A 168,844-nucleotide genomic window follows, 5' to 3' on the forward strand; every position below is an offset into this window, starting at 1 on the left:
CCGGCATCGACGCCGGCGCTGCCATTGAAGCGCCAGCAAGGATCAGTCCGTGGGCTTTTCGACGATCTTCATCCGCCGCCCGATCGCCACCTCGCTGCTGATGGCGGGCCTGTTGCTGCTGGGCATTCTCGGTTATCGCAAGCTGCCGGTGTCGGCACTGCCGGAAATCGATGCGCCCAGCCTGGTGGTCACCACCCAGTACCCGGGTGCCAATGCCACCACGATGGCCTCGCTGGTCACCACCCCGCTGGAGCGGCAGTTCGGCCAGATCTCCGGCCTGGACCTGATGACGTCCGATTCGTCGGCCGGGCTGTCGACGATCATCCTGCAGTTCTCGATGGACCGCGACATCGATATCGCCGCGCAGGACGTGCAGGCGGCGATCCGCCAGGCCACCCTGCCCTCGTCGCTGCCCTACCAGCCGGTCTACAACCGGGTGAACCCCGCCGATGCGGCCATCGTCACCCTGAAGCTCACCTCGGACACGCGCCCGCTGCGGGAGGTCAACAACTACGCCGATTCGATCCTGGCCCAGCGCCTGTCGCAGGTGCAGGGCGTGGGCCTGGTGTCGATCGCCGGCAATGTCCGCCCGGCGGTGCGCATCCAGGTCAATCCGGCGCAGCTGTCGAACATGGGCCTGACCCTGGAAGAACTGCGCAGCGCGCTCACCCAGGCCAACGTCAATGCGCCGAAGGGCTCGCTGAACGGCAAGACGCAGTCCTACAGCATCGGCACCAATGACCAGCTGTCCAGTGCCGCCGAATACCGCGACACCATCATCAGCTACAAGAACGGCCGCCCGGTGCGGCTGTCGGACGTGGCCGCGGTGGTGGACGGCGTGGAGAACGACCAGCTGGCCGCATGGGCCGACGGCAAGCCGGCTGTCCTTCTCGAAGTGCGCCGCCAGCCGGGCGCCAACATCGTGCAGACCGTCGAGCGCATCCGCGCGATCCTGCCGCAGTTGCAGGGCGTGCTGCCGGCCGACGTGCATCTGGAGATCTTCAACGACCGTACCGAGACCATCCGCGCCTCCGTGCACGAAGTGCAGTTCACCCTGGTACTGACCATCGGCCTGGTCGTGGCGGTGATCTTCGTGTTCCTGCGCCGCCTGTGGGCCACGATCATTCCTTCGGTGGCGGTACCGTTGTCGCTGGCCGGCACGTTCGCGGTGATGGCGTTCACCGGCATGTCGCTGGACAACCTTTCGCTGATGGCACTGGTGGTCGCCACCGGCTTCGTTGTCGACGATGCCATCGTCATGATCGAGAACATCGTCCGTTACATCGAGCAGGGCAAGAGCGGCAAGGAAGCGGCCGAGATCGGTGCGCGCCAGATCGGCTTCACCGTGCTGTCGCTGACGGTATCGCTGGTGGCAGTGTTCCTGCCGCTGCTGCTGATGCCCGGCGTCACCGGCCGCCTGTTCCATGAGTTCGCCTGGGTGCTGAGCATCGCGGTCGTGCTGTCGATGCTGATCTCGCTGACGCTCACCCCGATGATGTGCGCCTACCTGCTCAAGCCCGACGCGCTGCCGGAAGGCGAGGACGCGCATGAACGGGCGCACGCGGCCGGCAAGCAGACCGTGTGGAGCCGCACCGTCGGCCTGTATGAGCGCAGCCTGGACTGGGTGCTGGACCACCAGCGCCTGACCCTGGCCGTGGCCGGCGGCGCCCTTGTGCTGACCGTTCTGCTGTACGTGCTGATTCCCAAGGGCCTGCTGCCCGAGCAGGACACCGGCCTGATCACCGGCGTGGTGCAGGCCGACCAGAACATCGCGTTCCCGCAGATGGAGCAGCGCACCCGGCAGGTGGCCGAAGCGCTGCGCAAGGATCCGGATGTGACTGGCGTGTCGGCTTTCATCGGCGCTGGCAGCATGAACCCCACGCTCAACCAGGGCCAGTTGTCGATTGTGCTGAAGGAGCGCAGCCAGCGTGATGGGCTGGACCGGATCCTGCCGCGCCTGCAGGAGGCCGTCGCCGGGATTCCCGGCGTAGCGTTGTATCTGAAGCCGGTGCAGGACGTCACCCTCGACACCCGCGTGGCCGCGACCGAGTACCAGTACTCCCTGTCGGACGTGGACGCGGCCACCGTCGCCACCCAGGCCACGCGCCTGACCGAGGCCCTGCGCCAGCGGCCGGAGCTGGCCGACGTGGACAACAACCTGTCCAACCAGGGCCGTGCCCTGCAGCTGACGATCGATCGTGACAAGGCCAGCGTGCTGGGCGTGCCGATGCAGACCATCGACGACACGCTCTACGATGCGTTCGGCCAGCGCCAGATCTCGACCATCTTCACCGAGCTCAACCAGTACCGCGTGGTGCTGGAAGTGGCACCGGAGTTCCGCACCAGCACCGCGCTGATGGAGCAGCTGGCGGTGGCCTCCAACGGTGCTGGCGCGCTGACCGGCACCAACGCCACCAGCTTCGGCCAGGTCACCTCCTCCAACTCCTCCACGGCCACCGGCATCGGCGCGCAGAACACCGGCATCACGGTCGGTGCCGGCAACATCATTCCGTTGTCGGCGCTGGCCGAAGGCCAGGTGACCAGCGCGCCGCTGGTGGTCAGCCACCAGCAGCAGCTGCCGGCCGTGACCGTCTCGTTCAACGTCGCGCCGGGCTATTCGCTGTCCGAAGCGGTACGCGCGATCCAGGAGACCAAGGACAGTCTGGACATGCCCGCGCACCTGCATGCCGAGTTCATCGGCAAGGCCGCCGAGTTCACCGGCAGCCAGACCGATGTGGTGTGGCTGCTGCTGGCCTCGCTGGTGGTCATCTACATCGTGCTGGGCGTGCTGTACGAGAGCTACATCCATCCGATCACGATCATCTCGACCCTGCCGCCGGCAGGCGTCGGCGCGCTGCTGGCGCTGATGCTGTGTGGCCTGAGCCTGTCGGTGGACGGCATCGTCGGCATCGTGCTGCTGATCGGCATCGTCAAGAAGAACGGCATCATGATGGTGGACTTCGCGATCGAAGCACGCCGCGCCGGTGCCAACGCGCATGAAGCGATCCGCCGCGCCTGCCTGCTGCGCTTCCGCCCGATCATGATGACCACGGCTGCGGCCATGCTCGGCGCGCTGCCACTCGCGCTGGGTACCGGCATCGGCTCGGAACTGCGCCGTCCGCTGGGCATCGCCATCGTCGGCGGCCTGCTGCTCTCGCAGCTGGTGACGCTGTACACCACGCCGGTGATCTACCTGTACATGGAGCGCTTCTCCGAGTGGCTGGCGCGCCGCCGCGAGCAACGCGCACTGCGCGAGGGCACGCTGCAGGAGCCGCAGGCATGACCCCTGCCCCGCTGCTGCGGGGGGCCGCGCGATGAACCTGTCCGGCCCCTTCATCCGCCGCCCGATCGGTACCGCCCTGCTGGCCATCGGCCTGTTCATGGTAGGTCTGATCTGCTACCTGAGGTTGGGTGTATCGGCACTGCCGAACATCCAGATTCCGGTGATCTTCGTGCACGCCAGCCAGGCCGGTGCCGACGCGGCGACGATGGCCTCCACGGTCACCGCACCACTGGAGCGTCATCTGGGCCAGCTGCCGGGCATCGACCGCATGCGCTCGTCGAGCTCGGAAGGCAGCTCGCTGGTGTTCATGATCTTCCAGAGCGACCGTGACATCGATTCGGCAGCGCTGGACGTGCAGACCGCGATCAATTCCGCGCAGGCCGACCTGCCCTCGGGCATGGGCTCGCCGATGTACCAGAAGGCGAATCCGAACGACGACCCGGTGATCGCCATCGCACTGACCTCGCAGACGCAGTCGGCCGATGAGCTGTACAACGTGGCCGACTCGCTGCTGGCCCAGCGCATCCGCCAGATCAGCGGTGTGGCCTCGGTGGACATCGCCGGCGCGTCGACGCCGGCAGTGCGCGTGGACGTCAACCTGCGGCTGATGAACGCGCTGGGCCTGACCGCCGACGACCTGCGCAACGCGGTGCGCGCGGCCAATGTGACCTCGCCGACCGGCTTCCTCAGCGATGGCAACTCCACCACCGCGATCATCACCAACGATTCGGTGGCCCGCGCTGCGGACTTCGCCAACCTGGTGGTGAAGACCGAAGGCGACGGCCGGGTGATCCGCCTGAAGGACGTCGCCAACGTCTACGACGGCCAGCAGGACGCCTACCAGGCGGCATGGTTCGACCACAAGCCCGCGGTGGTCATGTATGTGTTCACCCGCGCCGGCGCCAACATCGTGGAGACCGTCGACCGGGTGAAGGCGCAGATCCCGACGCTGCGTGACTACCTGCAGCCGGGCACCACGATGACGCCATACTTCGACCGCACGCCGACGATCCGCTCGTCGCTGCACGAAGTGCAGATCACCCTGCTGATCAGCCTGGCGATGGTGGTGCTGACCATGGCGCTGTTCCTGCGCCGGCTCGCCCCGACCCTGATCGCGGCCGTGACGGTGCCGCTGTCGCTGGCCGGCGCCGCACTGGTGATGTATGCGCTGGGCTTCACCCTGAACAACCTGAGCCTGCTGGCGCTGGTGATCGCGATCGGCTTCGTGGTGGACGATGCGATCGTGGTGATCGAGAACATCATGCGCCACCTCGACGAAGGCATGCCGCGCCTGCAGGCAGCGTTCACCGGCGCACGCGAGATCGGCTTCACCATCGTCTCGATTACCGCCTCGCTGGTTGCGGTGTTCATCCCGCTGCTGTTCGCCAGCGGCATGATGGGCGCGTTCTTCCGTGAGTTCACCGTCACCCTGGTGGCGGCGATCGTGGTCTCGATGATCGTCTCACTGACGCTGACCCCGGCGCTGTGCAGCCGGTTCCTCAGTGCGCACGACCATCGCGCGGCACCCTCGCGCCTGGGCCGCTGGCTGGACGCCGGCCACGAGCGCATGCTGCGCATCTACACGGTGTTCCTCGATTTCTCCCTGCGCCATGCGTTGCTGCTCTCGCTCACGCCGCTGATCCTGATCGGCGTGACCGTCTTCCTGTTCGGCGCGGTGAAGAAGGGTGCCTTCCCGCCACAGGACACCGGGCTCATCTGGGGCCGCGCCAACTCCAGCGCGACCGTGTCCTTCGAGGACATGGTCAACCGCCAGCGCCGCATCACCGACATGCTGATGGCCGACCCGGCGGTGAAGACCGTCGGCGTGCGCCTGGGCAGTGGCCGCCAGGGTTCCAGCGCGCAGTTCAATGTCGAACTGAAGTCACGCAAGGAAGGCCGCCGCGAGACCACCGCGCATGCACTGGCGCGACTGAGCGCCAAGGCCGACCGCTATCCCGACCTGCAGCTGCGGCTGCGCGCCATCCAGGATCTGCCCAGCAACGACGGCGGCGGCTCCAGCCAGGGCGCGCAGTACCGCATCTCGCTGCAGGGCAACGATCTGGCGGCGCTGCAGGAGTGGTTGCCGAAGCTGCAGGCGGAACTGAAGAAGAACCCCAAGCTGCGCGATGTCGGCACCGACGTGGACAACGCCGGCCTGCGCCAGAACATCGTGATCGACCGCGCCAAGGCCGCGCGGCTGGGCGTCTCGGTCGGTGCCATCGACGGTGCGCTGTACGGTGCATTCGGCCAGCGCCAGATCTCGACGATCTACTCGGACATCAACCAGTACAGCGTCGTGGTCAATGCCCTGCCTTCGCAGACCGCGACCCCCACCGCACTGGACGAGGTCCATGTGCGGGCAGGCAATGGCGAGATGGTGCCGATCACTGCGGTGGCCACCCAGGTACCGGGGCTGGCGCCTTCGCAGATCACGCATGAGAACCAGTACACGACGATGGACCTGAGCTACAACCTCGCCCCCGGCGTCAGCATGGGCGAGGCAAAGGCGATCATCGATGCGACCGTGGCCGGCATGCGCATGCCGGGCGACATCCGCCTGGCCGACGATGCGGGCTTTGGCTTCAATTCCGATCCCAGCGACATGCTGATCCTGGTATTGGCGGCGATCCTGACCGTGTACCTGGTGCTGGGCATGCTGTACGAAAGCCTGATCCATCCGGTGACGATCCTGTCCACGCTGCCGGCGGCAGGCGTAGGCGCGCTGCTGGCCCTGTTCGGTACCAACACCGAGCTGTCGGTCATCTCGATGATCGCGCTGGTGCTGCTGATCGGCATCGTCAAGAAGAACGCGATCATGATGATCGACTTCGCGCTGGTGGCGCAGCGCGAGCACGGGCTGACCCCGCGCGAGGCCGCACGCGAGGCCAGCATCGTCCGCTTCCGGCCGATCATGATGACCACGATGGTCGCCATCCTGGCTGCGGTTCCGCTGGCAATCGGCCTGGGCGAAGGGTCGGAGCTGCGCCGGCCGCTGGGCATCGCGATGATCGGTGGCCTGCTGTTCTCGCAGAGTCTGACCCTGCTCAGCACGCCGGCCCTGTACGTGATCTTCTCCTGCCTGGCCGAGCGTTGGCGGGCGCGGCGCGCGCGCAGGCGCGAGGCGAAATTGCTCAAGCGCGCGCAGCGCGCCTAGCCTCGGTAGCGCCGGGCCACGCCCGGCGTGCCGCTACCACCCCCGTGCGACGCTCACGGTTTGACGCGCTGTAACGAAAAGAGAACAATTCGCAACCAGCCATGGTCCTGCGCCCCTGCGGCGCCCCGCTCCCAGTTCACGGACAGCCTGCGTGATCCCAGCCACTGCCTCTTCCCCCAACCATGGGTGGATGGCCTGTGGCCGTCCGCCGAGGAATCCGATCGATGCCTTCGTTCCGCACCCCGCGCCTGGCCCTGCTGGCCGCCGCCCTGTCCGCCGCCTGCGCGGCCCATGCGCAAGCCCCGGCTGGTGCCCGCAGCGCCACCGACCTGGACGCCATCAAGGTGGTCGGCGAACGCACCCACACCGAAGCCGGCGCGCTGGGTGACCGTGCCCTGCGCGATACCCCGTTCGCCATTACTGCGGTCGGCCGCGAACAGCTCGAGCAGCGCCAGGTCGTATCGCTGGGCGAAGCCTTCCTGTTCGATCCATCGGTCACCACCCAGGTAAGCGCCTACGCCAGCGGCTGGAGCTCGCCCATCCGCAACCGCGGCATCGATCTGAACTACGACAGCTATCGCGTGAACGGTCTGCAGGTGTCCTCGTGGGGCACCGAATGGCCGCTGGAAGTGATGGAACAGGTGGACCTGCTGAAGGGCCCCGGCGGCTTCCTGTACGGCTTCGGCGCGCCCGGCGGCATCGTCAACTACATCACCAAGAAGCCGACCGATACCGCTACCTTCTCGGCGCAGCTGGGCTGGCGCGAACAGGCCATCATCAGTGGCGGTGTCGATGCCGGCGGCCGCTTCGGCAACGAAGATATGTTCGGCTATCGCTTCAACGCGTATCAGGAGAAGGGCGAAACCTTCAACGGCGGCCATGTCGACCGCAAGGTCGGCGCGCTGTCGCTGGACGCGCGCCTGAGCGATGCGCTCACCTGGACCTTCGACGGCGTGTTCCAGTCGCGCGACCTGAGCGAAGAGTCGCCGCAGTACTACTTCATCGGCATGACCTCGCTGCCGCGGCCGATTGCCGGCGACGTCGACAACAGCGTGCCGGGCACCTACTACGATACCCGTTCCAGCCTGCTGTCCACGGCGTTCACCTGGCAGATCAACAGCGGCTGGAAGGCCAGCCTGAGCTACGGCGTCACCACCTCCTGGAACGACGTCAACAAGATCTTCGCCTACATCGACGATCCGAACGGCGACTACAACGTGAATGTGTATGAGCTGGGCGGCAAGAGCCAATGGAAACTGGCGCAGGCGCTGGTACAGGGCGGCTTCCGCACCGGCCCGCTGCAGCACCAGCTGGTGGCCGGCGTCAGCCACCAGTCCGGGCTGGGCTGGGACCGCCCCTACGAGTGGAGCACCATTGGTCGCGCCAACCTGTACCAGCGTTCGGCCATCCGCCACGACGCGGTGGGTTCGCGGGTGATGACCCGCGGCGATGAAACCGTGCAGCAGGCCGTATTCGCCAGCGATACCGTGGACTTCGGCGGGGGCTGGTCGGTGCTGGCCGGCTGGCGCTACAACGACTTCGAGACCAAGGGCCGTTACCACACCTACCCGGTCACCCCGACCTATGCGGTGATGTTCAAGCCCAGCGAGGCCGTGACCCTGTACGCCAGCTACATTGAATCGCTGGAAGCCGGCAGCCGCGTGGGCAACCCCTACATCAACGCCGGTGATGTGCTGGGTCCGACCATCAGCAAGCAGTACGAAGTCGGCGCCAAGGTAGAAGCCTCGCGCTGGAATGCGAACGTGGCCGCATTCCGCCTGGAACGCGGCGCCAACATCGACCAGCCCACCGACGCCGGCCTGCGCCTGGTGCAGGATGGCATCACCCTGTACGAAGGCGTGGAAGCCAGAGCCGACCTGCACCTGACCGATGCGCTGACCGTGGGTGGCGGCGTGACCTGGCTGGACCCGACCTACGACAGGCTGTCGCCCGACAATGCCGCGCAGGAAGGCAACCGCACCGTCGGCGCCGCGCGCTGGAGCGGTGTGCTGCATGCCAGCTACCAGCTGCCGTGGGTCGATGGACTGGAAACCTATGCTGCCGTGCGCTACTACGGCGATGTCTGGTACGACGCCGACAATACCCTGAAGCTGCCCGACTACACCCTGGTCAATGCCGGTGTGGGCTACCGCCTGATGGCGTCGGGGCACCCGGTCACCCTGCGCGCCAGCGTGGAGAACCTGGCCAATCGCAGGTACTGGTCGAACGCGGGCGTCGGCCTGCCGCGCACCTTCGCGGTGAGCGTGCGCTGGGAGATGTAACCCGGCTTGTGCGGCTGCGGACCGTGGGTCCGCACATTGAACACCGCACCCACGCGCACACCGCCATAATGGAGGCAATCCGCCGCCCGAGCCTGCATGTCCGCGTCCCATTCCCGCCTCAGCCGCCTGTGGGCACACGAGAAAGCCAGCTATGGCCTGCGCGTGTTCATCGCCCTGTCGGCTGCGATGGCCGTGTGCTGGCAGCTGGACGCGCTCCCCGCGCTGCCCGGGGCGTTCCTTGGCATCATCGCCAGCGCGATCGCCGAAACCGACGACAACTGGTGGGGCCGCACCAAAGCGGTGCTGCTGTCGCTGCTGTGCTTCTGCATCGCCGCCGCCTCGGTGATCGCGCTGTTCCCGTGGCCGTGGCTGTTCATCGGCGCACTGGCGCTGTCCACCTTCGGCCTGACCCTGCTGGGCGCTCTGGGCGAACGCTACGCCTCCATCGCCCAGGCCACGGTAACCCTGGCCATCTACACCATGATCGGGCTGGAACAGCATGGCGGCGCCGGAGATCTGCCACGTGCGTTGCATGCGGTCAGCCACCTGCTGGCCGGTGCAGTCTGGTATGGCCTGCTGTCCATCGTCTGGACCGCGCTGTTCGCCAACCGCCCGGTGCGCGAACGCGTGGCCCGTCTCTACCAGGAACTGGGCCGCTACCTGCAGCTGAAAGCCGCCTTGTTCGAGCCGGTGCGTGAGGCCGACCTGCAGCGCCGCCAGCTGGACCTGGCCGAACAGAACCGGCGTGTGGTGGGAGCCCTGAACGAAGCAAAGACGGCGATCCTTGCGCGCTTCGGCCGTTCCGGCCGGCCCGGGGTCAACTCCGGCCTGTACCTGCGCCTGTACTACATGGCGCAGGATTTCCACGAGCGCGCCAGCTCCTCGCACTATCCCTATGGCGCACTGGTGGATGCGTTCTTCCACAGCGACGTGCTGTACCGCTGCCAGCGCCTGCTCGATCTGCAGGGGCAGGCCTGCGCGCGTCTGGGCGAAGCCATCCGCCTGCGCCGCCCGTTCGTGTATGGCGAGAGCAACCAGCAGGCCGGACGCGACCTCGCCGACGCGCTGGCCTACCTGCGCGACCAGCAGCGTCCGCAATGGCAGCGCCTGCTCGGTTCGCTGGATCTGCTGGTGCACAACCTGCGCAGCATCGAGCGCCGGCTGCTCGACGCCGAACGCTCCGAGGCCAGCCTGGACAATGTCGACACGCGCCTGCGTGACAGCAACCCGCACACCCTGCGCGAGATGGGGGTACGGCTGCGCCAGCAACTCACGCCCGGCTCGGTGCTGTTCCGCCATGGCCTGCGCATGGCGCTGGCGCTGATCGCCGGCTTCCTGGCGATCCGCCTGTTCAATGCCCAGAACGGTTCCTGGGTGCTGTTGACCATCGTCTTCGTGTGCCGGCCGAACTTCGGCGCCACGCGCCAGCGCCTGGCACAGCGCATCGTCGGCACCCTGGCCGGTCTGGTATTGACCTGGGCCCTGCTGCAGCTGTTCCCACAGCTGCACGTGCAGCTGCTGATCGCCTTGCTGTCGGCGCTGCTGTTCTTCTTCACCCGCACCGATCGCTACCTGGTGGCCTCGGCCGCGATCACGGTGATGGCGCTGACCTGCTTCAACCTGATCGGCGATGGCTTCGTGCTGATCGTGCCGCGCATGGTGGATACGATCCTGGGCTGTGCGATCGCTGCGGCGGCCGCCTTCCTGATCCTGCCGGACTGGCAGGGACGCCAGCTGCATCGGGTGCTGTCACGGGTACTGGATACCGCCGCGCGTTACCTGGATGCGGTGCTGGGCCAGTACCGCAGTGGCATGCACGACGACCTGGCCTACCGTATCGCCCGCCGCGACATGCACAACGCCGATGCGGCGCTGTCCACTGCACTGTCGAACATGCTGCGCGAGCCCGGCCATGTACGCCGCAACCTGGATGCCGGCTTCCACTTCCTGGCGTTGTCCAACACCCTGCTCGGCCATCTGTCGGCACTGGGTGCCCACCGCGACCAGGTCGACAGCTACGCCGGCGACCCGCTGGCACTGGCCGCCGGCGACCGGGTGCGCAAGGCGCTGCAGCAGCTGGCCGGCGCGCTGGCCGCACGGCAGGCGGTTGCGGAGGATGACAATGATGCCGACCGCGCAGTCGCTGCGGAGCTGGAGCAGATCGAGGACGTGATGCCACCGAAGCTGCAGTTGATCCGCACCCAGATGGCGCTGGTGCTGCGCCTGCTGCCGAAGCTGCGTGCCGCCGCCAACGAGGCCGTACGCAGCCTGACCTGACCGCCGCCCCGCAGCACTGGATCCGGGCCCGGCCGGCGGGCAGGAATGCTAGGCTGCGCCGGTCAAGGAGATTCCATGTCCGGTCACAACCAGTTCGCCCTGCTGCGCCAGCGCCGCTTCCTGCCGTTCTTCATCGTGCAGGCGCTGGGCGCTTTCAACGACAACGTATACCGGCAGGCCATCATCGGCCTGCTGTTCTACCTGGGCGTGTCCGAAGAGCAGCGTTCGCTGTACACCACGCTGGCGCCGGCGATCTTCATTCTTCCCTATTTCCTGTTCTCGGCATTGGCCGGGCAGATCGCCGACAAACTGGAGAAGTCGCGGCTGATCGTGATCACCACCACGATGGAGATCGTGATCATGTCGCTGGCAGCGATCGGCTTCCTCACCGAGAACCTGCCGTTCCTGCTGGTGGCGCTGTTCTGCACCGGCATGCAGTCGACCCTGTTCGGCCCGGTGAAGTACTCGGTGCTGCCCTCGGTACTCAAACCCGAGGAGCTGACCGGTGGCAACGGGCTGGTGGAGATGGGCACATCCATCTCGATCCTTTCAGGGATGATCATCGGCGGTGCGGTGTTCCTGCTGGCGGGCAGCCACGGGCCCGTGTTCGCGGCATCGCTGGTCATCGCCCTGGCGGTCTGCGGCAACATCGCGGCGCGGTTGATTCCCAGGGTCGATGCCGGCGACCCGGGCCTGAAGATCAACTGGAACCCGTTGCCGGAGTCGCTGGTGGTGCTGCGCATGGCGCGCCAGCAGAAGGCGGTGCGCAATGCGATCCTGGGCGTGTCCTGGTTCTGGTTCGTCGGCACCGTACTGACCTCGCAGCTGCCGAATTATGCGCTGGCCAACCTTGGCGGCGAGCCCAAGCTGTACCTGCTGGCCCTGGCGCTGTTTTCCATCGGCACCGGCGTTGGCTCGCTGCTGTGCGAAAGGCTGTCGGCGCGCACGGTGGAGATCGGCCTGGTGCCGCTGGGCGCGTTCGGCATGACCGCGTTCCTGCTCGATCTGTACTTCGCCCGCAGCGGTGAGGCCACCGTGCAGGGCCTGAGCATCACCCAGTTCCTGCAGCAGCCCGGCAGCGTGCGCATCGTCATCGACCTTGTCGGGATCGGCCTGTTCACCGGCATCTTCGTCGTGCCGCTGTTCGCCCTGATCCAGAGCCGGACGCCGAAGGCGCAGATGTCACGCGTGTTCGCCGCGTTGAACATCCAGAACTCCGGTTTCATCGTGTCTGCCGCACTGCTGTCGCTGGCCGCGCGCGAACTGCTGCACTGGAGCATCCCGCAGCTGTTCCTGGCGCTGGCGATCGCCAATGCCGTGGTGGCGATCTACATCTTCACCATCGTCCCCGAATTCCTGATGCGCTTCCTGAGCTGGGTGATGGTGCGCACCCTGTACCGGCTGCGCCCGCATGGCATCGAAGCCAATGTGCCGGATGAAGGCGCAGCACTGATCGTCTGCAATCATGTCAGCTACATGGATGCACTGATCCTGTCGGCGACGATTCCGCGCCCGGTACGCTTCGTCATGTACTACAGGATCTTCAACATCCCGGTGATGCGCTGGATCTTCCGCACCGCCAAGGCCATCCCGATTGCCGGGGCTCGCGAGGACGAGGCCTTGATGCAGCGCGCGTTCGAGGAGATCGATGCGGCGCTGGCCGAGGGTGAGCTGGTCTGCATCTTCCCGGAGGGAGCACTCACCCGCGATGGGCAGATGGCGCCGTTCAAGTCCGGCGTCGAGAAGATCCTCGAACGCCGGCCGGTGCCGGTGGTGCCGATGGCCCTGCGCGGGATGTGGTCGAGCATGTGGAGCCGGCGCGACAGCCGGCTTGGCCGCATGCGGGTTCCGCGCCGCTTCCGCGCCACCGTCGAGGTGGTGGCGGCGCCTGCCATCGATGGTCGCAGCACCGACGCGCCGGCACTGGAAGCCCTGGTCCGCGCCCTTCGCGGCGATCACGCCTGACGGAATCCCTCCGTTCGCGCATAGCCGGGCCATTCCCCACATACGCCAGCGTCAAGCGCCGTGCCCGTCATTGCCGGGCTGAAAACGCATACATGCGACGCAGGTTGCGGTAGATTACGCACCCACAGGGGGGAGGTCCGGCCCGTTCACTACGGTCGGCCACCAAGGAATGGAGTCTCACGTTGAATCAACCGCCACCACTCGGCCGTCCGGTCTACATCCCCAACCATCTGGTGTGGGCGATCCTGACGACGCTGTTCTGCTGCCTGCCGTTGGGCGTGGTGTCGATCGTGTATGCCGCCCAGGTCGATGGCCGTCGCGCGGCCGGCGATCTGGCGGGAGCCTATAGCGCGTCACGCAAGGCGGGCTGGTGGGCGGCGGCTTCGGCCGCGGCCCTGCCGGTCCTGTTGCTGTTGTGGTTCGGGCTCTTCGGCGGCCTGGCCGCACTGGGCGCTCTTTCCGACCATTGATCCACCACCACCCATCAAGGAGCTTGAATCATGAATACCGCTACTCCGCAGGTCCCGAACAACCTGGTCTGGGCGATCCTGAGCACCCTGCTCTGCTGCCTGCCGGTCGGCATCGTGTCGATCGTCTATGCGGCACAGGTCAACGGCAAGCTGGCCGCTGGCGATATCGCCGGTGCACAGGACTCGTCCGCCAAGGCCAAGAAGTGGGCCATCTGGTCGGCCATCGCCTGGGTCATCATGGTCGTGCTGTATGTGCTGTTCTTCGTCGTGCTCGGTGGCATCGGCGCGATGAGCAACGGCAGCTACTGAGGCCTGCGGACGGATCCGGCGGCGTCCGCGCCGGATCCGTCTTCGCCTGATCGTGTCCGCTCTTCCTTCCCGGCTCGCCCGCTGGGCACCCTTGCTGGCCTCCACCGGCCTGGCCGCAGGCGCGGCCGTGGTGCTGCGCAACGTCAATCCCTACGTGGCCGGCAATCCCCTGCCGGGCTGCCCGCTGTACGCACTCACCGGCCTGTATTGCCCCGGCTGCGGCAGCACGCGCTGCCTTTACTCGCTGGTCCATTTCGATCTGGCCGGCGCGATGGCGATGAACCCGCTGCTGGTCATCAGCCTGCCCCTGCTGCTGCTGATGCTGCTGAACATCGCCGGCATCCGCCCGCGTGTGCTTGATCCGCTGATGCGGATTCTGGCCAATCCCATGTTCTGGCTGTGGCTGCTGCCCGGTTACGCACTGCTGCGCAACCTGCCGTGGGCACCGTTCACCGCACTGGCGCCGGTCTAGATTCCCACTTCGCGTCCAGGCGCGTCGCGAAGCGTGCTGCGGTCAGGCCGCACGCGCCTGGCCAGCGGCTACGTCACCCACCCGGCGATCACCAGCACGGCCAGCACCGCCAGCCACAGCAGCAGCATCCGCCACACCAGACTCATGGCATCGCGCAGGTCGGGCAGACGTTGCCAGACCGGCAGCAGGCCCGCCTCGGTGTAGTCATGCGCGTCCTCGCGCAGCTCGGCATTGACGCTGGCCCGCGCCACCGCACCCAGGAATCCGATGCCTCCGGCGAGGCGCTCGCCATGCGCTTGCCGCCATGCCTTCCACGCCGTGTCGAAGTTGCCGACCAGTGCCATCGAGAACGCCATCAACTGTGCCACCGGCCATTCGATCCAGCCCAGCAGGCGCTGGGCCACTGCCAGCGGCTCCACCGGTACGCGTGCACGCATCGGGCTTTCGGACATCAGCGCCAGCAGGCGATAGCCCAGCGCGCCCACCGGGCCCAGCAGCAGGAACCAGAACAGCACCGCAAACCAGCGGCGCAGCGCATTGAGTACGGTCGCCTCCACCAGCGAGGGTACATCCTCGCGCAGGCTGCCACCGGCCGCCTGCAGATGGCGCACGGCCGCCTGCCGGGTCGGTGCGTCATCGGCATCGATGATCGCTTCGATGTCACGGTCCAGGTCGCGCGGCCCCCAGCACCAGGCCAGAACCGCCACGCCCAGCAGCAACGAGGGCAGCCCGAACAGCACGCCCCGCAGCAGCCAGGCCAGCAGCGCCATCAACACCAGCGGCGGCAGAAGCGCCAGCACCACGCCCATGGGGCCCTGCCAGGCCTTGCCGCCGTGCGCATCCAGCCAGCCCAGCCAGCGCCGGAAGCTGTCAAAGCGGCGCAGCGAGGCGGCAGCGGCCGGGGCGACATGGCCCAGGGCCAGTGCAACCAGCACGGCAGCCAGAGTGGTGAACATGGCAGGTCTCCCTACGAAACAAGGCGCTCGGCGTCGCTACCTTACCCGTCGCGACGCCGGCATCAGCGGTCTGCCGCACTGTAACCCGGGCCGTGTTCAGGTGGCGGCAATGGTCGCCGCCGTTCTGACAGGCCGGTGCGGTCTTCAACCCCGCTGTTGGCGATACCAGTGCTCGATCAGCCCCCGCGAAATCGAGATCGGCGGCGACAGGCGGATGCCCTGGCCATCATCTTCGACATCACGTGCCAGCGCCGCGCCCACCTCGTCGGCACTGAACCAGCGCGCATCCTCCAGTTCGCCATCCACGGTCGGCACATCGTCCTGCGCCTGCGCGCGGAACCCCACCATCAGCGCGCCCGGGAACGGCCAGGGCTGTGAACCGAGATACTGGCAGGCAGTGATGCGCACCCGGCTCTCCTCGTGCACTTCCCGCACCACGGTCTGTTCGAAGGTCTCGCCCGGCTCGACGAAACCCGCCAGTACCGAATAGCGGCGCGGCGCCCAGTTGGACTGCCGCCCCAGCAGCAACCGGCCCTGGTTTTCCACCGCGACGATCACCGCCGGGTCCACCCGGGGATAGTGTTCGGTCGCGCACTGCCCGCAGCGGCCAACGAAGCCACCGCGGGCAAAGGCCACCGCCCCCCCGCAGACGCCGCAGAAGCGCGTGCGCGAATGCCAGTAGGACATGCCGCGCGCGTAGCTGAAAGCGGTCGCATCGGCCACCGGCCACAGCAGTGCCGCCTGGCGCAGGTCGAGCCGGCCAGGCGCAGTGACGGCAACCGCGGACGCTTCCACCGAAAACCAGGCCTGCTCACCCCGCAGACCCAGGAAGATCGCGGCACCGGGGCCGCCCCCGATGTCGGCGCCGGTCAGCGCCAGTGGCTGGTCATCAGCACCGGTGAAGGCACTGCCGTCCTGGTCAAGCACGAGAACCCGCGCATCCGGCCACAGGCGTGCCAGCACATCGGCATCTTCGCGCAGGGCATCGGCGCGCTCCAGCGGTTCGCCAATGAAGGCGAAACCGGACAGCGGCGAAAGAATATTGGACATCCAGCAAGCCTGCCGCCATTCGATGCGGGTGGCAAGGTCGGCGCTGTGCGCATTCTGCTGTGAGGTGTGGAGACCGCTCGACACACCTGGCGCGAAGCGCAGGCCCCGCGCCCTGCAATCACATGCTGAAGCTGCTGCCGCAACCGCAGGTGGTCTTCGCGTTCGGATTGCGGATCACGAACTGCGCGCCGGTCAGGCTCTCGGTGTAATCCACTTCAGCCCCCATCAGGTACTGCAGGCTGAGCGGGTCGACCAGCAGGGTCACCCCGCTGGTCTGTACCGCCAGATCGTCCTCGGCACGGTTCTCGTCGAACTCGAAACCGTACTGGAAGCCCGAACAGCCGCCACCCTCGATATACACACGCAGCGCCAGATCGGGGTTGCCCTCTTCCTGGATCAACGACTTGACCTTGGAGGCCGCTGCTTCGGTGAAGTTCAGCGGCCGCTCCAGCGACTGGTAATCGGGCGCGGCCGCCGTGGGGGCGCCCGGCAGGGAGACTAGCGTGCTCATGGCATCAGCATGGGGGCACCGGCGGTGGCTTTCAAGCCATCGCTTCGGCCAGCTTGCGTCGGGCCGCGGTGTCGCCCTTGCCACTGGCGGGATCGCCGCTTTCGGGTGCAGGCAGGGCCGCCAGCGGTGCGCTGGCATGGATCAGGCGTCCATTCAGCTGGGCCCCGGCGTTCATCTCCACCACCTCGTAGTGGACATTGCCGTTGACCCGCGCGCTCGGGGTCAGTTCGACCTTTTCGGTGGCGTGGACATCCCCCTCCAGGCGGCCGCTGATGACCACCACCTGGGCACGGATCTCCCCTTCGATCACGCCATGCTCGGCGAGCGTCAGGGTCGCGGTGCTGGCGCCTTCGGCGGCGATCACCTTGCCATGGATGCGACCTTCCACGTACAGGCCACCACTGAACTCCACATCACCGCGGATCACCACCTGGTTGCCGATCAGGGCATCCACCACCAGCTGGCCGTCACGGTTGGATTTGCTGTTTCCGAACATCTGCCTACTCCCCTTTGCTGGCCGGCGCGCCGGCCTGTTTCCAGTCGAATACCTGGGTGGCGCCCCCCGCACCACTCCCCAATGTCACCCGCACGCGTTGCGGAGTGAAGTCAGCCGGCAGCATCACGCTGCCGGTGAGCTGCTGGAAGTACCGGAACGAGTAGTCCTGTCCCGGCACCTTGCTGCGCTGGTGCAGATCATCCCAGCTGATCGTGGCCAGCTTGCCGTTCTTCACGCCTTCCACGGTGAAACGCATCTGCCCCTGGCTGATGGCCCCGCGGTTGAGGTTCTGGGTCAGCACGGCGGTGTACTGCCAGGTGCCGGCCGATTCCGGGCTGAACTCGATCGAGTGGGTGTTCAGGCCCTTGCGCTGGCTGGTCGAACCGACCAGGCGCTCATAGAAGGCGACGTCCGCGCGCAACCCGGCGATCTCTTCGTCGCGCTCGGCGAGCGAGGACTGCACTTCGTTGTTGGCGGCGCGGCTGATGCGGTCGGAGGCTTCCAGCGTGGCCTGCTTCTGGCGCAGTTCGGTCAGCTGCGCCTGCAGGCTCTCGGCACGCTTCTCGGCCGCCTGCAACCGTTGTCCCTGCTCGCCACGCGGCGCCCCCATCCAGCAGCCTCCGATCGTGGCCAGCACCAGGCTGAGCAGCCAGATGCCTCCAATCACCCACAGGCGACGGCGGTCCGCGGGCGGATGTGACGCGCCGGGCAGGCGGACCTGCACGCGCATGGGAGGACGGTTGGTCATGGGTAGATCCCGTGGCATCGCGGGCGCGACACCGGCACGGCCCGTGTGGCAAACGACGGGCTAGTGTATGACAGGATCGGCAGGATTCCTGCGCTGGAGGCGACCGAGGTCTGTGGCGTTCAGGCACGCCATCGTCGATAGTGTGGCCCCTCGCACAGTTCCGCCGTCGGAGCATCGCCATGACCGAAGCCCACCTGTTCGTGATCGGCATCCTGCTGGCCTGGCTGGCCGGCATCCGTGTCTACCTCACCGTCTTCGGTGTCGGCCTGGCCGGCCTGCTCGGCTGGGTCGACCTGCCGCCCGCCCTGCAGGCGACCGAGTCGTGGTGGGTGCTGGGTACCTCAGCGGCGCTGGCCGTGACCGAGTTCTTTGCCGACAAGATTCCCGGCGTGGATTCGGTCTGGGACCTGGTGCAGACCCTTGCCCGGGTCCCCGCCGGAGCCTTCCTCGCCGCCGCCACCCTGTCGCCGGATGGGCAGCTGGGTACCGGTGCGCTCGCTGCCGGCGCCGGCGTTGCCCTGGCCAGCCATGGCCTGAAGGCGGGCACCCGTGCCCTGCTCAACACCTCGCCGGAGCCGGCCAGCAACTGGGTCGCCTCGATCGCCGAAGACACCGTGGTGGTTGGCGGCCTGGCATTGGCCCTGGCACACCCCTGGATCGCGCTGGTCGTGGTGCTGGCATGCAGCCTGGCCGGCGCATTGCTGGTCTGGCTGGCATGGCGCGCTCTGTGGCGCGGCGTGCGTTGGCTTGCCCGTGCCGGCAACGGGACTGACCGGCAACAGCCACGCACCGGTTGAATGCCGGGCGTGTCGCATAATGGCTGCGATCATCAGGAGTCCCCATGGCCGCAATTGAATCCCCCGCAGGCGTCCGCCCGGGGCGCGCTGAAACGCCACCGGCCGATCATTGGCAACGCTGGGCCACTGCGGTGGTGGACGCGGGTGCCTCCCCGTCGGTTTCGTCCAGCGTCGCCGACAGTGGGCCTGCCTCCGGCGGTGCTCCGCCGCCGCTGCCGGGCGTCACCTCACAGCCCGAGGCGGGCAACCACGACCCGGCACCGGCGCCGGCGGATTCACCGTACCGCGTGCTGATCGTCGAGGACGACCGTGCGCAGGCTCTGTTCGCGCAGAGCGTGCTGCACGGCGCCGGCATGCAGGCCATCGTGCTCAGCGATGCCGAAGGCGTCCAGCAATCGATCAAGGACCATCGCCCTGACCTGATCCTGATGGACCTGCACCTGCCCGGCCTGGACGGCATGCGGCTGACGGCGATGATTCGCCAGCAGCCCGGCCTGCAGTTGCTGCCCATCGTGTTCCTCAGCGGCGATCCCGATCCGGAGCGGCAGTTCGAAGTGCTCGACAGCGGTGCCGACGACTACCTGAACAAGCCGATCCGACCGCGGCACCTGATCGCGGCGGTCGCCAACCGCATCCGCCGTGCCCGTGCGCAGGCGGCAACCCTGCCCGGCGCCTCCGGCACGCCGGCCACCAGCAATCCTGAAACCGGCCTGCCGACGCGCCATCATGTGCTGCAGCAGCTCAATGCCGCCCTGGCCCACCATGATCGTGGCGGCCTGTTCTTCATCGAGGTGGCCAGCGCGCTGGGCCTGCGCGAGCGCTATGGCTACGCTGCGTTCGAACGGCTGATGGTGCAGGCCGGACAACGCTTGGCCGAGGCCGGCCATCCGCACCTGCTGGCGCGCCTGAACGACAACAGTTTCCTGCTGCTGGCGCGTGATGCCGATGAGGACAGGCTGGAGAGCGTGGCCGCCACCCTGCGCGAGCAGCTCTCCGCGAGGGCCTTCGTGATCCGCGATGACGAATCGGTGCACCTGCGTGGCGTGGTCGGCTATGCACCGCTGTCGCCCGGCTTCGAGGATGCCGCCAGTGCGCTGGAAGCCGTCGAGCGCACGACCCTGCAGGCACGCCTGCTCAGTGCCGGCGTGGCCGGCCACGTGCATCGGCAGGCCATCAGCGAACAGGAGCATCTGGCCCTGCTGGAAGGCCAGCTGGAACTGGCTTACCAACCCATCGTCGCCGTCGCCGGTGGAGGCAGCGCGCAGTACCAGGTCCTGCTGCGGCTGCGCCAGGCCGACGGCACCGTGCTGACCGCCGGACAGGTGATTCCGGCCGCCGAAGCCGCCGGCCGCATCGCCGACCTCGACCAGCAGGTGCTGGACCATGCGCTGGGCCTGCTGGATCTGTACCGGCATGCCACCCAGCCTCTCAATCTGTTCGTCTCGCAGTCGCTGCGTACCCTGCAACGCGACGCCTTCGCCGACTGGCTGCTGGAGTCGCTGCAGCAGCGCGACCTGCCAGGCAGCGCGCTGGTCATCGACGTGCGCCTGCCTGATGCGCTGATCCACACCGTGCCGCTGCAGCAGTTCTGTCAGCGCATGGCGCAGGCCGGCGTGCGCTTCTGCCTGAGCCAGTTCGAGCCCGGCAACGATGCCGACGCGCTGCTGGGCCAGCTGCCGCTTTCGTTCGTACGCATGGCTGCACGCTTCTCCAGCAGCCACGCCAATCCAGGCACGCGCGAAGAACTGCGCAGGGCGATCGAGCGGGCGCACGGCGCCGGTCTGCAGATCATCGGGCAGCAGATCGAAGATCCGCAGGCAGCGGCCGCGATGTGGGTGGGAGGGGTCGACTACATCCAGGGCAACATGGTGCAGTCCGCCGGCAGCGACCTGAACTTCGACTTCCACAACGCGGTACTCTGACATGCCGCTGTGGGCGGTGCTGCTGGTGGCCCTGGCCGTGGCGGCCATCGCGCTGCTGCTGGCGGGGCTGCGCCTGCGCACGCGCAGCCAGGCGCTGGCCGCACTGCAACGGGATCGTGCCGCGCTGGCCAGCGAGCGCGACCAGCTGCGCCGCACCACCGAGCGCCAGGGCCAGCTCGAACAGCAGTTGCTGCAGGCCAAGCAGGCGGCCGAGGCGGCGGTGCTGGCCAAGGGCGAGTTCCTGGCCACGATGAGCCACGAGATCCGTACGCCGCTCAACGGCATCCTGCCGATGCTGGAGCTGATCGCGCGTGGCCCGCTGGGCGAGGATCAGCGGCAGATGCTGGCCACCGCATCGGCCAGCTCGCAGCAACTGCTGCGTATCGTCGACGACATCCTCGATTACTCGCGGTTGGAAGCACAGGCACTGGAGCTGGAGATCACCAGCTTCAATCTGCGCGAGCTGCTCGACGCCGTGGTGCAGCTGATGCAGCGCGCTGCCGACGCCAAGGGACTGGCACTGGCGCTGCAACTGGATCCGACGGTCCGCCTTCCCGTGCGCGGCGATCCGGTGCGCCTGCGCCAGGTGCTGAGCAACCTTCTGGCCAATGCCATCAAGTTCACGGCACGCGGCCAGGTGCAGCTGCGCGTGCAACGGCTGGGCGAAGGTCCGGCCCAGCACCAGTTGCGCTTCGAAGTGATCGACACCGGCATCGGCATCGACGAGGCCCAGCAGGCACGCCTGTTCCAGTCCTTCAGCCAGGCCGATGCGTCGACCACCCGCATCTATGGTGGCACCGGCCTGGGCCTGGCCATCTGCAAACGCATCATCGACCTGATGCACGGCCACATCGGCGTCCAGTCGACCCCCGGCCAGGGCGCCCGCTTCTGGTTCGAGATTCCGTTGTTGAAGGTTCCCGGCGACCTGCCGGCGATGGCACGCGCACCGGCCACCCTGCTGCTGTTCAGTGCCGACAGCCACCTGCAGGCGCGCATCGAACGCATTGCCGCCCATCACGAGCTGCAGGTGCAGGTCATCGACGGGATGGACGCGCTGGCCGAGCGGCTGCGAGCCGTGCCCCGCCCCGGGCACGCTGCGCCGGCCTGGCTGCTGATCGATGCGCCTGCGCGCCGCAGCGGCGGAACCCGCCTGCGGCAGGCGCTGGCTGCGCGCGGTGAGGACGACACGCTGCAGGTGCTGTGGCTGCAGGACGAGCCGCTGCCCGCGCAGGAGCGCCATCGCCAGCTGCCGGTCGCCTTCGAGGATGCCGCCCTGCACGCCCTGCTTGCCACGCCCACCGCCAGCGCGCGCCCGTCCGCCTGGCTGGCTGCCGCCGAAGAGGGCCAGGCACCGGCTGCCCTGCCAGCGCTCGGTCTACGCGTGCTGCTGGTGGAGGACAACACGGTCAACCGCATGGTGGCCGAACACCTGCTGCGGGTATTCCAGTGCGAGGTCCGCAACGCCGCCGATGGCGAGCAGGCACTGGTCGCGCTGCGCGAAGGCGGTGTGGACGTGGTGCTGATGGACTGCCAGATGCCGGTGCTGGACGGTTACGCCGCGACGCGCCAGTGGCGCGAGGAAGAGATCGCAGCCGGAGGCCGGCGCCTGCCGATCATCGCCATGACCGCCAATGCCATGGCCGGTGATCGCGAACGCTGCCTGCGAGCAGGCATGGACGATTACCTGTCCAAACCGATCGCGCGCGACACGCTGCACGCGCTGCTGCTGCGCTGGGGCCCCAAAGCCCTCCCCACGCCGGCAGTTCCGGCGGCGGCAGCGAAGGCCGGTCCAGAACCTGTCGCCCACCCGGTTCTGGACCGGAACGTGCTGGACGAGCTGCAGGCGGTCATCGGTGATGCCGCCACGCAGATCGTATCGGTGTACCTGGAAGACGCACCGGCGATGGTGCAGGCGCTGCAGCAGGCGGCGCAGGACCACGATGGCCAGCGCCTGCAGGCAGTCGCGCACAGCCTGAAGTCCTCCAGCGCGAATGTCGGCGCGATGTCGCTGTCGGCGGTCGCACAGCGGATCGAGCACGAGGCCCGCGCCGGCAGTCTGCAGCGCCCCGCCGTTGCGGTTGCGCTGCTGGTGGCCGAATTCGCCCGGGCACGGGTGGCGCTGGGCGGGTACCTGGCACAGCATCGCGCCGGCCAGGCGGGCTGACTCACTCTTCGAGCTTGCTCAGCAGGTACTTCGGTTCGCCGATGCGCTCGATCAGGTCCAGCTGCGTTTCCAGCCAGTCGATATGCTCTTCCTCCGAATCGAGGATCTTCACGAACAGCTGGCGGCTCACATAGTCGCCGACCGAATCGGCATAGGCCACCGCCTCGCGCAGGGTGACCACGCCATCACGCTCGAGCGAAAGGTCACACTGCAGGATCTCGGTCGGGTTCTCGCCGATGCGCAGCTTGCCCAGCGCCTGGAAGTTCGGCAGTCCTTCAAGGAACAGGATGCGGTCGGCGAGCATGTCGGCATGCTTCATCTCGTCGATCGATTCCTTGTACTCATGCTCGGCAAGTTCCTTGATGCCCCAGTTCTTCAGCATCTTGGCGTGCAGGAAATACTGGTTGATCGCGGTCAGCTCGTTGTAGAGGACCTTGTTGAGGAATTCGATGACCTTGGTGTCGCCCTTCATGGGGATACTCCTGCACGCTGAAAACGCAGGCACTTTACCGCCTTGCGTGCGGTCGTGAAGGAACGCGAATCGTGCGCATTGGCCTGTGCGGCCGCACGTGAGGGATGCGCAGGCGCGGTATCAACGCACCGCGGAAAAGACAGTCAGGCGACCTGGGCCAGACCGAGCACCGGCAGCGGCAGATCGTGGGTGGCGCGTGCCTTGGCCAGCAGCTCGCCGGCCATGTCCAGACAGGACCCGCAGGTCGCGCCGCATCCGGTGCGCATGGTCAGCTCGGCCACCGACGTCACGCCATGGCTGGCGGCTTCGCGGATCTGGTGGTCGGTGACTCCGTTGCAGATGCAGACGTACACAGGCGGGAACCGGGCTGACAGGCCAGAAGCGGCCTGGTCGCTATTCCAATGGAAACGAGAATGGTTGTCAATCAGAGACCTGAACCATTCTCGATACCGTTCAGGCGGTCAGCTCGTCGGTCCTTCCTGCGCCTTTTTGGGCCAGTAGCCCCTGCTGCGCGGCCGCTTGCGCGGACGGTCGTGCCCCGCGGTGTTGCCGGGCATCCACGCTTCCGCTGCGCTCTTCGGCATGGCAGTGACGCCCTGCCCCGCCACCCCGCGCGCCAACGGCGCCAGGTGTCGCAGCGCGCGCGCGTAGACGCCGCGCTTGAACATCACCACATGCTCCACCGGATACCAGAAATCCACCCAGCGCCAGTGATCGAACTCCGGCGAATCGGTATGGTCCAGGCACACATGGGATTCGTCACCGGTCAGGCGCAGCAGGAACCAGACCTGCTTCTGGCCGATGCAGACCTGCCGTTCATTGCGGCGGACTGCCCGCGCCGGCAGCTTGTAGCGCAGCCAGCCGGGCGTTGCCCCCAGCACTTCCACGTGCTCAGGCAGCAGGCCGGTCTCTTCCTGCAGTTCGCGATACATGGCCTCGACGGGCGTCTCGTCGGTGTTCATCCCACCCTGCGGGAACTGCCAGCCATCCCGGCGCACGCGTCGTGCCCAGAACACCTGCCCGTCCTGCCGCATCAGCACGATGCCGACGTTCGGTCGATAGCCGTCCGGATCGATCACGATGCGGACTCCTAAAAAAATCTACTGGTCAGGACTATCCCACGCCGCCTGTCAGGCGACAAGCGCGGCACAAATGTGTTGACAGTCCCACGGCGTATCAGCAGAATAGCGGGCTCACCAAGGCTATGTAGCTCAGCCGGTTAGAGCACAGCACTCATAATGCTGGGGTCGGTGGTTCGAGTCCACCCATAGCCACCATGCTGAAGTTGTTTTTCAGCGTGAAAAGTGAGAAAATAGTTACACGATACATTGCCCCGTCGCCAAGCGGTAAGGCACCTGACTCTGACTCAGGCATTCGGTGGTTCGAATCCATCCGGGGCAGCCAAATTAAACGCAGAAGGCCAGATCGAAAGATCTGGCCTTCTGCGTTTCTGGGCTCCGCGGGGGCTCCCCTCCAGAGAGAACCCCGGTTGTTCGCAGGAATGGGCCCTGACCCCACTCTCTCCAATGCACAACCCCGAAACGGCAAAAGCCCGGCCAAAGCCGGGCTTTTGCTTTTTCCAACCAGCGGGCTCCCGGAGGAGCCCAGCCAGGCGCAGTGGATCAGCGCTTGGAGAACTGGGTGGCGCGACGGGCCTTGTGCAGACCGACCTTCTTACGCTCGACTTCACGGGCGTCACGGGTCATGAAGCCAGCCTTGCGCAGCTCGGACTTCAGGGTTTCGTCATACTCGACCAGCGCACGGGCGATGCCCAGACGGATCGCACCGGCCTGGCCGGTGGTGCCGCCGCCGGTGGCGGTGACCAGGATGTCGAAGCTTTCGGTGTTCTTGGTCAGCTCGAGCGGCTGGCGCACGATCATGCGCGCGGTCTCACGACCGAAGAACTCGTCCAGCGGACGGCCATTGACGGTGATGTTGCCCGAACCCTTGCGCAGGAACACGCGAGCGGTGGAGGACTTGCGGCGGCCAGTGCCGTAGTTTTGAGTGATAGCCATGATTAGATATCCAGAACCTGCGGCTGCTGTGCGGCGTGCGGATGCTCAGTGCCGGCGTAGACCTTGAGCTTGCGGTACATCTGGCGACCCAGCGGGCCCTTCGGCAGCATGCCCTTCACGGCGATCTCGATCACGCGCTCCGGGTGGCGCTCCAGCGCCTGGGCCAGGGACTCGGTCTTCAGGTTGCCGATGTAACCGGTGAAACGGTGATACATCTTGTCCTGCAGCTTCTTGCCGGTGACGGCAATCTTTTCTGCATTGATGACGACCAGGTAGTCGCCGGTATCAACGTGCGGGGTGTAGACCGGCTTGTGCTTGCCACGCAGACGGCGGGCCAGCTCGGTGGCGAGACGGCCCAGGGTCTTGCCCTCGGCGTCGACGAGGTACCAGTCGCGCTGGACGGTCTCGTTCTTGGCAGTGAAAGTGCTCATGAAGAACTCTAGGTTAGGTCGGGCTCATTGCGGCGAAGGACTCGCCGGAACTCTGCCACGCGTTGTGAAAGGTGAAGCGCAAGAGGCGGGATTGTACGCAGGTCCAGGCCCCGGCGCAAGCCGCCCCCTGTCCCGGGTTGGCAGGGGCGCGGGCGCGGGCGAGAATCGGCGGGTCTCCCGCCCCACCGTATCGCCATGACCGTGCTCCGCCAGACCACCCCGCTGGACCACCTGCTGACCGAAGCCCAGCGCGCCCTGGACACGGTGTTCGGCAACCCGCCGGCCAGCCGCCCCTATCCGGCGGTGGACACCGACGAGCCGGGCATGGACGCCCGCCAGCGCCGCCATGCGGCCGGGCTGATGCGGATCAACCACGTCGGCGAGGTCTGCGCGCAGGGCCTGTATTTCGGCCAGGCCGCCGTGGCCCGCGACCCGGCCACCCGCGAGCATCTGCTGGAGGCAGCGCAGGAGGAAACCGACCACCTGGCGTGGTGTGCCACCCGCCTGGCCGAACTGGACAGCCGGCCGAGCCTGTTCAACCCGCTCTGGTACGCAGGCAGTTACACCATCGGCACCCTGGCCGGGCTGCGCGGTGATGGCTGGAACCTGGGTTTTGTGGTCGAGACCGAACGCCAGGTCGAGGCCCACCTGGATGAGCATCTGGTCGATCTCCCGGCCGCCGACCTGCGCAGCCGCGCGGTCATCGAAGTGATGAAGCAGGACGAGGCCCGGCATGCGGACCATGCCGAGCAGGCCGGCGCCCGCCGCCTGCCCTTCCCGATTCCGGGGGCGATGGCGCTGGCCTCGAAGGTGATGAAGAGCATCGCGTACCGCCTCTGAACGGCCGCCGCGCATGGCCCGGCGCTGCCGGCTACGCGGCATCGGACGCCTCGGCGCCGGCTCAGTTCGGCGACACCAGCTTCAGGCCGATCACACCGGCGACGATCAGGCCCACGCAGGCCAGGCGGGCCGGTGAAGCACTGTCGTTGAACAGGTAGATGCCCAGCACTGCCACGCCCATGGCCCCGATGCCGGTCCAGATGGCATAGGCCGTGCCGACCGGAATGCTCTTCATGGCCTGGCTCATCAGGTACAGGCTGATCAGCGCGGAAACGACCGTGGCGGCCGTGGGCAGTGGCTTGCTGAAGCCTTCGGAGTACTTCATTCCAAGCGCGAAGCCGATCTCGAACAGGCCGGCCAGCAGCAGGTAGATCCAGGGCATGGGTGGGGGTCCTTACCTAGTGGTTGAAAAACGAAACGGCCCGGTGTCTTCACACCGGGCCGTAGGTCGGTACATCGCCGTGGAACTATGAATTGCGCAGCACGCAGGTTCCACGGGGCGGGTCGTCCCGCCTGGGTGACGATGCCTGCCGGCATCGCACAGGGGTGTTACTCGGACAGATTGCGACCGTGGAACAGCTCTTCGATCTCACGCTTGAGCAGCGCCTCGATCTTCATGCGTTCCTTGAACGACAGGTTCCTGGCCTTTTCCTCGAACAGGTACTGATCCAGGTCGAAGTCCTTCAGGTGCATCTTCGTGTGGAAGATGTTCTCCTGGTAGACGTTGACGTCGAACATCTCGTAACGCGACTTGATGTTCTTGGCCAGGAAGTTCTGGATCGAATTGATCTTGTGATCGATGAAGTGCTTCTTGCCCTTCACATCGCGGGTGAAGCCACGGACGCGGTAGTCCATGATCACGATGTCCGATTCCAGGCTCTCGATCAGGTAGTTCAGGGCCTTCAGCGGCGAAATGACGCCACAGGTGGCCACGTCGATGTCCGCGCGGAACGTCGCGATGCCTTCCTGCGGATGGGTTTCCGGGTAGGTATGGACGGTGATGTGGCTCTTGTCCATGTGCGCGACCACGGCGTCGGAGATCAGCTCCTTGCCCGCCAGCTTCTTGTCGATCACCGGCTCTTCGGAGATCAGGATGGTCACCGAGGCACCCTGCGGATCGTAGTCCTGGCGGGCCACGTTCAGGATGTTGGCGCCGATGATCTCGGCGACATCGGTCAAGATTTGAGTCAGCCTGTCGGCGTTGTACTCTTCATCGATGTATTCAATGTAACGCTGACGCTCCTCTTCGGTGCGCGCGTAACACACGTCATAGATGTTGAAGCTCAGCGCCTTGGTGAGGTTGTTGAAACCCTGCAACCTCAGGCGAGGCAACGGCTTGACCACGGCGGTCGATTCCTGTGTAAGAAGAGAAAGGGTGAATTATGGGGCAAACCGCCCCCGGGGGGAACGTGAAGACGCAAGAGTTCTGGCACACTGTTTGCCCTTAACAATTGCGCTGGTTAAGCTCCGCTATCGACCCCGTGAATCCGTTCATGCGCAGAGGGAGCGCCCCTATCGTGTCAACCGTGCGCCTAGCTAGCAGTCCACTGGCCCTGGATATCGCAACAATCGATCGTTTCCTGGCGCACAGCCACAGGCGGCGATATCCCACCCGGACCGACGTCTTCCGACCAGGAGACCCGGCGGGAACCCTGTATTACGTCATCAGCGGCTCGGTTTCGATCATGGCCGAGGAAGATGACGATCGTGAGCTGGTGCTGGGCTACTTCGGTGCCGGCGAGTTCGTCGGCGAGATGGGCCTGTTCGTGGAATCGGACCGCCGCGAAGTGATCCTGCGGACCCGCACCGCCTGCGAGCTGGCCGAGATCAGCTACGAGCGCCTGCATCAGCTGTTCCTTGGCCCGCTGTCGGCCGACGCCCCGCGCCTGCTGTACGCGCTGGGCCAGCAGATCTCCAAGCGTCTGCTCGACACCAGCCGCAAGGCCAGCCGCCTGGCGTTCCTGGACGTTACCGACCGCATCGTTCGCACCCTGCACGATCTGGCCCAGGAGCCGGAGGCGATGAGCCACCCGCAGGGCAGCCAGCTGCGCGTTTCGCGGCAGGAGCTGGCGCGCCTGGTCGGCTGCTCGCGTGAGATGGCCGGCCGCGTGCTGAAGAAGCTGCAGACCGACGGGCTGCTGCATGCCCGCGGCAAGACCGTGGTGCTTTACGGCACCCGTTGAACGTTGAGCACCCGGTGGGTGCGGACCTTGGTCCGCACTCCTTCGCGCGCTAGGCTCGGTGCATGGAACTGAGCAGCGAATTCTGGTGGTTCATCCTCATCGGCCTCGGTGCGCAGCTGGTCGATGGAGCGCTGGGCATGGCCTTCGGCCTGGTCTCCTCATCGGTGATGCTGAGCATGGGATTGCCGCCGGCGCAGGTCAGCGCCAGCATCCACACCGCCGAAGTGTTCACCACCGGCGCCTCCGGTGTGTCGCATCTTGCGGCTGGCAATGTCGATAAACGCCTGTTCGTGCGCTTGGCGCTGCCCGGCGCGATCGGGGGTGCGATCGGTGCCTATGTACTCGCCCAACTGCCCGGCGATTTCATCCGCCCGTTGATCTACCTCTACCTGCTGGTGCTTGCCATCGTCATCCTGGCCCGTGCTGCCGGGCGCTGGATGCCCAGCGGCGAGATCCGCCGCGTGCCGGTTCTGGGCTTCTTCGCCGGCCTTCTGGACGCCAGCGGCGGCGGTGGCTGGGGCCCGATCGCCACGTCCACCCTGCTGGCGCGTGGCGGCCAGGCCCGTACCACCATCGGCACGGTCAACGCGGCCGAGTTCGTGGTCACCCTGACCATCTCGGCCACCTTCCTGCTGTCGATGGGGGTGCAGCACCTGCAGATCGTCGCCGGGCTGCTGATCGGCGGCATGATGGCCGCGCCGGTGGCCGCGATCCTGGTCAAGCGGGTCAAGGAACGCTGGGTACTGGTCGCGGTTGGCGTGCTGGTACTGGGCATCAGCCTGTTCCAGATCGGCCACGCGGTGACCGGGTACCTGGCGCGCTGACCGCGCTCCGCGCCCGCCGGCAGTACGCTGCGGAAGAACGCCACCTTGCCCGGCTTCGGGTTGACCACCACCGGCGCCTTCGCCGCCAGCAGCAGCGGCAGATCCGCAGTGCTGTCGGAGTAGGCAATGTCGATGTCGCCATAGCCACGTTCACGCAGCATGCGCATCTTCTCTTCGTTGTGGCAGTGACGGGTCGGCCCCACCCCTCCCAGGCGCGGCCCGACCTCCGTGCCGATGACCGGCACGTCCTGGTGCGCAACGAAGGCCAGGATCGCGCGGGCCAGTTCGGGCGGGGCGCCCGTGGCCACCACCACGCGATCCCCCTTTGCACGGTGCGCGGCGAACACCTCCAGCGCCTGCGGCAGCAGCTTGGCGCGCATCTGCGCCTCGTTCCTGATCACGTAGGCGTCGATCACCCGGTTGAACTCGCGCGCACGATGCAGGCCGAAGCTGCCGATCCACACGTAGATCGAAATGCCGGCACGGCGGGTCGGCAGCATCGCCACCATCGGCCCGGCGATCGGGGTGACCAGCAGCGCCGCGAGCATGCGCAACGGGTTGCGCTTGATCAGCGAGGCGAACAGGTGCGTGCCCGAATCACCGTCGTACAGGGTGTGATCGAAGTCGAAGACCACCAGCGGCGCATCCGCGCGTGGCGTCGGGTAATGCGTTTTCATGCCGCGAAGAATAGCTGACGCAGGCCCTCGCCCGGCTCTTCCACGCGCATGAAGGCCTCGCCGACCAGGAACGCGTGGATGCCGGCATCACGCATCAGCGCCACGTCCTGGGGCCCGAGGATGCCGCTCTCGGTCACCAGCAGGCGGTCGCGCGGCACGGCCAGGCGCATGTCCAGGGTGGTCTGCAGCGAGACCTCGAAGGTGCGCAGGTTGCGGTTGTTGATGCCGATCATCGGCGCCGGCACCTGCAGCGCACGCTCCAGCTCGTCGATGTCGTGCACTTCCACCAGCACGTCCATGCCCAGCGACAGTGCCAGTTCCGACAGCGTGGCCAGCTGGGTATCGTCCAGCGCCGCCACGATCAGCAGGATGCAGTCAGCGCCCAGCACGCGCGCCTCGTACACCTGGTAGGCATCGATCACGAAGTCCTTGCGCAGCACCGGCAGCGTGCAGGCCTCGCGGGCCTGCTGCAGGTAGGCGTCGGCGCCCTGGAAGAAATCCACGTCGGTCAGCACCGACAGGCAGCTGGCACCACCGAACTCGTAGCTGACCGCGATGTCGGCCGGGCGGAAATCCGGGCGGATCACGCCCTTGGAGGGGCTGGCCTTCTTCACTTCGGCGATCACCGCGGGGTCGCCGTTGGCCACCGCCGCCTGCAACGCGCGCACGAAGCCACGTACCGGCGGGGCGCTGGCCACGGCGGCCTGAAGCTCCCCGAGCGGGCGCTGGGCGCGGCGCTGGGCTACTTCTTCGGCCTTGCGGGCCAGGATCGTCTGCAGGATGTCGCTCATCGTCTTCGGTTCGGTGCGGGGGCGGTGAGGACGGCCATTATCGGCCATCGACGGGGTCAGGCTGAACCACGCGCTCAGGCAACCAGTGCGCGGGTGGTCTCGATGTACTGGTGCAGGCGCTGGCGGGCGCTGCCATTGGCGATGGCGGCGCGGGCACGGGCCAGGCCATCGCCGATGTCGTCGGCCACGCCGGCCACGTACAGCGCGGCGCCGGCATTGAGCGCGACGATGTCCAGCGCGGGGCCGGGCTCGTTGTCCAGCACCGCGCGCAGCAGGGCAATGGACTGCTCCGGGCCATCCACGCGCAGGTTGCGGCTGGCCGACATGGCGATGCCGAAGTCCTCCGGGTGGATCTCGTACTCGCGCACCCTGCCGTCGCGCAATTCGCCGACCAGGGTGCCGGCGCCCAGCGAGATCTCGTCCATGTTGTCGCGGCCCCAGACCACCATGGCGCGCTCGGTACCCAGTTCGCGCAGCACGCGCGCCTGGATACCCACCAGATCGGGGTGGAACACGCCCATCAGCACCGACGGTGCGCTGGCCGGATTGGTGAGCGGGCCGAGGATGTTGAAGATGGTGCGCACGCCCATCTCGCGGCGCACCGGCGCCACCACCTTCATCGACGGGTGGTGGATCGGCGCGAACATGAAACCGATCCCGGTCCGCTCGATGGCCGCGGCCACCTGCTCCGGCTGCAGCTCGATCACCGCGCCCAGTGCCTCCAGCGCGTCGGCGCTGCCGGACTTGGACGACACGCTGCGGTTGCCATGCTTGGCCACGCGCGCGCCGGCAGCCGCCGCGACGAACATCGCGCAGGTGGAGATGTTGAAGGTATGCGAACCATCGCCCCCCGTGCCGACGATATCGACCAGGTTGGAGGTATCGGCCACCGGCACCGGCCGGGCGAATTCACGCATCACGGTGGCCGCCGCGGCGATTTCGTCCACGGTCTCCTTCTTCACGCGCAGGCCGGTGAGGATGGCTGCCGTCATCATCGGCGAAACATCGCCACGCATGATCTGCCGCATCAGGTCGACCATCTCGTCGAAGAAGATCTCGCGGTGCTCGATGGTGCGGTGCAGGGCTTCCTGGGGGGAGAAGCTCATCGGGATTGCTCCTTGGACTCAGGCGGCCGGTCGCTGCAGGAAATTGCGCAGCAGGGCGTGGCCGTGTTCGGTGAGGATGGATTCGGGGTGGAACTGCACGCCTTCCACCGGGAAGTGGCGATGGCGCAGGCCCATGATCTCTTCGATCGAGCCGTCGTCGTTCTCGGTCCAGGCGGTCACTTCCAGCACATCGGGCAGGCTGTTCTTGTCCACCACCAGCGAGTGGTAACGGGTGGCCTGGTAGCGATCCGGCAGGCCGGCGAAGACGCCCTTGCCTTCATGGCGGATCGGCGAAGTCTTGCCGTGCATGATGTTGCCCGCGCGGATCACCGTGCCGCCATAGACCTGGCCGATGCCCTGGTGGCCCAGGCAGACACCGAGAATCGGCGTGGTCGGGCCCAGGCGTTCGATCAGCTGCAGCGACACACCCGCTTCGTTGGGCGTGCACGGGCCGGGCGAGATGACGATGCGCTCGGGCTTCTGCGCGGCGATCTCATCCACGCTCATTGCATCGTTGCGCACCACCTTCACCTCGGCACCCAGCGTCTGCAGGTACTGCACGAGGTTGTAGGTGAAGCTGTCGTAGTTGTCGATCATCCACAACATGGTCGGGTTCCGTCGCTTATCGGGAGTGGGCGTACACGTGGGTGCCGCACAGGGAGAGGGCCAGGTACAGCGGAAGGTGCCGCAGCGCAGGCCACGGCGCAGGGTGCCTTACAGGCCCTTGGCGGCCTGGGCGACGGCGCGGAACAGCGCGCGGCCCTTGTTCATCGTCTCGTCCCATTCCTTGTCCGGGTCCGAGTCGTAGACGATGCCGGCGCCGGCCTGCACGTACAGGCGGCCGTCCTTGATCACCGCGGTACGGATCGCGATCGCGGTATCGGCATCGCCGTGCCAACCGATGTAGCCGATGCTGCCGGCGTACACGTTGCGCTTGATCGGCTCCAGTTCGCGGATCACTTCCAGCGCGCGGATCTTCGGTGCGCCGCTGACGGTGCCGGCCGGGAAGGTGGCGCGCAGCACGTCGGCATAGCTAAGGCCCGGCTGCAGCTGCCCGGTCACCTCGCTGACGATGTGCATGACGTGGCTGTAGCGTTCAATCACGAACTGCTCGCCCACTTCCACCGTGCCGGCCTTTGATACGCGACCGGCATCGTTGCGGCCGAGATCGATCAGCATCAGGTGCTCGGCACGTTCTTTCGGATCGGCCAGCAGCTCGGCTTCCAGTGCCAGGTCCTGCTCGACGGTGGCGCCGCGCGGACGCGTGCCGGCGATCGGGCGTACGGTGACTTCGCCGTCCTGCAGCCGCACCAGGATTTCCGGCGAGGAGCCAACCACCTGCAGGTCGCCGACATCCAGGAAATACATGTACGGCGACGGGTTCAATGCGCGCAGCGCGCGGTACACGTCCACCGGGCGTGCGTTGAACGGCACGCTCAGGCGCTGGCTGAGCACCACCTGGAAGATGTCGCCGGCGCGGATGTATTCCTTGCTGCGCTGGACCGCATCGACGAAGCCATCGCGGGTGAAACCGGAGACGAAATCGGATTCATCCAGCACATCGCTGTTGAGCGGTGCGGGATAACCGGCACCCGGTGCACGCAGCTTTGCGGTGAGCGCATCCAGGCGCGCCTGCGCCTGCTCGAACGCGCCGTCGACGCGCGGGTCCGCGTGCACGATCAGGTACAGGCGGCCCTTGAGATTGTCGAATACCGCCAGCTCGTTGGAGTGCAGCAGCAGGATGTCCGGCGTGCCCAGTTCATCGCGGCCGGCCGGCGGTGCCAGGCGCGGCTCGATATAGCCGATGCACTCGAAACCGAACCAGCCGACCAGGCCACCGGTGAAGCCCGGCAGGCCCTCCAGCTTCGGCACCGAGTGGGCGCTGCGCAGCGCCTCGACTTCGGCAAACGGGTCGGCCACCTCGCGGGTTTCCACCACCTGGCCGTCTTCGCGCACGGTCAGCGTATGGCCATGGAAGGCATACACGCGGCGCGCCGGCAGGCCGATGATCGAGTAACGACCAAAGCGTTCGCCGCCTTCGACGGATTCAAACAGGTAGGTATTGGGGCCGTCGGCGAGCTTCAGATAGACCGAAAGCGGCGTGTCCAGGTCGGACAGCACTTCGCGGACAACGGGAATGTGGGTGTGGCCTTCAGCGGCCTGCAGCTGAAACTGAGCGTGCGAGTTCAAGACGACTTTCCTTCCGGGACACAGCGTTATGGGGGCGGACGACGGCAACGGGCCACCATCGCCACCAACGGCGTGCGGAAGAAAGGGTATGCGGGGTCGTCAGGCTGGACACCCCTTGACTGTATCGCAGCTTGGACGGGAGTGGAACCCCGCAGCGCCAGGCGTGGCAACCACGTTACGTGGCCAGCAGCGGGCAATCCGCCGGCAGATGCATGCGCACCCGGCCAGCCACGCAGTCGATGCGGAACCGCCGCGCCTGCACGGGCTCACCGTCCAGGTTCAGGGTCAGTGGCTGCGCCGACTCGAGCTGCAGCCAGGGCAGCCGGACGCGGGTGGCCACCCGTTCCAGCGCCGCTTCCTTGCCACCGGTCAGCATCTGCCCCAGCGTCGACGCCACCTCCCCCTCCAGTTCGGGCACGACGGTGACATCCAGCAGGCCGTCATCGATCAGTGCCTGTGGGCACAGCTGCTGGCCACCACCGGCCTGCCGGCCGTTGCCGATCCCCAGCGCGATGAAGCCGCCTTCCCAGGCGAAGTCCGGACCGTGCAGACGCGCGGTAATCGGCTCGATCCGCCCCAGCTTGGCGATGCCGGTGATCACGTAGGCCAGGCCACCGAGCATCTTCTTCAGGCCGGCATCGGTTTCCACGGTGACCTGCGTGCCGAAACCGCCACTGGCCAGGTTGGCGCACCACCAGGGCGTGCCATCGGCATCCACGCGCAGCAGATCGATGGCATGTGCCGTGGTCTGCCCGATCAGTGCGAGCGCGGCCTCCGGCTCGGCCGGAATGTTGGCCGAGGTGGCGAAGTCATTGGCGGTGCCCATCGGGACCAACGCCAGCGAAGGCAGGGCATCGGCGGACTCATCGCGGTGGGCCAGCGTTTCGGCCACCGCACTGAGCGTGCCGTCGCCCCCTGCCGCCACGATCACATCTACCCCATGGTCGATGGCCTCGGCCACGTAACGCTCGGCGTCACCCTCTTCCCAGGTGACCCGCACCTCCAGCTGCACGCCCCGCTCCCGCCACTGGCGCACCGCGTCGCGCAGCTCGTCATTGCCTGCGGACTTGCCGTTGAGGATCAGGCGCCAGCGCGGTGCGGTCATGCGGGGATTCCGGTGTGGGGTGGCACAGGCTAGCAACGCACCGTTTGCCGGCAGTGAATGTCACATGCGTGTCATTCAGCTCCCGGAGAATGGAAGGCCATAGCAGGGACGACGGATGGAGGCAGGATCAGCCTCCGACAGCTTCCAGGGCCGCACTCGCAGGGGTGCGGCCTTCTTGCTTCAGGCCCGGTCAACCGCTGGGGCATCGGCCATCCACGATCAGACGTGCCAGTGTGAGAGGCGACACCGACACCTCGGGCTACCTCTTGTCACCCATTCTCCGATGAATCGCGCGACACAGGAACGTGACCAAGCCTGCAACGGCAGCCAGATACCAGACGAGCGATCCCTCGGAGACGATCGGCGACAACACCGCCGATGCCAGCACCACCGACGCGGCGACAAGAAGACAGCAGATGATGTTCATACGCGCTCTTCAGCCGGAACACTTCGTGGCTACTGGACGGACGGGAAATCAGCGGGCCATCGTCAGGATTGCCAGTGCCTGTGCTGGTCCGATCCTGATGCCGCCACCGCCGCCCCAGTTGTTTGCGATATAGGCGCCCGCAATACAGCCTGCGGCGCTCCCCAACGCGCCGCCTCGTGAGCCGATGGCGCCCCCAACAGCGCAACCGATGGTTTCTGCAGAAACACCTGCGCCACCGGACACGCTGCCCATTTCTTCCAAAGTGATTTCCCTCACGCCACGTCTCCTGATAGTCCAGCAAACCAGCATTCGACAACCCCCCGTTTGATGAGTTGCATGCTGGTGTGCCGCTACCGTGGCATCGACGGCCTTTCCAAGGAATCAGGAGAATCCGGCTTGAAAACTAGGAGTTCTCTGTTCTGCGCATCCTGCGTCGTCGGACGTACGCACGTAAGGAACAACGACGCGGGAGGATTGCCTTCCGCCGGCCGGTCTACGGTCGGCGCTACCGGCTTCCCGCAAACGCCTTCAGCGCGTCGCCGTCGAGCCGGTATACGGTCCACTCATCCTGCGGTTTCGCGCCCGCTGCGGTGTAGAACTCGATGGCCGGCGTGTTCCAGTCCAGCACCGACCATTCGAAGCGACCGCAGCCTTCGGCGACCGCCTGCCGCGCGATGTATTTCAGCAGCGCCTTGCCAGCGCCCGCGCCCCGCTGCTGCGGGCTGACATACAGGTCTTCCAGGTAGATGCCCTTGCGGCCCAGCCAGGTGGAGTAGTTGTAGAAATACACCGCATAGCCGATGGCCTCGCCATCGGCTTCACAGATCAGCGCGCGGGCAGTTGCGTCGGGACCGAACAGGCTTTCGGCGATGCCGATCTCGTCGGTCTGCACCGAATGCTCGGCCCGCTCATAGATGGCCAGCTCACGGATGAAGCGCAGGATCAGGCCCGCGTCGGCGGCAGTGGCCGGGCGGATGTTCAACACGGCCACCGTGCTCATGCCTCAGCCCCGCGCCGCAGCGACGTTGGCGCGCATCTGCGCGATCACGTCCTGGTAAGGGGTCTTGGCATTGAAGATGGCCGAGCCGGCGACGAAGGTGTCGGCGCCCGCAGCCGCGATCTCGCCGATGTTGTCGGCCTTCACGCCACCGTCGATTTCCAGGCGGATGTCCTTGCCGCTGGCATCGATCTTCTGGCGGACCACGCGCAGCTTGTCCAGCGCCGAAGGAATGAAGGCCTGGCCGCCGAATCCCGGGTTGACCGACATCAGCAGCACCAGGTCCAGGTCATCCAGCACCCAGTCGAGGATGTCCACCGGCGTGGCCGGGTTCAGCACGATGCCCGGCTTGCAGCCCAGCGAACGGATCAGCTGGATCGTGCGGTGCACGTGGCGGCTGGCCTCCGGATGGAAGCTGATGTAGGTGGCACCGGCTTCGGCGAAGTCCGGGATGATGCGGTCGACCGGCTCGACCATCAGGTGCACGTCGATCGGCGCGGTCACGCCGTGCTTGCGCAGTGCCTGGCAGACCATCGGGCCGATGGTCAGGTTGGGTACGTAATGGTTGTCCATCACGTCGAAGTGGACCCAGTCCGCACCGGCGGCCAGGACGTTGTCGACTTCCTCGCCGAGGCGGGCGAAATCGGCGGACAGGATGGAGGGGGCGATGAGGCAGTGGGACATGGCCGGGCCTTGCAACGAGGGGAAAGGGGTCAGCGCTTGCGCAGGGTCTTGATGCGGTCGTAGGCGGCGTTGATGCGCCGCGACTTCTGCTCGGCCTGCTGCTGCAGCTCGGGGGCGGCGCCGCCAAGCTTGTCCGGGTGGTACTGCGAGATCAGCTTGCGGTAGGCGCGCTCGACCTCGGCATCGGTGGCCTCGGAGGTCAGCCCCAGCTCCCGGTACGGGTTCTCCTTGTTCAGGCGGAACCAATCCGAATCAAAGGCATGGCCGATCAGCAGGCCGACCACCGCGCCGAACAGCGGATTGGGCCGGAACAGCAGGGCGCCGGCGATGAATCCGAGCAGTTTTCCGTACCAGCGCATGGCGCTCCGGGGTCGACCGACGAAATGGACGCTCATTTTACGTCACAGCGGGCCCGGACGGCTTTACACTAGGCCGCCCGCTGGTCAGCGGGCCCGCCGGGTCCGTTGGGCAGCCGTATCGACAACGCCCCAGGAGTGCCCGTGCCAACCACGCTGTTGCAATCCGATCTCCCCGGCCTGCCCTTGCGCCACCGCGGCAAGGTGCGTGATGTGTTCGATATCCCGCGCGAGCGGCTGCCTGCAGGGACCCCGCCGGGCGACTACCTGCTGATGGTCGCCACCGATCGCCTGTCGGCGTTCGACGTGGTGCTGCCCGACCCGATCCCCGGCAAGGGCGAAATGCTCTGCCAGGTCTCCAATTTCTGGTTCGCCAAGACCGCGCACCTGATGCCCAATCACCTGACCGGCATCGACGTGGCCAGCGTGCTGCCTGAAGGCGTGGACCCGGCGCTGTACGCCCGGCGCGCCGTGGTCACCCGCAAGCTGAAGCCGGTGCCGGTGGAAGCGATCGCCCGCGGCTACCTGATCGGCAGCGGCTGGAAGGACTACCAGCGCACCGGCAAGGTCAGCGGCATCGACCTGCCCGATGGGCTGCGCCAGGCCGAGCAGCTGCCCGAACCGATCTTTACCCCCTCGACCAAGGCCGCGGTGGGCGACCATGACGAGAACATCGATTTCGATGCGATGGTGCGGCAGGTCGGCGCCGAACTGGCCGAGCGCGTGCGCGATGCCACCCTGCGCATCTACAAGTTCGCCGCCGATTACGCCCGCGAGCGCGGCATCATCCTGGCCGACACCAAGTTCGAGTTCGGCACCGATGCCGACGGCCGCCTGTACATCATGGACGAGATGCTGACGCCGGATTCATCGCGTTACTGGCCGGCCGACGAGTACGAAGTGGGCACCAGCCCGCCCAGCTACGACAAGCAGTTCGTGCGCGATTACCTGGAGACGCTGGACTGGGGCAAGACCGCCCCGGGCCCGAACATCCCGGCGGAGATCATCGAGCGCACCCGCGCCAAGTACGCCGAGGCGCTGCAGCGTTTGGCCGGGATCAGCGTCGACTGATCCCCTGCGCCCCCCGGTCGCAGCGACCGGGGGCGTCGTGCCCGGCAGCGCCCAGGGTGGCGCTGTGCGAAGGCGCCCGGGAGTATGCTGTCGGCCTCACCGGAGGAAGCGAAGAAGCATGCAGACCACCACCGAGCTCGCGCGGCCGATCGACCGCTACTTCGCCAGCTACTCCGACGATCACCGCAATACGATCAACCAGCGCATCCACGTGGTCGCGGTACCGGCCATCCTGTGGTCGGCCGTGGCCCTGCTGTGGTGCCTGCCCCCCCTGATCACCTGGTTCCAGTACGGCATCTGGTCGGCGTTCGCGATGTTCAGTGCCTGGTGCTTCTACAACAAGCTGTCGCGTCCGCTGGGCATCGGCATGCTCATCCAGTTCTTCGTGTTCGGCTGCCTGTGCCGCCTGCTGGAGGCCGAGATCGGCCTGCACAACCTGTTCTGGCTGGCGGTGAAGGTGTTCGTGGTGGCCTGGATCGCGCAGTTCATCGGGCACAAGTTCGAGGGCCGCAAGCCCAGCTTCCTGACCGACCTGACCTACCTGCTGATCGGCCCGGCCTGGGTGATGGCCAAGCTCTATCGCAGGCTCGACTGGCGTTACTGACACGCCTCCGGGCGGGCGTCACCCTCGCTTCCTGAACGGGCGGATTTCCTCACCTGCGGTCCACCGCCGGCCTGCCAGCCTGCACGCTCTGCCCCTCTGGCGGGGCGCCTGCCGCAGCGGCAGCCCCTGTGCGACAGGGCCTGCGGTCGCCGTGCGCGGGCGTAGGGTGCAGCCGGCCGCAGCCCCTGGCCGGCACCGCGGAGGAGATGCTGCGCTGCAAAAAAAAATGAATCAGCGAACGTTACAGGCAGTTGATCGCCGTTCGATGGCTTTCGGCGACATTTCGCAGCCTGTTATCCTCACTGACCTGCTCGTGAATCATGGATTCCCTGCATGCTCCCCAGCCTGCCTCTGCTGCTGGCCCTGCCGTTCCTGATGGCAGCGGCTGTTGCGGCCTTCCCCCGTAGTTCGCGCTCGACTGCTGCCTGGCTGGCGGCGCTGGCGCCGTTGGGCGGCCTGGCCATTCTCGGCTGGCTCACCCCGGCGGTGCTCGACGGCCAGATCGTCCGCACCCTGCTGCCCTGGCTGCCGCAAATCGGCTTGGACTTCCATCTGCGGCTGGACGGCCTGGCCTGGATGTTTGCCGGCCTGGTGCTGGGCATCGGCGCGCTGGTGGTGCTGTACGCGCGGTACTACCTCAGTGCGCAGGACAACGCCCACCGCTTCTACTGCTACCTGCTGCTGTTCATGGGCGCCATGCTCGGCATGGTGCTGTCGGGCAACCTGCTGTTGCTGATGATCTTCTGGGAAATGACCAGCATCAGCTCGTTCCTGCTGATCGGCTTCTGGTCGCATCGCCAGGATGCGCGCGAGGGCGCACGCATGGCGCTGGTGATCACCGGCGGCGGCGGGCTGGCCCTGCTCGGTGGCGTGCTGCTGATCGGGCGCATCGTCGGCAGCTTCGACCTGGATGTGGTGCTGGCGGCCGGTGAACAGATCCGCGCCAGCGCGCTGTATCCCTATGCCCTGTTCCTGGTGCTGGCCGGCATCTTCACCAAGAGCGCGCAGTTCCCGTTCCATTTCTGGTTGCCGCATGCGATGGCGGCACCGACACCGGTCTCGGCCTACCTGCACTCGGCCACCATGGTCAAAGCAGGCGTGTTCCTGCTGGCGCGCCTGCATCCGGTACTGGCCGGCAGCGACCTGTTCTTCTATACGGTGAGCGGCATCGGCGCGCTGACCCTGCTGATCGGCGCCTGGAACGCGATCTTCCAGCACGACCTGAAAGGGCTGCTGGCGTATTCGACGATCTCCCACCTGGGCCTGATCACCCTGCTGTTCGGCCTGTCCACGCCGATGGCGGTGGTCGCCGGCGTGTTCCACATCCTCAACCACGCCACCTTCAAGGCCTCGCTGTTCATGGCCGCCGGCATCATCGACCATGAGACCGGCACGCGCGACATGCGCAAGCTGGGCGGACTGCGGAAACTGATGCCCTTCACCAGCGCACTGGCGATCATCGCCTCGCTGGCCATGGCCGGCATTCCGCTGCTCAACGGCTTCCTGTCCAAGGAAATGCTGTTCGCCGAGGCGATCAGCGCCGGCGGCACCGAGACCATGCGCATGGCGGTGTCGATCGCGGCGTTGCTGGCCGGCGTGTTCGGCGTGGCCTACAGCCTGCGCTTCGTGCACGACACCTTCTTCGGCCCCGGCCCGCACGGGCTGGACCGCGTTCCCCATGAACCGCCGCGCTGGATGAAGGTACCGGTGGAACTGCTGGTGGTGGTCTGCGTGGCAGTCGGCATCGCGCCCGCGCTGACGGTGGCGCCGGTCCTGCATGCCGCTGCCGCCTCCATCCTCGGCAGCGCCATGCCCGAGTACAGCCTGTCGGTATGGCATGGCTTCAACCTGCCGCTGGCGATGAGCGCGATCGGCGTGGTGGGTGGTATCGCCCTGTACTTCGGCCTGCGCAAGCTGATCAACCTGCACGCCGTCACCAATACCACCACCGGCCGCAACGTGTTCCATGCGCAGCTGGATGCGGTTTCCGCACTGGCCATGCGCCTGACCAACGGCATTGCCAACGGCAGCCTGCAGCGGATGCTGCTGGGCCTGGTGCTGGTCGCGATCGTGGTGGCCGCCGCGCCGTTCGTGGCGAACCCGGCGTCCCCGAACTGGACCGCGCCGCAGCCGATTCCACTGCTGGGCTGGGCGTTGTGGCTGGTGATGATGGGCTGCGCGATCGCCACGCTGCGCGTGTACAAGCAGCGCCTGCTGGCGGTGCTGCTGGTGGGCGGCGTCGGCCTGATGGTGGCGCTGACCTTCGTGTTCCTGTCGGCACCGGATCTGGCACTGACCCAGCTGCTGGTGGAGATGGTGACCCTGGTCCTGATGCTGCTGGGGATGAACTATCTGCCCGCGCAGTCCGGACCGGAGCGGCCGCGCTGGCGCAAGCGCCGCGACGCGCTGATCGCGGTCATCGCCGGTTCCGGTCTCGGCGCGCTGGCCTATACCGCGATGACCCTGCCGCCGAACACCATGGCCGGTGAGCTCGTGGCGCGTGCCCTGCCCGAAGCGTATGGCCAGAACGTGGTCAACGTGATCCTGGTCGACTTCCGCGGCTTTGATACCTTCGGCGAGATCACGGTGTTCGGCATCGCCGCGCTGGTGGTGCACGCGCTGCTGCGCCGCACGCGGATGGCCCCGGAGCAGATCATGCCCGGGCCGCCGATCAAGCTGCCGGTACCGGCCGACCTGGCGCAGATCATGTTCCCGCTGACGCTGACGGTCTCCATCTTCCTGTTCCTGCGCGGTCACAACGCCCCGGGCGGCGGGTTCATCGCCGGCCTGGTACTGGCGGTGCCGCTGCTGATCCAGTACGTCATCCAGGGTACGGCATCGGTGGAGTCGCGCTTCGGCTTCGACTACATCCGGTGCATCGGCACCGGCCTGCTGATCGCCCTGCTCAGTGGCAGTGCTTCGATGCTGTTCGGCGTGCCGTTCCTGACCAGCGGGCACCTCGACCTGCACCTGCCGCTGATCGGCGACGTGCCGCTGGCCAGCGCGATCGGCTTCGACATCGGCGTGTACCTGGTGGTGTTCGGTGGCGCCATGCTGATGCTGTCGATGATGGGCACGGTCAAGCCCTCTCGAACCCGCACCGCCCGCAAGGGCGAGATCGATCTGCAACGCCGTTCGGCCCGCACCGGGGAGATGCACTGATGGAACTGGCCCTGGCCACCGCGATCGGCGTGCTGACCGCCATCGGCGTGTACCTGCTGCTGCGGGCGCGCAGCTTCGACGTGATCCTTGGCATGACCTTCCTGTCCTACGCCACCAACCTGCTGATCTTTGCCGGTGGGCGCCTGGTGCAGGGCAAGGCACCGGTGCTGCAGGAAGGCGTGGAGAGCCACCTGGGCAACTACACCGACCCGTTGCCGCAGGCGCTGGTACTGACGGCCATCGTGATCGCCTTCGCGATGACTGCAGTGAGCATCGTGCTGGCCATGCGCAGCCGCAGCGACAACCACAGCGACCACGTGGACGCGCACGAGCCCGATGACGATGCGCCGCCGCGCCAGGGCGAGGACCGCGCATGAACCATCTGGTGATCCTGCCGATCCTGGTTCCCCTGCTCGGCGCCGCACTGTCACTGTTCGTCGAGCATCGCCGCTATGGTCCGAAGGTACAGCGGACTGTGGCCTGGACGGCACTGGCGGCCCTGGCCGTGGTGGTCGGGCTGCTGTTCGCCGATACGGCAGGCGGTGACATCCGCGTCTACCTGCTGGGTGACTGGCCCTCGCGCCTGGGCATCGCGCTGGTGGCCGACCGGCTGTCGGCGTGGATGCTGCTGACCACCCTGCTGCTGGCCATCCCCTGCCTGCTGCATGCCTGCTCGGGCTGGGACCGGCGCGCGCCGCACTTCCATGCGCTGTTCCAGTTCCAGCTGGTCGGCCTCAACGGTGCGTTCCTCACCGGCGACATCTTCAACCTGTTCGTGTTCTTCGAGGTGATGCTGATCGCTTCCTACGGCCTGCTGCTGAGCGGCGGCCGTGGCCTGCGCATGCGCATCGGCCTGCACTACGTGGTGTTCAATGTCACCGCATCGACGCTGTTCCTGATCGCACTCGGCCTGCTGTACGCCTCGCTCGGCTCGTTGAACATGGCGGAGCTGTCGCAGCGCATCGCCGAGGTTCCGCCGGCACAGCTGACCCTGGTGAAGGCCACGATGGGCCTGCTGCTGCTGGTGTTCTGCGCCAAGGCCGCCCTGATGCCGCTGTACCTTTGGCTGCCCGAATCGTACGCGCGCGCACCTGCTGCGGTCGCTGCGCTGTTTGCGATCATGACCAAGGTCGGCCTGTACGCCGTGCTGCGCGTGCAGATGCTGTGGTTCGGCGAGGACGCCGGCGCGATGGCCGGATACGGACGCGACTGGCTGCTGTGGGCCGGCGTGGCCACGCTGGTACTGGGCGGCCTGGGCGCGCTGGCCGCCGCGCGCCTGCGCGTGCTGATCTCCTACCTGGTGATCGTCTCGGCCGCGACCCTGTTCATTGCCTTCGCGGTGGGCACGCCGAAGGTGCTCTCCGCCGGTCTGTACTATCTGCCACACAGCAGTTTCGTCGCTGCCGCGCTGTTCCTGGTGGCCGACCTGATCCGGCGCCGACGCGGCGGTGCCAGCGACCGCAAGGAAGTGATCGCACCGATGCCGGGCAAGGAAACGCCGGCGGTACTGTTCCTGATCGGCGCCGTGTCGGTCGCCGGACTTCCGCCGCTGTCGGGCTTCCTGGCCAAGGCCGCCCTGCTGGCCGGGATGCCGGCGCAGTACACCGGCGCGGTATGGACGGCCGTGCTGGTCAGCAGCCTGCTGGTCATCATGGGCCTGACCCGAGGGGGCATCCGCCTGTTCTGGCGCGTGCCGCTGCCCGAGCCGGACGCGCCGCCGCCCCGCAAGGCCAAGCTGCGCAGGGTCGAGCTGTTCGCTGCCTGCATCCTGCTGGCCTACGGCATCGGCATGACCCTGGCCGCCGCCCCGCTGATGCGCCATACCGACGCCACCGCCGCCCAGCTGCTGCAGCCGGGCGAGTACGTGCAGCAGTTGCGCGCGACCACACCGGAGATCCGCCAGCCATGACCGCGCAACGTTCCCTGTTCCGCCGCCTGGTACCGTCGCCCGCACTGAGCATGATGGTGGTGGCGTTCTGGCTGCTGATGTCCGACAGCTTCAACCTTGGCCAGATCCTGCTGGGCCTTGTGCTGGGCGTGGTCGTGCCGCTGTTCGCCGCGCGCCTGGATCGCGAGTTCGCCCGCATCGGTACGTTGCGCCCGGTACCGAAGCTGCTGTGCGTCACCCTGTGGGACATCCTGATGTCCAACATCCGGGTGGCCCTGCAGGTGCTCGGCCCGGAGAAGAACATCCATCCGGGCTTCATCTGGCTGCCGCTGGACATCGCCAACATCCACGGCATCGCCGCGCTGACCAGCATGATCACCCTGACCCCGGGTACGGTGTCGGCGGCACTCAGCGACGACCGCAGGTTCCTGCTGGTGCACGTGCTGCACCTGGAGGATCCACAGGCGCTGATCGACACGATCAAGCAACGATACGAAGCCCCGTTGATGGAGATCTTCCCATGACCGGTTTTGAAGTCATCCAGACCACCCTGGTGGTATGCATGCACGTGGTCGGACTGGCCATGCTGCTGGCGACCTGGCGCCTGCTGCGCGGCCCGAGCGTGCCTGACCGCATCCTCGCCCTCGACACACTTTCAGTGACTGCCATCGCCGAACTGATGCTGTTCGGCATGTACCTCAACTCGCCGATCTACTTCGAGGCCGCACTGGTGATCGCCATGCTCGGCTTCGGCAGCACCGTGGTGCTGAGCAAGTTCGTGCTGCGCCGGGACATCGTCGAATGATCACCGCGATCCAGATCGGCCTGTCGGTCCTGCTGCTGTTCGGCTGCTTCTTCATCCTGGTCGGTGCGCTGGGCCTGGTGAAGCTGTCGACCTTCTTCAAGCGGCTGCATGCGCCGACCAAGGCCAGCACGCTGGGCGTGGGCTGCGTGCTGGTGTGTTCGGTCTGCTACCACATCTTCCTCGGCCAGGATCCGCAGCCGCGCGAGCTGCTGATCACCGTCTTCCTGTTCATCACCGCGCCGATCAGCGCGCACATGATGGCCAAGGCCGCGTTGTCGCTGCTGATGGAAACCCGTCCTACCCTGCCCGGCAACGAACGGGCTGCCGAAGAGCAGCTGCCGCCGCCGGAGCCGGCGCGGAAAGAAGAGCAGAGCACGACACGCTGATCACACGACTCCCCGCATCCACTCAGGGCGGGGATCTGCTGCCGAGCCGGGCATGGGCTCGGCGCTACAGTGCCGGTGCGCCCACCAGCAGCAGTTCCAGCACGAACCAGCCGACGAACGCCACCAGCAGGATCACGCCTTCGCCACGGCTGATCTTCAGGTCGCCACGCAGCATCGGATACAGCACCAGGGCAAAGGCCAGCAGTGCGGGCAGTTCCAGGCGCACGAACGATGCCGGCAGGGCCAGCGGCTGCAGCGCCGCCATCGCGCCGATCACCAGCAGCAGATTGACCGCGCTGGAGCCGAGCACGTGGCCCAGCACCATGTCGCCATGGCCACGCCGCGCGGCGGCGATGGCGGTGGCCACCTCCGGCAAGGCCGTGCCGATCGCAAGCGGCAGCAGGCCGACCAGCAGCGGCGTCCATCCAAGTGCGACGCCGAAGTCGGCCGCCGCGCCAACCACCAGCCGCGCCCCCCAGTAGAGGGCCACCACGGCCACCAGCACACGCAGCACATTCAACGGCAGGCTGGTGCGGCTCAGCGCCGATCGTGCGATGGACGCCTGCACATCGGCGGTCTCACTGCGGCCACGGCGCATCAGCACGGCCTGCATGACGACGAAGCCGGCCAGCAGCACGACACCTTCCCAGCGCGCAAGGCGGCCATCCAGCCCGAACAGGATCAACAGAACGCCGGCCCCCAGCAGCGACCACCAGAGCACGGCCTGCAGGCGCGCGCGCAGCAGCAACGGGGCCGCGATCGCCGCGATCGCCAGGGTCAGGCCCAGGTTGGCGATGCTGCTGCCCACCGCGTTGCCCAGCGCCAGTTCCGGCTGGCCCACGGCCAGCGCGCGGGCGTTGACCACCAGCTCCGGCATCGAGGTCGCCACGCCGAGCAGCAGCAGACCCGCGGTGAACGGGCGGGCACCGAAGCGCTGGGCCAGGCCGGAAACGGCCTTGACGATGGAGTCTCCGCCGAGCCCCAGCAGCAGCAGGCCAAGCAGAAACCAGGCGATGGCAATGGCGATCATCGAGCACTCCCCCAGCGGTCGTCGCGCGATTCTACGCTTGGCCCGGCCGCGAGGCTGGGCGGTGCATCAAGGATCAGCCACAACCTTCGGTGTAATCGACCTGCGGGGTCTGGCCGACCCGCCACGCGCTGACCCGGCCGTCGGGCCCCAGGGTGAAATCGATCACCGCCGCACCTTCCTGCGCCGGACGCACGCGCAGGTGCTGGGCCTTGTCGTCGTACTTGTCGGGACCGACATCGGCACGCTCCGGGTACAGCACCTGCAACTCGCCCAGGGTCATGCCGACCCTGCCGCCGCCTGGCGCGGTGATGGCGGCGCTGCGCACGTCATAGCGGACCAGCTTGCGGCCTTCGATCATCAGGCGCGGGTCATCGGCCTGCTGCGGACGCAGGAAATAGCAGTCCTCGTTGCCGTCGTCGGCCGGCAATGGCCTGCCTGCCGCATCGCTGCCCAGCCCCTGCAGCGGCGCGCCGAAGCCGCTGCGCACCTCGGCGATGCCCGCACCCAGCGCCACCCCGCCGAAACCGTCCAGGCGCGCGGGGCTGTCGGCGCGGGCATCGTTGGCCGGCCGTGACGCCAGGTCCGGATCGGCCGATTGCGCCGGGCCGGTGGCACTGGCGGTCTCGGCCGGCGAGTCGCTGCCGCTGCCGGCCGCTCCCTGTTTGTCCGAACCACCGCCACAGGCGGTCAGGGACAGCAGCATCAGGCCAGCCAATGGCAGCAGCTTCATCGGTATCGCTCCAGGAGGGATGGGCGGACGCTACCGCAGGCCGCGTGCAGGCGCTGCATTGTCATCGCTGTTTCATCGCCTTCGTTCAGGCTCGGCGTGCACCGTCCTGGCTGTCCCATCCATGCAACCGCGCAAGACCGATCTCGCCCGAACCGCGCTGCAGGCGCACCGCGCGCCGCTGGACATGCGCCAGCGCCGGCTGCTCATCCTGTGCGATGGCCAGCGCAGCGTCACCGAGCTGAGCGGGCTGATGGGCCAGGAGACGCCGGCCATGCTGATCCAGCTGATCCATGCCGGCTATCTGGAAACCGACGCCCCGCCTCCCGCGGCGGCGGCATCCGGGCGCACACCTGCCCGGCCGCAGGCACCCGCGCCCGCGGCCACGCCGATCGAACGGCGCCGCTCGCTGGTCGCCTCACGGATCTATGTGCTGGGTATCCTGGAGCTGCAGCGGCATCCGCAGGCAGCGGCGCTGTTCCGCGACCTGCAGCAGGCACGCGCGCAGACCGATGTGCTGCAGGTGCTGCACTCGGCGTTGCAGGTACTGCCCACGCTGACCTCCGAAGGCTACTGCGAACGCGTACGGCAGCGGCTGCTGGAAGTCCTGCCGCTGGAGCACTGCGACGCCTTCACCGATGCCGCATGAGGCTCATCGGAAGTTGTTGCGCAGCCCTGCCCAGCACTGCTGGTAATCGGCCTGCCGGTGCCCGGCATCAAGCGCCTGGGCGGTCGGGCGGATCACCGCGCGGGTCTCGAACATGAAGGCCATGGTGTCCTTGACCACGTCCGGCTTGGACAGATCGGCACTGGAGGCCCTGTCGAAGGTCGGTGCATCCGGTCCGTGGCCGCTCATGCAGTTGTGCAGGGAGGCGCCGCCCGGCACGAAGCCTTCGGCCTTGGCATCGTAGGCACCGTGCACCAGGCCCATGAACTCGCTGGCGATGTTGCGGTGGAACCACGGTGGCCGGAAGGTGTTCTGCGCCACCAGCCAGCGCGGCGGGAAGATGGCGAAATCCATGTTGCTGGTCCCTGCTGTGTCGCTGGGCGAATGCAGTACCAGGAAGATCGACGGGTCCGGGTGGTCGTAGCTGATCGAACCGAGGGTGTTGAAGCGGCGCAGATCGTAGCGGTACGGCGCGTAATTGCCGTGCCAGGCGACCACGTCCAGCGGCGAATGGTCGATCGGTGCGCGCCACAGGCGTCCTTCGAACTTGGCGATCAGTTCGAACTCACCGTCGAGGTCCTCGAACGCCGCATGCGGGGTTTCAAAGTCACGCGGATTGGCCAGGCCGTTGGCGCCGATCGGCCCCAGATCGGGCAGCTTCAGCAGGGCGCCGTAGTTCTCGCAGATGTAGCCCCGGCTCGGGCCATCAGGCAGCTCGACGCGGAAGCGCACGCCACGCGGAATCACCGCGATCTGCTGCGGTTCGATCTCGATCACGCCCAGCTCGGTCAGCAGGCGCAGCCCACCCAGCTGGGGCACGATCAGCAGTTCGCCGTCGGCATCGTAGAAGTAGCGGCCAACCATGTCCCGGTTCGCGGCATACAGATGGATGCCGACGCCGGCGTGGGCATCCGGCGAACCATTGCCGCCCATGGTGTACAGCCCTTCGACGAAGTCGGTGGGCAGTTCCGGCAGCGGCAGCGGGCTCCAGCGCAGCTGGTTCGGCGAGGCCGGCTGCGAGCCGAAATCGCACTGCAGGCGCGATTGCGCGAACGGGGTGAACTCACCATGGGTCACCGCCGGGCGTATCCGGTACAGCCAGCTGCGCCGGTTGCTGCCGCGCGGCGCGGTGAAGGCGGTGCCGGACAGCTGCTCGGCATACAGGCCATGGGCCACCTTCTGCGGCGAGTTCTGCCCGACCGGCAGCGCGCCGGCCACGGCTTCGGTGGCGAATTCGTTGCCGAAACCGGACTGGTAGCCACGGGCGGTGATTGAGGTGGACATGGGGGCTCCTGGAACGGCAAGGCCGGAACGGAAAGCCGCCGGGCATGGCCCGGCGCTACCGCTGAGGGTGCAGGTCTGAAACGTTACAGCACGCCGCGGCGGATCTGGTCGCGCTCGATGCTCTCAAACAGCGCAGTGAAGTTGCCTTCGCCGAAACCTTCATTGCCCTTGCGCTGGATGATCTCGAAGAAGATCGGGCCGATGCAGTTCTGGGTGAAGATCTGCAGCAGCTTGCGCTGGTGGGTTTCCGGATCGGCGTCGATCAGGATCTTGTTCTTCGCCAGGCGCGGCACGTCCTCGCCATGGTTCGGCACGCGCTGGTCGATCACGTCGAAGTAGGTGTCCGGCGTGTCGAGGAAATCCACACCCTGCGCACGCATCGCCTCGACGGTCTCGTAGATGTTCTCGGTGAAGCAGGCGATGTGCTGGATGCCCTCGCCCTTGTAGGCGTCCAGGTATTCGTTGATCTGGCTCTTCGGATCGGACGATTCGTTGAGCGGAATGCGCACGATGCCGTCCGGCGCGGTCATGGCCTTGGACACCAGGCCGGTCTTCAGGCCCTTGATGTCGAAGTAGCGGATCTCGCGGAAGTTGAACAGCCGCTCGTAGTAGTCCGACCACTGCTGCATGTTACCGAAGTACAGGTTGTGGGTCAGGTGGTCGATGAAGGTCAGGCCGAAGCCCACCGGATGCTGATCGACGCCGGCGATCGGCTCGTAGTCGCCGTCGTAGATGCTGCCGGCGCTGCCATAGCGGTCGACCAGGTACAGCATGCAGTCACCGATGCCCTTGATGACCGGCGCGCCGACCGCCTTGCTGTCCGGCTTGAAGCCGATGGCCTCGGCACCGTTGCCCAGCGCGGTCTGGTAGACCTCCTGGCCCGGCTTCTTGAAACGGATGGCGAAGCCACAGGCGCACGGACCGTGCTTTTCGGCGAAGTCGGCAGCGAACGAATCCGGATCTTCATTGACCAGGAAGTTGACGTCGCCCTGGCGATAGACGGTAATCGGACGCTGCTTGTGCCTGAGCACCGCCGTGAAGCCCATACTGCGGAAGTAGTCGTGCAGCTCCTGGCCGCGGCCGGCCGGGGCAGCAAACTCGACGAACTCGAAACCATCGATGCCCATCGGGTTCTCGAAGGTGGTGACCTGCATGCCGGGATTGGGATGCGAGGAGGGCTGGACTGCGGTATTCATGGCGGGGCTCCGAATCGGTACCGCATCGGTACAAACCAGGTGCGGGCAGGTAACGACCCGGCGAGAATGCAGGGTCTGGACCCAACCCTTATAGTTACACTTGAAACCACCAGCAAGGTGCACCGCAACATGAGCCCCGCCGATCCCGCTTCGACACGCCTGCGTGCATCGCACGTCCTGCTCGACCTGGAACAGTTCCTGCCCTACCGGCTGAGCGTGCTGTCCAACCGGGTCAGCGGCAACATCGCCAAGCTGTACGGTGATCGCTACGGTCTGGCCATTCCGGAATGGCGGGTCATCACCATCCTGGCGCTGTATCCCGGGTCGTCGGCCAGCGAGGTCTCCGACCGCACGGCGATGGACAAGGTGGCGGTCAGCCGTGCGGTGGCGCGCCTGCTCGAGCGCGGTTTCATCAAGCGCGAGACCCATGGCGACGACCGTCGCCGCTCGGTCCTGGCCCTGTCGGCAGCGGGCTTCGAGGTGTACGAGACCATCGCGCCGCTGGTGATCGAGATCACCCGCAAGCTGATGTCGGTGCTGAGCGAGGAGGAGGAACAGCTGCTGGAAACGCTGATCCTGCGCCTGGCGGGCGATGGCCTGGAGCGGATGGGCGAAGGGGTCTGAGGCATGCCGCCGGGGCTCGGCCCCCGGCTCGGGGCAGCACGGTTCAGCTCAGGTGCTTGCGCCGCGCATGGATCCACGGCACCGCGAGTGCACCGATCGCGCCACCGGCAAAGCCGAGCGACGCGGCAACCGTGGCTGCTTCGACCGCCCCCGGCAGGGCCAGCGCGGCAGCCACCAGCAGCAGCGACGGCACGCCGACGAAGGTGCCGAGGAAGAAATGCCAGCGCGGCGACCACGTGTTGAGCTGCAGCAGGCTGACCGGCTGCCATGCTTCGCCGGCTGCGTCTTCGGCCATCTTCGCCACCACCTTGCCCAGATCCACCTCGGGCAGCGCGCGTCCCTGGCGCGCGGTCGCCAGCGCCTCGGCAACGGCGTCCACGGGCGGGAACGCGGACGGCCATGGCACCGGTGCGGGCACGCCGTAGGCCGTCAACAGCGGCACGCTCAGCCATGGCGCGACCAGTGGACGCATGCGACGGCGAGCGTGCACGCACCAGACCTGCGACTGGCCATGCGCGACCACGCTGTACAGCGCCAGCTCGGTGGCCGCCGGATAGCCCAGCATGGTCACCCGCGCGGCCAGGCTGTCCTGCCCCACGGCACGCAGGAAGCCCGCGCGGCTGCGCCCCTCCTGCATCCACGCCACGCCCAGCGCCCCGACCAGAAAGGCTTCGGCCACGTCCCTGCCGCCCGCAGTGGCGCGTTCGTCACTGGCCAGGTACCACGCCAGCGACTTCGGTTCGGCCACATCCGGCAGGCCCCAACGGCTGTCGTCGCCCAGCACATGACGCACCGGCAGGCGTGCGGCCGCGGTCTCGCCACGTTCTCCCGGCTGCAGGAACGGCAGCACGCCCTGGATGAAGGTGGACAGCTCGATGGCGCGTACGCCGTTGCCCTGCCATTCCGGCGGCAGCAGGCCGGCCAGCTGGCCCTGCGACGCCAGCGCATCGAGTCGCGATTTCTGTTCCACCAGCGTCTGCACCGCGCCCTTCAGCACGACGTTGTCAGGCAGTGCGATCTGCGGCAGGCGATGGTGCGGCGGGGCCGCTTCGGGGGCACTGTCGCCGATGCCGACGTCATCCAGCAGTGCGTCCTGTGCCGGCAGGGTCACGCCCTCGCCAGCACCACCCTCGCCCAGGCTGCTGGCAGGATCGGGCAATCGTTCGGCGTGGTCGCTGTGCATGGGCGTTCCGGTAGGGTGCGTCGACGTCGGGTCGACCGGGAGCCTTGCCGGTAACGGCGTGCGTGCGATGAAATTGAGGCGGCGATGCTCGGAATGTGACGGTGCGCGCATCCACCGGGCATGGCCCGGCGCTACCGATCAGGCGCCCACTGCTTGAGGAAGGCCATCACCTGCGCCGGCAGGTAGGTCTCGCCTCTGCGCATTGCCGCCGTTGCCTGCGGTGCCAGCAGGGTGCCGTCGGCATCGAGCACCAGCAGGTAGGGGTAGTCGCGGCCCATCTCCGGGAACTGGCCGAGGAAAGCGCTGTTGGGCTTCTCGTCGCTCTCATTGACCTTCACCCACACGTAGTGGGCATCGCGGAAACGGCGCAGGTCGCCATCCCCCTCCACGATCTGGTCCAGCGCATGACAGCGGTCGCAGCCGGCGTTGCCGACCTCGAGGATGATGCGTTTCTTGCCACGCTGGGCTTCCACCTTGGCGGTGGCCAGATCGTCGGCGGGGTCGCGGGCCGGGTCGAACTGTGCACTGAGCCCGGCGATGGCGGCGATATCCGCCGCCACCGGGGTGTTGCCCGAGGCCACCGGTTCGCTGGGGTCAGCGACCGGTGGCTCGGTGGGACGGGTATCCAGTGGCTGCGTCGGCCCGGTGGCGGCGGGTGGCGGGGGTTGCGAACACGCGCCGATCAGCGCCGCACAGACCATCCCCATCGCACCACCGAGCTTCGTACGCATGCCAGCTACCCTCTCATCACTTGACGCCGTGCATCAGCTTGTTGATCAGCGGGGCGATCAGGAACAGCACCACGCCGGAACCGATTAGGGCCCAGAAGCCGAAGGTATACCCCTTCAATGCCGAATCGATCGTCATGCCGCCTTCACCACTGACGGCGCCGGCGAAGATGCCCGACAGGTTGTTGCCGATGCCGGTGGACAGGAACCAGCCACCCATGCCGAAGCCGACCAGGCGGACCGGGGCCAGCTTGGTCACCATCGACAGGCCGATCGGCGACAGGCACAGCTCACCGACGGACTGGATGACGTAGACCATGAACAGGGTCCAGAACGGGATCTTGCCGTCCACGACCATCTGCGACAGGGCAAACATCAGCAGGGCGAAGGCCGCGCCGTTGAACAGCAGGCCCAGGCCGAACTTGCGCGGGATGGACGGATTGGCGCGACCCAGGGCCACCCAGATCCAGGCGATCAGCGGCGCCAGGGTGATGATGGCCACCGAGTTCACCGACTGGAACCACGCGGTCGGGAAGGTCCAGTTGCCGAAGTCACGGTTGACGATGTTCTCGGCCAGGAAGGTGAACGAGCTGCCGGCCTGTTCGAAGAACATCCAGAACATGACGTTGAACGCGAAGATGATCAGCATGGCGATCACGCGGTCGCGCTGCACCTTGCCCTCGCGGATGCCTTCGACCAGCAGCAGCACGGCCAGCGCAGCGAACATCACGCCCAGGATCCAGGCCAGCGCGGTGGCGCCGGTCGCCAGCAGGAAGTAGGCGACCGGGATGGCCACCAGCGCGCCTACCAGCACCATCACGATGCGACCGAAGCCTTCGGCACCGGCCGGCGGTGCGCCGATGCCCTTCAGGCCGGCCCGGCCGATGTAGAACCACACCAGCGAGATCAGCATGCCCACGCCGGAGGCGATGAACACGACCTTGTACGACGGCATTTCCGAAGTGCCGAACACCTTGCGGGCCAGGTACTCGGTCAGCACCGGGGCGATCATCGCGCCGATGTTGATGCCCATGTAGAAGATGGTGAAGCCCGAATCGCGGCGCTCGTCCTTCAGGCCATACAGCTTGCCGACCATGGTGGAGATGTTCGGCTTGAACAGGCCGTTGCCCACGATGATCGTGGCCAGGCCGAGCTTGAACAGATGCTCTTCCGGCAGCGAGATCATGAACAGGCCGGCCGCCATGATGATCGCGCCGGTCAGGATCGAGCGCTGGTAGCCCAGCACCCGGTCGGCCACGTAGCCGCCGAAGATCGCCGCCGCGTACACCAGCGCCAGGTAGGCACCGTAGATGCGGCTGGCATCGCCCTCGCCGGCGGCGTTGCCGTTGTAGAACTGGGCGACGATGTACAGCACCAAGGCCCAGCGGATGCCGTAGAACGCAAAGCGTTCCCAGAACTCGGTCATGAACAGCATCCACAGCGGGCGCGGGTGGCCCAGCGTGGTCTTGAAGTCCGGCAGCGCCGGCTCCGGGGTGTTCGCAGTGGCGTTTACGCTCATGCGGGATTCCTGGTTCGGTGGATGACGAGCACGTCCGATGTGCAATGGAGCAACGCGCGAGGATCACCGACTTGTGGCGTTCACGTCAAATACACGCCGTTTGAGGCAGGTGGCCGCCTGCTCGCTGAACTTGCATCTGAAACGATCCAGCCGCCGGCCGGGATCCGGATGAATGGGGATCAGCCCAGCTCCGGCGGGGGCGCGGCCTGCAGCGTGGTCCGCACCTGGAACAGCTCGGGGAAGAAGGTCAGCTCCAGCGCCTGGCGCAGGAAGCCGACCCCGGACGAGCCTCCGGTACCACGCTTGAAGCCGATCACCCGCATCACCGTACGCATGTGGCGGAACCGCCAGAGCTGGAAGGCCGTCTCCAGGTCCACCAGGTCCTCGCACAGCGAATACTCGCGCCAGTAGCGGTCGGTGTCCTGGTAGATGCGCTCGAAGACCGGCTGCAGGGCGTCGTCGGCCACATGCGGCTGGGTCCAGTCGTGGGTCTCGTACATCGCCGGCACGGCGTGGCCGAAGCGGGCCAGGTACTTCAGGAATTCCTCGTACAGGCTGGGTGCCTCCAGCACGCTGCGCAGCTGCGCCTGCCCGGCCGGATCATGCTCGAACACCTGCAGCATCTGCGCGTTCTTGTTGCCCAGCAGGAACTCGATGTAGCGGTACTGCAGCGACTGGAATCCCGAGGAAGGCCCCAGCACGTCGCGGAAGCCCATGTACTCGGATGGGGTCAGGGTTTCCAGCACCGACCACTGCTCGGTGAGCTGGCGCAGCACCTGCTTGCTGCGGGCCAGCACCTTGCGGCACTGCCAGACTTCATCACGCTGCAGGAAGCCGATGGCCGCGCCAAGCTCGTGCCCCAGCAGCTTCAACCACAGCTCCGACGTCTGGTGCTGGATGATGAAGAGCATCTCGTCGTGGTGCGGCGGGTTGGACAGCGGCTGCTGGGCACTGAGCAGCTGGTCCAGCCGCAGGTAGCCGCCGTAGGTCAGCCGGCCGTGCAGGTCGGTGTGGATGCCGGCTTCGAGATCGCGTTGGTTGTTGTCGACGGACATGAGCGGGACCAGATCGGGGGCGGCAAGGGTAGCGCGTTGCCGCCGCGCTGGCAGCCCGAGGATCCATACCGGGCCGTGCGGTGAGCCGTGGATCACCCGGCAATGGCGGGCCCGCGCGTGGAACCGTTTGCGACGTTGCGCGGGCAGTCAGCCGGAGGCGTATTCTGATGCTATGCAGCAACGACTGAATACGTTGTTGTTATTGGCCCTCCACCCGCCGGCAGGGGTACAACGGGGAATCGCCGTGTTGCGCCGCAGGAAGGCTATTTCGTACGCGTTCCTTAACATGGCGATTCATATCATTTGTAACTTCTCTGTCGAAGGTGCAGTACGCGATGACGGTTGCCGCTGAATTCAAGATCGAATACCTGCAGTACCTGGATGCGGACGGCACGCTCGTCCGCAATGACCTGCCCGAATCCCTGAAGGATCCGCGCGTCCTGGTGCCGCTGTTCAAGCAGATGCTGTACGTACGCACGTTCGACAGCAAATCCATCGCCCTGCAGCGCACCGGCAAGCTGGGTACCTATGCCGCCTGCCTGGGTCACGAGGCGGCGCACGTGGGCATCGGCGCCGGCATGCGCGAAGGCGACGTGCTCGGCCCGAGCTACCGCGAGTACGGCGCGATGTTCATGCGTGGCGTGCGCCCGTACGACGTGCTGATGTACTGGGGCGGCGACGAGCGCGGCAACGACTTCACCGGCAATGCGGTGAAGGACTTCCCGTTCTGCGTGCCGATTTCCACGCAGTGCCTGCACGCTGCGGGCGCCGCGCTGAAGTTCAAGCTCAACAACGAGCAGCAGGTCGCGGTGGCGGTGTGTGGCGATGGCGGCAGCTCGAAGACCGACTTCTATGCCGCACTGAACTCTGCCGGTGCCTACAAGCTGCCGCTGATCCTGTGCATCGTCAACAACGGCTGGGCCATCTCGGTGCCGCGCTCGGCGCAGACCGGCGCCGAAACGCTGGCACAGAAGGGCCTGGCTGGCGGCTTGCACTGCCTGCAGGTGGACGGCAACGATCTGGTCGCGGTGCTGGCAGCGATGGAACAGGCGCGCGAGCGCGGCCTCGCCGGCGAAGGCGGCACCGTGCTGGAACTGATGACCTACCGCCTGTCCGACCACACCACCGCCGACGACGCGCGCCGCTACCGCGACGACGCCGAAGTGAAGGATGCCTGGACCCGTGAGCCGATGCTGCGCCTGCGCAAGTACCTCACCGCCCAGGGCGTGTGGAGCGAGGACGAAGAAAAGGCCTGGGTGGAGCAGTGCGGCGCCAGGGTCGACGAGGAAGTGAACCAGTACCTCAATACCCCGGTGCAGCCGGTCGAGGCGATGTTCGACTACCTGTATGCCGATCCGCCGCCGGATCTTCTGGCCCAGCGCGCGGCCGCCATTGCCCTGGAGCAGCGCCATGGATGACATCAAGACGGGCGCTTCCGCTTCCCAGGCCAATGCCGCCGACAGCGCTGCTGTCGCCGGTGGAGACATCGCAATGACCGCTACCCCCATCACCCTGATCGAAGCCATCACCCAGGCGCTGGCCTGGGAGCTGGAACACGACCCGTCGGTGCTGGTGCTGGGCGAGGACGTGGGCGTCAACGGCGGCGTGTTCCGCGCCACCGCCGGCCTGCAGCAGCGCTTCGGTGCGCAGCGCATCCTCGACACCCCGCTGGATGAAACGACCATCGCCGGCCTCACCGTCGGCCTGGCCGCGCAGGGCATGAAGCCGGTGGCCGAAGCCCAGTTCGATGGCTTCGTCTACCCGATGGTCGACCACATCATCTGCCACGCCGCGCGCCTGCGCACCCGTACCCGTGGCCGCCTGCACTGCCCGATGGTGCTGCGCGTGCCGTGGGGCGGTGGCATCCGTGCGCCGGAACACCACAGCGAAGCCAACGAATCGATCTTCACCAACGTGCCGGGCCTGCGCGTGGTGCTGCCGTCCAGCCCGCAGCGCGCCTATGGCCTGCTGCTGGCCGCCATGCGCGATCCCGATCCGGTGATCTACATGGAGCCCAAGCGCATCTACCGCCAGTACAAGGAAGTGGTCGTCAACGACGGCGAAGCCCTGCCGCTGGACGTGTGCTTCGTGCTGCGCGACGGCACCGACGTGACCCTGGTCGCCTGGGGTGCGCAGGTGAAGGAAGCGCTGGAAGCGGCCGACAAGCTGGCTGGCGAGGGCATCAGTGCCGAAGTCATCGACGTGGCCACGCTGCGTCCGCTGGACTTCGCCACCATCGCCGAGTCGGTGTCCAAGACCGGCCGCTGCGTGATCGTGCAGGAGGCCCCGAAGACCGCGGGCTTCGGTGCGGAAATCGCCGCGCGCCTGGCCGAGGAATCGATGTACGACCTGCTGGCCCCGGTCGAGCGCGTTACCGGCTACGACACCCACATTCCGCTGTTCCGCCTGGAGATGAAGTACCTGCCGAGCGTGGACCGGATCGTGACCGCGGCCAAGCGCGCGGTGGCGGCAGGCTGACATGCGGGCCCGCCTCCTTGGGGCTTACCGCAGCCAGTATCCCAACCCGCTCCGGTTCCGCACCGGCCAGATCGTCGAAGTAGGCGTACGTGACGAGGAATGGCCGGCGTTTGCCTGGGTACGCACCAGCGATGGACGCGCCGGCTGGGCGCCCGTCGCCTGGCTGCAACTGCTGGACGACGGTCGCGCCGAAGCCCTGCGCGATTACGACGCCCGCGAGCTGGATGTGGAAAGCGGCGAGATGGTCAAGCTGCATCACGAACACGGCGGATGGTGGTGGTCCGAGCGCGCCAATGGTGCGACGGGCTGGCTGCCGGCCCGCGAACTGGAACTGCTGGAAGAGAACTGCAAATGAGCCAGACCAAGAATTTCAACCTGCCCGACCTGGGCGAAGGCCTGCCGGACGCGACCATCGTCGAGTGGTTCGTGAAGGAAGGCGATGTGATCAAGCTGGACGAGCCGCTGGTGTCGATGGAGACCGCCAAGGCCGTGGTGGAAGTGCCGTCGCCGGTCTCCGGCAAGGTGCTGAAGCTGTCCGGTGCGGCCGGTGACATCATTCCGACCGGCTCGGTGCTGGCCAGCTTCGAGATCGACCCGAACCTGCCGCAGCGTGCCGATGGCCAGGACACCGGCCACAGCCACGGCCATGCGCCGGCACCGGCTGCGGCCGCAGCGCCGACCCCGCCGCCGCTGCCGACTCCGGCACCGGCCGCCGCCGAGGACGCCAAGGCCGAGCGCGATGACGCCGGCACGGTGGTCGGCGCGATGCAGAGCTCCAATGCCGTGCATACCGAGCAGGCGCTGGCCGTCGGTGGCGTCAAGGCCGTACCGGCGGTGCGTGCGATGGCCCGCAAGCTGGGCGTGGACCTGAGCCGCGTGCGCGCCACCGGCAGCGATGGCGCGGTGACCATGGCCGACGTCAAGCAGGCCGCCGCCAACGGCACCGCCAAGCTCGGCGCCGCGCCGGCCCCGGCTGCCGCTGCGGCCTATGCCGCGCCGGCCCCAGCGCAGGTGTCTGCGCCGGTACAGAACGAAGCCCGCACCTCCTTGTCTGCGGCGGGCAAGCCGATGCGCACGCAGCCGCCGGGCGTGGTCGCCAAGGGCCAGCCGGAACCGCTGAAGGGCGTGCGCCGCAACATGGCGCGGGTGATGGCCGATGCGCACAGCAAGGTTGTACCGACCACGCTCAACGACGACGCCGACATCCATGCCTGGCTGCCCGGCAACGACGTCACCGCCCGCCTGGTGCGCGCCATCGTGGTTGCCGCGCAGAAGGTGCCGGCGATGAACGCCTGGTTCGATGGTGAAGCACTGACCCGCACCCTGCACGCGCAGGTGGACATCGGCATCGCCGTGGACACCGACGACGGCCTGTTCGTGCCGGCCCTGCGCAACGCCGACATGCTGGATGCCCGTGGCATCCGCGAGGGCGTGAACCGCCTGCGCGAGCAGGTGGAAGCGCGCTCGATCGCGGCCTCGGAACTGAGTGGCTACACCATCTCGCTGTCCAACTTCGGCATGTTCGCCGGCCGCTACGCGACCCCGGTCGTGGTGCCGCCGTGCGTGGCCATCGTCGGTGCCGGCCGTGCCCGCCACCAGATGACCCCGGTGATGGGCGGCGTGGAAGCGCACAAGGTCATCCCGCTGTCGGTCACCTTCGACCACCGCGCAGCCACCGGCGGCGAAGCTGCCCGCTTCCTGCGCGCGATGATGGACGACCTGGCCCTGGCCAGCTGATCGACCACCACCTCTGAAACACAGAAGACGCCGGGCAGTGCCCGGCGTTTTTTTGTGCGCGCTCTACGGCAGAGCCGAGCCCATGCTCGGCAGCTTCCTGCTGGTCAACCGAAGGTGGGCGGAACCACATCCGGGAACAGCGGAACCGGCAGGTACCGGCTCCCCTCATTTCAACCGCGCGCGGGCAGGCCCTCGGCGCGGCTGTACACACGCAGGCGGTGCCCATCCGGATCAACACCCACGAAGGTATGCCCGAATTCCAGGGTGACCGGGGCCTGCACGATCTGCACGCCGAGTGCGCGCCACGCGTCGTGCATCTGCTGTACAGCCTCCGGGTTGGCGACCACCATCGCCAGTTCCGCGGCGCCGGCCTGCGTGGACACCGGCGGCTCCACGTCATCGCGCTGCCACAGGCCGAGCGCGGCGCCGTCGCCGAGCAGGAACAGAGCAAAGCCGGGCGACTGCTCGACGGGGGGCGTGCCGAGGATGCCGCTGTAGAAGGCGGCGCTGGCAGCGACATCACTTGCGTACTGCAGCAGGGTGCTGGGCCTGAACATGGGGACGCTCCGTTGTTGGGAGCCTTCATGGTGGTACCGCCCTGCTGACAGATTCTGTCAGCAGCATCGCGATTGTTCGCCCGCTGTTCGCCAAGCTCGAAGGCCGTCGAGCAGGCCCGACGCTACGAACGATCCAACCAGTCCGGTGCGATGCCCAGGGCCTTCTGCCAGCGCCGCAGCAGGGTGGCGCGTGGCACGTGATAACGATCCTCCAGCGCGCGCACCCGGCGGATGCGGTCCAGCCGGAAGTGGCGGAAGTCTTCGCGGCTCTCGCACCACGCCGCCAGCATCGGAACTTCGTCGAAGTAGCCCAGCGCGAAGGGCCAGACGATGCGCTCGCTGCGCTGGCCGTGCGCATCTTCGTAGCCGAACTTCAGGCGCTGCTGTGCGCTTACGGCTTCGCGCACGGCCTGGAGCCGGGCCGCCGGCACCTTCGCCGCTGTTCGTGAAGGGCCCACGCGCAGACCGCTGTCACGCAGTGCCTCGCGGCGGGCGGCGGGCAACACATGCGCAATGCGCGCCAACGCATCACGGGCAGCCTCGGCCAGCGCCGGCTCGGTGCGGGCCGCAACCCAGCGCAGGCCCAGCACCAGCGCGTCGATCTCGGCCGGTGGCAGGGTCATCGGCGGCAGCGTGTCGCTCGGCGCGAGCTGGTAACCGACGCCCGCCTCGCCGCGCAGGTCGGCGCCCTGCCCGCGCAGCGTCTCGATGTCGCGGTACAGCGTACGCAGGCTGATACCCATCGCATCGGCCAGCACCTGCCCGGCCACCGGCCGTCGATGGCGGCGCAGCAGCTGCAGCAGCTGGGTCAGGCGCAGCGCACGCGACATCAGCCGACCAATGCGCTTGATGTCACCACGTGCTCACCCGGTTGCGGGGCCAGCGCGGCCCCGATCAATGCCTTGGCGATCTCGCTGGCTGGATTGATCCGCCACGCCCGTGGCAGTGCCGGACCCAGTGCACCGAGCATCGCCAGTGCGAAACGCTCACCACGACGGACCTCGGTGCGCTCGCCGCCGATCAGTCCAGGCCGCACCAGGGTCAGCGAGGCGAAGCCCAGCGCGCGCAGGTCACGCTCCAGCTCGCCCTTCACCCGGTTGTAGAAGATCGACGACTGCGGGTTGGCACCGGCTGCGGAATTCAATACATAGGTCTTCGCGCCCTGTGCCTGCGCCAGACGGGCGAACGCCAGCGGATAGTCATGGTCGATGCGGTGGAAGGCCTCGCGGCTTCCGGCCTGGGCGATGGTGCTGCCCAGCGCGCAGATGACCGCGTCCACGCGCGCCCACTCGGGCGAGGCGGGCAACGCGTCAAAGGCCAGCACCGGGTTCTGCAGCTTCCCATGGGTCAATGCCAGCGGACGCCGGGTGGGCGCGACCACGGCGCTGCAGCGCGGGTCGTCCAGCAGCCCGGGCAGGGTCAGCCCGCCGACCAGGCCGGTCGCCCCCAGCAACATCACGCGCATCACCACCTCCCGTGCGGCATCCTGTCGCCCATCCTAGCCGTTCAAGCCATCGGCAGCCGCGCCGATATGCTGGAACCAGACCCTGCCAGCCCCAGGATTCGCTCCATGACGGACCACCCCGACCCGCGCCCCGCCCCCGGCACCGCCCTCGGTCCGCCGGCACGCGTGCGCGCGGTTGCCGACGCGGGTGAGGGCGAGCGCGTGGTCCTGCAGGGCGGCAGCAGCGCAAGCCTGCAACGGCTCTTTGCCGGTGCCGATGCGCCGGAGCCGCTGCTGGCCGCGTTCGCCAATGGCATGGCGACGCTGCCGGGCGAACTGGGCGACATGGGTGATCGCCTGCAGTCCGCGCAGGCCAGCGCCGACTGGCCACGCTACGGGCGGGCGATGCGGCAACTGATCGACAAGTACATCCGCACCATCGACCAGCATTCACCGGATGGGCAGCCCGACAGCCTGCGCCTGTCCGAACAGCTGCGCCTGCTGCTGGGCGGCGCGGTAGTGGCGCTGCTGCAGCACGACCCGGACCTGCGCGAGCAGGCGCAGGCGCTGTCCCTTCGCCTGCGCCACTGGCAGCCGGGCAGCGCCCTGGAGCCGATCGAGCAGGGTGTGCGCGAGCTCGGCCATCAGATCGGCGTGCGTGCCGGCAGCTGGCAGGAACAGCAGGCGCTGCTGCTGGAGCTGTTCGCACTGCTGCTGGAGAATGTGAGCGAACTGCTGGACGATCGCAGCTGGCTGCAGGGCCAGATCGCGGCGGTGCGGCAACTGCTGTCCGGCCCGCTGCAGGCCGAGGCCGTTGAACGAACGCGTGCCGAGCTGCGCGAGGTGATCTACCGGCAGGGCCTGCTGCGCCAGGGCATCGACGACTCCAAGGCGGCGATGCGCGGACTGATGGGGGATTTCATCGAACGCATGGATGGCATGGCCACCAGCACCGGTGAATACCATGACCGTATCGGCAGCTACGCACTGCAGCTGCGCGAGGCGCGCAGCATCGCCGATCTGAACCAGCTGCTGCAGGAGGTGATGCGCGATACCGGCAAAGTGCAGCAGCAGGCCGCGCAGGCACGCGACCACCTGGCTGCCGCACGGCTGGACGTGGAGCGCGCTGAACAACGCATCGCCGAGCTGGAACAGGAACTGCGCATGGCCGGCGACCTCGCGCGCATCGATCCGCTGACCCAGGCACTGAACCGCCGGGGCCTGGACGAACTGCTGCAGCGCGAGCTGGCGCGCGCCGAACGCAACAACACGCCGCTGGGCGTGGCGGTGATCGATCTGGATGACTTCCACCAGACCAACAACGCGCATGGTCACGCCGGCGGTGACGCGCTGCTGCAGCACATGGTGGCGGTGTGCAGGCTGCTGCTGCGCGCCACCGATGGCATCGCGCGGCTGGGCGGCGACGAGTTCGTGCTGGTGCTGCCGGAGACCCCCGGTGCGGACAGCATGGCCACCGTGCAGCGCCTGCAGCGCTCACTGGCGCATCGGGTACTGACCGTGCAGGACCGGCGCGTGCCGGTGCATTTCAGTGCCGGACTGGCGCAATGGCAGCCCGGCGATGACAGCGAGGCGCTGCTGCGACGCGCCGACGAGGCGCTGTACGCGGCCAAGCGGCAGGGCAAGAACCGCGTGCAGGCGGGCTGAAGCGCTCCGCCGGGCATGGCCCGGCGCTACCGCCGCCCGTCCGGCGACGCGGCTACTTCCCGCGCAGCTTCTGGATGCCGGTCACCGCCGCCAGCACGATGGCGCCAGCGACGATACCCACCACCATGTTGGCAACCGCGCCGATCAGCCAGCCCCACTGGCCCTGGCCACCGAGCGCCTGCACCGCGTGGTGCAGCGCCGGCACGTTGTGCACCAGAATGCCGCCGCCGACCAGAAACATGGCCACGGTGCCGGCGATCGACAGGAACTTCATCAACCACGGCGCCGATGCGACCAGGCCGCGTCCGAACGCTGCGACCGCTCCGCCCTTACCCGAGAGGTACAGGCCCGCGTCGTCCAGCTTGACGATGCCGGCAACCAGTCCGTAGACGAACACCGTCATCGCCAATGCGACCACCACCAGGGTGAGCACCTGCTGGGAGAACGAGGCGGCGGCAACCACGCCCAGTGTCAGGACGATGATCTCGGCAGAGAGGATGAAGTCGGTACGGATCGCACCTTTCACCTTGTCCTTCTCCCACGCCACCATGTCCACCTCCGCATCGGCCAGCGCCCTGCGCCGCTCGGCCTGGTGCTCGGCGTCCTCGTCCGCCGAATGCAGGAAACGGTGCGCCAGCTTTTCCACGCCCTCGAAGCACAGGAATGCGCCACCGATCATCATCAAGGGCACGATCAGCGGCACGTTCCAGCCACGACCATGCAGCCAGGCTTCCAGGGCGCTGATCGCCAGCGCGGCCGGAACCAGGATCACCTTGTTGAGCAGCGAGCCTTTGGCCACCGCCCAGACCACAGGCAGTTCACGGTTGGCGGAAACACCGGTTACCTGCTGCGCGTTCAGCGCCAGGTCGTCGCCAAGCACACCGGCCGTCTTCTTCGCGGCCACCTTGGTCAGGATCGAGACGTCATCGAGCAGCGTCGCGATATCGTCGAGCAGGGCAAACAGGCTGGCACCGGCCATGGGGGTTCCAGGAGGGAGGATGGACGGATTCTGACCGATCCAACGGCCCGGGAGGAAGTGGATTCACCGCGTGCCTACCCTGCCCCGGCCAGACTGGCGAGGTGATCCCGTTCCGCCGGGCATGGCCCGGCACTACCGGTCGTTGTCCACAAGGAGTGCCGTTTGAACAATCCGCCCACCGCCACTGGCAATCCACCGCTGGTAAAAGGCATGAGCCGACGCAGCCAGATCCTGCGCCTGCTGATGCGCTACCGTCATTCGGGGGTGTTCTCCGGCATGAACCTGGACGCAGCCGGCAGCCAGGCCGAGGTGCCGGCCGACGGCAATCCCGAGCAGTTCGTCAGTGACCTGGAAGCGCTGGGGCCGACGTTCGTCAAGCTGGGCCAGATGCTGTCCACACGTCCAGACATGGTGCCGGTGGAGTTCGCCACGGCACTGGAGCGCATGCAGGAGAAGGTGGCCGAGATTCCGGTCGAACGCATCCATGCCATCGTCGAGCAGGAGCTGGGGGCACCGGTGAGCAAGCTGTTCGCGGCCTTCGACCCCGAGCCGCTGGGCTGCGCCTCGATCGCCCAGGTCCATCGTGCGGTGATGCATGACGGCCGGCAGGTCGCGGTGAAGGTGCAGAAGCCGGAGGTCGCCGCGCAGCTGCGTTCGGACCTGGAAGCGTTGCGCAGCTTCGCTCTGGCCGCCGATCACCTGACCCAGGTCGGCCGACGGGTGCGCCTGCGCGACTGGCTCAACGAGTTCGCCAAGACCCTGATGCAGGAGCTGGATTACCACGCCGAGGCCGAGAACCTGGCCCGCTTCGGCCGCCATCTGCGGCCCTTCCGGCGCCTGTGGGTACCGCAGCCGATCTGGGATTACAGCAGCCAGCGCGTGCTGACCATGGAGCTGGCCACCGGCGTTCGCGTGGACGCGATACCCGGCGTCCGCCGTACCGAGCAGTCGATGGACCCGTTGGCAGCCGCGCTGATCCGGGGCTACCTGGACCAGATCTTCGTGCATGGCGAGATCCACGCCGATCCCCATCCGGGCAACCTGCGGGTGATGCCCGATGGTCGCCTCGCCATCTTCGATCTGGGCATGGTCGCGCACATGCCACCGCGGCTGCGCGAGCGCCTGCTGAAGATCCTGTTCGCCGCCGTCGATGGCCGCGGCGAAGAAGTGGCGGACGATCTGATCAGCATCAGCACCCGGCTGGAAGCCTTCGACGAGGAGCGTTACCTGCGCGAGACCGGCCAGTTGATCGCGCGCTATGCCGCCAGCGGCAACTTCTCCGAGGGACGCGTGGTGCTGGACATGGTGCGCATCGCCACGGCCTGTGGATTGCGTACGCCGCCGGAACTGAGCCTGCTGGGCAAGGCGCTGCTGAACCTGGAGACGGTCTGCCGCCTGCTCGCGCCCGAACTGGACACGCGCCGCATCGTCGAACGCCAGCTGCAGCATGTGATGCGCGCGCGCCTGAAGAAGTCGCTGTCGGCCGCCAACCTCGCCAGCGAGGCGATGGAGCTGCAGCAGCTGCTGCGCGATGGGCCGCGCAAGCTGTCGGACATCATGGCCCTGCTGGCCGAGAACCGCCTGCAGATGAAGGTGACCGGGCTGGAGGAATCACGGCTGATGGAGAATCTGCAGAAGATCGCCAACCGCGTGGCGGCCGGCATCATCAGCGCAGCGCTGATTCTCGCCGCATCGCTGATGATGAAGCTCGATACCGGCTGGCATCTGTTCGGTTACCCGGCGATCGCGCTGGTGCTGATGCTGATCGGCGTGGCGTTGGGGCTGGGCATCGTCACCAGCGCGCTGTTGTTCGATCGGCGCGCGCGGGCACGCGAGGAACGCGGCCATCGATGAGCGGAGTGCGTGGTGCGCGATATGTGCACCTGCGCCATACGTCCATCTCCGAAGTGCCGCATTCATGCGGTTCTTAATGCAATCCAACGCGCATTTTCACGCTCGTTTTACTTGATCGCGCTGTTACCGCACGCGGTCGATCAACAAACATTTCAGTCAGGTTCGTGCATGCACTATCGGGTCATCGGCCTGTCATGCACACATGCTAGCGGCAGCGCCGGTCGGATGGACACGCGTCGGTACGACGTCCATCGCACCACCCCGTTCACTGCCGAAGCCGCCTATGCTCTGGATCCTTCTGCTGTCGTTGTTGCTGCTGGCCTGGCTGTTCCTCGCTTCCGACAAATGGATGTGGTGGAAGGCCGGATCGTTCTCACTGCTGTTGCTGGCGCTCAGCACGTGGTGGCTGATCGACAAGCTCTCCGGTGACGGACTCAACGCCGCCACGCTGTACCACCTGGGTGCGGACATGGAGGGTGCCGGCGTCGCCGACTTCAAGGGCTACATCGCCGGCTTCATCGTGCTGGCCCTGGTTTCGCTGCTACCGCTGTTCGCCACGCGGGTCCGCCGCTGGCATCGGCCCGGACGGGGTGCGGCCTGGTTCGCCGGCTTCGCCGTCGCATGGGTGGTCACGCTCATGGTCAGTCCGCTGGCGCGCGACGGCCAGCGTCTTTACCAGCAGCTGCGACCGGTTGATTTCGCGCGCATCGCGCCGGAATACCAGGTGCCTACCCAGCCGTTGCAGCGGCCGCGCAACATCGTCTGGATCTACGGCGAAAGTCTTGAACGCACTTATCTGGACGAGAACGTGTTTCCCGGGTTGATGCCCAATCTCAATCGTCTGGCCGCCAGGTCGTTGGATGTGCGCGGCCTGGCATCGGCCGAAGGCAGTGGCTGGACCATCGCCGGGCTGGTGGCATCGATGTGCGGCGTGCCGCTGACCACCTCGCAGGGCGATGAGAACAGCATGGACCGGATGGGCAGCTTCCTGCCCAAGGCCGTGTGCCTGGGCGATTACCTGAAGCAGCAGGGCTACACCAACCATTATCTGGGCGGCGCCAACGGCCAGTTCGCCGGCAAGGGCCAGTTCCTGGCCAGCCACGGCTTCGACGAAGTACATGATCTGGCGTGGTTCAAGCAGCAGAAGAAGATCGGGCGCATTCACTACTCTGCTTGGGGCGTACACGATGACGTGCTGCTGGACACCGCCTACCAGCGCTTCGAGCAGCTCTCGCGCGCCGGCGCACCGTTCATGCTGACCACGCTGACCATGGATACGCACCATCCCGCAGGCCACCTGCCGGTGTCGTGCAAGGGCGAACGCTACCAGAGCCAGTACGGCAACATCGGCCTGCTCAACGCGCTCAAATGCACCGACCGCCTGATCTCGCAACTGGTCCAGCGCATCCAGGCCAGTCCGTACGGCAAGGACACGCTGATCGTGATCGCCTCGGACCATCTGGCGATGCCCAACGATCTCAGTCACGTGCTGGCCAGGCAGAAGCGCGAGAACCTGCTGCTGTTCCTCGGTGATGGCGTGGCGCCGCGCCAGCTGGCGGCGGAGAACGGCTCGACGCTGGACTCCGGCGCCACCCTGCTGGGCCTGCTCGATCCGGGCCTGCGCACGATGGGCTTCGGCCGCTCGCTGCTGGACGAAACACGTGCCCCCAGTGCCAGCGTCGCGGCGCGTCGCGATGGCGGCCGCGATTACCCGCAGTACCTGGCATTCGCCCGGTCGCTGTGGCTGGGCGAGCCGACGCGCGAACTGAGGATCGACAACGACGACCAGGTGGTGGTGGGCATGCAGCACGTGCAGCCGCCGGTCCTGCTGGAGTACGACAAGGACTGGGGCCTGAAGTCGGTGTATCTGGAGAACACGTCCCGCCAGTTCGACGATGCCGATCCGGACAACACCCTGGCCTATGTGGATCGCTGCACCGCATTCGAGGATGGGTCGGCCGACGGCGACTGGTGCGCCTTGCTGGTGAACCGCGACAACGGCATCAAGCTGTACCGCGACGACGACCTGCGTGGTGGCATCGCGGTGGACGCGCCGCTGGATGCGTTCCAGGGACCGCGCCCGAGCGTGCGCCAGGCCCACATGATCACCCAGAAGGGCCGCCGCACCCGCGCCGGCCAGTACATGCTGCAGCTGGTGGCAAGCACGCGCCCGGATCGCGGTTTCTGGATCGAGGCCGTGTCATCGCAGCGCAAGGTGGTGCTGGCCCAGCAGTGGGTCCAGCCTGATGCCGACGGCAAGATCAATGTGTCCTTCGGACTGGATCATGAAGTGGACGATCTGGAGATCCGCGCCTGGTTGAATCACGCCGAGAAGCTGGCCGTGGATACCTTCGCGCTGGTGCCTTCGCGCAGCCGACCGCGGGGATAGGGTTTTCTGCAGGGCTGCGCCCTGCACCTGCTGCAAGCTGGAGCAAAGGCAACAGCAACAGCAACAGCGTGCATTCCGTGGGATGGCGGGGCGGTTTCCGGCAGCCGTAGGCAGGTGTCGACCTTGGTCGACACTTCTGCCAGATATCGAAATCAATCTGGGGTCAGATCCGTTTTCTGCGGAAGAAAACGGATCTGACCCCAAAAGCAATTCCAGCAGATCGCGGAAATCTGTCGAAGGCGGGGTGGGTCCGGTTGCGGGGGCGTGAGCCGCATGGATGCGGCGACCGAGCTTACATGGACGTACTTGCAGCGGCCCCCGCAACCGGACCCACCCCGCCATCCCATGGAATGCTTGGTATTGCTGTTGCTGTTGCTGTTGCTCCGGCCTCGGCAGGTGCAGGGCGCAGCCCTGCCGGGAATCCCCTACTCCTGGGGGTCGCGGGTGATGTGGATGTCCGTTGGCGTGGACAGCGGAATGTTCCGCTCCGCCAGGATCTGCAACAGACTGAAATACAGATCGCTGCGGGTGCCGTACACCTGCCGCGGGCTGGCCACGTAGGCGAAGCTGTTGATGGTGATCTGGCCGCCGGCAATGCCGTCGATGTATACCGTCGGCGCGGGCGTCTGCAGCACGCTGGTGTGCGCGCCATAGGCATCCAGCATGGCCTGCCGCAGGCCGGCGACGTCGGTGCTGGTCGGTACCGCGAACTGGATCTGGATGCGGCCCTGGTTGTTGCCCATCGTCATGTTGCGGATGGTCTTGGTGATCAGCTCCGAGTTGGGCACGATCAACGTGGACTTGTCGCCCACCTGGATCTCGGTCGAGCGCACATTGATGCGGCGGATGTCGCCCTCCTGGTCACCCAGCTTCACCCAGTCACCGATCTTCACCGGTCGCTCGGCCAACAGGATCAGGCCGGAAACAAAATTCTGGGTGATCGCCTGCAGGCCGAAACCAATACCCACCGACAACGCACTGACCAGCAGCGCCAGCTTCTGCAGGTTCAGGCCCATCACCGTCAGGGCCCACAGCACCGCGATGATGATGCCAAGATAGCGGGCGACGGTGCTGATTGAATTGCGCGCGCCCAGATCCAGTTCGGTCTTGGGCAGGTAGGTGTCGGCCAGCCAGCGCTGCACCACCTGCATCACCCCCAGCCCGGCCAGCAGCACGCCGATGGCCAGTACGATGCGGCCCGGCTCCAGCGTCAGGTCCTTGGCGATGGGAATGCCATTGGCCAGCGACGCGAAGCGCTCCACGATCGAGCCGACATTGCCGAAGGGCGCGGCCAGTGCCAGCAGCGCGATCAGGACCACGAAGGTGCGCAGCACCGCCGACAGCAGCACGCCGGCCTGCTCCAGCCTGGAGACGCTCAGGCCGGTGCTGAGCAGGATGGTCTGGCCAACCTTGCTGTCGGCGTTCAACAGCCAGGTGCAGAAATCATCGACGAACTTGAACAGCAGTGTGGCTGCCAGCACCACGATGCTGCCGCCGATCAACTGCTGGTTCACGAACTTGGCGAAGTTCACATAGCCCAGCAGCGTGGCGATGATCGCCGCCACCACCGCGATGTTGCCAGCCACGCGCGCCAGTACCAACCAACTGCTGCGGCGCACCGGCTGCTGTGCGCCGAGACCATCGGCCTGCGCTTCCAGCTTCGCTTCGGCTTCGGCCGTCTGCCGCCGGTGCAGGCGTGCCAGGGTCACCAGCATGGCCATGATCAGGCCGAGGTAGGTCAGCGCAATCACGCCATCCAGTGCCACCGTGGTCACGTCGCTGGTGCGGGTGGCACGGTCAATGGCCACCAGCACGTTGCTCAGCCAGGCCAGCGCAGCGGCACCCCAGGCGTACTTGCGCAGCTTCAGCGCGGCGGTGTCATCCAGGTTCAGCAGCCGCCAGGAGGGGCGCCTGGGCATCAGCAGGCACGCGCTGAGCGCGGCGATGAAGGCCGCAGCGAAGGTCGCCGCCACCAGGCCATCGGCCACGTTCTGCAGGCGCGGGGCGATGCCGCCAATGGCATTCAGCGAAGCCACCAGCACCACCACCGCATAGCCCGGCAGCAGGGTGCCCACCAGCAGCAGCCACATGGCCAGGCCGGAACGGCGCAGGCGGCCGTCCGGCGCGCGTTCCGAGGCGGCAAACCGGCGCCCCAGCGCGCGCAGCCACAGGCGCAGCGGGAACATCATCACCAGTGCTGCGGCCAGGCCGAGCAGCAGGGTGCCCCAGCCGTGGGTGTCGATGGCCTTGGCCAGGGTGTCACGCCCCTGTTGCGCCAACGGGCGCACGCGGGCGATGTCATCGGGAAGCTGATCGGCCACCTGCCGCCAGAGCGACGGCGACAGCGGTGAATCGACCTTGCGGCCCAGTTCCTCGCTGATCTGCGCGGAACGTTGCTTGTCGATGTCCGCACTCAACTGCTGGGCACGCACCGCGATGGCTTTGGCTTGGGCCACCGAGGCGGCCAGGGCATCGCTCTCGCGGCTGAGCGTACGTCGCTGCGCGGCCAGGTCGGGGGGCTCGGTGGTGCCCTGCGGCGCTTCACCCAGCTGAGCCAGCTGCTCTTTGAGCTGGTCCAGCTGTGGCTGCAGGGACTTTTCCAGCGCCTCTGCATCCCGCTTGGCCTTCGAGGCGTCCTCTGAAAGCGTGCCGAGTGTTTCGGTGGCTTCGGCGTCGTCGCGCTTGCGCGCGATCTCCTTCAGCGTGCTGTCAATCTGTGCCAGCTGCTGCTTCGGCGTAGGCGCCTCATCCTGGGCGAACACCGGCGCGGACAGCAGAAGGGCGGCGCCCAGCAGCAGGCCCAGCCAGGGCCCGCGCGTGCGGATCGATTGCAGGAAAGAAGACACGCCAGATGCACACCGGTTCGCGCGGACCACCGCGCCTGCGCGCGACTATACGGCACGACCGGTCAAGGTCGGATGCCCGGGGCGGCCCCGCCCGCAGCACCCGCCCCCGCGGTTCAGTACTTCAACCGCAGCTCCTCCACCGTCGGCTGCTGCAGCGCATACCAGTCCTGGAACTCTTCCTCGGTGATTTCGTCCGGGGCGTACACCGCCACCGGAGGCCAGTCGTGGTCGGTCGGCAGCGGCTGGCGCGGACCGGCGCGCAGGCTGTAGCTGACGCCCTCATAGTCCACCAGATCGTCGACCTGCGGCCATTGCTCGCGCGCGAACGCGGTTTCACTCTTCAACAGGATCACCTGGTACATCGGCACCTCCACTTCAGGTTGGATCGGAACACCCGGCGCTGGCGGCAGGATACCGCCGCGCCGATGAGAGCGGGAATGACGCCGCGGCGACGCAATGTTCTGGACACCGCCATCGCTCCGGCTTCACCCGCTCGTGGCGAGGCCGTCGGCATCGTGGAGGCCCGTTCCCGCTGCGCCTGCCGATGACCGAACAGCTGCCACTGAAGACCGTCGCCGACCTCAAGCTGCCCCGCTACCTGGGCACCTGGTATGAGATCGCGCGCCTGCCCATGCGCCACGAGCCGGAAGGCTGCACCGATGTCTCGGCGCACTACAGCCTGCTCGACAACGGCAACGTCAGCGTCCACAACCGCTGCCGCATGGACGGCCAGGTCGAGGAGGCCAGCGGCGAAGCCTGCCCCGTCGACAACGACAGCGCGCGCCTGGAAGTGAGCTTCCTGCCCAAGGGCCTGCGCTGGCTGCCCTTCGCCAAGGGCGACTACTGGGTCATCCAGATCGCTCCGGACTACAGCGTGTCGCTGGTTGGCAGCCCCGATCGCCGCTACCTGTGGCTGCTGGCACGCGAGCCGAAGCTGGACGCCACCGTGCGGGACCATTATCTGGCCACGGCGCGGCTGCTGGGCTTCGATCTGTCCGAACTGATCCACACGCCGCACACCGGCCATCCCACCGCCTGACCCATCACCATGGACCTGAAAAGTGGCTATCCCTGGTGGGCCGTACGCAATGGCCTGATCCAGGCATTTCCCCCGCTGGAGGGCGACCTGCGCTGCGATGTGCTGGTGGTCGGCGGCGGCATCACCGGCGCGCTGATCGCCGATGAGCTGTCAGGACACGGTCACGAGGTTGCCCTGATCGAGCAGCGCGACATCGGTTGGGGCAGCACCGCGGCCAGCACCGCGCTGCTGCAGTACGAGATCGACACCCATCTGCTGGAACTGGCCCAGCGCTATGGCCACGACGCGGCCACGCTGGCCTACCGGGCCTGTGCCGAGGCGATCCCGGCACTGGGCGAAGTGGCGCGTGGCCTGAAGGACGTGGACTTCCGGCGCATGGACAGCCTGTACCTGGCCAGTCGCCACCGCGACGTGCCCCGCCTCATGGCCGAGGGCCAGGCACGCCGCAGCGCCGGCCTGGACGCCCGCTGGCTGGGCCCGGAGGCGCTGGCGGAGCGCTTCGATGTGGACGCCGGCGGCGCATTGCTGACCCGGCAGGCAGCGCGGGTCGACCCTTACTGCCTCACCTATGGATTGCTGAAGCGGGTGCGCCAGCGCGGCGGCCACATTCACGATCGCACCGTGCTGCACACGCTGACGCCAGGCACACGGGGCGTAACCGCCCAGACCGAATCAGGCGCGACGATCCGCGCAGGCCACGTGGTGCTGGCGATGGGATACGCCAACCAGCGCTGGCTCTCGCAGCGCGTCGCACGCAACCGCAGCAGCTATGCCTTCATCACCGACCCTGTCGATGCCGCGGTGCTGGGCCCCCTGCAGCGCACGATGGTGTGGGAAAGCGCGCGCCCCTATCTGTATCTGCGGGCCACCGGCGACCGTCGCCTGCTGGTGGGCGGGCTGGACGATGCCATCGATATTCCGGCACGGCGCGACCGGCGGGTGGAAGGCAAGGCAGACAAGCTCATGAAGCAGCTGCTGCACTGGTTTCCCAAGCTCGACCCGGTACCGGCATTCTCATGGGCCGGTACCTTCGCCGAGACCGCCGACGGATTGCCGTTCTTCGGCCCGCATGAACAGTGGGGGCCGCGCGTGCACCTGGCAATGGCCTACGGCGGCAACGGCATCACCTATTCCATGATCGGCGCACAGCTGCTGCGGGCCCGCATCGAGCGGCGCAAGCATCCGCTGGCGGAGCTGTTCGGGTTCGGGCGGCTGTGACCTGCAGCCGGGCATGGCCCGGCTCTACCCCAATCCGGCGCCGACAGGCATCATTCAAGCACGCCCTGCTAGCGTCGGCCTGTAACGCCGCGTGTGGCGTGGTCCCTGTCCGCTGGAGCGCCAAGATGATCCGCCCCCTGACCCTGCTGTTGTGCCTGGCCCTGCCCGGGACCGTGCTCGCCCAGTCCGCTGCCGGCGCCACCGCACCGCAGGCATCCGGGCTGGATCTGACATTGCCGCAGGCGCCGATGCGTTACCTCAACGATCCGACGTTGCAGCAGGACCCGCCGGGCACCTACTACGGTGACAAGAGTGGCCCACGCGTGCACGACGATGCCCGCATCGCCGACGTGCAGGACGACAAGGTGAAGGTCTCCGGCAGTTTCACCACCGGCATCGGGTACTCCAAGCGGGGCGGCAACAGCCACTACAACGCCGCCACGCTGAATCTGAGCAAGAACTACACCACCGACGAGGGCAAGACCCGCGGGGTGAACCTCAACATCCACGTCAGCGAAGGCGAGGGCCCGGGCTTCTTCGGCCCGTATGGCGGCTACTACGGTCGCGGCCCCGGCTACTGGGACTACCCGCCGCCCTACGGCTGGTAAGCAGCGCCGGGCCATGCCCGGCGAGCGCAGCGCATGCATCAGGCCGCCGGGCATGGCCCGGCGCTGCCCGAGGTGCTCAATCCAGCCAGCCGTCGCGTTCGCTGTGCAGGATGCGGCCGTCATAGCCGCTCAGGCGCACCTCGACCTTCTGGTTGCGGGCATTGCGCGCTTCCAGCGACCAGGTGGCGCCATCGCGCTCCAGCGAGTGGATCTCGCGCAGGCCCTGCGACTGTGCCTTGGCCAGCACCTGCTCGGTCGGCAGCAGCGCGCGGCCGTTGTGCTCGTCGAAGATCTCGCCGGTCTTCGGGTCCACGTAGACCTCGCTGAAGCGGCCATCGGCGCGGCTGACGTCGGCTTCCCACAGGCCGTCATCGCGTTCGATCTCGTGGATCTGGGTGTAGCCGGCCTTGCGCAGGGCCTGCTCGGCCTGGGCCATGCCCAGCGGTGCAGCGTGCACGGCCGGCGCAATGGCCAGCACGGCGACGGTGGCGAGGGTGAGCGACTTCAGCATGGGAGTTCTCCTGTTCGTGGCCGGACCATTCCGGCAGCACCACGATGCCGCGGTCGGCTAACAGCCCCTTAGCGGCCATCGTTAGTCGGCTGTTAGTCAGCGGTGCCATGCTCGCGCCTGTCGCCATCGCCCGAGGATCCGTTACCGATGCTGGTCTCCCTGCCCCTGCTGCTGGCCCTGGCCACTCCGGGCTCCGCTGCCGGCCCTGCGCCGGACCCGGCGCAGCAGGTCGCGCGCCGCGCCGTGCAGCAGGGCCGTTACGTGCCCCTGGAACAGGTGGTGCGCGACGCGCTCAGGCGCCAGCCCGGCCAACTGCTGGAGGTGGAGCTGGACGACGCGGTGTACGAGGTGGAGATCCTGCGTGACGACGGCGCAGTGGTGGAGCTGGACTATGATGCGCGCAACGGGACGTTGTTGAAGATGGAACTGGACGACTGATGCGGATCCTGCTTGCCGAGGATGACACCGAGCTGGCCAAACGCCTGCAGCCCCTGCTGGAGCAGGCCGGCTACGTGGTCGATGTGGCCACCGATGGCCGTCGTGCGGAAGAGATCGGCCAGATCGAGGACCTGCATGCCGCGGTCGTCGATCTTGGCCTGCCCGGCCTGGATGGACTGAGCGTGATCGAGCGCTGGCGTGCCCATGGCCGCGATTTTCCGGTGCTGGTGCTGACCGCACGCAGCCGCTGGCACGACAAGCTGGCCGGCTTCGATGCAGGCGCCGATGACTACCTGACCAAACCGTTCCAGGCCGATGAACTGGTGCTGCGCCTGCGTGCCCTGATCCGCCGCAGCCGGGGCCACGCCAGCCCGCGCCTGCAGTGCGGCCCCCTGCAGCTTGACGTCAACGCCGGTCGCTTTGAACTGGACGGGCAACCGTTGCCGCTGAGTCCCCAGGAGTTCCGCGTACTGAGTTACTTCATCCATCACGCCGGCCGCGTGATCAGCCGCGACCGCCTCGGCGAACAGGTCTTCGAAGGCGGTTACGATCCGGACTCCAACGCGCTGGACGTGCTGCTTGGCCGGGTGCGGCGCAAGCTGGGCGTGGAACTGATCCATACCGTGCGTGGCCAGGGTTGGCGGCTGGCCGAGGCATGAGCGCGCGCCAGCCTTCATTGCGGCGGCGGCTGCTGCTGGTGGGGGGCATCGGCCTGGTGCTGGTGTCGGTGCTGGCCAGCGTGCTGCTGGGCGAGCTGTTCAAGCGCAGCGCGCGCGACCGTCTTGACGGCGAGTTGCAGCAGGACATGTTGACTCTGCTCGCGCAGGCGGAGATCGATCCCGACGGACAGCTGCGGCTGCGCCAGGAACCCAACGACGCGCGCTTCCAGCGTGTGTTCTCCGGCGCCTACTGGCAGATCACCGACCACAACGGCAAGGTGCTGCTGCAGTCGCGCTCGCTGTGGGACCAGACCCTGCCGGTCACGGCCACCGGCCCGGCCGAGCGCAATCTGAGCGGGCCGATGCAGCAATCGCTGCGTGCCCGTGTGCAGCAGGTGCGCCTGCCACGTGCATCGCAGCCCTACATTGCGCTGGTTGCCCATGATCGCAGCGCGCTGGACGCGGACACCGCCGCCTTCCGTCAGCGCAGCGCGCTGGCGCTGGGCCTGCTGGTCGCGGCTTGGCTGGCGGTGCTGGCCAGCCAGGTGCATTTCGGCCTGCGCCCACTGCGCGGCCTGGGCCAGCAGCTGGAACGCATCCGCCGTGGCGATGCCGAGCGCATCGACCGCAGCCGGCTGGATCTGGAGATCGCGCCGCTGGCCGATGAGCTCGATGCCCTGCTCGATCACCACCAGCGCATGGTCGCGCGCGCGCGCAGCAGCGCCGAGGACTTGGCGCATGCGCTGAAGACGCCGCTGAGCGTGCTGGCGGCCGAGGCGGAGGGTGAAGGACGCGGCTGGCGGCGCACGGTGCACGAACAGGGCGCGCGCATGCGTGCGAGCATCGACCGCTACCTGGCCGCCGGCCTGGCCGTGGACCACCACCAGCGCAGCGATGTGGCGCCCGCGGTGGAGGCATTGTGCCGATTGATGACCCGCGTGCATGCCGGCCGCCGCATCCGCTTCCAGATGGACGTGGCACACGGGCTGGCCTTCGCCGGCGCAGCCACCGACCTGGAGGAGATGCTGGGCAACCTGCTGGACAACGCCGGCAAATGGGCCGCCAGCGAAGTACGCCTGCGGGCCCTGGCCAAACAGGACCGGCTGCATATCGAAGTGCGCGATGACGGCCCGGGGCTGGACGAAGCCAAGCTGGAGAGTGTCCTGCAGCGTGGCGTACGCCTGGACGAACGGGTGGAAGGCAGCGGCCTGGGCCTTGCGATCGCCGCGGAGATCGCCGCCAGCCACGGCGGCTCACTGCGCCTTTCCAACGAGAACCCGGGACTGCGCGCACGGCTGGAACTGCCGCTGGCCCCGACGGACGCCCCGCCTCCCCGGTAGAGCCGCCCCGGCGCTGCACGACCCGCCTCAGCGGTGATGCATCCACCAGCAGTCGATGGCGTCGAGCACGATGTGGATCACCAGGCCGATGCCCACCAGGCGGGTCTTCTTCGGCACGCACAACCCGGCATACACCGCGATCGCCGGCGCGGTGTGCAACGGGTGGAAGCCGATGCTGCAGCGGTTCGGCGCGTAGATCGGATCGGCCACCAGATGGTCGAGGTCGATGATCCAGCCCAGCAGCATCAGCAACCACGCCGACGCAAAGCGCTTGCGCCAGAACAGCCATGCCAGCAGGGCTGGCACGGCGGCATGCAGGAACAGGTGGAAGATCGCGCGGGCGCTCATCAGGACTGATAGCGCCGGGCCATGTCCGGCGTTGCCGCAGGCATCAGACCAGCGGCTCGTCGGACAGGTAGGTGTAGCCGGTCAGGCCCGCCTCCAGCGCCTGCGACAGTTCCTGCGCACGCTCCGGCGACAGCCCGGCGGCAGCCACGCGCTGGGCATAGGCCGCGCGCAGGTCGTCCAGCCGGTAGCCCACGTAGTCCAGCATCACGTCGGTGGTGTCGCCACGACGCTGCTGGGTGATCGCGTAGCCGTCCGCATCGGCCACCACTTCCACCGCGTCGGTGTCACCGAACAGATTGTGGATGTCGCCCAGGATCTCCTGGTAGGCACCGACCATGAAGAAGCCGATGCGGTAGCTCTCGCCGTGCTTGATCGCGTGCAGCGGCAGCGAACTGTCCAGGCTCTCGTTCTCGACATAGGTCTTGACCATGCCGTCCGAGTCGCAGGTCATGTCGGCAATGATGCCGCGACGGTCCGGCACTTCGTCCAGCCGCTCGATCGGCACGATCGGGAACACCTGGTCGATGGCCCACGCGTCGGGAATCGATTCGAACACGCTGAAGTTGACGAAGTACTTGTCGACCAGGCGCTCGTTCAGTTCATCCAGCGCCGGACGGTGGCTCTTCTCGTCATAGCTCAGGCGCGCACGCACGCCGTGGGCGATGGCGTAGAACAGGTCGTCGATGCGCGCACGCTGCGGCAGGTCGATCTGGCCCAGCGCGTAGCTGGACAGGCCTTCGGCATGGAAGTGCTGCGCCTCCTGGAACAGTTCCACCGCCGGGCGCACGTCCAGTTCCTCGTGGATCTCGCGCAGATGACGGATCGACGCCGGCTCGTCATCGTGCTGGTCCGGCACGCGGCCTTCCTGCGCCTGCTCCACTTCGGACACATTCGCGATCAGCACTGCATGGTGCGCGGTCATCGCACGGCCGCACTCGGTAACGATGCGCGGGGGGGGCAGGCCGTGCTCTTCGCAGGCGTTGGCCAGCGGCTGCACGATGTTGCTGGCATACGAATTCAAGCCGTAGTTGATCGAGCAGAAGCTGCGCGAACGGGTGCCTTCGTAATCAACGCCCAGGCCGCCGCCCACGTCCACATGGGTGATCTTCGCGCCCAGCTGCGACAGTTCAACGAAGTAGCGGGTGGCTTCGCGCATGCCGTTGGCGATGTCGCGCACGTTGGAGATCTGCGAGCCCATATGGAAGTGCAGCAGGCTCAGGCAATCGGCGTACTCGGTATCGCGCAGCGACTTCCACAGGTCCAGCAGCTGGCGCGGGGACAGGCCGAACTTGGCCTTGTCGCCCCCGCTGTTCTGCCACTTGCCGGCGCCCAGCGACGCCAGCCGCATGCGCACGCCCAGGCCGGGCTTCACGTCCAGCGCCTTGGACTCTTCCAGCACCAGCTTCAGCTCGGACGGCTTCTCGATGACGATGAAGGTCTGCAGGCCCAGCTTGCGACCGATCAGGGCCAGGCGGATGTACTCACGGTCCTTGTAGCCGTTGCAGACGATCAGGCCGCCCGGGCGCGACAGTGCCAGCACCGCCATCAGCTCCGGCTTGCTGCCCGCTTCCAGGCCGAAGCCCTCGCCGTGGTGGCTGGCCAGGGTACCGGCCACGCCGCGGTGCTGGTTGACCTTGATCGGGTACACCGCGGTGTAACCACCCGCGTAATCCCAGTCCTGCTGGGCCTGGGCGAATGCCGCCTGCAGCTTGCCCAGGCGCTGGCCGAGGATGTCCGGGAAGCGCACCAGCAGTGGCAGCTTGGCGCCCGCCTCGCGGGCGGCGTCCACCACCTTGGGCAGCGACACCACCGGGCCGTCCGCCCCGGTCGGTCTCACCACCATGTGCCCGGCCTGATCCACGTCGAAGTAACCATCCGCCCAATGCGGGATCGAGTAGGTCTTGCGGGCTTGGTCGAGGGACCAATCGGTCATTTCAGTCGGCCTTGTTGGCAATAAAAGGGGGGGCATGATAACGCCTATATGCCCACAGGTTCGTTATCATGCGCGCCCGCGCCCGTGACCCGGCTCCTGCCGGACCTGAACAGGCCGATCCGTCCGGATGTGGCTTGCGCCACGCGGCCCCGTGCCGCCAACCCGGCTCTACCCCCTCCGAACAGGACCCCAGAAGGACACGTCCCATGACTGACAGCAACAACTGGTACATCGAGCATTTCGAGCGCACCGGCTCGGCCATCGGCTACCGCATCACCGGCAAGCTGGACGAGGTGCAGTCGCCCTTCCAGAAGATCGAGATCTTCCAGACCACCGACTGGGGCAACCTGATGACCATCGATGGCGCCATCATGCTGACCAGCAAGGACAACTTCTTCTATCACGAGATGATCAGCCACCCGGTGCTGTTCACCCACGCCGCCCCCAAGCGCGTGGTGATCATCGGTGGCGGCGACTGCGGCACCCTGCGCGAAGTGCTCAAGCACAAGGGCGTGGAGAGCGTGACCCAGTGCGACATCGACGAGCAGGTCACGGTGATGGCGCGCAAGCACTTCCCGGAGCTGTGCGACTCCAACGACGATCCGCGCGCCGAACTGCTGTTCGACGACGGTGTGGCCTACATGGCCAACTGCCCGGCCGGCAGCGTGGACGTGGTGATCGTGGACTCCACCGACCCGGTCGGCCCGGGCGAAGGCCTGTTCAACAAGGCCTTCTACGAGAGCTGCTTCAAGGCGCTGAGGGATGATGGCATCCTGGTGCAGCAGTCCGAATCGCCGCTGATGCAGCTGGAACTTATCAACGAGATGCGTGCCGAGATGGGCAAGGCCGGCTTCGGTTCGTTCAAGACCCTGCCGTTCCCGCAGCCGTGCTACCCGACCGGCTGGTGGAGCGTGACCATGGCGCGCAAGGGCGACAGCAGCTTCGACTTCCGCCAGGCTGATTCGGCCGCCAAGACCTTCACGACCCTGTACTACACCGCCGCGCTGCACACCGGCGTGCTGGTGACCCCGCCGTTCGTGCAGGCGGCATTGAAGTAAAGAAAAACCCGCGCTGGCGACAGCGCGGGTTGTTCGTGTTCCGGTAGCGCCGGGCCATGCCCGGCGGCCGTTCGATCAGATCGCCCAGATTCCGGCAATCACCGCCGCCACCAGGCCCCACTTGATGACCTGGTAGGCCACCACGCTGCGCTCGCGCAGCGCCTTGGCCTTCAGGCGCACCTTGTACAGGCTGCCGAATGCCTTGTTGACACCCCCGGTCGGATCACCTGGCAGGTTCGGCGAAGCGCCACCGGCCAGCAGCGTGGCGGCCACCGCACGGTTGAACAGGCCCGGCAGGCCGAAGCGCAGCGGGCGCGCGATGTCGCAGAACAGGATCACTCGGTCCTGCTCGGTCTCGTTATGCGCGTGGTGGATGTAGGTTTCGTCGAACATCATCCACTCGCCGTCGCGCCAGCTCTTCCGGATGCCGTCCACTTCGATGTAGCAGGCATCATCGTTGGGGGTGCTCAGGCCCAGGTGCAGGCGCAGCGAACCGGCGAACGGATCGCGGTGCGGACGCAGCTCGCTGCCCGGCGGCAGCTGCGCGAACATCGCTGCGCGAACATCCGGAATCGACTCGATCAGGGCCACGGTCTTCGGGCACAGCGTCTTCGCTGACGGGTGCGAGGGGCCGTACCAGCGCAGGTAGAAGCGCTTCCAGCCACGGCGGAAGAACGAGTTGAAGCCCGCATCGTTGAAACTGCTGGACGCAGCGATCTTCTGCGCATCGCGCAGCGCCAGCGCCTCGTCACGGATCATCTGCCAGTTCTGGCGCAGGGGTTCCAGCTGCGGGAACTCCTTGCCCGGGTCCAGAAACGGCGTGGTCGGCACCTTCGAGAACATGTACATGACCACGTTGATCGGGGCCATGAAACTGGAGTGGTCCAGCAGCTGGCGCGACCAGCGCGCGCGGACCCTGCCACGGAAGTGGATGTACAGCACGCAGGCCACGAACAGCACTGCCAGTACGATCTTGATCATCAAAAACTTTCCTCCGGCGGCAGCCGGAACGGGAATCAGGGGGCGATGCACGGCGCAGGCGGCCGGCATCGGTGGCAACGCGGCAGGGGACGGGGACGTGCCGGAACGGGGCGGCCGCCGATGTCGCGGATGAACAGCTTATGGTCGGCAGGCCGTGCGCCGGGGTCAAGCCACACGTGCGCCATGTTCAGCGGCGCTTGGCTGAACGGGTGAATTTCTTCTTCAACTTATTGATTTTCAATGCCTCAAACCGAAAAGTGAGACGAAATTGTCCGCCCGTGCGCGACGAACTGTTCCAGCCACGGCCCCGACATTTCTCCGACAGAACGTGGATTAGCGAACTTGCCGGTACTAAAATTGACTTAACGAAAGTTTAGCCAGTTTCCCCGCCTCACCGGTTCGCTTGACGCTTCAGCGCCGCCCACCGGGTCGTCCGAGACCCCGCCATGCCCCTTCCTGCCTCCCCCTGCCAGACCTGCGGCGATGACGCCACCACGCCCCTGCTGCTCAAGCGTGGCGAACGCCTGCTGGCTCCCGATGTCTATCGCACCTGCCTAGATGGCCGCGAGGCCGTCATCAAGGACTACTCCCGCTATCGCGGCACGCCGCTGTCGCTGGTCGCACGCCTGATGGTGCGCCGTGAAGCGCGCATGCTGCAGCGCCTGGGCGGCTGGAAGCACGCGCCAGCGCTGCTGGGAACACTGGGAGGCCTGGCACTGGGCATGGAGTTCATTCCCGGCCAGACCCTCAGCACCGCCCAGGCAGTCGGCAATGAAGTGTTCGAGCAGCTGCAGCACGCACTCAGCCGCCTGCATGCGGCCGGCATCACCCATAACGATCTGCACGGCACCAACGTGGTGGTCAGCGGCGGCGTACCAGTGCTGCTGGACTTCACCTCGGCCTGGCGCGCACCGCGCTGGCTGCGCCGCAATCCGCTGACCCGGCAGATGCGCCGCAGCGACATGAAGAACCTGCTGAAGATCCGCCAGCGCGTGACCGGGCAGGCGCCCAGCGCCACCCAGGCCGCCCTGGTGGCCGACCCCGGCTGGGTGGCCGCAGTGCGCCAGGGCTGGAAGCGGTTCTACAAGTGGGCGAAGCGCCGGTAAGCGTCGCTCCGCTCACCGCTTTACCGCTCCTTGTAGAGCCGAGCCCATGCTCGGCTGCTCTTTGTAGAGTCGAGCAAGCTCGACTCTACATGACGGCGGAACGGCAGCCGAGCATCGGCTCGGCTCTACAACATCCCGCCGGACGGCTTACAGCGCGTCTGCGTCCAGCTCGCCGGTGCGGATACGCACCACGCTGCCCAGGTCATACACGAATACCTTGCCGTCGCCGATCTTGCCGGTACCGGCCGCCTTGACGATGGCTTCCACCACCGCCTCCACCTGGTCATCGGTCACGGCCACTTCCAGCTTCACCTTCGGCAGGAAGTCGACCACGTACTCGGCGCCACGGTACAGCTCGGTATGCCCCTTCTGGCGGCCGAAGCCCTTGACCTCCGTCACCGTGATGCCGGTGACGCCACGCTCGGCCAGCGCTTCGCGCACGTCGTCGAGCTTGAACGGCTTGATCACCGCCATGACCATCTTCATCGTCGATCTCCTGTCTTCCGGCGTGGAGGATAGCGCCTGAACGCGCCCGGTGCGACGCCGCGGCTGCCTGTCCGGGCAGCGCGCGCCGGCAGTATCCTTGTGGCTGAACGGCCTGCCCGCGCCTGATGCGCGGGCGCCACCCACGGAGCACCCCATGATCGACCTGAACCAAATCGATGACCTCGCCCGCCGCCTCAGCGACCTGGTGCCGCCGGGCCTGCGCGAATCACGCGAGGAACTGCAGGCCACCTTCAAGAGCGCGCTGCAGGCTGGGCTGGCCAAGCTCGATCTGGTCACGCGCGAGGAATTTGAGGTGCAGCGCGCGGTGCTGCTGAAGACCCGCCAGAAGCTGGATGCGCTGGAAACAGCGGTGCGCGAGCTGGAAGGGCGCCGCGCCGCAGAATGAAAAAGGAGGCGCGCTGCGCCTCCCACTTACAGATTATTTCCCGGATGGGGCCTTGCAGCAAGGCCCACCTGGCCCCCTAGACTCGCCGGCCTGTCGATCCGGCAGGACAACCTTGGGGGTATCGCGATGACGCAGGACACCGAATGGACACCCGTTTCGCAGGACACCTGCGATCAGGTCGCCGGGCCGTTCTATCACGGCACCCGGGCCGACCTGGCCACGGGCGATCTGCTGGTTGCCGGCTACGGCTCCAACTATCGCGATGGCGTGGTGATGAACCACATCTACTTCACCACGATTGCCAAAGGTGCCGGGCTGGCCGCGGAGATGGCCCGGGGCGAGGGGCGGCCGCGTGTGTACGTGGTGGCACCGACCGGGCCGTTCGAGGACGACCCGAACGTCACCAACAAGAAGTTTCCCGGGAACCCGACGCGGTCGTATCGCAGTGCGCAGCCGCTGCGGATTGTCGGTGAGATCACCGAGTGGGAACCCTACGATGCGGACTTCATCCGGCAGTTGAGGGAATTCGTCGCATCGGGGAGTGGCGAGATCATCAACTGATGGTCTATTGGTGCTGAGCGTTGCGCACATCTTCATCGGCATCGTAGATGTCAAGGCCGAGCTCGATGCCGCGCTTTCCCAGGGCGAGCAGGACCTTGGGCGAAAGCGAGACACCATCATTGCTGCTGCCCATGAAAAGGCCGCAGAACAGGTCAGGCCGGAACCGTGCCAGCGACTTCCATATGGCGGGATCTCCGGTGAGCTGATCAAGGATCTCAAAAATCTGAGCCTCCAGATCTTCAGGCTCACGACGCATCGCGGCCATTCGCCAGCTTCCGGTCCTGGCGATACGCACGACGCCCGAGTGGCTGCCTCCAAGTTCCTGGCCCTTGTGATGCGAGGCGGTTGGAGCCGCCCCCAGCAGGGCACTGATCTCATCCGGCAGAAGGTCGTCGCCGAAAAATCGAAGCGTTACCAGGGAATGATCGAATGCTGCCATTGAAGTCGGGTCGTCTTTTCGGAATGTCTTTCAGTATGCGCGTCCCGTCAATGTCAGCCTTGATCGGACCTGCGCGATTGCCCCGTGCCTGCACGCCTGTCCATCAATGCGCGGGCTGCGTCTGTAGTGCACTTGGCCCCCTGCGCAGCAGGTACAGCGCGACCAGGAAGGGCCACAGGGAGTTGATGGAAGAGAACAGGCGCTGGGTGAGTCCCCTGAAACCCTGCGGATCCGCGCCCACCAGGTTCAACCATAGATAGACCACTGCCGCGATGCTCACCACGGCAGTCACGGCATAGGCCCTTCGGTTGGCCGACCAGGCCCGCAGTTCGATATGCGACATCGCCGGCGCAATGATGTTCGCGATACCGATGGCGTAGAAGCCGTGCATCGGATGACCCATGGGCCAGAGCCCATTGGTCAACATGGAGACGCCAAAGATCATCCAGCAGGCGGCACCCACGGCGATCCGGCGCCCGGATTCCCGCCATAGCGCGATGGCAAACAGTACGAACCCCAGCCCGCAGCCGATGGCGGCGATCCGTCCGCACAGGCTTGCGAGCGCGGGTGCCTGCAGCAGCTCGCTGGCGTGCTGTGCAATCGGGTTGTAACCGGGTGCGAGCATCGCAGCAACGGTGGTCCAGAACAGGAACCATGGCAGGGGTATCAGACCCGCGAAAAGAAGAGGTCGGCTGTGGCGCAACATCTGCAATGATCCTTGTCGGGGTCTGCGCGGGTCGGCGAATCCATTCAAACACCACCGCCCTCTCGTCCTAAGGGCAGTGCCGCGGCAGTCAGACTCGCCGTGGCGCGCTGGACGGTCAATAGGTGGAAAGTCACTCGCACCTTCGCAGACGCGCGCCGCACGCTGTCGCAATCAACGCACTCTTCTCCCTCCAACAGACGAATCTGACGGGGCCGTCGCAGAAGTACCGAAAGCCCCGCCGTTCAAGCCTCTCGCGCCACTCCTCCCTATACGACAATGCCAGAAACGTCTCGGGCCTGGCCGCATTGGCCCCGATCCCTTGGCACTCCCCACAACGGCAGGTAATTGTTGCCCGGCCACCGTGGATCGGTGGCCGGGCCTCGAAAACCCGCCGTTGTGATGAAGTCTCCGCCTGCCGGCCATGGCGGGCGGTGCGTGGGGGCCTCGTGCCCGCCGGCCCAACACAACCCGGTTTTCGAGCCACGCATCGTCCGCCCCCCTACTGGTGGCAGCTTATGCCCGCCCGTGCCGGCGCATTCCCTCAGTAGTCGTAGCTCACGCTGACGCGCAGCGAGCGCGGTGCCTGCCGTACCGTCGCTGCGCCGTACAGCGGGTCCGGCTGCCCCGGATCCAACTCGGAGTACGGCGATTTCCACAACGCCACCTGGCTGTTGAATACGTTGAACACATCCAGGTTGAAGCCCAGTCGCCCAGCCGCCACCGAAGGCCGGTAGGAGACACCCAGATCCAGCTGTTTCAGCCAGGGCAGCCGCCCCTGGCTGCCCGGAGGCGCGGGCTGGCCGTTGTAGAAGTGGTAGGCAATGCCGTAGCCGGAAGGGTCTTCGAAGTTCGGGCCATACGAACCCAACGCGCTGAAGGGCGCGCCGGAAATCGCCTTGAGGTTGGCCGAGACCAGCCATTCCGGCGTCAACTGGTAGTAACCATGCAGCTTGAACTGGTGGGTGTGGTCGTTGCTCTGCGGCCCGTTGGTGTGTTCCATCAGCTGCGCGTAATCCCAGGCCTGCGTGGTCGACACCGCCGTCTGGCCGATGCCCGACAGCAGCTGGCCTTCGGTGGTGCCATAGCTGCGCGACCACGTGTAGTCCGCCCGGCCATACCAGCGGCCATCAAACGGGTGCTCCAGCGACAGGTTCACCGCGTAGTAGTTGCGCTTGAACCTGGGGAAGCCCATCTCGGCATTGGTCAGCGGCACGCTTACGTAGTTGCCGCTGGTATCGACCAGATTGAAGGTGTTCGCACGGCCAGGATTGATCAACCAGCAACTGACCGGATTGCTGTCCTTGGTGACGTCATACCCCAGGCTGTCGGCCTTGGCCAGCACCGCGCCGATATCGCAGTAGTCATCCACGCCGCTGCGCAGCACCCGATAGGTCGCCTTCGCGCCGTACACCCAGTTCTGGCCGAGCGCCCTGCTGAAGCCCAGGATGAACTCGTCCTGGTAGGACGGCTCGATGCCGGAGGTCGCCACCGTCTTCGGATCGGGCAGCACGCCGTAGTAGTTGTTGGCCGACACCGCGCCGGAGAACGCGGTGAGGTCGGTTGGATAACCGTTGCTGTCGATGCCGCCATAGGTGTAGTACGTCGAGGTGGCCAGCGTCGCGCCCGCCGCGTTGAATGCAGGGTTGAGCGGCAGCGCGAGGTAGTAGCGACCCACGTTGCCGAACACCTTGAAGCGCCCGTCGCCGTCGACGTCCCAGCTGAAGCCCAGCCGCGGCGCCCACTGCCCGCTGGTCTGCTTGATGTAGGCGTCGCCATCGCGGTTGTAGTTGGTGAACTGATCCAGGCGCAGGCCCAGGTTCAACAGCAGGCGGTCGGTCACCTGCCAGCTGTCCTCGATGTACTGCGCCCGCTGCGAGGCGCGTACCGACGCCAGTGCGCTGTAGATGTACTGGCGCACGTAATAACCCTCCTCACCATTGCGGATGCCGCCGGTGGCCGGCACGCCCAGGCCGGTATTGAGGGGCACGTTCGGGTTGGACTGGCCATAGATCCAGTAGTAACCGTCGGCGGAGGCCACCGAGCCACGGTTGAGCGCACGGGCATTCTGGTTGTCGATGCCGACCGTGATGCTGTGGTTGCCCCATCTGTAGTTCGCATCCAGTCGCAGGTTGTTGGTGCGGTTGCCGCGATCCGGGTTGACCAACAGCGACGTGGTCTGCGCATTGGTGATCGGCGTACCACCGTTCAGCGCCGGATTCTGCAGCGTGGCGCTGCTGATGTAGGTCAGGCTGCCGTCGTAGGCCGGGTTGCCGATGTAGTCATCGGTACGCATTTCGCCATACTGCGCGCTGACGGTAAGCCGGTCGGTCAGGTAGCCAGTGTACTTGGCCGTCCACAGGTCGCCACCGGTCTTGGTGGTGTCTTCCTTGCCACGCTGCGCACCGCGGGTGAGCGTGTCGTAGTCGTAAGCGAAGCTATCGCCCCGGAAGACATTGCGGCTGGAGGCTCCGGTCAGTTCCAGCAGGTGGTTGTCGGTGATGTTCCAGTCCAGCTTGGCGTACCAGCGCGGGCGGTCGTACTCATAGCGGGAGTAAGCATTGGTCGCCTCCACATTCTTGACGTCGGTGCCCTCACGGCGCTCGAGCTCGTACGAGCCGAAGAAGAACAGCCGGTCTTCCAGGAGCGGGCCACCGGCGTAGATGCTCTGCGTGGTCACCCACTCGCGGTCCTGGCTTTCCGGTGAATACAGCGCGCCATTGCCCGGGTAACGCACATCGTCCTTGTCCGAGCGCGTGGACGCTGGTTCCCAGGTGACCTGGCCACCGAATCGCCACTCATTGGTGCCGCGCTTGCCCACCGCATTGATGACGCCGCCATCGGAACGGCCGTACTTGGCGCTGTAGCCACCGGTGTAGATTTCCTGCTGGTCGATGCTGCCGTAGGGCAGCGTGAGGCCACCCAGACCGCGCAGTGGATCGGTGCTGTTGAAGCCATTGATGTAGTAGGCGTTCTCGGCAGCGGACGAACCGCCGAAGCTCACCAGCTGTGCACCGGTCGGGCCGGCATAGGTGCCATTGCCACTGTTGCCGCTGACCCCGGGCGCAAGCTGCGCGATCGCCTCGGCCGAGCGACCCAGTGGCAGGCGCTGCAGCTGCTCGGCCGTGATCACCGTGCGCGAGTCCACGCTGCTGACATCGATCGCAGCCGCGGCCCGGTCGGCGCTGACCTGCACACCGTCCAGCCGGATGACGTCAGCGAAGGACACCTCGGTACTGGCGCCTACCGTCAGCGAAATGCCCTCGCGGGTCTGCAGCACGTTCCCTTCGGCATCGCGTGCTTCCACCACGTAGCGGCCCAGTGGCAGCTGGCCGACGGTAAAGCGGCCTCGTCCATCGACCGTCACCTCGCGGGTGAGGCCGGTATCGCTGCGAACGAAGATGCGCTGGGCGGTGGCCGGCGCCTGTCCGGCGATCGCGCCGGTGGTGGACTGCGCATGAAGTGTGGGAGACGCGGTGGCAAGCAACACCGCCAAAGCCAGCAATCGCGGGCGCAGTGAAGAACGAGCTGTCGTCATCGTGGGCTGTACGGGTAGTGGGGGAAGCAATGCCAGCCGCAATCGGTGGACCAGACATCGCACATTCATTAACCCCGCCCGCGCCCCAATGCAGAAATGCTCAGTGGTTATCTGCTTTTGGCCGACGGTCATACCGAGCCGCGCGCGCGTCGGTGCCTCCCCCCCTCCTCGTGCCACGCAGGAAAGCCCTAGGCGCCTGGCCAGCAATGCCTGATGGCGACGGACAGAGTGACGGCCGCACCATCGAGCCTCTCTCTCTGCAGGAAGCACACATGAGCCTGGCCCTGGTCTACAGCCGTGCCCGCGCCGGGGTCGAGGCCCCGCTGGTGCGGGTGGAAGTACATCTTTCCGGTGGCCTGCCCGCCACCCAGATCGTCGGTCTGGCCGAAACCAGTGTGCGCGAGTCGCGCGAACGCGTACGTGCGGCGCTGCTCTGCGCGCGCTTTGATTTCCCGCAACGGCGCATCACCCTGAACCTTGCGCCCGCCGACCTGCCCAAGGAAGGTGGGCGCTACGATCTGGCCATCGCCCTGGGCATTCTTGCCGCCAGTGGCCAGATCCCGCCGCAGTCGCTGCTGCCGTACGAGTTCCTGGGCGAGCTGGGCCTGACCGGCGAGCTGCGCCCGGTTGCAGGCGCGCTGCCCGCCGCCATCGCGGCGGCCGAAGCGGGCCGCATCCTGGTGGTCCCACCGGGGAATGCGGCCGAATCGGCGCTGGCCGAACACGCCGACGTGCGCGTGGCCCGCACGTTACTGGAATGCTGCGCCGGGTTGGGCAATCCGCGCCTGCTGCCGCAGGTTGAGCGGGTGGACACCATGCCCCTGCCGCTGCCGGATCTGGCCGATGTGCGCGGGCAGGTGCATGCACGGCGGGCGCTGGAGGTGGCTGCGGCCGGCGGGCACCACCTGCTGCTGATCGGCAGCCCCGGTTGTGGCAAGACCCTGCTTGCGTCACGCCTTCCCGGGCTGCTGCCGGCGTCCACCGAGATCGATGCGTTGCAGCTGGCGGCCATCACCTCGGTCAGCGGCGAAGGGCTGGACCCGAAGCGATGGCGGCAACGACCATTCCGCGCGCCGCACCACAGCGCCAGCGCTGCGGCACTGGTGGGCGGCGGCAATCCGCCCTGCCCCGGCGAGATATCACTGGCGCACCATGGGGTGCTGTTCCTGGATGAACTTCCCGAGTGGAACCGCAGCGCGCTGGAGACCCTGCGCGAACCGCTGGAATCGGGCCACATCCGCATCGCCCGTGCTGCACGCAGCGTGATGTTTCCGGCGCGGTTCCAGCTGGTCGCGGCGATGAACCCCTGCCCCTGCGGTTGGGCCGGCGACCGCAGCAACCGTTGCCTGTGCACCGATGAGCGGATCACCCGCTATCGCGCCCGAGTCTCGGGCCCGTTGCTGGACCGCATCGACCTGCACATCGCGGTGACGCGCATGGATGCGGTGGAGCTGCGCGAGAGCACGCCGCTGGGCGAGCCCAGTGATGCGGTGCGCAGGCGGGTGGAGGCTGCGCATGCGCGGCAGCAGATGCGCGGGGGACTCAATGCGCATCTGCCGCCCGCTGCGCTGCGCGCGTGCACGCGACTGAGCGAGGCCGACCAGGATCTTCTGGAACATGCCATCGAGCGCCTGCAGCTGTCAGCGCGCGCGATGCATCGCATTCTGCGCGTGGCACGCACGATTGCCGACCTGGCCGGGTGCGAGAACATCCAGACCGCACATCTGGCCGAGGCGATTGGCTATCGACAGCTGGATCGGGGCACACAGAACCGCTAACGCCATCCGGAGTCAAAGAGACAGGCCCTGCAGCGCCTGCCTATCCCGCCTCACCAGCGCCGCCACCCGGCGACTGACCAACGCATGCAGTTCCATCAATTCGGATGCCCGCTCGGCGGTCATGTTCTTGCCGAACAGAACCCGTGACAAGCCAGCGGCCTGGCTATCGTGCGGATGTTGCCATCGGTCCCGATAGACCTTCTGGCAGACCAGCCAGGCACGGTTCAAGCCGCCACCGGGCAGCGGCCGCACCACGCGCTCATACACGTGCCAGAACTGGTATTCGGCCTGCATGTCGATCGCCGAAGCCAGGAATGGCCCACGCAGGCGCCGTCCCTGGCTTCGGGTGCCCTGCAGCGGTGATCGCGGGATGTGCTGTGTCATCCCGGCAGGATGGGCCCACAACATTGTGGGAACCTTGCGCCGCCGCCGGGGCCGGAGAATGCCTGCCGGCCGTTTCCACTTCTGTGCAAGGAGATCCGGCTCCAGTCCGGTCGATCTGCAGCGCAACGGGCAACACTTTGCCCTCGTCACGCTTGCCCTGACTGTTACCGTCATCCTCTGGGATCAATGCACTACGGCTGGTGGCCACCGGCCCGTTCAGCAGTGGAGGGCTGGACCCGAAGCAGTGGCAGCGCTGCGCGACTGCACACGCCTGCGCGCCGATTCCTACTGTTTTGCAGTTACGGCAAGGCTTGATGCGGCCTTCTCGATGGCATCCGCCAACGAGGTTCGCGCATCGGTCACCTTATCAAGCAGTGCATCGATCTGATCGTCCGAACCTCCAAACCACAGTTCATTTTCCAGCTCTGCCGTAGCAGCATGCAGTCCGTAAGCAAAGGGTCGCAACTCCGGAAAATGCAGGAGGGAAATTCCGTAGGCGTCACTGGTTGGCTTGGATGCCTGCTCGAGCACAGGAGGGGGAAATGAGCTACTGGTTCGCGACTGAAGATTCGCGTCAGCGAGCCGGATCCTGGCCAGCTCTATTGCTGACCACAATTCGCCCAGCTTCAACGATTTTACTTCGCGCTCCGCCTGGATCCGATCCTGCTCCTTGTTCTGCAGCTCTCTCGCATGTTCGCGGGAGGCCTTGCGGGACTCCGTCAATGAGACGCCGATCTGGGCGATCACCGACGAAACGACCGTGACACAGCCCGTCGCGATGATAACCACAGCTTCGTTGGGTATCTCAATCATCCACGTTCCCCCTGGAATCACGCATGGCGGCTCATGACGCCAGCCCCTCCAACATTTGTGGTCTGCATGATAGTTGAATCGCGCCCTGAAGCCAGAACCCTTCAATCCGTAAAAGGATCTGACGCCGAACAGCGCTGATGGCGGCGGGAGCATGCGACCTATGCGCGGGTACAGCCAGGCGCCTTACCGCAGCACGAAGCGCTCAATGGCGCGTGCCACGCCGTCATCGGCATTGCTGGTGGTTTCAAACCGCGCCACCGCCTTCACCGCGTCAATGGCGTTGCCCATCGCCACGCTGGTGCCGGCGTACTGCAGCATGGTCAGGTCGTTCTCCTGGTCGCCGATGGCCATGACGTTGGCACGGTCGATCCCCAGGTGCTCCGCCAGTTTCTGCAGGCTGGGGCCCTTGCCTGCACGATGATCGAACACCTCCAGGAAGAACGGCGCGCTCTTCAGCACCGCGAAACGCTCGGTCAGCTCACTGGGCAACCGCGCGATGGCCGCGTCCAGCACCTCCGGCTCATCAATCATCATCAGCTTGATGAAGGACATGGTGGGATCCATGTCGGCCACTCGGCGGTACGACAGCGGCATGCGCGAAAGGTGCGAGTCGGCCACCGTGTAATAGCTGATGTCCTGATTGGGCGTGTACATGCGCTGGCTGTCCAGCGCCTGGAAGTGCACGCCCAGTTCGCGCGCCACCTGCTCGCAGAACAGGAAATCGTCAAAGCTGAGCGGGTACTCGACCACCGTTTCACGCGTGCCGATGCGCTGCACCAGGCCGCCGTTGCAGGCGATGCAGTAGTCGTCGTTGCCATCAATGCCCAGTTCGTGCAGGAACGGCGCCAGGCCGGGGACCGGGCGGCCGCTGGTCAGCACGATGTGCACGCCCAGCGCGCGCGCCTGCGCGATAGCCTGCTTGGCGCGTGCGGTGAGCGCGTGGGTGGGATCCAGCAGGGTGCCATCCATGTCGATGGCGACCAGTTCGACGGTCGATTGCCTGCGGCCCATGTCCATTGCGTTCAACTCATGCGGGGCACGCCAGTTTACCCCCTCATGCCCGGTTCACCTCTTTGCCCACGTTGGCCGGGATACTGCCAGAGCCTGTGCGTCCCACACCGCAGGACGGCCCGTTGACCGCCCTTCCCTGGAGAAGCTTGCGACGCATGACCTACCGTGCCCCCGAAACCAACGACAGCGCCCCCTTGGCCCAGCAGATCGAGCAGATGATCGACGAGCTGCCCGGTGACCAGGTCAGCGTCGGCACCTTGCTCGGCGCGCTGGGCGATGAAGGCCTGCTGCTGATCGTGATCCTGCTCTCGGCCATCTTCATCATTCCGGTGTCGATTCCCGGGCTGAGTACCGTATTCGGTGCCTCGATCCTGCTGATCGGCCTGAGCCGGGTGCGCAACCGCCCGCTGTGGGTGCCCCAGAAGCTGGCCCGTCGCGAGATCGCCACCGACAAGCTGAAGGCCAACCTTGGCCGCGCACTGAAGTGGGTGCACCGCATGGAGCGCCTGTCGCGACCGATGCGGCTGGCGGTGATGGTGCGCTCGAAGAAGATGATGCGCCTGAACAACCTGGCCCTGATCGTGGCCACGCTGCTGCTGATGGCGCCGGCCGGGCCGATTCCCTTCAGCAACACGCTGCCGGCACTTGCCCTGATGTCCTTCGCCATCGGCTTCATCCAGCGTGATGGCGCGGCGGTGGCAGCCGGCTATGCCTTCCTGGTCGCCACGGTTGCGTACTTCGGCGTGCTGCTGGGCGGCGTCGGGTTTGCGGCCGAATCGGTGTTCAGCGGGATCCGCAGCGGTACCACGGAACTGTAGAGCCGAGCCCACGTTCGGCTGCTCTTCGACCTGTACGCGGAAACCCAGCGCTGCGCGCGTAGGCCGAGCATGGGCTCGGCCCTACAGAAGCCAGATCCAGAGCAGTCGAGCATGGCTGGACTCTGCAGAGCTACCTGGCCGACACACGCCACACCACATCGCCGACGTCGTCGGCCACCAGCAGGGCGCCCTCGCTGTCGATGGCCATGCCCACCGGTGCGCCCCTCAATGTCTTCTCGTCCTCCGAGGCAAAGCCACTGACCACGGTCTGCGGACGCCCCGTCGGCCTGCCATCCTTGAACGGCACATACACCACTTCATAGCCGCTCAGCGGAGAGCGGTCCCAGCTGCCATGTTCGCCGATGAAGGCGCCGCCGTGGTACTTCGCCGGCAGTGCCTGGCCGGTATAGAACAGCAGCCCCAACGGTGCCACGTGCGAACCGATGGCGTAGTCCGGGCGGATCGCCTTGGCCACCAGATCCGGCCGCTGCGGCTGCACGCGCTCGTCCACATGCTGGCCGTAGTAGCTGTACGGCCAGCCGTAGAAACCATGCTCCTGTACCGAGGTGAGATAGTCCGGCACCAGGTCGGCACCGATCTCGTCACGCTCGTTCACCACTGCCCACAGCCTGCCGGTGCTGGGTTCCCAGTCCAGGCCGGTGGGGTTGCGCAGGCCGGAGGCATAGATGCGGCTGCCGCTGGTCGCCACGTCCACCTCCAGCACCACCGCGCGCCGGTACTCGATGGCCAGGCCGTTTTCGGTGATGTTGCTGTTGGAGCCCACGCCCACGTACAGCTTGCTGCCATCGCGGCTGGCCAGCAGATCCTTGGTCCAGTGGTGGTTGACGGTGCTGGGGAGGTCGGTGAATTCGCTGCCCTTGTCGGACATGCGCGTTTCGCCGGGCACGTAGTGGTACTTCATGATGTTGTCGGTGTTGGCGACGTACAGCGTGTCGCCGATCAGGGCGATGCCGAATGGCGAATGCAGGCCCTCGATGTAGACGTGCTGGGTCCATGTGGCAGTACCGGGCGCGCGCCGCAGCAGCGTGACCCGGTTGCCTCCCTTGCCGGCCTTGCCCGAGCGCGCCTTCACCTTGCCGGCAATCCATTGCTTGGGGGTGGTGACCGGCTCGGTGCCCGGACCGTTGCCTTCCACCACCAGCACATCGCCATTGGGCAGGGTCAGCAGGCGGCGCGGGTGCTGCAGGTTGGCAGCGATGCGCTCGATCTTCAGTCCGTCGGCCACCGACGGCGCCTGCCCATCGGCCCAGCCCACCCCGCGCGGTACCTGCATGGGCGGCATCAGGTAGTTCTCCGGCGCCGGCAGCGGCGGATGCGCACCGGATTGTTCGCTGGGGTGATATTCGGCTTTGCCGGCACACGCCGACAGGATTGCGGCCAGGACCAGCCCGCCTGCAGCAGGCACGATGCGATCAACCATGACGGCCTCCTTGCAGCACCGGCGGCTGCAGTGACAACAGGACATGGCCAAGACCGATCAGTGCAACGGTCAGCGCCGACAGGATCGTGCCGGGAACGGCCACCGCATACGCATCACGGCTGTGCACGAAGGCGTTCCAGATGGCCAGGGCGACCGCCACCAGATTGAGCAGGAAATCGAGGCGGTCGATGCGCGTGGCAGTGTTGCCCCGGCGCCAGACGGCGAACAGGTTGATCAGTCGCGGCACGATGGCGATGAGCAGGCCGAACGTGATCAGCCAGGCCGCAGATTTGCCCCACATCACCTCTGCAGAGTTGAGGTAGATGGCATCGAAGATGAGGGCGCCGACGAAGAAGCCGAACGGGATCGGGTTCAACAGGCTGAACAGCGTCGTGCCAAGGCCACGATGGGCCTGGGCCAGCGGATTGACCATCGTCCTGCTCCATTGCGGGGAAGTGCAGGGGCCTTGGTAGCACAGTCGGTGGTGAAGGCGCGCGATGAGCCTTCGGTTCTGCGACGAGGCCAGGCTCGGCCTTACAACAGGAATGCGCAGTCGTCATTACCGCGAGGCATGAGTGTTTGTGACGCAATCGGCACATCTGCAGATTGCTGCCGTGAAGAGGTAGGGGGTTCTCGGTTGTGTCGCGTTTGGCTCGTTGCGATGGGGCAATTCCGTCCCGCCGTCCTGCCATGCCGATTCACAACAGAAGGATTCGTGTATGAAGCGACACACGCACCACTCCGCGCCACCGCGCTCCGCGCGGCTGGCCCTGGCCACTGCCCTGGTACTGGGCAGCCTGGCCGTGACCGCCCAGGCCCAGCAGGCCGATCCGTTGGCCGGGATCCAGTGGCATCTGCTCAACACCGGGCAAGCGGTACAGGGCGACACGCGCCCGGTTGCCGGCAATGATCTGAACGTGGATGGGCTGTTCCGCAATGGCATCCGCGGCGAAGGGGTGATCATCGGCATCGTCGACGACGGCCTGCAGATCGCCCACCCGGACCTGGCCGCCAATGTGGCAGCCGTGGCGGGCAAGAACTTTGCCAACAACTCCAACAACCCCTCCCCCTCCGCTCCGGATGTGGACAATCACGGCACCATGGTCGGCGGCATTGCCGGCGCGGTGGGCGCCAACGGCGTGGGCGTGCGCGGCGTCGCCCCGGCGGCCACGCTGAAGGGCTTCAACGTACTGGCCTCCGATGCAAGCGGCAGCCAGACGGCCAACATCGAGTACTCGTGGTGGGACGGCGCCGAGGCCGCCGACGTGCAGGTGTTCAACAACAGCTGGGGCGCAGGCCCGGGCAATCCGAACCTGCCGTTCGCGTTCAGCGAGAACGATATCCGCGCGTACGAGCAGGCCCTGTCAGGCACGCGCGGCGGCAGCGGCGGCATCTACGTGAAGTCCGCCGGCAACAACTTCAACAACGCATCGATCAGCCAGACGCAGGATGTCTGCACCACCGACACCAAAAACCGCGGCACCGGCTGCGTGCCTGCCGGCCGCGACCCCCGCAACAATCTGTTCAATGTGATCACCGTGGGTGCGGTGCGCGCCGACGGCGTGCGTTCGTCCTATTCGTCCACCGGTGCCGCGCTGTGGGTGTCCGCATTCGGTGGCGAGTACGGCTGGCAGCGGCAGGTCGTCCCGGGCCAGCCTGCCGTCCGCTACGATCCGGCCATCGTCACCACCGATGTCACCGGCTGCGCGCAGGGCAGCAACAAGAACACGAGCCTGCGCAACACACTGGACGGCAATCAGTCCGCTGTCGACAGCACCTGCAATTACACCGCCAAGATGAACGGCACCTCGGCCTCGGCGCCGATGGTGTCGGGCGTGGCGGCGCTGGTGCTGGAAACCAATCCCAACCTGACGTACCGCGACGTGAAGTACATCCTTGCCACCACAGCCACCCGCAACCACCCGAACCAGCCTGCCGTGACACTCGCCGATGGACGCACGCTGGTGCCGGGCTGGACCGTCAACGCTGCAAACCGGGCCTACAGCAACTGGTACGGCTTCGGCGTAGTCAACGCGGCGCGCGCGGTGGAGGTCGCAGAGAACTTCCAGTCTCTGGGCCCGCTGGTGGACAGCGGATGGCGCAACACCACGCGCCGGGTCGCCATCGGCAACACCTCCGCTGCTGCAGCGCGGCTGACGGTGCAGCTGGCCAATGTCGCACGCAACGTCGAATCGGTGCAGCTGGGCTTCCGGGTGAGTCACAGCAACACCCGCCAGCTGCAGTTCGTGCTGGTTTCGCCCAGCGGCACGCGCAGCGTGGTGCAGCCGGCGTTCACGTCGATCGGCTCCGGCCTGTCGGGTTCCGTGGCGATCCAGCGCAACTTCACCAGTTGGGACCTGCTGTCCAGCAACGCCTTCCTGGATGAGACCGGCAACGGCACCTGGACCCTGGAAGTGACCGACATGGGGCAGTCCGCGAACGCAGCGTCGCGCGGCAGCCTCGAATTCTTCAAGATCCGCGTTCTGGGGCACTGATGATGAAGACGACCATTCTGCTGACCACCCTCGCCGTCGCGGCGATCTCCTCTACCGCCTGGGCACAGAGCTCGACCCAGGCCCCTGCAGCCAGGAGCCTGTCTGCCGTGGACGCACAGGAACTGAAGGCCGGGGCCACGGGCCGCGCGTTCAACGTGGGCGCGACCCGCTTCCAGCTGGCGCCGTCGGCCACCGTGCAGCAGGCCAAGGGCGGTGAGTTCCGCATCACGCCCTCGACCGACGCACCGGCGCCCGCCACCGGCACCCGCAGCAAGCGCTCCACCGACGCCAGCAGCACCGGCGCCGCCGCGCGTCTGGATGCTGGCGCCGGCAAGTTCGCCGCCGCGGTTTCCAGCGACGGTGCGCCGGTGGTGGCTACCTCCCGGGTAAAGGTCTTCTTCACCGATGCGGCCTCCGCACAGCGCGCGGCAACGGCCACCGGCGGCACCGTGGTGAAGGTGTCCAAGGCCTCCGGCCGTGCGATCGTCGAGTACCCATCGGTGAACGCCGCACTGGACGCGACCACACGACTGCTGTCGACCGCCGGCATCCGCGCCGCCGAGCCCGACGTCGTGCAGTGGGAAGAAACCAAGTAAGGCGGTAGAGCGTTGTGTGGTATCCCCGGCGGGCCGGCTCTCCCGGCCGGCCGGGGACTTTGCCGGAGTCGACCGGCGGCCCGGTTCTCTCCCCCATGTCAGCCATCCACTGCGCAAGAACTGCTAAGCGCAGCGGCAGCCGATCCGCTACTGTGCCGGACAGTGCAGCGGGGATGGCGGGATGAGCGCGGCAGGCAAGGCGTTGTGGTACATCGAAACCCATGCGGGCCGTCCGCTGGCGTTGGCCGATATCGCGGCAGCCGCTGGCCTGTCGCCCTTCCATCTGTCGCGTCTGTTCCACGCGCGCACCGGCACGTCGGTGATGCGCTACCTGCGCGGCCGCCGCTTGAGCATGGCGGCGCAGCGGCTGGCCGACGGTGCCGACGAAATCCTGCCGGTGGCGATGGACGCGGGTTATTCCACGCATGCCGCGTTCACCCGTGCCTTCTGCGAGCAGTTCGGGCAGACCCCCGAACGGGTGCGCGAGTCCGGCACTGCGGATCTGGTCCTGGTGCAGGCGGCGCGCGTGGACGACATTCCCACCGCCTGCAGCGTGGCACCGCGCCTGCTCGACACGCCTTCGTTCCAGGTGGCCGGAATCGGCATGCGCCACACCCGCCACAGCAGTGGCGCCATCCCCGGCCAATGGGCGCAGCTCAACCGGGAGTGGCCCAAACCCGCACCGGTCAGTTTTGGTGTATGCCACGACAGCGATGACGACGGCGGATTCACCTACCTGGCCGCCTTGCCCAGCGCCGCGCTGACCTCGATTCCAGCACATTGGCAGCGCCTGCAGATTCCCGCGCGCCGCTATCTGGTGGCCTGGCATGACGGCCACATCTCGTCCATCCGCGCCACCTGGTTCTGGTTGCTGGATCACTATCTGCCCACCTCCGGATTGAGTCTTGCCGCGGCGCCGGACCTGGAACGCTACGACGCCCGCTTCGACGAGCACAGCGGCAATGGCGGTGTGGAGATCTGGCTGCCCGTGGACCCCCACCCCTGATGAATGCAACACACTGAAAGGAGTCGTGCGATGCGCTTGATGCACCTGCTGCTGGGCCTGGTCCTGATTGCCCCCGCGTCGCTCGCCGGCGTCCCCGGCAGTGGCCTGGCCGGCGAACACCAGGCAGTGACCACCGTGTCCAGCGCTGCGGTACGCGACGCGCAGCAGCGCGATACGCTTCGCTACACCGTCTGGTATCCGGCTATGGCGGGCAGCAGCGAAGTGCCTCTGCGTATCGGTCCGCCCGATGCACCGTTGTTCGTGGTGGGCCAGGCGGCGCCGGAAGCCGCCATTGCCGGTGGCCGCCTGCCGACCTTGCTGCTCTCCCATGGCAACGGCGGCAGCGCCCGCATGATGGGCTGGCTGGGCACCGCGTTGGCGCGCGCCGGTTATCTGGTGATCGCCGTCGATCATCCCGGCAACAACGGCGTGGATGAATTGACCCTGCGTGGCAGCATGCTGAGCTGGCTGCGTGCGGATGATCTGCGCGCCGCACTGGCCGCCGTGCAGGCCGATCCCAGGCTGGGGCCGCACGTGGATGCGGAGCGGATCGGTGTAATGGGCTTCTCGGCCGGAGGCTACACGGCCCTGCTGGCGGCGGGGGCGCGGCCGGATCTGCGGCGGCTGCGTGAATTCTGCGAAGCCCATCCGGATGACGGTGTGTGCCAGCCCCAGAGCGAGGCGCCGTCGCACACCCTGGAGGCTCGCAAGGCCGCGGCGGCGGCAGCGGATCTGGCGCCGTGGATGGCCCACGCCGATGATGCCCGCCCGGTCCCGGGTGTGCGCGCCGTGTTTCTGATGGCACCGGCGATCATGCAGGCGTTCCCGCCTCAGCAGTTGCAGGCGCTGCGGCAACCGGTGTCGATCCTCCAGGGCGCGGCGGACACGGTCGCTCCTGCGGCCACCAACGCGGAGGTCGCCAAGGCGTCCATCACGGAGGCGAGACTGGATGTCCTGCCCGGTGTCGGCCACTACGACTTCCTGTCCGAATGCACGCCGCTGGGCCAGCAGCGACTGCCCGCCCTGTGCAGCAGCCAGACGCCAAGAGCGCAGACGCATGCACGCACCATGGCGGAGGCGCAGCGGTTCTTCGAGGCCGCCCTGAAGCCGCGTCCATAGCGCTTCGCGACGCCCTGTTGCACGGATGACGACGGCGCGCGAAGACCCGTGCCGCTACACTGTCAGCGCACGCTTCGAGGCGGAGAGACCATGCGTCTGTTGCATCTCACCCTGCCGGTATCCGACGTCACCGGGGTGGCGGCCTATTTCCACGATGTGTTGCAGCTGCCGGTCAGCGACAACCGCATTCACATCGGCTGGAGCACGATCGAGCTGCGGCTGGCCGAGGACGTCGCGGTCGGCGGCGTGCACCTGGCCTTCAACGTGCCGGACAACCGCTTCGCGGCCGCCATGACCTGGCTGCGCGAGCGTACGCCGCTGCAGCGCAACCCGGCAGGACTGGACTACTTCGCGCTGGAAAGCAGCTGGCAATCGCAGTCGGTGTACTTCACCGGCCCGGATGGACTGATCCTGGAGCTGATCGGCCGGCGCCGGCTTCCCTGCAGTCCGCAGGAAGGCGCCTTCCATGGCAGTGAGATGACCTGTCTGAGCGAAGTCGGCCTGCCCAGCCACGATGTCGATTCGGTGCGCCTGCAGGCCACCGGGCGCTTCGGCCTGCAACCGATCAGCATGCCGTCGGCCCGGTTCGCACCAATGGGCGATGACGAGGGCCTGCTGATCGTCGTTGCCGCCGACCGCCGCTGGTTCCCCGAACAGAAGGACCTGCCCAACGCACGGGGATTGCAGGTGCTGCTGGGAGATGTACCCGCGGGCAAGCTGCGGGATGCGGAACTGGGCTGGGAGGTACGCGCCGTACCGCATCGGCGGGGCTGAACGGGCCGTGTGCCGTGCAGGAACCTACAATGGCGTTCCCTCCCGTTGCCGGACCCTCCATGCGCCGCATCCTGCTGTTGTTCGCCCTGTTGTTGCCCGCTGCCGCGGCGACGGCCGTGGATCTCCAGGAGGGCGACCTGCTGTTCGTCACCGCAGGGCAAAGTGGCCTGAGCGCTGCCATCGATGACGCGACCGGTACTCAGGCTCATCCCGGTTTCGATCATGTGGGTCTGGTGGCCGCCACGACGCAGGGCTGGGAAGTGCTGCATGCGGACGAGAAGGGCTCGCGCCGGCAGACGTTGGCTACGTTCCAGCAGGAGGCGCGCGCCCGGCTGCGGCAGATCGTGGTCTACCGCCTGCGCGCACCGCACAACGCTGCCATCGGCGACGCCGTCGCCACCGCGCGTACCCTGCTTGGAAGGCCCTACAACGCCTCCTACGTGCCGAACGATGACAGCTACTACTGCTCGGACTTCATCGAACGTGCCTTCCGTGCCCACCATGTATTCGCGCTGCAGCCGATGAACTTCCGCAATCCGCAGACCGGGAAGATCGCCCGGCATTGGATCGACCTCTACCGCAGCATGGGCATGGACGTACCGCAGGGCGTACCGGGTACCAATCCCAACGACATGTCGGCGGCGCCCGTGCTGGAGCGGATCGGCACACTGGAATGAGAAGCCCCGCACAAGGCGGGGCTTCAGGCGATGCTGGACAGGGACGCGAGGGTCACTCTTCCTCGTCCTGCCCGCCCTGCTGCTGGTTGCGCTGGCCGCGCTGCTGCTGTTCCTGCTGCTGTTGCTGCTGCTGATCGCGACCGCGCCCCTGCTGATCCTGCTGATCCTGCTGCTTCTGGTTCTGCTGGTTCTGCTGGTTCTGATTGTGCTGGCCCATTGCGGTGTCTCCAGTGCCACTCGCGGAATGCGGTGGTTGCGGCCATCGTCTGCAGCGGTGGGTTAACCATGCGTTGTGACGCAGCTACAGAAATGTGCATGCGCGTGAATGAACCGGCGTGGCGCCTTGTGCCGCAAGCGGCTGAAGGATTCATGTGGGTTCGGCATGTGCTCATGCCCGCAGAGGCTGTGACCCATTCAGCGGCGCCCGCCCGGCCCGGCCGCGCAGCGGGCGCAGCACCTCATGGCATCACAGGCGGCACGTAATCCAGCGTCATGCCCAGCAACCACAGCAGGCCCAGCACCAGCGGGATGTGCACCAGCAGCTGGATGAAGGTGAAGCCGACGATGTCGCGGGCCTTCAGGCCCAGCACGCCCAGCAGCGGCAGCATCCAGAACGGATTGATCAGGTTCGGCAGTGCTTCGGCGGCGTTGTACACCTGCACAGCCCAGCCCAGGTGCGCCTTCAGTTCGTTGGCCGCCTGCATCACGTACGGTGCTTCGATGATCCACTTGCCGCCGCCGGAGGGAACGAAGAAGCCCAGGACCGCCGAGTACACGCCCATCACCAGAGCGAACGTATCGGTGCTGGCGATGTGCACGAACAGGCTGGACAGCCGGTGCGCCAGCGTCTGCCCATCGGCGCCGGCCGCGTGGGTGAGGATCATCGCGATGCCGCCATACAGCGGGAACTGGATCAGCACACCGGTCGTGCTGGGCACCGCCTTGGCCACAGCGTTGAGGAAGCTGCGCGGGCGCCAGTGCAGCAGCAGGCCGAGCGAGATGAACAGGAAGTTGTAGGTATTGAGGTTGGCGATCGCGGTCACCACCGGCTTGTTGGCGAACTCGTTGAACAGCCAGCCGAAGGCCAGCAACGAGAGCAGCACGGTCAGCAGCGGGCTGTATTCGAGCCATTCGCCGGGGCGCGTGCGGCGCTGCAGCGGCTCAGGCTCGGCCTGCGCCGCACCGGGAAACGATTCAGCGGTGCGCGCACTGCCAGCCGCCGGTGCGGTCAACCAGGCAATCAGCAGTGACACCAGGATCAACGCCGCGGTCAGCACGATCGACTGCCACAGGAAGATGGTTTCAGTGAAGGGCAGTACGCCAGTGATCTCCACCAGCCCCGGCGGCATGCTGGCCGGGTTCGCCTGCAGCTGCGCAGCCGAAGAACTCAGGCCCATCGCCCAGACCGCGCCCAGGCCGAGGTAGGCGGAGGCACCCGCTGCGCGGTAGTCCATGCGCAGATCGGTCCGGCGCGCCAATGCACGCACCAGCAGACCGCCGAACACCAGCGAGAAGCCCCAGCTGAGCAGCGAAGCCAGCATGCTGACCAGGCCTACATAGACCACCGCACCGCGCCCCGTGCGCGGCACCCGCGCCAGCAGTTCGATGAAGCGCGCCACCACAGGCGCGGTGGCCACGGCATAACCGCCGATCACCACGAAGGCCATCTGCATGGTGAACGGAATCAGGCTCCAGAAGCCATCGCCAAAGGCACTGGCCGTGGTCTGCGGCGTGGAACCGAAGCCGATGGCTGCCAGGGCGACGATGACCACGCCCAGCACCGCGAACACGTAGGCATCAGGGAACCACTTTTCCGCCCAGGAGGCCGAGCGCAGCGCTGCGCGCGCCATCCAGCCATCCTGCACTGCTGCCGTCGAGGCCATCACCTACCCTCCCAGGTTCGATGGCTCGATTCTCGGCCTCGCGGCGGGGGCTGTCAGTCGCCTATTGGTCGTAGGACGGTATCGCGCCCCTTCCCGGCGGCGCCTGTCAGCGCAGCGCCAGATCCAGCGCGATACCGGCAAACAGCGCCGCGCCGACCCAGTTGTTGTGCAGGAACGCCTTGAAGCATGGCCCCCGCTCGCGGTTGCGGCAGATCCAGAATTCGTACACCACCAGCGCCGCAGCCACCGCCAGGCCGGACAGGTACCAGCTCCCCAGGCCGGCGCGCACACCGACCAGCGCCATGGTCGCCAGGAACAGGGCGTAGAGCACCCCTTGGATCACCAGATCCAGGTCCCCGAACAGGATCGCCGTGGAGCGCGAGCCCATCTTCAGGTCGTCCTCGCGGTCGACCATGGCGTACCAGGTGTCATACGCGGTCGACCAGAGGATGTTGCCGGCGTACAGCAGCCAGCCAAGCAGCGGCACTTCGCCCTGCACCGCGGCGAATGCCATGGGAATACCCCAGCCGAACGACATGCCCAGATAGACCTGCGGCAGGTGCGTATAACGCTTCAGGTAGGGATAGCTGGCGGCCAGGAACACGCCGATGAAGCTCATGCCGATGGTAAGCCCGTTCAGGGTCAGCACCAGTCCGAATGCCACCAGCATCAGTACCGCGAACAGCACCAGCGCGGCACGGCCACTGATCGCCCCCGTCGCCAGCGGACGGGCCTTGGTGCGCTCCACATGCGGGTCGAGCCAGCGATCGGCGTAGTCATTGATGACACACCCCGCCGAGCGGGTCAGCCAGACACCCGCGGTGAACACGAACAGGGTCCACAGCGGCGGCATGCCGCCTGCCGCCAGCCACAGTGCCCACCAGGTGGGCCACAGCAGCAGCAACGTGCCGATCGGACGATCCGCGCGCATCAGACTCCAGTAATGCCGCCAGCGCGGGATGTCGGCAAAGGGGGCGCGGTCTTGCATCATTCGCCGATGATACGCCGATGCGCACGGCATGACAGCGCTGAACTCAGACCCTGCCCCACACTGCAGGCTCACGATGCCAGCGCCATGCACTCTCGATGATTGGCGCCAGTTCGGTCCATGTCGGTTGCCATCCCAGCACCCGGCGCGCCCGCTCGCCGGACGCCACCAATCGCGCAGGATCACCTGGACGTCGATCAGCGATGTCGTAGGGGACCTGCATGCCGGACACGGTCGCAGCTGTCTGGATCACGTCCAGCACAGAGAAACCCTGCCCGTTACCAAGGTTGAACGCATGTGCACCGGGCTCCGTGTCCATGTAGTCCAGTGCCAGCGCATGCGCTCGCGCAAGATCCTGCACGTGGACGTAATCCCGCACACAAGTGCCGTCGGGGGTGTCGTAATCACGTCCGAATACCTGGAGACGTCCTGCTTGGCCAAGCATCGAACGCAGCACATTGGGAATCAGATGAGTCTCACAGCGGTGTGCCTCCCCGATCCCATGTTCCGGCAGCGCCCCGGCAGCGTTGAAGTAACGCAGGCTCACGGAACGCAAGCCGTATGCGGCGGCAGCGTCTGCAAGTACGCGCTCGGCCATTTGCTTGCTGGCGCCGTAGGGGTTGATGGGCTGTTTGGGATGGTCTTCATCGATCAGCGCTGAGCACGGCTCACCAAAGATCGCTGCCGTAGACGAGAACACGATGCGCTCAGTGCCATGTTTGCGCATCGCCTGCAGCAGGTTGATCGTTCCGCCGACATTGTTGGCATAGTACGCGTAGGGATCACGTACGGATTCACCAACCAACGACTGTGCGGCGAAGTGCATCACTGCATCGAAGCGTCGGCCGACAAACAGCCGCTGCAACGATGCGGCATCCAGCAAATCGCCCTCAACCAACTCCCCCCAGGCGACGGCTTCGCGATGCCCGGTGGACAGGTTGTCGAACACCGTGACGCGGTGCCCTTGCTCGGCCAAGTGCTGGGCCATGTGGCTACCGATGTAGCCGGCACCGCCACAGATGAGAATGTCACGCATCGGGGCCTTCCTCGATGTGAATGGTGCCCGGAGCATCCTCGCCCACGAAACACACAGAGGGCCGACACCTTGCCGTCGGCTTCCTCATCCCTCCGATGGCAGGGAATTAGTCCTTGCCGTCGGTCTTGTATTCATAGTAGCCATAGCTGTAGTAGCCAGTGGCACGCTTCTCGACGGCGTTGAAGATTGCACCCTTGATCTGCACGCCGTTCTGCTCAAAGCGCTGCAGTGTCAGTTCGATCTCCTTGGCCTGATTCACGCCAAAGCGGGTTACCAGCAAACTCGAGCCGGCATGGGTCGCCACCAGCGCCGGATCGGTGACGGCCAGGATTGGCGGCGTATCAACGATCACCAGGTCGTACTTGTTCGACATGTCCTGCAGGAGCTGCGCGAAGCGTGGGTGCATCAGCAGCTCGGCCGGGTTCGGTGGAATGTTGCCACGCACCATGTAGTGCATGCTTTCCAAGCCGGATACCGGGTGGATCACGTCTTCAACGCTGAGCTTGCCGCCCAGCACGTCCGACAAACCGTTCTGATGCGACACGCCGAGAATGTTATGCAGCGTGCCTTTGCGCATGTCGGCATCGATCACCAGCACACGCTGCCCTGCCTGCGCGATTACTGCCGCCAAGTTGGCCGATACGAAGGTCTTGCCCACCCCAGGACGTGGACCCGAGATGGTCAGGATGTTGTTCTTCGCTTCCAGCATGGCGAAATGCAGGCTGGTACGAAGGCTGCGTAGCGCTTCCACCGTCGGATCAGCGGGAGCTGAAACGGCCAGCAGATGCTGGCGACCATCGGCGATTACACGCGTGCCGTGCTTGCCCTTGCGCAGCTTTGGCAGCGTGCTGGACGCACTGAGCGGGATGGCCGCGTAGACCGGCAAGCCCATGGCCTCGATGTCGGCTGGGTCTTCGATGCCGGGGTTGAGCATACGCTGGAGGAAGACAAAGGCGGTGGACAGGAAAGCGCCCAGCAGCGTAGCAATAGCAATGATCAGGGCCTTACGCGGCTTCACCGGATTGGTTGTATCAACTACGGCCGGATCCACGATGCGCACGTTGCCCACCGTACCTGCGCGGGCGACATCCAATTGCTGCGCCTGGTTCAACAGCGCGGTGTAGAGCTCATTGCTCACCTGCAAGTCGCGGGTCAAGCGCAGCAACTCCTGTTGCGTATCCGGCAGGCTACTTACCTGGCGCTGGAAGCCGGACTTCCGGCTCTCAAGCTCGCTGATCTGGCGCAGCAGTGCACGGTAGGCGGGGTGCTCTCGCGTGAAGCTTCGATCCATCTCGGCCTGCTTCAAGCGCAGCTGCTGGATGCTGCCCTCCACAGCCACTTCCTGATCCAGGAGACCTTTGGTCTGCATGGTGATGTCAACGGAATTGGCGCGTGACTGGTAGTTGGTCATTGCCTGCTGAGCTTCTTCCACCTGCTTGCGCACGATGGGGAGCTGCTCCTTCACAAACTGAAGCTGTGCCGCCGCTTCTGCAGACCCACGATCAACGTTCTGACGCACATAGGCCTGGGCAACACGCTGAACAACAGATTCGGCCAGTTCGGGATCTTCATTTTCAAATGTAACTTTGAGGATGCCCGAGTCTTTGCCCTGCTCGGCGGCAACCACAGCCTGTTGCAGGCCAGAAATCACATCCAGGCGACGGAGCTTGATGACCCTGAAGCGTGTACCAGGCGATGCACGCAGTTGCGCCACCTCAATGGTCACTCCACCCCCCTGGGCACTTTCTCCGGCCTTCCCCTTGAGCACGACGCGGCCGTCGTCATCTTCCAGGACGAACGCGCCGTCCGTGCCGGCACGCAGCACCAGCTCCCGATTGATCAGAACTTCAGGGACGTCAAGCCGCTGCACGTCAAGCAATTCTCCGCCCCATCCGTAACTCTCTGCACCAAACTTGGCAGGTGCTACATCACCCGACTGCTCTGGCCTGAAGCGGCGCGCAAAATAGTCGCCCAGCAAAGGAAACCGGTACGGAGCCACGCTGATATCCAGACGCAGGTCATCCACGGCCTTGCCGATCACGCTACGTGAGGTGAGCAGCGCAACTTCGGTGGTTGCTGCCGGGCTCGCACCTGTCACGCCGATCGAAGTGAGCTCGGAAAGCCCGGGGATGCCGGGCATCTTGGATTCCACCTGCACCATCGACTGGGCCTGGTAGACCGGAGTGGCGAGCAGTGCATACAACGTCCCCACCACGAAGAAGAGCCCCGTGACCGCCGCAATCAACCACTTCCGGTCGAGAATCGTGCCAAGGATCTCTCGGAGATCGATCTCATCGTCCTTGATTGCTCGGGCTTCCGTCTGTCTTGTCATCGCTTCCACTTCAAAATGAGGAGACGCAGTGGCGCGGCCACGATTCACTGCTCGATCAAAGGCTTGGGTGTTCAGGGTGACCGCAAAATCTAGCCAGCGCATCAGTGTACTAGATTGCCAGGCACAGCGAAGCCTCGGCCCGAAGGGAGCGGGCCGACAACCACACCCGGCGCGACAAAGTCAAGTGCACCTGACTAATCACTTGGGCGCCAGCGGCCTTCTCGGTCCAGCGATAGGCCAGCTTCGCTGTAGTACGATTCAATCTTCGCTTTGGGCTGCATGCGTTGTGCAATCCCAAAATGAACGCCCCTATACATAAATGAACAAGGACCTTGGAATGACCGACGCCGAGGGGCGCGACGGCCACACCGCGTCTACCCTGCCTCCCCCAGTTGGCACGACTGACGTAGTGCAACGCCAGAGAAGGATGCTGAAGTGAAGATTGCCGTTGCCGGAACAGGCTACGTTGGCCTGTCCAACGCTGTGCTCTTGGCGCAACACCATGAAGTTGTCGCGTTAGATATCGATGCAGGCCGTGTCGATCTCATCAACTCCCGCCAGTCCCCGATCGAAGACCGGGAGATCGAAGATTTTCTGGCGAACAAGCCGCTGAAACTGAGCGCGACTCTTGACCGAGAGGTCGCCTACAAAGACGCTCGCTTCGTCATTATCGCAACTCCGACTGATTACGATCCAGACAGCAATTGCTTCAACACGTCTTCGGTCGAGTCCGTCATCCAGGATGTCGTTGCCACGAATCCGAATGCGATAATGGTCATCAAGTCGACCGTGCCGGTAGGATGCACGGCCGCCCTGAAGGCCCGCTTCAGTACCGATAACATTATCTTTTCCCCCGAATTTCTGCGGGAAGGAAAAGCACTGTATGACAACCTTCATCCAAGCCGCATCATCGTGGGCGAACGCTCAGCGCGCGCAACCGAGTTCGCAGAACTGCTGAAAGAGGGCGCCATCCGCAAGGAGATCGCCACCTTGTTTACCGATGCCACCGAGGCGGAGGCCATTAAGCTTTTCGCCAACACTTACCTGGCCATGCGTGTTGCCTATTTCAATGAGCTGGACACTTATGCCAGCTCCCGCGGCCTTGATACCCGCCAGATCATCGAAGGGGTCAGCCTCGATCAGCGCATCGGCAATCATTACAACAACCCATCGTTCGGGTATGGCGGCTATTGCCTGCCGAAGGACACGAAGCAGTTGCTGGCCAATTACAGCGACGTGCCTCAGAACCTGATTCACGCCATTGTCGAATCAAATCGCACGCGCAAGGATTTCATTGCCGATGCCATCATTCGACAAGCCCCAAAGACTGTTGGTATCTACAGACTTGTCATGAAGGCCGGATCTGACAACTTCCGCGCCTCAGCCATTCAAGGCGTCATGAAGCGAATCAAGGCGAAAGGAATTGAAGTCATAGTCTACGAGCCATCACTACGCGACGGAGAATTCTACCGCTCCCGCGTTGTCAACGACCTGCCTGAGTTCAAACGCAAGGCTGATGTAATTGTAGCGAACCGGGTTTCTGGTGAACTTCAGGATGTCGCGAAGAAGGTCTACACGCGCGACCTTTTCGGTTCGGACTGAATTGTAATCGCCAATGCCATTCTCACCTCCAAGGCCGCGGATCCCTGGTGACGCGCGATGCTGCGTGAAAACCGCCCTCATTCCGCCATCGGCACGACAGCCATATGAAAAAGCTAACTGAATTTATAAAAGTGGCCTATGGCTACGCGAAAGTCTACTCGTATGACATCTACCGTTTCGTCAGATTCAGCGGCACCCTGAGAACGCGCACGCATCCGGCCACGCGTGGCGCCCTTATGACCAAGTACTACCATATGGTGGAGAAAGGTCTGGCGTTGCCTCAGCCGCGGCCAGGATTCGGCGCCGAGATGACCAAGGATCTTGGCGATCAAATGGAGCGGGCCATGCGGGATGGCGTCTGCGCACATGAAGTGCAACTGTCCGCAGACGCCCTTGATACTTACATGGCTTTCAACGCGCAGATGGGTACACCTTCACCTTCGCACGTAGCGCAGTCGGTCATCAGCGCTCGCAATGCGGGATTTGCGCCTTCTGGCTCGGCTCTCAAGCAGATGAAAGTGCGGCAGCAAGACTCTGAGATCCATCTAGCCTTCCTGCGCAGCCGCAGCTCAGTGCGCGGCTTCGGCGATGGAGCCGTGCCACAAGAAGTGTTGTTGAAGGCAGCTCAGGCGGCCCAGTTTGCGCCGTGCGTGTGCAATCGCCAGGCTGGTCGACTCTATTTCCTTACGACCGAAGAACAGAAGCGAAAGGCACTGAGCTATCAGAAGGGAAATCGCGGCTTCGGAGACACTGCCGCCGTCATTGCAATCGTGACAGTGGATATCGCCGAGATGCTTGAACCGACTGAGCGCTACCAGCACTGGATCGATGGCGGCCTGTTCGCGCAGAACTTCCTGCTCGGCATTCACGCGCAGGGATACGGAGCGTGCCCGCTTAACTGGTCTGCGCCCATCACACGGGACATCGGGATCCGCAAGTTGGGATATATCCCGGACTCGGAGAGCATCATCATGATGGTTGCCATCGGGCCACTCAAGGACGAGTACAGCGTGGCTCGATCAGAGCGTCGACCATTGGCGGACATTGCCCACTTCCCGGACTTGGAGCACAAGCAATGAACGTGCTGCTTCTGACCTATTCATTCAATTACAACTACGGGGGCCTGCTGCAGGCATACGCGACTGCGCAGTACCTGAGCAGTATCGGCCATGAAGTTGTCGTACCCACGGCTCACCCCGCCCATATGGTGGGGAACACCTCGTTCTGGCGAGGAATGGGGCTGAAGGGCGGGAATCCGCTCAAGGCCGTCCTGAGGCGCTTTCGGCAGACCAAGCGATACCGACGTTTTGACGCTTTTCGTTCAAGACTTCCGCTGGCTCCGCAGCTGTCCTCCAAAGAGGCCATCAATGCCGCCTTGGCGCGCTTCGACGTGATCCTTACCGGGAGCGACCAGACCTTCAATACGAAGTTCATGCCCAAGTACGATTCGTACTTCTTCCAAGGCTTTCACCACGGCGGTCCACGCAAGGTAAGTTACGCTTCCTGCTTCGGCACGCGCGAACAGAAGCCCGAGATAATCGCAAGGGCTGCGCCGGATCTGAAGAATTTCGACGCGCTTGCAGTTCGCAATGAAGTGAGCCGACAGATCATCGCCGACTTGATCGGCATTGAATCGACAGTTGTCGTCGACCCGACGCTCCTCCATGACTTCAACGAGCTGAAGTCCGATGGGGAAGGTGCTGCCGCATCCAGTCGATACATCATGGTCTATGCATTGGACACCGCAAACTTCCCCATTGCTGAACGCATCATTGGCCAGCTGAAGGAGTCCGACCCCGATCTGGAGGTTCATTTCGTCAACGGCGAGAAGAACTTTGACAAACCTGCGTGGGCGTCGCACCTGATAAATGACTATGGCCCTCTGGAGTTCCTGCGTTCGATCCAGAACTCGGCGTATGTGGTGACCGATTCCTTCCACGGGGTCATCTTCACCCAGAAGTTCGACCGCCCCTGCATCGCCTATTCCTCAGGCTGGCGCTCCGAGCGGATCGTCAGCATGATGCGAGATTTCAATGCCTCTGATCTGCTGGTGCTGGAGAATGATCCCAACGCTGTGAGGGCAGCGGTCACTCGGGTTGTCCGCGATGGCGCGCGCCTGAGCATCAGCGACGATCTGGAGAGTAAAATCCTGCGCTCGAAGCGATACCTCAACGAAGCATTGGGCAACCCGTGAATCTGAGCCAAGTCGGCAAAAAGGGGTTTGCCCACCTGCTCGTCATTGTGCTGACGAGCAGGGCGTCTGCGTTCATTGCCCAATGGGTGATGGGCATCTTCCTGTTTCCGGAAGACTTCGGACTGATTGCAATCATCTCCATCGTCTATCTCCTGGCGTCCGGATTCAAGGAAGTCGGGCTCTATCAGATACTGCAGGAGCATCGCGACGATTTTGAATCCCAGGCACCAAGCCTCACAGCCTCTGCGCAGATACTGAATCTGAGCGGCGTTGCGCTGTTGCTTGTGGCGGCGCCAATCATGGCTGAGCACTACCACGATCCGCGACTTCTTTGGATCACGGTAGTGCTGGCGCTCACCATGCCGTTCAACATCGCCGCACTTCCATACAAGGCCAGATCGGCGATCGCGTTCAACTTCAAGCGTATTTCCCGAGTTGAATCGGTATCGGCACTGGCCAGCAACCTCAGCATGGCCGGGCTCGCAGCAGCTGGCGCGGGAATCTACAGCTTTGTCGCTTCCCAAGTGATTTTGGCGCTCGTCACATTTCTCATGTACCGCTGGGGCCAACCGCGCATTGCAAGCCCTCTATGGCCGGGCGCAAGCAGGCTTCGAGCGTTCTTCAAGCGCTGCAAGTGGTTGATTGTTTCCTCCTACCTCAACAACGTTGCTACACGAGGCGAGTACCTCGTGCTGTCTCTGATCCTGAGCAAAGCGGCTCTCGGGTTGTTCTACTTCTCCTATCAGTTGATGGCAGCAGCGGTGCAGTTGATCGGAATGGCGCTGAATCATCTGCTCTTGCCGCTCTTCTCCGCGATCAGAAACGACGCGGCTAGAGTTCGCTCGGGCCTGCACAAGGCCGGCCACGCGCTTTCGCTGATGTCAGGGGCCCTGTGCCTATCCCTGTTGGTGTGGTTCCCATTCGTCATTCGTCATGTCTGGAGCGGAAAGTGGGATGCCGCGATTTCGCTTACTCTGATAGTGACGGCCGCTGTCCCACCCCGACTGCTGTCTTCGCCACTTGGCTCTTCCGCACTCGAAGCGATGGCGCGTTACCGTGAGCGAGGAATACTGTCGCTGGTCGATGCATTGACCTTGATTGTCTTTGTCTGGATCGGTGGCCAATTCTTCGGCGTGGAAGGCGCGTGTGTCGCAATGGCAGCCCAACGGCTGAGTGCGGGAATGCTGTTCTATTTCGCCGCCGCCAGCGCCTGCGGACTGCGCACCCGCATGGCCTTCTATCAGCTCATGAAGAACCAGGCACCCTACCTTGCCTGCGTGGCGGCGCTGTCCGGATACGTTTTCCTGATCATTGGCTACAACGGTTTCATTCACCTCGGCTTTGTTCACACCCTGGCCATCTACGCTGCACTGATGGTGGCGTATGTGGCCATGAACCATAAACGCATCGCTGAATATGTCCTTGAACGCTGACAAACAAACTCTCCACGAGCCGCAGCGCTACTGCTTCTGCGCGGATGGGCGCTATGTAGACTTCATCGTCCCTGCCGTAGAATCAATCGCGAAGAGCGGTGCGTCGGGCACCAAGTTCTCGGTTGATATCATCGTGGACAAGGAACCAAAGGTTGGCGTTCTGGGTGCACTCAAAGCACTATGCTCCGGCGATGTGACCGTCCATGTCATTGATCCCGCTCAGTTCGGCGATCTCCTGGAAGTGACGCACATTTCCAGAGGTATGTATTACCGGCTATTGATCCCAGAACTGCTCGACGCGGATAAGGTCCTGTACCTCGACTGCGACGTTCTTGTAAGACACAGTCTTAGCGACCTGTTCAACACCGACCTGGAAGGTGTTCTGGCGGGGGCAGTCATCAATCCTTTCTATGATGGAAGTCGATTGGGGCTGGCGGACGGTGATCGTTATTTCAATTCCGGCGTCTTGCTGTTGAACTGCGCAGAATGGCGTGCTGATGGCACCAAAGACAAAGTTCTGGCGTATCTACGCGACAACACGGACTTGCTGAGGATGCCGGACCAGGACGCATTGAATGCCGTGCTCAGGGGACGATGGCGCGAGCTTGATCCCACGTACAACTGCCAGGTATCAATGCTGCTCAGGCACAAGGAACTGGCTGCAGAGCTGGCACCTGGCTGGTCCATGTCATTCCTCGAGTCACCGGCGATCATGCACTTCTCTTCGGCGCACAAGCAGTGGCATGCCAGCAATCGGATTGTGTTCTCGAAGGAATACCGACAGCTGCGCACGCACATCATGGAGCCGCGCCGCGGCCCGTTCCTGGACTTCGTCATAGGCCGGATCAGGCAAGCGAAGTTCGCCATCGGGCAATCCAATCCCTACTTCTACTAATCAGTTCGACGAAAGGCGGCAATGGCAACCAGCATCCCGGCACCGACAGTTCCCCTGAAGCGGCCCACGTTCGATACCGTGCGGTTTGGCGACTTCAACATCATTTGCGCGTCACGGCAGGACCTGGTGGACATGGCGCTTTACGACTGCGCGCATCGATCGCGCCCTGCGCAGCTGGTGTTCGATGCTAATGGCCACGCATTGTCATTGGCACGCACCGATCGGAGATTTGGCTCGCTTGTGCAGGAGGCCGACATCGTTCATGCCGATGGAGGATTTCTGGTGTCCCTGTCCAAGCGATTGAAGCTCAATGCCATCCCTGAGCGCAGTGCCACAACTGACATGCTCCACGATTTTTCGAAGGCATTCGAGAATACCGGCTTTGGGTTCTATCTTCTGGGATCCGAGGAGCGCGTTAACTCATCATGCACCAGCATTCTGCAAGAGCAGTACAAGGGCATGAAGATTTCTGGCCGACGCAATGGGTTCTTCACCCCGGACGAAGAACAGGAAGTTGTCGACGCAATCAACGCTTCCGGCGCGGATATCCTCTGGGTCGGCCTGGGGAAGCCCAAGGAGCAGGAATTCTGCGTTCGTTGGCGCGACAAGCTCAAGCCGCGCTGGATCATCACCTGCGGAGGGTGCTTCAACTACGTGACCGGTGACTATCCTCGTGCTCCTGCCTGGATGCAACGCAACAACCTGGAGTGGGTTCATCGCTTGGCCACGCGACCGAAGGAGTTGTTCGTCCGATATGCCGTTACAACGCCTCACTCGCTGTGGATCGCCCTGACGGACCATTCCAAGCTGGCTTCAAAATAGTCGCACGGCAGTTCTGCTTTCTCCACTTCCCATGGCTCGGGTAGCAGCCGATGAGAGACACGCATGCCCCCCTTCTTTTCGATTGTGATTCCCACCTACAATCGCTCATCAACCATTCTCCCAACGCTGCTTTCGGTTCAGGGTCAGACATTCTCCGATTTCGAATGCATCATCGTTGATGATGGATCAAAGGATGTCGACGCGCTGACCAAGTTGGTAGACCAGCTTGCTGATCGGCGTTTCCGTGTAATACAGCGCCCTAACGGGGGTGGAGGGGCTGCGCGCAATACGGGAATCGAGGCGGCAGTCGGACTTTACATCGCATTTCTTGATTCTGACGACTTCTTTGTACCCGAGAAGTTGGAGCTCTTCCACGCGTATCTGCGTCGGTCCCCCTATCCGGCACTTTACTCTTACGCCAAAGTGGACCGTGGAATTCCCGATCGCATGTGGATACGTCCCGACCGCCCGATCCGGGAGGATGAGTCGATGGCCAGCTATCTATTCATCGCAAATCAGTTCGTGCAGACCTCAACGATCGTCATGGACAGCAGCCTCGCGAAGCGGGTCAAGTTCAATCCAGAGCTTCGCAAGGGTCAAGACCTTGATTTCTGCCTCAGAGTGGACGTGGATGGGACCAAATTCCGCATGCTGGAGCAACCCTTGATCGTCTGGACGGACATCAGCGAGGTAGGACGTACGTCGCGCCATGCGGGATCAGCGGCACCTGCCCAGTGGTTGAACCACCACGCCCATATGATGACCCCGGCGGAGATCATCGGATATCGAGCTACAGTGCTCTCCTATTATCAGCCCAAGCATCGTTTCCTGGTTGTCCTGAAGGATCTGGTACAAAGTGTGACTGTCGCGAAAGTGCCGCCCAAGGTGGCGCTCCGTCATTGGTTGCGATTCATGCTACCAAGATCGCTTTACCGCTCTATTGTCTCTGTCGCCATTCGCTCTCTGAAGCAGAAGGGCCCAAGCAGCAGCGAATTCCAAGAATGAGTATTTCCAGCGCATTCACGATCAAACGCCGGCCGTATCCAATTTCGCTGCTCTACCTTGGAACGATTCTCATCGTGACAACAGCGTGGCTACCTCGACTGTCCGGCGTGACGGTTGGCGAGCCCATGCTGGACTTGGTTTTCGCGGCATCGTCTGCTGCCCTGCTGTGGGTGTATGGCGCACGTAAGGATCGGATCTTTGCTCAGCAGCTCTTCTGGATTGGCTACCTTGTCGCCGGTGCGGCGCTTGCCGTTGGCTTGCGCAATACAAATCCGTTGGACTTTGCGCAGGCGTACAAATTCGTCTGGTACTTGATCCTGCTCGCACCGTTCGCGTGGGCACCTGGCCCCATGAAATCGGAAGATTTCAGGCGACTGCTGAACCTTTGCCTTTTCATGTTCTTCAGTGTCTATCTAGCAAAGCGGGCCATCGGAATTGATCGGCCTGTTCTGATGACAGAGAACAACTTCGAAATCATCTTCTTGTCGCTCGTCTACTTCAGCGCCCATGTTTCAGGCGTAAAGATCAGCGGAATGCAGACTGGCACACTGCTGGCCGTGGTCATCCTCTCCGGATCTCGCTCCGCTGCAATCGCTGCCGCCTTGGCCGTTCTGTTCGCGTTCGACTTCAGGTCCCGTAACTCTGCAAAAGTCGTCGGCGGAATGATCGCCGGCACCGCAGCAGTCGTATTTGCATTCCTAATTTTCGAAAATCGCTCGCAAGGTGGAATCGAGTCGATCGATAGATTTCGGTTTCTGATGATGTTCCTTGAGTCGATAAGAAACTGGGACACAACGGACTATGTGCTTGGTGCCGATAGGATTTCTCCACTTCCCGCACACGTGTGCTCGTCACTCTCCTACTATCAATCGCTCTTCAGTTTTAGCGGCAACGGGAGTTGCTATTCCGTCATCCTGCATAGCTTTAATATGCGGGTGATCTACGATCATGGCCTTGCAGTAACCGCCCTGACGTTCATCTACCTCATCGGTGTGATGAAGAACGCCAAACGCCATCAACGGCTCTGCGTCATTCTCATCGTTTTGGCAAGTGGCCTTTCCGTATCGGCCCTCAACAATGTGTATACAACACTGGGCATTGCGCTTGTATGCCTGGCAGCCGGCGCTGCGAAGAACGAAAAATGTGAATGATTCCGCCCCCGGCGGAGCGAAAGCCCGACGGCTCACGCAACAGCTCTCCTAGAACACCCAGTTGGCGACCAGGGAAATCAGATGCAAAAGTACCGCGCAGATATCGATGGCCTAAGATCGATCGCTATCCTGCCCGTGCTCCTTTACCACACAGGCATACCGCTCATCACCGGCGGGTACGTCGGTGTGGACATTTTTTTCGTGATCAGCGGCTTCCTGATTACAGGAATCCTCCTGAGAGATTTTGATAACAACACCTACAGTGTTCTATCGTTCTACGAACGGCGCATCAGAAGAATATTTCCTGCTCTTGCAGTCGTGGTGTTCTTCACGATCATCTGCGCACCTTTTATCTTGCTCCCCAGCGAGTTCGAGCCATTCGGACGCGACGTCGCGTCGTCCCTGCTATTTGTCGCAAACATCAATTTCTGGCTGCAGTCGGGATACTTCTCCCCTGTCTCCGAGGCCAAGCCGCTCCTGCACATGTGGTCGCTGGGTGTCGAGGAGCAATTTTATCTGATCGCGCCCCTCGCACTCTTTGTGACCGTCAAGTATGCGCGTCGATATCGACTGGCGATAACGCTGATGGCTATCGGTCTTTCACTGGGCGCCTGCATCTATCTCACACCGCGATCGCCCTCGGCAGCCTTCTATCTCCTGCCTACGCGCGCGTGGGAACTTCTGGTGGGTTCGGCACTGGCCATCTACATCTCGACCCGAGACAATCCTGCTCCAACGCGGGCTTCTGGATTGATCGGCGCCATAGGACTGGCGCTGACCATGGCTCCAGTGTTTGTCTATGACAAGTCGACTCCCTTCCCTGGCTATGCGGCCATCGCGCCAACCGCAGGCGCGGCCATGCTGATCTATGCTGGGCCCAGCAGCTTCACTGGACGATTGCTCAGCACAAGGCCGCTGGTCTTTATTGGCCACATTTCCTACTCCCTGTACCTCTGGCATTGGCCAGTAATCACCCTGTTTAGGAACGTGGGCTGGCTCGAAAGCGGCTTGGGCAAGGCAATCGTCATCCTTCTGTCGTCCCTGCTTGCATGGCTCACGTGGCGGTTTGTTGAATCGCCCACCCGCGATCGCACGAAGATCGGCAGCAGAACGCTTTTCGTAAGCGTAGCCTCCTCGACCGCGATCTTGCTATTCGTCTCGGCAATCTATTCCTCTCTCGGAGGATGGCCGGGCCGGCTACCGGCCTCGACGGTCGCGTTTGACGCCGCCAGGAACGATTACAGTCCAGACCGGGCTCGATGCCATTTCGACGGCGGCCTCCCTGACTATTCTTCAGCTTGCGTGCTTGGTCCCAAGAACGGCCTCAAGGTGGCAGTGTGGGGAGATAGCCATGGTGTAGAGATGGCGAAAGCTATCAGTGAGCAGGGCTTTTCCGTCAGGCAGCTCACCTATTCATCCTGCCCGCCCAGCTCCAACGGCGTAGGTACGAGTAATCGCCCTCAGTGCAGTGACTGGAACAAGCAAGTTGCCAAAAGCCTCGCCGATGACAAGTCAACCGGCGTCGTAGTTCTATCGGCATACTTTGAATCACCGGTGTCACGCTCGGCGTCCAGGCAGAACGAGCTTGCCAGGACGGCGTCGTTCCTCAGAAGTGCCGGAAAGCATGTCATTGTAATTGGACCATTCCCAATGATCAGCCAGCGCACTGACTTGCCAACTTATCTTGCACGCGGCGGGAGCGCCGAGCACATCATCCAACTCGATGGGATGAAAGAACTTGAGAGCACGCTGTCGAAGTCGGCAACATTGTATTCCCCTCAAGAGCTCTTTTGCCAACGCGACATATGCAACTTCGCGCCCGGCGGCAACGCCCTACTTTTTGACTCGCATCATCCCAGCATGTCGGCTGCGCGTCTTGCAGCGGCGCAGATAGCACCATTGATTGATGATGTCATTGGGGAATGATAGCGTTGCCGCCCTTTTATCCGTTATTGAGTTGCAGCGACATGGCTGACCAACTGGCGACGTCCCGCAGTTCCTTTGAAGGATGATTCATGAGATCAGCATATTGGGATAACTGGAAAGGGCTCGCCATTGCCGCAGTCGTTACGATTCATGCGTGCAGCGGATTCCCAGGCAGCACAGCAGGATCCGGCGCGGCCACCCAGGAAATGTGGATCAGGCAGCTGACCAACTTCGCAGTCCCATTTTTTTTTGCAGCCGCAGGTTTCTTTGCTCCGAAGGGGCAGATTACCTGCATCAGAGAATTCTATGCTTCCCGGTTGCTGCGAATACTGCCGCCGTATCTGGTCTGGACCACGATCTATGTGGGCGTTGGAGCGTTCCGTGAAGGGATAGATCCAATCACGACACTCAAAGGCTATGTATTCGGAACGGGAATAGGAATCGGCTACTTCGTAATAGTCCTGTGCCAGTTCACTCTTCTAACCCCTTTGCTGCTGAGTCTAAAGAGTCTCACAACGCACTGGATCGTGATTATTTCCATTTCTCTTGTGGGAATCGCATACACATATTATTTTCAGACCATCGAACCCAATACCAGGCTGTCGGGCTTTCCCGCTCATGCTCTGCCCTTCTTTGTCTGGTACCCCTTCTACCATCTCGGACTGGTAGCCGGGTGGCGACGCGATACTTCACGGATTCCGCTCCGCATGATCGTTGGCGCTGTTCTCCTTGCATTCTCCGCTGGACTGCTGGAGAGTAAATACTGGCTTGCGACAATTGGCGGATCTTTCCCATTCTCGCAGCTCAAGGTCTCGAATTTCCTGTACTCAGGAGCACTATTCGCATTGGCTATTCGCCTCGCCGATGCGCAGACGCTGCTGCACAAGGGCGGCGTGCTCACCTGGCTTGGACGCAACTCGTACGCCATTTACTTGATCCATATGTTGTTCCTGCCCTCGATTCTTTCTCTATTGAAGAATTCCTGGCCATGGTCAACAAGCGGCTTGGCGCTCGTACTATCCGGTGCAGTGTTGTGCCTGGCCGTTACGAGTCTCACTGTGTTCCTGCTGAGGAAGCGCCTTCCAGAATCCCCTGCCCGCTATATTCTCGGCTAGGTGCCAGCTGCGCCAACCGCCTGGAGTTGCAGATGGCGAGGCTGTCTGACATGACCAAGCTGGGGGCATCTCGACCGGGTAAGGGCTCCATACCGGGCCGGGATTCGACTGAGAGCCGCATTGCGAGCTCTCAGGAACCGGCCAGAGCACGTATGGCGATGACCCAGCCGCATGGATCCGGCAACATGGAGCGTGAGCCCCATCATCTCATCAGGCGATTCTTGGACTGATCCAGCGGGCTTCATTGTCGGCCTCCCCGCGGGCGGGCGAGCGGCCGGGCGCTACGGCCATCTGTTCCACTTTGCCCGTTCTTCTGTGCTCGAAATCCAGTAGCGCAATCAGGGGCAGATTTTTATCGTGGACTCCGCTAGAATTCCGCCCTACCACCGGACAACCGGTGAGTTCTACAACGCGCCCGTAGCTCAGCCGGATAGAGTAGTGGCTTCCGAAGCCATTGGTCGGGGGTTCGAATCCCTCCGGGCGCGCCATCCTTCCCTGCTCAGGCCATCGATTGTTGGCCCACCGGCACGGCCCCAGAATCAGCAGGCCGCTGATCTTCCACGCTAAGAACTGGAAGCCGGCAGCCGCCGAGCGCAGGTCCAGCGCCACAGGGGCGAGCACACCGGTCCACAGAGCAACGCCGGGCATGGCCCGGCGCTACCGTGGGTGTACGGATCAGTACGTGCCGTCGAAGGCAAAGATCGGCTTGCGCTGCTTCCACGCGCCAGCGGTGAAGTCAGGGAACTCCAGCGTCTGGAAGCCATTGGCAATGGACTGCTCGGACAGCGGGGTGATCGCGCTCCAGGTCACCGCATCGTAGATGTCGATCGGCATCGGCGCCTTGGCCTTCAGTGCCTCGACGAACGCATGGATGACGAACCAGTCCATGCCGCCGTGACCGGCGCTGGCCGCGGTGTCGGCATGCTGCTTCCACAGCGGGTGCTCGTACTGATCCTGGTAGGTCTTGAACTCTTCCCATTGGTGCGGCGGGCTGCGGCCTTCAATGTGGATCGAGTGGTTGACGTCCATCCACAGACCCTTGGTGCCCTGCACGCGGAAGCCCATCGAGTACGGTCGGGGCAGCGAGGTGTCGTGCTGCAGCAGGATGGTCTCACCGTTCTCGCAGGCAAGCGTGGTGGTCACGATGTCACCCAGCTTGAACTTCACTTGGGTGCTGGGGTGGGTGGTGCCACCGCTCTTGGCCACGGTGTACTCGTGCAGGCCGCGTGCCTTGGTCGCGAAAGCGTTGATATGGGTGAAGCGGTTGCCGCGGTTGATGCCGGTGTACATCGCGCACGGGCCGATGCTGTGGCTGGGGTAGAGCTCGCCGTTGCGCTCCACCGAATGCTCGGTGCGCCAACGTGCCTCGCTCCAGCCCTTGGGACCGAACTCCACGCCGCTGTCGTAAGGCTGGCTGGGATCACCGGAGTTGAACTTCACCCCGCGCAGGTCGTGCTGGTAGCCGGCCTGCAGATGCACCAGCTCGCCGAACAGGCCCTGTCGCACCATCTGCAGGGCGGCCATCACATCGCGGCGGTAGCAGACGTTCTCCAGCAGCATGTACGGCGTGCCGGTCGTGAGCTGGGTCTTCAGCACATCCCAGTGGTCCTGCAGGGTGATGCCGGCCACCACCTCGCAGCCTACGGCCACGCCCGCCTGCATGGCGGCGATCGCCATCGGCGCGTGGTATTCCCACGGCGTAGCGATGATCACGCCATCGATGCCCTTCTGTTCCAGAAGGCGCTTCCAGGCGTTGCTGTCGCGATCCTGGCCATAGGTTTTCGGCGCAGGCTTGCCGGCCTTGGTCACCATGTCCACGGCACGACCCAGCATGATCGGCTCGATGTCGCACAGTGCAATGACCTCGACATCGTCGCGGCGCACCAGCTCCTTCAACAGCACCTGGCCGCGCATGCCGGTACCGATCATGGCCAGGCGGAGCGTGCGACCGCGCGCCCAGGCCGGGGTCTGTGGCAACAGGCTGCTGGCGGCGACGGCGGCACTGGCCGCGATGAACTCCCTGCGTTTCATGGCAAACATCTCTCCTCTTGGAAGCGCGCCGGCCGCAACCGGCGCGCTGGATCACTCGAACCTGCTTACTTGAATCGATAACCGATGGTCACACTGTAACCACGGCCGAAGATCGTCGCGTAGTCGCTGGAGTCACCCAGGAAGCTGTTCGGATCGTAGAACGGCAGCCGGTCGAACAGGTTCTTGACGGTGAAGCTCAGGTTCCAGGCGTCGTCAGGGCGCCAGGTGACGCTCAGGTTGGCGGTCCACCAGGACGGCGCGCCGTCGCACTTGCTGGCCTGCAGCGCCAGGTAGCCGGCGGTGCAGGTCTCCTTGTTGTTATCCACTTCATCCACGCGGTCACGGGCCCACTTGGTACCGCCCACATAGTTGACGAACATGCTGGTGGTCACCTGCTTGTAGGTCCAGTCGGCGTTGAGCGTGGCGCGCAGGCGCGGGTTGTTGTAGTAGCCCACCACGTCGCCGTAGTACCAGCCGCTTTCCTCATCCATGTAGTAGCGGTTGCGATTGGCGATGGTGGCGGCCAGGCCCACGTTCAGCCCGCCCCACTCGCCCAGCGAGAAGCGGCTGCGTGCGTCCACGTCGAAGCCGTCGACCAGGGTCTTGCCGCGGTTCTTGTACTGGCCGACCACGCTGGCCACGTTGCCCACGCTGTAGCCGGGCAGAACCGAGGGGCAGCTCACACCGCTGGCCGGGTCGGCGCACATCGCCGCCAGCTGGGCCAGGTTTGCACGATCGGCATCAGTGATCGGCGAACGGGTGGAGGAGATGATGTCGGTGTCACGGCTGAAATCCGGGGCGACGATCTCGTTGTTGCGGTAGATGAACCAGTAGTCGGCCGACACCGACAGCCAGCTGGCCGGCTCGTAGACGAAGCCCAGGGTGGCGATCTTGGCCTTCTCCGGCTTCAGGTCCTGGTTGGGCTGGGTCATGCGGGCCACGGTGCGGCTGCAATCGACGTTGGCCAGGCTCTTGCCCAGGTCCACGTCACCGGCGCGCTGCGACTGCCGCAACAGGTCGGCGATCGCGTTGGTCTCGGCGCAGCGCACCTCATCGCGGTAGCCACCGAGCTGGGCGAACACGCCACCGCTGCCGGACTCGGCCAGGCTCGGCGCACGGAAGCCGGTCGAATAGGTGCCGCGCAGCATCAGTTGATCGAATGCCTGGTACTTGAAGCCGATCTTCGGTGCGACGTTGGCGCTGAAGTTCGGGTATTTGTCCACGCGGACCGCGGCATCCAGTTCCAGCTTGTCGGTGATCGGCGCCACCGTTTCGGCGAACAGTGCATAGGTGTTGCGCGCACCGTCGAACCACGACCCGCCCTGCTGGGTGATCAGGCCGGCGGCTGCGTCGGCATTGCCCGGCGTGTAGAAGGTTTCGCGGCTGGCATTGAAGCCGAACGCGGCGCGCATCTCACCGGCCGGCAGCTGGAACAGCGGGCCTTCGATCCTGCCGTCCAGGGTGTGCAGGCGCGTCCAGGACTGGATGTCGAAGGTCGGGAACGCCTCGCGGATCAGCGCTGCGTTGGCTTCGCTGATCTCACCGAACTTGTATGCCGGATGGTCGGAAATGATCACCCGCCCGGTACCCGGATCCACCGAGTAGGGGCCGAAGGCCTTCTCGAAGCCCTTCAGGTTGACGTTGATGGTCTGGTAGGTGGTGGAGTGCGTGCCGGCGGTGGCGAAAGCAGTTTCCCAGTTCCAGTCACCCATGTTGCCACGTGCACCGGTCAGCACGCGGTAGCTCTTGTCGGTGTTGCGCTGGCCGAAGTAGTTGGCGCCGGCATCCTGCAGCAGGTACTGCAGGCCGACTACGCCGCCCATCATCGCCTTCAGTTCAGGGCTGGCGTGGTTGTACTCGTTGTTCGGCCCCAGGTAGGGATACAGGAACTGGTTGACCGTAGTGCCGGTATCGCGGGAGAACCAGCTGGTCGGGTTACCGGTGGTGGTGCCATAGCTGCGGGGTGTACCGCCATTGGCACGCAGATCGATGTCGGTGTAGGTCGCCTCGGCGAAGATTTCGGTCGAGTCGCCCACCAGGAAGGTGCCATTGAGGTAGGCGGTGTTGCGCTCGGACTTGGCGCCGGCGTCGATCTCGTTGTTCATCCAGGTCTCCCAGACACAACGCGGACCGGCGGCCTCGCCCTGCAGCACGTTCTTGCACCCCGGTGCGGCCTCCTGCACGCGGCGGCCGGTGACCGGATCGAAGGCGAAGTAACTGCCCGGGTTGAACTCACCCGGCTTGCTGCCCACGCCCAGGCGCAGGTTCGTCAGGTAATTGGGATTGTTGACGTAGTACTGCTCGGGACGCTTGTCGTAGAAATCACGCAACGGGATCGCGTCACGGCGGTACATGTTGACCGCACCGTAGATGTTGAAGCGGTTCTCGGCCAGGTCGCCGAAGCCGGCGGTGATGCTGGCCTGGCGCTCACCGTAGGAGTCGATGCGCGATGACGTATCGTTGGTGAAGTTGATCTCCGCGCCCTGGAAGTTGCGTTTGGTGATCACGTTGATCACACCGGCCACGGCGTCGGTGCCGTACACCGCCGAAGCACCGTCGGTAAGCACTTCCATGCGTTCGATGGCGGCAGCCGGGATCGCATCGATGTTGACGAACTGGGTCTGGAAGCCGGCGGGTGCGCCGTAGTACGACAGGCGACGACCGTTCAGCAGCACCAGCGTGCCCTGTGCGCCCAACCCACGCAGATTGGCCTGCGAGGCACCGTCGGAGCCGGTGAACAGCGAGCGCGAATCCTGCTGCGCCGGGCGGGCAGCCGGCAGGTTGTCGAGCACCTGCAGCAGCGTACGCGCACCCATGTTCTGGATGTCCTGCTTGCTGATGACCTGGACCGGCGAAGCGGTTTCCACATCGGTACGGCGGATGTTGGAGCCGGTGACCTCGATGCGGGCCAGGTCGGTGGCGTTGTCCTTGCTGTCCTGCGCAGCGGCAGGCAGGGCGACCGAGAGCAGCGCGCCGGCAATGGCCAGCGTCAGCGGAGCGATCGTGCGACAGGGGGGGCGGCGGTAGCGTGCGGGCAACATCGGGGTTCTCTCCTGGCAGGGGTGCGGCGCGAATGTGGATCAGCGGGCAAAACGCTCCCGGGCCACGGCCAGCAGGCCGCAGTCGGTATGGGCGGGGGAGGAGCGGTGTTACGAAGGGGTCATGGGGCGACGATGCTGGCGGAGTCGCCCTCCTGGCCGATCAGCACGGCGTTGGCCCAGTTGGCACAGACCTGGGCGGGTTGACTGCCCTGCGCACCCAGCGTGCGCAGGCTCAGGGTGGTAAGGCCACGGATGTCCAGCTCCGGCTTGACCACACCGGGCGCCTTCACCAGGCCGCTGTCGTAGAGCAGGCGGTTGTCGCCCCAGACCTGGAACTGCAGGCCGCCTGCGCTTCGGCAGGCATCATCGATGCCCAGATCCGCACGCAGCAGACGCCAGCCGCCCTGCAGACGCAGGTCGATGCGGCTGTTCGCGCCCACTCCCAGGCCACGGCGGAACTGCAGGCCGTTCATGCGCATGCCGGCCTCGCCACGGAACGCCTGGTCGGCGCGCACCTGGCTGGCCAGCGCGGCCGGCACCGGCAGCTCGGAGAGATAGCGCTGCCGGGCCGGTCGCTCCGGTTCCTGGTGCTCGAGGATGTGGAAGGTGGACAGCGCGATCGGGCCGACATCGCGTGGCTGCAACGCGTCGAACGCGCGGGCGCTGCCCTGTGCCGCAGTGACCATCGGGTCGGTGCTGCTGGCGCCGTCACCTTCGGGGTTCTGCACGCTCAGCACCCGGAAACGCAGCAGGCGACCCGCGTGTGCGGGGAAGTCGATGCGCTGCATTCCTTCCTTCAACTGCAGCCGGCCCCGGGCGATCGGCTCGCCCCATTCGCCATTGCTGTCGCCCAGGTACACCTCGTAGTCGCGGACCTGGCCATGCTTCCAGTTCTTGTCGTTGCGTGGCGCCAGCTCGATGCCGTCGATCATCCGGCGCTCACCGAAGCCGACCACCCATTCGTGGGCGCCGGTGCGCACGGCCTGGTTGCGCACGCTGCGGAACCAGGTGGCCGGGTCATCGTCGAACGCGTTCTCCAGCGGATGGCCAGGCTCTTCCGCCGGGCGGTTGACCACCAGCAGGCTGTCGGCCGGCAGCTCGCGGCCGAGCACCGGCGCGGCCGGATATGCATCGTCCGCAGCGGCGGCGGTCACGGCGAAGTCCAGCTGCACCTGCAGTGGCTGGCGGATATCCTGCGTGGCGGTACGCACATGGACGGTGCCGCCACGCTCACGGGCATCGAAGTACCAGCCTTCGTCGGCACCGTTGAAGGCTGCCGCGTCGGCCAGCGCGGGCAGCACACGGGCGCCGGCCTGCACTGCGCGCGGGGCCTGCCGGCTCAACACGCGCAGGCCGTAGCGACGCTGCGCCAGCTGGCCCTGGTAGGTGCCCTGCACGGCCGCGATCTGCACCTGGACCGGGCCACTGCCCTGTGCCGGCGCCTGCACGCGGATCTGCTGCGTGCTCGATTCGCCCTGCTGGTAGCGGCGGGTGTTGCCGTCGTCTTCGTACAGCGTGTACTGCGATTCGCCCTGCGGATAGAGATCGAAGGTGACCTCGTCCAGCGGCTTCTCGCCATCGAACAGCATCGACGGATACATCGGCAGGATGGCCCCGGCGCGCACGAACACCGGCAGCGTGGCAAGGTCGACCTGGCGGTCGAGCTGACGGCCCTCGGCGCTGGCCTGCACGCGGCGGCCGTCCCAGTAGTCGATCCATCCACCGGCCGGCAGATGGATGTCGCGCCGCCAGCCACGGCTGGCCGCCTGGCTGCGGTAGACCGGTGCGATCAGCAGATCACGGCCAAGCAGGAACTGATACTTGTAGGTTTCGTCCTGCGCGTGCGGATCGCGCGGGTAATCCCACATCAACCCACGCACCGGCGGCGCGCCGGTCTGCGCAGCGTCGTGCACCAGCCCGTACATGTACGGCGTCAGCCGCATCTTCAGTTTCAGATAATCGCGGTTGATGCTGCGGTAGGGTTCGTCGTACCACCACGGGTGCTTGCGCGCGTTCGACGACCAGCCACTCATGCCCATCAGTACCGGAGTGAAGGCCTTCCACTGCAGGTCACGGGTGTAGGTCTCGGCGCTGCCGCCGAAGATCGCATCGACATCGCCACTGGCATAGGCCATGCCGGACAATCCCGAGCCGACCAGGGTCGGCACGTGCCAGCGGATGTAATCCCAACTGCTGCTCTGGTCACCGGTCCAGGCAACCGCGTAGCGCTGGATGCCGGCCCAGCCCATCACCGTCCACAGGAAGGGACGCGAATCGGAATTGTCGACGATGCCATTGAACGCCTGGCGGTTGGCGTCCATCGCGAACTGATAGCCCTTGCCGGTCCAGGCCACATCCAGCTTCTGTACACGGCTGCCGGCCTTGCCGACTTCCCAGGCGATCTTGTCGACACCGTTCTCCGTCCACAGGCCGGTGCGGAAGCCGTATCCGGCCAGACCCTTCACCGTCTCGGGCAACTGCTTGTAGCCGCAGCCATAGCCGTCGTTGGGCAGGATCCAGCCACCGGGCATGTCGTGTGCCCGGTACTGCTTGGCCACGCTGTCGACCACGTCAGGCGTGGTGCCGGTCGGGCCATCGCTCCAGCCCTCAGGCACGGTGCCCGGCTTCTTCGCGTTGTCGCCGTCGTTGTAGCAATCGGCATCGCCATAGGACAGCGCCCAGCGCGCGACCATGTTGGGGCGGCCGGTCAGCTGCGTGTAGCGCTCGATCAATGCCGGCAGATCGGCACCGACGAAGTAGTAGGCGTCGAAACGATCTTCGCGATGCAGCAGGGTGGACTGATCGGGCTGGCGCAGGTCGTAGCTGCCGTCGCTCCACGTATTGCGCAGCATGCCCCAGCCGCGGCTGCTCAGCAGCATCGGCGCCGGGCTCGGTCGATCACCCTCTTCCCAGCCGCCGGAGTAGGACACCTCAAGCTCGCGTCCCTTGAACTGGTAACGGCCGTTCTGCTGGCCGCCGCCGAAGAAACCTTCGTCGGGCTGCGACGAGAGTACCTGCACGCTCTGTGCAGCATCCAGGTCCAGCGGCTGCAGCTCCTGCCACAACGCAGTGGGCTGGCCATTGTCCAGACGCTCCAACCGCAGGCGCAGCGGCTGGCGCTGTACGTGCAGCACGAGTGCGCCGGTGCGCAGACGGATCTCCTGCGCATCTTCTTCCAGCTGTGCCTGCACGTCGGCACTGGGCTGGGGCAGCACGATCGGCGCGGCCTTGTCGCCGGCTCCGGTCAGTACCCCCTTGCGCCCCGCCTGCACACGGACAATGTCGGCAGCCGGCAGTTCGATGCGCACACGCGCGCCGGTGTCGGTCTGCAGGTCCCAGGCGGGCGTGCCCGCCTTGCTGGCGGTGACCGAGCGCAGGTTGCCGATGGGTTCGGCGTGGGCCGACATGGACGCCAGCAGCAGTACCGGCAACAGGGCCAGCATCAGCGGCGAGCGACGAATGCAGATTTCCACGCGGACTCCCAACCCGTTCACCGGGCGTTTCGAAAGCGGTTGGGCCGACTCTAGGGCAGGGATTCGAAAGATGTCAACAAATGGAAAGCAAAAAGTAAGATAAGTTCGACTGAAACGAAAGGTGATGCGGCGCAGTACTTTGTGTAATCGCTTGCACCCCCCTGTTAAGCTTGGTGCGATACGGCATTCTTCGATTCCTTTCGTTTTGGACGATTGCGGTCTACCAGAAACGCCAAGCGCTCTTTATCTTTCTTTTTGCTTTCGGTATTTGACATTTCGAAAGAAAACGCAGATCGTGCGATGGCCCAACTGGAACCTCCGAATGGACGTCACCCTGCTTTCCGATGTGTCCGCCTGGCAGCGCCGGGGCGGAGCCGATACCGCTACTGAAATCGCCCAGCAGCCAGCACTGTGGGACGCGCTTGCACAGGATCTGCTGCAGGCCCGCGAACGCCTGCAGGCCTTCCTGGGCGACCGCCTCGACAATCCCGATCAGCGCGTGTTGTTCACTGGCGCCGGTAGTTCCGGCTTCATCGCCGAGATGGTGGCCGATGCGATCAACGCGCAGTGGGCCGCTGACGTCCGTGTGGTGCATACCACCAGCCTGCTGACCCATCCGGCGCTGTATCTGCAACGCGACCGCCCCACCCTGCTGGTTTCGTTCGGCCGCAGTGGCTCCAGCCCGGAAAGCGTGGCAGCGGTGGACCGTGTGCGCAGCGACGTGGATGACGCACGCTTCCTCGACATCACCTGCAACGCTGATGGCGAACTGGCCCGGCGCGGTGCCGGCCGTGCCGATACCTGCACCCTGTTGATGCCGTCGGCCAGCTGCGACCGCGCCTTTGCGATGACCAGCAGCCTGACCTGCATGCTGCTGGCCGCGCTGACCGTGTTCGACCGCTCACCGTGGCAGACGCGGGTGGCACGCCTGACGCAGCTCGCTGCGCTGGCCCGCGAAGGCCAGGCGCAGTGGGATGCACCGGTGGCCGCGCTGGCACAGCGCCCCTTCAACCGCGTCATCTATCTGGGCAGCGGTCCGCTGGAAGCGCTGGCGCGCGAGTGCGCGCTGAAGGTGCTGGAGCTGACCGCCGGCCGCGTGCTGGCGCTGGCCAACACGCCGCTCGGTTTCCGCCACGGCCCGAAATCCACGCTGGATGGCAGCACCTTGGTGATCGTGCTGCGCAGCGTGCAGCCGCTTGCACGCCGCTACGAACAGGACCTGCTGGACGAGCTGCGCCGCGACGGCGTGGCCGGCCAGGTGCTGGCCATCGGCCCGCATTCGGACATCGGTGCCGACGATGACTACACCCTCGCCATACCCGTCCTGGAGCCGGTTCTGGATGATCCCTGGCTGGCGCCGGTGTGGCTGGCCTTCGGCCAGCTGTTCGCACTGCAGCGCTCGGCCGCGCTGGGGCTGACCCCGGACAATCCGTTCCCCGACGGCACGGTGAACCGCGTGGTCAAGGGTGTCACCATCCACCATGGCTGAGTTGATCGCCCATGCCTGCTACGGCATCGATATCGGCGGCACCAAGATCGAGCTGGTGGCGTGCGATGCGGCGATGCAGGTCACCTGGCGCCGCCGGGTGGCCACTCCGCAGGGTGACTACGATGGCTTTCTGCGGTCGGTGGTGGCGCTGGTCGCCGACGCCGACGCCGCACTGGGCCGCAACGATGCGGCCATCGGCATCGCGCTGCCCGGCGTGCGTGACCGCCGCACGGGCCGCCAGCTGAGTGCCAACGTGCCGGCGCTGACCGGCCACAGTGTGGCGGCCGACCTGCAGGCACGCCTGCAGCGTCCGCTCCATTTCGGCAACGACCTGCAGTGCTTCGCCTTGTCCGAAGCCCATGGCGGCGCAGCCGACGGCTACCCCAGCATGTTCGGCGCGATCCTCGGCACCGGCGCCGGTGGCGGCTTCTGCCTGCAGGGCCGCCTGCTGTCCGGCTTCAACGGCCTGGCCGGGGAATGGGGGCACTGGAGCGTGCCGGGCCACCTGCTGCAGCGTCACGGCCTGCCGTTGATCGACTGCGCGTGCGGCCTGCAGGGCTGCGTTGAGCGCTATGTATCCGGCAGCGGCCTGGCGATGATCGAACGCCACCTGGGCGGCGCGGCCGTCGATGCCAGTGCGGTGATCGCACTGGCCGAAGGCGGCGATGCGCGTGCACGCAGCGCGCTGGACATCCACCGCGACCTGCTCGGCCACAGCCTCGCTGCGCTGGTGCTGGCCCTGGACCCGCATGTGATCGTGCTCGGTGGCGGCCTCTCGCAGTACACCCCGCTGTACCAGCAGCTGCCGGCGGCAATCGCTGCCCATCTGTTCAACGGCGTGCAGGTGCCGCCGATCGTGCCCCCGCGCTTCGGCGATGCCGGTGGCGCCCGCGGTGCCGCGCTGCTTGCCTGCCAACCCTCGTTTTCCTGATTGTCCGGAGCATGACCATGTCCCCGTTGCAGACCCTGCTTGCCTCCCACCGCGCCGGCCACAATGTGGGCCTGTACAGCGTCTGCTGCAGCAACGAACAGGTGCTGCGCGCGGCCATGCACGTGGCACTGGCACACGACACGGTGCTGCTGGTCGAAGCCACCTCCAACCAGGTCGACCAGTTCGGCGGCTACACCGGCATGACGCCGCCGCAGTACCGCGACTATGTCGGCACGCTTGCGGATGAGGAAGGCTTTCCGCGCACGCGGCTGATCCTGGGCGGCGACCACCTCGGTCCGAACGCCTGGCAGAAGCGCCCCGCCGCCGAAGCGATGGCCCACGCGCGCGTGCTGATCGAAGCCTACGTGGCCGCCGGCTTCCACAAGATCCATCTGGACTGCAGCATGTCCTGCGCCGACGATCCGGTGCCGCTGCCTGATGCCACCGTGGCCGCGCGTTCGTCGGAACTGGCGACGATCGCCGAGCGCACGGCTGCCCGGCTCGACCTGCCGGCGCCGGTGTACGTGATCGGCACCGAAGTGCCCGTTCCCGGCGGCGAAGCCTCGCTGGCCGGTGGCCTGCAGGTGACCACGCCGGCAGCCGCCGCGCAGACCCTGGCCATCCACCAGCAGGCATTCGATACCCCCGAACTGCGCGATGCCTGGCAGCGCGTGATCGCGATGGTGGTGCAGCCGGGCGTTGACTTCGATCACAGCAGCGTGCACGAGTACGACCCGGTCGCCGCCAACGCGCTGGCCGACTTCCTCGAGCAGCAGCCGCGCATCGTGTTCGAGGCGCACTCCACCGACTACCAGCGCGAAAGCGGACTGCATGCGCTGGTCCGCGATCATTTCGCGATCCTCAAGGTCGGCCCCGCCGCCACCTTCGCCTATCGTGAGGCGCTGTTCGCGTTGGCAGCGATCGAACAGGCGCTGCTGCCGGCTGCGCAGTGCTCGCGCCTGCCACAGGTGCTGGAGGAGGTGATGGTGGCGCAGCCGAAGTACTGGCAGCCCTACTACCAGGGTGACGAGGCGACACTGCGCCTGTTGCGCAGTTATTCCTTCAGTGACCGCTGCCGCTACTACTGGGGCGAACCGGCACTGCTGCGCGCCGTGCAGACGCTGCTCTCCAACCTGGAGCAGCACACGCCACCGTTGGTGCTACTGAGCCAGTACCTGCCGGAGCAGTACCGCGCCGTGCGTGACGGCCGCCTGGCCAACACGCCGACGGCCCTGGTGCAGCACCGCATCGGCCAGTGTCTGGGCGAGTATGCCCGCGCCTGCAGCGCCAACCAGGCAGGCAAACGCGGTCAGGAAACACGATCCGCTGCCGGCATTGCTGCGAACGGCTAATCTCTACCCCTCACAGCAGACCCGAGACTCCGCCATGCGCAACACCCGCTCCCGCCGGCAACAGATCCTGCAGCTGCTGATCGAGCACGGCTCGGTGCAGGTGGCCGATCTGGTCGAGCGCTTCGGCGTGTCCGCGGTGACGATCCGCGCCGACCTGACCCACTTCGAGTCGCAGGGCCTGGCCAACCGCACCCACGGTGGCGCCAATCTGGTGCGCACGCCTCCGCAGGAGCAGGACATCCATGAAAAGGATGCGCTGAATCTGCCCCTGAAGGAGTCCATCGGCGCCTGCGCGGCGAACCTGGTGCAGGCCGGTGACAACATCATCATCGACTCCGGTTCGACCACCATGACGCTGGCCCGCCATCTGCGTGGCCGCCGCGATGTGACGGTGATGACCAATGGCCTGAACATCGCGTGGGAACTGGCCAATGCTGCCGGCATCAATGTGCTGCTGACGGGCGGGCTGCTGCGTCAGCAGTCGCTGTCGCTGCAGGGCAGCCAGGCCGAGGCCAGCCTCAATTCCTACAGCTTCGACACCCTGTTCCTGGGCGTGGACGGATTGGACCTGCAGTTCGGCCTGACCACCCACGATGAGGCGGAAGCGCGCCTCAACCACCGCATGGTCGAGCGCGCGCGGCGCATCGTCGTGCTGACCGACGCCTCCAAGTTCGGCCGTGTCAGCCTGCATCGCATCGCCCGCCTGGATCAGATCCATACCGTCATCACCGACGCCGGCATCGACGACGCAACCCGCGAGGGCCTGCAGCGGCTGGGCATCGAAGTGATCATCGCCGAGCCGCCCGCATGACCGACACCCGTTCCCTGCATGGCCGCATCCTCACCCCGCTGGGGTGGCGACGTGGCCATGTCCACTTCGACTCGCATGTGCACCAGCTGCAGGTGGACGACCACAGCGGCGGTGATGACCCGCAGCTGCAGGTGATCCTTCCCGGTTTCATCGATCTGCATGTGCACGGCGCTGCCGGTGTAGACCTGATGCAGGGCGGCGACGTCGCCCGCACCATCGCCCGCACCCACCTGCGCTTTGGTACCACCACCCTGCTGGCGACCACCATGACCGCCGGCCTGGACGAGATCGAGTACGCCCTGCAGGGCGTGGCCGCCACCATGGCAGCACCGGACGACGAGGCCGCATGCATCGCCGGCGTGCATCTGGAAGGGCCGTTCATCAGCCCTCAGCGCCTGGGCGCACAGCCCAACCGTACGATCGAGGCGACGCTGGCGCTGGTGCAGCAGCTGCATGCGCTGGCACCGATCCGGGTGATGACGCTGGCGCCGGAGATCGGCGAACACACGGCGCTGATTCCTGCGCTTTCGGCGATGGGCATCCGTGTCCAGCTCGGCCACAGCGCGGGTACTTACGAAGAAGGTGTAGCCGCTCTGCAGGCGGGTGCATCCGGCTTCACCCATCTGTTCAACGGCATGACCGGCGTCGATCACTATCGCCCGGGCATCGCGGCGGCGGCGCTCGCCCATGCACGTTACGCCGAGATCATTCCCGACCTGCAGCACATCCATCCCGGCGTGATCCGCCTGGCCGCGCGCGCGATTCCGCGCCTGTACGCGGTGACCGACGCTACGGCCGCCACCGGCATGCCGGATGGCGAGTACGCGCTGGGCGAACAGCGCGTGCACAAGTGTGGCGGTTGCGTGCGGCTGGCGACCGGTTCGCTGGCCGGCAGCGCGCTGACCATGGACCAGGCACTGCGCAACCTGATGCGTGTCGGCCTGGATCTGGCCGACGCCTCGCAGCGCGTTTCCACGTTCCCGGCCGACTACCTGGGCCTGGGCGATCGCGGTCGCATCGCGCCCGACGCCCGCGCCGATCTGGTGGTGCTGGACGCTGGACTGCGCCTGCAGCAGGTGGTGGTGGGTGGCCGGGTGGTCGAGCTGCACTGAGCAACGTCCCTGCCGTAGAGCCACGCATGGCGCGGCGCCACAGAACGCAATCTGCGAAGAACCGCCGCCGGGCAGGGCCCGGCGCTACCACAGGAACTGCCGATGACTGCAAGCACCGCTCCGCGCTGGCCCGTACGCTATCTGCTCTTCATCGGCGGCCTCGGCGGCCTGCTGTACGGCATCGATATCGGCATCATTGCCGGTGCCCTGCCCTATCTGGAAGCGACCGCCAGCCAGGCCTGGCAGCTCAGCAGCCAGCAGCTGGGATTCGTCGTTGCAGCCGTTCTGCTGGGCAGTGTGCTGTCCTCACTGTTTGCCGGCATGGTGGCCGACCTGATCGGACGCCGCGGCGCGATGCTGCTGGCTGGCGTTCTGTTCACCGCCTCCATTCCCATCATGGCGCTCGCTTCGGGCTACACGCCGCTGCTGCTGGGCCGACTGCTGCAGGGCATCAGCGGCGGCCTGATCGGAGTGGTGGTACCCCTGTACCTGGCCGAGGTGCTCAGTCCGGAGCGGCGTGGCCGGGGTGCAGCGATGTTCCAGCTGCTGCTGACCATCGGACTCGTGCTGGCGGCGCTGATCGGCCTGTACCACGCCCAGGCCGTGGATGCCGCTGCCGAAACCGTGCGCTCGCTGCCGCTGGCACAGCAGGCGCAGGAACTGTTCGCCGTGAAGGACCATGCGTGGCGGACCATCTTCTGGAGCTGCCTGACGCCGGGCCTGGTGTTCTGTGCCGGCATTTTCTGGCTGTCGGAGTCGCCGCGCTGGCTGGTCCGCCGTGGTCGGGTGGACGACGCCCGTCGCAGCCTGCTGCGGGTGCTGCCCGCCGCCGAGGTCGAGCCCACGCTCGCGCGCATCCAGGCACCGGAATCCAGTGGCACGAACGGCAGGCGTGATCCGCTGCTCAGCCGCCGCTACGTGGTGCCGTTCGTGCTGGCCTGCGTGGTCCTGGCCTGCACCCAGGCCACCGGCATCAACTCGGTGCTCGCCTATGCGGTGAACATCCTCAACCAGGCGGGCCTGTCCGGTTCGGTGGCCAATGGCGCCGACGTGGCGATCAAGCTGCTCAATGCGGTGATGACCGTGGTCGCGCTGCTGCTGGTCGATCGCAAGGGCCGCAAGTTCCTGCTGATGCTCGGCAGCGGCGGTATCTGCGTGGCGCTGCTGGCCGCCGCCACCCTGTTTTTCCAGGCCGAACGCGGCCGCGCCGATGTGCAGCCGCAGCTGCAGGCCGCAGCCAGCGGCGATGGCCTGCATCTGGTACTGGACGAGGCACAGTGGCAACGCCTCACTGACGGCATCGACAGCGAAGGCCGTCCGATGCAGCTGACCGTGTCCTACGCCTATGGCGATTTTACCAACGTGCGCGCACTTCGCAGTGACAACCTGATCGATCGCGAGCTGCGCATCGACCGTGCCGGCACCGTGCAGCCGGACAGCGTCATCGGCGCCTTCTTCCGCACCCTGCACCTGAATCCGTTCGCAGATCCGGCCGGCGCAGCGCACGCACCGCTGCGCATCGAGCAGGCGCGGATCGGACCGGTGCCAACGCCCGCCCACGGCTGGGCGGTGGCCGCCTGCATCCTCGTGTTCGTTGCCTTCTTCGCGGTGGGCCCTGGCGTCTGCGTATGGCTGGCACTGTCCGAGCTGATGCCCAACCGGATCCGCTCCAATGGCATGAGCATCGCGCTGCTGATCAATCAGTTCGTGTCCACCACCATCGCCGCGCTCTTCCTGCCGACCGTGGGCCACTATGGCTACGCCAGCATGTTCCTGTTCTGGGCGGCATGCACATTCGTGTTCTTCCTGGTGGCTGCGTTCTGGCTGCCAGAAACCAAGGGCAGGTCGCTGGAGGAAATCGAGGCCAGATTCGCGACCAGGCAGCGCTGAGCAGGGTTCAGGGCGCCGGCACCCGCTGGCCGGTGATGTGCCATGCCAGTTCCTGCGCCTCGGCCACGCTGGGCAGGCCACTCAACATCATCGATTCGCCGAACGGGCCACTCACCGTCGCCACCGTCAGCACGCGGCCATCCACGCTGATCGCCAGCCGCTTTCCCACCAGTGCGGCCGTGCCATCGTGGATGCGCTGCTGTGCCTCCTTGCGATAGCGGATCTGCAGGCCGGGCTGCTGGCTCTGGTCCAGCACGTAACGGACATCGGCGATGTCGGCACTGCCGGCAATCGGTGGCTCGCGCAGCGCGAGTGTTTCACCCTGCCACTGCACCGGTGTGCCATTGCCGGCAGCATCGACTGCGCTCAGACGCACATCCACGCCCGGACGCGGCGCATGATCCCTGCCAGCCTCCGCATCCGCTGTTGCGCCGGGCATGCAACCGGCCAGGCCCAGCACCGCGACCAGCAGAAACGAACCCGCCCGCCTCACTTCAGCTTCCTCAGCTTGAATGCCACCAGCACCTGCAGCAGCCCATACAGCAGGCTGCCGATGCCGATCCACAGCGTGGTCACGGCCACGCCCGCGTAGGGATTGGCCGCAAACAGCAGGCCCAGCACCACCGCCAGCACACCACTGAGTATCAGCAACCACTCGCCCTGGATCTGCCTGCGCACGCGGATTGCGTACACGATGCGATAGATGCCGGCCACCAGCAGCCACGCCGCCAGGAACAGCACCAGCACACTGGCGGTGGCGAGCGGATTGATCACCGCCAGAATGCCGAAACCGAGCGAGGCGATGGCATACAGCGCCAGCCAGCCACGCGAGGCACCGCTGCCACCGCTGATCAGCGCGAACAGGCTGATGACACCTTCGATGATGGCCATCACGCCCAGCGTCCAGGCCAGGGCCGTCGCCGCCGACAGCGGCCAGCCGATCGCGATGATGCCGAAGCCGAGTGCGACCAGGCCATACAGCAGCAGGATCCACCAGCTGCGACCGACCGCCGACAACAGGGGAGACAAGGGGGAATTCATGACCACTCCTTCGATCCGGAATCGGCTTCATCCTAGCCCCTGGCGATGAAGAGGGCGATCACGGAACCCGTGCGCAGACCCACACGCGCACCTCTGCGGCACCCACGCAGCGCAGTGTCTCAGCGATTTCCATCACGGTGCTGCCGGTGGTCATCACATCATCGACCACGGTCAGCCGCGGCGGCACCGGCGCATGTGCATCGAAGGCGTCGAACAGGTTGTCCCTGCGCTGTTCGGCCGTGCGTTCGGACTGTGGTGCCGTATGCCGGCGACGGTACAGGCCCTGCCAGACCGGCATCGGCAGCAACCGGCATAGTTCGGCGGCCTGGTTGTAACCACGCTGGCGCAGGCGCCGATCATGCAATGGCACCGGCACCAGCGGCGCGCACGACCAGGGCGGCGGCGCGCGTTGCATCAGCTGCGCGAGCAGGCGTCCGGCCGCCAGGTCCTGATGGAACTTGTAGCGCACCAGCAGCTGGTCCACCGGCGGCAGGTACAGCAGGCTTGCGTGCGTGGCCAGCTGCGGTGGTGCCTCCTCGCGGCAGCTGCCGCAGACGATCAGGGCCGCATCCGGCAGCGGCAGCGCGCAGCGCAGGCAGGCGCGACCCGACCACGGCAGTCCGGCGTAGCAGGCTGGACAGAGATCCAGCTCGTCGTGACCCGGGTCGTTGCAGACCAGGCAGCGCAGCGGAATCAGCAGGCGCAGCAGCCGCTGCAACGGGGCCCCGGCGACAATGCGGTGGACGATGCGCATGCCGCAGGCTCGCGCATGGCAGGCAGCGACGCCATCGGCGGACGGACCAGACATGGGTCGGTGAAATGCCCGTCATCGTGTGCCGACGGGCATGACCCACCATGCCCCTACTGCATGGCCTGCCAGGGTGGCTGCCGGTCGCCTCTCCCTGGCAGCATCTGCCGGGCACGTACGCGGATCACCTACTTTCGACCGGGATCGACGGACGTGGCATCGGCCGATGGGCCAGGCACCATCAGCAGCTCGGCCAGGCCACGATAGATCGGCACTCGGCACACCAGACCGGATACCCCACGGGCAATCAGTACCGTGGCCAGAATCGGCAGCAGCAGGTCACCGCTGTCCGTCAGTTCCAGCGAGATCACGGCGGAGGTCAGCGGCGCCTGGGTGACGCCGGTCAGATACGCACACATGCCGAGCAGCACGAACGCGCGTGGATCCACGCCGGGCATCAGCACCGCCAGGTTGTGGCCCAACCCGGCACCGACCGCCAGCGCGGGCGAGAACAGGCCCCCGGGGATACCGGCCACATAGGAGGCCAGATTGGCCAGCAGCTTCATCAGCCCGAACTCATGACCCACCAGCGCGTGACCCTGCACCAGGCTGCGCGCCTGTTCGTAGCCGGTGCCGAACGCACCTTCACCAAACAGCATCGCCAGCGCCACCACCACCAGGCCGCAGCCGGCGGCCAACAGCACGGGATGGCGCTGGCGCAGTTGCCCCAGCCAGCGCGGACGGCCTGCCGCGCTCGCCAGTACGGCGCGCGCGAACAGTCCTCCCAGCAATCCCGCCACCACACCGCACAGCAGGATCGCCAGCCAGCCCTGGCCCAGCGGAAGCCGCGCCGAAACATGGCCGAAGTAGGTGTAGTTGCCCAGCAGACCCAGCGATACGACGCCACCGACGATCACCGCCGTCAGCAGCGTGCCCGAGAACCGGTGCTCGAAGCGGCCGCTGAGTTCCTCGATGGCGAACACGATGCCTGCCAACGGGGTATTGAAGGCTGCCGCGATGCCGGCAGCGCCGCCCGCCAGCAGGAAGTGCGACAGCTCACGCGGGTCCTTGAAACCAAACCAACGACCGAACAGGTACATCAGGCTTGCACCCACGTGCACGGTCGGACCTTCGCGGCCGACCGAAGCACCGCCCAACAACGACAGTGACGTCAGCAGCAGCTTGCCGGCCGATACCGCCGGTGAAAGATTCGTCGCGCGGAACGAGGCATCCGACTTGTCCAGCGCAGCGATGACCTGGGGAATGCCGCTGCCGCGGGTAGGCTTCAGTACGCCGCTGGTCAGCCATGCCAGCAGCGCGAAGATGCCTGGCGTGAGCAGCAGCGCCCACCACGGCGAATGCGCAGTGATGCGCTGGAACAGATGGAACGCCGCGTCGCTGGCCTTGGCAAACAGGATGGCCACCAGCGCCACCGCCACGGCACCTCCCCAGAGTGCGGCGCGGCGGCGCCAAGCCTCACTGAGGACCAGCGCGCTGATGCGGCCGCGAAGGCGATGGAGATCGGTCATGGGACAGAGTCTGCGCGCCAGCGCTTCCGTAGGGCAGTGGCTACTGTGGCCGGCTGCCTTGCACGAAACGGTGAAACGCGGTCCATCCGCTCCAGTCTGATCAGCGGGTCGCAATGTAAACTAGAAATCAATGTAATTGGTTGACAGAAGCTTCAGCGCTACCCACACTGCCGCCCTCGCTCCACTCGTACCCGGGTCCCGCCATGGCCACTGCCATCCGCCACGACTGGCAACACGATGAACTGCAGGCGCTGTTCGAACTCCCCCTCACCGACCTGTTGTTCCGCGCCGCTGCGGTCCATCGCGAGCACTTCGACCCCGCCCGGGTGCAGGTCTCCACGCTGCTGTCGGTGAAGACCGGCGGCTGCCCGGAGGACTGCGCGTACTGCCCGCAGGCCCAGCGCTACAGCACCGGCGTCAACGCACAGAAGCTGATGGACACCGAAGCGGTGCTGGCCAAGGCGCGCCAGGCCAAGGCTGCCGGTGCGTCGCGCTTCTGCATGGGCGCGGCCTGGCGGTCGCCGAAGGATCGCGATATTCCGAAAGTGGCGGCGATGATCGCCGGGGTGAAGGCACTGGGCCTGGAAACCTGCGCCACGCTGGGCATGCTCAGTGGCGACCAGGCACGGGCACTGAAGGACGCAGGCCTGGACTACTACAACCATAACCTCGACACCGCGCCGGACTATTACGACTCGATCATCCATACCCGCCAGTACCAGGACCGCCTGGACACGCTGGAGCACGTGCGGGATGCAGGCCTGAAGACCTGCTGCGGCGGCATCGTCGGCATGGGCGAGACGCGGGCGCAGCGCGTGGGACTGCTGCTGGCCCTGGCCACGCTGCCGGCCCATCCGGATTCGGTGCCGATCAACAGACTGGTGCAGGTGGCCGGTACGCCGCTGCACGGCAGTGCCGAACTGGACCCGTTCGAGTTCGTGCGCATGATCGCGGTGGCACGCATTGCCATGCCGCGTTCGATGGTGCGCCTGTCGGCCGGCCGCGAGGCGATGAGCGACGAACTGCAGGCGCTGTGCTTCCTGGCCGGCGCCAACTCCATCTTCTATGGCGACAGGCTGCTGACCACCGGCAACCCGGAAAGCGAGCGCGATCTGGCATTGTTCGCGCGGCTGGGCCTGCAGCCGATGGCGGTGCAGGTGGACGCCGAGGGCCACGACCACGGCGGTACCGTACATGCCGTTATCGGCAGCGTTGCACCCGGCTGCGGCTGCGCTCACGCAGCCTGAGACGGGGCCCGAGCAGGCGTCGCGGCAACGCGCTACCCTAGCCGCCCCGTCGCCGCCTCCCGCCGCCATGGCCCGCCCCGACCTCACCGCCCGCATCCAGGACCAGCGCGCGCTGCGCGATGCCCAAGGTCGTCGCCGCCCACGGCGCACGGTCACCCGCCGCGATGGCGTCTGCCTGGAAGTGGAAGGCCGCTGGCTGACCGGCTTCTGCAGCAACGACTATCTGGGCCTGGCCCAGCAGTTCAGCGTGGTCAATGCATTGCAGGACGCGGCCGCCCGCGAAGGCGCCGGGGCCGGCGCATCGCACCTGGTCTGCGGCCACCACGCGATGCACGATGCTCTGGAACGCGAAATGGCCGAGTGGCTGGGCTACCCGCGCGCACTGCTGTTCGGCAGCGGTTTTGCCGCCAACCTGGCGGTGCAGCAGGCGCTGCTGAGCGAAGAGAACGACGTCTGCGTGCAGGACAAGCTCAATCACGCCAGTCTGCTCGATGCCACGCGGCTGGCGGGCGCACGCCTGCGCCGCTATCCGCACCTGGATGCGGAAGGGGCCATGCGCCAGCTCAGGCACGCAGCCGATGGCGCAGCGATGCTGGCCACCGATGGTGTCTTCAGCATGGACGGCGACGTCGCGCCGCTGCGCGCACTGTCACTGGTCGCGCGCCTGCAGCAGGCACTGTTCTATGTGGACGATGCACATGGCGTTGGCGTGGTCGGCGATGGCCGGGGCACGGTGGCGGCCGCCGGTCTGGGCGTGGACGACGTGTCGTTGCAACTGGTCACCCTGGGCAAGGCGCTGGGCAGCGCCGGCGCGGTGGTGCTGGGCCGCGAAGACCTGATCGAGCATCTGGCCGAAACCGCCCGCCCCTACATCTACACCACCGCGATGCCGCCGGCGCTGGCGGCGGCGGCACTGGAAGCAGTGCGCCTGGCACGCCGCGACAACTGGCGCCGCACCAAGCTGGTCGACCTGATCGCACTGTTCCGCGGCGAAGCGCGCCGCCACGGGCTGGACCTGATGGCATCGGAGACACCGATCCAGCCCCTGCTGTGCGGCGATGACCACACCGCACTGGCGCTGTCCAAGGCGCTGGAGCAGGCGGGATGGCTGGTCGGAGCGATTCGCCCGCCGACCGTTCCGGAAGGCAAGGCACGCCTGCGCGTCACCCTCTCTGCCCTGCACACGGCAGACCAGGTGCGGGGGCTGGTCGAGGCCATCGCCAGCGCGCGTGATCGCCTCTTGATCACGCCGCGCGAGGCCGCGCCACCGCCGTTGCCGGCCCTGGCTTGAGGTTCGGCTGGTTTCCGCATGCATATCGAAGTCGCCGGCCAGGGGCCGGACCTGGTACTGATCCACGGCTGGGCCCTGCAGGGCGGTGTGTTCGCGCCGCTGGTCCAGCGCCTGGCGCAGCAGTTCACCCTGCACCTGGTCGATCTTCCCGGACACGGCCACAGCCGCGGGGACACCACGCCGTTGCGCCTGCCCTTCGTGGTCAACGCGATCGCCGCCGCCACGCCACCGGCGGCGTGGTGCGGGTGGTCGCTGGGCGGGCTGTTCGCACTGCATGCCGCGGCGACCCTGCCGAAAGTGCGGGGACTGGCGATGATCGCTGCCACGCCCCGCTTCGTGCGCGGCGACGACTGGCCGCATGCGGTGGAGCCGGCCGTGTTCGAGCAGTTCGGCCGTGAGCTGGCCGGCGATTTCGGTGGCACGCTGGAACGATTCCTGGCCCTGGATGTAATGGGTTCGGCGCACGCCCGCGAGGAACTGCGCACCCTGCGCCAGCGCCTGGTGGAACGCGGTGCACCGACCGCACGCGCCCTGCGGGAGGGTCTGCAGCTGCTGGAAAGCACCGACCTGCGCGGCGCCCTGCCGGCACTGGGCAAGCCCAGCCTGTGGATCGCCGGTCAACGCGACAGGCTGGTGCCACCGGCCGCCATACAGGCTGCAGCGGCGCTCGCGCCCGGCGGACAGGCGCTGACCATCGCTCACGGCGGCCACGCCCCCTTCCTCGGCCACGCCGACGAAGTGGCCGCCGTCCTGCAACGCTTCGTTGCCGGCCTGACACCGGCGGATGACGGACAATGACGTTCCTTCGAACTGCGCAGGGCTGACGCATGGATCTGGGTATCAAGGGCCGCTGGGCCCTGGTCTGCGGTGCAAGCAAGGGGCTGGGCCTGGGATGCGCGCGCGCACTGGTGCGCGAAGGCGTGAACGTGGTGATCGTTGCGCGCGGCGAGGCAGCCCTGCAGGCCGCCGCCGAGCATCTTCGCGCACTGCCCGGCGCCGGTGAGGTGCGCACTGTCGCTGCCGACGTCAGCACCGAAGCCGGACGTGCCGCTGCGTTGGCCGCCTGCCCGCAGGTGGACATCCTGGTCAACAACGCGGGCGGGCCGCCGCCGGGCGATTTTCGCAGCTTCGAGCGTGACGACTGGATCGCTGCACTGGACGCCAACATGCTGGCGCCGATCGCGTTGATCCGCGCTACCGTGGACGCGATGATCGAACGCGGCTTCGGCCGTATCGTCAACATCACCTCGTCGGCGGTGAAGGCACCGATCGACATCCTGGCGTTGTCCAACGGCGCGCGCAGTGGCTTGACCGGCTTCGTCGCCGGTCTGTCGCGGCGCACGGTCGCCCACAACGTCACCCTCAACAATCTGCTGCCTGGCCAGTTCGACACTGATCGCCTGCGCGCCAACTTCGCCCACAGCGCGGGCAAGGATGGCGATGCCGGAGAGATCGCCGAGCGCCGCCGCCAGCAGATCCCCGCCGGCCGCTTCGGCACCGCCGACGAGTTCGGCGCGTCCTGCGCTTTCCTGTGCAGCGCACAGGCCGGCTACATCACCGGGCAGAACCTGCTGATCGATGGCGGCGCCTACCCCGGTACGTTCTGAGAGATCCTGCAATGCCGTCCCACTTCGATCCCCGCCATGTGCGCCGTGCGTTCTCCCGCGCCGCCAGCAGCTACGACGCCGCCGCTGCCCTGCAGCGCGAAGTGCAGTCACGGCTGGTGGAATCGCTGGACTACCTGGAGGCACGCAGGCCCGAGGTGGTGCTGGACATCGGTGCCGGTACCGGCCATGCCAGCGCACTGATGAAGAAGCGCTGGCCGAAGGCACAGGTGATCGCGCTGGATATCGCCCTGCCGATGCTCGATCAGGCCAGGCGCCAGGCCGGGTGGTGGAAGCCCTTCCAGCGCCTGTGCGCCGATGCGGCGGCGTTGCCGCTGGCCGACAACAGTGTGGATGTGATCTTCAGCAATCTCTGCCTGCAATGGGTGGACGACCTGCCTGCGGTGTTCGCCGGCTTCCGCCGCGTGCTCAAGCCCGGCGGCCTGCTGCTGTGCTCGACCTTCGGACCGGAAACCCTGATCGAGCTCAACGAAGCGTTCGCTGCTGCCGATGATCGCCCGCACGTCAGCCGTTTCGCGCAGATCGCACAGTTCGGCGACGCGCTGATGATGGCCGGCTTCCGCGACCCCGTGCTGGACCGCGACCTGTTCACCCTGACCTACGAGGATCTGCCCGCCTTGATGCGCGAACTGCGGGCGATGGGCGCGACCAATGCACGGGTGGACCGTCGGCATACGCTGACCGGCCGCGGGCGCTTCGCCGCTGCGGCGGCCGCCTACGAGCCGATGCGCCTTGCCGATGGCACGCTGCCCAGCAGTTGGGAAGTGATCTATGCCCATGCCTGGGCACCGGACCCGGGCGCGCCGATCCGCGAGGGCGGCCACGACGTGGCCTCGGTACCGGTGTCGGCCATTCCGATCCGTCGCAAGCAGACCTGATCGATCACGGGTGATGCGCCGACCAAGGTCGGCGACTACCGACTCATGCACGGAATCCGTTCTGGTAGGTGCCGACCTTGGTCGGCACAATGCCTGCGGCATCGCGATCTGGCAGGTTGTGCCGACCAAGGTCGGCACCCACCCAAAGCAGGCGGCAGCCGCTCAGGTATTGGCCGGCGAACTCAGCGGTGGCCGCACCAGATCGCGATGGAAGAAATAGATTTCCTGCAGCAGGAAACGCCAGCTGGTGTGGAAGCTGCGGAAGCGGGTGCTCGGCGTCGATGACGCCAGCGCATCGATGCCCAGCGCCCGGCTCAGGCGCAGCGCGCGTGCCATGTGCAGCGGATCGCTGACGATGATCACCCGGTGCAGGTTGCGCTGGTCCATCAGCCGCTTGGCCTCGATCAGATTCTGCACGGTGTTGCGCGAGGCGGTTTCAATCAGGATCGCATCGTCCGGAACGCCGTGCTTGAGCGCATAGCGCCGCGCCACCTGCGATTCGGAGAAGCGGGCGCCGCTGCCGCCATACCCCCCGGTGAAGATCAGCAGCGGCGCATACCGGGCCTCGTACAGGTCCAGGCCATGACGGATGCGCTCCTCGAAGACCGGCGACGGCTTGGCGTCATAGGCGGCGGCACCGAGCACGATGATCGCATCGGCCTGGGCGGCCTGATCACGCTCTCCCACCCAGACGATCCATGCGGTCACGCCCAGCAGCCAGATCACCAGCAGCACGAACAGCCGCCACGCCCAACCGAACAGGCCGGTACGCTCGCGGTGCCGGCCGCGGCTCAAGGCATGCCCCAGCGCAGGGCGGGAAGATCGACGTTGCCACCGGACAGCACCAGGCCCACCCGCTGCCCGGCAAACCGTTCCGGCCGGGACAGCACCGCCGCCAGCACCGTCGCCGAAGACGGTTCAACCACCTGCTTGAGCACCTCCCACAGCAGGCGCATCGCAGCCAGGGTGGCGGCGTCGTCGACCACGATGACCTCCGCACCGGCAGCACGCAGCAGCGCGAAGTTGGGCGCACCGATCAGGGTGCGCAGGCCATCGCAGACGGTATCGGGGGTGAACGCGCCCTGCCGCTCGCCGGCGGCCAGCGAGCGGGCGGTATCGTCGGCACCAGCCGGTTCGGCCAGCACCAGCCGGGTCTGCGGGCCGGCCAGCTGCAGCGCCAGCGCAGTACCGCTGGCCAGGCCACCACCGCCCACTGGCACCACCAGCACGTCGAACGGCCCGTCGCTGTGCAGCAGTTCCAGCGCAGCGGTGCCCTGCCCTGCCATCACCGCCGGATCGGCATACGGGTGCACCAGGGTTGCACCGGTGTCGGCCTGCACCCTGGCGCAGGTGGCCTCACGCTCGGCAATGGTCGGCGCGCAACGCCAGAGCGTGGCTCCATGGCGCGCGATGTTGGCCAGCTTGGCGGCGACAGCGCCCTCGGGCACCACCACATGGCAGGGAATGCCCCGCGTCCGTGCCGCCAGCGCCAGGGCCGCGCCATGATTTCCCGATGAATGGGTGACCACACCTCGTGCGGCGCGCTCGTCCGACAGCGACCAGACGGCGTTGCAGGCGCCCCGGAACTTGAACGCGCCGCCCCGCTGCAGGTGCTCGGCCTTGAAGGCCAGGCGTGCGCCGGCAAGCGTGTCGAGGGTGCGCGAGCGCAGCACCGGCGTCACACTTGCGTGCGGCGCGATCCTCGCGGCGGCAGCCAGGACATCTTCGGCACGGGGCAACAGTGAATCGCTCATGACGCAAGATTAACGTATGCCCTCGTGCTGGCGACCCCGGCACAGGTCATGCCAGCATGCAGGCCTTCGCCGCCATTCATCCTGGGTGGTGGAATTAAGGGCCGATTCAATGCCCACGCCCGAAGCTGACTGCACACCCGTTCTGGGGGGACCCACATGAAAACGCGCCTGATGCTTGCCGGTGGCCTGTTGCTGGCCCTGACCGGCTGCACCACCTACGACTATGTCGGCGGTGGCCGCAGCGGCAGCTACTACCACGGTGCGCCGTCGGTGGAGTACCGCTACCCCGCCGGCTATCCCTACAACTACGGCCCGTACTACGGAGGCTATGGCGGCTATTACGGCGGCTATGGCTACCCGTACTACTCGCGTCCGATCTATCGTCCACCGCACAATCACCGCCCGCCACCGCGCCCGCCGGGCAATGGCGAGAACCGTCCGCCGCGTCCGCCGCGCGAGAACAATGGCGGCTCACCGTGGCGGAACATGGACTCGATGCGACGCCCGCCGCAGCCGAGCGTGCAGCGCCCGGCACCGCCGGCCCGCCCGGCGCCGGCACCGAGTGCGCCCAGGATGAACGGTTCCCCCTGGCGCAACATGGATCGTGCGACGCAGCGCACACTTGAGCGCTGAACCGTCTTGCATTTCACACGGTCCAAGCGGCAATCTAAAGCGGTTGTGACGGCCCGCGTCACAAAGTGACAAGAAGCGGTATGGGCCGTCGCGGAAAGCTCTACGTCGATATCCGACAGGAACATCTGGATCCCCCCTGTTCCGGCCCTGTCGGATGTCGGCACCTCTGAAGGCAGACGGCCCCGCAATGCGGGGCCGTCTGTTTTTGCGGAAGCCTTCCGCGAAGAAAAACAGGGCCGGACAGTCCCCCGACTGCCGGCCCTCTGCTCCCCCATCGTGCGCCTGTACCGGCCCCTGTTCCAATTCCGGTCACGGGCGCCTTCGGCGCCAGCCACGATGGGTGCTATTGGGTTATCTGCAAAAATCCTGCCAACTTTAGGGTCAATTTCGTCCGGCCCTGGCTTCTCCGGGCGTCGCCCTGCCGAATGGCGCTAAAATCGCCACCCCGGCACCGCCTCCGGCCGCGCCCGCCCCCATCGACTCCGCCCCCATGACCCACTCCTTCCATCGTTACGACGTCATCGTCATCGGCGGTGGCCACGCCGGCACCGAGGCCGCGCTGGCCGCGGCCCGCACCGGCGTGCGCACCCTCCTGCTGACCCACAACATCGAAACGGTGGGCGCGATGAGCTGCAATCCGGCCATCGGCGGCATCGGCAAGGGCCATCTGGTCAAGGAGATCGACGCGCTTGGCGGGGCGATGGCGCATGCCGCCGACCGCGCCGGCATCCAGTGGCGCACGCTCAATGCCTCCAAGGGTCCGGCGGTGCGCGCCACCCGCTGCCAGGCCGACCGCAACCTGTACCGCATGGCGATCCGCGCCCTCGTCGAGGGCCAGGCCAACCTGACCGTGTTCCAGGCGGCCGTCGATGATCTGGTCATCGAGGGCGACGCCGTGCGCGGCGTCATCACCCAGACCGGCCTGCGCTTCGATGCGGAGGCGGTGGTGCTGACCGCCGGCACCTTCCTGGCCGGCAAGATCCACGTCGGTCCGACCCAGTACGCCGCCGGCCGCATGGGCGATCCGCCGGCCACCACGCTGGCCGCACGCCTGCGCGAGCGCCCGTTCCAGGTCGACCGCCTGAAGACCGGCACGCCACCGCGCATCGACGGCCGCTCGCTGGATTACGGCGTGATGGACGAGCAGCCCGGTGACACGCCGCGGCCGGTGATGTCCTTCCTCGGCTCGGTGGACGAACATCCGCAGCAGGTCAGCTGCTGGATCACCCATACCACCGAGCAGACCCACCAGATCATCCGTGACGCCCTGCACCGCTCGCCGCTGTACAGCGGCCAGATCGAAGGCATCGGCCCGCGTTACTGCCCCTCCATCGAGGACAAGGTGGTGCGCTTCGCCGAAAAGGCCAGCCACCAGATCTTCGTCGAGCCTGAGGGGCTGGGCATCGTCGAGATCTATCCCAACGGCATCTCCACCTCGCTGCCGTTCGACGTGCAGCTGGAGATGGTGCGCAGCATCCGGGGCTTCCAGAAAGCGCACATCACCCGCCCCGGCTACGCCATCGAGTACGACTTCTTCGATCCGCGCGGACTGAGGGCTTCGCTGGAAACCAAGCTGGTCAACGGCCTGTTCTTCGCTGGCCAGATCAACGGCACCACCGGTTATGAAGAGGCGGCCGCGCAGGGCCTGCTGGCCGGCCTCAATGCGGCCCGCCAGGTGCGCGGCCTGGATGGCTGGTGCCCGCGCCGCGACGAAGCGTATCTGGGCGTGCTGGTGGATGATCTGATCACCCACGGCACCAACGAGCCGTACCGCATGTTCACCAGCCGCGCCGAGTACCGGCTGCAGCTGCGCGAGGACAACGCCGACCAGCGCCTGACTCCGGTTGGCCGCGACATGGGGCTGGTCGATGATCGGCGCTGGATGGCGTTCGAGGCCAAGCAGGCTGCCGTAGCCGCCGAACGTGCGCGGCTGGGGGCGCTGTGGGCGACCCCGGCCAATGCCCTGGGCCGCGAAGTGCAGGACACGCTGGGGGTGACTGTCAGCCGCGAAACCAATGTGCTCGACCTGATCAAGCGCCCCGAGCTGGATTATGCGCAGCTGATGCAGGTGCCCTCGCTCGGCCCGGCAGTGGCCGATGGCAAGGTGGCCGAGCAGGTCGAGATCGGCGTGAAATACGCCGGCTACCTGGACCGCCAGCGCGACGAGATCGCGCGCCAGCAGCGGCACGAAGCCACACCGATCGCTGAAGGCTTCGACTACGCCAGCGTGCGTGGCCTGTCGGCCGAAGTGCTGCAGAAGCTGGAACGTGTGCGTCCGCAGACCATTGGCCAGGCGCAGCGCATCCCCGGCATGACGCCGGCCGCGATCTCGCTGCTGCTGGTGCACCTGGAGCGTGCACGGCGCGGACGCGTGGCGTAACGCAGCATCGACGGTGGCGCTGGGCCATGCCCGGCGAGCGCAGCGGCCCGCGTATCATCGTCGCGATCGCCCTGATTTCCGGAGACACCGATGACCCCGCTGCGCCCTTTCCGCGACAAGATGCCGGTGCTCGGCGCACGCGTATACGTCGACCCGGCGTGTACCCTCATTGGTGACGTGGAGCTTGCCGACGATGTTTCGATCTGGCCGGGTACCGTCATCCGTGGCGACGTCAATTTCGTCCGCATCGGCGCCCGCACCAACGTGCAGGACGGCACCATCATCCACGTCAGCCATCACAGCCCGTACAACAAGGCCGGCCATCCGACCCTGATCGGCGAAGGCGTGACAGTCGGCCACGGCTGCATCATCCATGCCTGCAGCATCGGCGATTACAGCCTGATCGGAATGGGCGCCTGCATCCTCGATGGCGCGCGCGTGGAGCGCCACGGCTTCGTCGGTGCTGGTGCAGTGGTGGGCCCGGGCAAGGTGGTCGGCGAAGGCGAACTCTGGCTGGGCAATCCCGCCCGGCCGGCGCGCATGCTGAGCGACAGGGAGGTCGAGTCGCTGCATTACTCGGCCGACCACTACGTCCGGCTGAAGGACGAATACCTGGGCTGAGGCCCTCGACTGACGGCGCGCTCTGCTAAAGTCTGGGCCCGACCAGGAACTGTCGAGACCCCCATGCCTGTGGTTGCCAGCCGGAGAGGACTCCAGCGCCCACAACGAAGGCCGTTGCTCTGATGGCCGCACCGATGCTCGACACCTACCGCGAGGTGGTGACGCCGGAAGGCGTGCCGCTGCAGCTGCCGGCCGCCGGTCCGGTGCCACGTGCGCTGGCCTGGCTGGTCGATCTGGCCATTCGTTTCGCGATTCTTGCCGCGCTGTCGATCCCGCTGGCACTGTTGAAGGAATTCGGCACCGGCCTCTACCTGGCCCTGATGTTCCTGGTGTACTGGGCGTATCCGATCGTCTGCGAGGCGCTGTGGGGCCGCACCCCGGGCAAGCGCGCGCTGGGCCTGCGCGTGCTGGCCCGTGATGGCGCGCCGGTGGGCTGGATGGCGGCGATCACCCGCAACCTGCTGCGGACCGTCGACATGCTGCCGTTCGCCTACGCGCTGGGCCTGCTCAGCAGCCTGTTCGACGCGCATGGCCGCCGCCTGGGCGATCTGGTCGCCGGCACCGTGGTGGTGCACGCGCCGGCGCTGTACCTGCCGCCGCCGGCCACCATCGACAGCGTGCTGGCGCCACCGCAGCCGCTGCGGCCGGAGGAACAGGCGGCGCTGCTGGCCTTCGCCGAGCGTGCCCCGCGGCTGGCACCGCTCCGCCAGCAGGAACTGGCCGCCATCGCCGAACCATTGACCGGCACCCATGGCCAGGTCGGCGTGCTGCGCCTGTATGCGATGGCAAACTGGTTGCTGGGACGGCGATGAAGCAGGAACAGTTCGTCGCCCGCCATCAGCAGGAATGGCTGGACCTGGAGCAGTGGCTGCTGCTGCGTGCCGGCGCCTCCCGCCGTCGCCGCCGCCAGCCCGCGGCCACCACGCTGGACGACACTGCGTTTCCACAGCGTTACCGGCGGCTGTGCCAGCAGCTGGCACTGGCCCGTGAGCGGGGCTACAGCCCGCAGTTGGTGCAGCGCCTGCAACAGCTGATGCAGCAGGGCCACAGCGTGCTGTACCGGACGCCTCCCACGCGCTGGCGGCGCGCGCTTGAATTCCTGGTGGCCGATTTCCCGCTGCTGGTGCGCAGCCAGGCACGCAGCATGTGGGCCGCCCTGGCGATGTTCGCGCTGCCGGCGGTGGGCTGCTTCGTGCTGGTGCAGCTGTACCCGGACCTGATCCACCAGGTGATGGACAACCGCCAGATCGCCGAAATGGAACGCATGTACGACCCGGCTGCCGAACGCCTGGGCCGCGACAGCGGTACCGACTGGATGATGTTCGGCCACTACATCATGAACAACATCAGCATCGCCCTGCGCACTTTCGCCAGCGGCCTGCTGGCCGGGCTGGGCACGCTGCTGGTGCTGTTGTTCAACGGCGTCATCATCGGCGCGGTGGCCGGCCACCTGCAGCACATCGGCCATGGTGATCCCTTCTGGCGCTTCGTGGTCGGCCACGGTGCATTCGAGCTCACCGCCATCGTCATCGCAGGCGGCGCCGGTCTTCAGCTGGGCATGAAGCTGCTGGCGCCCGGACGCCGCAGCCGCCTGGACGCACTGGTCGAAGGTGGCCGCATCGGTGCCCGGCTGTGCCTGGGCGTGGCCTTCATGTTGCTGGTCGCGGCGTTCGTGGAGGCGTTCTGGTCGTCCATTGCCGAAGTGCCGGCGTGGGGCAAGTTCAGTGTGGCCGGGGTGCTGTGGGCCGGCGTGCTGCTGTGGTTGTGGCGTGGCGGACGCGGAGGCGGCGATGCGCATTGATCGCCTGGACGTCGTGCTGCGCGCACGCAGCGGCTGGGAAGCGATGGAGCTGGGCAGCGCGCTGACCCGCCGGCATGCGCGTGCGGTGTGGGGCAGCTGGCTGCTGGCCAGCGCACCACTGTTCGTGATCGCCAACGCACTGGGCTGGTGGCTGGACGCATTTGGCCTGGCCTGGCTGCTGATGTGGTGGTGCAAGCCCGTGTTCGAACGCGCGCCGCTGTATGTGCTGTCACGCGGTGTGTTCGGCGAGCCGGTCACCGCCCTGGCCGCCCTGCGGGCACAGCGGCAGTGGGGCAACCGTGGTTTCTGGGGCTACCTGGGCTGGCGTCGCTTCAGCGTGCTGCGCAGCCTGTGCCTGCCGGTCAACCTGCTGGAGGGCAACACCGCCGAACAGCGTGGCCCGCGCCGGCGCGCGGTCACAGCCGGCGCGGCGGGTCCGGCGCTGGTGCTGACCGTAGCCTGCATGGTGTTCGAGGGCGTACTGGTCGCAGGCGCGATCGGCGCGGTGTTCATGTTCATCCCGTTCGAGCTGCTCTCCGATTCCTGGCGCGCGGCCTGGGACATGATCGGCAGGGACACGCCCGCCTGGGCGAAGCTGGGATTCAATCTGGCCTGCTGGCTGGCCTCCGTGCTGATCGGACCGTTCTACGTCGGTGCCGGGTTCGGCCTGTACTTGAATCGACGTACACAGATGGAAGCCTGGGACGTGGAGATCGCCCTGCGCCGGCTGCGCGAACGCCTGCTGCCGGTTGCCTCGTCGCTGGCGCTGCTGCTGTGCCTGGCACTGCCGCTCACCTCCATGCCGGTGCACGCGCAGGAGGGTGACGCATCGAGCAACCGCAAGAGCGACGCGCGCCGGGCACCGCAGATCAACCCCGGCGATACACCCGCCATGATCTTCGGCGACACCCCGGTGGATACCGCGGGCTTCCGCCAGGCCGTGAGCCGCGCCTACGAGGATCCATTGCAGCGCCCGACCCGCCAGGTCACGCAGTGGAAAGCGATCGAAGAGGCGGAAGAGAAAAAGGACGCACGCAAGGAACTGGAACGCGACGGCAGCAGCCAGAGCCAACGCACGTCGCGCAGCAGCAGCATCGCCTGGCTGGCGCGATTGGCCGAATGGGGCCTGTGGGGCCTGCTCGGTGCCCTCCTTCTGGTGCTGGTGCTGACTGCACGGTTGTGGCTGCCGTGGCTGCGCGGCTCGGGCCGCCGCCGGGCCGCAGCGGCGCCGCACGTGGTCGAGGAACAGGTCGAGCTGCCGGTGGTGCTGCCGCCGGACGTGGCGACCCAGGCTGGTCTGCTGTGGGACCAGGGCCGGCCGCGCCAGGCGCTGGCCCTGTTGTACCGGGCCAGCGTGCGCACGGTCAGCGAGCGTGCCGGCACCGCACTGCCTCCGGGCGCCACCGAATCGCAGTGCCTGCGTGCCTCGCGACGCATGCCCGACAGCGTCGACCGTGAACTGTTCGCGCGCATCGTGCGGATGTGGCAATACGCCGCCTACGGTGGTCACCTGCCCAGCCGCGGCGATTTCGATGCGCTGGCCACGACCCTGCGCCAGCAGTACGGGTGGCAGGCATGAACCCGCGCCTGTTCTGGTCACTGTTGCTGGGGACGCTGCTGCTGCTCGGCGTGCCACTGGCGATCCTGTTCATGCGTACCCATGAGCGGGTCACCGAAACGGTCACGCTGCCGCCGCAGGGCGAGGCCCGTTACAACCCGCTGTACGTGCTCGGGCAGGCGCTGCGCGCCGATGGCATCGAGGTGCATGCGCGGCCGCGGCTGGACCTGCAGCAGATGGCGCTGGGGCCGCAGGACACGGTGGTGCTGCTGCAGGACAGCAGCGAGCTGCCGGCGCCGGCCGCCAGGGCGCTGTTGGCGTGGGTCGACGGCGGTGGCCATCTGCTGCTGCGCACGCCGCCGCCGGCCGAGGACGATGCCGGCAGCACGCAGGGGCCGCTGCTGGATGCACTCGGCGTGGACAGCCTTTACCAGCGCAGCGACTGCCAGCCCTTCCATGTCCAGGACGATCCCGGCCACGTGGAATTCTGCCAGGGCCGGCGCTTCACGCTTGGCTTCGCCGCTGAGGCGCGGACCGAACGCCGGTGGGGCAGCGGGCACGACCTGGTGTTCGCGCGCCTGCGTCACGGCCAGGGCCGGGTGAGCGTGCTGGCGGACATGGATTTCATGCGCAGCGAAGTGGAGTCGCAGGCCGCGCGGATGGCCGCAGCCAAGGGCCAGGCCAGCGACGGCCTGCACGACCGTTCCCACCGCGATCTGACCCGCTACCTGCTCGATCCCAATTACGGCAAGGGCGCCATGTGGCTGGTCTATGCCAGTCGTCCGCCGTCACTGTGGGTGCGCCTGTTCTACCAGGGCTGGCCGCTGTGGGTACCGCTGCTGATGGCACTGCTGGCCTGGCTGTGGGCGCGCTCGCAGCGGTTCGGCAGCCTGTTGCCATCGCCCGTGATCGAGCGCCGCTCGCTGCTGGAACATGTGCGCGCCAGCGGCGAACTGCTGCTGCGCTTCGGCCAGGGCGTGCGCCTGTACCAGGCCGTGCATGCCCTGTTCCTGCATCGCCTGCGCCTGCGCGCGCCACTCGCTGCTGCGCTGGAAGGCGCGCCACGCGAACAGGCCATCGCCGAACTGCTGCAGTGGCCGCGCAGCCGCGTTGCCAGTGCCCTGACCCCCCCTCCGCCGCACGATTCCTCCGCCCTGCGCGAGCGCATCCGCTTGCTGCTCCAGATGAGATCCCTGCTATGACCGAAGTCCCCGAACATCCGGCGGCCGCCAATGCCCGCCTGATCGAACGCGTCGACGCCATCCGCCAGGCCGTCGGCCACGCCTTCATCGGCCAGGCTGACGTGCTTGACCAGATCCTGGTTGCCCTTCTGGCTGGCGGCCATGTCCTGATCGAAGGCGTGCCCGGACTGGGCAAGACACTGCTGGTGCGCGCACTGGCGCAGGCACTGGAACTGGACTATGGCCGCGTGCAGTTCACGCCGGACCTGATGCCCAGCGATGTCAGCGGCCACGCCGTCTACGATCCGAAGAGCGAAAGCTTCAAGATCCGTCGCGGGCCGGTGTTCACCAACCTGCTGCTGGCCGACGAGATCAACCGTGCACCGGCCAAGACCCAGTCCGCACTGCTGGAAGTGATGCAGGAGGGCCAGGTGACCATCGAAGGCAAGGCGTTCACCCTGGCGCCGCCGTTCATGGCCCTGGCCACGCAGAACCCACTGGAACAGGAAGGCACCTACCCGCTGCCGGAAGCGCAGCTGGATCGCTTCCTGTTGAAGGTGCTGATCGACTATCCGCAGCTGGAGGACGAGAAACGCATGGTCACGGCCATCACCCGTGGCCGCGCCGCCAGCGATTTCGACCTGAGCCGGGTGCCGCGCGTACTGGGCGCCGGAGAACTGCTGCAGCTGCAGCAGGCCACGGCCGCGATCACCGTCGATGACGAAGTGATCGACTACGCCGTGCGCATCGTCGCCGCCACCCGGCAATGGCCCGGCATCGCCGTGGGCGCTGGACCGCGTGGCAGCATCGCGCTGGTGCGTGCTGCGCGCGCGCAGGCCGTGCTGGCAGGTCGTGACTTCGTCACCCCCGATGACGTGCGCGACATCGCGCGTCCGGCGCTGCGCCACCGCATCGCGCTGGCACCGGAACTGCAGATCGAAGGCCAGGACGCAGACGATGTGCTGGGTGCGCTGCTGGCCAAGGTGGAAGCACCGCGCCGATGAGGCCTGCGCCGCTGCTGCTGGTCCTGCTGCTGGCCTGGGCTGCGCTGGGAGGCGTGGTGCTGGCCGGCGCATTGCCGCGCTGGAGCTGGGCACTGGTTGCCACGGTGATCGGTACGCTGGCGTTGCTGGACCTGTGGCGGCAGGCCCGGCGACCGTCGCCACAGGTGCAGCGCGAGCTGCCCGAAGCGCTGGCCCTGGGCGTGCGCCGCGAGGTGGGCCTGCGCCTGCAGACCACAGAGCCGATGCGGGTGCAGGTATTCGATCTGGTGCCGGGTGGCTGGCCACTGGAGTCGCTGCCCCAGCGCGTGCAGCTGCGTCCCGGGCATGCCTGCGCGCTGCACTACGCCCTGCAGCCGCAGCAGCGCGGACGCTTCCGCTTCGAGGGCGTGCAGCTGCGCATCCGCTCGCCATGGCGCCTGTGGTGGCAGCAGCGCACCCTGCCCCCTCTGCTGGACGTCCGCGTCTATCCGAACTTCGTGCCGCTGACCCGCTTCGCGCTGTTCAGCGCCGATCAGGCCTCACGCCTGGTGGGCGCCCACGTGAAGCGCCGGCGTGGTGAAGGCACTGACTTCCACCAGATGCGCGAGTACCGCGTCGGCGACAGCCTGCGCCAGCTCGACTGGAAGGCCACCGCCCGCGCACGCAAGCTGATCTCCCGCGAGTACCAGGACGAGAAGAACCAGCAGTTGCTGCTGATGCTCGACAGTGGCCGCCGCATGCTGGCCAGCGAAGGCGGACTCTCGCACTTCGACCACGCCTTGAACGCCTCGCTGGTGGTCGCCTATCTGGCGTTGCGGCAGGGCGATGCGGCTGGCCTGTTCGCCGTCGGCGGCGAGCGTCGGTGGGTGCAGCCACAGCGCGGCATGGGCACCGTCGAGCATCTGCTGCGGGCCAGCTACGACCTGCAGCCGCAGCCGGTAGCCACCGATTACCTGGCCGCCGCCACCGAAGTATCCCTGCGCCAGCGACGCCGTGCGCTGGTGATGCTGGTCAGCAACGTGCGCGACGAAGACATCGAGGACCTCCTGGCCGCGGTGCGCCTGCTGCAGCGCCGCCACCTGGTGTGCGTGGCCAGCCTACGCGAGCACGAGCTGGACGGCGCGCTCGAAGGCGAGGTGCATACGCTGGAGGACGCCGCGCAGGCCGGCGCCGCGGCGCTGTACCTGCAGCAGCGCGCGAAGGCGCACGAGGCACTGCGCAGCGAGAAGGTGATGGTTCTGGACGTGACCGCCGATGCCCTGCCGGCCGCGCTGGTGGAACGCTACTTGGCCGTGAAGCGCGAAGGCCTGCTCTGACCGGTAGCGCCGGGCCATGCCCGGCGGATCACCGCACACGCCGGGCATGGCCCGGCGCTACCGTCCACTACGTGTGCGGGTGCGCACCGTGCTCAGACGTAGATCCGCGTCGGCGCCTCGTCAACGATTGCGTGCGGTACGAAGCGCGCGCTGTCGCGGGTGATCGCGCTGTCGTCCTCGCGGATGCCGATGCCGCAGGCGTGGTCACCGACCACCCAGCTGCCGATCAGCGGATAACCGCCTTCGAAGCGGGTCAGCGGATGCGCGCGCTGGATGATCGCCGGTCCATCGTAGGGGCCGTCGCTACGCTGGGTGCTGCCATCGGCCAGGTGCATTTCGATGTTGGCGCCTTCGCGCGAGAACAGCGGCTTGCGCACCCATCCGGTGGCCAGCGCGCTGCCGTCGTCGAAGTGCGCCTCCAGCAGGTTCGGGTGGCCGACATTGCGCTGCCACAGCAATGGCAGGATGCCCTTGTTGCTCAGCACCGCCTTCCATGCCGGTTCCAGCAGCTGCACGCCCGAGCCGGGCAGCGCGCGGCCAAACTCCTCGGCCATCAGGTCTTCCAGCGGATACAGCTTGAACAGCGTGCCGATCACCGAATCGTCCAGCGCGGTGAAGCGGCCATCCGCGGACAGGCCGATGTCTTCGATGGCGATGCCCTGCCCGTGCAGGCCTGCCTGCGAAGCACAGTCGCGCAGGTATTCCACCGTGCCGCGGTCCTCTTCCGAACTGCCCACGGCGCTGAAGTACAGCGGTGGCGGCAGGCGGCCGGCGAGCTCGCCGAAACGTTCGACCAGTGCCTCATGGATGGCGTTGAACTGGTCGGCATGCTGCGGCAGGCGGCCGGCGTTGCGCTGGTCCTCCAGCCACTGCCACTGGAAGAAACTGGCCTCGAACAGCGAGGTCGGCGTGTCGTAGTTCAGCTCGTACAGCTTGGCCGGACCGGTACCGTCATAGGCCAGATCGAGCCGGCCGTACAGATGCGGCTGGCGCTGGCGCCAGCTGTCGGCGATCCAGTCGCGGTAATGCGCGGGAATCGCCAGCTGGTCCATCAGCCGCTCGCTGGCCACCACGTCGCCCACAAGGTCGAGCGCCATCTGGTGCAGCTCGGCGCTGGGATCTTCGATGTCCTGTTCGATCTGGCGCAGGGTGAAGGCGTAATACGCGCTTTCATCCCAGTACGGCTGGCCGTCGATGGTGTGGAAGCGGAAACCGGCTTCCTCCGCGCGCGCCCGCCAGTGGGCGCGCTCGGCGATACGGATACGCTGCATGGGTCGATCAGCCGCCGTAGCTGCCGCTGGTGCTGCGACGCGCGCTGGTGTTGCCGAAGCCACCCCGGCTGGCGGTAACGGCACGGTTCGGCTCGCTGGTGACCGGTGCCAGGCCAGCCTTGCCGGCGCCGATGCCGCTGGCGGTGTTCAGGCCCCCCGTACCGCCCGGGGCCGAACGCGCCCAACCCGCATTCTTGTCCTGGTAGGCCGGTGCCGACGCCGGCGCCTGCGGGGCCAGGCCACCGCGGTTGCTCAGCATCTGGGACATGAAGAAGCCCATCATCATCGGGCCGATGAACGAGGTACCTGCCGACGTGTGCTGCTGCACGCACTGCTCGGGCTTGTAGTCCTGCTCGCAGGCTTCCTTGGTGGCGTACTTCGGCGCAGCGTCGGCGGCCTGCTTCTGCGCCTCGGCGAACGCGTTGCGGCACGACGACGGATCACCGGTGGCCTCGGTGCAGGCCTCGACCGAAGTGAACAGGCCTTCCTGCACCTTCACCTCCGGCTCCTTCTGGCAGGCGGTGAACAGCAGCGGTGCGGCGCTCATCAGCAGCAGCGCGGTGGTGCGGGAACGTTTCATGGCCTCATGCCTCAAGCAGCGGATCAATACCCTAATGATGCCCGATCCGGGCCAACAACCGGAATCGGCAAAGTCCGAAAGATGAACGGCGTTTCATTTTCGTCAGGCCCGATCCGCCATCGCCGCATCGCCCGGCGGCGCCGCGCAGACGAGCGGTGGTTGCAGCAGCAACCGAAAAAATTGGCGATGATCGTCCGACACCCCATGTCGTACGGCCCGCCCGTTCCGCCAGCCATGCCCGAATACCGCTCCCGCACCTCCACCGCCGGCCGCAACATGGCCGGCGCCCGCGCCCTGTGGCGTGCCACCGGCATGAAGGACGGCGATTTCCACAAGCCGATCATCGCCATCGCCAACTCGTTCACCCAGTTCGTACCGGGCCACGTGCACCTGAAGGACCTCGGCCAGCTGGTCGCGCGCGAGATCGAGAAGGTCGGCGGCGTCGCCAAGGAGTTCAACACGATCGCCGTGGACGACGGTATCGCGATGGGCCACGACGGCATGCTGTATTCACTGCCCAGCCGCGAGATCATCGCCGACGCGGTCGAATACATGGTCAACGCGCACTGCGCCGATGCGCTGGTGTGCATTTCCAACTGCGACAAGATCACCCCTGGCATGCTGATGGCCGCACTGCGCCTGAACATCCCGGTGGTGTTCGTGTCCGGCGGGCCGATGGAAGCGGGCAAGACCCGGCTGTCCGAGCACAAGCTGGATCTGGTCGATGCGATGGTCATCGCCGCCGACGAGAGCGCCAGCGATGAAAAGGTGGCCGAGTTCGAGCGCAGCGCCTGCCCCACCTGCGGCTCCTGTTCGGGCATGTTCACCGCCAACTCGATGAACTGCCTGACCGAAGCGCTGGGCCTGTCGCTGCCGGGCAACGGCTCCACCCTGGCCACCCATGCCGACCGCGAACAGCTGTTCCTGCGCGCGGGCCGCCTGATCGTCGAACTGTGCCACCGCTGGTACGGCGGCGAGGAAGAAAGCGCGCTGCCGCGGGGCATCGCCACGCAGGCCGCGTTCGCCAATGCGATGACCCTGGACATCGCCATGGGCGGATCGACCAATACCATCCTGCACCTGCTGGCCGCCGCGCAGGAAGCCGAAGTGGACTTCGACCTGACCCACATCGATGCGCTGTCACGGCGCGTGCCGCAGCTGTGCAAGGTGGCGCCGAACACGCCCAGGTACCACATGGAAGACGTGCACCGCGCGGGTGGCGTGTACGGCATCCTGGGTGAACTGGCGCGCGGCGGCCTGTTGGATACCACCGTGCCGACCGTGCACAGCCGCACCCTGGCCGATGCTCTCGAGCGCTGGGATGTGGCGGTCAGCAGCGAATCAAGCGTGCACGACTTCTTCCGTGCCGGCCCGGCCGGCATCCCCACCCAGGTGGCTTTCAGCCAGGCCACGCGCTGGCCCACGCTGGACGTGGACCGCGCCGAAGGCTGCATCCGCAGCGTCGCGCATGCCTACTCGGCAGAAGGCGGACTGGCCGTGCTGCGCGGCAATCTGGCCGAAGACGGTTGCGTGGTGAAGACCGCAGGCGTGGATGAATCCATCCACGTGTTCGAAGGCAGCGCGCGCGTGTTCGAGAGCCAGGACGCGGCCGTGGCCGGCATCCTCGCCGACGAAGTGAAGGCGGGCGACGTGGTGGTCATCCGCTACGAAGGCCCGAAAGGCGGCCCCGGCATGCAGGAAATGCTCTACCCCACCAGCTACCTGAAATCGAAGGGACTGGGCAAGCAGTGCGCGCTGCTGACCGACGGGCGCTTCTCGGGCGGTACGTCCGGGTTGTCGATCGGGCATGCCTCGCCGGAAGCGGCGGCGGGCGGTGCGATCGGGCTGGTACGCGACGGCGACCGCATCCGCATTGATATTCCGGCGCGGCGGATTGATCTGCTGGTGGATGCGGCGACGTTGGATGCGCGCCGTGCCGAGCAGGATGCGTTGGGATGGAAGCCGCGTGAGGCGCGCCCGCGCAAGGTCACCAGCGCGTTGAAGGCCTACGCCCTGCTGGCCACCAGCGCCGACAAGGGCGCCGTACGCAACACCGCGCTGCTGGGCGATTAGGCGCCGCCGGACCGTACCCGGCGGCGTTCCGATCTTATCGGTCATGGCACCTGACACAGGCCGCGCTTTGCGCTCGCCGGGCATGGCCCGGCGCTACCTTCCGATCGTCAGCCGATCACGCGCTTGAACGGCGGCAGCGCGTCGATGATGCGCTTGCCGTAACGGCGGGTCAGCAGCCGCGAATCGAGGATGACCACGCGCCCGGTATCGGTGGAGGTGCGGATCAGGCGGCCGGCGAACTGGGTCAGCGTGCGCAGCGCGTGTGGAATGGCGATCAGGTTGAACGCGTTGAGTCCACGCGCCTCGAACCACTCGCTCAGGGTAGCGGTCTGCGGATCGGTCGGCACCGCGAACGGTACCTGGGTGATCACCACCGTGGTGCAGGCTTCACCGGGCAGGTCGAGGCCCTCGCCGAACGAGTTCAGCCCGAACAGCACCGAGCCCTCGCCCGCCGCCACGCGCCGCAGGTGTTCGTCGATCAGCCGGGTCTTGGACATCTCGCCCTGTACCAGCACCTGCTTGCGGCGCGCGGCAGGCATCAGTCCGGCCACCTTCTCCATCTTCCAGCGCGAGGTGAACAGCACCATCGAGCCCTTGGCCCAGTCCAGCTCCGTGTCGAGGTAGCGCGCCACCTCGCGGGGATGGCCTTCGCGGTCATCGGGCGTGACCGGGAACTTCGGCACGATCAGCTCGGCCTGGTTCGGCAGGTCGAACGGCGAGGACAGCGAAACCATCTCGGCTTCCTCGGGAATGCCATTGTCGATCGCAAGCGACTGGAAATCGCCACCGCCGGTCAGCGTCGCCGAGGTCATCACCACCGAATCCACCTCGTCCCACAGCAGCTTGCGCAGCACATGCGCTGCCGAGACCGGTGAGCCATGCAGGACCAGATCGCCGTCGCGGGTGGCGGTGACCCAGCGCGCCATCGGCGGCGCACCGTCCTTGTCCTCGCGGCGCCAGGCCTGCCAGAGGTTGTACTGCTGCTCGATCATCTCCAGCGCCATGCCGAGGTTGCGCTGCACGCGCTCACGCGCCGGGTCGTCCGGCTTGCCCTTGGCCACCTGCGCGGTGGCGGCATGCGCCCAGTTGTAGAGGCTGCGGGTATCGTCGGCCAGCGCTTCGATCGGCTCGCGCCACGCTTCCGGCAAGCGACCGTTGGCTGCGCGCCACATCGGTTCCTCGTCGGCCGGCGCTGGCATCCACACCGCTTCGACATGGTCGCGGAATGCGCGCAGCTGCTTGGCCACGTTGCTGGCGACGTCGATGGCTTCGTTCGGCAGCAGGTTGCCGAGGCGGTCCTTGTCGACCGCACGGTACGCGCCGGCAATCAGGATCTGCAGGCGGCCGGTGCGTTTGGCCATCTCGTCCAGCGCCAGGCTGGCCGCGCCCTGGTCGATGGCGACGTTGCCGATGTGATGGCCCTCGTCCAGCACCAGCAGCATCTCCGAGGGCGCGGCGATCAACGGCTGGCCATTGTCACTGTCGCCGATCGACAGCGCCGACAGCAGCAGCGCGTGATTGGTCACCACGATCTGCGCATCACGCACGGTGTTGCGCGAGCGCAGCACCGCGCACTGCGCCGAATACGCACAGCGCCGCCCGGCGCAGCCCGAGGCTGGCGTGGTGATGCGGCTGCGCAGGCCGGGGCTGATGGTCTCCGGTGCGTTGTCAATGTCGCCATCCCAACTGCCACTGGTGAAGGCGTCGGTCAGGCGCTTGGCGATATCCATTTCGATCGGCGCCAGCGGCCGGTCGAACAGGGGCGCGTCATCCTCGAACATGCCGCCCTGCGAGCCCTCGCCCTGGGCCTCGGCGGCATTGCGCGTGCACAGGTAGCGGGTGCGGCCCTTGGCCAGGGCCACGGTCGCTTCCAGTCCGGTGGCCTTGAGGAAGTTCGGGATGTCGCGCTCGACCAGCTGCGACTGCAGCGCCACGGTACCGGTACTGATCACCAGCTTCTTCTTGCTGGCCAGCGCGATCGGCACGCCGGCAGTCAGGTAGCCCAGGCTCTTGCCGACGCCGGTGGGCGCCTCGACCACGCCCACGCCACCGCTTTTCGACAACGCGCGCGACACCACGCCGATCATCTGGCTCTGCGAGCGGCGCGTGGAGAAGCCGGGAGTGTTGGCCTGCAGCGTCGTATAAGCCTTGCGGATCGCGTCCTTCAAGGGCTCATCGAGCGTGCGCGGAGCGGCGACGGTTTCGGTCACGCCGGGAACTACCGTGGCTGGATCAGGCCGGTCATTGTCGCATGGCCGGCGGCCGGGACCGAGGCGCGTGCGCTGAACAGGGTCAGCGGCGTCGGGCCTTGGCGGTCATGGGCTGGATGGCGGTACAGCGCCGGGCCATGCCCGGCACGACCTTACCGGCCTGCCACAGGCGGCCGCTGACGCAGCAGGCGCACCAGCGCCCAGACCAGCAGCACCATGCCGATCGCTTCCACCATCGCCAGAGCGAAATGCAGCACGCCCAGGATGGCGCTCATGCTCGAAACCGCGCTGAAGTCACCGCTGCTGACCATCCACATCGGCAGGATGCCCGCTGCCATGCTGCCGAGGCTGGCCAGCAGCAACAGCAGCAGCCCGGCCAGCGCGCCGCTGCGGGTGGCATCGCGCGGCGCGCCCACCACCCACACCAGGCCCACGCACAGCGCGATCAGCACCGGCAGGCGCACGCCCACCATGCTCAGCACCGTCACCAGCAGGGTCATGTTGTCCATCGCTCAGTCCTCGCCGGCCAGCGCCAGGGCGCCCTGCCGCAGCTGCTGGTAGACCTCGTCGGTCTGCGGGCGCACACCGTGCCACTGCAGGAAGCTCTCGGCGGCCTGCTCGACCAGCATGCCCAGGCCATCGACGGTATTGCGGCACTGCGCCGCGCGCGCCCAGGCCAGGAACGCGATGGCCGCCTCGCCGTAGTTCAGGTCGACTGCGGTGGTCATCGAATTGACCAGCGACAGCGGCAGCTTGAACTCCACGTCGCGGTCACGGCCGGCAGAGGTGGCGTTGACGATCAGCTCGAAGTCACCCAGCTCGCGCAGGTCTTCCCAGTAGCGGCTGATGGCGCGGCCCGGCTCACCCATCGCATCGATCAGTTCATCGGCGCGTTCCGGCGTACGGTTGACCACCACCAGCTCGGTGATGCCGGCATCGAGCAGCGCCGGGGCGACGCTGCGGGCCGAGCCGCCGGCGCCGATCATCAGCACCCGGCGGCCGCGCAGGTCCAGGCCATGGCGGTCGGTCAGGTCGCGCACCAGGCCGATGCCGTCGGTGGTGTCACCATGCCAGCGCTCGCCCTTGCGCAGCAGCGTGTTGACCGAACCGGCGCGGCGCGCACGGGCCGTCAGCGTGGTGCAGACCGCAAACGCGGCTTCCTTGTGCGGCAGGGTGACGTTGGCACCGACACCACCTTCGGCGGCGAATGCTTCCAGGCCGGCGAGGAAGGCGTCGGGGGCAAGGTCGATCGTGCGGTAGTCAATGGCGATGCCTTCCTGGCGACCGAACGTCGCGTGGATCTGCGGCGACTTCGAGTGGGCGACGGGGTGTCCGAAGACGGCGTAACGGTCGGTCATGGATTCCTCAAGCTGGCTAGACTGATGCTCTTTCGTGTACGGACCCGGATGATGCGCATCACCCCGACCCTGCTGGTGCTTGCCGCCAGTCTACTCTCTGCCCCCGTGGCGATGGCGTTGAACGAGTACGGCATCGAAGGCATGGGCGTGGTCTCGACCCGTGCCGACGAGGCTCGCGGCACGATCAGTGCCGACGGCCAGCGCATCGTTTTCGCCCGCCGCGGCGAGGGCGGCTGGGGCCTGTGGCAGGCCCGCCTGATCGATGGCCGCTGGCAGCAGGCACAGGCGCTGGCGGTCGATGTCAGCGGTGAGGCCCGGGATCCCTACTTCAGCCGCGATGGCCGCTGGCTGCTGTTCGCGGCGGGCACCGAAGGCCAGCTGGCGCTGTACCGTGCCGCCGTGACCCGCGATGGCCAGCTTGGCAACGCACAGGCCCTGCGCGGCGAGCGTGGGCGGTACGAAGAGCGCGGTCCAGCGCTGAGCATGGATGGCCGGCGGCTGCTGTTCGCGCGCCAGCAGGGCCGTGGCGCCGGTTGGGATCTGTTCGTGGCCACCCTGGATGCCGAGGGCGCGCGGGGCCCGGCCACCGCGTTGGCGGCATTGAACAGCGCCGATGACGAGACTGACGCTGACTGGCTGGGCAACGATGGCGCCGTGGTGTTCAGTCGTGGCAGCGGCACGAGCGCGCAGGTATGGAGCAGCGGGTGCGCCTGGAGCGGCGTGGCGCTGCAGCCGCTGGGGCTGTCCTTCAACCAGGCAGGCGGCTGGACCGGTGCGCCGGTGATCGACAACGCCAAGCCGGGGGAAATGCTGGTCGCCAGCAGTGCGGCGAAGGCGCCGCGTGCCGGGGGCGTGGATCTCTACCGGTTGGCGGTACCGAAAGTGCCTGCCGTGGCCGGGTGCATGCGGTAGATCCCGGCCCGGGCACCGCAATCAGCGCGACAGCACCTTGGCGCGCTGCTGTTCGTAGTCCGCCTCGCTCAGCTGGCCCCTGTCCTTGCGCTGGTTGAGCGCGGCCAGTTCGGCCTGCACGCTGTCCGGCAGGGACTGTTCGCGGGCGACCCGACGGGCGGCGGAGAGCTGCTCGGGAGGGCGTTTGCCGGCCCGCCAGGCTGCGATGAACACGCCGACGATGACGGCACCGAACACCAGCGTGCCGACGCCCCAGATCAGCCATTGCATCCATCCCAGTTCGGGTCCCATCAGCCGTTCCTCCCTCCATCGATGCCGCTATTGTCAGCGCTCGCGCAGCCAGCGCGCCACCTGTGGCGCGAAATAGGTCAGCACGCCATCGGCGCCGGCGCGCTTGAAACCAAGCAGCGACTCCATCACGCAGGCGCGCTCGTCCAGCCAGCCATTGGCGAACGCCGCTTTCATCATCGCGTACTCGCCACTGACCTGGTAGGCGAAGGTGGGCACGCCGAACTGTTCCTTCACGCGACGCACCAGATCCAGATACGGCATGCCCGGCTTGACCATCACCATGTCGGCGCCCTCTTCCAGATCCAGCGCGATCTCGCGCATCGCCTCGTCGCCGTTGGCCGGGTCCATCTGGTAGGTCTTCTTGTCCGCCTTGCCGAGGCTGGCCGCGCTGCCCACCGCGTCGCGGAACGGGCCGTAGAAGGCCGAGGCGTACTTGGCCGAGTAGGCCATGATGCGCACATTGAGGTGATGGTCGGCATCGAGCGCACGGCGGATCGCGCCGATGCGGCCATCCATCATGTCCGACGGCGAGACGATGTCCGCGCCGGCTTCGGCATGCGACAACGACTGCTTGACCAGCGCTTCGACCGTGATGTCGTTTAGCACGTAGCCCTTGTCATCGATGATGCCGTCCTGGCCGTGGGTGGTGTAGGGGTCCAGCGCCACATCGGTCATCACGCCCAGCTCCGGGAAGCGCGACTTCAGGGCGCGGATCGCGCGCTGCGCCAGCCCGTCTTCCGCCCATGCCGCCGAGGCATCCAGCGACTTCTGCGAGGCGTCGATCACCGGGAACAGATCGATCACCGGGATGCCCAGCTCCAGCGCCTCTTCGGCCACTTTCAGCAGTTCCTCGATGGACAACCGCTCCACACCGGGCATCGACGGCACAGCGGTGCGACCGGCCGGTTCGTGCACGAACACCGGATAGATCAGATCGTCGGTGGTCAGCGTGTTCTCGCGCATGAGGCGGCGTGAGAACTCGTCATGGCGCATGCGCCGCGGGCGGTAGTGGGGATGAGGCATGGCAGGCTCCGAGGAGTGGCTAGTGCAACAGGTAGCCCTGCGGCAGCAGGGGTTCGGGCAGGGGGCGTTCACCGAGCGCGTCGAGCTGGTCGATCTCGATCGTGCGCACCAGCGCGTCCAGCGGCAGATCGTTCGGCTCCAGGCCGAACGGATCTTCCATTTCTTCGCCAAGCTGGTCCAGGCCGAAGAAGGCGTAGGCCAGCACCGCCGACAGCACCGGCGTGCCCCAGCCCAGCGAACTGGCCAGGCCGAACGGCAGCAGCACACAGAACATCCACGCGCAGCGGTGCAGCAGCAGGGTGTAGGCGAACGGCAGCGGCGTGGTCAGGATCCGCTCGCAGCCTGCCTGGATCGAGGACATCGCATGCAGGCGGTCTTCCAGCTGGGCGTACAGAATCGGATCGAGATCGCCGCTGCGCAGCGCCTGCGCCAGTTCGGCGGCGATCATCGCCAGCAATGCATCGGGCACGTTCTCGCGCTCGGCCAGCTGCGCACGCTGACGCTTGTCCAGCCACGGCAAGGCCGCCAGCGCCACGATGCGGCCGCGCAAGCGGGCGGCCAGCGCATGGGCGAAGGCGGTGGCCAGATAGGCGATGCGACGGCGGCGGCCTGCGTCATCCACCAGCAGCAGGTTCACCTGCCGGGCCAGTGAGCGCGATTCGAACACCAGCTGCCCCCACAGCTTGCGGCCTTCCCACCAGCGCTCGTAGCAGGCGCTGTTGCGGAAGCTCAGGAAGATCGACAGGACCAGGCCCAGCAGGGTGAACGGCGTGACCGAGACGCGCTCGATGCCGATCGGCGGCGCCAGTTCCACCACCGCGGCGACGGCGATGGACAGGATCAGGATGGCCAGCACCTTCGGTGCGATCGCCGGAACGATCGATCCGCGCAGGATGTACAGCAGTTGCCAGCCGTGGGGACGAGGTCGGATGATCATGGGGCAGCCGCGCCGGGCGCGGATTCACAGGCACGCGCAGGCTCGCGCAGCCGTTCATTGTACGCCCCTGCCCGGCTGCGGGCCGCAGCCCTGCGACGCCCGGTCGCACCCGGCCGCAGGTTCAGATCACGCCACCGCCCAGGCCCAGGCGCAGGATGCCCACCACCACCACGATGCCGTTCAGGACCAGGCCGGCCCAGGCCCGGCCGCGCTTGCTCGGGTGGGTGAACAGGATGCCCAGCGCGGCGATCACCGCGCCGACCGCAGCGAACGGAATGAGAAACCAGTTGCCCCAGCCCAGCAGCGGTATCAGCGCCAGGATCATCCACAGCAGCGCCAGTACACCCCACAACAGACTGATCACACCCATCGCCGCTCTCCCGCAGTTGGTTCCCGGTCCCAACCATAGACGTTCCGGCCGCCGTCGCCTACTCCCGTTGGCGGGCCGCTCACCTCGGCCGTGCTAGCGTCTGGATGCCCGGCGCACAGGGCGTTGGCGCCGATTCAGAGTGGCCCACCGATGATCCCATCCAGTCCTGCAGGGGTATTGCCATGAACATCCGTTGGGCCGCACTGGCGGCCATGCTGCTGGCCGCCGCCGGTTGTGCCAGCACCTCCAAGGTCATGCTGGGCCGCGCGCGGGCGCCGATCGACCCGGCGCAGGTGCAGATCTATTCAACGCCGCCGGCCGGCTCGCAGGAGATCGCCCAGCTGGAATCCGCCTCTGCGGTGGGCTTCGGCACCCAGGGCCAGACCGACGCCGCCGTGGCGCGGCTGAAGCGCGAAGCCGCAGCACTGGGCGCCAACGGCGTGGTGCTGATGGGCGTGGGCAGCAGCGGCTCGCCGGTGGGCATGTCCGTGGGCGCCGGCAGCTATGGTTCGCATGTGGGCGGCGGTCTCGGCATTGGCATTCCGACCACGCAGAAGCGCGCCGCAGGCGTGGCGATCTGGGTGCCGAACCCGGCGCCGCCGGCA

154 protein-coding genes, 3 tRNA genes and 1 pseudogene are annotated in these 168,844 nt (G+C 66.3%); 85 read left to right on the top strand and 73 right to left on the bottom strand.

Annotated features, from left to right (window positions below; all coding sequences use genetic code 11):
* The first annotated feature begins 49 nt into the window (after window positions 1-49).
* From N7367_RS04945 to N7367_RS04980, 8 genes are all read left to right on the top strand, one after another.
* Window positions 50-3,283, top strand: a complete 3,234-nt coding sequence (locus N7367_RS04945) for an efflux RND transporter permease subunit (RefSeq protein ID WP_053515615.1) — start codon at window positions 50-52, stop codon at window positions 3,281-3,283.
* 31 nt (window positions 3,284-3,314) lie between these two features.
* On the top strand, window positions 3,315-6,437 hold the full coding sequence (locus tag N7367_RS04950; protein ID WP_065174390.1) for an efflux RND transporter permease subunit: 3,123 nt from the start codon (window positions 3,315-3,317) through the stop codon (window positions 6,435-6,437).
* Window positions 6,438-6,661: 224 nt separating this feature from the next.
* Window positions 6,662-8,719, top strand: a complete 2,058-nt coding sequence (locus tag N7367_RS04955) for a TonB-dependent receptor (RefSeq protein ID WP_279941852.1) — start codon at window positions 6,662-6,664, stop codon at window positions 8,717-8,719.
* A gap of 96 nt (window positions 8,720-8,815) precedes the next feature.
* On the top strand, window positions 8,816-10,996 hold the full coding sequence (yccS, locus tag N7367_RS04960; protein ID WP_065174388.1) for a YccS family putative transporter: 2,181 nt from the start codon (window positions 8,816-8,818) through the stop codon (window positions 10,994-10,996).
* Window positions 10,997-11,071: 75 nt separating this feature from the next.
* Window positions 11,072-12,961, top strand: a complete 1,890-nt coding sequence (locus tag N7367_RS04965) for an MFS transporter (RefSeq protein ID WP_279941853.1) — start codon at window positions 11,072-11,074, stop codon at window positions 12,959-12,961.
* A gap of 182 nt (window positions 12,962-13,143) precedes the next feature.
* On the top strand, window positions 13,144-13,431 hold the full coding sequence (locus N7367_RS04970; RefSeq protein WP_053515606.1) for a CD225/dispanin family protein: 288 nt from the start codon (window positions 13,144-13,146) through the stop codon (window positions 13,429-13,431).
* 30 nt (window positions 13,432-13,461) lie between these two features.
* Window positions 13,462-13,740, top strand: coding sequence for a CD225/dispanin family protein (locus N7367_RS04975; protein WP_065174386.1), 279 nt, complete (start codon window positions 13,462-13,464; stop codon window positions 13,738-13,740).
* A 52-nt stretch (window positions 13,741-13,792) separates the two neighbouring features.
* A complete protein-coding gene (locus N7367_RS04980) occupies window positions 13,793-14,212 on the top strand; it encodes a DUF2752 domain-containing protein (protein ID WP_053515602.1) in 420 nt (139 codons plus the stop codon).
* Window positions 14,213-14,280: 68 nt separating this feature from the next.
* Here N7367_RS04980 and ampE read toward each other — a convergent pair whose 3' ends face one another.
* The 5 genes from ampE to N7367_RS05005 form a co-directional block, all read right to left on the bottom strand.
* Complete coding sequence (gene ampE, locus N7367_RS04985; protein ID WP_279941854.1) at window positions 14,281-15,168, bottom strand: regulatory signaling modulator protein AmpE; 888 nt, start codon at window positions 15,166-15,168, stop codon at window positions 14,281-14,283.
* A gap of 144 nt (window positions 15,169-15,312) precedes the next feature.
* A complete protein-coding gene (nudC, locus tag N7367_RS04990; protein ID WP_065174519.1) occupies window positions 15,313-16,218 on the bottom strand; it encodes an NAD(+) diphosphatase in 906 nt (301 codons plus the stop codon).
* A 118-nt stretch (window positions 16,219-16,336) separates the two neighbouring features.
* A complete protein-coding gene (gene erpA / locus N7367_RS04995; RefSeq protein WP_053515598.1) occupies window positions 16,337-16,729 on the bottom strand; it encodes an iron-sulfur cluster insertion protein ErpA in 393 nt (130 codons plus the stop codon).
* 31 nt (window positions 16,730-16,760) lie between these two features.
* Window positions 16,761-17,225: a polymer-forming cytoskeletal protein gene (locus N7367_RS05000; protein WP_053515596.1), complete on the bottom strand. Its 465-nt coding sequence runs from the start codon at window positions 17,223-17,225 to the stop codon at window positions 16,761-16,763.
* Between the two features lie 4 nt (window positions 17,226-17,229).
* Complete coding sequence (locus tag N7367_RS05005; RefSeq protein ID WP_053515594.1) at window positions 17,230-17,973, bottom strand: DUF6776 family protein; 744 nt, start codon at window positions 17,971-17,973, stop codon at window positions 17,230-17,232.
* Window positions 17,974-18,152: 179 nt separating this feature from the next.
* On the opposite strand from N7367_RS05005, the gene N7367_RS05010 reads away from it, so the two are divergent.
* The 3 genes from N7367_RS05010 to N7367_RS05020 are packed head-to-tail and all read left to right on the top strand — an operon-like array spanning window position 18,153 to window position 22,856.
* Window positions 18,153-18,770, top strand: a complete 618-nt coding sequence (locus N7367_RS05010) for a DUF4126 domain-containing protein (RefSeq protein WP_053515592.1) — start codon at window positions 18,153-18,155, stop codon at window positions 18,768-18,770.
* Between the two features lie 44 nt (window positions 18,771-18,814).
* Entirely contained in the window at window positions 18,815-20,692 is a 1,878-nt protein-coding gene (locus N7367_RS05015; protein WP_279941856.1) for an EAL domain-containing protein, read from the top strand.
* A 1-nt stretch (window position 20,693) separates the two neighbouring features.
* Entirely contained in the window at window positions 20,694-22,856 is a 2,163-nt protein-coding gene (locus N7367_RS05020; RefSeq protein ID WP_279941857.1) for an ATP-binding protein, read from the top strand.
* A 1-nt stretch (window position 22,857) separates the two neighbouring features.
* Here N7367_RS05020 and bfr read toward each other — a convergent pair whose 3' ends face one another.
* From bfr to N7367_RS05035, 3 genes are all read right to left on the bottom strand, one after another.
* Window positions 22,858-23,328 (bottom strand): bacterioferritin, encoded by a 471-nt coding sequence (gene bfr / locus N7367_RS05025; RefSeq protein WP_005414691.1) that lies wholly within the window; start codon window positions 23,326-23,328, stop codon window positions 22,858-22,860.
* Window positions 23,329-23,471: 143 nt separating this feature from the next.
* Window positions 23,472-23,681 (bottom strand): bacterioferritin-associated ferredoxin, encoded by a 210-nt coding sequence (locus N7367_RS05030; RefSeq protein WP_032951724.1) that lies wholly within the window; start codon window positions 23,679-23,681, stop codon window positions 23,472-23,474.
* A gap of 108 nt (window positions 23,682-23,789) precedes the next feature.
* Window positions 23,790-24,407, bottom strand: a complete 618-nt coding sequence (locus tag N7367_RS05035; RefSeq protein WP_053515586.1) for an RNA pyrophosphohydrolase — start codon at window positions 24,405-24,407, stop codon at window positions 23,790-23,792.
* Window positions 24,408-24,528: 121 nt separating this feature from the next.
* Between N7367_RS05035 and N7367_RS05040 the strand changes: the two genes are divergently transcribed.
* Window positions 24,529-24,605, top strand: a tRNA-Met gene (locus N7367_RS05040).
* A 52-nt stretch (window positions 24,606-24,657) separates the two neighbouring features.
* Window positions 24,658-24,732: transfer RNA gene (locus tag N7367_RS05045), tRNA-Gln, on the top strand.
* A 218-nt stretch (window positions 24,733-24,950) separates the two neighbouring features.
* Here N7367_RS05045 and rpsI read toward each other — a convergent pair.
* A complete protein-coding gene (gene rpsI / locus N7367_RS05050) occupies window positions 24,951-25,343 on the bottom strand; it encodes a 30S ribosomal protein S9 (RefSeq protein WP_053515585.1) in 393 nt (130 codons plus the stop codon).
* 2 nt (window positions 25,344-25,345) lie between these two features.
* On the bottom strand, window positions 25,346-25,774 hold the full coding sequence (rplM, locus tag N7367_RS05055; RefSeq protein WP_005414692.1) for a 50S ribosomal protein L13: 429 nt from the start codon (window positions 25,772-25,774) through the stop codon (window positions 25,346-25,348).
* A gap of 195 nt (window positions 25,775-25,969) precedes the next feature.
* On the opposite strand from rplM, the gene coq7 reads away from it, so the two are divergent.
* The gene (gene coq7, locus N7367_RS05060; protein WP_197600280.1) at window positions 25,970-26,614 is read left to right on the top strand and encodes a 2-polyprenyl-3-methyl-6-methoxy-1,4-benzoquinone monooxygenase; all 645 of its coding nucleotides are present in this window, start codon (window positions 25,970-25,972) and stop codon (window positions 26,612-26,614) included.
* 61 nt (window positions 26,615-26,675) lie between these two features.
* Here coq7 and sugE read toward each other — a convergent pair whose 3' ends face one another.
* Together sugE and speD are read right to left on the bottom strand one after the other, a co-directional pair.
* Entirely contained in the window at window positions 26,676-26,996 is a 321-nt protein-coding gene (gene sugE, locus N7367_RS05065) for a quaternary ammonium compound efflux SMR transporter SugE (protein ID WP_005411314.1), read from the bottom strand.
* A gap of 167 nt (window positions 26,997-27,163) precedes the next feature.
* A complete protein-coding gene (gene speD, locus N7367_RS05070; protein WP_019661504.1) occupies window positions 27,164-27,958 on the bottom strand; it encodes an adenosylmethionine decarboxylase in 795 nt (264 codons plus the stop codon).
* Window positions 27,959-28,107: 149 nt separating this feature from the next.
* Between speD and crp the strand changes: the two genes are divergently transcribed.
* Window positions 28,108-28,797 carry a cAMP-activated global transcriptional regulator CRP gene (gene crp, locus N7367_RS05075; protein ID WP_010482649.1) on the top strand — a complete coding sequence of 230 codons (690 nt, stop codon included), beginning with the start codon at window positions 28,108-28,110 and terminating at the stop codon, window positions 28,795-28,797.
* A gap of 62 nt (window positions 28,798-28,859) precedes the next feature.
* Window positions 28,860-29,621: a sulfite exporter TauE/SafE family protein gene (locus N7367_RS05080; RefSeq protein WP_065181533.1), complete on the top strand. Its 762-nt coding sequence runs from the start codon at window positions 28,860-28,862 to the stop codon at window positions 29,619-29,621.
* Between the two features lie 11 nt (window positions 29,622-29,632).
* On the opposite strand, the pseudogene N7367_RS05085 reads toward N7367_RS05080, so the two are convergent.
* The 11 genes and pseudogenes from N7367_RS05085 to N7367_RS05135 all read right to left on the bottom strand — a co-directional run.
* Window positions 29,633-30,298, bottom strand: a pseudogene (locus N7367_RS05085) (haloacid dehalogenase-like hydrolase); the annotation flags it as partial.
* The gene (gene trpC / locus N7367_RS05090) at window positions 30,295-31,089 is read right to left on the bottom strand and encodes an indole-3-glycerol phosphate synthase TrpC (RefSeq protein WP_279941858.1); all 795 of its coding nucleotides are present in this window, start codon (window positions 31,087-31,089) and stop codon (window positions 30,295-30,297) included. The gene trpC and the pseudogene N7367_RS05085, both read right to left, overlap by 4 nt.
* A 74-nt stretch (window positions 31,090-31,163) precedes the next feature.
* Entirely contained in the window at window positions 31,164-32,195 is a 1,032-nt protein-coding gene (trpD, locus tag N7367_RS05095; RefSeq protein ID WP_279941859.1) for an anthranilate phosphoribosyltransferase, read from the bottom strand.
* An 18-nt stretch (window positions 32,196-32,213) separates the two neighbouring features.
* Window positions 32,214-32,801, bottom strand: a complete 588-nt coding sequence (locus N7367_RS05100) for an aminodeoxychorismate/anthranilate synthase component II (protein ID WP_065181530.1) — start codon at window positions 32,799-32,801, stop codon at window positions 32,214-32,216.
* A 108-nt stretch (window positions 32,802-32,909) separates the two neighbouring features.
* Entirely contained in the window at window positions 32,910-34,385 is a 1,476-nt protein-coding gene (gene trpE / locus N7367_RS05105; RefSeq protein ID WP_053515567.1) for an anthranilate synthase component I, read from the bottom strand.
* A 175-nt stretch (window positions 34,386-34,560) separates the two neighbouring features.
* Entirely contained in the window at window positions 34,561-35,490 is a 930-nt protein-coding gene (gene yegS, locus N7367_RS05110) for a lipid kinase YegS (RefSeq protein WP_279941860.1), read from the bottom strand.
* 259 nt (window positions 35,491-35,749) lie between these two features.
* Window positions 35,750-35,917 (bottom strand): hypothetical protein, encoded by a 168-nt coding sequence (locus tag N7367_RS05115; protein ID WP_279941861.1) that lies wholly within the window; start codon window positions 35,915-35,917, stop codon window positions 35,750-35,752.
* 48 nt (window positions 35,918-35,965) lie between these two features.
* Window positions 35,966-36,193 carry a hypothetical protein gene (locus tag N7367_RS05120; RefSeq protein ID WP_279941862.1) on the bottom strand — a complete coding sequence of 76 codons (228 nt, stop codon included), beginning with the start codon at window positions 36,191-36,193 and terminating at the stop codon, window positions 35,966-35,968.
* A 229-nt stretch (window positions 36,194-36,422) separates the two neighbouring features.
* Window positions 36,423-36,908, bottom strand: a complete 486-nt coding sequence (locus tag N7367_RS05125) for a GNAT family N-acetyltransferase (protein WP_053515753.1) — start codon at window positions 36,906-36,908, stop codon at window positions 36,423-36,425.
* 12 nt (window positions 36,909-36,920) lie between these two features.
* Window positions 36,921-37,598, bottom strand: coding sequence for a ribulose-phosphate 3-epimerase (gene rpe, locus N7367_RS05130; protein ID WP_065174373.1), 678 nt, complete (start codon window positions 37,596-37,598; stop codon window positions 36,921-36,923).
* Between the two features lie 29 nt (window positions 37,599-37,627).
* Window positions 37,628-37,957, bottom strand: coding sequence for a DnaJ domain-containing protein (locus tag N7367_RS05135; protein WP_005411327.1), 330 nt, complete (start codon window positions 37,955-37,957; stop codon window positions 37,628-37,630).
* A gap of 141 nt (window positions 37,958-38,098) precedes the next feature.
* Here N7367_RS05135 and N7367_RS05140 point away from each other — a divergent pair, with 141 nt between their 5' ends.
* The 8 genes from N7367_RS05140 to N7367_RS05175 all read left to right on the top strand — a co-directional run bounded on the left by N7367_RS05140 (window position 38,099) and on the right by N7367_RS05175 (window position 45,870).
* Window positions 38,099-39,025, top strand: a complete 927-nt coding sequence (locus N7367_RS05140; protein WP_053515559.1) for a phosphoribosylaminoimidazolesuccinocarboxamide synthase — start codon at window positions 38,099-38,101, stop codon at window positions 39,023-39,025.
* 118 nt (window positions 39,026-39,143) lie between these two features.
* Entirely contained in the window at window positions 39,144-39,629 is a 486-nt protein-coding gene (locus N7367_RS05145; protein WP_279941863.1) for an Mpo1-like protein, read from the top strand.
* A gap of 333 nt (window positions 39,630-39,962) precedes the next feature.
* Window positions 39,963-42,791 (top strand): monovalent cation/H+ antiporter subunit A, encoded by a 2,829-nt coding sequence (locus tag N7367_RS05150; RefSeq protein WP_197600275.1) that lies wholly within the window; start codon window positions 39,963-39,965, stop codon window positions 42,789-42,791.
* Window positions 42,791-43,168, top strand: a complete 378-nt coding sequence (locus N7367_RS05155) for a Na+/H+ antiporter subunit C (protein ID WP_053515553.1) — start codon at window positions 42,791-42,793, stop codon at window positions 43,166-43,168. Before N7367_RS05150 ends, N7367_RS05155 begins: the two co-directional genes overlap by 1 nt.
* Entirely contained in the window at window positions 43,165-44,700 is a 1,536-nt protein-coding gene (locus N7367_RS05160) for a monovalent cation/H+ antiporter subunit D (protein WP_128988919.1), read from the top strand. The genes N7367_RS05155 and N7367_RS05160 overlap by 4 nt, the downstream gene beginning before the upstream one ends.
* Entirely contained in the window at window positions 44,697-45,203 is a 507-nt protein-coding gene (locus N7367_RS05165) for a Na+/H+ antiporter subunit E (protein ID WP_262101382.1), read from the top strand. The genes N7367_RS05160 and N7367_RS05165 overlap by 4 nt, the downstream gene beginning before the upstream one ends.
* Window positions 45,200-45,484, top strand: a complete 285-nt coding sequence (locus N7367_RS05170; RefSeq protein WP_053515548.1) for a K+/H+ antiporter subunit F — start codon at window positions 45,200-45,202, stop codon at window positions 45,482-45,484. The genes N7367_RS05165 and N7367_RS05170 overlap by 4 nt, the downstream gene beginning before the upstream one ends.
* Window positions 45,481-45,870 carry a Na+/H+ antiporter subunit G gene (locus N7367_RS05175; RefSeq protein WP_279941864.1) on the top strand — a complete coding sequence of 130 codons (390 nt, stop codon included), beginning with the start codon at window positions 45,481-45,483 and terminating at the stop codon, window positions 45,868-45,870. Before N7367_RS05170 ends, N7367_RS05175 begins: the two co-directional genes overlap by 4 nt.
* 64 nt (window positions 45,871-45,934) lie before the next feature.
* Here the strand turns inward: N7367_RS05175 and N7367_RS05180 are convergent, their stop codons facing one another.
* On the bottom strand, window positions 45,935-46,900 hold the full coding sequence (locus N7367_RS05180; RefSeq protein ID WP_279941866.1) for a sodium:calcium antiporter: 966 nt from the start codon (window positions 46,898-46,900) through the stop codon (window positions 45,935-45,937).
* A 73-nt stretch (window positions 46,901-46,973) separates the two neighbouring features.
* Window positions 46,974-47,630, bottom strand: a complete 657-nt coding sequence (locus tag N7367_RS05185) for a hypothetical protein (protein WP_279941867.1) — start codon at window positions 47,628-47,630, stop codon at window positions 46,974-46,976.
* Window positions 47,631-47,751: 121 nt separating this feature from the next.
* Here N7367_RS05185 and N7367_RS05190 point away from each other — a divergent pair, with 121 nt between their 5' ends.
* The gene (locus tag N7367_RS05190; protein ID WP_279941868.1) at window positions 47,752-48,276 is read left to right on the top strand and encodes a hypothetical protein; all 525 of its coding nucleotides are present in this window, start codon (window positions 47,752-47,754) and stop codon (window positions 48,274-48,276) included.
* Between the two features lie 3 nt (window positions 48,277-48,279).
* Here N7367_RS05190 and hmgA read toward each other — a convergent pair whose 3' ends face one another.
* Both hmgA and hppD read right to left on the bottom strand, forming a co-directional pair.
* Entirely contained in the window at window positions 48,280-49,578 is a 1,299-nt protein-coding gene (gene hmgA / locus N7367_RS05195; protein WP_053515539.1) for a homogentisate 1,2-dioxygenase, read from the bottom strand.
* Between the two features lie 83 nt (window positions 49,579-49,661).
* Window positions 49,662-50,774: a 4-hydroxyphenylpyruvate dioxygenase gene (hppD, locus tag N7367_RS05200; RefSeq protein WP_279941869.1), complete on the bottom strand. Its 1,113-nt coding sequence runs from the start codon at window positions 50,772-50,774 to the stop codon at window positions 49,662-49,664.
* A 129-nt stretch (window positions 50,775-50,903) separates the two neighbouring features.
* Here hppD and N7367_RS05205 point away from each other — a divergent pair, with 129 nt between their 5' ends.
* Window positions 50,904-51,398, top strand: a complete 495-nt coding sequence (locus N7367_RS05205) for a MarR family transcriptional regulator (RefSeq protein ID WP_065174367.1) — start codon at window positions 50,904-50,906, stop codon at window positions 51,396-51,398.
* Between the two features lie 43 nt (window positions 51,399-51,441).
* On the opposite strand, the gene N7367_RS05210 is transcribed toward N7367_RS05205, so the two are convergent.
* The 4 genes from N7367_RS05210 to N7367_RS05225 all read right to left on the bottom strand — a co-directional run bounded on the left by N7367_RS05210 (window position 51,442) and on the right by N7367_RS05225 (window position 55,883).
* Complete coding sequence (locus N7367_RS05210) at window positions 51,442-52,581, bottom strand: hypothetical protein (RefSeq protein ID WP_128988911.1); 1,140 nt, start codon at window positions 52,579-52,581, stop codon at window positions 51,442-51,444.
* Between the two features lie 131 nt (window positions 52,582-52,712).
* Window positions 52,713-53,312 carry a thioredoxin family protein gene (locus N7367_RS05215; protein WP_053519849.1) on the bottom strand — a complete coding sequence of 200 codons (600 nt, stop codon included), beginning with the start codon at window positions 53,310-53,312 and terminating at the stop codon, window positions 52,713-52,715.
* A gap of 16 nt (window positions 53,313-53,328) precedes the next feature.
* On the bottom strand, window positions 53,329-54,828 hold the full coding sequence (locus N7367_RS05220) for an oligopeptide:H+ symporter (protein ID WP_053519850.1): 1,500 nt from the start codon (window positions 54,826-54,828) through the stop codon (window positions 53,329-53,331).
* A 179-nt stretch (window positions 54,829-55,007) separates the two neighbouring features.
* The gene (locus tag N7367_RS05225) at window positions 55,008-55,883 is read right to left on the bottom strand and encodes a tryptophan 2,3-dioxygenase family protein (RefSeq protein WP_053519851.1); all 876 of its coding nucleotides are present in this window, start codon (window positions 55,881-55,883) and stop codon (window positions 55,008-55,010) included.
* A 335-nt stretch (window positions 55,884-56,218) separates the two neighbouring features.
* On the opposite strand from N7367_RS05225, the gene pdhA reads away from it, so the two are divergent.
* The 4 genes from pdhA to N7367_RS05245 are packed head-to-tail and all read left to right on the top strand — an operon-like array spanning window position 56,219 to window position 60,098.
* Complete coding sequence (pdhA, locus tag N7367_RS05230; protein ID WP_279941870.1) at window positions 56,219-57,301, top strand: pyruvate dehydrogenase (acetyl-transferring) E1 component subunit alpha; 1,083 nt, start codon at window positions 56,219-56,221, stop codon at window positions 57,299-57,301.
* A complete protein-coding gene (locus N7367_RS05235; protein ID WP_053519853.1) occupies window positions 57,294-58,361 on the top strand; it encodes an alpha-ketoacid dehydrogenase subunit beta in 1,068 nt (355 codons plus the stop codon). Before pdhA ends, N7367_RS05235 begins: the two co-directional genes overlap by 8 nt.
* 1 nt (window position 58,362) lies before the next feature.
* Complete coding sequence (locus tag N7367_RS05240) at window positions 58,363-58,716, top strand: SH3 domain-containing protein (protein ID WP_053519854.1); 354 nt, start codon at window positions 58,363-58,365, stop codon at window positions 58,714-58,716.
* On the top strand, window positions 58,713-60,098 hold the full coding sequence (locus N7367_RS05245; RefSeq protein WP_279941871.1) for a dihydrolipoamide acetyltransferase family protein: 1,386 nt from the start codon (window positions 58,713-58,715) through the stop codon (window positions 60,096-60,098). The genes N7367_RS05240 and N7367_RS05245 overlap by 4 nt, the downstream gene beginning before the upstream one ends.
* 170 nt (window positions 60,099-60,268) lie before the next feature.
* Here N7367_RS05245 and N7367_RS05250 read toward each other — a convergent pair whose 3' ends face one another.
* From N7367_RS05250 to N7367_RS05260, 3 genes are all read right to left on the bottom strand, one after another.
* Complete coding sequence (locus N7367_RS05250) at window positions 60,269-60,655, bottom strand: VOC family protein (RefSeq protein ID WP_053519856.1); 387 nt, start codon at window positions 60,653-60,655, stop codon at window positions 60,269-60,271.
* A gap of 122 nt (window positions 60,656-60,777) precedes the next feature.
* Window positions 60,778-61,485, bottom strand: coding sequence for a YafY family protein (locus N7367_RS05255; RefSeq protein WP_279941872.1), 708 nt, complete (start codon window positions 61,483-61,485; stop codon window positions 60,778-60,780).
* On the bottom strand, window positions 61,485-62,120 hold the full coding sequence (locus N7367_RS05260) for an NAD-dependent dehydratase (protein ID WP_279941873.1): 636 nt from the start codon (window positions 62,118-62,120) through the stop codon (window positions 61,485-61,487). Before N7367_RS05260 ends, N7367_RS05255 begins: the two co-directional genes overlap by 1 nt.
* 105 nt (window positions 62,121-62,225) lie before the next feature.
* Between N7367_RS05260 and N7367_RS05265 the strand changes: the two genes are divergently transcribed.
* Window positions 62,226-63,764, top strand: a complete 1,539-nt coding sequence (locus N7367_RS05265) for a GGDEF domain-containing protein (RefSeq protein ID WP_053519859.1) — start codon at window positions 62,226-62,228, stop codon at window positions 63,762-63,764.
* A 52-nt stretch (window positions 63,765-63,816) separates the two neighbouring features.
* Here N7367_RS05265 and N7367_RS05270 read toward each other — a convergent pair whose 3' ends face one another.
* The gene (locus N7367_RS05270; protein WP_279941874.1) at window positions 63,817-64,743 is read right to left on the bottom strand and encodes a DUF808 domain-containing protein; all 927 of its coding nucleotides are present in this window, start codon (window positions 64,741-64,743) and stop codon (window positions 63,817-63,819) included.
* A 210-nt stretch (window positions 64,744-64,953) separates the two neighbouring features.
* On the opposite strand from N7367_RS05270, the gene N7367_RS05275 reads away from it, so the two are divergent.
* Window positions 64,954-66,597, top strand: coding sequence for an AarF/UbiB family protein (locus N7367_RS05275; RefSeq protein ID WP_241686012.1), 1,644 nt, complete (start codon window positions 64,954-64,956; stop codon window positions 66,595-66,597).
* Window positions 66,598-66,880: 283 nt separating this feature from the next.
* Entirely contained in the window at window positions 66,881-68,986 is a 2,106-nt protein-coding gene (locus N7367_RS05280) for a phosphoglycerol transferase I (protein WP_197600267.1), read from the top strand.
* A gap of 425 nt (window positions 68,987-69,411) precedes the next feature.
* Here N7367_RS05280 and N7367_RS05285 read toward each other — a convergent pair whose 3' ends face one another.
* Window positions 69,412-71,832: a DUF3772 domain-containing protein gene (locus tag N7367_RS05285; RefSeq protein WP_263176248.1), complete on the bottom strand. Its 2,421-nt coding sequence runs from the start codon at window positions 71,830-71,832 to the stop codon at window positions 69,412-69,414.
* A 113-nt stretch (window positions 71,833-71,945) separates the two neighbouring features.
* On the bottom strand, window positions 71,946-72,194 hold the full coding sequence (locus N7367_RS05290) for a hypothetical protein (RefSeq protein WP_053520409.1): 249 nt from the start codon (window positions 72,192-72,194) through the stop codon (window positions 71,946-71,948).
* Between the two features lie 182 nt (window positions 72,195-72,376).
* Here N7367_RS05290 and N7367_RS05295 point away from each other — a divergent pair, with 182 nt between their 5' ends.
* The 3 genes from N7367_RS05295 to N7367_RS05305 all read left to right on the top strand — a co-directional run bounded on the left by N7367_RS05295 (window position 72,377) and on the right by N7367_RS05305 (window position 74,697).
* Entirely contained in the window at window positions 72,377-72,871 is a 495-nt protein-coding gene (locus N7367_RS05295) for a lipocalin family protein (RefSeq protein WP_279941875.1), read from the top strand.
* 9 nt (window positions 72,872-72,880) lie between these two features.
* Complete coding sequence (locus N7367_RS05300) at window positions 72,881-74,089, top strand: FAD-dependent oxidoreductase (protein ID WP_164151940.1); 1,209 nt, start codon at window positions 72,881-72,883, stop codon at window positions 74,087-74,089.
* Window positions 74,090-74,214: 125 nt separating this feature from the next.
* Window positions 74,215-74,697, top strand: a complete 483-nt coding sequence (locus tag N7367_RS05305; RefSeq protein ID WP_074900053.1) for a hypothetical protein — start codon at window positions 74,215-74,217, stop codon at window positions 74,695-74,697.
* 76 nt (window positions 74,698-74,773) lie between these two features.
* Here the strand turns inward: N7367_RS05305 and N7367_RS05310 are convergent, their stop codons facing one another.
* Window positions 74,774-75,208 carry a PepSY domain-containing protein gene (locus N7367_RS05310; RefSeq protein WP_180875589.1) on the bottom strand — a complete coding sequence of 145 codons (435 nt, stop codon included), beginning with the start codon at window positions 75,206-75,208 and terminating at the stop codon, window positions 74,774-74,776.
* A gap of 147 nt (window positions 75,209-75,355) precedes the next feature.
* Between N7367_RS05310 and N7367_RS05315 the strand changes: the two genes are divergently transcribed.
* From N7367_RS05315 to N7367_RS05325, 3 genes are read left to right on the top strand one after another with little or no spacing between them, the layout of a single operon-like run.
* Window positions 75,356-75,646 carry a PepSY domain-containing protein gene (locus N7367_RS05315; protein WP_053520369.1) on the top strand — a complete coding sequence of 97 codons (291 nt, stop codon included), beginning with the start codon at window positions 75,356-75,358 and terminating at the stop codon, window positions 75,644-75,646.
* Window positions 75,646-76,305 (top strand): response regulator transcription factor, encoded by a 660-nt coding sequence (locus tag N7367_RS05320; RefSeq protein WP_053520370.1) that lies wholly within the window; start codon window positions 75,646-75,648, stop codon window positions 76,303-76,305. The genes N7367_RS05315 and N7367_RS05320 overlap by 1 nt, the downstream gene beginning before the upstream one ends.
* Window positions 76,302-77,645 (top strand): HAMP domain-containing sensor histidine kinase, encoded by a 1,344-nt coding sequence (locus tag N7367_RS05325; RefSeq protein WP_197572272.1) that lies wholly within the window; start codon window positions 76,302-76,304, stop codon window positions 77,643-77,645. The genes N7367_RS05320 and N7367_RS05325 overlap by 4 nt, the downstream gene beginning before the upstream one ends.
* A gap of 27 nt (window positions 77,646-77,672) precedes the next feature.
* On the opposite strand, the gene N7367_RS05330 is transcribed toward N7367_RS05325, so the two are convergent.
* Window positions 77,673-77,993, bottom strand: a complete 321-nt coding sequence (locus tag N7367_RS05330) for a DUF6122 family protein (RefSeq protein WP_279941876.1) — start codon at window positions 77,991-77,993, stop codon at window positions 77,673-77,675.
* A gap of 43 nt (window positions 77,994-78,036) precedes the next feature.
* A complete protein-coding gene (speA, locus tag N7367_RS05335) occupies window positions 78,037-79,926 on the bottom strand; it encodes an arginine decarboxylase (RefSeq protein ID WP_053520373.1) in 1,890 nt (629 codons plus the stop codon).
* A gap of 206 nt (window positions 79,927-80,132) precedes the next feature.
* Here speA and speE point away from each other — a divergent pair, with 206 nt between their 5' ends.
* Window positions 80,133-80,984 carry a polyamine aminopropyltransferase gene (gene speE / locus N7367_RS05340; RefSeq protein WP_279941877.1) on the top strand — a complete coding sequence of 284 codons (852 nt, stop codon included), beginning with the start codon at window positions 80,133-80,135 and terminating at the stop codon, window positions 80,982-80,984.
* A gap of 75 nt (window positions 80,985-81,059) precedes the next feature.
* Here speE and N7367_RS05345 read toward each other — a convergent pair whose 3' ends face one another.
* Complete coding sequence (locus N7367_RS05345; RefSeq protein ID WP_065181515.1) at window positions 81,060-81,965, bottom strand: aspartyl/asparaginyl beta-hydroxylase domain-containing protein; 906 nt, start codon at window positions 81,963-81,965, stop codon at window positions 81,060-81,062.
* A gap of 446 nt (window positions 81,966-82,411) precedes the next feature.
* Between N7367_RS05345 and N7367_RS05350 the strand changes: the two genes are divergently transcribed.
* Entirely contained in the window at window positions 82,412-83,071 is a 660-nt protein-coding gene (locus tag N7367_RS05350; RefSeq protein WP_053518133.1) for an RIO1 family regulatory kinase/ATPase, read from the top strand.
* Window positions 83,072-83,218: 147 nt separating this feature from the next.
* Here N7367_RS05350 and N7367_RS05355 read toward each other — a convergent pair whose 3' ends face one another.
* Complete coding sequence (locus tag N7367_RS05355) at window positions 83,219-83,557, bottom strand: P-II family nitrogen regulator (RefSeq protein WP_005411374.1); 339 nt, start codon at window positions 83,555-83,557, stop codon at window positions 83,219-83,221.
* Between the two features lie 154 nt (window positions 83,558-83,711).
* Between N7367_RS05355 and N7367_RS05360 the strand changes: the two genes are divergently transcribed.
* Window positions 83,712-83,963 (top strand): accessory factor UbiK family protein, encoded by a 252-nt coding sequence (locus N7367_RS05360; RefSeq protein ID WP_053518135.1) that lies wholly within the window; start codon window positions 83,712-83,714, stop codon window positions 83,961-83,963.
* Between the two features lie 126 nt (window positions 83,964-84,089).
* Window positions 84,090-84,524 carry an NAD(+)--rifampin ADP-ribosyltransferase gene (gene arr / locus N7367_RS05365; RefSeq protein WP_074900061.1) on the top strand — a complete coding sequence of 145 codons (435 nt, stop codon included), beginning with the start codon at window positions 84,090-84,092 and terminating at the stop codon, window positions 84,522-84,524.
* 4 nt (window positions 84,525-84,528) lie between these two features.
* Here the strand turns inward: arr and N7367_RS05370 are convergent, their stop codons facing one another.
* The 3 genes from N7367_RS05370 to N7367_RS05380 form a co-directional block, all read right to left on the bottom strand.
* A complete protein-coding gene (locus tag N7367_RS05370) occupies window positions 84,529-84,963 on the bottom strand; it encodes a DUF4279 domain-containing protein (protein WP_164151932.1) in 435 nt (144 codons plus the stop codon).
* A 103-nt stretch (window positions 84,964-85,066) separates the two neighbouring features.
* Window positions 85,067-85,669, bottom strand: coding sequence for a DUF998 domain-containing protein (locus N7367_RS05375; protein WP_164151930.1), 603 nt, complete (start codon window positions 85,667-85,669; stop codon window positions 85,067-85,069).
* 541 nt (window positions 85,670-86,210) lie between these two features.
* The gene (locus N7367_RS05380; protein WP_279941879.1) at window positions 86,211-89,204 is read right to left on the bottom strand and encodes a TonB-dependent receptor; all 2,994 of its coding nucleotides are present in this window, start codon (window positions 89,202-89,204) and stop codon (window positions 86,211-86,213) included.
* Window positions 89,205-89,476: 272 nt separating this feature from the next.
* On the opposite strand from N7367_RS05380, the gene N7367_RS05385 reads away from it, so the two are divergent.
* Window positions 89,477-90,982, top strand: coding sequence for a YifB family Mg chelatase-like AAA ATPase (locus tag N7367_RS05385; protein ID WP_279941881.1), 1,506 nt, complete (start codon window positions 89,477-89,479; stop codon window positions 90,980-90,982).
* A 12-nt stretch (window positions 90,983-90,994) separates the two neighbouring features.
* Here the strand turns inward: N7367_RS05385 and N7367_RS05390 are convergent, their stop codons facing one another.
* The 3 genes from N7367_RS05390 to yidA form a co-directional block, all read right to left on the bottom strand.
* Window positions 90,995-91,390: a hypothetical protein gene (locus tag N7367_RS05390; protein ID WP_345781890.1), complete on the bottom strand. Its 396-nt coding sequence runs from the start codon at window positions 91,388-91,390 to the stop codon at window positions 90,995-90,997.
* 261 nt (window positions 91,391-91,651) lie between these two features.
* Entirely contained in the window at window positions 91,652-92,179 is a 528-nt protein-coding gene (locus tag N7367_RS05395) for a hypothetical protein (RefSeq protein ID WP_279941883.1), read from the bottom strand.
* A 183-nt stretch (window positions 92,180-92,362) separates the two neighbouring features.
* Window positions 92,363-93,196 carry a sugar-phosphatase gene (yidA, locus tag N7367_RS05400; RefSeq protein ID WP_279941884.1) on the bottom strand — a complete coding sequence of 278 codons (834 nt, stop codon included), beginning with the start codon at window positions 93,194-93,196 and terminating at the stop codon, window positions 92,363-92,365.
* Window positions 93,197-93,345: 149 nt separating this feature from the next.
* On the opposite strand from yidA, the gene N7367_RS05405 reads away from it, so the two are divergent.
* Entirely contained in the window at window positions 93,346-94,008 is a 663-nt protein-coding gene (locus tag N7367_RS05405) for an exopolysaccharide biosynthesis protein (RefSeq protein WP_279941885.1), read from the top strand.
* A gap of 130 nt (window positions 94,009-94,138) precedes the next feature.
* On the opposite strand, the gene N7367_RS05410 is transcribed toward N7367_RS05405, so the two are convergent.
* Together N7367_RS05410 and N7367_RS05415 are read right to left on the bottom strand one after the other, a co-directional pair.
* On the bottom strand, window positions 94,139-95,449 hold the full coding sequence (locus N7367_RS05410; RefSeq protein ID WP_053518151.1) for a sorbosone dehydrogenase family protein: 1,311 nt from the start codon (window positions 95,447-95,449) through the stop codon (window positions 94,139-94,141).
* A complete protein-coding gene (locus N7367_RS05415) occupies window positions 95,442-95,882 on the bottom strand; it encodes a DUF2231 domain-containing protein (RefSeq protein WP_053518153.1) in 441 nt (146 codons plus the stop codon). The genes N7367_RS05410 and N7367_RS05415 overlap by 8 nt, the downstream gene beginning before the upstream one ends.
* 286 nt (window positions 95,883-96,168) lie before the next feature.
* On the opposite strand from N7367_RS05415, the gene N7367_RS05420 reads away from it, so the two are divergent.
* The 6 genes from N7367_RS05420 to N7367_RS05445 all read left to right on the top strand — a co-directional run bounded on the left by N7367_RS05420 (window position 96,169) and on the right by N7367_RS05445 (window position 102,116).
* The gene (locus N7367_RS05420; protein ID WP_279941886.1) at window positions 96,169-97,944 is read left to right on the top strand and encodes a S8 family serine peptidase; all 1,776 of its coding nucleotides are present in this window, start codon (window positions 96,169-96,171) and stop codon (window positions 97,942-97,944) included.
* The gene (locus N7367_RS05425) at window positions 97,944-98,540 is read left to right on the top strand and encodes a DNA breaking-rejoining protein (protein WP_345781889.1); all 597 of its coding nucleotides are present in this window, start codon (window positions 97,944-97,946) and stop codon (window positions 98,538-98,540) included. Before N7367_RS05420 ends, N7367_RS05425 begins: the two co-directional genes overlap by 1 nt.
* A 181-nt stretch (window positions 98,541-98,721) precedes the next feature.
* Window positions 98,722-99,546, top strand: a complete 825-nt coding sequence (locus tag N7367_RS05430; protein WP_065174337.1) for an AraC family transcriptional regulator — start codon at window positions 98,722-98,724, stop codon at window positions 99,544-99,546.
* 30 nt (window positions 99,547-99,576) lie between these two features.
* Window positions 99,577-100,665: an alpha/beta fold hydrolase gene (locus tag N7367_RS05435; protein WP_279941888.1), complete on the top strand. Its 1,089-nt coding sequence runs from the start codon at window positions 99,577-99,579 to the stop codon at window positions 100,663-100,665.
* A 90-nt stretch (window positions 100,666-100,755) separates the two neighbouring features.
* Entirely contained in the window at window positions 100,756-101,439 is a 684-nt protein-coding gene (locus N7367_RS05440) for a VOC family protein (RefSeq protein ID WP_279941889.1), read from the top strand.
* A 59-nt stretch (window positions 101,440-101,498) separates the two neighbouring features.
* Window positions 101,499-102,116 carry a YiiX/YebB-like N1pC/P60 family cysteine hydrolase gene (locus N7367_RS05445; RefSeq protein ID WP_065181487.1) on the top strand — a complete coding sequence of 206 codons (618 nt, stop codon included), beginning with the start codon at window positions 101,499-101,501 and terminating at the stop codon, window positions 102,114-102,116.
* 52 nt (window positions 102,117-102,168) lie between these two features.
* Here N7367_RS05445 and N7367_RS05450 read toward each other — a convergent pair whose 3' ends face one another.
* The 5 genes from N7367_RS05450 to N7367_RS05470 all read right to left on the bottom strand — a co-directional run bounded on the left by N7367_RS05450 (window position 102,169) and on the right by N7367_RS05470 (window position 108,355).
* Window positions 102,169-102,333 carry a hypothetical protein gene (locus tag N7367_RS05450; RefSeq protein ID WP_180875603.1) on the bottom strand — a complete coding sequence of 55 codons (165 nt, stop codon included), beginning with the start codon at window positions 102,331-102,333 and terminating at the stop codon, window positions 102,169-102,171.
* A 241-nt stretch (window positions 102,334-102,574) separates the two neighbouring features.
* Window positions 102,575-103,999: a TIGR00366 family protein gene (locus N7367_RS05455; protein WP_193396040.1), complete on the bottom strand. Its 1,425-nt coding sequence runs from the start codon at window positions 103,997-103,999 to the stop codon at window positions 102,575-102,577.
* Between the two features lie 106 nt (window positions 104,000-104,105).
* Window positions 104,106-104,990: a 4-hydroxybenzoate octaprenyltransferase gene (ubiA, locus tag N7367_RS05460; RefSeq protein WP_065181486.1), complete on the bottom strand. Its 885-nt coding sequence runs from the start codon at window positions 104,988-104,990 to the stop codon at window positions 104,106-104,108.
* A gap of 43 nt (window positions 104,991-105,033) precedes the next feature.
* Entirely contained in the window at window positions 105,034-106,023 is a 990-nt protein-coding gene (gene galE / locus N7367_RS05465; protein WP_279941890.1) for a UDP-glucose 4-epimerase GalE, read from the bottom strand.
* 106 nt (window positions 106,024-106,129) lie between these two features.
* A complete protein-coding gene (locus N7367_RS05470) occupies window positions 106,130-108,355 on the bottom strand; it encodes a polysaccharide biosynthesis tyrosine autokinase (protein WP_279941930.1) in 2,226 nt (741 codons plus the stop codon).
* 435 nt (window positions 108,356-108,790) lie between these two features.
* Here N7367_RS05470 and N7367_RS05475 point away from each other — a divergent pair, with 435 nt between their 5' ends.
* The 11 genes from N7367_RS05475 (at window position 108,791) to N7367_RS05525 (ending at window position 120,986) form a co-directional block, all read left to right on the top strand.
* The gene (locus N7367_RS05475) at window positions 108,791-109,957 is read left to right on the top strand and encodes a nucleotide sugar dehydrogenase (RefSeq protein ID WP_279941891.1); all 1,167 of its coding nucleotides are present in this window, start codon (window positions 108,791-108,793) and stop codon (window positions 109,955-109,957) included.
* A 104-nt stretch (window positions 109,958-110,061) separates the two neighbouring features.
* A complete protein-coding gene (locus N7367_RS05480; RefSeq protein WP_279941893.1) occupies window positions 110,062-111,036 on the top strand; it encodes a nitroreductase family protein in 975 nt (324 codons plus the stop codon).
* A complete protein-coding gene (locus N7367_RS05485; protein ID WP_279941894.1) occupies window positions 111,033-112,151 on the top strand; it encodes a polysaccharide pyruvyl transferase family protein in 1,119 nt (372 codons plus the stop codon). Before N7367_RS05480 ends, N7367_RS05485 begins: the two co-directional genes overlap by 4 nt.
* Window positions 112,148-113,584: an oligosaccharide flippase family protein gene (locus tag N7367_RS05490; RefSeq protein ID WP_180875608.1), complete on the top strand. Its 1,437-nt coding sequence runs from the start codon at window positions 112,148-112,150 to the stop codon at window positions 113,582-113,584. Before N7367_RS05485 ends, N7367_RS05490 begins: the two co-directional genes overlap by 4 nt.
* Window positions 113,574-114,479: a glycosyltransferase family 8 protein gene (locus N7367_RS05495; protein WP_279941896.1), complete on the top strand. Its 906-nt coding sequence runs from the start codon at window positions 113,574-113,576 to the stop codon at window positions 114,477-114,479. Before N7367_RS05490 ends, N7367_RS05495 begins: the two co-directional genes overlap by 11 nt.
* A gap of 21 nt (window positions 114,480-114,500) precedes the next feature.
* Window positions 114,501-115,301 (top strand): WecB/TagA/CpsF family glycosyltransferase, encoded by an 801-nt coding sequence (locus tag N7367_RS05500; protein ID WP_279941897.1) that lies wholly within the window; start codon window positions 114,501-114,503, stop codon window positions 115,299-115,301.
* A 63-nt stretch (window positions 115,302-115,364) separates the two neighbouring features.
* Window positions 115,365-116,306 carry a glycosyltransferase family 2 protein gene (locus N7367_RS05505; protein ID WP_279941898.1) on the top strand — a complete coding sequence of 314 codons (942 nt, stop codon included), beginning with the start codon at window positions 115,365-115,367 and terminating at the stop codon, window positions 116,304-116,306.
* Complete coding sequence (locus N7367_RS05510; protein ID WP_279941900.1) at window positions 116,303-117,457, top strand: hypothetical protein; 1,155 nt, start codon at window positions 116,303-116,305, stop codon at window positions 117,455-117,457. Before N7367_RS05505 ends, N7367_RS05510 begins: the two co-directional genes overlap by 4 nt.
* An 81-nt stretch (window positions 117,458-117,538) precedes the next feature.
* Window positions 117,539-119,383 carry an acyltransferase family protein gene (locus N7367_RS05515; protein ID WP_279941902.1) on the top strand — a complete coding sequence of 615 codons (1,845 nt, stop codon included), beginning with the start codon at window positions 117,539-117,541 and terminating at the stop codon, window positions 119,381-119,383.
* 89 nt (window positions 119,384-119,472) lie between these two features.
* Window positions 119,473-120,498, top strand: a complete 1,026-nt coding sequence (locus tag N7367_RS05520; RefSeq protein WP_279941903.1) for an acyltransferase family protein — start codon at window positions 119,473-119,475, stop codon at window positions 120,496-120,498.
* Window positions 120,499-120,909: 411 nt separating this feature from the next.
* Window positions 120,910-120,986: transfer RNA gene (locus tag N7367_RS05525), tRNA-Arg, on the top strand.
* A 187-nt stretch (window positions 120,987-121,173) separates the two neighbouring features.
* Here N7367_RS05525 and N7367_RS05530 read toward each other — a convergent pair.
* The 3 genes from N7367_RS05530 to N7367_RS05540 all read right to left on the bottom strand — a co-directional run bounded on the left by N7367_RS05530 (window position 121,174) and on the right by N7367_RS05540 (window position 129,043).
* Window positions 121,174-122,529 (bottom strand): Gfo/Idh/MocA family oxidoreductase, encoded by a 1,356-nt coding sequence (locus N7367_RS05530; protein ID WP_111187265.1) that lies wholly within the window; start codon window positions 122,527-122,529, stop codon window positions 121,174-121,176.
* Between the two features lie 65 nt (window positions 122,530-122,594).
* Window positions 122,595-125,570: a TonB-dependent receptor gene (locus tag N7367_RS05535; protein WP_279941904.1), complete on the bottom strand. Its 2,976-nt coding sequence runs from the start codon at window positions 125,568-125,570 to the stop codon at window positions 122,595-122,597.
* Window positions 125,571-125,689: 119 nt separating this feature from the next.
* The gene (locus tag N7367_RS05540; protein WP_279941905.1) at window positions 125,690-129,043 is read right to left on the bottom strand and encodes a TIM-barrel domain-containing protein; all 3,354 of its coding nucleotides are present in this window, start codon (window positions 129,041-129,043) and stop codon (window positions 125,690-125,692) included.
* A 322-nt stretch (window positions 129,044-129,365) separates the two neighbouring features.
* On the opposite strand from N7367_RS05540, the gene N7367_RS05545 reads away from it, so the two are divergent.
* From N7367_RS05545 to N7367_RS05570, 6 genes are all read left to right on the top strand, one after another.
* The gene (locus tag N7367_RS05545; RefSeq protein WP_180877107.1) at window positions 129,366-130,532 is read left to right on the top strand and encodes an SIS domain-containing protein; all 1,167 of its coding nucleotides are present in this window, start codon (window positions 129,366-129,368) and stop codon (window positions 130,530-130,532) included.
* Window positions 130,525-131,463, top strand: a complete 939-nt coding sequence (locus tag N7367_RS05550; RefSeq protein ID WP_053518015.1) for an ROK family protein — start codon at window positions 130,525-130,527, stop codon at window positions 131,461-131,463. The genes N7367_RS05545 and N7367_RS05550 overlap by 8 nt, the downstream gene beginning before the upstream one ends.
* A 17-nt stretch (window positions 131,464-131,480) precedes the next feature.
* Window positions 131,481-132,815, top strand: a complete 1,335-nt coding sequence (locus N7367_RS05555; RefSeq protein ID WP_279941908.1) for a D-tagatose-bisphosphate aldolase, class II, non-catalytic subunit — start codon at window positions 131,481-131,483, stop codon at window positions 132,813-132,815.
* A complete protein-coding gene (locus N7367_RS05560; protein ID WP_269203146.1) occupies window positions 132,733-133,626 on the top strand; it encodes a DeoR family transcriptional regulator in 894 nt (297 codons plus the stop codon). The genes N7367_RS05555 and N7367_RS05560 overlap by 83 nt, the downstream gene beginning before the upstream one ends.
* Window positions 133,623-134,738 (top strand): amidohydrolase family protein, encoded by a 1,116-nt coding sequence (locus tag N7367_RS05565; RefSeq protein WP_279941909.1) that lies wholly within the window; start codon window positions 133,623-133,625, stop codon window positions 134,736-134,738. The genes N7367_RS05560 and N7367_RS05565 overlap by 4 nt, the downstream gene beginning before the upstream one ends.
* A 102-nt stretch (window positions 134,739-134,840) precedes the next feature.
* Complete coding sequence (locus tag N7367_RS05570; protein WP_279941910.1) at window positions 134,841-136,628, top strand: MFS transporter; 1,788 nt, start codon at window positions 134,841-134,843, stop codon at window positions 136,626-136,628.
* A gap of 7 nt (window positions 136,629-136,635) precedes the next feature.
* Here the strand turns inward: N7367_RS05570 and N7367_RS05575 are convergent, their stop codons facing one another.
* From N7367_RS05575 to N7367_RS05590, 4 genes are all read right to left on the bottom strand, one after another.
* Complete coding sequence (locus N7367_RS05575) at window positions 136,636-137,121, bottom strand: hypothetical protein (protein ID WP_279941911.1); 486 nt, start codon at window positions 137,119-137,121, stop codon at window positions 136,636-136,638.
* Window positions 137,118-137,669, bottom strand: coding sequence for an HdeD family acid-resistance protein (locus tag N7367_RS05580; protein WP_053518003.1), 552 nt, complete (start codon window positions 137,667-137,669; stop codon window positions 137,118-137,120). The genes N7367_RS05575 and N7367_RS05580 overlap by 4 nt, the downstream gene beginning before the upstream one ends.
* Before the next feature lie 58 nt (window positions 137,670-137,727).
* A complete protein-coding gene (locus N7367_RS05585) occupies window positions 137,728-138,423 on the bottom strand; it encodes a ComF family protein (RefSeq protein WP_279941912.1) in 696 nt (231 codons plus the stop codon).
* 182 nt (window positions 138,424-138,605) lie between these two features.
* Window positions 138,606-139,946, bottom strand: coding sequence for a chloride channel protein (locus N7367_RS05590; protein ID WP_279941913.1), 1,341 nt, complete (start codon window positions 139,944-139,946; stop codon window positions 138,606-138,608).
* Window positions 139,947-140,149: 203 nt separating this feature from the next.
* Between N7367_RS05590 and bioB the strand changes: the two genes are divergently transcribed.
* The 5 genes from bioB (at window position 140,150) to bioC (ending at window position 144,987) form a co-directional block, all read left to right on the top strand.
* A complete protein-coding gene (gene bioB, locus N7367_RS05595; RefSeq protein ID WP_279941914.1) occupies window positions 140,150-141,193 on the top strand; it encodes a biotin synthase BioB in 1,044 nt (347 codons plus the stop codon).
* A 67-nt stretch (window positions 141,194-141,260) separates the two neighbouring features.
* Complete coding sequence (gene bioF / locus N7367_RS05600; protein WP_279941915.1) at window positions 141,261-142,484, top strand: 8-amino-7-oxononanoate synthase; 1,224 nt, start codon at window positions 141,261-141,263, stop codon at window positions 142,482-142,484.
* Window positions 142,485-142,502: 18 nt separating this feature from the next.
* Complete coding sequence (gene bioH, locus N7367_RS05605) at window positions 142,503-143,282, top strand: pimeloyl-ACP methyl ester esterase BioH (protein ID WP_279941916.1); 780 nt, start codon at window positions 142,503-142,505, stop codon at window positions 143,280-143,282.
* A gap of 29 nt (window positions 143,283-143,311) precedes the next feature.
* The gene (locus tag N7367_RS05610; protein WP_279941917.1) at window positions 143,312-144,091 is read left to right on the top strand and encodes an SDR family oxidoreductase; all 780 of its coding nucleotides are present in this window, start codon (window positions 143,312-143,314) and stop codon (window positions 144,089-144,091) included.
* Window positions 144,092-144,102: 11 nt separating this feature from the next.
* Window positions 144,103-144,987 carry a malonyl-ACP O-methyltransferase BioC gene (gene bioC / locus N7367_RS05615; RefSeq protein ID WP_279941918.1) on the top strand — a complete coding sequence of 295 codons (885 nt, stop codon included), beginning with the start codon at window positions 144,103-144,105 and terminating at the stop codon, window positions 144,985-144,987.
* A gap of 162 nt (window positions 144,988-145,149) precedes the next feature.
* On the opposite strand, the gene N7367_RS05620 is transcribed toward bioC, so the two are convergent.
* The gene (locus N7367_RS05620; protein ID WP_111187213.1) at window positions 145,150-145,782 is read right to left on the bottom strand and encodes a YdcF family protein; all 633 of its coding nucleotides are present in this window, start codon (window positions 145,780-145,782) and stop codon (window positions 145,150-145,152) included.
* Window positions 145,779-146,741, bottom strand: coding sequence for a pyridoxal-phosphate dependent enzyme (locus tag N7367_RS05625; RefSeq protein WP_279941919.1), 963 nt, complete (start codon window positions 146,739-146,741; stop codon window positions 145,779-145,781). The genes N7367_RS05620 and N7367_RS05625 overlap by 4 nt, the downstream gene beginning before the upstream one ends.
* A 156-nt stretch (window positions 146,742-146,897) precedes the next feature.
* Here N7367_RS05625 and N7367_RS05630 point away from each other — a divergent pair, with 156 nt between their 5' ends.
* The 9 genes from N7367_RS05630 to N7367_RS05670 all read left to right on the top strand — a co-directional run bounded on the left by N7367_RS05630 (window position 146,898) and on the right by N7367_RS05670 (window position 157,214).
* The gene (locus N7367_RS05630; protein ID WP_053517985.1) at window positions 146,898-147,374 is read left to right on the top strand and encodes a hypothetical protein; all 477 of its coding nucleotides are present in this window, start codon (window positions 146,898-146,900) and stop codon (window positions 147,372-147,374) included.
* Between the two features lie 490 nt (window positions 147,375-147,864).
* On the top strand, window positions 147,865-149,754 hold the full coding sequence (gene mnmG, locus N7367_RS05635; RefSeq protein WP_279941920.1) for a tRNA uridine-5-carboxymethylaminomethyl(34) synthesis enzyme MnmG: 1,890 nt from the start codon (window positions 147,865-147,867) through the stop codon (window positions 149,752-149,754).
* 90 nt (window positions 149,755-149,844) lie between these two features.
* Window positions 149,845-150,375, top strand: a complete 531-nt coding sequence (locus N7367_RS05640; protein ID WP_193396054.1) for a gamma carbonic anhydrase family protein — start codon at window positions 149,845-149,847, stop codon at window positions 150,373-150,375.
* A 122-nt stretch (window positions 150,376-150,497) separates the two neighbouring features.
* The gene (locus tag N7367_RS05645) at window positions 150,498-151,187 is read left to right on the top strand and encodes an RDD family protein (protein ID WP_053517981.1); all 690 of its coding nucleotides are present in this window, start codon (window positions 150,498-150,500) and stop codon (window positions 151,185-151,187) included.
* A complete protein-coding gene (locus N7367_RS05650; protein ID WP_053517980.1) occupies window positions 151,184-152,176 on the top strand; it encodes a stage II sporulation protein M in 993 nt (330 codons plus the stop codon). Before N7367_RS05645 ends, N7367_RS05650 begins: the two co-directional genes overlap by 4 nt.
* On the top strand, window positions 152,166-153,755 hold the full coding sequence (locus N7367_RS05655; RefSeq protein WP_279941922.1) for a DUF4129 domain-containing protein: 1,590 nt from the start codon (window positions 152,166-152,168) through the stop codon (window positions 153,753-153,755). The genes N7367_RS05650 and N7367_RS05655 overlap by 11 nt, the downstream gene beginning before the upstream one ends.
* The gene (locus tag N7367_RS05660; protein ID WP_279941923.1) at window positions 153,752-154,936 is read left to right on the top strand and encodes a DUF4350 domain-containing protein; all 1,185 of its coding nucleotides are present in this window, start codon (window positions 153,752-153,754) and stop codon (window positions 154,934-154,936) included. The genes N7367_RS05655 and N7367_RS05660 overlap by 4 nt, the downstream gene beginning before the upstream one ends.
* Entirely contained in the window at window positions 154,933-155,919 is a 987-nt protein-coding gene (locus N7367_RS05665; protein WP_074900112.1) for a MoxR family ATPase, read from the top strand. The genes N7367_RS05660 and N7367_RS05665 overlap by 4 nt, the downstream gene beginning before the upstream one ends.
* Window positions 155,916-157,214: a DUF58 domain-containing protein gene (locus tag N7367_RS05670; protein WP_065181459.1), complete on the top strand. Its 1,299-nt coding sequence runs from the start codon at window positions 155,916-155,918 to the stop codon at window positions 157,212-157,214. Before N7367_RS05665 ends, N7367_RS05670 begins: the two co-directional genes overlap by 4 nt.
* Before the next feature lie 92 nt (window positions 157,215-157,306).
* Here N7367_RS05670 and N7367_RS05675 read toward each other — a convergent pair whose 3' ends face one another.
* On the bottom strand, window positions 157,307-158,485 hold the full coding sequence (locus N7367_RS05675) for a glutathionylspermidine synthase family protein (RefSeq protein ID WP_065174309.1): 1,179 nt from the start codon (window positions 158,483-158,485) through the stop codon (window positions 157,307-157,309).
* Window positions 158,486-158,492: 7 nt separating this feature from the next.
* Window positions 158,493-159,065 (bottom strand): DUF1190 domain-containing protein, encoded by a 573-nt coding sequence (locus tag N7367_RS05680; RefSeq protein ID WP_053517972.1) that lies wholly within the window; start codon window positions 159,063-159,065, stop codon window positions 158,493-158,495.
* A 234-nt stretch (window positions 159,066-159,299) separates the two neighbouring features.
* Between N7367_RS05680 and ilvD the strand changes: the two genes are divergently transcribed.
* A complete protein-coding gene (gene ilvD, locus N7367_RS05685) occupies window positions 159,300-161,138 on the top strand; it encodes a dihydroxy-acid dehydratase (protein WP_128988405.1) in 1,839 nt (612 codons plus the stop codon).
* Window positions 161,139-161,245: 107 nt separating this feature from the next.
* On the opposite strand, the gene dinG is transcribed toward ilvD, so the two are convergent.
* The 3 genes from dinG to aroE form a co-directional block, all read right to left on the bottom strand.
* Window positions 161,246-163,348, bottom strand: a complete 2,103-nt coding sequence (dinG, locus tag N7367_RS05690; protein WP_279941926.1) for an ATP-dependent DNA helicase DinG — start codon at window positions 163,346-163,348, stop codon at window positions 161,246-161,248.
* Between the two features lie 152 nt (window positions 163,349-163,500).
* On the bottom strand, window positions 163,501-163,857 hold the full coding sequence (locus N7367_RS05695) for a hypothetical protein (RefSeq protein ID WP_053517969.1): 357 nt from the start codon (window positions 163,855-163,857) through the stop codon (window positions 163,501-163,503).
* 3 nt (window positions 163,858-163,860) lie between these two features.
* Complete coding sequence (aroE, locus tag N7367_RS05700) at window positions 163,861-164,706, bottom strand: shikimate dehydrogenase (RefSeq protein WP_065174307.1); 846 nt, start codon at window positions 164,704-164,706, stop codon at window positions 163,861-163,863.
* Window positions 164,707-164,754: 48 nt separating this feature from the next.
* On the opposite strand from aroE, the gene N7367_RS05705 reads away from it, so the two are divergent.
* Entirely contained in the window at window positions 164,755-165,618 is an 864-nt protein-coding gene (locus N7367_RS05705; RefSeq protein WP_279941931.1) for a hypothetical protein, read from the top strand.
* Window positions 165,619-165,639: 21 nt separating this feature from the next.
* Here the strand turns inward: N7367_RS05705 and N7367_RS05710 are convergent, their stop codons facing one another.
* The 4 genes from N7367_RS05710 to N7367_RS05725 form a co-directional block, all read right to left on the bottom strand.
* Entirely contained in the window at window positions 165,640-165,909 is a 270-nt protein-coding gene (locus N7367_RS05710; RefSeq protein WP_111187207.1) for an SHOCT domain-containing protein, read from the bottom strand.
* A gap of 33 nt (window positions 165,910-165,942) precedes the next feature.
* Complete coding sequence (gene hemB, locus N7367_RS05715) at window positions 165,943-166,932, bottom strand: porphobilinogen synthase (RefSeq protein ID WP_053517964.1); 990 nt, start codon at window positions 166,930-166,932, stop codon at window positions 165,943-165,945.
* Between the two features lie 19 nt (window positions 166,933-166,951).
* Window positions 166,952-167,869, bottom strand: coding sequence for a bestrophin family ion channel (locus N7367_RS05720; RefSeq protein ID WP_053517963.1), 918 nt, complete (start codon window positions 167,867-167,869; stop codon window positions 166,952-166,954).
* A 121-nt stretch (window positions 167,870-167,990) separates the two neighbouring features.
* Window positions 167,991-168,239: a hypothetical protein gene (locus N7367_RS05725; protein WP_006475755.1), complete on the bottom strand. Its 249-nt coding sequence runs from the start codon at window positions 168,237-168,239 to the stop codon at window positions 167,991-167,993.
* Between the two features lie 182 nt (window positions 168,240-168,421).
* Here N7367_RS05725 and N7367_RS05730 point away from each other — a divergent pair.
* Window positions 168,422-168,844 (top strand): hypothetical protein (locus N7367_RS05730; RefSeq protein ID WP_279941928.1); only part of this gene is annotated, 423 nt, incomplete at its 3' end.

Origin of the sequence: Stenotrophomonas sp. GD04145, assembly GCF_029835135.1 — a bacterium.
GTDB lineage: Bacteria > Pseudomonadota > Gammaproteobacteria > Xanthomonadales > Xanthomonadaceae > Stenotrophomonas > Stenotrophomonas maltophilia_P.

Excerpts from the sequence above, each read along its gene's own strand:
- N7367_RS05190 (WP_279941868.1), top strand. The coding sequence starts at position 47,752 with ATGCAACCGCGCAAGACCGATCTCGCCCGAACCGCGCTGCAGGCGCAC.
- coq7 (WP_197600280.1), top strand. The coding sequence starts at position 25,970 with ATGACCGTGCTCCGCCAGACCACCCCGCTGGACCACCTGCTGACCGAA.
- N7367_RS04955 (WP_279941852.1), top strand. The coding sequence starts at position 6,662 with ATGCCTTCGTTCCGCACCCCGCGCCTGGCCCTGCTGGCCGCCGCCCTG.
- trpC (WP_279941858.1), bottom strand. The coding sequence starts at position 31,089 with ATGAGCGACATCCTGCAGACGATCCTGGCCCGCAAGGCCGAAGAAGTA.
- N7367_RS05470 (WP_279941930.1), bottom strand. The coding sequence starts at position 108,355 with ATGACAAGACAGACGGAAGCCCGAGCAATCAAGGACGATGAGATCGAT.
- N7367_RS05480 (WP_279941893.1), top strand. The coding sequence starts at position 110,062 with ATGAAAAAGCTAACTGAATTTATAAAAGTGGCCTATGGCTACGCGAAA.
- sugE (WP_005411314.1), bottom strand. The coding sequence starts at position 26,996 with ATGCCCTGGATCTACCTGCTGCTGGCCGGCCTGTTCGAGATCGGCTTC.
- N7367_RS05585 (WP_279941912.1), bottom strand. The coding sequence starts at position 138,423 with ATGCGCATCGTCCACCGCATTGTCGCCGGGGCCCCGTTGCAGCGGCTG.
- N7367_RS05610 (WP_279941917.1), top strand. The coding sequence starts at position 143,312 with ATGGATCTGGGTATCAAGGGCCGCTGGGCCCTGGTCTGCGGTGCAAGC.
- N7367_RS05570 (WP_279941910.1), top strand. The coding sequence starts at position 134,841 with ATGACTGCAAGCACCGCTCCGCGCTGGCCCGTACGCTATCTGCTCTTC.
- N7367_RS05310 (WP_180875589.1), bottom strand. The coding sequence starts at position 75,208 with ATGCTGAAGTCGCTCACCCTCGCCACCGTCGCCGTGCTGGCCATTGCG.
- N7367_RS05670 (WP_065181459.1), top strand. The coding sequence starts at position 155,916 with ATGAGGCCTGCGCCGCTGCTGCTGGTCCTGCTGCTGGCCTGGGCTGCG.
- N7367_RS05405 (WP_279941885.1), top strand. The coding sequence starts at position 93,346 with ATGACCTACCGTGCCCCCGAAACCAACGACAGCGCCCCCTTGGCCCAG.
- N7367_RS05660 (WP_279941923.1), top strand. The coding sequence starts at position 153,752 with ATGAACCCGCGCCTGTTCTGGTCACTGTTGCTGGGGACGCTGCTGCTG.
- N7367_RS05445 (WP_065181487.1), top strand. The coding sequence starts at position 101,499 with ATGCGCCGCATCCTGCTGTTGTTCGCCCTGTTGTTGCCCGCTGCCGCG.
- N7367_RS05100 (WP_065181530.1), bottom strand. The coding sequence starts at position 32,801 with ATGTTGTGGATGATCGACAACTACGACAGCTTCACCTACAACCTCGTG.
- pdhA (WP_279941870.1), top strand. The coding sequence starts at position 56,219 with ATGACGGTTGCCGCTGAATTCAAGATCGAATACCTGCAGTACCTGGAT.
- N7367_RS05020 (WP_279941857.1), top strand. The coding sequence starts at position 20,694 with ATGCCGCTGTGGGCGGTGCTGCTGGTGGCCCTGGCCGTGGCGGCCATC.
- hemB (WP_053517964.1), bottom strand. The coding sequence starts at position 166,932 with ATGCCTCATCCCCACTACCGCCCGCGGCGCATGCGCCATGACGAGTTC.
- yccS (WP_065174388.1), top strand. The coding sequence starts at position 8,816 with ATGTCCGCGTCCCATTCCCGCCTCAGCCGCCTGTGGGCACACGAGAAA.
- N7367_RS05305 (WP_074900053.1), top strand. The coding sequence starts at position 74,215 with ATGATCCGCCCCCTGACCCTGCTGTTGTGCCTGGCCCTGCCCGGGACC.
- N7367_RS05375 (WP_164151930.1), bottom strand. The coding sequence starts at position 85,669 with ATGTTGCGCCACAGCCGACCTCTTCTTTTCGCGGGTCTGATACCCCTG.
- N7367_RS05440 (WP_279941889.1), top strand. The coding sequence starts at position 100,756 with ATGCGTCTGTTGCATCTCACCCTGCCGGTATCCGACGTCACCGGGGTG.
- ampE (WP_279941854.1), bottom strand. The coding sequence starts at position 15,168 with ATGTTCACCACTCTGGCTGCCGTGCTGGTTGCACTGGCCCTGGGCCAT.
- N7367_RS05395 (WP_279941883.1), bottom strand. The coding sequence starts at position 92,179 with ATGATTGAGATACCCAACGAAGCTGTGGTTATCATCGCGACGGGCTGT.
- N7367_RS05630 (WP_053517985.1), top strand. The coding sequence starts at position 146,898 with ATGAAAACGCGCCTGATGCTTGCCGGTGGCCTGTTGCTGGCCCTGACC.
- N7367_RS05290 (WP_053520409.1), bottom strand. The coding sequence starts at position 72,194 with ATGTACCAGGTGATCCTGTTGAAGAGTGAAACCGCGTTCGCGCGCGAG.
- N7367_RS05345 (WP_065181515.1), bottom strand. The coding sequence starts at position 81,965 with ATGATCAAGATCGTACTGGCAGTGCTGTTCGTGGCCTGCGTGCTGTAC.
- N7367_RS05315 (WP_053520369.1), top strand. The coding sequence starts at position 75,356 with ATGCTGGTCTCCCTGCCCCTGCTGCTGGCCCTGGCCACTCCGGGCTCC.
- N7367_RS05370 (WP_164151932.1), bottom strand. The coding sequence starts at position 84,963 with ATGGCAGCATTCGATCATTCCCTGGTAACGCTTCGATTTTTCGGCGAC.
- N7367_RS05510 (WP_279941900.1), top strand. The coding sequence starts at position 116,303 with ATGAGTATTTCCAGCGCATTCACGATCAAACGCCGGCCGTATCCAATT.
- N7367_RS05675 (WP_065174309.1), bottom strand. The coding sequence starts at position 158,485 with ATGCAGCGTATCCGTATCGCCGAGCGCGCCCACTGGCGGGCGCGCGCG.
- N7367_RS05355 (WP_005411374.1), bottom strand. The coding sequence starts at position 83,557 with ATGAAGATGGTCATGGCGGTGATCAAGCCGTTCAAGCTCGACGACGTG.
- nudC (WP_065174519.1), bottom strand. The coding sequence starts at position 16,218 with ATGTCCAATATTCTTTCGCCGCTGTCCGGTTTCGCCTTCATTGGCGAA.
- yidA (WP_279941884.1), bottom strand. The coding sequence starts at position 93,196 with ATGGACATGGGCCGCAGGCAATCGACCGTCGAACTGGTCGCCATCGAC.
- N7367_RS05275 (WP_241686012.1), top strand. The coding sequence starts at position 64,954 with ATGAGCCGACGCAGCCAGATCCTGCGCCTGCTGATGCGCTACCGTCAT.
- N7367_RS05380 (WP_279941879.1), bottom strand. The coding sequence starts at position 89,204 with ATGACGACAGCTCGTTCTTCACTGCGCCCGCGATTGCTGGCTTTGGCG.
- N7367_RS05520 (WP_279941903.1), top strand. The coding sequence starts at position 119,473 with ATGAGATCAGCATATTGGGATAACTGGAAAGGGCTCGCCATTGCCGCA.
- N7367_RS05500 (WP_279941897.1), top strand. The coding sequence starts at position 114,501 with ATGGCAACCAGCATCCCGGCACCGACAGTTCCCCTGAAGCGGCCCACG.
- N7367_RS05560 (WP_269203146.1), top strand. The coding sequence starts at position 132,733 with ATGCCCGCGCCTGCAGCGCCAACCAGGCAGGCAAACGCGGTCAGGAAA.
- galE (WP_279941890.1), bottom strand. The coding sequence starts at position 106,023 with ATGCGTGACATTCTCATCTGTGGCGGTGCCGGCTACATCGGTAGCCAC.
- N7367_RS05415 (WP_053518153.1), bottom strand. The coding sequence starts at position 95,882 with ATGGTCAATCCGCTGGCCCAGGCCCATCGTGGCCTTGGCACGACGCTG.
- N7367_RS05555 (WP_279941908.1), top strand. The coding sequence starts at position 131,481 with ATGTCCCCGTTGCAGACCCTGCTTGCCTCCCACCGCGCCGGCCACAAT.
- N7367_RS05115 (WP_279941861.1), bottom strand. The coding sequence starts at position 35,917 with ATGAACATCATCTGCTGTCTTCTTGTCGCCGCGTCGGTGGTGCTGGCA.
- N7367_RS05720 (WP_053517963.1), bottom strand. The coding sequence starts at position 167,869 with ATGATCATCCGACCTCGTCCCCACGGCTGGCAACTGCTGTACATCCTG.
- mnmG (WP_279941920.1), top strand. The coding sequence starts at position 147,865 with ATGACCCACTCCTTCCATCGTTACGACGTCATCGTCATCGGCGGTGGC.
- N7367_RS05455 (WP_193396040.1), bottom strand. The coding sequence starts at position 103,999 with ATGGCCTCGACGGCAGCAGTGCAGGATGGCTGGATGGCGCGCGCAGCG.
- N7367_RS05245 (WP_279941871.1), top strand. The coding sequence starts at position 58,713 with ATGAGCCAGACCAAGAATTTCAACCTGCCCGACCTGGGCGAAGGCCTG.
- N7367_RS05220 (WP_053519850.1), bottom strand. The coding sequence starts at position 54,828 with ATGAGCGTAAACGCCACTGCGAACACCCCGGAGCCGGCGCTGCCGGAC.
- N7367_RS05180 (WP_279941866.1), bottom strand. The coding sequence starts at position 46,900 with ATGATCGCCATTGCCATCGCCTGGTTTCTGCTTGGCCTGCTGCTGCTG.
- N7367_RS05160 (WP_128988919.1), top strand. The coding sequence starts at position 43,165 with ATGAACCATCTGGTGATCCTGCCGATCCTGGTTCCCCTGCTCGGCGCC.
- N7367_RS04950 (WP_065174390.1), top strand. The coding sequence starts at position 3,315 with ATGAACCTGTCCGGCCCCTTCATCCGCCGCCCGATCGGTACCGCCCTG.
- N7367_RS05505 (WP_279941898.1), top strand. The coding sequence starts at position 115,365 with ATGCCCCCCTTCTTTTCGATTGTGATTCCCACCTACAATCGCTCATCA.
- speA (WP_053520373.1), bottom strand. The coding sequence starts at position 79,926 with ATGACCGATTGGTCCCTCGACCAAGCCCGCAAGACCTACTCGATCCCG.
- N7367_RS05265 (WP_053519859.1), top strand. The coding sequence starts at position 62,226 with ATGACGGACCACCCCGACCCGCGCCCCGCCCCCGGCACCGCCCTCGGT.
- N7367_RS05210 (WP_128988911.1), bottom strand. The coding sequence starts at position 52,581 with ATGCACAGCGACCACGCCGAACGATTGCCCGATCCTGCCAGCAGCCTG.
- bioB (WP_279941914.1), top strand. The coding sequence starts at position 140,150 with ATGGCCACTGCCATCCGCCACGACTGGCAACACGATGAACTGCAGGCG.
- N7367_RS05150 (WP_197600275.1), top strand. The coding sequence starts at position 39,963 with ATGCTCCCCAGCCTGCCTCTGCTGCTGGCCCTGCCGTTCCTGATGGCA.
- N7367_RS05330 (WP_279941876.1), bottom strand. The coding sequence starts at position 77,993 with ATGAGCGCCCGCGCGATCTTCCACCTGTTCCTGCATGCCGCCGTGCCA.
- N7367_RS05640 (WP_193396054.1), top strand. The coding sequence starts at position 149,845 with ATGACCCCGCTGCGCCCTTTCCGCGACAAGATGCCGGTGCTCGGCGCA.
- N7367_RS05010 (WP_053515592.1), top strand. The coding sequence starts at position 18,153 with ATGACCGAAGCCCACCTGTTCGTGATCGGCATCCTGCTGGCCTGGCTG.
- erpA (WP_053515598.1), bottom strand. The coding sequence starts at position 16,729 with ATGAGCACGCTAGTCTCCCTGCCGGGCGCCCCCACGGCGGCCGCGCCC.
- N7367_RS05410 (WP_053518151.1), bottom strand. The coding sequence starts at position 95,449 with ATGGTTGATCGCATCGTGCCTGCTGCAGGCGGGCTGGTCCTGGCCGCA.
- rpe (WP_065174373.1), bottom strand. The coding sequence starts at position 37,598 with ATGTCCCACTGCCTCATCGCCCCCTCCATCCTGTCCGCCGATTTCGCC.
- N7367_RS05135 (WP_005411327.1), bottom strand. The coding sequence starts at position 37,957 with ATGCGCTGGTACGGAAAACTGCTCGGATTCATCGCCGGCGCCCTGCTG.
- yegS (WP_279941860.1), bottom strand. The coding sequence starts at position 35,490 with ATGACCGCACCGCGCTGGCGCCTGATCCTCAACGGCAAGTCCGCAGGC.
- N7367_RS05205 (WP_065174367.1), top strand. The coding sequence starts at position 50,904 with ATGAGCCCCGCCGATCCCGCTTCGACACGCCTGCGTGCATCGCACGTC.
- hppD (WP_279941869.1), bottom strand. The coding sequence starts at position 50,774 with ATGAATACCGCAGTCCAGCCCTCCTCGCATCCCAATCCCGGCATGCAG.
- N7367_RS05350 (WP_053518133.1), top strand. The coding sequence starts at position 82,412 with ATGCCCCTTCCTGCCTCCCCCTGCCAGACCTGCGGCGATGACGCCACC.
- N7367_RS05695 (WP_053517969.1), bottom strand. The coding sequence starts at position 163,857 with ATGGACAACATGACCCTGCTGGTGACGGTGCTGAGCATGGTGGGCGTG.
- N7367_RS05590 (WP_279941913.1), bottom strand. The coding sequence starts at position 139,946 with ATGACCGATCTCCATCGCCTTCGCGGCCGCATCAGCGCGCTGGTCCTC.
- speE (WP_279941877.1), top strand. The coding sequence starts at position 80,133 with ATGACTGACAGCAACAACTGGTACATCGAGCATTTCGAGCGCACCGGC.
- N7367_RS05000 (WP_053515596.1), bottom strand. The coding sequence starts at position 17,225 with ATGTTCGGAAACAGCAAATCCAACCGTGACGGCCAGCTGGTGGTGGAT.
- rplM (WP_005414692.1), bottom strand. The coding sequence starts at position 25,774 with ATGAGCACTTTCACTGCCAAGAACGAGACCGTCCAGCGCGACTGGTAC.
- bfr (WP_005414691.1), bottom strand. The coding sequence starts at position 23,328 with ATGAAGGGCGACACCAAGGTCATCGAATTCCTCAACAAGGTCCTCTAC.
- N7367_RS05270 (WP_279941874.1), bottom strand. The coding sequence starts at position 64,743 with ATGGCCGGTGCCAGCCTGTTTGCCCTGCTCGACGATATCGCGACGCTG.
- N7367_RS05420 (WP_279941886.1), top strand. The coding sequence starts at position 96,169 with ATGAAGCGACACACGCACCACTCCGCGCCACCGCGCTCCGCGCGGCTG.
- N7367_RS05240 (WP_053519854.1), top strand. The coding sequence starts at position 58,363 with ATGCGGGCCCGCCTCCTTGGGGCTTACCGCAGCCAGTATCCCAACCCG.
- N7367_RS05215 (WP_053519849.1), bottom strand. The coding sequence starts at position 53,312 with ATGCGTACGAAGCTCGGTGGTGCGATGGGGATGGTCTGTGCGGCGCTG.
- N7367_RS05545 (WP_180877107.1), top strand. The coding sequence starts at position 129,366 with ATGGACGTCACCCTGCTTTCCGATGTGTCCGCCTGGCAGCGCCGGGGC.
- N7367_RS05385 (WP_279941881.1), top strand. The coding sequence starts at position 89,477 with ATGAGCCTGGCCCTGGTCTACAGCCGTGCCCGCGCCGGGGTCGAGGCC.
- N7367_RS05425 (WP_345781889.1), top strand. The coding sequence starts at position 97,944 with ATGATGAAGACGACCATTCTGCTGACCACCCTCGCCGTCGCGGCGATC.
- N7367_RS05225 (WP_053519851.1), bottom strand. The coding sequence starts at position 55,883 with ATGTCCGTCGACAACAACCAACGCGATCTCGAAGCCGGCATCCACACC.
- N7367_RS05080 (WP_065181533.1), top strand. The coding sequence starts at position 28,860 with ATGGAACTGAGCAGCGAATTCTGGTGGTTCATCCTCATCGGCCTCGGT.
- N7367_RS05155 (WP_053515553.1), top strand. The coding sequence starts at position 42,791 with ATGGAACTGGCCCTGGCCACCGCGATCGGCGTGCTGACCGCCATCGGC.
- ubiA (WP_065181486.1), bottom strand. The coding sequence starts at position 104,990 with ATGATGCAAGACCGCGCCCCCTTTGCCGACATCCCGCGCTGGCGGCAT.
- N7367_RS05235 (WP_053519853.1), top strand. The coding sequence starts at position 57,294 with ATGGATGACATCAAGACGGGCGCTTCCGCTTCCCAGGCCAATGCCGCC.
- N7367_RS05320 (WP_053520370.1), top strand. The coding sequence starts at position 75,646 with ATGCGGATCCTGCTTGCCGAGGATGACACCGAGCTGGCCAAACGCCTG.
- N7367_RS05250 (WP_053519856.1), bottom strand. The coding sequence starts at position 60,655 with ATGTTCAGGCCCAGCACCCTGCTGCAGTACGCAAGTGATGTCGCTGCC.
- N7367_RS05550 (WP_053518015.1), top strand. The coding sequence starts at position 130,525 with ATGGCTGAGTTGATCGCCCATGCCTGCTACGGCATCGATATCGGCGGC.
- N7367_RS05680 (WP_053517972.1), bottom strand. The coding sequence starts at position 159,065 with ATGAAACGTTCCCGCACCACCGCGCTGCTGCTGATGAGCGCCGCACCG.
- crp (WP_010482649.1), top strand. The coding sequence starts at position 28,108 with ATGCGCAGAGGGAGCGCCCCTATCGTGTCAACCGTGCGCCTAGCTAGC.
- rpsI (WP_053515585.1), bottom strand. The coding sequence starts at position 25,343 with ATGGCTATCACTCAAAACTACGGCACTGGCCGCCGCAAGTCCTCCACC.
- N7367_RS05565 (WP_279941909.1), top strand. The coding sequence starts at position 133,623 with ATGACCGACACCCGTTCCCTGCATGGCCGCATCCTCACCCCGCTGGGG.
- N7367_RS05645 (WP_053517981.1), top strand. The coding sequence starts at position 150,498 with ATGGCCGCACCGATGCTCGACACCTACCGCGAGGTGGTGACGCCGGAA.
- N7367_RS05280 (WP_197600267.1), top strand. The coding sequence starts at position 66,881 with ATGCTCTGGATCCTTCTGCTGTCGTTGTTGCTGCTGGCCTGGCTGTTC.
- N7367_RS05650 (WP_053517980.1), top strand. The coding sequence starts at position 151,184 with ATGAAGCAGGAACAGTTCGTCGCCCGCCATCAGCAGGAATGGCTGGAC.
- N7367_RS05360 (WP_053518135.1), top strand. The coding sequence starts at position 83,712 with ATGATCGACCTGAACCAAATCGATGACCTCGCCCGCCGCCTCAGCGAC.
- N7367_RS05300 (WP_164151940.1), top strand. The coding sequence starts at position 72,881 with ATGGACCTGAAAAGTGGCTATCCCTGGTGGGCCGTACGCAATGGCCTG.
- N7367_RS05515 (WP_279941902.1), top strand. The coding sequence starts at position 117,539 with ATGCAAAAGTACCGCGCAGATATCGATGGCCTAAGATCGATCGCTATC.
- N7367_RS05665 (WP_074900112.1), top strand. The coding sequence starts at position 154,933 with ATGACCGAAGTCCCCGAACATCCGGCGGCCGCCAATGCCCGCCTGATC.
- bioH (WP_279941916.1), top strand. The coding sequence starts at position 142,503 with ATGCATATCGAAGTCGCCGGCCAGGGGCCGGACCTGGTACTGATCCAC.
- N7367_RS04965 (WP_279941853.1), top strand. The coding sequence starts at position 11,072 with ATGTCCGGTCACAACCAGTTCGCCCTGCTGCGCCAGCGCCGCTTCCTG.
- ilvD (WP_128988405.1), top strand. The coding sequence starts at position 159,300 with ATGCCCGAATACCGCTCCCGCACCTCCACCGCCGGCCGCAACATGGCC.
- N7367_RS05145 (WP_279941863.1), top strand. The coding sequence starts at position 39,144 with ATGCAGACCACCACCGAGCTCGCGCGGCCGATCGACCGCTACTTCGCC.
- N7367_RS05295 (WP_279941875.1), top strand. The coding sequence starts at position 72,377 with ATGACCGAACAGCTGCCACTGAAGACCGTCGCCGACCTCAAGCTGCCC.
- N7367_RS05175 (WP_279941864.1), top strand. The coding sequence starts at position 45,481 with ATGATCACCGCGATCCAGATCGGCCTGTCGGTCCTGCTGCTGTTCGGC.
- N7367_RS05260 (WP_279941873.1), bottom strand. The coding sequence starts at position 62,120 with ATGCGCGTGATGTTGCTGGGGGCGACCGGCCTGGTCGGCGGGCTGACC.
- hmgA (WP_053515539.1), bottom strand. The coding sequence starts at position 49,578 with ATGTCCACCTCAATCACCGCCCGTGGCTACCAGTCCGGTTTCGGCAAC.
- N7367_RS05165 (WP_262101382.1), top strand. The coding sequence starts at position 44,697 with ATGACCGCGCAACGTTCCCTGTTCCGCCGCCTGGTACCGTCGCCCGCA.
- N7367_RS05005 (WP_053515594.1), bottom strand. The coding sequence starts at position 17,973 with ATGACCAACCGTCCTCCCATGCGCGTGCAGGTCCGCCTGCCCGGCGCG.
- N7367_RS05655 (WP_279941922.1), top strand. The coding sequence starts at position 152,166 with ATGCGCATTGATCGCCTGGACGTCGTGCTGCGCGCACGCAGCGGCTGG.
- N7367_RS05325 (WP_197572272.1), top strand. The coding sequence starts at position 76,302 with ATGAGCGCGCGCCAGCCTTCATTGCGGCGGCGGCTGCTGCTGGTGGGG.
- arr (WP_074900061.1), top strand. The coding sequence starts at position 84,090 with ATGACGCAGGACACCGAATGGACACCCGTTTCGCAGGACACCTGCGAT.
- N7367_RS05185 (WP_279941867.1), bottom strand. The coding sequence starts at position 47,630 with ATGAAGCTGCTGCCATTGGCTGGCCTGATGCTGCTGTCCCTGACCGCC.
- N7367_RS05015 (WP_279941856.1), top strand. The coding sequence starts at position 18,815 with ATGGCCGCAATTGAATCCCCCGCAGGCGTCCGCCCGGGGCGCGCTGAA.
- bioF (WP_279941915.1), top strand. The coding sequence starts at position 141,261 with ATGGCCCGCCCCGACCTCACCGCCCGCATCCAGGACCAGCGCGCGCTG.
- N7367_RS05705 (WP_279941931.1), top strand. The coding sequence starts at position 164,755 with ATGATGCGCATCACCCCGACCCTGCTGGTGCTTGCCGCCAGTCTACTC.
- N7367_RS05530 (WP_111187265.1), bottom strand. The coding sequence starts at position 122,529 with ATGAAACGCAGGGAGTTCATCGCGGCCAGTGCCGCCGTCGCCGCCAGC.
- N7367_RS05255 (WP_279941872.1), bottom strand. The coding sequence starts at position 61,485 with ATGTCGCGTGCGCTGCGCCTGACCCAGCTGCTGCAGCTGCTGCGCCGC.
- N7367_RS05430 (WP_065174337.1), top strand. The coding sequence starts at position 98,722 with ATGAGCGCGGCAGGCAAGGCGTTGTGGTACATCGAAACCCATGCGGGC.
- N7367_RS05435 (WP_279941888.1), top strand. The coding sequence starts at position 99,577 with ATGCGCTTGATGCACCTGCTGCTGGGCCTGGTCCTGATTGCCCCCGCG.
- aroE (WP_065174307.1), bottom strand. The coding sequence starts at position 164,706 with ATGACCGACCGTTACGCCGTCTTCGGACACCCCGTCGCCCACTCGAAG.
- bioC (WP_279941918.1), top strand. The coding sequence starts at position 144,103 with ATGCCGTCCCACTTCGATCCCCGCCATGTGCGCCGTGCGTTCTCCCGC.
- N7367_RS05450 (WP_180875603.1), bottom strand. The coding sequence starts at position 102,333 with ATGGGCCAGCACAATCAGAACCAGCAGAACCAGCAGAACCAGAAGCAG.
- N7367_RS05725 (WP_006475755.1), bottom strand. The coding sequence starts at position 168,239 with ATGGGTGTGATCAGTCTGTTGTGGGGTGTACTGGCGCTGCTGTGGATG.
- N7367_RS05485 (WP_279941894.1), top strand. The coding sequence starts at position 111,033 with ATGAACGTGCTGCTTCTGACCTATTCATTCAATTACAACTACGGGGGC.
- N7367_RS05390 (WP_345781890.1), bottom strand. The coding sequence starts at position 91,390 with ATGTTGTGGGCCCATCCTGCCGGGATGACACAGCACATCCCGCGATCA.
- N7367_RS04975 (WP_065174386.1), top strand. The coding sequence starts at position 13,462 with ATGAATACCGCTACTCCGCAGGTCCCGAACAACCTGGTCTGGGCGATC.
- N7367_RS05625 (WP_279941919.1), bottom strand. The coding sequence starts at position 146,741 with ATGAGCGATTCACTGTTGCCCCGTGCCGAAGATGTCCTGGCTGCCGCC.
- N7367_RS05710 (WP_111187207.1), bottom strand. The coding sequence starts at position 165,909 with ATGGGACCCGAACTGGGATGGATGCAATGGCTGATCTGGGGCGTCGGC.
- N7367_RS05535 (WP_279941904.1), bottom strand. The coding sequence starts at position 125,570 with ATGTTGCCCGCACGCTACCGCCGCCCCCCCTGTCGCACGATCGCTCCG.
- N7367_RS05170 (WP_053515548.1), top strand. The coding sequence starts at position 45,200 with ATGACCGGTTTTGAAGTCATCCAGACCACCCTGGTGGTATGCATGCAC.
- trpD (WP_279941859.1), bottom strand. The coding sequence starts at position 32,195 with ATGAGCTTCTCCCCCCAGGAAGCCCTGCACCGCACCATCGAGCACCGC.
- N7367_RS05580 (WP_053518003.1), bottom strand. The coding sequence starts at position 137,669 with ATGAATTCCCCCTTGTCTCCCCTGTTGTCGGCGGTCGGTCGCAGCTGG.